General features: G+C 33.2%; 212 protein-coding genes, 33 tRNA genes, 9 rRNA genes, 5 pseudogenes and 2 other annotated features (2 of these 261 running past the window's edge). Of the genes and pseudogenes, 193 read left to right on the top strand and 66 right to left on the bottom strand.

Annotation, left to right across the window (positions count from 1 at the left end; translation table 11 throughout):
- From ACFWTK_RS05880 to dnaA, 22 genes are all read right to left on the bottom strand, one after another.
- A tRNA-Arg gene (locus tag ACFWTK_RS05880) sits at window positions 1–55 on the bottom strand; it reaches 22 nt to the left of the window's first position.
- Window positions 56–201: 146 nt separating this feature from the next.
- Window positions 202–292 (bottom strand) — tRNA-Ser (locus ACFWTK_RS05875).
- Window positions 293–329: 37 nt separating this feature from the next.
- Window positions 330–420 (bottom strand) — tRNA-Ser (locus ACFWTK_RS05870).
- Between the two features lie 68 nt (window positions 421–488).
- Window positions 489–579 (bottom strand) — tRNA-Ser (locus ACFWTK_RS05865).
- Window positions 580–652: 73 nt separating this feature from the next.
- Window positions 653–1,933 (bottom strand): serine--tRNA ligase, encoded by a 1,281-nt coding sequence (gene serS / locus ACFWTK_RS05860; protein WP_415875135.1) that lies wholly within the window; start codon window positions 1,931–1,933, stop codon window positions 653–655.
- 66 nt (window positions 1,934–1,999) lie between these two features.
- Window positions 2,000–2,193: a binding site (T-box leader), on the bottom strand.
- 60 nt (window positions 2,194–2,253) lie between these two features.
- Window positions 2,254–2,484 carry a DUF1667 domain-containing protein gene (locus ACFWTK_RS05855; protein WP_415875134.1) on the bottom strand — a complete coding sequence of 77 codons (231 nt, stop codon included), beginning with the start codon at window positions 2,482–2,484 and terminating at the stop codon, window positions 2,254–2,256.
- 49 nt (window positions 2,485–2,533) lie between these two features.
- A complete protein-coding gene (locus ACFWTK_RS05850; RefSeq protein WP_415875133.1) occupies window positions 2,534–3,922 on the bottom strand; it encodes an NAD(P)/FAD-dependent oxidoreductase in 1,389 nt (462 codons plus the stop codon).
- A gap of 160 nt (window positions 3,923–4,082) precedes the next feature.
- Window positions 4,083–4,595, bottom strand: a complete 513-nt coding sequence (locus ACFWTK_RS05845) for a transcription repressor NadR (RefSeq protein WP_415875132.1) — start codon at window positions 4,593–4,595, stop codon at window positions 4,083–4,085.
- Between the two features lie 13 nt (window positions 4,596–4,608).
- On the bottom strand, window positions 4,609–5,103 hold the full coding sequence (locus ACFWTK_RS05840) for an HDIG domain-containing metalloprotein (RefSeq protein WP_415875131.1): 495 nt from the start codon (window positions 5,101–5,103) through the stop codon (window positions 4,609–4,611).
- Between the two features lie 95 nt (window positions 5,104–5,198).
- Window positions 5,199–5,274 (bottom strand) — tRNA-Ala (locus tag ACFWTK_RS05835).
- 3 nt (window positions 5,275–5,277) lie between these two features.
- Window positions 5,278–5,354 (bottom strand) — tRNA-Ile (locus tag ACFWTK_RS05830).
- A 7-nt stretch (window positions 5,355–5,361) separates the two neighbouring features.
- Window positions 5,362–5,478: ribosomal RNA gene (gene rrf, locus ACFWTK_RS05825) — 5S ribosomal RNA — on the bottom strand.
- Window positions 5,479–5,594: 116 nt separating this feature from the next.
- Window positions 5,595–8,498, bottom strand: a 23S ribosomal RNA gene (locus tag ACFWTK_RS05820).
- 217 nt (window positions 8,499–8,715) lie between these two features.
- Window positions 8,716–10,227: ribosomal RNA gene (locus tag ACFWTK_RS05815) — 16S ribosomal RNA — on the bottom strand.
- A 510-nt stretch (window positions 10,228–10,737) separates the two neighbouring features.
- Window positions 10,738–12,158 (bottom strand): IS3 family transposase gene (locus tag ACFWTK_RS05810; protein WP_415875130.1). Its coding sequence is split into 2 segments (ribosomal slippage): window positions 10,738–11,672 and window positions 11,672–12,158, totalling 1,422 coding nucleotides; the frame shifts between segments, so codons are not numbered across the junction.
- Window positions 12,159–12,250: 92 nt separating this feature from the next.
- Window positions 12,251–14,812, bottom strand: a complete 2,562-nt coding sequence (gyrA, locus tag ACFWTK_RS05805; protein ID WP_415875129.1) for a DNA gyrase subunit A — start codon at window positions 14,810–14,812, stop codon at window positions 12,251–12,253.
- 20 nt (window positions 14,813–14,832) lie between these two features.
- Window positions 14,833–16,746 carry a DNA topoisomerase (ATP-hydrolyzing) subunit B gene (gene gyrB / locus ACFWTK_RS05800; RefSeq protein WP_415875128.1) on the bottom strand — a complete coding sequence of 638 codons (1,914 nt, stop codon included), beginning with the start codon at window positions 16,744–16,746 and terminating at the stop codon, window positions 14,833–14,835.
- Window positions 16,747–16,761: 15 nt separating this feature from the next.
- Window positions 16,762–17,031, bottom strand: coding sequence for an extracellular matrix regulator RemB (remB, locus tag ACFWTK_RS05795; RefSeq protein WP_415875127.1), 270 nt, complete (start codon window positions 17,029–17,031; stop codon window positions 16,762–16,764).
- Between the two features lie 22 nt (window positions 17,032–17,053).
- The gene (gene recF / locus ACFWTK_RS05790) at window positions 17,054–18,136 is read right to left on the bottom strand and encodes a DNA replication/repair protein RecF (protein WP_415875126.1); all 1,083 of its coding nucleotides are present in this window, start codon (window positions 18,134–18,136) and stop codon (window positions 17,054–17,056) included.
- Between the two features lie 46 nt (window positions 18,137–18,182).
- Complete coding sequence (yaaA, locus tag ACFWTK_RS05785; protein WP_415875125.1) at window positions 18,183–18,389, bottom strand: S4 domain-containing protein YaaA; 207 nt, start codon at window positions 18,387–18,389, stop codon at window positions 18,183–18,185.
- A 35-nt stretch (window positions 18,390–18,424) separates the two neighbouring features.
- Window positions 18,425–19,528, bottom strand: a complete 1,104-nt coding sequence (gene dnaN, locus ACFWTK_RS05780; protein ID WP_415875124.1) for a DNA polymerase III subunit beta — start codon at window positions 19,526–19,528, stop codon at window positions 18,425–18,427.
- Window positions 19,529–19,789: 261 nt separating this feature from the next.
- Window positions 19,790–21,157 (bottom strand): chromosomal replication initiator protein DnaA, encoded by a 1,368-nt coding sequence (gene dnaA / locus ACFWTK_RS05775; RefSeq protein ID WP_415875123.1) that lies wholly within the window; start codon window positions 21,155–21,157, stop codon window positions 19,790–19,792.
- Between the two features lie 556 nt (window positions 21,158–21,713).
- On the opposite strand from dnaA, the gene rpmH reads away from it, so the two are divergent.
- The 12 genes and pseudogenes from rpmH to ACFWTK_RS05715 all read left to right on the top strand — a co-directional run bounded on the left by rpmH (window position 21,714) and on the right by ACFWTK_RS05715 (window position 31,321).
- Window positions 21,714–21,848: a 50S ribosomal protein L34 gene (gene rpmH, locus ACFWTK_RS05770; RefSeq protein ID WP_415875122.1), complete on the top strand. Its 135-nt coding sequence runs from the start codon at window positions 21,714–21,716 to the stop codon at window positions 21,846–21,848.
- Window positions 21,849–21,906: 58 nt separating this feature from the next.
- Complete coding sequence (gene rnpA / locus ACFWTK_RS05765) at window positions 21,907–22,248, top strand: ribonuclease P protein component (protein WP_415875121.1); 342 nt, start codon at window positions 21,907–21,909, stop codon at window positions 22,246–22,248.
- Window positions 22,248–22,460 (top strand): membrane protein insertion efficiency factor YidD, encoded by a 213-nt coding sequence (gene yidD / locus ACFWTK_RS05760; RefSeq protein ID WP_415875120.1) that lies wholly within the window; start codon window positions 22,248–22,250, stop codon window positions 22,458–22,460. The genes rnpA and yidD overlap by 1 nt, the downstream gene beginning before the upstream one ends.
- 60 nt (window positions 22,461–22,520) lie before the next feature.
- Complete coding sequence (gene yidC, locus ACFWTK_RS05755) at window positions 22,521–23,219, top strand: membrane protein insertase YidC (RefSeq protein WP_415875169.1); 699 nt, start codon at window positions 22,521–22,523, stop codon at window positions 23,217–23,219.
- 55 nt (window positions 23,220–23,274) lie between these two features.
- Window positions 23,275–23,904: pseudogene (gene jag, locus ACFWTK_RS05750) on the top strand (RNA-binding cell elongation regulator Jag/EloR).
- 183 nt (window positions 23,905–24,087) lie between these two features.
- On the top strand, window positions 24,088–25,467 hold the full coding sequence (gene mnmE / locus ACFWTK_RS05745; protein ID WP_415875119.1) for a tRNA uridine-5-carboxymethylaminomethyl(34) synthesis GTPase MnmE: 1,380 nt from the start codon (window positions 24,088–24,090) through the stop codon (window positions 25,465–25,467).
- A gap of 9 nt (window positions 25,468–25,476) precedes the next feature.
- Window positions 25,477–27,372, top strand: coding sequence for a tRNA uridine-5-carboxymethylaminomethyl(34) synthesis enzyme MnmG (mnmG, locus tag ACFWTK_RS05740; protein ID WP_415875168.1), 1,896 nt, complete (start codon window positions 25,477–25,479; stop codon window positions 27,370–27,372).
- Between the two features lie 56 nt (window positions 27,373–27,428).
- Window positions 27,429–28,100, top strand: a complete 672-nt coding sequence (gene rsmG, locus ACFWTK_RS05735; protein ID WP_415875167.1) for a 16S rRNA (guanine(527)-N(7))-methyltransferase RsmG — start codon at window positions 27,429–27,431, stop codon at window positions 28,098–28,100.
- 83 nt (window positions 28,101–28,183) lie between these two features.
- The gene (noc, locus tag ACFWTK_RS05730) at window positions 28,184–28,963 is read left to right on the top strand and encodes a nucleoid occlusion protein (protein WP_415875118.1); all 780 of its coding nucleotides are present in this window, start codon (window positions 28,184–28,186) and stop codon (window positions 28,961–28,963) included.
- 190 nt (window positions 28,964–29,153) lie between these two features.
- Window positions 29,154–29,921 (top strand): ParA family protein, encoded by a 768-nt coding sequence (locus ACFWTK_RS05725; protein ID WP_415875117.1) that lies wholly within the window; start codon window positions 29,154–29,156, stop codon window positions 29,919–29,921.
- 6 nt (window positions 29,922–29,927) lie between these two features.
- Window positions 29,928–30,773, top strand: a complete 846-nt coding sequence (locus ACFWTK_RS05720) for a ParB/RepB/Spo0J family partition protein (RefSeq protein WP_415875116.1) — start codon at window positions 29,928–29,930, stop codon at window positions 30,771–30,773.
- A 44-nt stretch (window positions 30,774–30,817) separates the two neighbouring features.
- Window positions 30,818–31,321 carry a DUF4446 family protein gene (locus tag ACFWTK_RS05715; protein ID WP_415875115.1) on the top strand — a complete coding sequence of 168 codons (504 nt, stop codon included), beginning with the start codon at window positions 30,818–30,820 and terminating at the stop codon, window positions 31,319–31,321.
- Between the two features lie 36 nt (window positions 31,322–31,357).
- Here ACFWTK_RS05715 and yyaC read toward each other — a convergent pair whose 3' ends face one another.
- Window positions 31,358–31,975: a spore protease YyaC gene (yyaC, locus tag ACFWTK_RS05710; RefSeq protein WP_415875114.1), complete on the bottom strand. Its 618-nt coding sequence runs from the start codon at window positions 31,973–31,975 to the stop codon at window positions 31,358–31,360.
- A gap of 170 nt (window positions 31,976–32,145) precedes the next feature.
- Here yyaC and ACFWTK_RS05705 point away from each other — a divergent pair, with 170 nt between their 5' ends.
- The 13 genes from ACFWTK_RS05705 to ACFWTK_RS05645 all read left to right on the top strand — a co-directional run bounded on the left by ACFWTK_RS05705 (window position 32,146) and on the right by ACFWTK_RS05645 (window position 41,734).
- Window positions 32,146–32,361 carry a DUF951 domain-containing protein gene (locus ACFWTK_RS05705; protein WP_415875113.1) on the top strand — a complete coding sequence of 72 codons (216 nt, stop codon included), beginning with the start codon at window positions 32,146–32,148 and terminating at the stop codon, window positions 32,359–32,361.
- A gap of 124 nt (window positions 32,362–32,485) precedes the next feature.
- Window positions 32,486–32,773, top strand: coding sequence for a 30S ribosomal protein S6 (rpsF, locus tag ACFWTK_RS05700; RefSeq protein ID WP_415875112.1), 288 nt, complete (start codon window positions 32,486–32,488; stop codon window positions 32,771–32,773).
- Window positions 32,774–32,784: 11 nt separating this feature from the next.
- The gene (locus tag ACFWTK_RS05695) at window positions 32,785–33,243 is read left to right on the top strand and encodes a single-stranded DNA-binding protein (protein ID WP_415875111.1); all 459 of its coding nucleotides are present in this window, start codon (window positions 32,785–32,787) and stop codon (window positions 33,241–33,243) included.
- 41 nt (window positions 33,244–33,284) lie between these two features.
- Window positions 33,285–33,524, top strand: a complete 240-nt coding sequence (rpsR, locus tag ACFWTK_RS05690; protein ID WP_415875110.1) for a 30S ribosomal protein S18 — start codon at window positions 33,285–33,287, stop codon at window positions 33,522–33,524.
- A 128-nt stretch (window positions 33,525–33,652) separates the two neighbouring features.
- Window positions 33,653–33,970 (top strand): MazG-like family protein, encoded by a 318-nt coding sequence (locus ACFWTK_RS05685; RefSeq protein WP_415875109.1) that lies wholly within the window; start codon window positions 33,653–33,655, stop codon window positions 33,968–33,970.
- 11 nt (window positions 33,971–33,981) lie between these two features.
- Window positions 33,982–34,983, top strand: a complete 1,002-nt coding sequence (locus ACFWTK_RS05680; RefSeq protein ID WP_415875108.1) for a DUF2232 domain-containing protein — start codon at window positions 33,982–33,984, stop codon at window positions 34,981–34,983.
- A 3-nt stretch (window positions 34,984–34,986) separates the two neighbouring features.
- A complete protein-coding gene (locus tag ACFWTK_RS05675) occupies window positions 34,987–36,969 on the top strand; it encodes a DHH family phosphoesterase (RefSeq protein WP_415875107.1) in 1,983 nt (660 codons plus the stop codon).
- Window positions 36,969–37,412 (top strand): 50S ribosomal protein L9, encoded by a 444-nt coding sequence (gene rplI, locus ACFWTK_RS05670; RefSeq protein WP_415875106.1) that lies wholly within the window; start codon window positions 36,969–36,971, stop codon window positions 37,410–37,412. Before ACFWTK_RS05675 ends, rplI begins: the two co-directional genes overlap by 1 nt.
- Before the next feature lie 126 nt (window positions 37,413–37,538).
- A complete protein-coding gene (gene lonC, locus ACFWTK_RS05665; RefSeq protein WP_415875166.1) occupies window positions 37,539–39,389 on the top strand; it encodes a Lon family ATP-dependent protease in 1,851 nt (616 codons plus the stop codon).
- 28 nt (window positions 39,390–39,417) lie between these two features.
- Window positions 39,418–40,755 (top strand): replicative DNA helicase, encoded by a 1,338-nt coding sequence (locus ACFWTK_RS05660; protein WP_415875105.1) that lies wholly within the window; start codon window positions 39,418–39,420, stop codon window positions 40,753–40,755.
- Window positions 40,756–40,847: 92 nt separating this feature from the next.
- Window positions 40,848–40,923, top strand: a tRNA-Thr gene (locus ACFWTK_RS05655).
- A gap of 170 nt (window positions 40,924–41,093) precedes the next feature.
- Window positions 41,094–41,297, top strand: coding sequence for an alpha/beta-type small acid-soluble spore protein (locus ACFWTK_RS05650; RefSeq protein WP_415875104.1), 204 nt, complete (start codon window positions 41,094–41,096; stop codon window positions 41,295–41,297).
- 245 nt (window positions 41,298–41,542) lie between these two features.
- On the top strand, window positions 41,543–41,734 hold the full coding sequence (locus tag ACFWTK_RS05645) for an alpha/beta-type small acid-soluble spore protein (protein WP_415875103.1): 192 nt from the start codon (window positions 41,543–41,545) through the stop codon (window positions 41,732–41,734).
- A 71-nt stretch (window positions 41,735–41,805) separates the two neighbouring features.
- Here ACFWTK_RS05645 and ACFWTK_RS05640 read toward each other — a convergent pair whose 3' ends face one another.
- Complete coding sequence (locus ACFWTK_RS05640) at window positions 41,806–42,108, bottom strand: hypothetical protein (protein WP_415875102.1); 303 nt, start codon at window positions 42,106–42,108, stop codon at window positions 41,806–41,808.
- 107 nt (window positions 42,109–42,215) lie between these two features.
- Here ACFWTK_RS05640 and ACFWTK_RS05635 point away from each other — a divergent pair, with 107 nt between their 5' ends.
- The 4 genes from ACFWTK_RS05635 to ACFWTK_RS05620 all read left to right on the top strand — a co-directional run bounded on the left by ACFWTK_RS05635 (window position 42,216) and on the right by ACFWTK_RS05620 (window position 46,480).
- Window positions 42,216–43,913 carry an alpha/beta hydrolase fold domain-containing protein gene (locus tag ACFWTK_RS05635; RefSeq protein ID WP_415875101.1) on the top strand — a complete coding sequence of 566 codons (1,698 nt, stop codon included), beginning with the start codon at window positions 42,216–42,218 and terminating at the stop codon, window positions 43,911–43,913.
- Between the two features lie 132 nt (window positions 43,914–44,045).
- A complete protein-coding gene (locus ACFWTK_RS05630; protein ID WP_415875100.1) occupies window positions 44,046–44,609 on the top strand; it encodes a hypothetical protein in 564 nt (187 codons plus the stop codon).
- Between the two features lie 154 nt (window positions 44,610–44,763).
- Window positions 44,764–45,621: a DegV family protein gene (locus ACFWTK_RS05625; RefSeq protein ID WP_415875099.1), complete on the top strand. Its 858-nt coding sequence runs from the start codon at window positions 44,764–44,766 to the stop codon at window positions 45,619–45,621.
- Between the two features lie 22 nt (window positions 45,622–45,643).
- Complete coding sequence (locus ACFWTK_RS05620) at window positions 45,644–46,480, top strand: DegV family protein (RefSeq protein WP_415875098.1); 837 nt, start codon at window positions 45,644–45,646, stop codon at window positions 46,478–46,480.
- 107 nt (window positions 46,481–46,587) lie between these two features.
- Here the strand turns inward: ACFWTK_RS05620 and ACFWTK_RS05615 are convergent, their stop codons facing one another.
- Window positions 46,588–46,983 carry a CoA-binding protein gene (locus tag ACFWTK_RS05615; protein WP_415875097.1) on the bottom strand — a complete coding sequence of 132 codons (396 nt, stop codon included), beginning with the start codon at window positions 46,981–46,983 and terminating at the stop codon, window positions 46,588–46,590.
- A gap of 255 nt (window positions 46,984–47,238) precedes the next feature.
- Here ACFWTK_RS05615 and ACFWTK_RS05610 point away from each other — a divergent pair, with 255 nt between their 5' ends.
- A complete protein-coding gene (locus ACFWTK_RS05610; RefSeq protein ID WP_415875096.1) occupies window positions 47,239–48,225 on the top strand; it encodes a biotin--[acetyl-CoA-carboxylase] ligase in 987 nt (328 codons plus the stop codon).
- A 61-nt stretch (window positions 48,226–48,286) separates the two neighbouring features.
- Here ACFWTK_RS05610 and ACFWTK_RS05605 read toward each other — a convergent pair whose 3' ends face one another.
- Complete coding sequence (locus ACFWTK_RS05605) at window positions 48,287–48,832, bottom strand: biotin transporter BioY (protein WP_415875095.1); 546 nt, start codon at window positions 48,830–48,832, stop codon at window positions 48,287–48,289.
- Between the two features lie 232 nt (window positions 48,833–49,064).
- Here ACFWTK_RS05605 and ACFWTK_RS05600 point away from each other — a divergent pair, with 232 nt between their 5' ends.
- Window positions 49,065–49,511 carry a bactofilin family protein gene (locus ACFWTK_RS05600; RefSeq protein ID WP_415875094.1) on the top strand — a complete coding sequence of 149 codons (447 nt, stop codon included), beginning with the start codon at window positions 49,065–49,067 and terminating at the stop codon, window positions 49,509–49,511.
- A gap of 49 nt (window positions 49,512–49,560) precedes the next feature.
- Complete coding sequence (locus ACFWTK_RS05595) at window positions 49,561–49,773, top strand: DUF3006 domain-containing protein (protein ID WP_415875093.1); 213 nt, start codon at window positions 49,561–49,563, stop codon at window positions 49,771–49,773.
- Between the two features lie 89 nt (window positions 49,774–49,862).
- Here the strand turns inward: ACFWTK_RS05595 and ACFWTK_RS05590 are convergent, their stop codons facing one another.
- Window positions 49,863–51,119: a glutamate-5-semialdehyde dehydrogenase gene (locus ACFWTK_RS05590; protein WP_061859129.1), complete on the bottom strand. Its 1,257-nt coding sequence runs from the start codon at window positions 51,117–51,119 to the stop codon at window positions 49,863–49,865.
- Window positions 51,120–51,228: 109 nt separating this feature from the next.
- Complete coding sequence (gene proB / locus ACFWTK_RS05585) at window positions 51,229–52,359, bottom strand: glutamate 5-kinase (RefSeq protein WP_415875092.1); 1,131 nt, start codon at window positions 52,357–52,359, stop codon at window positions 51,229–51,231.
- Window positions 52,360–52,511: 152 nt separating this feature from the next.
- Between proB and proC the strand changes: the two genes are divergently transcribed.
- From proC to ACFWTK_RS05560, 5 genes are all read left to right on the top strand, one after another.
- Window positions 52,512–53,318, top strand: a complete 807-nt coding sequence (gene proC, locus ACFWTK_RS05580; RefSeq protein WP_415875091.1) for a pyrroline-5-carboxylate reductase — start codon at window positions 52,512–52,514, stop codon at window positions 53,316–53,318.
- A gap of 239 nt (window positions 53,319–53,557) precedes the next feature.
- Complete coding sequence (locus ACFWTK_RS05575; protein ID WP_415875090.1) at window positions 53,558–54,967, top strand: NAD(P)/FAD-dependent oxidoreductase; 1,410 nt, start codon at window positions 53,558–53,560, stop codon at window positions 54,965–54,967.
- A 137-nt stretch (window positions 54,968–55,104) separates the two neighbouring features.
- Complete coding sequence (locus ACFWTK_RS05570) at window positions 55,105–56,388, top strand: adenylosuccinate synthase (RefSeq protein WP_415875089.1); 1,284 nt, start codon at window positions 55,105–55,107, stop codon at window positions 56,386–56,388.
- Between the two features lie 64 nt (window positions 56,389–56,452).
- Window positions 56,453–56,644, top strand: coding sequence for a DUF1858 domain-containing protein (locus ACFWTK_RS05565; protein WP_415875088.1), 192 nt, complete (start codon window positions 56,453–56,455; stop codon window positions 56,642–56,644).
- A gap of 223 nt (window positions 56,645–56,867) precedes the next feature.
- On the top strand, window positions 56,868–57,611 hold the full coding sequence (locus ACFWTK_RS05560; protein ID WP_415875087.1) for an acyl-[acyl-carrier-protein] thioesterase: 744 nt from the start codon (window positions 56,868–56,870) through the stop codon (window positions 57,609–57,611).
- Window positions 57,612–57,748: 137 nt separating this feature from the next.
- On the opposite strand, the gene ACFWTK_RS05555 is transcribed toward ACFWTK_RS05560, so the two are convergent.
- On the bottom strand, window positions 57,749–58,987 hold the full coding sequence (locus tag ACFWTK_RS05555; RefSeq protein WP_415875086.1) for an NAD(P)/FAD-dependent oxidoreductase: 1,239 nt from the start codon (window positions 58,985–58,987) through the stop codon (window positions 57,749–57,751).
- A gap of 203 nt (window positions 58,988–59,190) precedes the next feature.
- On the opposite strand from ACFWTK_RS05555, the gene ACFWTK_RS05550 reads away from it, so the two are divergent.
- The 13 genes from ACFWTK_RS05550 to ACFWTK_RS05490 all read left to right on the top strand — a co-directional run bounded on the left by ACFWTK_RS05550 (window position 59,191) and on the right by ACFWTK_RS05490 (window position 61,146).
- The gene (locus tag ACFWTK_RS05550) at window positions 59,191–60,003 is read left to right on the top strand and encodes a pyruvate, water dikinase regulatory protein (RefSeq protein WP_415875085.1); all 813 of its coding nucleotides are present in this window, start codon (window positions 59,191–59,193) and stop codon (window positions 60,001–60,003) included.
- Window positions 60,004–60,144: 141 nt separating this feature from the next.
- Window positions 60,145–60,219 (top strand) — tRNA-Glu (locus tag ACFWTK_RS05545).
- Between the two features lie 7 nt (window positions 60,220–60,226).
- A tRNA-Val gene (locus ACFWTK_RS05540) sits at window positions 60,227–60,302 on the top strand.
- 8 nt (window positions 60,303–60,310) lie between these two features.
- A tRNA-Asp gene (locus ACFWTK_RS05535) sits at window positions 60,311–60,387 on the top strand.
- 6 nt (window positions 60,388–60,393) lie between these two features.
- Window positions 60,394–60,469: transfer RNA gene (locus tag ACFWTK_RS05530), tRNA-Thr, on the top strand.
- 14 nt (window positions 60,470–60,483) lie between these two features.
- Window positions 60,484–60,558, top strand: a tRNA-Glu gene (locus ACFWTK_RS05525).
- Window positions 60,559–60,565: 7 nt separating this feature from the next.
- Window positions 60,566–60,641, top strand: a tRNA-Val gene (locus ACFWTK_RS05520).
- Window positions 60,642–60,649: 8 nt separating this feature from the next.
- Window positions 60,650–60,726, top strand: a tRNA-Asp gene (locus tag ACFWTK_RS05515).
- A gap of 6 nt (window positions 60,727–60,732) precedes the next feature.
- Window positions 60,733–60,808: transfer RNA gene (locus ACFWTK_RS05510), tRNA-Thr, on the top strand.
- 14 nt (window positions 60,809–60,822) lie between these two features.
- A tRNA-Glu gene (locus tag ACFWTK_RS05505) sits at window positions 60,823–60,897 on the top strand.
- Window positions 60,898–60,903: 6 nt separating this feature from the next.
- A tRNA-Val gene (locus tag ACFWTK_RS05500) sits at window positions 60,904–60,979 on the top strand.
- Window positions 60,980–60,987: 8 nt separating this feature from the next.
- Window positions 60,988–61,064: transfer RNA gene (locus tag ACFWTK_RS05495), tRNA-Asp, on the top strand.
- Between the two features lie 6 nt (window positions 61,065–61,070).
- Window positions 61,071–61,146: transfer RNA gene (locus tag ACFWTK_RS05490), tRNA-Thr, on the top strand.
- 159 nt (window positions 61,147–61,305) lie between these two features.
- Here ACFWTK_RS05490 and ACFWTK_RS05485 read toward each other — a convergent pair.
- Complete coding sequence (locus ACFWTK_RS05485) at window positions 61,306–62,298, bottom strand: ATP-binding protein (RefSeq protein ID WP_415875084.1); 993 nt, start codon at window positions 62,296–62,298, stop codon at window positions 61,306–61,308.
- Entirely contained in the window at window positions 62,291–63,274 is a 984-nt protein-coding gene (locus ACFWTK_RS05480) for a DnaD domain protein (protein WP_415875083.1), read from the bottom strand. The genes ACFWTK_RS05485 and ACFWTK_RS05480 overlap by 8 nt, the downstream gene beginning before the upstream one ends.
- Before the next feature lie 222 nt (window positions 63,275–63,496).
- On the opposite strand from ACFWTK_RS05480, the gene ACFWTK_RS05475 reads away from it, so the two are divergent.
- The 14 genes from ACFWTK_RS05475 (at window position 63,497) to ACFWTK_RS05410 (ending at window position 74,971) form a co-directional block, all read left to right on the top strand.
- A complete protein-coding gene (locus ACFWTK_RS05475) occupies window positions 63,497–64,270 on the top strand; it encodes a M23 family metallopeptidase (RefSeq protein WP_415875082.1) in 774 nt (257 codons plus the stop codon).
- A gap of 76 nt (window positions 64,271–64,346) precedes the next feature.
- Window positions 64,347–64,772 carry a GNAT family N-acetyltransferase gene (locus ACFWTK_RS05470; protein WP_415875081.1) on the top strand — a complete coding sequence of 142 codons (426 nt, stop codon included), beginning with the start codon at window positions 64,347–64,349 and terminating at the stop codon, window positions 64,770–64,772.
- 173 nt (window positions 64,773–64,945) lie between these two features.
- Window positions 64,946–65,416 carry a MarR family winged helix-turn-helix transcriptional regulator gene (locus tag ACFWTK_RS05465; protein WP_415875080.1) on the top strand — a complete coding sequence of 157 codons (471 nt, stop codon included), beginning with the start codon at window positions 64,946–64,948 and terminating at the stop codon, window positions 65,414–65,416.
- A 4-nt stretch (window positions 65,417–65,420) separates the two neighbouring features.
- Window positions 65,421–66,392, top strand: a complete 972-nt coding sequence (locus tag ACFWTK_RS05460) for a beta-ketoacyl-ACP synthase III (protein ID WP_415875079.1) — start codon at window positions 65,421–65,423, stop codon at window positions 66,390–66,392.
- A 26-nt stretch (window positions 66,393–66,418) separates the two neighbouring features.
- Window positions 66,419–66,646: an acyl carrier protein gene (acpP, locus tag ACFWTK_RS05455; protein ID WP_415875078.1), complete on the top strand. Its 228-nt coding sequence runs from the start codon at window positions 66,419–66,421 to the stop codon at window positions 66,644–66,646.
- Between the two features lie 106 nt (window positions 66,647–66,752).
- Entirely contained in the window at window positions 66,753–67,703 is a 951-nt protein-coding gene (gene fabK / locus ACFWTK_RS05450; RefSeq protein ID WP_415875077.1) for an enoyl-[acyl-carrier-protein] reductase FabK, read from the top strand.
- Window positions 67,696–68,634, top strand: a complete 939-nt coding sequence (fabD, locus tag ACFWTK_RS05445; protein WP_415875076.1) for an ACP S-malonyltransferase — start codon at window positions 67,696–67,698, stop codon at window positions 68,632–68,634. Before fabK ends, fabD begins: the two co-directional genes overlap by 8 nt.
- An 8-nt stretch (window positions 68,635–68,642) precedes the next feature.
- Window positions 68,643–69,395: a 3-oxoacyl-[acyl-carrier-protein] reductase gene (gene fabG, locus ACFWTK_RS05440; protein ID WP_415875165.1), complete on the top strand. Its 753-nt coding sequence runs from the start codon at window positions 68,643–68,645 to the stop codon at window positions 69,393–69,395.
- A gap of 24 nt (window positions 69,396–69,419) precedes the next feature.
- On the top strand, window positions 69,420–70,661 hold the full coding sequence (gene fabF, locus ACFWTK_RS05435) for a beta-ketoacyl-ACP synthase II (RefSeq protein WP_415875075.1): 1,242 nt from the start codon (window positions 69,420–69,422) through the stop codon (window positions 70,659–70,661).
- 4 nt (window positions 70,662–70,665) lie between these two features.
- Window positions 70,666–71,181 (top strand): acetyl-CoA carboxylase biotin carboxyl carrier protein, encoded by a 516-nt coding sequence (accB, locus tag ACFWTK_RS05430; RefSeq protein WP_415875074.1) that lies wholly within the window; start codon window positions 70,666–70,668, stop codon window positions 71,179–71,181.
- Window positions 71,182–71,267: 86 nt separating this feature from the next.
- Entirely contained in the window at window positions 71,268–71,693 is a 426-nt protein-coding gene (gene fabZ, locus ACFWTK_RS05425; RefSeq protein ID WP_415875073.1) for a 3-hydroxyacyl-ACP dehydratase FabZ, read from the top strand.
- 9 nt (window positions 71,694–71,702) lie between these two features.
- Window positions 71,703–73,046 (top strand): acetyl-CoA carboxylase biotin carboxylase subunit, encoded by a 1,344-nt coding sequence (locus ACFWTK_RS05420; RefSeq protein ID WP_415875072.1) that lies wholly within the window; start codon window positions 71,703–71,705, stop codon window positions 73,044–73,046.
- A 97-nt stretch (window positions 73,047–73,143) separates the two neighbouring features.
- Window positions 73,144–74,010 carry an acetyl-CoA carboxylase, carboxyltransferase subunit beta gene (gene accD / locus ACFWTK_RS05415; RefSeq protein ID WP_415875071.1) on the top strand — a complete coding sequence of 289 codons (867 nt, stop codon included), beginning with the start codon at window positions 73,144–73,146 and terminating at the stop codon, window positions 74,008–74,010.
- 16 nt (window positions 74,011–74,026) lie between these two features.
- Window positions 74,027–74,971 carry an acetyl-CoA carboxylase carboxyltransferase subunit alpha gene (locus ACFWTK_RS05410; protein WP_415875070.1) on the top strand — a complete coding sequence of 315 codons (945 nt, stop codon included), beginning with the start codon at window positions 74,027–74,029 and terminating at the stop codon, window positions 74,969–74,971.
- Window positions 74,972–75,065: 94 nt separating this feature from the next.
- On the opposite strand, the gene ACFWTK_RS05405 is transcribed toward ACFWTK_RS05410, so the two are convergent.
- From ACFWTK_RS05405 to larA, 6 genes are all read right to left on the bottom strand, one after another.
- Window positions 75,066–76,265 (bottom strand): cation:proton antiporter, encoded by a 1,200-nt coding sequence (locus tag ACFWTK_RS05405; RefSeq protein WP_415875069.1) that lies wholly within the window; start codon window positions 76,263–76,265, stop codon window positions 75,066–75,068.
- A 187-nt stretch (window positions 76,266–76,452) separates the two neighbouring features.
- Complete coding sequence (locus ACFWTK_RS05400) at window positions 76,453–77,610, bottom strand: pyridoxal phosphate-dependent aminotransferase (RefSeq protein WP_415875068.1); 1,158 nt, start codon at window positions 77,608–77,610, stop codon at window positions 76,453–76,455.
- 30 nt (window positions 77,611–77,640) lie between these two features.
- Entirely contained in the window at window positions 77,641–78,366 is a 726-nt protein-coding gene (locus ACFWTK_RS05395) for an amino acid ABC transporter ATP-binding protein (RefSeq protein WP_415875067.1), read from the bottom strand.
- A complete protein-coding gene (locus tag ACFWTK_RS05390) occupies window positions 78,359–79,012 on the bottom strand; it encodes an amino acid ABC transporter permease (protein WP_415875066.1) in 654 nt (217 codons plus the stop codon). Before ACFWTK_RS05390 ends, ACFWTK_RS05395 begins: the two co-directional genes overlap by 8 nt.
- A gap of 121 nt (window positions 79,013–79,133) precedes the next feature.
- Complete coding sequence (locus ACFWTK_RS05385; RefSeq protein ID WP_061858572.1) at window positions 79,134–79,940, bottom strand: ABC transporter substrate-binding protein; 807 nt, start codon at window positions 79,938–79,940, stop codon at window positions 79,134–79,136.
- Window positions 79,941–80,038: 98 nt separating this feature from the next.
- The gene (gene larA / locus ACFWTK_RS05380; protein ID WP_415875065.1) at window positions 80,039–81,316 is read right to left on the bottom strand and encodes a nickel-dependent lactate racemase; all 1,278 of its coding nucleotides are present in this window, start codon (window positions 81,314–81,316) and stop codon (window positions 80,039–80,041) included.
- 180 nt (window positions 81,317–81,496) lie between these two features.
- Between larA and ACFWTK_RS05375 the strand changes: the two genes are divergently transcribed.
- From ACFWTK_RS05375 to ACFWTK_RS05365, 3 genes are all read left to right on the top strand, one after another.
- Window positions 81,497–82,117, top strand: coding sequence for an amidase domain-containing protein (locus tag ACFWTK_RS05375; protein ID WP_415875064.1), 621 nt, complete (start codon window positions 81,497–81,499; stop codon window positions 82,115–82,117).
- A 469-nt stretch (window positions 82,118–82,586) separates the two neighbouring features.
- Window positions 82,587–83,468 carry a DUF4351 domain-containing protein gene (locus ACFWTK_RS05370; RefSeq protein WP_415875063.1) on the top strand — a complete coding sequence of 294 codons (882 nt, stop codon included), beginning with the start codon at window positions 82,587–82,589 and terminating at the stop codon, window positions 83,466–83,468.
- A 279-nt stretch (window positions 83,469–83,747) separates the two neighbouring features.
- On the top strand, window positions 83,748–86,105 hold the full coding sequence (locus ACFWTK_RS05365) for a helicase C-terminal domain-containing protein (protein WP_415875062.1): 2,358 nt from the start codon (window positions 83,748–83,750) through the stop codon (window positions 86,103–86,105).
- Window positions 86,106–86,154: 49 nt separating this feature from the next.
- On the opposite strand, the gene ACFWTK_RS05360 is transcribed toward ACFWTK_RS05365, so the two are convergent.
- On the bottom strand, window positions 86,155–87,270 hold the full coding sequence (locus tag ACFWTK_RS05360; protein ID WP_415875061.1) for an HD-GYP domain-containing protein: 1,116 nt from the start codon (window positions 87,268–87,270) through the stop codon (window positions 86,155–86,157).
- 157 nt (window positions 87,271–87,427) lie between these two features.
- Here ACFWTK_RS05360 and ACFWTK_RS05355 point away from each other — a divergent pair, with 157 nt between their 5' ends.
- From ACFWTK_RS05355 to ACFWTK_RS05340, 4 genes are all read left to right on the top strand, one after another.
- Entirely contained in the window at window positions 87,428–87,709 is a 282-nt protein-coding gene (locus ACFWTK_RS05355) for a hypothetical protein (protein ID WP_415875060.1), read from the top strand.
- A gap of 115 nt (window positions 87,710–87,824) precedes the next feature.
- On the top strand, window positions 87,825–89,066 hold the full coding sequence (locus ACFWTK_RS05350; RefSeq protein WP_415875059.1) for a competence/damage-inducible protein A: 1,242 nt from the start codon (window positions 87,825–87,827) through the stop codon (window positions 89,064–89,066).
- 27 nt (window positions 89,067–89,093) lie between these two features.
- Window positions 89,094–89,966 (top strand): DegV family protein, encoded by an 873-nt coding sequence (locus tag ACFWTK_RS05345; RefSeq protein WP_415875058.1) that lies wholly within the window; start codon window positions 89,094–89,096, stop codon window positions 89,964–89,966.
- A 256-nt stretch (window positions 89,967–90,222) separates the two neighbouring features.
- Complete coding sequence (locus tag ACFWTK_RS05340) at window positions 90,223–91,431, top strand: dicarboxylate/amino acid:cation symporter (RefSeq protein ID WP_415875057.1); 1,209 nt, start codon at window positions 90,223–90,225, stop codon at window positions 91,429–91,431.
- Window positions 91,432–91,501: 70 nt separating this feature from the next.
- On the opposite strand, the gene ACFWTK_RS05335 is transcribed toward ACFWTK_RS05340, so the two are convergent.
- The 4 genes from ACFWTK_RS05335 to ACFWTK_RS05320 form a co-directional block, all read right to left on the bottom strand.
- A complete protein-coding gene (locus tag ACFWTK_RS05335) occupies window positions 91,502–92,695 on the bottom strand; it encodes a S8 family serine peptidase (RefSeq protein ID WP_415875056.1) in 1,194 nt (397 codons plus the stop codon).
- 90 nt (window positions 92,696–92,785) lie between these two features.
- Complete coding sequence (locus tag ACFWTK_RS05330; protein WP_415875054.1) at window positions 92,786–93,217, bottom strand: DMT family transporter; 432 nt, start codon at window positions 93,215–93,217, stop codon at window positions 92,786–92,788.
- Window positions 93,218–93,314: 97 nt separating this feature from the next.
- Window positions 93,315–93,812: a dUTP diphosphatase gene (locus tag ACFWTK_RS05325; protein WP_415875053.1), complete on the bottom strand. Its 498-nt coding sequence runs from the start codon at window positions 93,810–93,812 to the stop codon at window positions 93,315–93,317.
- Between the two features lie 149 nt (window positions 93,813–93,961).
- Complete coding sequence (locus ACFWTK_RS05320) at window positions 93,962–94,507, bottom strand: 2'-5' RNA ligase (protein ID WP_415875052.1); 546 nt, start codon at window positions 94,505–94,507, stop codon at window positions 93,962–93,964.
- A gap of 262 nt (window positions 94,508–94,769) precedes the next feature.
- Here ACFWTK_RS05320 and ACFWTK_RS05315 point away from each other — a divergent pair, with 262 nt between their 5' ends.
- From ACFWTK_RS05315 to rlmH, 6 genes are all read left to right on the top strand, one after another.
- Window positions 94,770–96,029, top strand: a complete 1,260-nt coding sequence (locus tag ACFWTK_RS05315; RefSeq protein WP_415875051.1) for a UDP-N-acetylglucosamine 1-carboxyvinyltransferase — start codon at window positions 94,770–94,772, stop codon at window positions 96,027–96,029.
- Between the two features lie 28 nt (window positions 96,030–96,057).
- Window positions 96,058–96,843, top strand: a complete 786-nt coding sequence (locus ACFWTK_RS05310) for an MBL fold metallo-hydrolase (RefSeq protein WP_415875050.1) — start codon at window positions 96,058–96,060, stop codon at window positions 96,841–96,843.
- 14 nt (window positions 96,844–96,857) lie between these two features.
- Window positions 96,858–97,424 (top strand): GerMN domain-containing protein, encoded by a 567-nt coding sequence (locus ACFWTK_RS05305; RefSeq protein WP_106023830.1) that lies wholly within the window; start codon window positions 96,858–96,860, stop codon window positions 97,422–97,424.
- An 81-nt stretch (window positions 97,425–97,505) separates the two neighbouring features.
- The gene (locus ACFWTK_RS05300; protein ID WP_415875049.1) at window positions 97,506–98,009 is read left to right on the top strand and encodes an SEC-C metal-binding domain-containing protein; all 504 of its coding nucleotides are present in this window, start codon (window positions 97,506–97,508) and stop codon (window positions 98,007–98,009) included.
- A 201-nt stretch (window positions 98,010–98,210) separates the two neighbouring features.
- Complete coding sequence (locus ACFWTK_RS05295) at window positions 98,211–99,083, top strand: response regulator transcription factor (protein ID WP_415875048.1); 873 nt, start codon at window positions 98,211–98,213, stop codon at window positions 99,081–99,083.
- Entirely contained in the window at window positions 99,080–99,559 is a 480-nt protein-coding gene (rlmH, locus tag ACFWTK_RS05290; protein WP_273093537.1) for a 23S rRNA (pseudouridine(1915)-N(3))-methyltransferase RlmH, read from the top strand. Before ACFWTK_RS05295 ends, rlmH begins: the two co-directional genes overlap by 4 nt.
- Before the next feature lie 6 nt (window positions 99,560–99,565).
- Here the strand turns inward: rlmH and ACFWTK_RS05285 are convergent.
- Window positions 99,566–100,174, bottom strand: a pseudogene (locus ACFWTK_RS05285) (linear amide C-N hydrolase); the annotation flags it as partial.
- 76 nt (window positions 100,175–100,250) lie between these two features.
- Between ACFWTK_RS05285 and ACFWTK_RS05280 the strand changes: the two are divergent.
- Window positions 100,251–100,580, top strand: coding sequence for a transposase (locus tag ACFWTK_RS05280; RefSeq protein WP_242976316.1), 330 nt, complete (start codon window positions 100,251–100,253; stop codon window positions 100,578–100,580).
- Between the two features lie 53 nt (window positions 100,581–100,633).
- Complete coding sequence (locus tag ACFWTK_RS05275) at window positions 100,634–101,506, top strand: IS3 family transposase (protein ID WP_415875047.1); 873 nt, start codon at window positions 100,634–100,636, stop codon at window positions 101,504–101,506.
- A 244-nt stretch (window positions 101,507–101,750) separates the two neighbouring features.
- Here the strand turns inward: ACFWTK_RS05275 and ACFWTK_RS05265 are convergent, their stop codons facing one another.
- The gene (locus tag ACFWTK_RS05265) at window positions 101,751–103,235 is read right to left on the bottom strand and encodes an Ig-like domain-containing protein (protein ID WP_415875046.1); all 1,485 of its coding nucleotides are present in this window, start codon (window positions 103,233–103,235) and stop codon (window positions 101,751–101,753) included.
- 290 nt (window positions 103,236–103,525) lie between these two features.
- On the opposite strand from ACFWTK_RS05265, the gene ACFWTK_RS05260 reads away from it, so the two are divergent.
- The 5 genes from ACFWTK_RS05260 to ACFWTK_RS05240 all read left to right on the top strand — a co-directional run bounded on the left by ACFWTK_RS05260 (window position 103,526) and on the right by ACFWTK_RS05240 (window position 110,304).
- Complete coding sequence (locus ACFWTK_RS05260) at window positions 103,526–103,912, top strand: MerR family transcriptional regulator (RefSeq protein WP_415875045.1); 387 nt, start codon at window positions 103,526–103,528, stop codon at window positions 103,910–103,912.
- A gap of 16 nt (window positions 103,913–103,928) precedes the next feature.
- Window positions 103,929–104,951 carry a DUF362 domain-containing protein gene (locus ACFWTK_RS05255; RefSeq protein ID WP_415875044.1) on the top strand — a complete coding sequence of 341 codons (1,023 nt, stop codon included), beginning with the start codon at window positions 103,929–103,931 and terminating at the stop codon, window positions 104,949–104,951.
- Window positions 104,952–105,146: 195 nt separating this feature from the next.
- Window positions 105,147–107,384 carry an RNA polymerase recycling motor HelD gene (gene helD / locus ACFWTK_RS05250; RefSeq protein ID WP_415875043.1) on the top strand — a complete coding sequence of 746 codons (2,238 nt, stop codon included), beginning with the start codon at window positions 105,147–105,149 and terminating at the stop codon, window positions 107,382–107,384.
- Window positions 107,385–107,668: 284 nt separating this feature from the next.
- Window positions 107,669–109,879, top strand: a complete 2,211-nt coding sequence (locus ACFWTK_RS05245) for an EAL domain-containing protein (RefSeq protein ID WP_415875042.1) — start codon at window positions 107,669–107,671, stop codon at window positions 109,877–109,879.
- 20 nt (window positions 109,880–109,899) lie between these two features.
- Window positions 109,900–110,304, top strand: coding sequence for a PBECR2 nuclease fold domain-containing protein (locus ACFWTK_RS05240; protein WP_415875041.1), 405 nt, complete (start codon window positions 109,900–109,902; stop codon window positions 110,302–110,304).
- Window positions 110,305–110,583: 279 nt separating this feature from the next.
- On the opposite strand, the gene ACFWTK_RS05235 is transcribed toward ACFWTK_RS05240, so the two are convergent.
- Window positions 110,584–111,258 carry a uracil-DNA glycosylase gene (locus ACFWTK_RS05235; protein WP_415875040.1) on the bottom strand — a complete coding sequence of 225 codons (675 nt, stop codon included), beginning with the start codon at window positions 111,256–111,258 and terminating at the stop codon, window positions 110,584–110,586.
- Window positions 111,259–111,379: 121 nt separating this feature from the next.
- Here ACFWTK_RS05235 and ACFWTK_RS05230 point away from each other — a divergent pair, with 121 nt between their 5' ends.
- From ACFWTK_RS05230 to ACFWTK_RS05140, 19 genes are all read left to right on the top strand, one after another.
- Window positions 111,380–111,685, top strand: a complete 306-nt coding sequence (locus ACFWTK_RS05230) for a hypothetical protein (RefSeq protein WP_415875039.1) — start codon at window positions 111,380–111,382, stop codon at window positions 111,683–111,685.
- 202 nt (window positions 111,686–111,887) lie between these two features.
- Entirely contained in the window at window positions 111,888–112,778 is an 891-nt protein-coding gene (locus ACFWTK_RS05225; protein ID WP_415875038.1) for a M15 family metallopeptidase, read from the top strand.
- 153 nt (window positions 112,779–112,931) lie between these two features.
- Entirely contained in the window at window positions 112,932–114,923 is a 1,992-nt protein-coding gene (locus ACFWTK_RS05220) for a sigma-54-dependent Fis family transcriptional regulator (protein WP_415875037.1), read from the top strand.
- Window positions 114,924–115,181: 258 nt separating this feature from the next.
- Window positions 115,182–115,658 carry a Na+/H+ antiporter subunit E gene (locus ACFWTK_RS05215; RefSeq protein WP_415875036.1) on the top strand — a complete coding sequence of 159 codons (477 nt, stop codon included), beginning with the start codon at window positions 115,182–115,184 and terminating at the stop codon, window positions 115,656–115,658.
- Entirely contained in the window at window positions 115,655–115,924 is a 270-nt protein-coding gene (locus ACFWTK_RS05210; protein WP_415875035.1) for a monovalent cation/H+ antiporter complex subunit F, read from the top strand. The genes ACFWTK_RS05215 and ACFWTK_RS05210 overlap by 4 nt, the downstream gene beginning before the upstream one ends.
- Window positions 115,921–116,217 carry a monovalent cation/H(+) antiporter subunit G gene (gene mnhG, locus ACFWTK_RS05205; protein WP_415875034.1) on the top strand — a complete coding sequence of 99 codons (297 nt, stop codon included), beginning with the start codon at window positions 115,921–115,923 and terminating at the stop codon, window positions 116,215–116,217. Before ACFWTK_RS05210 ends, mnhG begins: the two co-directional genes overlap by 4 nt.
- Complete coding sequence (locus ACFWTK_RS05200) at window positions 116,204–116,443, top strand: hydrogenase subunit MbhD domain-containing protein (RefSeq protein ID WP_415875033.1); 240 nt, start codon at window positions 116,204–116,206, stop codon at window positions 116,441–116,443. The genes mnhG and ACFWTK_RS05200 overlap by 14 nt, the downstream gene beginning before the upstream one ends.
- Complete coding sequence (gene mbhE, locus ACFWTK_RS05195) at window positions 116,440–116,709, top strand: hydrogen gas-evolving membrane-bound hydrogenase subunit E (RefSeq protein WP_415875032.1); 270 nt, start codon at window positions 116,440–116,442, stop codon at window positions 116,707–116,709. Before ACFWTK_RS05200 ends, mbhE begins: the two co-directional genes overlap by 4 nt.
- A gap of 10 nt (window positions 116,710–116,719) precedes the next feature.
- Window positions 116,720–117,139 carry an MnhB domain-containing protein gene (locus ACFWTK_RS05190; protein ID WP_415875031.1) on the top strand — a complete coding sequence of 140 codons (420 nt, stop codon included), beginning with the start codon at window positions 116,720–116,722 and terminating at the stop codon, window positions 117,137–117,139.
- Complete coding sequence (locus ACFWTK_RS05185; RefSeq protein ID WP_415875030.1) at window positions 117,140–117,502, top strand: sodium:proton antiporter; 363 nt, start codon at window positions 117,140–117,142, stop codon at window positions 117,500–117,502.
- Between the two features lie 3 nt (window positions 117,503–117,505).
- A complete protein-coding gene (locus ACFWTK_RS05180; RefSeq protein WP_415875029.1) occupies window positions 117,506–118,975 on the top strand; it encodes a complex I subunit 5 family protein in 1,470 nt (489 codons plus the stop codon).
- A gap of 13 nt (window positions 118,976–118,988) precedes the next feature.
- Window positions 118,989–120,431, top strand: coding sequence for a complex I subunit 5 family protein (locus ACFWTK_RS05175; protein WP_415875028.1), 1,443 nt, complete (start codon window positions 118,989–118,991; stop codon window positions 120,429–120,431).
- Between the two features lie 14 nt (window positions 120,432–120,445).
- Window positions 120,446–122,437 carry a complex I subunit 5 family protein gene (locus tag ACFWTK_RS05170; protein WP_415875027.1) on the top strand — a complete coding sequence of 664 codons (1,992 nt, stop codon included), beginning with the start codon at window positions 120,446–120,448 and terminating at the stop codon, window positions 122,435–122,437.
- Between the two features lie 54 nt (window positions 122,438–122,491).
- On the top strand, window positions 122,492–123,145 hold the full coding sequence (locus ACFWTK_RS05165) for an HDIG domain-containing metalloprotein (protein ID WP_415875026.1): 654 nt from the start codon (window positions 122,492–122,494) through the stop codon (window positions 123,143–123,145).
- Between the two features lie 96 nt (window positions 123,146–123,241).
- A complete protein-coding gene (locus ACFWTK_RS05160; RefSeq protein WP_415875025.1) occupies window positions 123,242–124,936 on the top strand; it encodes an EAL domain-containing protein in 1,695 nt (564 codons plus the stop codon).
- A gap of 68 nt (window positions 124,937–125,004) precedes the next feature.
- Complete coding sequence (locus ACFWTK_RS05155) at window positions 125,005–126,453, top strand: aminotransferase class I/II-fold pyridoxal phosphate-dependent enzyme (RefSeq protein WP_415875024.1); 1,449 nt, start codon at window positions 125,005–125,007, stop codon at window positions 126,451–126,453.
- A gap of 97 nt (window positions 126,454–126,550) precedes the next feature.
- Window positions 126,551–127,408 carry a polyamine aminopropyltransferase gene (gene speE, locus ACFWTK_RS05150; protein WP_415875023.1) on the top strand — a complete coding sequence of 286 codons (858 nt, stop codon included), beginning with the start codon at window positions 126,551–126,553 and terminating at the stop codon, window positions 127,406–127,408.
- Window positions 127,395–128,249 carry an agmatinase gene (gene speB / locus ACFWTK_RS05145; protein WP_415875022.1) on the top strand — a complete coding sequence of 285 codons (855 nt, stop codon included), beginning with the start codon at window positions 127,395–127,397 and terminating at the stop codon, window positions 128,247–128,249. Before speE ends, speB begins: the two co-directional genes overlap by 14 nt.
- 194 nt (window positions 128,250–128,443) lie before the next feature.
- Complete coding sequence (locus ACFWTK_RS05140) at window positions 128,444–128,677, top strand: hypothetical protein (protein WP_415875021.1); 234 nt, start codon at window positions 128,444–128,446, stop codon at window positions 128,675–128,677.
- Between the two features lie 32 nt (window positions 128,678–128,709).
- On the opposite strand, the gene ACFWTK_RS05135 is transcribed toward ACFWTK_RS05140, so the two are convergent.
- The 4 genes from ACFWTK_RS05135 to ACFWTK_RS05120 all read right to left on the bottom strand — a co-directional run bounded on the left by ACFWTK_RS05135 (window position 128,710) and on the right by ACFWTK_RS05120 (window position 130,565).
- Window positions 128,710–129,306, bottom strand: coding sequence for a cupin domain-containing protein (locus ACFWTK_RS05135; protein WP_415875020.1), 597 nt, complete (start codon window positions 129,304–129,306; stop codon window positions 128,710–128,712).
- A 167-nt stretch (window positions 129,307–129,473) separates the two neighbouring features.
- A complete protein-coding gene (locus ACFWTK_RS05130; RefSeq protein WP_415875019.1) occupies window positions 129,474–130,046 on the bottom strand; it encodes a manganese catalase family protein in 573 nt (190 codons plus the stop codon).
- A 21-nt stretch (window positions 130,047–130,067) separates the two neighbouring features.
- The gene (locus tag ACFWTK_RS05125; RefSeq protein ID WP_415875018.1) at window positions 130,068–130,346 is read right to left on the bottom strand and encodes a spore coat protein CotJB; all 279 of its coding nucleotides are present in this window, start codon (window positions 130,344–130,346) and stop codon (window positions 130,068–130,070) included.
- A gap of 18 nt (window positions 130,347–130,364) precedes the next feature.
- Window positions 130,365–130,565: a spore coat associated protein CotJA gene (locus ACFWTK_RS05120; RefSeq protein WP_415875017.1), complete on the bottom strand. Its 201-nt coding sequence runs from the start codon at window positions 130,563–130,565 to the stop codon at window positions 130,365–130,367.
- 193 nt (window positions 130,566–130,758) lie between these two features.
- Here ACFWTK_RS05120 and ACFWTK_RS05115 point away from each other — a divergent pair, with 193 nt between their 5' ends.
- The 8 genes from ACFWTK_RS05115 to ACFWTK_RS05080 all read left to right on the top strand — a co-directional run bounded on the left by ACFWTK_RS05115 (window position 130,759) and on the right by ACFWTK_RS05080 (window position 137,505).
- On the top strand, window positions 130,759–132,027 hold the full coding sequence (locus ACFWTK_RS05115; RefSeq protein WP_415875016.1) for a DUF1576 domain-containing protein: 1,269 nt from the start codon (window positions 130,759–130,761) through the stop codon (window positions 132,025–132,027).
- A gap of 4 nt (window positions 132,028–132,031) precedes the next feature.
- On the top strand, window positions 132,032–132,376 hold the full coding sequence (locus tag ACFWTK_RS05110) for a hypothetical protein (RefSeq protein WP_415875015.1): 345 nt from the start codon (window positions 132,032–132,034) through the stop codon (window positions 132,374–132,376).
- Window positions 132,377–132,700: 324 nt separating this feature from the next.
- The gene (locus tag ACFWTK_RS05105; protein ID WP_415875013.1) at window positions 132,701–133,021 is read left to right on the top strand and encodes a hypothetical protein; all 321 of its coding nucleotides are present in this window, start codon (window positions 132,701–132,703) and stop codon (window positions 133,019–133,021) included.
- 268 nt (window positions 133,022–133,289) lie between these two features.
- A complete protein-coding gene (locus ACFWTK_RS05100) occupies window positions 133,290–133,703 on the top strand; it encodes a hypothetical protein (RefSeq protein ID WP_415875012.1) in 414 nt (137 codons plus the stop codon).
- Window positions 133,704–133,981: 278 nt separating this feature from the next.
- Entirely contained in the window at window positions 133,982–134,314 is a 333-nt protein-coding gene (locus ACFWTK_RS05095; RefSeq protein WP_415875164.1) for a hypothetical protein, read from the top strand.
- Window positions 134,315–134,958: 644 nt separating this feature from the next.
- Window positions 134,959–135,492 carry a helix-turn-helix domain-containing protein gene (locus ACFWTK_RS05090; RefSeq protein ID WP_415875011.1) on the top strand — a complete coding sequence of 178 codons (534 nt, stop codon included), beginning with the start codon at window positions 134,959–134,961 and terminating at the stop codon, window positions 135,490–135,492.
- Window positions 135,493–135,621: 129 nt separating this feature from the next.
- Complete coding sequence (locus ACFWTK_RS05085) at window positions 135,622–137,205, top strand: DEAD/DEAH box helicase (RefSeq protein ID WP_415875010.1); 1,584 nt, start codon at window positions 135,622–135,624, stop codon at window positions 137,203–137,205.
- Window positions 137,206–137,223: 18 nt separating this feature from the next.
- Complete coding sequence (locus ACFWTK_RS05080; protein WP_415875163.1) at window positions 137,224–137,505, top strand: DUF503 domain-containing protein; 282 nt, start codon at window positions 137,224–137,226, stop codon at window positions 137,503–137,505.
- Between the two features lie 64 nt (window positions 137,506–137,569).
- On the opposite strand, the gene ACFWTK_RS05075 is transcribed toward ACFWTK_RS05080, so the two are convergent.
- Together ACFWTK_RS05075 and ACFWTK_RS05070 are read right to left on the bottom strand one after the other, a co-directional pair.
- Window positions 137,570–138,649, bottom strand: coding sequence for an HD-GYP domain-containing protein (locus ACFWTK_RS05075; RefSeq protein WP_415875009.1), 1,080 nt, complete (start codon window positions 138,647–138,649; stop codon window positions 137,570–137,572).
- Between the two features lie 145 nt (window positions 138,650–138,794).
- Window positions 138,795–139,376, bottom strand: coding sequence for a GDSL-type esterase/lipase family protein (locus tag ACFWTK_RS05070; RefSeq protein WP_415875008.1), 582 nt, complete (start codon window positions 139,374–139,376; stop codon window positions 138,795–138,797).
- Window positions 139,377–139,553: 177 nt separating this feature from the next.
- On the opposite strand from ACFWTK_RS05070, the gene ACFWTK_RS05065 reads away from it, so the two are divergent.
- Window positions 139,554–139,841, top strand: a complete 288-nt coding sequence (locus ACFWTK_RS05065; RefSeq protein ID WP_415875006.1) for a thiamine-binding protein — start codon at window positions 139,554–139,556, stop codon at window positions 139,839–139,841.
- Window positions 139,842–139,919: 78 nt separating this feature from the next.
- The gene (locus ACFWTK_RS05060; RefSeq protein WP_415875005.1) at window positions 139,920–141,719 is read left to right on the top strand and encodes a heme NO-binding domain-containing protein; all 1,800 of its coding nucleotides are present in this window, start codon (window positions 139,920–139,922) and stop codon (window positions 141,717–141,719) included.
- A 120-nt stretch (window positions 141,720–141,839) separates the two neighbouring features.
- On the opposite strand, the gene ACFWTK_RS05055 is transcribed toward ACFWTK_RS05060, so the two are convergent.
- Both ACFWTK_RS05055 and ACFWTK_RS05050 read right to left on the bottom strand, forming a co-directional pair.
- Entirely contained in the window at window positions 141,840–142,730 is an 891-nt protein-coding gene (locus tag ACFWTK_RS05055; RefSeq protein WP_415875004.1) for a radical SAM protein, read from the bottom strand.
- Window positions 142,731–142,742: 12 nt separating this feature from the next.
- Window positions 142,743–143,804, bottom strand: coding sequence for a YkvI family membrane protein (locus tag ACFWTK_RS05050; protein ID WP_415875162.1), 1,062 nt, complete (start codon window positions 143,802–143,804; stop codon window positions 142,743–142,745).
- Window positions 143,805–143,938: 134 nt separating this feature from the next.
- Between ACFWTK_RS05050 and ACFWTK_RS05045 the strand changes: the two genes are divergently transcribed.
- Both ACFWTK_RS05045 and ACFWTK_RS05040 read left to right on the top strand, forming a co-directional pair.
- Window positions 143,939–145,051 (top strand): hypothetical protein, encoded by a 1,113-nt coding sequence (locus ACFWTK_RS05045; RefSeq protein WP_415875003.1) that lies wholly within the window; start codon window positions 143,939–143,941, stop codon window positions 145,049–145,051.
- Between the two features lie 116 nt (window positions 145,052–145,167).
- Window positions 145,168–146,121, top strand: coding sequence for a TIGR01212 family radical SAM protein (locus ACFWTK_RS05040; protein WP_415875002.1), 954 nt, complete (start codon window positions 145,168–145,170; stop codon window positions 146,119–146,121).
- 30 nt (window positions 146,122–146,151) lie between these two features.
- Here the strand turns inward: ACFWTK_RS05040 and ACFWTK_RS05035 are convergent, their stop codons facing one another.
- From ACFWTK_RS05035 to ACFWTK_RS05025, 3 genes are read right to left on the bottom strand one after another with little or no spacing between them, the layout of a single operon-like run.
- Window positions 146,152–146,808 carry an HAD family hydrolase gene (locus ACFWTK_RS05035; RefSeq protein ID WP_415875001.1) on the bottom strand — a complete coding sequence of 219 codons (657 nt, stop codon included), beginning with the start codon at window positions 146,806–146,808 and terminating at the stop codon, window positions 146,152–146,154.
- Between the two features lie 46 nt (window positions 146,809–146,854).
- On the bottom strand, window positions 146,855–147,379 hold the full coding sequence (locus ACFWTK_RS05030) for a phosphatase PAP2 family protein (protein ID WP_415875000.1): 525 nt from the start codon (window positions 147,377–147,379) through the stop codon (window positions 146,855–146,857).
- A 49-nt stretch (window positions 147,380–147,428) separates the two neighbouring features.
- Entirely contained in the window at window positions 147,429–148,775 is a 1,347-nt protein-coding gene (locus ACFWTK_RS05025) for a [Fe-Fe] hydrogenase large subunit C-terminal domain-containing protein (protein WP_415874999.1), read from the bottom strand.
- Window positions 148,776–148,934: 159 nt separating this feature from the next.
- Here ACFWTK_RS05025 and ACFWTK_RS05020 point away from each other — a divergent pair, with 159 nt between their 5' ends.
- On the top strand, window positions 148,935–150,410 hold the full coding sequence (locus tag ACFWTK_RS05020) for a protein adenylyltransferase SelO (protein ID WP_415874998.1): 1,476 nt from the start codon (window positions 148,935–148,937) through the stop codon (window positions 150,408–150,410).
- A gap of 82 nt (window positions 150,411–150,492) precedes the next feature.
- On the opposite strand, the gene ACFWTK_RS05015 is transcribed toward ACFWTK_RS05020, so the two are convergent.
- The 4 genes from ACFWTK_RS05015 to murC all read right to left on the bottom strand — a co-directional run bounded on the left by ACFWTK_RS05015 (window position 150,493) and on the right by murC (window position 152,947).
- Window positions 150,493–150,568 (bottom strand) — tRNA-Pro (locus tag ACFWTK_RS05015).
- A 66-nt stretch (window positions 150,569–150,634) separates the two neighbouring features.
- Complete coding sequence (locus ACFWTK_RS05010) at window positions 150,635–150,877, bottom strand: hypothetical protein (RefSeq protein ID WP_415874997.1); 243 nt, start codon at window positions 150,875–150,877, stop codon at window positions 150,635–150,637.
- A 98-nt stretch (window positions 150,878–150,975) separates the two neighbouring features.
- Entirely contained in the window at window positions 150,976–151,293 is a 318-nt protein-coding gene (locus ACFWTK_RS05005; protein WP_415874996.1) for a hypothetical protein, read from the bottom strand.
- A 271-nt stretch (window positions 151,294–151,564) separates the two neighbouring features.
- Window positions 151,565–152,947, bottom strand: coding sequence for a UDP-N-acetylmuramate--L-alanine ligase (murC, locus tag ACFWTK_RS05000; RefSeq protein WP_415874995.1), 1,383 nt, complete (start codon window positions 152,945–152,947; stop codon window positions 151,565–151,567).
- A 227-nt stretch (window positions 152,948–153,174) separates the two neighbouring features.
- Here murC and purR point away from each other — a divergent pair, with 227 nt between their 5' ends.
- From purR to fusA, 51 genes are all read left to right on the top strand, one after another.
- Complete coding sequence (gene purR / locus ACFWTK_RS04995) at window positions 153,175–153,993, top strand: pur operon repressor (RefSeq protein ID WP_415874994.1); 819 nt, start codon at window positions 153,175–153,177, stop codon at window positions 153,991–153,993.
- A gap of 88 nt (window positions 153,994–154,081) precedes the next feature.
- Entirely contained in the window at window positions 154,082–154,378 is a 297-nt protein-coding gene (spoVG, locus tag ACFWTK_RS04990) for a septation regulator SpoVG (protein WP_415874993.1), read from the top strand.
- Between the two features lie 190 nt (window positions 154,379–154,568).
- Window positions 154,569–155,942 (top strand): bifunctional UDP-N-acetylglucosamine diphosphorylase/glucosamine-1-phosphate N-acetyltransferase GlmU, encoded by a 1,374-nt coding sequence (glmU, locus tag ACFWTK_RS04985; protein ID WP_415874992.1) that lies wholly within the window; start codon window positions 154,569–154,571, stop codon window positions 155,940–155,942.
- A gap of 12 nt (window positions 155,943–155,954) precedes the next feature.
- The gene (locus tag ACFWTK_RS04980) at window positions 155,955–156,911 is read left to right on the top strand and encodes a ribose-phosphate diphosphokinase (protein ID WP_415874991.1); all 957 of its coding nucleotides are present in this window, start codon (window positions 155,955–155,957) and stop codon (window positions 156,909–156,911) included.
- A 255-nt stretch (window positions 156,912–157,166) separates the two neighbouring features.
- Complete coding sequence (locus tag ACFWTK_RS04975; protein WP_415874990.1) at window positions 157,167–157,853, top strand: response regulator; 687 nt, start codon at window positions 157,167–157,169, stop codon at window positions 157,851–157,853.
- On the top strand, window positions 157,854–159,272 hold the full coding sequence (locus ACFWTK_RS04965; RefSeq protein WP_438825480.1) for an ATP-binding protein: 1,419 nt from the start codon (window positions 157,854–157,856) through the stop codon (window positions 159,270–159,272).
- A gap of 30 nt (window positions 159,273–159,302) precedes the next feature.
- The gene (locus tag ACFWTK_RS04960) at window positions 159,303–160,466 is read left to right on the top strand and encodes a S1C family serine protease (RefSeq protein ID WP_415874989.1); all 1,164 of its coding nucleotides are present in this window, start codon (window positions 159,303–159,305) and stop codon (window positions 160,464–160,466) included.
- Between the two features lie 138 nt (window positions 160,467–160,604).
- Entirely contained in the window at window positions 160,605–161,180 is a 576-nt protein-coding gene (gene pth / locus ACFWTK_RS04955) for an aminoacyl-tRNA hydrolase (RefSeq protein WP_415874988.1), read from the top strand.
- A gap of 15 nt (window positions 161,181–161,195) precedes the next feature.
- Window positions 161,196–164,708 (top strand): transcription-repair coupling factor, encoded by a 3,513-nt coding sequence (mfd, locus tag ACFWTK_RS04950; RefSeq protein ID WP_415874987.1) that lies wholly within the window; start codon window positions 161,196–161,198, stop codon window positions 164,706–164,708.
- 56 nt (window positions 164,709–164,764) lie between these two features.
- Window positions 164,765–165,784 (top strand): peptidylprolyl isomerase, encoded by a 1,020-nt coding sequence (locus ACFWTK_RS04945; RefSeq protein WP_415874986.1) that lies wholly within the window; start codon window positions 164,765–164,767, stop codon window positions 165,782–165,784.
- Window positions 165,785–165,942: 158 nt separating this feature from the next.
- Complete coding sequence (gene spoVT / locus ACFWTK_RS04940; protein WP_415874985.1) at window positions 165,943–166,494, top strand: stage V sporulation protein T; 552 nt, start codon at window positions 165,943–165,945, stop codon at window positions 166,492–166,494.
- 171 nt (window positions 166,495–166,665) lie between these two features.
- Complete coding sequence (locus ACFWTK_RS04935) at window positions 166,666–168,216, top strand: putative polysaccharide biosynthesis protein (protein WP_415874984.1); 1,551 nt, start codon at window positions 166,666–166,668, stop codon at window positions 168,214–168,216.
- 13 nt (window positions 168,217–168,229) lie between these two features.
- Window positions 168,230–169,675, top strand: a complete 1,446-nt coding sequence (gene mazG, locus ACFWTK_RS04930; protein WP_415874983.1) for a nucleoside triphosphate pyrophosphohydrolase — start codon at window positions 168,230–168,232, stop codon at window positions 169,673–169,675.
- Window positions 169,676–169,784: 109 nt separating this feature from the next.
- The gene (locus ACFWTK_RS04925; protein WP_415874982.1) at window positions 169,785–170,060 is read left to right on the top strand and encodes an HU family DNA-binding protein; all 276 of its coding nucleotides are present in this window, start codon (window positions 169,785–169,787) and stop codon (window positions 170,058–170,060) included.
- Between the two features lie 88 nt (window positions 170,061–170,148).
- Window positions 170,149–170,418 (top strand): RNA-binding S4 domain-containing protein, encoded by a 270-nt coding sequence (locus ACFWTK_RS04920; protein ID WP_415874981.1) that lies wholly within the window; start codon window positions 170,149–170,151, stop codon window positions 170,416–170,418.
- A gap of 100 nt (window positions 170,419–170,518) precedes the next feature.
- Complete coding sequence (gene yabP, locus ACFWTK_RS04915) at window positions 170,519–170,809, top strand: sporulation protein YabP (protein ID WP_415874980.1); 291 nt, start codon at window positions 170,519–170,521, stop codon at window positions 170,807–170,809.
- 6 nt (window positions 170,810–170,815) lie between these two features.
- Window positions 170,816–171,211: a spore cortex biosynthesis protein YabQ gene (gene yabQ, locus ACFWTK_RS04910; protein ID WP_415874979.1), complete on the top strand. Its 396-nt coding sequence runs from the start codon at window positions 170,816–170,818 to the stop codon at window positions 171,209–171,211.
- 76 nt (window positions 171,212–171,287) lie between these two features.
- On the top strand, window positions 171,288–171,560 hold the full coding sequence (locus tag ACFWTK_RS04905; protein WP_415874978.1) for an FtsB family cell division protein: 273 nt from the start codon (window positions 171,288–171,290) through the stop codon (window positions 171,558–171,560).
- A 57-nt stretch (window positions 171,561–171,617) separates the two neighbouring features.
- Complete coding sequence (locus ACFWTK_RS04900) at window positions 171,618–172,022, top strand: S1 domain-containing RNA-binding protein (protein WP_415874977.1); 405 nt, start codon at window positions 171,618–171,620, stop codon at window positions 172,020–172,022.
- A gap of 255 nt (window positions 172,023–172,277) precedes the next feature.
- Window positions 172,278–172,366 (top strand) — tRNA-Leu (locus ACFWTK_RS04895).
- A 4-nt stretch (window positions 172,367–172,370) separates the two neighbouring features.
- Window positions 172,371–172,446, top strand: a tRNA-Met gene (locus tag ACFWTK_RS04890).
- Window positions 172,447–172,454: 8 nt separating this feature from the next.
- A tRNA-Met gene (locus ACFWTK_RS04885) sits at window positions 172,455–172,531 on the top strand.
- 210 nt (window positions 172,532–172,741) lie between these two features.
- A tRNA-Leu gene (locus tag ACFWTK_RS04880) sits at window positions 172,742–172,830 on the top strand.
- 4 nt (window positions 172,831–172,834) lie between these two features.
- Window positions 172,835–172,910: transfer RNA gene (locus ACFWTK_RS04875), tRNA-Met, on the top strand.
- Between the two features lie 18 nt (window positions 172,911–172,928).
- A tRNA-Met gene (locus ACFWTK_RS04870) sits at window positions 172,929–173,005 on the top strand.
- Window positions 173,006–173,363: 358 nt separating this feature from the next.
- Window positions 173,364–175,760 (top strand): stage II sporulation protein E, encoded by a 2,397-nt coding sequence (gene spoIIE / locus ACFWTK_RS04865; protein WP_415874976.1) that lies wholly within the window; start codon window positions 173,364–173,366, stop codon window positions 175,758–175,760.
- A 107-nt stretch (window positions 175,761–175,867) separates the two neighbouring features.
- A complete protein-coding gene (gene tilS, locus ACFWTK_RS04860; protein WP_415874975.1) occupies window positions 175,868–177,274 on the top strand; it encodes a tRNA lysidine(34) synthetase TilS in 1,407 nt (468 codons plus the stop codon).
- Window positions 177,264–177,803: a hypoxanthine phosphoribosyltransferase gene (gene hpt / locus ACFWTK_RS04855; RefSeq protein WP_415874974.1), complete on the top strand. Its 540-nt coding sequence runs from the start codon at window positions 177,264–177,266 to the stop codon at window positions 177,801–177,803. Before tilS ends, hpt begins: the two co-directional genes overlap by 11 nt.
- Window positions 177,804–177,882: 79 nt before the next feature.
- A complete protein-coding gene (ftsH, locus tag ACFWTK_RS04850; protein ID WP_415874973.1) occupies window positions 177,883–179,769 on the top strand; it encodes an ATP-dependent zinc metalloprotease FtsH in 1,887 nt (628 codons plus the stop codon).
- A 121-nt stretch (window positions 179,770–179,890) separates the two neighbouring features.
- Window positions 179,891–180,277 (top strand): thioesterase family protein, encoded by a 387-nt coding sequence (locus ACFWTK_RS04845; protein ID WP_415874972.1) that lies wholly within the window; start codon window positions 179,891–179,893, stop codon window positions 180,275–180,277.
- Window positions 180,278–180,349: 72 nt separating this feature from the next.
- Window positions 180,350–182,020: a formate--tetrahydrofolate ligase gene (locus ACFWTK_RS04840; RefSeq protein WP_415874971.1), complete on the top strand. Its 1,671-nt coding sequence runs from the start codon at window positions 180,350–180,352 to the stop codon at window positions 182,018–182,020.
- Between the two features lie 122 nt (window positions 182,021–182,142).
- The gene (locus ACFWTK_RS04835; RefSeq protein ID WP_415874970.1) at window positions 182,143–182,922 is read left to right on the top strand and encodes a type III pantothenate kinase; all 780 of its coding nucleotides are present in this window, start codon (window positions 182,143–182,145) and stop codon (window positions 182,920–182,922) included.
- 8 nt (window positions 182,923–182,930) lie between these two features.
- Complete coding sequence (gene dusB / locus ACFWTK_RS04830) at window positions 182,931–183,899, top strand: tRNA dihydrouridine synthase DusB (protein WP_415874969.1); 969 nt, start codon at window positions 182,931–182,933, stop codon at window positions 183,897–183,899.
- A gap of 272 nt (window positions 183,900–184,171) precedes the next feature.
- Window positions 184,172–184,651, top strand: coding sequence for a transcription elongation factor GreA (gene greA / locus ACFWTK_RS04825; RefSeq protein ID WP_415874968.1), 480 nt, complete (start codon window positions 184,172–184,174; stop codon window positions 184,649–184,651).
- A gap of 48 nt (window positions 184,652–184,699) precedes the next feature.
- A complete protein-coding gene (gene lysS, locus ACFWTK_RS04820) occupies window positions 184,700–186,232 on the top strand; it encodes a lysine--tRNA ligase (protein WP_415874967.1) in 1,533 nt (510 codons plus the stop codon).
- Between the two features lie 155 nt (window positions 186,233–186,387).
- Window positions 186,388–186,462: transfer RNA gene (locus tag ACFWTK_RS04815), tRNA-Asn, on the top strand.
- Window positions 186,463–186,529: 67 nt separating this feature from the next.
- Window positions 186,530–186,720: a binding site (T-box leader), on the top strand.
- A 63-nt stretch (window positions 186,721–186,783) separates the two neighbouring features.
- A complete protein-coding gene (locus tag ACFWTK_RS04810; protein ID WP_415874966.1) occupies window positions 186,784–188,175 on the top strand; it encodes a glycine--tRNA ligase in 1,392 nt (463 codons plus the stop codon).
- A gap of 401 nt (window positions 188,176–188,576) precedes the next feature.
- Window positions 188,577–189,953 carry a UDP-N-acetylmuramoyl-L-alanine--D-glutamate ligase gene (gene murD, locus ACFWTK_RS04805; RefSeq protein WP_415874965.1) on the top strand — a complete coding sequence of 459 codons (1,377 nt, stop codon included), beginning with the start codon at window positions 188,577–188,579 and terminating at the stop codon, window positions 189,951–189,953.
- A gap of 879 nt (window positions 189,954–190,832) precedes the next feature.
- A 16S ribosomal RNA gene (locus tag ACFWTK_RS04800) occupies window positions 190,833–192,344 on the top strand.
- A gap of 404 nt (window positions 192,345–192,748) precedes the next feature.
- A 23S ribosomal RNA gene (locus ACFWTK_RS04795) occupies window positions 192,749–195,652 on the top strand.
- 50 nt (window positions 195,653–195,702) lie between these two features.
- A tRNA-Asn gene (locus tag ACFWTK_RS04790) sits at window positions 195,703–195,777 on the top strand.
- A gap of 2 nt (window positions 195,778–195,779) precedes the next feature.
- A 5S ribosomal RNA gene (rrf, locus tag ACFWTK_RS04785) occupies window positions 195,780–195,896 on the top strand.
- A 7-nt stretch (window positions 195,897–195,903) separates the two neighbouring features.
- A tRNA-Ile gene (locus tag ACFWTK_RS04780) sits at window positions 195,904–195,980 on the top strand.
- Between the two features lie 3 nt (window positions 195,981–195,983).
- Window positions 195,984–196,059: transfer RNA gene (locus tag ACFWTK_RS04775), tRNA-Ala, on the top strand.
- Between the two features lie 425 nt (window positions 196,060–196,484).
- Window positions 196,485–197,996: ribosomal RNA gene (locus ACFWTK_RS04770) — 16S ribosomal RNA — on the top strand.
- Between the two features lie 83 nt (window positions 197,997–198,079).
- Window positions 198,080–198,155 (top strand) — tRNA-Ala (locus tag ACFWTK_RS04765).
- Window positions 198,156–198,158: 3 nt separating this feature from the next.
- A tRNA-Ile gene (locus ACFWTK_RS04760) sits at window positions 198,159–198,235 on the top strand.
- Between the two features lie 324 nt (window positions 198,236–198,559).
- A 23S ribosomal RNA gene (locus tag ACFWTK_RS04755) occupies window positions 198,560–201,463 on the top strand.
- A gap of 75 nt (window positions 201,464–201,538) precedes the next feature.
- Window positions 201,539–201,655 (top strand): 5S ribosomal RNA (gene rrf, locus ACFWTK_RS04750).
- Window positions 201,656–201,661: 6 nt separating this feature from the next.
- Window positions 201,662–201,736 (top strand) — tRNA-Asn (locus ACFWTK_RS04745).
- Window positions 201,737–202,002: 266 nt separating this feature from the next.
- Window positions 202,003–204,078 carry an elongation factor G gene (gene fusA, locus ACFWTK_RS04740; RefSeq protein ID WP_415874964.1) on the top strand — a complete coding sequence of 692 codons (2,076 nt, stop codon included), beginning with the start codon at window positions 202,003–202,005 and terminating at the stop codon, window positions 204,076–204,078.
- Between the two features lie 65 nt (window positions 204,079–204,143).
- On the opposite strand, the gene rbr is transcribed toward fusA, so the two are convergent.
- Window positions 204,144–204,734, bottom strand: a complete 591-nt coding sequence (gene rbr / locus ACFWTK_RS04735; protein WP_061858339.1) for a rubrerythrin — start codon at window positions 204,732–204,734, stop codon at window positions 204,144–204,146.
- 198 nt (window positions 204,735–204,932) lie between these two features.
- Here rbr and ACFWTK_RS04730 point away from each other — a divergent pair, with 198 nt between their 5' ends.
- The 13 genes from ACFWTK_RS04730 (at window position 204,933) to hisE (ending at window position 213,583) form a co-directional block, all read left to right on the top strand.
- Window positions 204,933–205,172, top strand: coding sequence for a hypothetical protein (locus ACFWTK_RS04730; protein WP_415874963.1), 240 nt, complete (start codon window positions 204,933–204,935; stop codon window positions 205,170–205,172).
- Entirely contained in the window at window positions 205,132–205,338 is a 207-nt protein-coding gene (locus ACFWTK_RS04725; protein ID WP_415874962.1) for a hypothetical protein, read from the top strand. Before ACFWTK_RS04730 ends, ACFWTK_RS04725 begins: the two co-directional genes overlap by 41 nt.
- Window positions 205,339–205,487: 149 nt before the next feature.
- The gene (locus tag ACFWTK_RS04720) at window positions 205,488–206,753 is read left to right on the top strand and encodes an ATP phosphoribosyltransferase regulatory subunit (protein ID WP_415874961.1); all 1,266 of its coding nucleotides are present in this window, start codon (window positions 205,488–205,490) and stop codon (window positions 206,751–206,753) included.
- 19 nt (window positions 206,754–206,772) lie between these two features.
- Entirely contained in the window at window positions 206,773–207,408 is a 636-nt protein-coding gene (gene hisG / locus ACFWTK_RS04715; RefSeq protein ID WP_415874960.1) for an ATP phosphoribosyltransferase, read from the top strand.
- Between the two features lie 18 nt (window positions 207,409–207,426).
- Complete coding sequence (hisD, locus tag ACFWTK_RS04710) at window positions 207,427–208,719, top strand: histidinol dehydrogenase (protein ID WP_415874959.1); 1,293 nt, start codon at window positions 207,427–207,429, stop codon at window positions 208,717–208,719.
- Window positions 208,720–208,775: 56 nt separating this feature from the next.
- Entirely contained in the window at window positions 208,776–209,366 is a 591-nt protein-coding gene (gene hisB / locus ACFWTK_RS04705) for an imidazoleglycerol-phosphate dehydratase HisB (protein WP_415874958.1), read from the top strand.
- Window positions 209,366–209,488: a hypothetical protein gene (locus tag ACFWTK_RS04700; RefSeq protein WP_415874957.1), complete on the top strand. Its 123-nt coding sequence runs from the start codon at window positions 209,366–209,368 to the stop codon at window positions 209,486–209,488. The genes hisB and ACFWTK_RS04700 overlap by 1 nt, the downstream gene beginning before the upstream one ends.
- Window positions 209,489–209,508: 20 nt before the next feature.
- Window positions 209,509–210,114: an imidazole glycerol phosphate synthase subunit HisH gene (hisH, locus tag ACFWTK_RS04695; RefSeq protein ID WP_415874956.1), complete on the top strand. Its 606-nt coding sequence runs from the start codon at window positions 209,509–209,511 to the stop codon at window positions 210,112–210,114.
- Complete coding sequence (gene hisA, locus ACFWTK_RS04690) at window positions 210,111–210,824, top strand: 1-(5-phosphoribosyl)-5-[(5-phosphoribosylamino)methylideneamino]imidazole-4-carboxamide isomerase (RefSeq protein ID WP_415874955.1); 714 nt, start codon at window positions 210,111–210,113, stop codon at window positions 210,822–210,824. The genes hisH and hisA overlap by 4 nt, the downstream gene beginning before the upstream one ends.
- Window positions 210,825–210,851: 27 nt before the next feature.
- Window positions 210,852–211,925 carry a histidinol-phosphate transaminase gene (hisC, locus tag ACFWTK_RS04685; protein WP_415874954.1) on the top strand — a complete coding sequence of 358 codons (1,074 nt, stop codon included), beginning with the start codon at window positions 210,852–210,854 and terminating at the stop codon, window positions 211,923–211,925.
- Window positions 211,926–211,961: 36 nt separating this feature from the next.
- Window positions 211,962–212,723 (top strand): imidazole glycerol phosphate synthase subunit HisF, encoded by a 762-nt coding sequence (gene hisF, locus ACFWTK_RS04680; protein WP_415874953.1) that lies wholly within the window; start codon window positions 211,962–211,964, stop codon window positions 212,721–212,723.
- Between the two features lie 118 nt (window positions 212,724–212,841).
- Entirely contained in the window at window positions 212,842–213,177 is a 336-nt protein-coding gene (gene hisI / locus ACFWTK_RS04675) for a phosphoribosyl-AMP cyclohydrolase (RefSeq protein WP_415875160.1), read from the top strand.
- A gap of 73 nt (window positions 213,178–213,250) precedes the next feature.
- Window positions 213,251–213,583 (top strand): phosphoribosyl-ATP diphosphatase, encoded by a 333-nt coding sequence (gene hisE, locus ACFWTK_RS04670; RefSeq protein ID WP_415874952.1) that lies wholly within the window; start codon window positions 213,251–213,253, stop codon window positions 213,581–213,583.
- A 97-nt stretch (window positions 213,584–213,680) separates the two neighbouring features.
- Here hisE and cls read toward each other — a convergent pair.
- Window positions 213,681–215,124: pseudogene (gene cls, locus ACFWTK_RS04665) on the bottom strand (cardiolipin synthase).
- A 38-nt stretch (window positions 215,125–215,162) separates the two neighbouring features.
- Complete coding sequence (locus tag ACFWTK_RS04660; RefSeq protein WP_415874951.1) at window positions 215,163–215,540, bottom strand: hypothetical protein; 378 nt, start codon at window positions 215,538–215,540, stop codon at window positions 215,163–215,165.
- A 189-nt stretch (window positions 215,541–215,729) separates the two neighbouring features.
- On the opposite strand from ACFWTK_RS04660, the gene ACFWTK_RS04655 reads away from it, so the two are divergent.
- Complete coding sequence (locus ACFWTK_RS04655) at window positions 215,730–216,641, top strand: WG repeat-containing protein (RefSeq protein ID WP_415874950.1); 912 nt, start codon at window positions 215,730–215,732, stop codon at window positions 216,639–216,641.
- Window positions 216,642–216,756: 115 nt separating this feature from the next.
- On the opposite strand, the gene ACFWTK_RS04650 is transcribed toward ACFWTK_RS04655, so the two are convergent.
- Window positions 216,757–216,894 carry a hypothetical protein gene (locus ACFWTK_RS04650; protein WP_415874949.1) on the bottom strand — a complete coding sequence of 46 codons (138 nt, stop codon included), beginning with the start codon at window positions 216,892–216,894 and terminating at the stop codon, window positions 216,757–216,759.
- A 357-nt stretch (window positions 216,895–217,251) separates the two neighbouring features.
- Between ACFWTK_RS04650 and nrdD the strand changes: the two genes are divergently transcribed.
- Together nrdD and nrdG are read left to right on the top strand one after the other, a co-directional pair.
- Window positions 217,252–219,369 (top strand): anaerobic ribonucleoside-triphosphate reductase, encoded by a 2,118-nt coding sequence (nrdD, locus tag ACFWTK_RS04645; protein ID WP_415874948.1) that lies wholly within the window; start codon window positions 217,252–217,254, stop codon window positions 219,367–219,369.
- Between the two features lie 14 nt (window positions 219,370–219,383).
- Window positions 219,384–219,896 (top strand): anaerobic ribonucleoside-triphosphate reductase activating protein, encoded by a 513-nt coding sequence (gene nrdG / locus ACFWTK_RS04640; RefSeq protein WP_415874947.1) that lies wholly within the window; start codon window positions 219,384–219,386, stop codon window positions 219,894–219,896.
- Between the two features lie 55 nt (window positions 219,897–219,951).
- Here nrdG and ACFWTK_RS04635 read toward each other — a convergent pair whose 3' ends face one another.
- Complete coding sequence (locus ACFWTK_RS04635; protein WP_415874946.1) at window positions 219,952–220,212, bottom strand: tetratricopeptide repeat protein; 261 nt, start codon at window positions 220,210–220,212, stop codon at window positions 219,952–219,954.
- The gene (locus ACFWTK_RS04630; protein WP_415874945.1) at window positions 220,160–220,711 is read right to left on the bottom strand and encodes a tetratricopeptide repeat protein; all 552 of its coding nucleotides are present in this window, start codon (window positions 220,709–220,711) and stop codon (window positions 220,160–220,162) included. The genes ACFWTK_RS04635 and ACFWTK_RS04630 overlap by 53 nt, the downstream gene beginning before the upstream one ends.
- Before the next feature lie 229 nt (window positions 220,712–220,940).
- Here ACFWTK_RS04630 and pepV point away from each other — a divergent pair, with 229 nt between their 5' ends.
- From pepV to ACFWTK_RS04580, 10 genes and pseudogenes are all read left to right on the top strand, one after another.
- Window positions 220,941–222,332: a dipeptidase PepV gene (gene pepV, locus ACFWTK_RS04625; protein WP_415874944.1), complete on the top strand. Its 1,392-nt coding sequence runs from the start codon at window positions 220,941–220,943 to the stop codon at window positions 222,330–222,332.
- 65 nt (window positions 222,333–222,397) lie between these two features.
- Entirely contained in the window at window positions 222,398–223,666 is a 1,269-nt protein-coding gene (locus ACFWTK_RS04620; protein ID WP_415874943.1) for an MDR family MFS transporter, read from the top strand.
- A 210-nt stretch (window positions 223,667–223,876) separates the two neighbouring features.
- The gene (locus ACFWTK_RS04615) at window positions 223,877–224,461 is read left to right on the top strand and encodes an ECF transporter S component (protein WP_415874942.1); all 585 of its coding nucleotides are present in this window, start codon (window positions 223,877–223,879) and stop codon (window positions 224,459–224,461) included.
- 344 nt (window positions 224,462–224,805) lie between these two features.
- Window positions 224,806–225,771: a P1 family peptidase gene (locus ACFWTK_RS04610; protein ID WP_415874941.1), complete on the top strand. Its 966-nt coding sequence runs from the start codon at window positions 224,806–224,808 to the stop codon at window positions 225,769–225,771.
- 590 nt (window positions 225,772–226,361) lie between these two features.
- On the top strand, window positions 226,362–227,027 hold the full coding sequence (locus ACFWTK_RS04605; RefSeq protein ID WP_415874940.1) for a hypothetical protein: 666 nt from the start codon (window positions 226,362–226,364) through the stop codon (window positions 227,025–227,027).
- A 300-nt stretch (window positions 227,028–227,327) separates the two neighbouring features.
- Window positions 227,328–227,876: an NADH peroxidase gene (locus ACFWTK_RS04600; protein WP_415874939.1), complete on the top strand. Its 549-nt coding sequence runs from the start codon at window positions 227,328–227,330 to the stop codon at window positions 227,874–227,876.
- A gap of 303 nt (window positions 227,877–228,179) precedes the next feature.
- On the top strand, window positions 228,180–228,638 hold the full coding sequence (locus tag ACFWTK_RS04595) for a CtsR family transcriptional regulator (RefSeq protein ID WP_415874938.1): 459 nt from the start codon (window positions 228,180–228,182) through the stop codon (window positions 228,636–228,638).
- A gap of 66 nt (window positions 228,639–228,704) precedes the next feature.
- Window positions 228,705–229,223 (top strand): UvrB/UvrC motif-containing protein, encoded by a 519-nt coding sequence (locus ACFWTK_RS04590; protein ID WP_415874937.1) that lies wholly within the window; start codon window positions 228,705–228,707, stop codon window positions 229,221–229,223.
- A 16-nt stretch (window positions 229,224–229,239) separates the two neighbouring features.
- A pseudogene (locus ACFWTK_RS04585) lies at window positions 229,240–230,275 on the top strand (protein arginine kinase).
- A gap of 20 nt (window positions 230,276–230,295) precedes the next feature.
- Window positions 230,296–230,686, top strand: a pseudogene (locus ACFWTK_RS04580) (ATP-dependent Clp protease ATP-binding subunit) (it continues 2,061 nt past the right edge of the window).

The following is a 230,686-nucleotide window of genomic DNA, read 5'->3' as shown; positions in this document are numbered from 1 at the left end:
ACCCCCGGCCAACTGGTTCGTAGCCAGCTACTCTATCCAACTGAGCTACTCGCGCATATATTGAATTATATCTATTTTAACATAGGAACTATAGAAAGTCAAACATTAGCTTTACTGCAGATCAGCTAATGCCATTATAGCTCCTATGTTACATAGGGATTAGACTCACTAAAAAGCACTCAATTTACATTGAGTGCATTATGGCGGAGAAAGAGGGATTTGAACCCTCGCGCCGGTTTCCCGACCTACGCCCTTAGCAGGGGCGCCTCTTCGGCCTCTTGAGTATTTCTCCATAGTCCTACAATTTACCTTTAAAATTAATAAATTCATGGCGGAGAGATAGGGATTCGAACCCTAGGTACGCTTTCACGTACGCCGGTTTTCAAGACCGGTGCCTTAAACCAACTCGACCATCTCTCCATGTGACACTTAAATATTATAATAAATAAACTTAAGTTTGTCAACATAAATTTTATTTATTTCATTAATGGCGGAGAGATAGGGATTCGAACCCTAGGTGCGCTTTCACGCACGCCGGTTTTCAAGACCGGTGCCTTAAACCAACTCGACCATCTCTCCATATCTTAGCGACGATATTTATTATAACAAGATACCGCCGCCTTGTCAACTTTTTTAATTATTATTTTTAAATTTATTTTATAACTTCTTCATTTCTCATATATGGTCTTAATGCTTCTGGAATTGTTACTGTTCCATCTGCATTTTGATAGTTTTCTAATATTGCTGCAACAGTTCTTCCTACTGCAACTCCAGAACCATTTAGAGTATGAATAAATTCTGGCTTAGATTTTGCATTTTCTTTATATCTTATGTTAGCACGCCTTGCTTGGAAATCTTCAAAGTTACTACAGCTTGATATTTCAACATATCTATTATAACTTGGCATCCATACTTCTATATCATATTTAAGTGCTGCAGTAAATCCTAAGTCTCCCTTACATATTCTAACCACTCTATAAGGTAATCCTAATCCTTGTAGAACTTCTTCAGCATCATGAGTTAATTTTTCTAACTCTTCATAAGATTGTTCTGGCTTTGTAAACTTAACAAGCTCAACTTTATTGAATTGATGTTGACGTATAAGTCCTCTAGTATCTCTTCCTGCAGATCCTGCTTCTGCTCTAAAGCATGCACTATATGCTACATGTTTTATTGGAAGCTCATCTCCATTTAATATTTCGTCTCTGTATAGATTTGTTACAGGAACCTCTGCAGTTGGAATTAAGAAGTATCCATTATTCTCAACCTTAAATGCATCCTCTTCAAATTTAGGAAGCTGACCTGTTCCTATCATACTATCTCTATTTACCATGTATGGTGGTAATATTTCAGTATATCCATGGTCTATTGTATGCATATCTAAGAAATAACTTATAATAGCTCTTTCAAGTCTTGCACCTAATCCTTTATATACTGTAAATCTTGAACCAGCTATCTTACCTGCTCTTTCAAAATCTAATATTCCTAAATCTACACCTATATCCCAGTGAGCCTTTGATTCAAAATCGAACTTTCTTGGCTCTCCCCATTTTCTAATTTCAACATTATCTTCATCTGTTTTTCCATCTGGTACGCTTGGATTTGGAATATTAGGTATTCTCAATAAAATATACTTTATTTTTTCATCTACTTCACTAAGCTCAACGTCATGTTCTTTAATCTTATCAGAAAGCTCTTTCATTTCAGCCATTACACCACTTACATCTTTACCTTCTTTTTTTAGCTTTCCAATCTGTGTTGATTCACTATTTCTTTTACTCTTTAATTGCTCAACCTCTACTAAAATTTGTCTTCTTCTTTCATCTAGCTCTACTAATTCATCTATTGATTTAGAATCAAACTCTTCTCCTCTACCTTCCATCAATCTTTTTATTTCTTCTGGATTATTTCTTATTCTTTTTAAATCTAACATTCGTGTTTCCTCCTAGTATTTTCTACATTTTTATATAAATAAAAAAGCCTTTTCTCCTACACTAAATGTAGGGACGAAAAGACTCCGCGTTGCCACCCTAATTGACCTAATGGTCCACTTATAAATTTAACGGATTTACCGTATTGTTCATCACAATCCCTATTCAGAGGCGGATTCACAAAACACATGGTATGGATTTTCACCAGCCATCCACTCTCTTTAACCACATATTATGTTACTATTCTCTTCAAAGGTTTAAATATTATTTTTTTAATTAATTATTAATTATAGTCATAATCCTACAATTTGTCAATAAATATTTAATTACATATAGTCTTAGTGCATATTATATCCACACCTGTATTCAATATATTTCTGCAAACAATATCTCCACTTTTTATAGGCGCACCTACATGAATCATGCTTATTGCTTTTGAACACTCTATTAACAAATTTTTATCTATTGGTGCACTACTTTTTACTGGAACTACCGCCTTTTTTGATCCTTTTATTCTTACAAGAGAAGTAAAAACCCTCTTAGAATCATCCATTACACTTACACCTTCCTAAATCAAATATTATCTAAATTTAATATATCACCTATATTTCATCAAATTCCTTTATCCTATTTAGTAATATCTTAGAGTTCTTTGAGTCTTTTACTATATCTGTCATTCTTTTATTTGTTTCCCTAGCTAAAATTGAAATTATTTTATTAGTGCACTGAGCACCCTTGCAGCTTCCTGCACATGCTCCAGTTCTTCTTTTTATTCCCTCTACAGTTCTAGCCCCTAAAGGCCTTCTAATAGCATCTAAAATTTCTCCTTCTGTTACTTTATTGCATGTGCACACTATTTTACCGTACCTCTTATCTAAACTAATAATTTTACTTCTCTCTTCATTTGTCATATCCCTAAATCTATATATTTCCCTTGGCTTATCATAAAAATCGCTTTTTAATTTGCACTTTAAATTACTTTCTACAGTCTCACGAACTATCTTAGCAATAGATGGTGCCATAGTAACCTCTGCAAAATTCTTGCCTGTAACTTTTATATATCCTTTATCTACTAAACTATCATCAATAGCTATAAAATCATCGTAGAATTCAGATTCATAAAAACTATTTATATCATCAGGAGTTAGGCCATGAATCAAAGAGCTTACTTTCTTATAACATTCTTCATAACTTATATCCTTCTTAGTTTTTACAGCAGCTATATAATTACCTTGCACAGTAGAATGTACATATACAACTTCATTATCTTCATTATAAGTAAATATTATATGATTGAAATTTCCTTTAAATTCTTTTTCAATTAGAAAATACTTTAAATATCCATTTTTATTATGACTTTCTTTAAAGCCATCTATATTATAGTCCTCTGGAGTCGTATTTATAACCATTCTACAAGTAAACTTATTTTTATTTGTAACTACCTTAAATCCCCTATTAATTTTATTTATATCCTCAACAATCTCTTCTAACTTAAATGATACTCCATTATCAAAGGCAATTTCTCCATATGATATACCTAAGTCATAAGGGCAAATTACACCTGTATTTTGAGAATATATAGCATTCTTCACATCCAAATTTAAATTTGGCTCTAAGTTATAAACATGTCTTCCTTCTAAAAGAGCTATATTAGAAGCACCTCTTTTAACTGCTCTTTCATACAATTTTTCAAGATGATTCTTTTGCTCTTCACTTTGAGCAATTATTATAGAATCACATTTCTTATAAGGTAAATTAAACTTATTAACCAAATCTTGTATTATATCATTCCCCATAAACTGAAGCTTAGACATAATATTATCTTCGCATTGAATTCCATCATGCGTTATAGCTGAATTAACTAATGTTACATCATCTACTATATCATAATCCCTCTCAATAAGTGCAATATTTAAACTATATTTTGATAGTTCATAGGCCACAGCACAGCCTATTAATCCCCCACCTAATATAAGCACATCATAATCCATAAATAAATCCTCCTATGTAGGCTTATAAATATAAAACTTAATAACCTTCCCAATACATTATAATCCTTTTTAATATAATTGCATATTATTTACCTTAAAAATAGGAGCATTTAACTTAAAATTATCATATCTCTAAACCTCTATTAAGAAACTTTATATTTTATTCAACAAGATATCGTTTACTCTTTAAGTCATCTATAATCTTCTCCATATCTGTTTCATTTTCTGTTTCTATAGTATGCAAATGTATTCCCCTTGTTAAGGACGATAAAGGTTTTGCTTGATAAGCTTCTATCTTCTTAACAAAATTTTGAACATCATAAAGAGTTTTAATCATTAACATAGCTTTAATTTCTCCATATAATGAATGTTCAACAACTACATCTTTGACAATTCCTCCATATTTAACAATAGTCTCTAATTCATCTCTTATTTCCTCTCGTCTATGATTTACTGCTATTATTCTTTCAACAGTGTTTTTTTCTTTTTTTGGAACTATGTACCCTTCTGGTGTAGCCATTATGTCAATTCCACTGGCTCTCAAAATAGCAATATCTTTAACTATTACTTGCCTAGTAACACCTAACTCTTCAGCAAGCTTCTGCCCCTTTTTAGGCTGCGCTGCACTATTTAAGACCTTTTTTATATACTCTCGTCTAGTCTTTGAATCCATATCATTCCACCCCCTAGCTCATAGAATCACATTTTATTAATACTTCCAGTTCTTTATCTTTTATTGATTTATTATGATGATTTCTAATCAAGTATAAAAACCTATCATTATAATCAAAATTTTTTAATATATTATATCCCTTATCTGGATGATTGTAATATATATCTACTTTTTTTAAGTTTTTAAATTCTTTTATCTTTCCTTTAGTTATCCTATCTAATACTACCAATATAGATTTATCTATTAAATTTAATTTACCTTCAATCTTGCCTATATCATGTAATAATGCAGCCTTTACAAGAAGATCATTGCTCATTTTTTTTTCTGAATAAATACGCTTTACTTCCTTAGCTGTTCTTATACAGTGAGCTTGATCATATACGGCTAATTTAATGAATAGATTTAATTCATCATTATTTAAATACTCTTTCACAAACTTTATATCTTCTAAACTTACTTTTGCAGTAATACCCCAAAGAAATTGCTTTATTCTATATGATGAATTCAAATTACATCCCTCTTTCTCTAATAATATAATAGCATATTATATTATTAGTTAACAAAAAAAAATAAAAAAATCAGCCTCATTCAAGACTGATTTTTTGGTGGAGATAAAGAGATTCGAACTCTTGACCCCCTGCGTGCAAGGCAGGTGCTCTCCCAGCTGAGCTATACCCCCATATGGTGGACCTTCAGGGACTCGAACCCCGGACCTACCGGTTATGAGCCGGTTGCTCTAACCAACTGAGCTAAAGATCCATATTTTACCCGGCGGCGACCTACTCTTCCACACCGTCTCCAGTGCAGTACCATCGGCGCTTTGAAGCTTAACCTTCGTGTTCGGTATGGGAACGGGTGTTACCTTCAAGCCATAACCACCAGATTTTTGAGAGATTGTTAACTTCTCGTTACATTTAATAATTATATCAGATTTTTTTAATCTGTCAACACTTTTTTTAAAGTTTTTTTATTCTCTCAAAATTGCACAGTGTACTTTATTTGATCAAGTCCTCGATCTATTAGTATCAGTCAGCTTAATACATTACTGCACTTACACCTCTGACCTATCAACCTGGTAGTCTTCCAGGGATCTTACTAGTTAAACTATGGGAAATCTAATCTTGAGGTGGGCTTCACGCTTAGATGCTTTCAGCGTTTATCCCTTCCCGACATAGCTACCCAGCTGTGCTCCTGGCGGAACAACTGGTGCACCAGAGGTCAGTCCATCCCGGTCCTCTCGTACTAAGGACAGCTCCTCTCAAATTTCCTACGCCCACGGCGGATAGGGACCGAACTGTCTCACGACGTTCTGAACCCAGCTCGCGTGCCGCTTTAATGGGCGAACAGCCCAACCCTTGGGACCGACTACAGCCCCAGGATGCGACGAGCCGACATCGAGGTGCCAAACCTCCCCGTCGATGTGGACTCTTGGGGGAGATCAGCCTGTTATCCCCGAGGTAGCTTTTATCCGTTGAGCGATGGCCCTTCCATACAGAACCACCGGATCACTAAGCCCGACTTTCGTCCCTGCTCCACCTGTATGTGTCGCAGTCAGGCTCCCTTCTGCCTTTGCACTCTACGCGCGATTTCCGACCGCGCTGAGGGAACCTTTGGGCGCCTCCGTTACCTTTTAGGAGGCGACCGCCCCAGTCAAACTGCCCACCTAACAATGTCCTGTGACCAGATTCATGGCCTCCAGTTAGAATTCCAGTACTGTCAGGGTGGTATCCCAAGGGCGACTCCATAGAGACTGACGTCCCTACTTCTAAGTCTCCCACCTATCCTGTACAGACAATACCGAAATTCAATGCTAAGCTACAGTAAAGCTCTACGGGGTCTTTCCGTCCAACCGCGGGTAGCAAGCATCTTCACTTGCACTACAATTTCACCGGATTTGCTGCCGAGACAGTGCCCAAATCATTACGCCATTCGTGCGGGTCGGAACTTACCCGACAAGGAATTTCGCTACCTTAGGACCGTTATAGTTACGGCCGCCGTTTACTGGGGCTTAAGTTCATAGCTTCGCTTGTGCTAACTATTCCCCTTAACCTTCCAGCACCGGGCAGGCGTCAGCCCCTATACATCAGCTTACGCTTTAGCAGAGACCTGTGTTTTTGATAAACAGTTGCTTGGGCCTTGTCACTGCGGCCTGCTCTCGCAGGCACCCCTTCTCGCGAACTTACGGGGTCAATTTGCCGAGTTCCTTAGCAGCAATTCTTCCGACGGCCTTAGGATTCTCTCCTCATCTACCTGTGTCGGTTTGCGGTACGGGCACCACTTTGCTCCATAGAGACTTTTCTTGGCAGCATGGAATCAGATACTTCGCCAAAATAGGCTCCCCATAACACCTCAGACTTCGCGTTGAGCGGATTTGCCTGCTCAACATCCTAAGTGCTTAGACGCACATCCAATAGTGCGCACATCCTATCCTTCTGCGTCATCCCATTTGTCAAACGCATTATGGTGGTACTGGAATATCAACCAGTTGTCCATCACCTACGCTTTTCAGCCTCGGCTTAGGTCCCGACTAACCCTGGGAGGACGAGCCTTCCCCAGGAAACCTTAGATATTCGGCCAACAGGATTCTCACCTGTTTCTCGCTACTTATGCCAGCATTCTCACTTCTATACTGTCCACCGCTCCTTACGGTACAGCTTCAACCTGTATAGAAAGCTCCTCTACCACGTGTCTTACGACACATCCATAGCTTCGGTGGTAAGTTTTAGCCCCGGACATCTTCGGCGCAGGATCTCTCGACTAGTGAGCTATTACGCACTCTTTAAATGAGTGGCTGCTTCTAAGCCAACATCCTAGTTGTCTTAGAAATCCCACATCCTTTACCACTTAACTTACACTTTGGGACCTTAGCTGATGGTCTGGGCTCTTTCCCTTTTGACCACGGATCTTATCATTCGCAGTCTGACTGCCGGGGTACAAGTATATGGCATTCGGAGTTTGATAGGGTTCAGTAACTGTTGTCAGCCCCTAGCCCATTCAGTGCTCTACCTCCACTACTTAATTACCCGACGCTAGCCCTAAAGCTATTTCGAGGAGAACCAGCTATCTCCGAGTTCGATTGGAATTTCTCCGCTATCCACAGCTCATCCCATGGTTTTTCAACACCAACGTGGTTCGGACCTCCACGAAATTTTACTTTCGCTTCATCCTGGCCATGGATAGGTCACCCGGTTTCGGGTCTACGATATGCAACTAGTTGCCCTATTCAGACTCGGTTTCCCTTCGGCTCCGCACTAGAGGTGCTTAACCTTGCTGCATATCGTAACTCGCTGGCCCGTTCTACAAAAAGTACGCGGTCACACATAAAAGTGCTCCCACCGATTGTAGGCACACGGTTTCAGGTTCTATTTCACTCCCCTCCCGGGGTTCTTTTCACCTTTCCCTCACGGTACTGCTTCACTATCGGTCACTAGGTAGTATTTAGCCTTGGGAGATGGTCCTCCCTGCTTCCCACAAGGTTTCACGTGTCTCGTGGTACTCTGGAGTAGATCTGCTTCTCTTTTCTTTTTGCCTACAGGGTTATTACCTTCTGTGACTGAACTTTCCAGTTCTATTCGGCTAAGAAAATCGAAGATTTATGATCTATCCTCAACCCCAGAAACAAAGTTCCTGGTTTGGGCTCTTCCCCGTTCGCTCGCCGCTACTTAGGGAATCGATTTTTCTTTCTCTTCCTCTGGGTACTTAGATGTTTCAGTTCCCCAGGTGTACCTCTATATGCCTATGTATTCAGCATATAGTACTCAGCGTTAGCTAAGTGGGTTTCCCCATTCGGAAATCTGCGGATCACAGATTATTTGCATCTACCCGCAGCTTATCGCAGCTTATCACGTCCTTCATCGGCTCCTAGTGCCAGGGCATCCACCGTGCGCCCTTTTTAACTTGATCGTCATTCGTATATTTTCATTCTTGGCTACTTAATGTTGTTTTGCTTTTGCAAAACTTTAAGTTTAATCAGCTTTACTTCTCATTGAAGTATTCTAGGTTTAATCTTTATATACACTGTGCAATTTTCAAAGAACAAATTTTGAAAGACCTTAGTCTCTCAAAATTAAACAGAATTAAGTATCCAGTCTATGAAAGCTTTGCTTTCATTTCTCCCTAGAAAGGAGGTGATCCAGCCGCAGGTTCTCCTACGGCTACCTTGTTACGACTTCACCCCAATCACCAATCCCACCTTCGGCCGCTGGCTCCATAAAGGTTACCTCACGGACTTCGGGTGTTACCGGCTCTCATGGTGTGACGGGCGGTGTGTACAAGACCCGGGAACGTATTCACCGCGACATGCTGATTCGCGATTACTAGCAACTCCAACTTCATGTAGGCGAGTTTCAGCCTACAATCCGAACTGGGACCGGCTTTTGAGTTTAGCTCCCCCTCACGGGATTGCATCTTGTTGTACCGGCCATTGTAGCACGTGTGTAGCCCTAGACATAAGGGGCATGATGATTTGACGTCATCCCCACCTTCCTCCACGTTAACCGCGGCAGTCTCGTTAGAGTGCTCAACTTAATGGTAGCAACTAACAATAAGGGTTGCGCTCGTTGCGGGACTTAACCCAACATCTCACGACACGAGCTGACGACAACCATGCACCACCTGTCTTCCTGCCCCGAAGGGCTTCCTCCGTTACGAGTAATTCAGGAGATGTCAAGTCTAGGTAAGGTTCTTCGCGTTGCTTCGAATTAAACCACATGCTCCGCTGCTTGTGCGGGTCCCCGTCAATTCCTTTGAGTTTTAATCTTGCGACCGTACTCCCCAGGCGGAATACTTATTGCGTTTGCTGCGGCACCGAAGGTGGTACCCTCCGACACCTAGTATTCATCGTTTACGGCGTGGACTACCAGGGTATCTAATCCTGTTTGCTCCCCACGCTTTCGTATCTCAGCGTCAGTTATGGTCCAGAAAGCCGCCTTCGCCACTGGTGTTCTTCCTAATCTCTACGCATTTCACCGCTACACTAGGAATTCCACTTTCCTCTCCCACACTCTAGATATCCAGTATCAAATGCAGCGCCCAGGTTAAGCCCGGGAATTTCACATCTGACTTAAATATCCGCCTACATACTCTTTACGCCCAGTAAATCCGGACAACGCTTGCCACCTACGTATTACCGCGGCTGCTGGCACGTAGTTAGCCGTGGCTTCCTCCTTAGGTACCGTCATTATCGTCCCTAAAGACAGAGCTTTACAATCCGAAGACCTTCATCGCTCACGCGGCGTTGCTGCGTCAGGGTTTCCCCCATTGCGCAATATTCCCCACTGCTGCCTCCCGTAGGAGTCTGGACCGTGTCTCAGTTCCAATGTGGCCGATCACCCTCTCAGGTCGGCTACGCATCGTCGCCTTGGTGAGCCCTTACCTCACCAACTAGCTAATGCGCCGCGGGCCCATCTTAGTGCGGATTACTCCTTTGATTATCCTATCATGCGGTAGAATAATGTTATGCGGTATTAATCTCCCTTTCGGGAGGCTATCCCCCTCACTAAGGCAGGTTGCCCACGTGTTACTCACCCGTCCGCCGCTAGAATCCCTCCCGAAGGAGTTCTTCTCGCTCGACTTGCATGTGTTAGGCACGCCGCCAGCGTTCGTCCTGAGCCAGGATCAAACTCTCAATTTAAAAGATTACTAGAAATCTTCGATTTCGTGTAAGCTTTTACTCCTCAGCTCTGCTGAGTGAGTTTCCTTAGCTCTACTCATAAGTTATTGACTGGCATTTATTTACCTTAATTCTGTTTAATTTTCAAAGACCAATTTACTTTCGCTGTCATCTGACAGCTTACTCAGTATATCACTCTGAGACTTTCTTGTCAACACTCTTTTTTAAACTTTTTTTAACTAAGAATTAAAATTTAAGAATTAAGAATGTTTTACTTTTCGCCGTCTCTCGCGACGACAAGAAATATCTTATCAGACAAGCCTTTTATATGTAATTTTATTTTATGCTATATGTATATATTATATTTATTTATCTAGCTATTTCTTCTATTTTCTAACTTATTTATATATTGATACTCGTGGCATTGTGTATTTTACTTTTAAGTATAATAAAAAGACTAAACTTCTTGCTGATGTGACCCCAATAAGTTAGACTTTATTTAGCGAGACAACTTCGGCTGCCTCGCTAATTTTATGCAGCCAAGAGATTGAGTCGGTATTGTACAGGACTCATCCATCCTAGTTTTTCTTTGATTCTTTGTTCGTTATAATACTTTATGTAACATTCGATTTTATCTTTTAATTCTTCATAACTATAATATACCACACCATAGTATATCTCTTGTTTTAATAAGCCAAAGAAGTTCTCCATCACTGAATTATCAAGACAGTTACCTTTTCTTGACATACTCTGGAAGATCCGTTCTTCTTTTAGACGATGCGAGTAAGCTTTCATTTGATAAGCCCAACCTTGATCTGAGTGAAAAGTTCTTCGGTAAGGACAATCGGATGTTACTTCAATAGCTTTATCAAGAGCATTCATTACATTATTTGCAGAGGGATGCTTATCAATGCCATAACTTATGATTTCACCATTGCACATATCCATAAATGGATCCAAGTATAGCTTGTGCATTGTCATATGTCCTTTGGAATCAACCTCATAGTATTTAAACTCTGTAGTATCAGTTGTTATCTTCTGATGTGGGATATGAGTATTGAAACGTCTGCGAATTCTGTTAGGTGCAACTGTTCCAACTTTCCCCTTATATGAGCTATACTTACGACTTTTCCTAGTAAAAGACATAACTTGGAGACCAAGTTTTTGCATAATTCTTTGGACTTTCTTCTTGTTTACTATATATCCCTGATTTCTGAGTTCTCCATACATACGACGATATCCGTAATCCTTATTATTCTGATGAATATCCAATATTTTGTCCTCTAGCTCTTTATCTGGATTTTCTCTATCAAATCTTTTCTGCCAATACATATATGTTGCTTTTGGAAAACCTACAACTGCGAGAATGTCTTTTAGTTTGAACTCTCCTCGGAGGCTGTGGATGATTCTCGCTGTTTTTTCAGAAGAGCTTCCTCCTCTAAACGCAGCCTCCTCAGTTCTTTTAAATAAGCATTCTCTATACGTAGCTTTAACAATTCATCTTCAAGATGTTTCACATGCTCAGCACTAGTGTCTATAGGAGTTGTATTAATAGGCTGAGATTTATGTTTATTGCTTTGCTTATCAAACACGTTCTTCCGACCTCTTTTCCTGGGTCTCAAAGCATCTGGACCAGCAATCTGAAAATCATTCACCCATTTACAAATCTGTGCAGGATTATGAATTCCTTCTCGAATAGCTAATTCTTGATATGAAACCTCACTTGTTAGATATAATTCTACAACACTAAGCTTATATTCAAAAGAGTATTTTTCTTGTTTTCTAGATCGCATCAAACCTTCGTCACCTTGTGATTTGTAATTATCGACCCATTTTTTTATATTGCTTGGGGCGGAAACACCGTATTTCTGGGCTAAATAAAGTTTTCCACCTTCTCCATTTAGATAAGCCATCACAAGCTTTTTCTTAAATTCAAAAGTATATTTGGACATAAAACAACTGACCTCCAATCGTTAGATTTTTAGGTCTAACTTTTGGGGGTCAGTACATGCTTAATAGCAGTTTAGTCTTTTTATTAATTTACTTAATTATAATCATCATCTATAGTATCATCTTCTATATTTATATCATCATCGATATCATCTTCATCTATATCAATATTTTCATAATCCTCTTCTACATCAACTTCTTCTTTGCGGCTACAAGTATCACTTGTATCATCATCTTCAGTAATATTAATTTTAGCCATAGCTACGATTTTTTCCTCATCTGTAGTCTTCATTAAAGTTACACCCATAGCATTTCTGCTTGTAGTAGATATGTCAGACACATTAATTCTAATAGCTATTCCGCTATTATTTATTAGCATAATTTCTTCATCATCAGACACTAGTCTTGCTCCTACTACGTTTCCTGTCTTTTCAGATATCTTATAGGTTATAACTCCTTTTCCACCTCTTTTTTGAAGTGAATATTCTTCTATATGAGTTCTCTTACCATATCCATTTTCACTCACAACTAGAAGTTCTCCATCCTTTTGAGCTATCTCCATACCTACAACAGCATCGCCTTCTCTTAGAGTTATTGCTTTAACACCTGATGCCATCCTTCCCATAGGTCTTACATCTTTTTCATCAAATCTTATAGCATAACCATCTTTAGTAACATATATAATCTGGCAATCCCCGGTTGTAATTCTTACCCCTATAAGCTCATCATCTTCTCTTAGATTTATAGCATTTAATCCATTTTTTCTAATTGAAGCATATTTATCAAGAGAAGTTTTCTTTATAAGCCCATTCTTAGTAGCCATGATAAGATAGCTATCTTCATTAAATTCATTTAAGTACAAAACAGCTTGAATTTTTTCATTTGGGCTTAAAGGTATTAAATTTACTAGGTTCATTCCCTTAGCAGTTCTTCCTGCTTCTGGTATCTGATACGCCTTTAGTTGGTATGCTTTACCTAGGTTTGTAAAGAAAATAATATTGCTGTGAGTTGATGTAGTTATTATATGCTCTACAAAGTCATCTTCCTTTGTAGACATAGCCTGTATTCCTCTGCCTCCACGTTTTTGAGCGCTGTAAGTTTCTATTGGCAATCTCTTTATATAGCCGGCATGAGTTAAAGTTATTACTACATCCTTATCTTCTATCAAATCTTCATCATCTATATCATCACTATTGCTAGATACAATCTCACTTCTTCTCTCATCGCCATATTTAATCTTAATTTCATTTAACTCATCTTTAATTATCTTTAATACTAAGGACTCATCTTGTAATATTTGTTCTAAATACTTTATAAGTTCCATTAAGTTATTATATTCTTCTTCTATCTTTTCCCTTTCAAGACCAGTAAGTCTTTGAAGTTTCATATCCAATATAGCTTGAGCTTGCTTTTCTGAAAGATTAAATTGGACAATAAGACCTTCTCTTGCCTCATTAGGAGTCTTAGAACTACGAATAAGGTCTATAACCTCATCAATATGGTCTAAAGCTATTCTTAATCCTTCTAAAATGTGAGCTCTTGCTAATGCTTTATTTAAATCAAATTGAGTTCTTCTTCTTATAACCTCTTCTTGGAATTCTAAATAATGCTTTAATATTTGTTTTAGATTTAGAACCTGAGGTTCTCCATTTACTAAAGCCAGCATTATTATTCCAAAACTATCCTGCATCTTTGTATGTTTATATAGCTGATTTAAAACTATATTGGCATTTGTGTCTCTTTTTAATTCAATAACTATTCTCATACCTTCTCTATCTGATTCATCTCTAAGGTCTGAGATTCCGTTTATTTTTTTATCTTTAACTAGAGCAGCTATGCTCTCAATAAGCTTTGCTTTATTTACTTGGTATGGTATCTCAGTAACTATGATTCTTTGTCTTCCCTTATGCTCCTCAATAGTAGCTCTTGCTCTAACAGTTATCTTTCCACGACCTGTTTCGTATGCCTTTCTTATTCCTGATTTACCTACAATAAGTCCGTAAGTTGGAAAATCTGGTCCCTTAATTTGAGTCATTAGTTCATCTATTGTAACATCTGGATTATCAATCAGCATACCTATTCCATTTATAACCTCAGTTAAGTTATGTGGTGGAATATTAGTAGCCATACCTACAGCTATACCAGCTGAACCATTTACAAGCAGATTAGGAAATCTTGATGGAAGAACTGTTGGCTCCTGTTCTTCTCCATCAAAGTTAGGCATAAAATCCACGGTTTCCTTGTTTATATCTCTTAACATCTCAGCTGTTATCTTCTGCATTCTGGCTTCTGTATACCTCATAGCAGCAGCGCCATCTCCATCTACAGAACCAAAGTTACCATGACCATCTACTAATGTATACCTGATAGAAAAGTCTTGTGCTAATCTAACTAATGCATCATATACAGCTGAATCTCCATGAGGATGGTACTTACCAAGAACATCCCCGACAATTCTTGCACATTTTCTGTATGGTTTATCTGGTGTTAATCCTAATTCATGCATAGAATAAAGTATTCTTCTATGAACAGGTTTCAAACCATCTCTTACATCAGGAAGTGCACGACCAACAATAACACTCATAGCGTAATCTATATAACTTTTTTTCATCTCTTGACTTATGTCTACTGGTAAAACATTACCTTGGTTGTTCATTTCAACACCTCTTCATTACCTTATATATCTAAGTTAACAACTTTCTTAGCATTTTCCTGTATGAATTCACGTCTAGGCTCTACTTTATCTCCCATTAGGATAGTAAAGATTTCATCTGCTACCATTGCATCTTCTATTGTAACTTGAAGCAATGTTCTTTTTTCCGGATCCATGGTAGTTTCCCATAATTGTTCCGCATTCATTTCCCCAAGACCTTTATATCTTTGAATATCAGTATTTTTATCTTTTCCGCCCATTTCTGTTAATATATTCTGAAGCTCATCATCAGAATAAGCATATCTCAATTCTTTTCCCCTTTGTATTCTATATAAAGGTGGTTGAGCTATATATACATGGCCCTTTTCCACTAATTCTTTCATGTATCTATAGAAGAAGGTTAATAAAAGAGTTCTTATATGAGCTCCATCTACATCGGCATCGGTCATTATTATTATTCTATCGTACCTTATTTTTTCTATATCAAAATCTTCTCCTATTCCCGCACCAAATGCTGTTATCATAGCCTTTATTGTATCAGAAGCTAATATTCTATCTAATCTCTGCTTTTCTATATTTAATATTTTACCTCTAAGTGGTAAAATAGCCTGAAATCTTCTATCTCTTCCTTGCTTTGCAGATCCACCCGCAGAATCTCCCTCTACGATATATATTTCACATTCCTTTGGATCCTTAGATGAGCAATCAGCAAGTTTACCTGGTAAAGTTGTACTTTCTAGTACACTCTTTCTTCTAGTAAGCTCTCTAGCCCTTTTAGCAGCTTCTCTCGCTCTTGCTGCAGTTAGTGCCTTTTCCATAATAACTTTAGCAACAGCTGGATTTTCTTCTAAAAATGTATTTACAGTCTCTGTTACTATAGAATCAACTATACCTCTTACTTCAGTATTTCCAAGCTTAGTCTTTGTTTGCCCTTCAAATTGAGGTTCAGTAAGTTTTACTGATATTACTGCAGTAAGCCCTTCTCTTGTATCTTCTCCTGATAAGTTCTTATCACTTTCTTTTAAATACCCATATCTTCTAGCATAATCATTTAAAACTCTAGTTAAAGCAGCTTTAAATCCTGCTAAGTGAGTTCCCCCTTCAACTGTATCGATATTATTTGCAAAAGAAAATATATTTTCGTTATATGTGTCATTATACTGAAGAGCTACCTCAACAATATAATCATCCTTTTTTCCCTCTACATATATAGGTTCTGGATGAAGTTTTTCTTTATTTCTATTCAAGTAAGCTACAAAGGACTTAATTCCACCTTCATAATGGAACTCATCTTGCTTTACTTCTTCTCCTCTTTCATCAGTTAAGGTTATTCTTATACCTTTGTTTAAAAAGGCTAATTCTCTTAATCTTTGTGATAATGTATCATAATCAAATTCTATTTCCTCAAATATCTTATCATCTGGTTTGAAATGTACCGTTGTACCATGACCATTATCATCACCAATAATATCAAGGCCAGTTATAGCCTTACCTCTCTCGTATTTCTGCTGCCATATATGGCCTTCTCTTTTTACTTCTACTGTGCAATATTCAGATAGAGCGTTAACAACTGATGCTCCAACTCCGTGGAGACCTCCTGATACCTTATATCCTCCTCCACCGAATTTACCGCCAGCATGGAGAACAGTCATTATAACTTCTACAGTTGGTTTATGCATCTTTGGATGCATACCTACTGGCATACCTCTTCCGTCATCTTCAACAGTTATAGAATTGCCTTTATGTATATATATTTTTATATTTCTACAGAATCCCGCTAAAGCTTCATCTATGCTATTATCTACTATCTCATAAACTAAATGATGAAGCCCTCTAAGACCTGTACTTCCAATGTACATTCCTGGTCTTTTTCTAACAGCTTCTAGACCTTCAAGTACTTGTATTTGTGATTCATCATAAACTTGTTTGTTTTCCATGAATGCCCTCCTATCTTACTCTTTAGGTTCATAGAATATATTTTGAGTTCTTTTAGTTAAAGTGGAAGAAGAAATAGGTGACAAATAAATTTTGCTCTTTTTATCCACTTCCGCAAGAATGAAAGACTTTGGTGCATCTTTAGTTATTCTTTCTACAAACCCATCTTCTTCAGCCATTCTTAAAAATTGAATAGTATCTGTACTATACATGGTAGTCTCTATGTCGAATATCCCTATTATATCCTTTAATGGAACTACTACATTTTCTCCTAAATGCAAAAACATAAATATCCTCCTTAAGTGACTCTTACTTAATCGTTCCATTGTTAACCGTAAAAACTTTTACGTCACTTTCCAAATAATTTTTAATATCAATTATTCCCGTACCCGTTATTATAGTCTGAACTTTTTTTATTGAATTTAAAATATATCTTTGTCTTTTGAAATCTAGTTCCGAAAGAACATCATCCAGAAGAAGAATAGGATATTCTCCACTTTGCTCTTTCACTATCTCCAGTGACGCAAACTTAATAGATAATACGGCAGTTCTTTGTTGTCCTTGAGAGCCAAATTTTCTTGTATCTATATCATTTATAGTTATCGTGAAATCATCTCTATGTGGACCTAAAGTTGTTATACCTTTTTCAAAATCTTTTTCTGCATTTTCTCTTAATAGATTAAAAAGTTCTTTTTCAATGTTATCATAATTTTTTATTGATGTACTATATTTAAAATTAATATTTTCACTTTCTGAAGTTATTTTTTTATGAATTTCTTTTGCTTTTTCATTCAACTTTTGTATATATTTAATTCGCTCGTTTATTATAAAACCGCCATAACTGCTTAGCTGCCTATCATATATTTCAATTATATTTTTATCCTTATTCCACTTTCGTAAAACGGTATTTCTTTCATTTAAGACCTTATTATATTGTACTAGACTATAATAATATCTCTTATTAAGCTTGCTTAATTCGATATCTATAAATCTTCTTCTATATGAGGGAGCTTCTTTAACTATCTTTAAGTCTTCAGGAGAAAACATAACTACATTACATATCCCTATAAGATCTGAAATTGTATTTAGTTTTATTGAATTAACTCTTATGCCCTTTTTTCCCTCTTTAAAAATCTTTATATCTATTTTTTTATCTAGTCTTTTCTTTGAAACATATATACTAACATAAGCTTCTTTAGCTCCCCACTTTATTAACTCTTTATCTTTATTGGTTCTATGTGATTTACCAAGGCTGCAGTAATATATGCTTTCAAGTATATTTGTTTTTCCTTGAGCATTATCTCCTATGAAAACATTCACCCCGCTGCTTAAGTTTAAAAATAAGTTTTCATAGTTTCTAAAATTTATTAAATTTAAACTTTTAATGTACATAAAAACACCTATCGTATAATTATAACATAACATTATAACTTATTTTCTAAATAATTTTATATGTTTCTCCACTAAATTCCACTATATCACCTTTAAATAATTTTTTTCCTCTTCTTAATTCTTCTTCACCGTTTACTTTAACTTCTCCATTTTGAATATAGAATTTTGCTTCTGAACCTAGTGAAACTATCCCCGCCCACTTTAAAAAAGAGTCTAACTTAATAAAATCCGTTTCTATTTTAACTTCTTTCATATTTTGGTCCTCCAACTAACTTTTATTTGGCCTTGTTAACTTCTTAACAGTCTTACTGGTAACACTAGATATGTGTATCCATTATTTTCTTTACTTTTGATTACACATGGACTTACACTACTGTCGAATTCCATGACTAACTCTTCATCTTCTAGTATTTTCAAGACATCTATAAGATATTTTGAATTAAATGCAATTTCTAACTCTTCGCCTTGCAAAATTATGTTTAATTCTTCTCTTACCTTTCCCAATTGAGAATTAGATGTAATTATAAGTGTGTCATCCTTTATATCAAATTTTACCAAATTAGTATTACCCTCTTTGCCCATTAAAGAAGCTCTTTCTATACAATTTAACAATTCAACTCTCTTAGCAGTTACTTTTAGCTTATAATCTTCAGGAATTATAGAGTTATACTTTATGAACTCACCTTCTAATAATCTTGATATAATCTTAGTTTGACCTAAATTGAATAAAATGTGATTAGGTGTAAAAGTTATATTTACATTTTCATCATCTTCACCTAATATTTTTGACACTTCATTAAATGTTTTTCCAGGTATGACTGCGCTTATTGTATTTTCATTATCTATATTATTTCCTCTTAAAGCTAACCTATAGCCATCCAATGCAACTAAATTAAGTTTTTTATCTTTAACTTCAAAAAGTATACCAGTTAAGATAGGTCTAGTTTCATCTTGAGCTGTTGCAAATATGGTGCCTTTTATCATACTTTTCAATGTTTTTTGAGGAATACTGAATATTATATTTTCATTTATTTTTGGCAAACTTGGAAATTCCTCAGGATCCATGTGGACAAGGTCAAACTTAGATTTTTCACAGATTATCTCTATTGAATTATTTTCTATAGTACTTATATTAACAGAACTATTAGGAAGCTTTCTAATTATTTCACCAAATATTTTTGAGTCAACTGCAGTGGTACCTTCTTCTTCAACATCAGCTTCTATCTTAGTTTCTATACTTAAATCAATATCAGATCCTATCAAAGTTAAGGTATTTTCTTTTGCTGATATGTATAAAGATTGTAGTATTGGCATTGGTGATTTTCCAGTTACAGCTTTCTGAGATATGGATATAGCTTCTTGTAATTTATTTTTTGAGCAAGTGAACTTCATTGAGTATACCTCCTTTTTATTAACAGTAAGTTTTTTATATAAAAAGATTAGATAATATATTAATAAAATATAGTAGTAATAGTAATAGAACTTGTGAATATGTGGATAAGTATTTCAACCCAAGAAGAATAGGAAAAAAATAAGGCAAAAATTATTGTGGATAATTTAAAAGAAACCTTTTGGTTTTATCCACAATAAAATAGTAAAAAATATATTTCAATTTTATCCACAGTGATTTATACATAATATTATAAACAATTGTTAGTTGTTATTAATTTTTTTAGTTAAATCATTAATAACGCTTCTTAAAGATTCGTCCTTCTTTAAATTAGTAGATATTTTTTCATAAGCGTGTATTACTGTAGTATGGTCTCTTCCACCAAATTCTTCACCTATTTTAGGGAGAGACATATCAGTTAATTTTCTACTTAGGTACATAGCTATCTGTCTTGGAAAAGCTATGTTACGTGTTCTTCTTGAAGATTTTAAATCTTCGATTTTTAAATTAAAATAATTTGAAACTACATCTTGAATAAGATCTATAGTTACTTGTTTATTTTCTTCATTGGATATTATATCTTTTAAGGCTTCAGCTGCTAGTTCAACACTAATTTCTCTATTAGTTAAGGAAGAATAAGCGACTATTCTTATCAACGCTCCCTCAAGTTCTCTAATATTAGATTTTATCTTTGTAGCAATATACACCATAACCTCATTAGGTATGTTTAGATTTTCTACATCCGCTTTCTTCTTTAATATTGCTATTCTTGTTTCAAAGTCAGGAGCTTGAATATCAGCAATTAGTCCCCACTCAAATCTTGAACGCAATCTATCTTCTAATGTAGGAATTTCTTTTGGAGGCCTATCACTAGAGAGAATGATTTGCTTATCAGCTTCATAAAGAGTATTAAATGTATGGAAAAATTCTTCCTGAGTACGTTCTTTACCAGCTATAAATTGGCTGTCGTCTATTAATAAAACATCTACATTTCTATATTTATTTCTAAATTCCTCGTTTTTATCGTCTTTTATAGAGTTTATAAGTTCATTAGTAAATTTTTCAGATGAAACATAAACTACCTTTGCCTTTGGATTGTTCTGCAATATATAATGACCAATAGCATGCATTAGGTGAGTCTTGCCAAGACCAACTCCTCCATATATAAATAGTGGATTATAAGCCTTAGCTGGAGCTTCAGCAACTGCTAGGGAAGCAGCATGAGCAAATCTATTACTATTGCCTATTACAAAAGAATCAAAAGTATATTTTGGATTTAACATAGAAGACATTTCATCACTAACAACTATATTGCTTTTTTTTGCCTTATTACTCTTGGAAGTGTTGTTAGTACTGGCTTTGTCATCGCTAAGTTTATCTTCTGATGAGATTAAAAAATCAATATTATATTTTTTAGAAGTTATAAGTTTAATAGCATTAACAATTAGATCCTTGTACCTACTTTCAAGAATGCCCCGAGTAAAGTCGTTAGGAACTTGTAATTTTATTGTAGTTTGTTCTAAAGATATAGGAACTATACTTTTTATCCAAGTATTAAAACTTACTTCGGTAAGTTCACCTTTTATTATATTTAAGGTTTTATCCCAAAGTTGGTTTAATTGGGCATCCATTTTTTATCCTCCAGTCTATATAAAAATTATTTTTTTTATAATAAAATAATTATGTATAGTATACTAACAGCAAATAAACATATTATAAACAAGATATAAACTGTTATTATAGGTTGTTGACAAATATAAAAAAAAATATTCACATGTGTATAATAATGTTAGTAAAATTACATTCAAATTAGTTATTAACATATGATAGAAATATGTATTAACATCTTATAGTTTGAATAAAATTAAGAAAATAAGTCAAAAATAAAAAATAAGTTGCAGAGTTTAAGCGATATGACACAAGTTATGCACAAAATTGTCCACAGCCTGTGAATAACTTTATAAATATATAAATTATCAACAGCCTAACAATAATAATAGCAAAAGAATACATACTGTTCAAGAACTTATCCACAAAAAAGGATTAATAAATAAAAAAATATCAACAACCTACCATAATCTTGACAATAACAGGTGATATATATATAATTGAATGGTAAAACTACTTTATAGTTGAAATAATTTGTTTAATATAAAGTGCCACGGTACATAAAGGGGGTGTATATATATGAAGATGACATACCAACCAAAAAAGAGACAGAGAAAAAAGGAACATGGTTTCAGAAAGAGAATGAAGAGCTTATCTGGAAGAAACGTTCTTAGAAGAAGAAGACAAAAAGGAAGAAAAAGATTGACAGCATAAGATAAGGCCGCAGTGGTGGCCTTTTTCTGCAATTAGCAGAAAAAAAGGAGCACTTGCAATGAAAAAAAAGTACAAAATAAGAAAAAATGTAGAGTTTAGAAGAGTATATAGAAGAGGAAAATCATACTCTAATTCTTTATTAGTGTTGTATGTATTTAGGAATAACATGAATTTAGATACTACCAGAGTAGGCATATCTGTTAGCAAGAAGGTAGGAAATAGTGTAGTTAGAAGCAGAGTTAAGAGATTAATTAGTGAAAGCTATAGATTGAATCGAGAAAATTTGAAAAATGGATATGATTTAGTTTTTGTTGCGAGGAATGCTATAAAAGGAAAACGTTACGATGAAGTAGAAAGTTCAGTTATAAATCTGTTAAAAAGGGCAGGTCTATATAATTAATGTTGAAAATAATATTTATTAATGTAATAAAATTTTATAGAAGGTATGTATCCCCTTTAAAAAAGCCCAGCTGCAGGTTTTATCCAACTTGTTCTCAGTATGCCATAGAAGCTATTGAAAGATATGGAGCTTTTAAAGGTGGTATAATGGCTATAAAAAGAATATTAAAATGCCATCCATTTAATCCGGGTGGATATGATCCTGTTAAATAGTTTGGAGGAGGTTTTTGCTTGGATATCTTTTTTATGAATTATGGATTATTGGCTTTAAAAATCAATTGGTTAAATAATGCGTTAGTACAATTTTTCGGTATAATACATAATGGGGTTCACAGTATTGTAGGTAATCCTAATATTTCTTATGGTTTAACTATAATTATAGTTACACTTATAATAAGATTATTATTATTTCCATTAAACTATAAGCAAATTAGGTCTCAAGTTAAGATGAATGAAATACAACCTGAAATGAAGAAATTACAAGAAAAGTATAAAAACGATCCACAAAGACAACAACAAGAAATTATGAAGCTTTATAAGGAGAATAACGTTAATCCTTTAGGTGGGTGCCTTCCACTTTTATTGCAGTGGCCTATACTTATAGCTTTATATTATGTATTTAATAATTTAGGCTTAATTGAGCCAAATATAGCTAATGTAACTTTTATGGGTCTTAAACTAATGGGAACTGCAACATCAAATCCAGGAACATGGATATTGCCAATACTTTCAGGAGTATTAACATATCTTTCTACTGCAGTCATGACACCTGCTGGTACTGGAGATAATGCTCAAGCAAAACAGACAAGAAATATGAGCATAGGAATGTCAATTTTTATAACATATATGAGTTTTAGATTTACTTCAGCGTTAGTATTATATTGGGTAACAAATAGCTTATTCCAGATAGGTCAGACTTTAATTATGAGAGCTATGGAAAATAAAAAAACAGCAAAAGAAGGTTTGAAATAAATAAAAGTATATAATTATGCCTTATTTTGAGTTTAGGAAGGCTGGTGTATTGGGTATGAAATCTATACAGATGAATGGAAAGACTGTAGAAGAAGCTGTTCATAATGCTTTAAGGGAGCTCAATGTAACCGAAGGATAAAGTCGATATAAAAATTATAGATGAAGGTAGTAAAGGTTTATTTAAGTTATTTAAAGGAAAAGATGCCATAGTAGAAGTAACTCTTAAAAATGATTATATGGAAGATGCTAGGAAGTTTTTAAGAGAAATTTTAAATGCTATGGGAATATTAGCTGAAATAAAGATTAAAGAAATGATGATATAGTAAACATCAATCTGATAGGTCCTAACATGGGACTTATTATAGGGCATAGAGGAGAAACGCTGGATTCGCTTCAGTACTTAGTGAGTTTAGTTATTAATAAAAATAATGATGGTAAATATAAAAAGGTTATATTAGATACTGAAAACTATAGATTAAAGAGAGAAGAAACCCTAAAAAGGCTTGCAACAAAAATAGCCTATAAAGTTAGAAAAACCAATAGAGCTGTAAAATTGGAGCCAATGAATCCTTATGAAAGAAGAATTATTCATGCTGCTCTTCAAAATGATTCATATGTAGTTACCTATAGTGAAGGTGAAGAACCTTATAGAAAAGTAGTTGTTGATTTAAAGAAGAAAGCCTAGTACAAAAAGGCTTTCTTTTAATTTTTAATAAAAAAGTTTGGATATGTTCTATGTAAATGTTAATATTAAATTTGTAAGATAGGAATTTTAATTATTTTAGAAAAAAACAGCTGAAAGTACAGTATTGCTATTGAAATTATAGATGTATATATAGTAAACTTCAAATTTAGAGAGGGTGAAATTATGAAAGAATTTGATACTATAGCAGCTATTGCTACAAATTTAGGTGAGAGCGGAATATCAATAATAAGAGTTTCTGGAGATAAAGCTCTAAAAATAGTAAGCAGTATTTTTAAAGGTAAAAATGATAAAAAATTAGACGATATAAAGACATATACCATGAGATATGGATTTATTATAGATAAAGATACAGGTGAAACTTTAGATGAAGTTATAGTAAGCTATATGAAGGGACCTAGAAGTTTCACTGCTGAGGATACTGTAGAAATAAACTGTCATGGTGGAGTAGTAGTTACGAAAAGAATATTGGAAGAAGTTATAAAAGCAGGTGCAAGGATTGCAGAACCTGGAGAGTTTACTAAAAGAGCCTTTTTAAATGGAAGAATTGACTTAAGCCAAGCAGAAGCAGTCATTGATATAATAACAGCTAAGACAGAGCTAAGTGCAAAATCCGCTTTAGAGCAGTCTGGTGGTAAGATTTCCAGGGAAATAAATGAGCTTAGACATGGACTCCTTGAGATTATAGCGGCTATAGAGGCTACTGTTGATTATCCTGAGGATGATCTAGAAGAGGTTACTTCTGAAAAGGCTAAAGCACAAGTTGAGGATATATTAAAATCAGTGGAAACATTGTTAAGCAGTGCTGATGAAGGTAAGATATTAAGAGAAGGATTGAATACTGTAATTGTTGGTAAGCCAAATGTTGGAAAATCATCTCTTTTAAATGCTTTGCTTATGGAATCTAGAGCTATTGTAACAGAGGTTCCAGGAACTACAAGAGATATAATAGAAGAATATATAAGCATAGATGGAATACCTATTAAAATTGTTGATACAGCAGGAATTAGAGAAACTGAAGATGTTGTTGAGAAAATAGGTGTAGAAAAGTCAAGAGAAAAAATAGAAAGTGCTGATTTAGTGGTTTTAGTGTTGGATGCAAGTAGTAAGATAGATGAGGAAGATAGAGAAGTAATTGAATTTATTAAAGATAAAAAATATGTAGTTTTACTTAATAAAACCGATTTAAGACCGCAAATAGATAAAGATAAAATTAAGGATTTAAATTCAGATTATATTATAGAAATCTCAGCAAAGACTGGAGAAGGATTAGATAAATTTAAACAAGTGATTAAAGAATTATTCTTTAAAGGAGAAGTTACAGCCAAGGAAGTAATGATTACTAATGCAAGACATAAAGAAGCCTTGATAAGAGCTAGAGAAAGTTTAATTGCAGCTATAGGAGCTTTAGAGAATACTTTTGCAATAGATTTAGCATCTATTGACCTTAGAAATGCTTGGAAAATTTTAGGAGAAATAAATGGTGATACAGTAGAAGAAGATATAATTGACACTATATTTTCTAAATTCTGCTTAGGAAAATAGTAGGAGGATATTATGAGATATTTTGCAGGTGAATTTGATGTTGTTGTTATTGGGGCAGGTCATGCAGGTTGTGAAGCTGCTCTTGCTAGTGCTAGACTAGGAGCTAAGACAGGTGTATTTGTTACAGACTTAGCAAGTGTTGCTATGATGCCGTGTAATCCGAATATTGGTGGTACAGCTAAAGGTCATTTAGTAAAAGAAATTGACGCTTTAGGTGGGCAAATGGGAATTAATATAGATAATACATATATTCAGTCCAGAATGCTAAATACATCTAAAGGACCAGCTGTACACTCTCTTCGTGCTCAGGCAGATAAGCATAGATATTCACAAACAATGAAGCACACTTTAGAAAAGACTGAAAATTTATATCTAAGGCAGGGAGAAATTGTAGAAATAGATATAGAAGAAAATAAAGTTAAGGGTGTTTCAACTCGAAATGGAGCATATTATAAAACAAAAGCTGTAATTTTGGCTACAGGAGTTTATTTAAAATCAAAGATAATAATTGGTGAAGTTGAATATGAAAGTGGTCCAAGTGGACTTATGGGAGCAAATTATTTATCTCAAAGTTTAATAAAACATGGTGTAAGACTAAGAAGGTTTAAAACAGGAACTCCAGCTAGGATTAATAGAAGGTCCGTTGATTTTTCAAAGATGGTTGAGCAAAAGGGTGATGAAGAAGTAGTACCTTTCTCCTTTATGAGCGAAAACATAGAAAGAGAACAAGTTTCATGTTATTTAACTTATTCAACAGATAAAACTAAGAATGTTGTACTTGATAATATTCATAGATCTCCTTTATACAATGGCTCTATAAAAAGTGTTGGACCAAGATATTGTCCTTCCTTTGAAGATAAAATCATGAGATTTCCAGAGAAGCAGCAGCATCAGATATTTATTGAACCAGAAGGAGAAAATACAGAAGAAATGTATGTAGGAGGAATGTCAAGTTCTCTTCCAGAAGAAGTACAAGTTCAAATGATAAGAAGTGTAATAGGACTTGAAAATGCAGAAATTATGAGAACAGGATATGCTATAGAATATGACTGTATAGATCCTACTCAGTTAAAGCTAAGTTTAGAATTTAAAGAAATTAGTGGACTTTTCTCTGCAGGACAGATAAACGGAAGTTCTGGATATGAAGAAGCAGCTAGTCAGGGATTAATAGCAGGTATAAATGCAGCTTTAAAAATTCAAAATAAGGAGCCTTTGATTTTAAAGAGATCTGATGCTTATATAGGAGTTTTAATAGATGACTTGGTAACTAAAGGTACAGAGGAACCATATAGGATGATGACTTCCCGCTCAGAATATAGATTATTGTTAAGGCAGGATAATGCGGATCTTAGACTTACTGAAATTGGTCATAGAGTTGGACTTGTAACTGAAGAAAGGTATGAGAAATTTTTAAAGAGGAAAAATGCTATAGATAGTGAGATTGAAAGAATAAAAAATCTTCAAATTACTAATAAACAAGAAGTTAATGAGTTCTTAGAAAAGTTGAATTCAGTACCTTTGAGAAAACCTATAAGCTTATATGAATTAATAAAAAGACCTGAACTAAACTATTATATGGTAGCTCCATTAGATCCAGAAAGACCAAATCTTTCAAAAGATGTCCAGGATCAAGTTAATATTATGTCAAAATATGAAGGATACATTCAAAAGCAGTTAGAGCAAGTAGAGCAATTTAAAAAGATGGAGAATAAGTTGATTCCTGAGGAGTTTGATTATAATTCTGTTAAGGGACTTAGAATAGAAGCCGTTCAAAAGTTAAGTAAAATGAGGCCTGTAAATATGGGGCAGGCATCTAGAATTTCAGGAGTATCTCCAGCTGATATATCAGTTCTTCTAATAGCGCTTGAACAATATAATAAAAGAGTGAATGCCAAGGAGGAATAGGATAATTGGGTAAAGAGTATTATGATATATTAACAGCTGCAGCGAGTAGTGTGGATATGGAGCTTGATGATACAAAATATGAGAAGTTTATAAAATATAAAGATTTATTAAAGGAATGGAATCAAAAAGTTAATCTTACGGCTATAACAGAGGATGAAGAAATAATAAAAAAGCATTTTATAGATTGTATGAAAATATTTAAGTTTAAGCCATTAAAAGAAGCAGAAAAGATTATTGATATAGGAACTGGAGGAGGATTTCCAGGTATACCAATAAAAATCATGAGACCAGATATAGAAATTGTTTTATTAGATTCACTAAAAAAGAGAATAAATGTATTAAATGATATTTTAAAAAATATAGGAATTGATGATGTATCTACTGTACATGGCAGAGCTGAAGATTATGCTCAAACTTCTGAGTATAGGGAAAAGTTTGATGCAGTTGTTTCAAGAGCAGTAGCTAATTTGGCTGCACTAAGCGAATTTTGTTTACCTTATGTAAAAGTTGGAGGCTACTTTATAGCAATGAAAGGTCCTGCTGTAGAAGATGAGGTCATAAATGCCAAAAGAGCTATTGGAATTTTAGGTGGTAAATTGGAGGATATAATAGAGGTTGAAATAGAAGATAGTGATTTAAATCATAACTTGGTGGTTATTAAGAAGATAAAAAATACTCCTAAACAGTATCCAAGGAAAGCAGGAACGGCTGCTAAAAAACCTTTATAATGGTTGTTGTGTTTTAAAGTATTGAGAAATTTATATAATTTTACAACATAGCTTAGTGCACTAAATGAAGGGATGGGGAAGTTATGCAAAAAGATGTAAAATATATATCTGTCAATGCCATTGTTCCTAATGCTTATCAGCCAAGAAAGTACTTTAATGAAGAGGCAATTGAGGAATTGGCTCAATCTATAAAAACTTATGGAATAATTCAACCTATTTCCGTAAGAAAACTAGAGGAAGATAAATATGAAATTGTTGCAGGCGAAAGAAGATTTAGAGCAGCAAAAAAGATAGGACTTCAAGAAGTACCAGTTATAATTATAAATATTGATGATAAGGATTCTGCTGCAATTGCTCTATTAGAAAATATTCAAAGAGAAGACTTGAATTTTTTAGAAGAGGCACAAGCTTACTATAATTTGATAAAAAAGCATAATTATACTCAAGAACAACTTGCAGATATAATTGGAAAGAAGCAATCTACTATAGCAAATAAGCTGAGAATTTTGAAGTTAGATGAGAAAATAACAAAAATAATATTAGAAAATAATTTAACAGAAAGACATGCAAGAGCTCTGTTGAAATTGCCTACTGTTGAATTACAGGAAAAGGTCATAAAAGCTGTTATAAAAAGAGGGTTAAATGTAAAGGCTACTGAGGAATTAATAAATAAAGAGTTACTAAAAATTAGTGGTAAGGAACTTGCAGCTGATGGTAAGAAAAAAATTAAAGGAATTTTTAATGCTAGAATATATGTTAATACAGTAAAACAAGTTTTTGATAAGTATGGTGTACGAGCTACTTATAGAAGTAAGGATTTAGATGATAAAATTCAGATTATAATAGATGTACCTAAAAAGTAGAACTTATTTTAAATTTTTAATGTTTCACGTGAAACAAGCACTTGAATTTCTTATAATTGAGAAATTTAGGTGTTTTTTTTACTTTTTAATATTTATAAATATACTATAAGATATTATAATGGATATAATGGTTAATGTTTATAAAAACACAGAAAAATATTACTATATTTAATTATTAGGGGGGGATGAGATGAAGACTATATGTGTTTTTAATCAGAAAGGCGGAGTTGGAAAAACAACTACTAATATAAATTTATGTTCTAATTTAGCTATGAATGGACATAAAGTATTAGCTATAGATATAGATCCTCAGGGAAATACCACAAGTGGTCTTGGAATTGATAAAAAAAGTATACAATATTCTATTTACGATGTATTAGCCTCTAATGTTTCAATTAAAGATGCTATTATTAAAAGCGAACTTATCAATAATTTGTATATACTTCCGTCTAATATGGAATTAGTGGGAGCAGAAATTGAATTGATAGATAAAGAAGATAGAGAAACTATTTTAAAGCGAGAAATAGAAGCTTTAGAAGATGAATTTGAGTTTATATTCATAGATTGTCCGCCATCTCTAGGTTTTTTAACCATAAATGCTTTAAGTGCTGCTAATAGTGTTTTAATTCCTATACAGTGTGAATTTTATGCTTTAGAAGGAGTAAGCCAGCTAATTAGCACTATTCAACTTGTTAAAAAGTCTTTAAATAAGAACCTAGATATTGAAGGAGTTTTGCTGAGCATGTATGACAGCAGAACTAAATTATGCAATGAAGTTGCAGCGGAGGTTACTAAATACTTTAAGGATAAAGTTTATAAGACAACCATTCCTAGGAATATAAGATTAGCAGAAGCCCCAAGTTTTGGATTGCCTATTATGCTTTATGATGATAAGTGCAGGGGATCTGAAGCATATGAAAAATTAGCAAAGGAATTTTTAAAAAACCAAGGAGTGTGATAAACATTGAGTAAGAAGTATGGACTGGGGAAAGGATTGGGCGCATTAATACCCGATGAAATTTCACAAGAAGATTCAACAATGAAAATTGATATTAACTTGATAAAGGCTAATAATGACCAGCCAAGAAAAAATTTCGATGAAGAAAAGATTACACAATTATCAGAGTCTATTAAGGAACATGGAATAATTCAACCATTAGTTTTAAAGAAAGAAGGAAGATTTTATACTATAATTGCTGGAGAAAGAAGATGGAGAGCTGCAAAAAGCATAGGATTAAAAGAAGTTCCTGCAGTGATTTTAGATTTAAATGATAAGGAAATACTAGAAGTTTCTTTAATAGAAAATATTCAAAGAGAAGATTTAAACCCTATTGAAGAGGCGGTAGCTTATAAAAAGCTTATTAATGACTTTTCTTTAACTCAAGAAGAAGTTAGTAGAAGAATTGGCAAGTCTAGAACAGCAATTGCAAACTGTATGAGATTATTAAATTTAGATACTAGGGTTCAGGAATATCTCATAGATGGGGTAATTAGCGAAGGGCATGGAAGAGCATTGTTAGCTGTAGAAGATAAAGAAACTCAGTATAAATTAGCTCAAACTATAATTGATGAATCTTTAAGTGTTAGACAAATCGAAGCACTGATTAGAAGTATGAATAAAAAGAAATCAGAGAAAACTGTTAATAAAGAGAAGGCTATTAATCCTTATTATGCAGATATAGAAAGCAAATTACAAAACCTGTTTAATACTAAGGTAAGTATAAATTCTAAAGGTAATAAAGGTAAAATTCAAATAGAATATTATTCAGAAGAAGAACTGCAAAGAATTATGGATATATTAAAATTATAATTTAATGTTTCACGTGAAACACAATTTAGAGGAGGACATAATAAATGAAAGAGATGTTAGGCATTTTAGAACAATTTCAACCATACATAATAGTAAGTCTTTCTATTATTACAGTAATATTAATTATAGCTATAATAGTTATTCTAAACTCTATTAATAAATTAGAAAACAAATATAGAAAATTAACTAGAGGAGTTAATAATAAAAATTTAGAAGAGGTTGTATTAAGCTATTTTGATAGAATAGATGAAGTAGAAGAAAAGACAGAAGAAATAAAATCTCAACATGAAGAATTAATTAATAGACTAAAGAATTGCACTCAAAAAGTTTCAATGGTAAGATATAAAGCTTTCGAAGATATTGGAAGCGATTTGAGTTTTTCAATAGCTATGTTGAACGGAAATAATGATGGAATTGTACTTACGGGAATTTATGGAAGAGATGAAAGTATAGTTTATGCAAAGCCAATAGATAAAGGAATTTCAAGATATGAGCTTTCAGAAGAGGAAGAAGAAGTTTTATTAGATGCATGTAATAAGGTAAATTAAATATAAATAAGCTCCAAAGATAATTATCTCTGGAGCTTATTTATATTTAACCTTTAAACTTTCAACAGTGCTGGACAATGCCAGATTAAAGTTGGACTTTTTTTTGCTTCCTACTGTTTTTAGTATAGAATGATATATTCCTCGAGAAATAACATCAGCTAAATGCATAACTGTATATAATCTTGTATTTTGAAGGACCATAAATTCTAAAGTACCTGATATATTAACTATTCCTGTTATACTGAGGTTCCCAACTGAAGGCAGTTTTTTATTCATAGCTGCTCCTGGAGATAAAGGTTTATCTTCTATGACTATATTTCCGATATTTTGGAGACTGCCAAGACATGCATCTATAGCTATTATGTACGGATCATTATATTTAAGATTTATTTCTTCTATTACTGAACATAGATTTTTGGCATGAACAGGATGCTCTAAGGTTCCATATAAAATAAATTCATCACTAAGAATATTTTGTAATTTATGTCCTATTAGTGGTCCAAGACTATCTCCAGTTGATCTATCTGTACCGATGCAAAGAAAAATAATAGGACGTTTAGATTTTATTATTTTGATAAGTTTTTCAGAAAGGATATCTCTAAGTTTATATACTGAATCTATTTCCATGGAGTTTAAAGTTAATTTACTACTCATTATAAAAAACCTCCTTTTCCATAATTATTTACAAAAGTAAGATTTTTTATACTTTGAATACCTAAGGAGTTAATAGAATATTTATAAAAATATAGATAGACATGATATCATTTAATATATTATGTTATAATTAGAATACATTAAAAACTTAAATGTAAAGGGGTAAAGATATGGTAAAGGAATTTTATTTAGGGGACATAGTTGAAATGAAAAAAGAACACCCATGTGGGAGCAAAGAATGGGAAGTAATAAGATTAGGGGCAGATGTAAAGATTAAGTGTTTAGGATGCGGGAGAATAGTTATGCTTCCAAGAAGTCAATTTCAAAAAAGAGTGAAGAAAATAGTAAAACAAAATTTGCCCCAAAATCAGCAAGATAATGTTTAAAACGACTTTAGGTGGAAATAAAAAATAATATCTTGATTTTTATTGGGATAAATGATAAAATAAACAAATGTAGTCCCTGCTGTGATATTCACAGCCGTTAGTCCGAGGGGAGGAGGTGAAATCAATGAGAAATTACGAAGCACTATTTATATTACAACCATCTCTTGAAGAAGAAGCTATAAAAGCTAATATCGAGAAGTTTAAAGGTGTAATAGAAAATGCTGGAGGAGTAATTGATAACGTTGATGAGTGGGGTAAGAGAAAACTTGCTTATCCAATAGACAAAGTTAACGAAGGATATTACACTCTAATCAACTTCAAAGCTAATCCTGAATTACCTAGAGAATTAGAAAGAATATTCAGAATTACTGATGGAGTTATGAGATACATGGTAATCAATCCTGAAAAGTAGGCGGTGCAAAGATGAATAGAGTTGTGTTAGTTGGAAGATTAACTAAAGACCCAGAGCTAAGATTCACTCCAGGAACAGGAAGAGCTGTTGCATCTTTCACTTTAGCTGTTAACAGACGTTTTAAAAGCCAAGGTCAACCTGATGCAGATTTTATACCTATAGTAGTATGGGGAAAAACAGCTGAGAACACAGCTAATTATGTAAGCAAAGGTAGACTAGTTGGAGTAAGTGGCTCAATACAAACTAGAAGTTATGAAGCTAAAGATGGTACTAGAAGATATGTGACAGAAGTTGTTGCTGATGAGGTACAATTCTTAGAGTCTAGAAATGCAGTTGCTAACTATGATAGAAGTGAATCTATTCTTCAAGGAGATAATCATAGTATTCCATCAGATAGTAATGACATATTTAATCAAAACGGGTATGAAGATGAGATTACCCCAATTGATGATGGTGATATACCATTTTAACTAATTCGGTTTATAAATAAAAAGGTAAGGAGGGAAATAGCATGTCTTTCGTAAATAAAAAAGGTGCAAAGAGAAGAAGAAAGAAAGTTTGCGCTTTCTGTTCAGATAAATCTGCTTTCATAGATTACAAAGATGTAAACAAATTAAGAAAGTATGTTACAGAAAGAGGTAAAATTCTTCCAAGAAGAATTTCTGGAAACTGTGCTAAGCATCAAAGAGAATTAACAGTGGCAATAAAGAGAGCAAGAAATGTTGCTTTATTACCATTCACAACAGACTAGTATAACAATAAGGCAGTGTCAAAAGGACACTGCTTTTTTACATATAACAAATAAATTAAACTAAAGTTGCATACTAAGGGAAAAATAACTAAAATATATATATAGGATGACTTAGGGGATGGTGTTATATGAATAAGGAAGACTTTAATATCATGTCAAGTATAAGAATAATTGAAAACCTAAAGGCTGAACTCTTATGCATTATAGGAGATTTTTTTAAATTACTAGCTAGAGGAAGCAATATTGCTCAAGATGCTATTTTAGAATGTATTTCTGGGGCAATAATAATATTATATATATTAGGAGAAAGATTAGGATATTCATATGAAGAAGTAGATGAAGATATGAAGAAGAAGCTTAAAATAGGAATAGCTGAAGGTGATGTAATTGAAAAGGAAACTAAGAATTTAAGTAAGTTACATTCTTATTTGAATAGTAAGCGTTAGTGGAGGATAAGATGAAAAAAGAAAAGTACACAGCAAAGGTAATAACAGAAACAGCAATCATGTTTGCCTTGGTTTTTTTGATTTTATTAATTACTGCATATGTACCTATTTTATCAGACGTAGGAATGTTTATTTTGCCTATTCCAATAACATTATTATATGTAAGGCATGATACAGGAATAGCTTTAATTGCAGTAATTATGAGTATGGTCTTAGCAGCAATTTTTTATAACCCAATATCTGCATTAGTATCAGGGATAAGTTATGGGTTTACAGGGATTAGTCTAGGATATTGCATAAAGAATAAAAAAAGCAGTCAGGCGGCCATACTTATAGTAGGTGCAGCTAATATTATCAGCAATATTATAAAATTTATGATATATGCTTTTTTAGTCAATAAAAAAGGACTAGTTGAATATATAAATCTTACTGTAGAGGAGCTTAAAGGAGCCTTTGTAGAAAGTAGAAATATATATATAAGTATGAATGCTCCTCAGGAAGCTATAAATTCTATAAACCAGTTTATAGATTATTTAACCGTTGAAAATTTAATAATAATAATACCTATAGCGCTAATTATAAGCAGTTTAATCCAGGCGTACATAAACTATTTTTTAACACAAAAAACTTTGAAAAAGCTAAGATATGAAATTCCACCTTTGGTGTCTTTTACTAGAATATATATTCCTAATAGATTTTTGGCTGTGCTTATAATAATAGAATGTTTGGGAATAATATTAAATTCAAGAGATGTATCATGGGCTGTTTATGCAGTTGGAATAGGACATTTAATAATATCATTTGTATTGTCTCTTGATGGAATGGCGTATCTTGCCTATATCCTAAGGGAAAGAGCAAAACTACCTAAAGGTGTAATAATTATAATGTTCATTATAGGAATATTTACACCTATATTTTCTAGTGCATTTTCTATTCTAGGACTTATGGATATAATATTAAATCTAAGAAAACTTGACCCAAATCCAATAAGAGTAATTAAGCCGAGGGAATAATATATGAATAATAATTTTTTTCTTGAACACAACAAGCTTTCAGTTTATGCCATTGCTTTACTTATTTGCGTTTTTTTTATATTAGGTCACTTTATAGTAGGAGGTATATTCTTATTACTGTATATAATTTTTGTAGTATATAATATAAAAGAATCAAAGACGAAAAAGGATGAGTGGAAAAGGCTTCTAGAGGAGTTTTCTTCAAAATTAGATATTTCCTCAAGAAATGTATTAGTTAATTCACCTTTTGCATTAATTATTGTGGAAAATAAAGGCAATATATTATGGTATAACCAGTTCTTTCTAGACATTCTTGAAAAAGAAGATTTTTTAGGTAAAAAGGTTCAGGAAATTATAAAAGAAATAAATATGGATGAAATAATTAATGAGAAAAAAAGGTTTTTTGAACATGTCAACATAAAAAATAGGTACTATAATGTTTTTGTAAATATAAACAATAAGCCATCTACAAAGGACAATGCTATAATCTTGTACTTTTATGAAGTCACTCGTGAAGTTGAGCTAGGTAGAAAAATAGAAGAAAATAGATATTCTATAATGCATGTAGAAGTTGATAATTTAAGTGATGTTTTAAAAACTACAGAAGAAGATAAAGCTGTAATCTTATCTGCTGAAATAGAGAGAACTTTAATAAATTATGCACAAGCTTTAAAGGCAATGATTATAAAATATTCTTCAAGTAAGTATGCAATTGTAGCCCATTATAAAAATATAGAAGAAGAAATGAAAAAAAATTTTGATATATTAGATGAAATAAGAGAAATAAATTATGGCAACAAATTAACTGTTACTCTTAGTATAGGAGTAGGATGTGATGGAGATACTCCACTCCAAAATCATGAATTTGCTATGTCGGCTAAGGAACTAGCTTTAAGCCGAGGAGGAGATCAGGTAGTTGTAAAGACAAAGGATAAGCTAGAGTTTTTTGGAGGAAAGACTAAGGAGTTTGAAAAAAGAACTAAGGTAAGGGCAAGAGTTATTGCTCATGCTTTAGTTAATTTAATAAATGAAAGCAGTAAAATATTTATAATGGGACATATTAATCCAGATATAGATGCTTTAGGTTCTGCAATAGGGATTAGGAGCGTAGTGAAGGCTCTTGGAAAAGATGTATTCATTGTATTAGATAAAGTTAATAGTGGAATAGAAAATCCTATAGAAAGAATAAGGGAAAATAATCTATATGATGATATATTTATTTCCAAGGAAATTTGTTTAAGAATTTGTGATGCTAATAGCCTACTTATACTTGTAGATGTAAATAGCAGAGAGTATGTTCAAAATAAAGAATTGTTACAGGCTATAGAAAGAAAGGTAATCATAGATCATCATAGAAAATCTACAACTGCAGTGGAAAACACTTTACTGAGCTATATAGAGCCTTATGCTTCTTCTACTTGTGAACTTGTTACTGAGATGATACAGTATATGATTGAAAATCCTAAGCAGCATATAACATTTTTCGAGGCAGAAATGCTTCTTGCTGGTATATATGTAGATACAAAGAATTTTTATTTCAAGACAGGGGTTAGAACTTTTGAAGCTGCAGCCTACCTAAGACATTTAGGAGCTGATATAATAGAAGTTAAGAAAATGTTTGCTGATCATTTAGAAACTTATTTAAAAAAAGCTGAACTTATAAGCCTTGCAGAGGTTAAAAATGATATAGCCATTGTCCTTTGTCCACCAGATATAAAAGACAATGTATTAGCTGCACAAGTAGCGGATGAATTACTAAATATTACAGGTGTTCAAGCGTCATTTGTTCTTGTTAAAATAGGAGATGAAGTATTTATAAGTGGCAGATCATTTGGCGATATAAACGTTCAGGTAATATTAGAAACATTAGGTGGCGGAGGACATATTACCATAGCAGGCACAAAGATGAGTAATGTTTCTATGGATGAAGCAAAAGAAAAATTACAAAATGCTATTGATGAATACTTAAGGGAAGGTGAGGAGTAATGAAATTAATATTACTAAAGGATGTTAAAGGACAGGGAAAAAAAGGAGAAGTAATAAATGCATCAGATGGATATGCAAGAAACTTTTTAATACCAAGGGGACTTGCTAAAGAGGCAACAGATGCAAATATTCATATTCTGAATAAACAAAAAGAAGCAGAAAGAAAGAAGAAATTAGCTGAAACTGAGGCTGCTCAGAAGGTAGCAGAAGAATTAAGAAATAAGGAAATAAAAATAAGTGCTAAAGCGGGAGAAGGCGGAAGATTATTTGGTGCTATAACAAGTAAAGATATAGCAACTGAACTAAAAAAACAATACAACGTTGAAGTAGATAAGAAAAAGATAGTAGTAGGAACTATCAAAAACATAGGAACTTATGAGGCAGAGATTAAGTTATATCCTGAAATTTCTACAAAAATTAAAGTTATAATCGAAGAACAGTAGCTCTTAAAGAAGGGGGGATACCTGAGGGAGAGCATCTGAAATAAGCTTTCTTAAGGGTGAAATATATTGAAGTTTTCAGTAGTAGATGAGAATCTAAAAAACGCAATTGATTTTATAAAAGATACTATGCCTATAGAAACACAAGTTAATATACTAGACGAAGTAATGAGAAAGGTTATAGATGAAAGAACTATTAAAGCAAGAGTTGTAAAACATAAGCTTAGCAAATACCTTTATAGCGATGATATATATAAAAGGCTCTATGCTATAAACAAGATTGCAAGTGATGGTGAAGGTATAGATATAGTACCAGATGACAATAATTTAGTAGAAGCTATAGAAAGCACTAAAAAATATATAGCTGAAACCATTGCTAGAAGATATGTTGAAAATAGCATAGAAAAAGAAGTTGAGCAGGTTGTTTTAGAAAAGCAGGAAAAGTATATAGATGAAATAAGGCTTGGAATTATTAGAAAGAAAAAGGGTTCTGAAAATGCAAAGACTCTAAAGAAATATGCGAAATTAGAATTGTTGAACTCTAAAAAACTTTCTAAGAACATTCAGTCCATATTAAGGCCTCAAGCTTTTTCTGAGATTGTAGGTCAGGAAAGAGCTATAAAGTCACTTTTATCTAAAATAGCTTCTCCATATCCACAGCATATAATTCTTTATGGGCCTCCAGGAGTTGGAAAAACTACAGCGGCAAGGCTTGCATTAGAAGAAGCTAAAAAACTAAAATACACACCTTTTGATAATGATGCTAAATTTGTAGAAGTGGATGGAACAACTCTAAGATGGGATCCAAGAGAGATAACTAATCCATTATTAGGTTCAGTGCATGACCCTATATATCAGGGAAGTAAAAGAGATTTAGCAGAAATGGGTGTACCAGAACCAAAGCCAGGCTTGGTTACAGAAGCTCATGGTGGGGTATTATTTATAGATGAAATAGGAGAATTGGATACTACACTTCAAAATAAGCTGTTAAAGGTTTTAGAAGATAAGAAAGTTGAATTTTCATCATCTTATTATGATCCAGACGATGAAAATATTCCTAAGTATATAAAATATCTATTTGAAAATGGAGCACCAGCAGATTTTGTTTTGATTGGTGCAACAACAAGAGAGCCAAGTGAAATAAATCCAGCTTTAAGATCTAGGTGTACAGCAGTTTATTTTGAGCCATTATCTTCAAAGGATATAGAAAGTATAGTAAAAAATGCAGCTAAAAAGCTAAATGTAGAACTTGAAGATGGAGCAGCTGAACTCATAAGCAGATATACAATAGAAGGAAGAAAAGCTATAAATATATTAGCAGATGCATATGGATATACTTTATACAATGAATTAGGTTCTGTAGAAAATATGAAAATAACTATTAAATCTGTGGAAGAGATTATATCTATAAGCAGGCTTACTCCTTATGAACAAATTTCAGAAGAAGAAAAGTATGAGGTAGGCCATGTTTATGGACTTGGAGTTAGCGGCTATGTTGGATCTACTATAGAAATAGAAGCTGCAGTTTTTGAAGCAAAGGAAAAAGGCAGAGGAAGAGTAAGATTTAATGATACTGCAGGAAGTATGGCAAAGGATTCTGTTTTTAATGCTGCCTCTGTAATAAGAAAAATCACAGATAAAGATATTAGTGATTATGACATTCATGTCAATGTAATAGGGGGAGGACGCATAGATGGTCCTTCAGCTGGTGCTGCAATTACTATTTCTATTATAAGTGCCCTTTTAAATAAACCTATAAGACAAGATACAGCTATAACAGGAGAAATATCTTTAAGAGGAAAGATAAAGCCAGTTGGAGGTATATTTGAAAAGGTGTATGGTGCTAGAAGAAAGGGAATAAAGCTTGTATTAGTTCCTAAAGACAATATAAATGAAGTTCCAACAGGTTTAAATGATATTGAAGTTAAAGCAATTGATAATATAGATGAGCTAATTAAAATTGTTTTTAAGGATAAATAATTTTAACTAGATAGTAGGAGAGATTGCAATGGAAACAACACCTCTTAGAGTTTTACCACATAATCTTCAAGCCGAGCAAAGAGTGCTGGGCTGCATGCTTATAGACAAGACATCTATAGCTCAGGCTGCAGAGGTATTAAGGGGAGACGATTTTTATAGGGAAAGTCATAAAATTATTTTTAATGCTATAGTAGAATTATATTCAAAAGATATACCCGTGGATATGGTAACTCTAATAGAACACTTGCAGTCTACAGAGAAGCTGCAGGCAGTTGGAGGAATGACTTATATAGGTGAACTCAGTAGTTCTGTAGAATCTACAATTAATCTTAATTCTTATGTAAAAATAGTAGAGGAAAAGGCTATTTTGAGAAAACTTATAAAGGCATCAGCAGATATAATGGAAGAATGTTACTCAAAACAAGACGATGTTCCTAAAGTATTAGATGGTGCGGAAAAAAGAATTTTTGATATAGCTGAAAAAAGAATAACTAGTGATTTTGAGCCTATAAGTGTAGTTCTTGAAAGAGGCTTTGAGCAGATAGAAAAAATGTTTAACCAAAAGGGAGAGACTACTGGAGTTCCTACAGGATTTCCAGAGCTGGATGCACAAACCTCAGGTCTTCAGCCTGGAGATATGATACTAGTTGCAGCAAGACCTTCTATGGGAAAGACAACTTTTGCTGTAAATATTGCTCAATATGCAGCAATAAGAGAGGGCAAAAGCGTAGTTATATTTTCTTTAGAAATGTCAAAAGAACAGCTGGCAAACAAAATACTTTGTGCTGAGGCTAATATTGATATGTTGAAGCTTAGAACAGGAAATTTAGAGGATAGTGATTGGGAAAGAATAGCAAGAGCTTCAGGTCCAATTGCTGCTTCTAAAATATTTATAGATGATACACCAGGAGTATCAGTTATGGAAATGCGTTCTAAGTGCAGGAGATTAAAAATAGAACATGGAATAGATTTAATAGTAATAGACTATCTTCAGCTTATGACAGGAAGTAGCCATTCAGAGAGTAGACAGCAAGAGGTATCTGAGATTTCAAGATCTATAAAGGCTTTAGCTAAGGAAATGCATTGTCCTATCATAGCTCTTTCTCAGTTATCTCGTGCTCCTGAGCAGAGAGCTGATCATAGACCTATGCTATCTGACCTTAGAGAATCTGGTTCTATTGAGCAGGATGCTGACCTTGTTATGTTTTTATATAGAGATGAATACTATAATAAAGAATCAGAAGATAAGAATGTAGCAGAATGTATAATCGCAAAACAGAGAAACGGCCCAGTTGGCACAGTAAAACTTGCTTGGCTTGGACAATATAGTAAGTTTGGAAGATTAGATGTTATACATCGAGAATAAAAGTATGCAGTGTATATGCTGTATGCTTTTTTCTTTTTTATAATATTGAAAAAAATTTTTATAAGTATTAAAATAAAACATATGATAAAAATGCTCCTATAGCTCAGATGGTAGAGCAACTGATTCGTAATCAGTAGGTCGCAGGTTCGATTCCTGTTGGGAGCACCATAGTTTGTAAGGCTAGATTATTTTTTGAATAAATATAGATAATATACTTTATTGCTATGCTGTGGTACAAGTTCCTTTAATTTAATAGTTTAATAAGTTGCTATAAGAACAAAATATTAATACTTAACAAATGCTTAAGTACTTATTAAAAATATGAGGAGGAATTTAATATGGCAAGCAATAACAATAATAGAGTATTAGTACCAGAAGCTAGAGAAGGACTAAACAAATTCAAAATGGAATCTGCTCAAGAAGTAGGAGTAAATCTTAAAGAAGGATATAATGGAGACTTAACTTCAAGAGAAGCAGGCTCAATAGGCGGACAAATGGTTAAGAAAATGATAGAATCTTACGAAAGAAATAATCTAAAATAAAAATAAAAAAATAACTCAAAAGCATAGCTTTTGGGCTATTTTTATTTTTTGATATATAACTAAAAAAATAAATTTATATTTACATAATATGAGTGTGGAATCTTATGGTACAAGTTCCTTTAGTTTAATAGTTTAATTGATATTCATAAGCGCAAACTACTAATACTTAATTAATAGCTAATTATTAATTAAGTAATGGTTTGAGTTAATATTATAAAAATTGATTTAAAAAGGAGGAAAAAAATATGGCAAGAAATAATAGAGTGTTAGTACCAGAAGCTAGAGAGGGGTTAAACAGATTCAAAATGGAGGCTGCTAAAGAAGTAGGAGTAAATCTTAAAGAAGGATATAATGGAGATTTAACTTCAAGAGAAGCAGGTTCAATAGGCGGACAAATGGTTAAGAAAATGGTAGAAAGTTACGAAAGAAATCTATAAGTTTTATAATAAAAAGGAGCTAGAGATAAGCATTTCTCTAGCCCCTTTCTTTATATAAATTTAGTCATTATTTATTCCTGCAAAATTTCTATATTTGCCCCACATTTCTTTGCAAGGTCTGCAATATCGCCTATGGGATTTTTTTTGTCAAATAATTTTCTTAGTTTAACTAGTAGGCATATACCGCTAGGAGAGGTAACTTCAATAAAACCTAAACGAAGAGTTGCTCCTGCAGGTATAGATATTCTAATAATAGTTCCAGGTTCTTCTGGACAAAATTTTGGTTGAGGATTAGGTTTATAATTATTACCACAATTACCATAATTATTGAAGTTAGTATATATAGGCTTGTCCTTCCTCCTTTCAAGCTTCATAATACATACTATTCATACCTAATAAAATTTGTTACATATATGAATTGGATTTATGAAAAAATAAATTATGACCTTGATATTAAGAAAATTTTGCTGGGGGAATTCATGTGAATTTAAAGCTTGAAAGCGATTATGTGAGAAAGTATTTAGGTAAGTTATTATTAATACTAAACTGTTTATGCGTTATTTTGGGAATTTGCTATATAAATATAAAATATTACACTAGTACCTGGAATGTATTTGGAGTTATATTGATTGCAGCATTAGTAGGAAACTTTTTATTAGCGTATATAAATAATATAGTTTTAATTAAGAAAAATCATAAAGAAATAAAAGTAATTAGGATATTAGGGTATGTATATCTTATAAATAATATATTTGCTATGTTTGGTATGATGATAGGAAATATTACTTTATCCAATTCTTATTTTAATAATTTAAAAGATGATAAATATGTATATATTCTAATTTACTTAAGCTATTTTTCTATATTTATTTTTGGTATGGTCTTATCCTATTTAAGCACTGCAAATTTTAAAATTCAAAATAATTATAATAAAGAAGATAGGGGAAGGATTTTAAAAGGATTTTTTAAAATCCTGTGCTATATAGTTTTAATATTTGGAGTGTTTTTTTCTTGGATTATTCTAACTAGACATGATATAAGAAATCTTGAAGTTTATACAGTAGGATTTTCAGTTTTCTTTGGATTTATCTTTTGGAGCAACCTTATTATACTGCTAAGCTTAAAGGTCAAAGATAAAAACACAAAGATATACTATTTTGTTTCTATTATTGGTACAGCGGTTGTAGTAATATGTATTTTATCCTTTGTTTTAACACCTTATACAATAAAAAAATGTGAGAAAGAGTTTTCTGAAGCTTTTGGAAAGGAGTGGAGAGAAAAGATAGATAAAAATCATAAAAAATATCTTCTAAAAACTCCTTTTTGTATTCCTGCTTACTTTTTAGGTATAGATTCTCACGATTTTGTGGTTAAGAAGGACATAATGTTTTATAAGGGTACTGATAGTAATAAGAAAGAGGTTAAGCTGTATTTTGATGTGTATATGCCTAAAAAATTAGATAAAAGCCTTCCAGGAATAGGAACATGTATTATTCGTATTCATGGAGGAGCTTGGGTTGCTGGGGATAAAGGCGAAATGAACATGCTCCAGATGAATAAGTATTTTGCAGGGCAAGGTTATACGGTGTTTGATATTCAATATGGGCTTTCTAATAACAGCTCTTTGACCTTAGAACTAGGAGAAGGAGATAATGTAAAAGGAAATTTTAATATTGATGATATGATAAAGCATATAGGCATATTTACAAAGTATCTTGAAAGAAATGCTGAAGAATATGGAGCTAATTTAGATTCTGTGTTTATTTCGGGCGGGTCTGCTGGAGGGCATCTATCAACAGCAGCTGCTTTAGCCATAAAGAGCGGAAGATATGATGATATTTTTTCTAATAAAATAAATATAAAGGGAATAATACCTTTCTATCCAGCTAATGGCCTCTCAAATTTAGGAGAAATAGGTGGAAGAGAGGAATTTGTAAATCCTATTTCTTTGGTAGAAAAAAGTAGTCCACCATGTCTCATATATCAGGGAACAAGGGATAGTCTAGTGCCTATAGAACTTTCTGAGAATCTAAAAAATAAATATATATTAAAAGGAAATGAAAGATGTGCAATAATGAGAATGCCTCTAGGAGGACATGGAAGTGATTACTACTTTTCAGGACAATATAATCAGGTGTTTTTATATTATATGGAAAGATTTATTTATATTTATAAGTAGATAATAAAAGCTTACAGATTGCTGTTTCTGTAGGCTTTTTTATTTTAAGATATAAGTTTGGATAAAGTGATTAAAAAATAGTTTATTGGAAATTAATAGAAAGAAAAGGGGTATAAGAAAGGAAGAAAATAAATGAGTTATTTAAAAAAGAATATAAGTAATATTTGTTATGAAGATGAATCAACTAAGTTGGAGATTAGGGACTATTTAATTTCTTTTATGATTGCAATTATATTAAGTAGTATAGTTGTTTATAAAGTATTTAACTTATTTAGTCAGGAAAAAAGTACATTAAATACAAACATAAATAGCAGTATTATGATAAATAATAAAGATAAGACAGTAAAATGTAATTTTGAAAGTTTAGGAAACTGCAGAGAAGCAAGAGATATCGTAAGCGATACACATTCTTTTTTAAACACCATAGTAGGGTGGAATGGTTCACCAGATGAAGATGAATATATGGAATGCAGTAAAGTGGCTGATTTAATTTTAGAAAGGGATAAGATAATAGATTATATGCCATTAAAAAATGACCTTAATGAGCTAGCAAAGGATTTAAGAATTGGATCAGAGAAAAGGGATAAGACATACATTATAAAAGCTCATAGAATTGCACATGACTTGGACTATCACTTTTATAAAACCAATCCATATGGAATTATATTTGGGGTAACAGAAACTTTAGGATATTAATAAAAATCAAATTAGCCGGAAATTAGAAAAAATTTGTAGATAACCGAAAATGAAAATACAAAAAATAGTGCAAAAAGTGTCTATTTTGATATATACTAGGGTAAGTAACCTTTTTAGAATAAATTAATAGATAAGTTATAAAGGAGACGATGGGATGGCAATAAAAATAATCACTGATAGTGGGTGTGATTTGCCCCGCGACATTATAGAAGAATACAATATTGAGGTTCTTCCTTTATTTGTTTACGCAGAAGGCAATGAATACTTAGATGGTGAAAGTATACAGCCGGAAGAATTATATAATAATATGAGAGAAGGAACAATATATACAACCTCTCAAGTGCCTCCAAGCAAGTTTAAAGATGTATTTATTAAGCATGCTGAAAATAAAGATGAGGTTATATATATAGGATTTTCATCACAATTAACAGGAACATATCAATCAGCGATAATAGCTAAAGAAGAGGTTTTGGAAACATATCCTGATTTTAAGATATACACTATTGATACTAAATGCGCTTCCTTAGGGCTTGGTCTAGTGGTATATAAAGCTGCTAAGATGGCTAAGGAAGGAAAGAATAAAGACGAAATCATAAAATCAATAGAATTTAATTCTGAGCATATGGAACATATTTTCACTGTAGATGATTTAGAGTATCTGCTAAGAGGAGGAAGAGTAAGCAGAGCAGCAGCTATGATAGGCGGAATTTTGAATATAAAGCCTGTATTAGATGTGGAAGATGGAAAGCTTATGCCTAAGGAAAAGGTAAGAGGACGAAAAAAGGCTTTAAAAAGAATTGTAGAGATAGCTGGTGAAAGAGGAGTAGATTTAAAGGAACAGATTATTGGTATATCTCATGGTGATGATATGGAAGCTGTAGAAGTGATAAAGAGAATGCTTGAAGAGAACTTTGGATGTAATAAATTTATAATTAACATGGTAGGATGTGTTATTGGAGCACATTCAGGCCCAGGAACCTTAGCTTTGTTTTTTCTTAATGAAAAGGAATGAATATTAAGGAGGAAGTCATTAGATGAATATAAAGATAGTTGCAGATAGCAGCTGTGATTTAACAGAAGACATGAAAAAGGAACTAAATGTGGATATTGCACCTCTCATATTGGAATTGGGAGAAAAAAAGTATGTAGATGATGAAAATTTGGATGTAAAGCAATATGTTAAACATATGGGAGAGTGTCCAACTGCACCAAAAACAGCATGTCCATCTCCTGATGAGTATATGAAGAAATATGAAGGTGAAGAAAGTGTATTTGTAGTAACTTTATCTTCTAAGTTAAGTGGAAGTTATAATAGTGCAGTTTTAGCTAAAAATTTATTTATAGAAGAAGTAGCTAATAAGTTTATTCATGTATTTGATTCTTTTAGTGCCTCTGCAGGGGAAACTCTTATCGCCTTAAAAATCAACGAATTATATAAAATGAACTTTAAAGAGATGGAAATAGTGGAGAAGGTATCAAATTATATTAAGGAGATGAAAACCTTTTTTCTACTAGAGAGCTTAGAGCACCTAGCAAAGGCTGGCAGATTAAGTCCTATTATTGCAAAGTTAGCTAATATGCTTTCCATTAAGCCTATAATGGGTTCTACAGATGAAGGAACTATAAGGTTAGTTGAAAAGACCAGAGGGTATAAAAAGGCATTTAAGAGATTTGTAGAAATCATTGGAGAAGAAGGAAGTAACCTAGAGGACAAAATACTTGCAATTGCACACTGCAACTGTCTTGATAGAGCTCTTAAATTTAAAGAGGAAGTATTAAAAAAATATAAGTTTAAAGATATTGTGATTGTGGAAATGGCTGGGTTAAGTTCTACATATGCAGATGATGGTGGATTAGTAATAGCTTTTTAAATTATGCATATGAAAAGCCAATATCTGCGGTATAATATAAGATTTTATAATAATAAAAGCCTTGAATACGGTAAATTCAAAGCTTTTATTATTATAAACTTCTTATTTTAATCGTGATGAACCTTTACGTTTCTATAAACTGATAAAAGAACAAGAGCACAGCTTTCTATAGCAGTTATTCCATTTTCTTTGCAGTAATCTAATATTTCTTTACTTTCAGCACCTGGTTGAATAAGGACTTTATCTATTCCAAGTTCTTTAGCTTCCTTCATAAAATCAATTCCAAGGGCTGGGTTTATACATAAGTCTATAACATCGATTTTATATGGCACTTCTTTTAAGGATTTAAAGGCTGAACCAGTAGTGTCTTTAGGGTAAACTCCTTTTACATTAAATCCACCATGTTCTAAAGATTTTACAATTTTATAGGCATATTTTGATTGATCTAAAACGTTTCCGATTACTACCCAATTCTTATAATTAAGCAATTCTTGTGGTTCCATAATAAAACAACCTCCTTTTGTGAAAGTATTATCCCCTTGGGGGTATATATATTAATTATATTATATAGTATTAACTAAATAAAGTATAATAATAATTATGTTCTTATAGGTACAATGGAGGATAAAATTTAAGCATATGAAAAGGTGGAAAATATCTATATATGCTATAATAATCATGATAAAAGTTTTCATATGAAATAAATTACAAGATATTTGCAGTTGTTTTTGCCATTAGACTTTAGGAGGAAGTTTACAATGAAAGAAAAAATTATAAACTTGTTAAAGGAAAATGAAAATAATTTTATATCTGGTGAGAAAATAAGTGAAAGTCTAGGGGTTACACGAGCTGCTGTATGGAAATATATAAAAACTCTAAAGGAAGAGGGGTATGAGATAGAATCTGTATCTAGAAAAGGGTATAGGCTTATTTCATCTCCAGATTTACTGACTTATGAAGAACTATCTCCTATATTGAATAATAAGATAATAGGAAAAAGTATAATATATTTGGATTCAGTAGATTCTACTAATACCTATGCTAAAAGGCTAGCTGCTGAAGGGGCTGAAGAAGGAACTGTTGTAATCAGTGAAGAGCAGACAAGTGGACGAGGAAGACTAGGACGTGAGTGGATATCTCCAAAATATAAAGGAATATGGATGTCCATTATATTAAGACCAGATATGGAGCCTATGAGTGTGCCAGGAATTACTCAAGTAGCTGCTGCAGCTGTTTCTAAAGCTCTTAGAAGTTTAGGTGTAAAGGCATATATAAAATGGCCTAATGATATTATATTAAATTACAAAAAAATTTGCGGCATACTAACAGAGATGAGCGGTGAGATTAATAAGGTAAACTATGTCATTGTAGGAATAGGAATAAATGTAAATACAGAAGAATGGGAGTTTCCAGAAGAGGTTAAAGATACTGCCACTTCATTGAAAATAGAGCAGGGAGTGGGTATTGAGAGAAAAAGATTGGCAGCTAAAATATTAGATGATTTTGAAGAACTATATGAAGAGATTGTAATGAAAAACAGTATAAAAACTTCCATAGAAATATGCAGAAAATATTCAATACTCATAGATAAGGAAGTTAAAATAATAAATAGAGGAAATGAGGCTATTGCCAAGGCAATAGGATTAAGTGAAGATGGAAAGTTAATTGTTAAGTATAAAGACGGAAAAATTGATGAAATCATATCAGGTGAGGTATCCATAAGAGGGATAAATGGATATGTATAAGAGAAAGGCTGTCCTAACATTTGTATTTGGGACAGCCTTTTTGTGTTTTTTATATAATTATTTAACCTTCCTGTCTTATTCTAGGGATTATCTTTAATCCAATAAGGGCAGTTATAATACATTTTATCATGTCTCCAGGGAGAAATATGAAAAAGCCTGTCTTTAATGCGGTTGTAAAAGTAATAGAAGTTCCTGTAACATATTTTAATATAATATATAGGTAAGGTACACCTATAAGATAAGTGATAAGTATTCCTAAAGATGAAGCCAAAAATAATCTTATAAAGCTGGGTTTTTTATGCTCTGTAATTTTTCCTACAGCATAGGCTCCAAATATAAATCCCATTAAATAACCAAAAGAAGGTTCAAAAATATATGAAAGACCACCAGGTTTAGTGAACACAGGAAGACCTAAAAGTCCTAGAGTAACATAAGTAATCTGGGATAAGGCTCCTAACTTTGCTCCCAGCATTATGCCGCCAAGGGCAGTAAATAGAAATTGAAGTGTGATTGGAGCTGGTTTTAAAGGAATGGCCAAAAATGCACCTACTGCAGTTAGAGCAGCGAACAATGATACTAAAATCATATCTTTTGCAGTAATTTTCATAAAGACACCTCATTAATAAAAGTATTGTAAACTTAAATAATAAAGTTAGTTTACAATACTTTTAAAGCCTTGTCAATTATTACAACCTAATAACCTGATTCTATATTTATTGAAATAAAGAATAAAAAGCATATTTTAAGAATATAAAATAAATATAGTTTTTTTACATATAAATGTTAAATATGATGCTTAAATATAGTAATAAATGTTAATATTAAAGAGGAGTGGTAAAATGGCTTTTTATTCAAAAAAAGATAAGCAAAGTGATGTGATGCAGGATAAATCTGTAGGTACTGTAATAGATACGGATACAGAAATGAAAGGAAGCATAAACTCCAGTGGTATAATAAGAGTAGACGGAAAGTATGAAGGAGATATATGCACAAAAACAGATGTTATAATAGGGGAAAGCGGACAGGTTATAGGTAATATAAGTGCAAATGTAGTTAGTATATCAGGTAAGGTTGAAGGCAATATAAATGCCGATAGCCTACTAGAAATACATTCAACAGGTACTCTAATTGGAGACATATTGGTTAAGAATATATGTATACATGAAGGAGCTATGTTTAGAGGGAAAAGCACTATGATTACAGACATTCCTCATTGTGATTCAGAAAAAGAGATGGTTAACGAAGAGCAGCTTGAAGGGCAAGAAGTTAAGTGTTTACTAGAGTAACTGTTAGTGTAGACAAATAAAAATATTAAAGTAACAGGAGTTGATAAAAATGCAAGGAACTATAGACAGATTTGAAGAAGAATTTGCGGTAGTAGAATTAGAAAGTGGGAAAATGAAAAATATAAAAAGAAGTCTTATTCCAAAGGATGCAAAGGAAGGAGATGTGCTTAATATAGAGGAGGATTCCATTACAATAGATTATGAAGAAACAGAAAAAAGAAAAAAGGAAATTGAAGAAATGACAAAGGATCTTTTTGAATAGTAAAAAATAATCACTAGTCTCTAATCCTAGTGGCTAAGGTTGTATTTCTATTAATAGTGACCAGGAATTAGAAATTAGTGATTTTTGTATTATTCTCTTATTTGCCCTTCTCCATAAATAATATATTTTGAAGATGTAAGTTCTTTAAGTCCCATAGGACCTCTAGCGTGAAGTTTTTGAGTGCTTATTCCGATTTCAGCGCCAAAGCCAAATTCTCCTCCATCAGTAAAACGTGTAGAAGCATTTACATACACAGCTGCAGCATCCACTTCATTTAAAAATCTTTGAGAATTAGCATAATTATTTGTAAGTATTGCTTCAGAATGTTTTGTTCCATATTTATATATATGGTCTAAGGCTTCATCTAAGGAGTCTACTACTTTAATTGATAAAATTAAATCTAAGTATTCTGTTGCCCAATCTTCTTCTGTGGCAGGTTTTACATTATTTATTATAGATTGAACCTTTTCGCATCCTCTTAGCTCAACACCTAAGGAGGTTAATTTTTGTTCTAATTTAGGTAAAAATTCTTCAGCTACATTTTTATTAACAAGAAGAGTTTCCATAGCATTGCATACTGCTGGTCTTTGAGTTTTAGCATTTACAATTATATCTACTGCATTATCTAAATCAGCGGATTCATCAACATATATGTGGCAAATACCTACACCAGTTTGAATAACAGGGACAGTAGAGTTTTTTACTACTGCGTTTATAAGTCCAGCTCCTCCGCGAGGAATTAGAACGTCTATATATTCATTTAATTTCATCATTATATTTACAGCTTCTCTATCTGTGACTTCAATAAGGTTTATAGCACCCTTAGGAAGTCCAGCCTTTTCAGCAGCTTCCGATATTATTTTAGCTATGGTAATATTAGAGTTAATTGCCTCAGAGCCGCCTTTTAGAATTACTGTATTACCAGACTTTATACAAAGTGCTGCAGCATCAACAGTAACATTAGGTCTAGCTTCGTATATCATACCTATAACCCCTAAAGGAACACGAATTTGACCAATTTTTAGATTATTAGGTCTTTTCCACATCTTGATTACTTCTCCAATAGGATCATCAAGAGCTGCTACTTCTCTTAAACCTTTAGCCATAGCATCTATTCTCTTTTTATCAAGAGAAAGTCTATCGATAAGTGATTGGGATAACCCTTTTTCTTTTCCAAGCTGTACATCTTTAGAGTTAGCTTCTAGTATAATATCTGCATTTTCTATTAATGCATCAGCCATAGCTATCAATGCTTTATTTTTAGTGTTGGTATCCATGATGCTCATTTTTCTTGCAGCAGATTTTGCAAGAGAGGCAACCTCTATTACATAATCTTGTATATCCATTTTGATTCCTCCTATCTATATTTATTTATAAATTAATCCTTTAATATGTGCCAATTAATTATATAGTTGTAATTAAAAAACTAAAGCTGCTGAGATTTTTTATAATAATTTAAAATATTACTAAGTTATTAGCATGAATTACTTCATCATAGTTTTTATGACCCAGCTTCTCTTCTATAACGCAGGAATCTAATCCTTTTATTAAATCAATATCAAATGAATTATAATTAGAAATTCCATGACCTATATCTTTTTTCTCTGAATTTAAAATTGAAATAACATCTCCTTCAGAAAAGTTCCCTTCTACAGCAATTATTCCTTTAGGTAGTAAGCTTTTATGGTTATTAATAAGAGCTTTCTCAGCGCCGTCATCTACAATTACAGATCCACTAGGCTTAGTTCCAAAAGCCATCCAATGTTTTTTAGCTTGGAGAGGATGCTTTTGTCCTTGAAAGAATGTTCCTATATCTTTACCGTCCAATATATCACTTAGTACATTAGGAGCATCTCCATTTACAATAACCATAGAGCATCCAGAAGAAGTTGCGATCTTACCAGCATTAATTTTAGTTATCATTCCACCAGTTCCAAGAGAACTTCCAGCTCCATCAGCAGCTGATACTATCTCATCTGTAATTTCATCTACATAGCTTATAAATTTAGCGTTTGGATTTACCTTAGGATTTGAATCGTAAAGTCCATCTATGTCAGTTAAAAGAACTAATAAGTCAGCATTAACAAGGCTTGATACCGTAGCTGATAGAGTATCGTTGTCTCCAAATTTTATTTCATCTACTACTATAGCGTCATTTTCGTTTACTATTGGAATAACCCCTTGCTCTAAAAGAGCGTAGAAAGTATTACTTGCGTTTAAAAATCTCACTCTGTCTGATATATCTTCTCTTGTTAGTAGTATTTGAGCTGCAATCTTTCCGTATTCAGAAAATAGTTTTTCATACATATGAAGAAGTATTCCCTGACCTACAGCAGCTGCTGCCTGTTTTTCAGGAATTGTCTTAGGCTTAGATTTAAGTCCAAGCTTTCCTATGCCTGCTCCAATTGCCCCAGAGGAAACTAATATAACTTCTATTCCACGGTTGTGTATATCGGAAAGCTGTCTTACTAGATTTTCTATCCTATTAATATTAAGCAATCCAGTAGGGTAAGTTAAAGTGGAGGTTCCTACTTTTACTACAATTCTTTTTACATTTTTCAAATAATCTTTTCGGCAATTATTCATATTATATCGACTTATAAACAGTCTATCCCCCTTTTACAAAAATGTTATTATACTACTTTTTTATAAATAAAAGTGTATAATAAGATTATTATTGATTTAGCAAATTATATCATAAAAGTAAACTAAAATTCAATTTTACAGGAGGAATATTTATGGATAAAAGCATAGGATTTATAGGTTGTGGAAATATGGCTAGCGCCATAATAAAAGGAATAGTTAAATCAGAGTTAATAAGTCCTGAGAAAATTATTGCAAGTAACCCAAGCAGCGGAAAACTAAATAAAATAAAAGAAGAGACAGGAATTTTAATTACTAATGATAATTTAGAAGTTGCCAAGTTTTCTAAAATATTATTTTTATCAGTAAAGCCCAATAAATACAAGGATGTAATTTATGAAATAAAAGACAGTATATCTGATGATGTTGTTATTGTAACTATAGCTGCTGGTATATCCATAAGAAACATAGAGGAGTACTTTGGCAAGGATGTAAAAGTTGTTAGAACTATGCCTAATACGCCTGCTCTTGTAGGAGAAGGAATGAGTGTTTTATCTCCTAATGAATTGGTTACGAAAAATGAGATGGAAGAAGTAGAAAATATATTTAAATGTTTTGGCAAGATAGAAGTAATGGAGGAGTCATACATAGATATAGTAACATCTCTTACAGGTTCATCTCCTGCATATGTTTATATGTTTATAGAAGCTCTAGCAGATGGCGCTGTTTTAATGGGACTTCCAAGAGCAAAGGCTTATAAAATGGCAGCTCAAGCTGTATATGGTTCGGCAAAGATGGTACTAGAAACAGGAAAACATCCTGGTGAATTAAAAGATGAGGTTTGTTCTCCAGGAGGAACAACTATAGAAGCTGTATATTCCTTAGAGAAAGATGGTTTAAGAGGAGCAGTTATAGAAGCTATGAAAAAGTGCACAGAGAAAGCTAAAAAAATGAATAGTTAATCCAAAGATTTATTTTTATATGCTAGGCTATATTTTAAGAAGTTATAAGTCTATATGATTTCTTGAAATATAGCCTATTTTTGTAATAAATATAGATGCAATGAAGTAAACTTAATTTGTGGTTAAAATAATATGTGGTAATACGTCACGAATAATTATAATAAATTATATAACATAATTCGTATTTTGTATTGACTAACCACTTATGCTTTGATACTATGAATAAGGGGTGATTAGTAATGAAAAATAATTATGATGTTATAATAGTTGGAGCAGGACCAGCAGGCATATTTACTGCTTTAGAGCTAACAAAGCTAAATTCAAATTTGGAGATTTTGATAATTGATAAAGGTAGAAATATAGAAAAAAGAACTTGTCCAGCTAGGATTACTGGTAAATGCGTAAACTGTGATCCATGCGGCATAACGTTCGGATGGTCAGGAGCAGGTGCCTTTTCAGATGGTAAGCTTTCTTTAAGTCCAGAGGTTGGTGGAAGATTACTAGAGTATTTTTCAGAGGAAGAAGCACAGGAGTTAATAAATTATTGTGATAGTATATATTTAAAATTTGGGGCAAATGAAACTGTTCATGGCTTAAATAATGAAAGAGTTGAAGAAATTAAGTATGAGGCAAGTAAGCATAATATTCGTTTAATTGAATGTCCTGTAAGACATCTTGGAACAGAGCTTGCCTATAATGTTTTAAAAGGAATGTATGATCATCTTATAAATAATACAAATACAGATTTTAGTGATTTAAGCGAAGCTAAAGAACTTATTGTTGAGGATAGAAAAGTAACAGGTATTGTAGTAAAAACTAAAGATGGAGATAAGGAGATTAGAGGTAAGTATATTGTAGTGGCTCCAGGACGAGGAGGAGCAGAATGGCTTTCAAAAGAGGCTAAAAAGTTAAATATAAACACTAAGAATAATGCTGTAGATATTGGGGTTAGAGTTGAAGTTCCTAATTCTATAATGGATCATTTAACAAAGGATTTATACGAAGCAAAGCTTGTATACTATTCTGATACCTTTGATAATATGGTAAGAACCTTCTGCATGAATCCAGGTGGAGTTGTATCAGAGGAGCATTATGATGATGGAATTGCAGTAGTAAATGGACATAGCTATTCTCAAGAAAAGCTTAGAACAGAGAATACTAATTTCGCTATGCTTGTATCTACTTCATTTACAGAGCCTTTTAATCAACCTATCGACTATGGTAAGTATATTGCTAAGCTTGGAAACATGCTTACAGGAGGACCTATAATGGTTCAAAGACTTGGAGATCTTTTAAATGGAAGAAGGACAGATGAATCAAGGCTTAAAAAGTCTACTACAAGACCAACTCTAAAGGGAGCAGTACCAGGAGATTTGAGTTTTGTACTTCCTCAAAGACATTTAACATCTATAGTAGAAGCTTTAAGGGCATTTGACAAGATAGCACCAGGTCTTTACAGCAAAAATACACTTCTATATGGCGTAGAAGTTAAATTCTATTCAAGTAAATTTGATACCGATAATAATTTTGAAACAGAAATACAGAATTTATATACCATAGGGGATGGGGCAGGTATAACAAGAGGACTTATGCAGGCTTCAGCTACAGGTGTAATAGTTGCAAGAAGTATTGCAAGCAAAGAAAAATAAAGATTAATTTATAGAACTATGTAAATACATGCTAAAATATATTTGATTGATATGGTAAATACTATAAGATAGATAGTTTAGAAATAAGAAAGAAGCATACTCATATTTGAATTTATAAACGAAAGAGAGGAAAACTAATGTCAGCCTTTATAGTATTAGGAGCTCAATGGGGGGATGAAGGAAAGGGCAAGATGACCGACTATCTTGCTGAAAAGGCAGATATTGTAGTTAGATTCCAAGGAGGAAATAATGCTGGACATACCGTTGAAGTTGGAGATAAACAGTATAAACTTCATTTAATACCTTCAGGAATATTATATGATGATAAAATCAATGTTATAGGCAATGGTGTTGTTGTTGATCTAAAGGCTCTATTTGAAGAAATAGATTACCTGGAAAAAGAAGGAGTAGAGGTTACTCCAGATAAGCTTTTAGTAAGCGACAGAGCACAGCTTATTATGCCTTATCATAAAATCCTTGATGGACTAAAGGAAAAAGCAAGAAGAGAAAATGACATTGGAACTACAGGAAAAGGAATAGGACCTTGTTATACAGATAAGATGGAAAGATGCGGAATCAGAGTATGCGACCTTATGCATAGAGAAGTATTCAAGGAAAAGCTAAGACAAAATATAGAAGATAAGAATGCTATAATAAGACTTTATGGTGGAGAAGTTTTAGATTTTGAAGATGTATATGCTGAATATATAGTATATGCTGAAAGAATAAAGCCTTATGTTAAAGATATATCTGTAAGATTATATGAGGAAATAAAAAATAATAAAAATGTGCTATTTGAGGGAGCACAGGGATTTTTATTAGATATAGATTATGGAACATATCCTTATGTAACATCTTCTAATACTATAGCAGGTGGAGTATGCACAGGAGCTGGAGTTGGTCCAACTGTAATAACTGGAGCTGTAGGAATAGCAAAATCATACACAACAAGGGTAGGTAAAGGTCCTTTCCCAACAGAGCTTACAGATGAAATGGGAGATATGATAAGAGAAAAGGGACATGAATATGGTGTAACAACAGGAAGGGCTAGAAGGTGTGGATGGCTTGATCTTGTGATTCTAAAGAGTGCTGCAAGAGTTTCTGGACTTACAAGCTTTGCTGTAACAAAGATGGATACTCTTGCTGGTATTGATAAGATAAAAGTCTGCACTGGATATAAATTTGAAGGTAAAATTATAGACTACTTCCCAGCTTGCTTAGAAGATTTAGCAAAATGCGAACCTATATATGAGGAGTTTGATGGATGGGATGAGAGCATTGCAAATGCAAAAAGTTATGAGGATTTTCCCGAAAATGCAAAAAAATATTTAAAGAGAATAGAAGAGTTTACAGGAATAAAGATTTCAATAGTGTCAGTTGGTCCTGAAAGAAATCAAACTATAGAAATAAATGAAATTTAAGCTTTATTAATTCCGACAGGTTTGGTATAATATATTTTGAAATTAGTAAAGCGAGGTGTTAATAATGAAAATCACTAAGGATATGACAATAGGTGAAATAGTTAGAAGTTTCCCAAGCAGTGTTGAAATATTAATGAGCTTTGGAATGGGATGCGTAGGATGCCCTTCAGCTCAAGCTGAGACTTTAGAAGAAGCTGCTATGGTTCATGGCATGAACACAGAAAAATTATTAGAAGCATTGAATCAAAACGCTTAATATATAGATAGAGGCACTAAAGTCTTGAAACTTTAGTGCCTCTATTTAATTTTTTGTATAAAAAAGTTAAAATTATTAATTAAAATTTTACATATTATACTATTGAATATTATGGAAAATAATAAATGCAAAGTATATAATAGGAATATCTATACAATAATTAAACAAAAGAATTGAGGTACTAAAAGATATAGCTTCTAAATTTAAAAAAAGGAGATAGACTATGAGCAGAGTTATAACAGAAAAAGAATATGAAATACACTATTATGAGGCAGATTATAGAAAGCAAGCACTTATGACAAGTTTAATAGATTATTTCAATGATGTTGCAACCTTTCAAAGCGAAGGATTAGGTATTGGAATTGACTATATGAAAGAAAAAAATATGACTTGGATTTTATACAAGTGGGACATTAATGTAAAAGAATATCCTAAGTACGGAGAAAAAGTCATTGTAAGAACAGAACCTTGTGCAGTAAAGAAGTTTTATGCATACAGAAAGTTTTACATATTTAATATGAAAAAGGAAGTTATTGCAACTGCAAGTTCTGTATGGCTTTTAATTGATATAAGAGAGAAAAGGCCTTTAAGAGTAACTGCTGGTTTAATAAAAGCTTATGGGTTAGACGATGATAATCATGAAATTTTGAAAATAGATAAGATAATTAAGTTAGATAAAGAAGAAAGTTCTTTAGAATTCAAAGTGAGATACAGCGATATTGATACCAATGGTCATGTTAACAATGAAAAATATGCTGCTTGGCTAATAGAGAGTGTGCCAATTGACATTGTTTCAAACCGTACTCTTGCAAATATGAAGATAACTTATAAGAAAGAAACTAAATATGGAGAGAATATAAATGTGATAACTGCATCTAAACAAGTTGAAGATAAAATAGTATTTTCTCATAGAATACTAAATGAAAACGGTGATGAGATAACATTAGGAGAAACAACTTGGAAATAAGTTTATACATTTTATAAAGAAGCTTTGATATTTCTGGCTTTAAAAACCATAAACTTTCTAAACTCTATACATTTAGACAATAGAAAGTTCTTATAGTGTTCTAAAGCCAGAAATAAAGAGATTAGGCTTTTGTTAAACTAAAAATTTTCTGCTGCGCTTTTGCCTGCTGTGAATCCAGACGCCCAAGCCCATTGAAGATTAAAGCCTCCGCAGTCGCCATCTACATCCAATATTTCTCCAGAAAAATAAAGATTAGGGACAATTTTAGATTGAAGGGTATTTGGATTCACCTCAAGAGTATTTACCCCTCCAGCTGTCACTTGAGCGTTATTAAATCCATTTGTTCCTGTAACCTCAAACTCCCAGGATTTAAGAAGTTTATATATAGCTTCTTTCTCATTCCAATTTAACTCCCAGCAAGGTTTATGTATATTATCTACGCCGCTTTCTTTCAATAAAATTGGAATAATCTTTTTGTTTATTATGCCTATAAAAGAGTCATGTACGCTTCTGTAGCCAAATATACCCCAGTGAGTTTCTAAAAAGTCTTTTAATTCATCAATAGATAGATTAATAAGCATATCTACCTTAAGAACAACCTTTTCTTTATTAAAAACAGCTTTAGAGGCATTTCTGCTCAATTGAAGTATAGGAGGACCTGATATACCATAGTCAGTAAAAAGAATTTCTCCAAATTCTTTTTGAACTGGTTTGTTATCTATAAAGAGTTCTCCAGAACCTTCAAACTTAATTCCAGATAGAGCTTTAAGTTTATTATAGTTTAACTTTAATTGGACAAGGGCAGGAATAGGTTGTATAATGCTGTGACCTAACTTTTTAGCTAAAGAAAAGCCAGAACCATCAGAACCAGTATTAGGAGCTGATTTCCCTCCACAGCAAAGTATTAATTTACTGCATTCATAAGTTTCATCCTGAGAGGCGGTATATAGTTTAAAACCCTTTTTTGATGCTTTAATATCGGTAACCTTGGAGTCTAAGTAAACAGGAATATTTCTTTCATCCAGGGAAGATTTTAAAATATCTATAACAGAAGAAGCCTGTAAGGACATAGGATACATTTTCCCTTGATCTAAAGTAATTATAGGAAGTCCTATCTCTTTAAAAAGTTCTCTAGTGTTAGAGGCACCAAATGAATCTAATACAGGCCTAAAAAAATTTATATTATCGCTGTGAAAACGTGTAGGGCTTATATTTTCATTGGAAATATTGCATCTTCCGTTACCAGTAGTTAAAAGTTTCTTTCCTATTCTATTATTTCCTTCAATTATGGCAACATCCGCACCTAAATTTTTAGATGTAATAGCAGCTATAATTCCAGATGCACCGCCGCCTACTACAATAACATCATGTTTCAATGCCATCGCTCCTTTTTATGTAGTATCTATATAATTTTATCACATATAAATAATTTTAACCTGTCAACTTATATTGAAAAAATAAATAAATTAATTTGTTAAAGCATAAAATAATAAAAGTAAAAATTGTTGAAATATACTGAAAACAGGTTTATTATTTCAATATAAGGTGCTTAAGAGTAGAATAATAGGGGGTATCGTTAATGATAACTTTATATGCAGTATCAGATTCAATAGGAGAAACAGCAGAACTTGTAGCTAGAGCTTCTGCAAATCAGTTTAATGATGATATAAAAGTTGAGAGAGTTCCATATATAAAAACTCCAGAAGATGTTATAAAGTTTATAGATAGTGTAGATGATCCAAGAAATTCAGCCATTGTATCTACTATAGTATTAGTTGATGTAAGAGAATTTATGGTTGAAAGGTGCGTAGAAAAAGGAATAAATATAATAAATATACTAGGACCATGTATAAGTACTTTAGCCAGAATGTCAGGAAAACAGCCAGAATATAAACCAGGGGCTGTATGGAAAATGGATGATGAATATTTTAAAAAGATAGAAGCTATGGAATTTGCAATCCAATATGACGATAGTAAAAGTTACAGCGGTATAAAAAACGCAGATGTTGTACTAATAGGGCTTTCAAGAACATCAAAAACCCCTTTATGTATGTATTTAGCTAATAAAGGCATAAAGGCATTAAATATACCTCTAATGCCAGAAGTGCCATTGCCAGAAGAAATATATACTATAGATAGAAAAAAGATAATTGGATTGACTATAGATCCTTTAGCTCTTATGGAAATAAGAAAGCATAGACTAGATAAAGTTAAAGCAGGATATAAAAGTATTGAATATGCTAATGCGGAGAGAGTATTACAAGAATTAGAGTATGCAGATAAGGTTATGAGAAAATTACGCTGCAAGGTTATAGATATAACTAAAAGAGCTATAGAAGATACAGCACTAATAGTGCTTAATAGCATAGGATATGGGCAAGATAATAAATAAGAATATGCGATATAATGATGTGGAAATAAAAAACACAAAAAATTTGTACAAAAAATGTTGACACTTAGGAAATATTAAGGTATTATATACTTCGTCGGGTGTTACAAGTAGGCTCTTGGGACTCCTGATGATGTATAATATGGCTCCTTGGTCAAGCGGTCAAGACACCACCCTTTCACGGTGGTAACAGGGGTTCGATTCCCCTAGGAGTCACCATTTTTGTGGGCGCATAGCTCAGCTGGGAGAGCATCTGCCTTACAAGCAGAGGGTCACAGGTTCGAGCCCTGTTGTGCCCACCACAAAATATGGCCCAGTGGCTCAGTTGGTTAGAGTGCCGGCCTGTCACGCCGGAGGTCGAGGGTTCGAGCCCCTTCTGGGTCGCCACAATAAGCTGGCATGGCTCAATTGGTAGAGCAACTGACTTGTAATCAGTAGGTTCCGGGTTCAAGTCCTGGTGCCAGCACCATTAAAAAATAATATGGCTCCTTGGTCAAGCGGTTAAGACACCACCCTTTCACGGTGGTAACAGGGGTTCGATTCCCCTAGGAGTCACCATTTTTGTGGGCGCATAGCTCAGCTGGGAGAGCATCTGCCTTACAAGCAGAGGGTCACAGGTTCGAGCCCTGTTGTGCCCACCACAAAATATGGCCCAGTGGCTCAGTTGGTTAGAGTGCCGGCCTGTCACGCCGGAGGTCGAGGGTTCGAGCCCCTTCTGGGTCGCCACAATAAGCTGGCATGGCTCAATTGGTAGAGCAACTGACTTGTAATCAGTAGGTTCCGGGTTCAAGTCCTGGTGCCAGCACCATTAAAAAATAATATGGCTCCTTGGTCAAGCGGTCAAGACACCACCCTTTCACGGTGGTAACAGGGGTTCGATTCCCCTAGGAGTCACCATTTTGTGGGCGCATAGCTCAGCTGGGAGAGCATCTGCCTTACAAGCAGAGGGTCACAGGTTCGAGCCCTGTTGTGCCCACCACAAAATATGGCCCAGTGGCTCAGTTGGTTAGAGTGCCGGCCTGTCACGCCGGAGGTCGAGGGTTCGAGCCCCTTCTGGGTCGCCACAATAAGCTGGCATGGCTCAACTGGTAGAGCAACTGACTTGTAATCAGTAGGTTCCGGGTTCAAGTCCTGGTGCCAGCACCAAACAAAAAACCTTAAGCAAAACGCTTAAGGTTTTTTTATTGTCTATAAATAAAACCGCTATAGCATTTAAGAAAAACCACCAGCTAAGCTGGCGGTTATTTATTCTAAACTCCTAAACTCTTTAAACTTCTCCACTTGCGCTTTGCGCATCCACTGCTCTTATAGATTTTGTGACTTAATTTTATTTAAGTTTATTTTTACTCTAATGTCTTCACCATAAAATTTGCATAAAGTGAAGTTGCCGAAAAGCCTTGATGTTATTCTTTCAGAATAAGTCTTTGATAGTTCTTCTAAAGTATAGTTAGTAGAAACTATCATTTTCTTTTCCTTTAGAAGTCTTTTATTTATTAAATTAAATAATTCTGTTTTAGTAAAATTACTTATCTGCTCAGTTCCTAGGTCGTCGATAATTAATAAGTCACAGTTTACAAGCAAGTCTTCCATATCTGTATTGTTTTCTATACGGACTTCTCTAAGATTTTTAATCAGTTCTTCAGCAGTTTTATATATGACCAGTATACCTCTATCTAAAAGTTCCTTTGCTATGCAGTGGGTTAAAAATGTCTTTCCAGTGCCTGAGTTTCCATAGAATAGAAGGTTATCCTTAGAATTTGAGAAAGTCTCAATAAAGTACATACTTGTTTTCACTATTCCTTCTATGTTTTTTCGTGGGCTCTTTATATTATCACGGCTGCGCACTGATGAATAGTACTCATATCTAAAATTATTAAAATTATTAGTCTTTAGTATTTGATTTAACTCAGAACTTTTATAGTATAGTTTTACCAAATTTTGTTTATAGCACTGGCACCGATTAACTCCAATAAATCCTGTATCCTTACATTTTTTGCATCTGTATCGCATGTTTAAATAGTCTATATCATATCCGTGAGACACCAAAAGTTCCGATTTAGCTATTCTAAGGTCTGTTAGCTGTTCCTTAAGATTCTTTAAATACTCTTCACGATTTTCTATAGGTTTAAATGAACTTATAGAAATATGTACGCAAAGTTTGTTTATCTGCTTGTCGATGTCTTCAATCTTTGGAATAGCTTTATATATTTCTTCTTTTCTTTTTTTTAAGGCTGTTTCTTCTTCACGCCGTATATTTTCATACATATTCATTATTTCAGAATGATAACCCTTAATCATTAACATCCCATCCTAATAGTTTTTTCTCTAGATCCTCATAATCATAAGAGCGCTGCTCATAATTATTAAAGGAATCATTTTTATTATTGCCATTGTACTTATTTTTCTTAAAGTTAGGTTTTAACTTATCCTTCTTTTCTATATCTTCAAGAGTTTTTATATCATGGGTAAACCAGTTGTTTAGTATGCCATCAATATACCTAAATTCAGCTTTATTTAGCCTTTCAAAACAAATGTCACAAGCTTTATATATGATTTCTAAAGAAAACTTATAAACATTTAGCCATTTATCAATCATCTGCTCTTGAGGTTTCATAACATCACTGCTTTGAATACCTAAATATTTTAGTATCTTCTTAATGTTAAGCCATTTATCCTCATGCATTTTAATAAAGGATTGAGCATCATCCACAGTCTTTATTTTTGAATCATGCCAAGAAATAGCTATCTTTTCTATATATCTATAGTCTCTTTTTCCTTTAGATATACTGTATTGAATCAAAAGAAGAAGCAGCTCAGGAGTAAAATTATAATCCTTAAGCCAGCTTAAATACATAGTCATTTCTTTATTGGAAAGAGGTCTAGCAAGTAATTTTTCAATATCCTCCATCATATCCTTTATGGCTGTATTTTTTAGCTCTGATAAAAGATTTACTTTATCATCAGACTCTATATTTTGAGCATTTAAGTCTAAAAACTCTATGGAGAAATTGCCCATATTATCAATTTTACTAATCTTTATTACACCTTCATCATTCCAATAATTCCAAGCATTCATAACATCGCTTTCTAGAAGATGTAAGCTGCTTGCTATACTAGATGAATTAATTCCTATTTCGCCAGATAGGCAATAACGAAGTCCAAGAAGGTATACCTTTATATACTCTCCACGAGCTTTAGGCATAAATTTGTCTATGAACACATTACTTATGGGGGTATATTCTATATTTGTATTTTTGAACATGAATGTACTCATGCAATCGCAACCTTTCTTTTTTATAAGCACTATATATGGTATATATAATATTTAATTATAACAAAATATGGTTTCTTTCTCAATGAGCTAGAGCTTATGCTTATAAAATTATCTTAGAATTATATTATATACGAAACTTAGGATAAGTTAAATTACAAAAATATGATTAAAACTTGAGAATATAGGGAATATTAGAAAAATGTGAAAGGATGTGTTATAAACTTGAGTTATGACAATAAACAGAAAAAAATGCTAAGCTACATAGTTATAATAATCACTATAGTTATATGTATATCTTTTTATGGATATTACAGACCAAATGCCTACGAAATAAAAATGAATGATAAAATTAATTTTTATGTAAAAGATAAAGAAGAATTTAAAACCCAAGTTAGCAAAATTCAAAGGGATTTAAGAAAAGAATTTGATGATTTTAAACTTAAAGACAAGTTCACTTGGACTAAAGTTCATATTGATTATAAGGATTTAACTCCTGAAGAGGATATAAAAAATACTATATTAGAAAACAATAAACAAACTTTAAAAGCATTACAAGAAAAAAAGGAAATAGAAAAACTACAAAAGGAAAAAGCAAAAAAGGCTTCAAATAATAATCCTGTTTTAGCTAGCAAGATAAAGTTTCTTACACCTTGTGAGGGAACAGTTACATCGAAATTTGGAATGCGATGGGGAAAGATGCATAAAGGTATAGATATAGCAAATGTAGAAGGCTCTCCTATTCATGCTGCTTTAGATGGAAAGGTTAGCTATGCAGGATGGATGGAGGGTTATGGAAACGTAATAAAGATACAGCATAATAACGGTGTAGAAACTACATATGCTCATTGTAAACTTATAAGGGTAAAAAGCGGAGAGCAAGTTAAAAGAGGTCAATTAATAGGAGACATGGGTAGTACAGGAAGAAGCACAGGACCTCATATTCATTTTGAAATAAGGATTAACGGTGTACCTCAAAACCCATCTAATTATATATAGAATATTGAAGAAGAAATAATTTAGTGATATGTTTATATTATTATGCAAGTTTTAAATGAAATAAGGGGGGCATAGCATGACTAAAGTTGTATGGGTTAATGGAAATAGGGGAATTGAGGATGCACTAAGTATAAGACGTAAAGTATTTATAGAAGAGCAAAGTGTACCTGAAGAAATAGAAATAGATGATATAGACAGTTTTGCAGAACATATAATAATTTATGAAGATAATAAGCCTATAGCTACAGGGAGAATTTTTAAAAGAGATGATAATTTCTTTTTAGGAAGAATTGCAGTTCTAAAAGAATACAGAGGAAAACATTTTGGGGAAATGACTGTAAAAATGCTTGTTAAGAGAGGACTTGACAAAGGAGCTGAGAAAATTATAATACATGCTCAGACTGCTGTAGAGGAATTTTACAAGAAGTTAGGTTTTAAATCCTTTGGAGAAAAATATTATGAAGCTGGAATAGAGCATATAAATATGATTTTTAAAAAGTAATATTTATGATAATACAGGGCTATGTTTTGAAATTTGTCAAAACATAGCCTAAAAAATTGATTGACAGTTTTTTATTTTTTGTATATACTTTGATTATCAAAATATTTGATTATCGAAGTAAGTTTTAATAAAGTGTAAATATGGACGTTAGTTAGAAAGAGAAGTGATATGTGATGGATAGACCTATAAAGAAAATACTAAACGAACTACTAGTAGATACATTCAATGAAATATTGACAATTGAACAAACTGCTTTAAAGTCTGGCAAATTAAATGATTTATCCGTGACAGAAATTCACACAATAGAAGCTATTGGTATGTATACAGCAAGAACCATGTCTGAGGTGGCAGCTGACCTTGGAATAACTGTAGGAACCTTAACCACAGCAATAAATAACCTTGTAAAAAAGGGATACGTAGAAAGACAAAAGGATGAAAAAGATAGAAGAGTAGTTAAGATAGTTCTTACAAGAACAGGCAAGCTTGCTTATAGAGTTCATGAAAAGTTCCATTCTGATATGATTAAGGCTACAATAGAAGGCTTATCAGAGGATGAAGAACAAGTTTTAGCTAGAGCCTTAGGTAAGTTAAATGATTTCTTCAAAAATAATTATCTAACAAAAAATGAATGCGAAAAGGAATAAAAATATGTTTGAAGTTAAAGTGCTGGGTACTGGAAGGTATGTTCCAGAAAATATTGTTACAAATAATGACTTATCAAAGATTGTAGATACCAGTGATGAGTGGATTAGAAGTAGAACTGGTATAAGTGAGAGAAGAATTTCAAAAGGAGAAAATACCTCTAAGCTTGCTGCAAAAGCTGGAAGAAAGGCACTGGAAAGTTCCAAATTGAAGCCAGAGGATATAGAACTTATTATAGTATCAACGGCTACTCCAGATAACTTTACTCCATCTACAGCATGTATGGTTCAAGAAAAACTAGGTGCTGTTAATGCTACTTGCTTTGATATAAGTGCAGCATGCACAGGATTTATATATGCAGTAGGAATTGCATCTCAGTTTATAAAGACAGGACAAAGTAAGAATGCTTTAGTAATTGGAGCTGAGGTTTTATCTAAGATAATTGACTGGGAAGATAGAAGTACTTGTGTATTATTTGGAGATGGAGCAGGAGCAGTTGTTCTTGAGAGAAGTGAAGAAATAGGACTAATATCTCAATATACAGGTTCTGATGGAAGTGGAGGCAAGTTCCTAGAATGTGGTACAGTACCTTTAAAAAATCCTTATTCGAAAACTGATATGGATTTTAAAAGAAATTTGTCTATGGAGGGAAGAGAAGTATTCAAATTTGCTGTAAATGCAATGATTAATTGCATAGATGAGGTTCTTAAAGATACTCAATATACTTTAGATGATATAGATTATGTTATTCCCCATCAGGCAAATTTAAGAATTATTGATTTTGTAGCTAAGAAGCTGAAGTTAGATAAGGATAAGTTTTATATAAATTTAGATAGATATGGAAACACATCTGGGGCAAGCATTCCAATAGCCTTAGATGAAATGAACGAAAAAGGACTTTTAAAAAAAGGGGACAAAATCATTATAGTGGGCTTTGGTGGAGGACTTACCTTCGGAGCACATTTAATAAAATGGTAATTATATAAAATACGGGAGGCGTTATTATGTTATTTGAAAAGGTTAGAAAGATTATGGCAGAACAATTAGGAATAGGTGAAGAGGAAATAAAGTTAGAATCAAATTTCCAAGATGATTTAGGAATAGATTCCCTAGATATATTTGAAGTAATAATGGAACTTGAAGATGAATTTGATGTACAAATTCCTAACGAGGACCTTGAAAACTTAAAGACTGTTGAAGATTTAGTAAACTATATACAATCAAAGTGCTAATAGATAAGTGCTAATAGATAAACTTAAGTAGAGAATAGTAAGAGGAGTTTCATAATCAAAAACTAAAGACTGCAGCATAGCAGTCTCTTTTTAATAGGAGGTAAGTATGAGCAGCAATAGTTTATTTGAAAAGTTAGGTATAAGGTATCCAATAATCCAAGGAGCAATGGCTTGGATAGCTGATAGTTCATTAGCAGCAGCAGTTTCTAATGCAGGAGGTCTGGGAATTATAGCAGCAGGAAACGCTCCTGTAGAGTATGTTAGAGAAGAAATAAGAAAAGCTAAACAAATGACAGATAAGCCTTTTGGTGTAAATATAATGCTTTTAAGTGATAATGCAGAGGATATAGCTAAGCTTGTTTGCGAAGAGGAGGTAAAAGTTATCACAACAGGTGCAGGAAGTCCAGGAAAGTATATGGAGATGTGGAAGAGCCATGGAATTACTGTAATACCTGTAGTAGCGTCAGTGGCTCTAGCAAAGAGAATGGAGAGAAGTGGAGCAGATGCTGTAGTTGCTGAAGGTTGTGAAGCTGGCGGACATATAGGAGAGCTTACAACTATGGCTCTTGTGCCTCAAGTTGTTGATGCAGTGAATATTCCTGTAATAGCAGCAGGAGGAATTGGAGACGGAAGAGGAGTTGCTGCTGCATTTATGCTTGGTGCTTCAGGAGTTCAGGTTGGAACAAGATTTTTAGTTGCAAATGAGTGTACAGTTCATAAAAACTATAAAGAAAGAGTTATTAAGGCTAAGGATATTGATACTGTAGTTACAGGAAGAGCTACAGGACATCCAGTTAGAGTTTTAAGAAATAAATTAACAAGAGAGTTTAATTTGTTAGAAAAAGGAGAATTCTCATTAGAGAAGTTTGAGGAATTAGGAAAAGGTGCGCTTCCAAGGGCAGCACGTGATGGTGACATTGAAATGGGATCAGTTATGGCTGGACAGATAGCAGGGCTTATAAAGAAGGAACAAAGCTGTAGGGAAATAATAGAAGAAATTTTCGCTGAAGCAGAACAGGTAGTTAAGAATGTGACATTGGGAGGTTATTATGAATAAGGTTGCTTTTATATTCTCAGGTCAAGGAGCACAATATGTTGGCATGGGAAAAGAAGTTTATGACAACATAGAAGAAAGCAGAAAGGTTTTTGAGGCAGCAGATGAGGCATTAGGGTTTTCTATAAGCAAATTGTGTTTTGAAGGCAGTAAAGAGGAATTAGATAAGACTGAAAATACTCAGCCTGCTGTTGTAACAACAAGTATAGCTTTATTAAAGGCCTTAGAAGGAAATGGAATAAAAGCAGATGCAGCTGCAGGACTTAGCCTTGGAGAGTATTCTGCATTAGTGTACAGCGGCGTTTTTAACTTTGAAGATGCAGTAAAGCTTGTGAAAAAAAGAGGAAGGTTCATGCAGGAAGAAGTGCCACAGGGAGTTGGCATCATGGCAGCTATTATAGGTTTAGATAGGGAAAAGGTTAAGGAAGCATGTATTGCTTCAAAGTCAGAAGGAATTGTAGAAGTTGCTAACTTTAATTGCCCTTCTCAAATAGTTATTGCTGGGGAAATAAAAGCAGTAGAAGCAGCTTCATCTAAAGCAAAAGAACTTGGTGCAAAGAGAGTTATGCCTCTTTCAGTAAGTGGACCTTTTCATACATCTATGCTAAAGGGTGCTGGAGAAAAACTTTATAAGGAGCTTGAAAAGGTAGAGATTAATGATATAGGTATTCCTGTTATGACAAATGTAACAGGAGATTATATAAAGGATAAAAATGAGATAAGAGACTTGTTAAGGAAACAAGTATCTAGCTCTGTATTGTGGGAAGATATAGTAAACAATATGATAAAGGATGGAATAAATGTTTTTGTGGAAATAGGTCCAGGAAAAGCGTTAAGTGGATTTGTAAAGAAGATAGATAGAAGTGTTAAGGTTCTAAATGTAGAAGATTTAGCTTCACTAAATAAGACAGTGAAAGAACTAAAAGGAGTGTAAATTAAATGATATTAAAAGGAAAAAATGCCATAGTAACAGGAGCTAGCAGAGGAATCGGAAGAGCAATTGCAATAAAGCTTGCAGAACTTGGTGCTAATGTAGTTTTAAATTATAGAAGTAATTTAAACTCAGTACAAGAAGTGGTTAAGAAGGTTGAAGAAAAGGGAGTAAAGGCATTAGCAATCAAAGGAGATGTAAGCAGCTTTGATGATGCTAAGAGAATAGTAGACGAAGCTATAGAAAACTTTGGCTCAATAGATATTTTGGTAAATAATGCAGGTATAACAAAAGACACTCTTCTTATGAGAATGAAGGAAGAGGACTTCGATAAGGTTATAGAGGTAAATTTAAAAGGAGTATTCAACTGCACAAAGCATGTGGTACCTGTGATGTTGAAGCAAAGAAGCGGCAGAATAATTAATATTTCCTCTGTAGTAGGATTATCAGGAAACGCAGGTCAGGCAAACTATGCAGCTGCTAAAGCTGGAATCATTGGATTTACAAAGTCTATAGCTAAGGAAATAGGAAGTAGAGGAATAACTGTAAATGCTATAGCGCCAGGATATGTTCAAACAGATATGACCGAAGCTTTATCTGATAAAGTAAAAGAGCAAATAAAGGCTAATATTCCTTTAAGAAGGATTGGAACCCCTGAAGATATAGCAAATGTAGCTGCCTTTTTATCTTCAGAAGGAGCTAGTTATATAACAGGGCAAGTGCTCAGCGTAGATGGCGGAATGCATATCATATATAGATTTTAAAGGTTAAGTAGGGAGTGAGTTATGGTGAAAAACAGAGTAGTTATTACAGGTATAGGGGCTATTACTCCTACAGGTAATGATGTGAATACATTTTGGAATAACATTAAAGAAGGAAAATGTGGAATTGATAATATAACAGCTTTTGATACAACTGATTATAAGGTTAAATTAGCTGCTGAGGTTAAAAATTTTGATGCAGCTGATTATATGGATAAAAGAGAAGCTAGAAGAATGGATAGGTTTTGTCACTTTGCTATGGCAGCAGCAGATGAGGCTGTAAGGGATGCAGGTCTTGATCTAGAATCTCTTGATAGAGAAAGATTTGGAGTTATCGTAGGCTCAGGAATAGGCGGCATAAGCACTATAGAAGAACAACATAAAAAGTTAATAGAAAGAGGACCAAATAGAATATCACCATTTTTTATACCTATGATTATAAGCAATATGGCAGCTGGGAATATAGCTATAAAATATGGAGCTAAAGGAATTTGTACTACAATAGTTACAGCCTGTGCTACAGGAACTCATGCTGTAGGAGAAGCTTTTCATAATATAAGAAATGGATTGTCAGATGTAATAATTGCAGGAGGAGCAGAAGCTTCAATAACACCTCTATCAGTAGCTGGATTTATATCACTTACAGCATTAAGCACAAGCAAAGACAAAAATAGGGCATCTATTCCTTTTGATAAGGAAAGAGATGGTTTTGTTATGGGAGAAGGTTCAGGAATATTAATTCTAGAATCTCTTGAGCATGCGATAAAGAGAAATGCAAAGATATATGCAGAGGTAATTGGTTATGGAGCTACTTGTGATGCTTATCATATAACTTCACCAGCGCCAAATGGAGAAGGTGGAGCAAGAGCTATGAAACTAGCTATTAAAGATTCTGGCATAGGAGAAGAAGAAATTTCTTATATAAATGCTCATGGAACAAGCACACCATACAACGATAAGTTTGAAACTGCTGCAATAAAGACTGTATTTGGAGATTACGCATATAAGGTACCAATAAGTTCAACTAAGTCAATGACAGGACATCTTCTTGGAGCAGCAGGAGCTATAGAAGCTATTATCTGTGTGAAGGCTTTAGAAGAAGGCTTTATACCTCCAACTATAGGGTATAAGGTTAAAGATGAGGAATGCGACTTAGATTATGTTCCAAATAAGGGAAGAAAACAAGAACTAAAATATGCTATGTCCAATTCATTAGGTTTTGGAGGGCACAACTCAACAATAGTTTTAAAGAAATGGGATGAGAGGTAGAGTTATGGATTATAAAGCTATTCAAGAACTTATAAAGACTATGAGCGATTCTAAGCTTACATCCTTAGAAATAGAAGCAGAAGGCATTAAAATCAAATTGGGAAAAGAAAGCCAAGTTAATAGGTTAGAAGAAGATAAGTTAAATATTAAAAAACAAGAATGTACTAACAATTTAGAAGTTAGTGAATTAGAAGTTAGAAAAGACAGTGGATTAGACGAAGTAAGTTTAGAGAGCGTTGTTAGAAATAAAGAGGAAGTAAAAAGTAAAAAAGATGAAAATCTTATAGATATAAAATCTCCAATAGTGGGAACTTTTTATGCAGCGCCATCTCCAGAGGAGCCTCCTTTTGTATCAGTTGGAGACAAGGTAAAAAAGGGAGATGTTCTCTGCATAATAGAAGCTATGAAGCTTATGAATGAAATAGAAGCAGAAGATGACTATGAAGTAGTTGAAGTTTTAGTAGAAAATGAAGAAATGGTGGAGTATGGAGAGACAATTTTTAAAGTTAAAAAACTTTAAAATTAAAATTGACAATTAACGGTTAGTAATTGTCAATTTTCAATGTGAATTATAATCATTGATTATAAAGATTGGAGTGATAAAAGATGCTTGGTATAAAAGAGATCCAAGAAATAATTCCTCATAGATACCCTTTCCTTCTTGTTGATAGGGTAGAGGAATTAGAGGAAGGCAAGAGAGCTGTTGGATATAAGAATGTAACTATGAATGAATATTTCTTTCAAGGACATTTTCCAGATGAGCCAGTTATGCCTGGAGTGCTTATGGTAGAGGCGCTTGCTCAGGTTGGGGCAATAGCTCTTTTAAGCAAAGAAGAGTTTAAGGGTAAAATAGCATATTTTGGGGGAATTAATAAGGCTAAATTTAGACGTAAGGTTGTTCCAGGAGATGTGTTAAGATTAGAAGTTGAAATAATAAAGATGAAGGGACCTGCTGGTATAGGAAAAGGAGTAGCTACTGTTAATGGAGAAAAGGCAGTGGAAGCCGAGATTATGTTTGCAGTAGGAAAGTAGGTGGAATATATGTTTAACAAAATCTTAATTGCTAATCGTGGAGAAATTGCAGTTAGGATAATTAGAGCATGTAGAGAAATGGGAATTGAGACAGTAGCAGTATATTCCGAAGCAGATAAAGATGCCATCCATGTAAGTATGGCAGATGAGGCTGTATGTATTGGACCAGCAAAGGCAAGTGAAAGCTATCTTAACATGGAAAACATAATAAGTGCTACGGTTCTTACAGGGGCTCAGGCAATTCATCCTGGCTTTGGATTTCTATCTGAAAACAGTAAGTTTGCAGAGATGTGCAGAGAGTGCAACATCACATTTATAGGACCTGATGTGGAAACTATGGAAAACATGGGTAATAAATCAAGGGCTAGAGAAATAATGATAGGGGCAGGAGTTCCAGTCACTCCAGGAAGTATGGGAAATCTTGAAACCTTAGAAGATGCTCTAAAAGAAGCAGAGAGAATTGGATACCCAGTAATGATTAAGGCTTCAGCTGGGGGCGGCGGAAGAGGTATAAGAATAGCAAGAGATAGAGAAGAGGTTATAAAGGTATTTGATACAGCAAAGAGAGAGGCTAAAGGAGCTTTTGGAGATGACAGCATGTATATGGAAAAGTTTATTGAAAATCCAAGGCATATAGAGTTTCAAATACTAGGAGATAACTACGGAAATATAATACATCTAGGAGAGAGGGACTGTTCTATACAAAGAAGAAATCAAAAGGTTTTAGAAGAAACACCTTGTCCTGTAATGAATGAAGAATTAAGAAAGAAAATGGGAGAGGTTGCAGTAAAGGCTGCTAAAGCCGTTAATTATAAAGGGGCAGGAACTATAGAATTTTTAGTAGACAATAAAGGTAATTTTTACTTTATGGAAATGAATACTAGAATACAGGTAGAGCATCCAATAACAGAGATGGTAACAGGAATAGATTTAGTAAAAGAACAGATTAAGGTTGCTTCTGGTGAAAGGTTAGAAGTAACTCAAGAGGATGTAAGCCTTAAAGGACATTCAATAGAATGCAGAATAAATGCAGAAAATCCGGAAAAGGGCTTTATGCCATCACCAGGAATTGTTAATATTACGCATATACCAGGTGGGAGTGGAATAAGAATAGATAGTGCTTTTTATCAAGGGTATAGAATGCCTCCTCACTATGATTCTATGCTAGCAAAGCTCATAGTTCATGGAAGAGATAGAGATGAAGCCATAAATAAAATGAAAAGAGCCTTGGAGGAGTTTGTAATAGAAGGTATAGATACTAATGTAGATTTTCAACTAAAAATACTTCATAATAATACTTTTACCAAAGGCGCTTATAATACAGGATTTATAAAAAATGAATTTAATTATTAAATGCAATATAAGTTAGAACATAGCCTATTATAGTTTAATATATTAGGTTATTTTATAACAACAACTTTCATATTGTTGTTGAAGGCAGGTGAATTTTATGTTTAAGTTCAATCCTATGTTTAAAAAGACCAAGTATATAACTTTAAAAAATTCCATAAATGACAGAAATGAAGAGGAAAATACCCCTAATATACCTAGCGGTATGTGGATAAAATGCCGAAGCTGTGGAAAAATCTTATACAGAAAAGATTTAGAAGAAAATTTTAAAATTTGTCCACACTGTGGAAAACATTATAGAATGAGCGCTAAAGAGAGAATAGATTTAATTGTAGACACAGGGACCTTCAGGGAAATGGATAAGGATATGAAAACATTAAATCCATTAGGCTTTCCAGAGTATCCTGAGAAGATAAAATCTTCTCAAGAGGTATCAGAACTAAATGAAGCCGTGGTTACAGGTATAGGTAAGATTTATGGAAAAGATGCAGTGATAGGAATTATGGACAGCAAATTTATGATGGGAAGCATGGGCTCTGTTGTGGGAGAGAAGATAACTCGTGTAATTGAGAGAGCTACAAAAGAAAAACTCCCAATTATAATATTTACAGCCTCAGGTGGAGCTAGAATGCAAGAAGGAATGTTTTCTCTGATGCAGATGGCAAAGACCAGCGCGGCTATAGCAAGACATAATGAAGAAGGACTTTTATATATATCCGTACTTACAGATCCAACTACAGGAGGTGTTACTGCAAGTTTTGCCATGCTTGGGGATATTATTTTATCAGAGCCTCAGGCGCTTGTGGGATTTGCAGGCAGAAGAGTAATAGAGCAAACCATAAAGCAAAAACTTCCGGAGGATTTTCAAAGTGCAGAATTTTTATTAGAGCATGGATTTATAGATAAGATAGTAAAGAGAAATGAACTTAAGAAGACATTATATAGAATTTTAGACATACACTCCTAAGGGTGAGGTGATTTTTTTGCTAGAGTGCGAAAAGAAAATCAGTGAAATCAATAAAAAGATAGAAGAATTAAAAAAGTTTTCCAAAGAGAAAAATATAGATTTGTCTCTTGAAATAAGCGAGTTCGAAAAGAAGCTAAAAGAGCTTAAGGAAAATGAATATAAAAATCTATCTCCTATGGATAAGCTTATATTATCAAGAATGATAGAGCGTCCAACAGCCCTTGATTATATAGAAAGAATTTTTGATGGATTTATAGAATTTCATGGAGATAGGTATTTCGGTGATGATGCTTGTATTATAGGAGGTATTGGAAAGCTAAATGGAATGCCTTGTACTATAATAGGACAGCAAAAGGGAAGAAATACAAAAGAAAATATAAAAAGAAATTTTGGTATGCCAAATCCAGAAGGATATAGGAAAGCCTTAAGACTTATGAAACAGGCGGAAAAGTTTAAGAGACCAGTAATTTGCTTTATTGATACACCAGGAGCATTTCCAGGAAGAGGTGCAGAAGAAAGAGGTCAAGGAGAAGCTGTTGCTAAAAATCTTATGGAAATGGCAATGCTAAGAACTCCAATAATATCAATCGTTATAGGAGAAGGAGGCAGCGGAGGAGCTTTAGCACTATCCGTAGGAGATGAGATATGGATGCTTGAACATGCTGTATATTCAGTGCTTTCACCAGAAGGCTTTGCTAGCATTTTATGGAAGGATTCTTCAAGAGTAGTAGAAGCAGCTGATATAATGAAGATAACAGCTCAAGATTTAAAATCTTATAATATAATAGATAAAATTATAGAAGAACCTTTAGGAGGAGCTCATAAAGACGTAGATTTAATGGCTGATAGAATTAGGGAGGAGCTTTTAAAGGTTAATTTTCATGAATTAATGAAAGATATAAACTGCACTTTGGATAAAAGATATAGTAAGTATAGAACTATAGGAAAATATTTAGAATAGAATATGTTAAAGTATAATTATGATAAATATATAGAGATGTAGTTACACAGTGCACGGCGTATGCAATCACATCTCTATATAATTTTTGAGTTTTTTAAGCTGCTTTATGAGAAATAGAGATATTTTCTTTAAAAGCTAATTTCAATAAAATTGGCGTTATTAAAGTTGAGAATATAACTACAGCAATTATAGGACCTAGAAATTGTTTTTGAATTAGATTTATAGCAGCACCTTTATTAGCAACAATAAGGGCTACCTCTCCACGAGAAACCATGCCTATTCCTATTTGAAGACAAGATTTATTGTCATATCTGCATAGCTTAGCTCCTAGACCGCATCCAATTACCTTAGTTAGTATTGCTACAACTGTTAATATTATGGTAAATAGCAGTAAAGAACTGCCAGCAGATGATAAATAATTATTAATTCCTATACTAGCAAAGAATATAGGTGAAAGCAGAAGATAAGATAAAACTTCTGTTTTACTTTTAACATAGTCTGAATTAACAGTATTTGAAATTATTATCCCTGCAATGTACGATCCAGTGATATCAGCAATACCAAAGTATGCTTCTGCTATAAAGGATAAAATCAAGCAAAAAGAAAAAGCGAATAAAGGAAATCTCCTCTTAGGACCGTGGCGAAGGCTTAGAAAGACAAAAATCTTTCTGAAAATCAAGCCGCTAACAATGGATACTAAGAAGAAGGCAGCTATTTTAATTAAGGAATAAAGTATATTTACAGAAGGATCATTAAAGCTAGTTACTATAGTAAGAAGTATTATGCCTAAAATATCATCTATAATAGCAGCTCCCATTATAGCAGTTCCTGCACTGGTTTTTAATTTTCCAAGTTCCTGAAGCGTCTCTACAGTAATGCTAACAGATGTAGCTGTTAATACCACTCCCATAAATATATTTTCAATAAGCTTCTGATTGCTTAAATTAAAAAAGCTTCCATCATTGTTGAAGAAACTAGCAACTGCAAATCCCCCCATTAAAGGAACTATAACTCCGATTAGAGCAATAATAAAGGAGGCCTTTCCACACTTCTTCAGCTCATTAAAGTCAGTATCGAGACCAGCTTGAAACATAAGAACAATAACACCAAGCTCGGACATTTTAGAGATAAAGTCTGTCTCGTGAACCATTCCTAAAACAGAAGGGCCCAAGATTATACCAGCTAAAAGTGCTCCTACTACTTGAGGCATCTGAATTTTTCTGGTAAAAAGCCCTAATACTTTAGTTGTCAATAAAATAATAGATAAGTCTAGCAAAAAATGAATAGATAGCATAGATGCCCACCCCCACGATTAAAATTATTTTTACATAAATACATTATATTGTATTTACAAAAAAAATTATACTACACAGTACAAAGAAATTCAAAGTAAATTTTAAATTAATTAAATTTGAAATGGAAAATAGAAAAGAGCACTGGAAAAAAGTTCTAGTGCTCTTCTTTATTACAATATAATTTTATTAAACGTTAAACAAGTTTTTTATTCTATGGAAAGCTTCTTCTAATTTCTCCATGTCAACAGTACAAGCTATTCTAACAAAGCCTTCACCACTTTTGCCAAAAGCATTACCTGATACAACAACAACTTTAGCCTTTTCTAAAAGCACTTTAGAAAACTCTTCAGAAGTCATTCCCGTACCTTTTATATCAGCAAATAGATATATGCCGCCTTTTGGATCTAATACTTTCATAACTTTAATTTCATTTATTTTGTTTGCTGCATAAATCATACGCTCTTCAAAACCTTTTACAATAGTTGGTTGGACTTTATTTCTGTTTCTCAAGGCATAAATGGCTGCCCTTTGTGAAATAGATGGTGCTGAGAAAGTTATACTTTCATTAATTTGCACCATGCAATCAATAACATAGTCTGGGGCAATGGCAAAGCCAACTCTCCATCCAGTCATTGCATATCCCTTTGAAAAACTTCCTAAGAGAACACTTCTTTCTTTCATACCTTCAATGGAAAGGATAGATGTATGTTTTTTATTATTAAACATAATAGCATCATATACTTCATCAGAAATAACAACAAGATTTTTTTCTATTGCTACCTCACCTAAGGCTTCTAAAGTTTCTTTATCATAACATGCCCCTGTAGGATTATTAGGAGAATTGATGATGATTGCTTTAGTTTTTTCGTTAATTAAACTCTTCAATCTATCTATGTTTATATTAAATCCTTCATCTTCCTTTGTGATCAATGTAACTATTTTACCTCCAACATCTTCGATTTGATCTTTGTATGGAGTAAAATAAGGCTCTGGTACAATTACCTCGTCACCTTCATCTATAATGGATTTAAGGACTAAATACATTCCATGACAAGCACCAACAGTGACCATTACTTCATTTTCTTTCACATCAATATTATAATCATCTTTATAAAACTTAGTAATCTCCTTTATAAGCTCTGGGTCTCCAGATGGCTTTGTATATCTAGTATGTCCATTTAAGGCATCCTTAAAAGCTGCATCAGTTATAGTACTGTCTGTTATAAAGTCTGGGTCCCCAATGCTTAAATTAATGATATCTTTATCTCCTAGTAAGGAAGCAACTGAAGACAAAGGATTAGAGTTATCATTCAAATATTTTTTCCCCAAAAATCTGCTTTTCATAATTTATCCCCCTTTTTATAAGCTGCACCCTTAAGATAAGACCTTGCTTAAAAAGTCTTTAGTTCTAGGATTCTTTGGATTGTTAAATACTTCTTCTGGAGTCCCTTCTTCGATGATGTTTCCTCCGTCCATAAAGAAAATCCTATCTCCTACTTCTTTAGCAAATCCCATTTCGTGAGTAACAACCACCATTGTCATTCCCTCTGAGGCAAGTTCCTTCATTACATTCAATACTTCACCAACCATTTCAGGGTCTAATGCAGAAGTGGGTTCATCAAAAAGCATAACGTCTGGTTCCATGGCTAAAGCTCGGGCTATAGCTATTCTTTGCTTTTGACCACCGGAAAGTTGAGAAGGGTAGCTATTTGCTTTATCATCAAGACCTATTTTCTTTAAAAGTTTAAATGCAATAGCTTCTGCTTCTTCCTTTGATTTCTTTTTTACCTTTATTGGTGCTAAAGTTATATTCTCAAGAACGGTTTTATTAGGAAACAAATTAAACTGCTGAAAAACCATTCCCATTTTTTCACGTAAATGATTTATATTAACCTTTTTATCTGTAATATTAGTACCTTCGAAGATTACCTCGCCCTCAGTTGGAGTTTCTAATAAGTTTAGGCATCTTAAAAATGTACTTTTTCCAGAACCGCTAGGTCCAATAACAACTACAACCTCACCCTTATTAATGTGGGCGTTTACTCCTTTAAGAACATGGACGTGATTAAATTTTTTATGCAAATTATTTACCTTAATCACTAGTTTTCATCCTCCTTTCAAGTAATCCAATACATTTAGACAATGTAAATGTCATTATAAAATACAAAACTGCAACTACTATTAAAGGTTCAAATGAAAGATATGTTACTCCTCTTATGATATCAGAAGTTCTGGTGAGTTCTGTAAGCCCTATAACCGACACTATAGAAGATTCTTTTATAACTGTAACAAATTCGTTACCTAAAGCAGGTAAAACATTTTTAACAGCTTGAGGAATGATAACTTCCTTCATGGTCATACCATAAGTCATACCTAAGCTTCTAGCTGCTTCCATTTGGCCCTTATCAACAGCTTGTATTCCTGATCTTATTATTTCTGCTACATATGCTCCACTATTAATTGATAAAGCTAATATAGCAGATGGGAATTCAGGAAGTTCTATTCCTAAAGCAGCGGGTATACCGAAGTAGAATAAAAACAATTGAATCATTAAAGGAGTACCTCTTATAAACTCTACGTAAGCTGTAGAAATAAGTTTAAGTATCTTATTATTAGAAAGTCTCATTAAAGATAATAGGGTACCTAAAATTGTTCCAAATAAAACTGTCAAAAAGGCTAACAATAAAGTCATTTTTGCACCGGCTAAGAACATCGGATAGTATTTTCCTAAAAAACTAAAGTCCAATTATAAATCCCTCCTATAAATTGAAAAATTATAACTAAAAAACAAAAAATAAACAATTGATCTTAACTAACAAAAGATAATGGCTTAGCCATTATCTTTTCCTAAGTTACTCTATAGTATGTTATTCAATCATATTGCTTGCGTCTACAATAAATTGATTAATCTTATCTTCGGTCATAAGTCTATCTAAAGTTTTATTTATTGAATCTAAAAATTCTTGGTTATTCTTTGTTACTGCTATAGCAGATCCTTTTTCTGAAATAGATTTATCAAATTCTATATCAGACATGGATAAATCTTTATTTTTATCTGCATAAGATTGTCCAACAGGAAGTTCTACTACTAAAGCATCTACCTTTTTATTCTTAAGTTCAAGAATTAAATCTGTAATTTTGCTTAAAGATTTGATTTCAGCATCTTTAATTTGAGATTTTGCTATTTCTTCCTGAGTTGAACTCAATTGAACTCCAACTTTTTTACCCTTTAAGTCATCTAAAGATTTTATTTTATCTTTATCTTCAGCTCTTACTAAAACTGCTTGCTTAGCTACATAATATACCTTTGAGAAGTCAACTTCTTTTGCTCTCTCAGGAGTTGGATTCATACCAGCTATAACCATATCAACTTTGTTGCTTTTTAGTGCGCCTAATAAGCCCTCAAAGTTCATATCCCTTATTTCTAATTTTACACCTAAGTCTTTTGCAATTTCTTCAGCTATCATTATGTCGAAACCAACAACCTTATCTTCACCATTTACTTTTTTATGAAATTCATATGGTGGATAGTCACCGCTTGTTCCAACTATTAAAGTACCATTTTCTTTAACTCTTTCCATAGGTGATTTAGTTTTGCTACAAGCTGAGAAAGTAAATATCATGGCAGTCATTAACGTTAATGTAACTAATTTATTTAATATATTTTTTTTCATAGAATACAACTCCCTTTTAATTATCTTTTGTATTATTATACATCAATATTTATAAATATTCAATAAGATTTATTAAATTTTTATGAAAAAATTATACTTTAAGATTGAACAGGTAATGTACTTCCCGCTGTAGGCATTAAATATATTAAATCAGCATTGTCTACAGCATCTTTAGCACAATATATAGCATCTTCTAAATTGCTTGTAATTTTAATATTGCAGCATTCTAAGGACTTTGGATCCATGGAAGAAACTAATATTAGATTGTATTTAACCGCCATTTCGCATATAACAAAAGCAAAAAACTTTGCAATTGTATATTCTCTTCTAACTTCCTGCTCTCTTTCTGCATTGTTTTTAAAGTTATAGAATATATGCTCCATATCTTTATGACCTAATCCTTCTATACATTCAGCAACCAAGATGATAGTGCCGCCTTCACGTACAGCTTCCACTGAATTGCTTAAGGCTTTTGAAGCTTGATAAAGATCTATATCTTTAGGATACCCACCAGCTGAGGCTATAATAACATCAGCCTTTTCTTTAATATTGAAGCTGTCTATTGATTTTAGTATTTCACAGCCTTTTCTGTGGGCAGTAATATAATTACCTGCAACGGCAGCTGTAAAATTGCCATCTGAATCTAGTATTACATTAAATAAAAAGGATGGATTTACAAATTTAGCAGCTTCAAGCATGTCCTCACTAAAAGGGTTTCCATCCATAAGAGCAGTTCTAACCTTTGGATTGCTTCCTGGGCCATTTGGATTTAGTGAAAGAGAGTGATTTTGCATTACAGTTTCATAACCACTGATACCTGGCAATATGCCTTTTCTTCCTCCACCAAAACCAGCTATATCGTGAAAGACAATTCCTCCTGTAAGGATAATATGTTTACATTGAAGTGCAAATTTATTTACATAAACTTCAGTACCAAAAGATGTGGTACCAACATATTGAAGATTGTCCTTATTTCTGCAGTCATGATCTATAATTTTAAATCTATCAAAAAGCTCTTTACCCATAATCAATTTATGTTCTTCTTCAGTTTGTTTTCTATGTGTTCCTAATGCACATAGAAAGTGAATGTTATCATCTTTAACTCCTGCTTCTTCTAACTCTTTAATTACATAAGGCAAATATACAGATGGTTTTTGCCATAATCTTGTAACATCTGGTACTATAATGCACACATCTTCATCTGGCTTTACTATATCCTTCAATCTTGGACTATCGATTGGATTTTCAATAGCATATTTTAATATTTCTTCTTCTTTTTTTAATTGAGCAGAAGATAGACTGCTTACGATTTTTACATTTTTATGTTCAAAATTTAAATCAAAATGCTTTTCTCCGTATTTCATTGATACTTTCATTTTTTACACCTCCTCTTTTTATTATATATAATACACTAATATGATAAAGCATAATCTATATTATAAGGCATAATATACATTTCGGATATGAATTTTTTATATGGCAAAGGATGTCCTTTAGCATAAAACATACTTATATTTTATATTTATATAATGATAACAATTATTTTAGAGGATATTATGAGTGAATATAATAGAGGAAATGACATTATCTCAAAAGGGAATTTACACTATGACAGAATGTTAGCTAAAGAATATGCAGAAAAATATGCCTTAACTCCTAACACCAGTCATTATCCATATTTTGAAAATGATGATTGTGCAAACTTTGTATCTCAAGTCTTAAAGGCTGGAGGAATGGAGGAATTAGGAAGAAAGTGGGATAAAATTGATTCCTGGTTTTGTAAAACAAAGGATGAGAAAAATTTAACTAATATATCTATAACCTGGAGGGCTGCTCGATATTTTAGAAGGCATTGGGGCAATGAAAACGGTTTAGGAGCCAATAGAGCCGCAGCATATACTGCTATAACAGTTCAACAAGCATTGGATAATTTTGATAGATTATTCTCCTTATTAAATATAGGAGACGTAATACAATATGGTGATCCTGAGAATAAATATCCATATCATACTCAAGTTATACATGATAAAGGGTATAACTGGAAAATAGGCAGATATGACTTATTCTTGGCGCAACATACGAAAAATAGGCTTTATGTATCATTCTACCATTATTTAAACAATTTTGCGGATAAAGATATAAGACCGGTGTATATTTATAGAATTAAGGACGATTAGGAAATAAATTGTGACAATCTTTAATATTGAACCTCCGTATGAGATTTGCATTTAGGAAAGCTTCACTACGCAAAGAAGCTCTAATATTTCTGGCTTTAAAACCCCTAAACCTTCTAAACTCACTGCCGTTCAGACAATAGAAGGTTCTTACGGTGTTTTAAATCCAGAAATAAAGAGCTTCTAACGCTTGTTCAACGCTTTCTACAATGCAAATCTCATACTCCGGTTCAATATTAAAAAGATTATTCACATTTATTAAAGAAAAGCATTTTTCTAAAAGTAAATACACATACAGACAAATCTAATATTAGACTTACAATTATTAGCATTTATTTAAATTTCATATTTAGGTGCACTTAATAAAATTGAATCGCAATTTTATTATATGGTGCATTACTAGTTTTAAATAGAAAATAACTTTTAATAGGTATATAATAAAGTTATAACAAATGTATGAGCAGGTGAACTTATGAAGCAAACTAACTATGAAGATATAATTATGAAGAGAGCTATGGACTTATTTGCGGAAGAAGGTTTGAAGTTCTTTGGTATAAATAAAAAAGTAAAAGAAGTTGCTCCAACTGAGTTAATAGTCTTAGAAACTAAAAAAATGTATATGGATTATACATTTCTTATGGAAGATGACTCTTATATACATTTTGAATTTCAGACGACAGATAAAGGAAAAAAGGACTTGAGAAGATTCAGAGCGTATGAAGCACTTCTAAGTCACCAAACTGAAAAAGACGTGATAACCTATGTTGTATATTCAGGTGATATTGTAAATCCATTAGATAGCTATAAAAGTGGCATAAATACATACAGAATACAAGTTATTTCAATGGTAGAAAAAGATGGAGACAAAATTTTCGATGAAATAGCAGAAAAAATCAAGGGTGGAGAAGAGATAACAAAACAAGATATAATAACATTAACTTTTACTCCAATTATGGGAGGAAAGTTAACAAAAGCCGAAAAAATTGTAAAAGCTATTAGAATAACCAAAGATATAAATAAATATAGGTACGATGTTCAATCAATACTATACGCCTTTGCAAGTAAATTTTTAAAAGAAAGAGATTTAGAAAAGGTAAAGGAGGAATTAAGAGTGACTGAACTAGGAAAGAGTTTAATAGAAGAAGGCAGAGAACAAGGACTAAAAGAAGGACTAAAAGAAGGTAAAGAACTTGGAAAAGCAGAAATGCTTATTAAGTTATTAATGAAAAAATTCAAAAAGGTTCCTGAGGAATATAAAGAAAAGATTATGAAATTATCCAATGATACTTTGGATTTAATTGCAATGGAAATATTTGATATAAATTCAGTGGAGGAATTAGAGAGGTATTTCTAGTTTAGGAGTTTATGCGCTAACGTGCAAGGCTTAACCGCTTCCCTTAGTTTATAAAAGACTAAACTTCCTCGTATAATATATTTTTTAGCCCAGTAGCTACTATAGACGTTTCATCAGAAGCATCTATAGTAGCTATTTCAGCTTTTACCTAAACTTCTCCACTCTCCACTTGCGCATTGACGCCTCCACTTAAGAAAATTGCATGGTAATTTTCTATAATACTCAAAAATAAGTTATAATTTTAAGTATAAACTATACATAATCGAGAGGATAAAAAGTATGGAAGAGAAAACCACTATAAAGCTTTCTGTTAGAAACCTTGTGGAGTTTGTTTTAAGGTCTGGGGATTTGGTTTCAACTTTTACGGGAAGCTCTAGAAATGTGGATGCTATAAAGGTGCATCAGAAAATACAAAAATCAGCTCCTAAGGAATATAAGAGTGAGGTAGCACTTTCTTATACTATAGAGGATGAAGGTATAATTTTAGAAGTAGGGGGACGTGCTGACGGAATTATAGAGGAAGAGGATAGGATTATAATTGATGAGATAAAGACAACTACAGCTCCTTTAGAATTTGTAGAAGAGGATTATAATGAGCTTCATTGGGCTCAGGCTAAGTGCTATGGATTTATATATGCTAAGGAAAATAATTTAGAAAATATATATATTCAGCTTACATATTATCAAATGGATACAAAAGAAATTAAAAGGTTTATGAAGAGTTTTGACTTTCAAGAATTGGAAAAGTTTTTCTATAGCTTGATAGATCAATATATGGATTGGGCAAAGATGCAGCAAAGCTGGGTGGAAGAGAGAAATAGATCCATAATGGAGATGCCTTTTCCATTTAAAAGTTATAGAGAGGGACAAAGAAGGCTTGCGGTAGCTGTATACAAAACAATAGTTGAGGAAAAGAAAATATTTGCTCAAGCTCCTACAGGCATAGGAAAGACTTTGGCTTCGCTTTTTCCAAGCATTAAAGCTATGGGAGAGGGACACACCTCAAAGATATTTTATCTTACAGCAAAAACTATAACTAGAACTGCTGCGGAAAAGGCTGTAGAAAAAATGAGGGGGGAAGGTCTTAGAATTAAAAGTCTTACAATTACAGCTAAGGATAAAATATGTTTTAAAGAAGAGAAAAATTGTGATCCTGAAAAGTGCGAATACGCTAAGGGACACTTTGATAGAGTAAATGAAGCTGTGAAGGATATTTTTAAGGAAGATAAGCTCTCTCGAGAGGTTGTTGAAGAATATTCTAGAAAACACAGAGTATGTCCCTTTGAGTTTTCTTTAGAATTGGCTAATTTTTCGGACTGCATAATATGCGATTATAATTATGTATTTGATCCTAGAGTATATCTAAAAAGATTTTTTTTAGAGGGAACTACAGATTTTACATTTTTAATTGATGAAGCTCATAACCTGGTTGATAGAGCAAGGGAAATGTTTTCTGCGGAACTTAACAAAAAAGAAATATTGAAGTTAAAAAAAGATACATCAGAGAAGGCCAAGGAAGTTTCAAGAATTCTTAATAAAATCAATTCAGAGATGATTAAGTTTAGAAAGCTGTGTCAGGAGAACGGCAGCAATGCTTATATAGATAAGGAACCTCCTAAGGATATAATACCTCTTTTAAGGGAATTCTCATTTCATGCAGAAAAGTGGTTTTTGGAAAATAAAGAGAGTAATGAAACTTTTAAAGATGAACTTATGGAGTTTTATTTTAATGTCCTAAACTTTATAAGGACTTTTGATGTATATAATGATACATATGTAACTTATGCAGAGAAGCTTGGAGATGATGTTAAGTTAAAATTATTCTGTCTAGATCCCTCACTTTTGCTTCAGGAGGGAATGAAGAGAGGAAGAGCCGCTATTTTATTTTCAGCTACTCTAATGCCTATGGATTATTTTGTTGATATTCTTGGAGGAGATGAAAATTCATACAAAATAAGATTAGACTCACCTTTTAAAAGGGAGAATCTTTGCTTAATAATGGACAGCAGCATAGCTACAACATACAGAATGAGAAAGTTTACCTATGATAAAATAGTAGAAGATATTGAAAGAATTTTTGAAACTAAGAGAGGAAATTATCTAGTATTTTTTCCATCATACGAGTACATGAATGAAGTTCATACAAGGTATTCTCTAAAAAATCCCCATGTAAAAACTCTGTGTCAAAGCTCCTTTATGAGGGAAGAAGAAAGAGAAGAATTTTTAAACAGTTTTTCTAAGGACAATAAGGAGGGCCTAGTTGGCTTTGCTGTCATGGGAGGAATTTTTTCGGAAGGCATTGATTTAACTGGAGATAGGTTGATAGGAACTATAATAGTGGGAGTTGGTCTTCCTCAGATTTCCTTAGAGAGAAATATAATAAGGGATTATTTTAAGGATAAAAACAATAAGGGCTTTGAATATGCATATATGTATCCAGGTATGAATAAGGTCATGCAGGCTGCAGGAAGAGTAATAAGAACAGAAGAAGATAAGGGAGTAGTTCTCTTAATCGATGAGAGATTTTCTTACCGAAGTTACTATAGGTTATTTCCAAGGGAATGGAGAAACTTAACAGCTCTTAAAAGTTCAAAAGAAATAGAAAAGATTACTAAAGACTTCTGGAATATAAATTAGGGCTAGTTTTGCAACGATGGCTTGTTTGCATATAACTAGCCCTTATCTTTTAAATTTCATATACTACTCTTTGAATTACTAGGTTCAACTCTTCTACAAGATCTATGAAAGTTCCTTTTCTATATTTATCTCCTTCATCCTTAGTTTTTATTAACTTTAACTTTGGACGTAAAGGATAGTATGGACAAATTTCTTCTACTACTCCAATATCACCATTATTAAGTTCCACTATAGTTCCTTCTGGATAAGGAATTATGACAGAGGAAAAAGCTCTTACTGTCTCATAATCAAAATGAGTTCCTCCATTAGCAAATATATACTCAAGAGCTTCATTTGGGGACATAGCTCTTCTATAAGGCCTGTCCGAAGTTAGAGCATCATATACATCAGCTACGGCTGTTATCTTAGATAACTTAGTTATCTCATCTCCATGCCTTCCATCAGGATAGCCAGTACCATTTATCTTTTCGTGATGCTGCAGCACTACAACTCTAGCTGGAGGGGAAATTTCAAGATTCCCTTTTAAATATTCATAACCTTTATTTGAATGAGTTTTTATAATTTGAAATTCTTTAGAAGTTAATAGTCCTTTTTTATTTAAGATTTCCTTGGGAATAAAAACTTTACCGATGTCATGAAGAAGTGAACCTACGCATAAATCTAAAAGTTCTGACTTCCTTAATTTGAGTTGGGTTCCAATGATTAGGGCTATTATACTAACATTTACGCAGTGTTGATAGGTATAGTTGTCCATACTCTTTATATCAACTAAATTTATCATTATGTTTTTTCGGCCGAGTACTTCATCTAACAAATCTTCAGCTACTTCTTTAATGGAGGAAGAATACGATACACTTTTTTTAATATCATTACTGGATACTTTAGGGGAAATGCTATTAGAAACATAGTTATGTATATTTGAAAAAGTATCTTTAATTACCTTTATACATTTTTGTCTTATCTCTGGCTTAATTATATCTTCTATCTCTTTTTCACTATATTCATCGGTTATATAAATTGAATATATACCTAGGTTTTGAACTCTTTTTAAAAGTTTTGAATTGAGCCTAACTCCTTCTCTCAATAGTACTCTTCCGTCGTTGTCGAATATAGTTTTTCCAAGACAACATCCATCTTTCACGCATTCAATAGGTACAATTCTCATTTTAATGACCTCTTTTATTCACTTGAATCAAATTTCTGATATAGTAGATTATATACTATTTTGAAATAAATGAAAAGGTATATTGACAATCGAACAAATGTTCTATATAATCGAATCATGTAGTTATTTGCACGATTTTATAGATGGGGGTACATTTATGCAAGAACATGGCAGTTTTTTTGTTAGGGTGAATTATTCCATTCAAGGTAAGGACAAGAGTGAAAAGTGTACAGGAGCACATATAACAAAGATAAAAGTTGATGGAGAGAATAAGTATTTAATAGGTGGAGGATACATCAATAGGAATGGAGGTTCATTCTTATTTAAGGTAAAGAACCTGAAAGAAGCAAATGAGGTTGCTAAGAATAGTGCATTTATAAAGGATAAGATATATAGTTACGAACTTATTATATTAGATGAAAAAATCAGAATAGCATAATGAAGAGAGTTTACTGTCGTATTTTGAACAATAGATTATATATATATCTATTGTTTTTTTGATATAATAATTATTGACTAAAGCACTATGTTTAAAAAGGAAAGAAGGGCAAATAGTGAGAGCAGAAATATTAGCAGTAGGCACAGAGATATTGTTAGGTAATATAGTAAATACCAATGCTCAGTATATAGCAAACAGATTAGCTGAACTAGGTATAGAGGTATACCATCAATCAGTGGTTGGAGATAATCCAGAGAGGCTAATGCAGGCTTATGATTTAGCCTTTAAAAGAGCAGACCTTATAATAACTACAGGAGGACTTGGGCCAACTAAAGATGATTTAACTAAGGAAGTAGCATTTGAATACTTTGGAAAGAAGGCAGTTCTTCATGAAGAATCACTAAAAGAAATAGAGGATTATTTTAAAAGAATAAACATGCCTATGGCGGAGAGCAATAAAAAGCAAGCATTCTTTCCAAAAGATGCAATTATAATGAAGAACAAAAATGGTACAGCACCAGGATGTATAATAGAAGAAGATAATAAGATATTAGCCGTACTTCCTGGACCTCCAAGAGAAATGAAACCTATGTTTGAGGAGAGTCTAGTTCCATATCTAAAAAAATTTCAAGATAGTATTTTAGTGTCAAAAACTCTTAGAGTTATAGGATTAGGAGAAAGCAATGTAGCTGAAATTATAGACGATATTTTAGAAAATTCAAAGAATCCTACAGTTGCACCTTACGCTAAAGAAGGTGAGGTTACTTTAAGAATTACAGCTAAGGCAGAGAATGAAGAAAAATGCGAAAAACTAATCATTCCAGTTGAAAAAGAAATTAGAGAAAGACTTGGAATTTCAGTATATGGAGAAGGAGATATTACATTAGAAGAGGTTGTAGGAAAAATTCTAGTTGAAAATAATTTAACTATAGCCACAGCAGAATCCTGTACTGGAGGACTTTTAGGCGGTGCTATAATAAATTATCCAGGAATATCTAAAGTATTTAAAGAAGGGTTTATAACTTATACTAATGAAGCTAAGGTTAAGAGAGTAAATGTATCGGAAAAAACCCTTAGAGACTTTGGGGCAGTAAGCAGTGAGACAGCAGCAGAAATGGCTAAGGGAGCAGCTCTTTCTTCAGGAAGCGATATAGGAATATCTACAACAGGAATTGCAGGCCCAGGAGGTGGAACTGAAGAAAAGCCTGTTGGACTTGTGTACGTAGGTCTTTATATAAAGGGAGAAGTTAAGACTAAAGAACTGCATTTAGTGGGAAATAGGCAGAAAATAAGAAACATGACAGTTATGAGGGCATTAGATTGGTTAAGAAGAGAACTATTAAGTAGGTATATATAGGAGTTATTAAGGAGGATTATAATAAATATGAATACTATTGTAACTACAGATTCAAGTAGTGATTTACCGCTAGAATATGTTGAAAAAAATAATATACCAGCTTTAGGATTGATATGTCATTTAGAAGGGCAGGAATATGTAGACGATTTTGGTAAAACTCTTACATACGAAGAGTTCTACGGTAAATTAAGAAATGGAGCTATGCCTACTACTTCTCAAATAAATGTATATAGATTTGAAGATTTATTTAGAAAGTATGCAAAAGAGGGAAAATCTATAATTCATCTATCTATGTCCTCTAAGATAAGCGGATGTTATAGCAGTGCCAGTATTGCAAAAAAAACAATTGAAGAAGAGATAGAAGGAGCAGATATAACGGTAATAGATACTAAAAGCGCTTCTATTGGAGAGGGAATTCTAGTATATACTGCTGTAGAAATGTTAAACCATGGAGCATCAAAAGAAGAGATAGTAAATTGGGTGGAGGAGAATAAATTAAAACTTCATCATTGGTTTATAGTAGAAGACCTTATTCATTTAAAAAGAGGTGGAAGACTTTCTAGTGCAAAGGCTAATATAGGAACTCTTCTTCAGATAAAACCTTTAATATATATAGATAAGGAGGGAAACCTTGAAAATTTAAGCAATATAAGGGGAAGAAAAAAAGCTATAAAATCTCTTATAGATAAATTTGAAGAAAATATTATAGATACAGAAAATTTGGTTGTAGGTATAAGCCATGGGGATTGTCTTTCTGATGCTCTTTATCTTAAAGAGATGATTCTTGAAAAATATAATGTAAAAAAGGTTTTAATAAATCATGTAGGGCCTGTGATAGCATCTCATACAGGAGCAGGAATGTTATCATTATGTTTTATAGGCAAAGATAGAGTTATATAAAAACTCAATGTTACAAGTTAGAAGCACAAACTAAAAGTTAGAAGTTGAATGTTAAGGGTTAAAAATATTTAGAAAAGAACTAGGCAATGCAGTTTTAGATTGCTTAGTTCTTTTAATTTTTGTAAATAATATGAGAAATAAATATAATTAAATTTTTATTGACAAATGAAGAAGAAGGTGTTAATATCTTACTGTATTTATATTGAATACAAATGTTTTCTGTGTGAGTACAACAACATAAAAGGGGGGAATTTATATGAAAAAGATGGGGCTTTTACCCAAATTGGTTATTGGAATAATATTAGGTATTATAATTGGAATTGTATCAAAGAACACAGAAGTTTATTTCTTTTCAAGAATACTTGTTACTTTTTCAAGCTTATTCGGCAGCTTTTTAACGTTTATCATTCCTTGTATAATAATAGGATTTGTTGCGCCAGGTATTGCAGATTTAGGAAATGGATCTGGAAAGCTGTTAGCTATAACAACAGCAATAGCATATGTTTCTACTATAATAGCAGGAATAGCAGCATATTTGCTTGGAGCATCTATACTTCCTAAGGTAATAAAGGCAGGGGAAGTAGCTAAAAGTTCAGCTGTAGATCTAAAGCCGTATTTTTCAGTAACTATAGATCCAGTAATGGGAGTTATGACAGCACTTGTTATGGCGTTTATGCTAGGAATAGGCATGTCATATATAAAGGGGAATACACTTCTTAATGCAGTAAAGGATTTTCAAGATGTAGTAACACTTGCAGTAAAGAATATAATCATACCTTTTGTACCTGTATATATAACAGGAATATTTGTAAAACTTACAGTTGCAGGAGAAATATTTAGAACTTTAAAGACATTTTCATCTGTTTATATAATATTATTATTACTTCAAGTGGCTTACATCATAGTTCAATATGGGGTAGCTGGAGCTATAAGTGGAAAAAATCCATTTAAATCTTTAAAAAATGAGATTCCAGCATACTTTACAGCACTAGGAACTCAATCATCAGCAGCTACTATTCCGGTAAACCTAGAATGTGTAAGGAAAAACGGAGTTTCAGAGGAAATTGTAGACTTTGTTGTTCCACTATGTGCAACAATTCATTTAGCAGGAGATACTATAACATTAGTGTTAGCTTCTATGGGAGTTATGTTAATGAATGGACAAAATCCAACATTTGCAGTAATATTTCCATTTATATTAATGCTGGGAGTAACAATGGTAGCGGCACCAGGAATACCAGGTGGAGGAGTTATGGCATCCTTAGGACTTTTACAAGATATGCTTTTATTCACTCAACCTCAGCAAGGCTTGATGATAGCATTGCATGCAGCACAAGATAGCTTTGGGACAGCCACAAATGTAACAGGAGATGGGGCTATAGCTATTATTGTAGATTATATTTTCAAAAGAAATAAATCTAAAGGTGAGAAAAAAGTAATAGAAATGAAGACTGCAGAAAGCTAAATAAAAAAGATGTAAGAATTGGCGTAGATAATTCTTACATCTTTTTTATGCTTAAAATAATTTTATAGTATTATGAAAGTAATTTTTTAATATTTATAATACCTGATCCTTGTACGCTTTTAGGTATGTTTAGAAAAGTAGAGGATACTTTAAGGAGAGAAACCACATCTTTATATGTTAAATTAGGATTCTTTTCATATAATAAGGCGCAAACACCGCTTATATAAGCAGCTGCACAGGATGTACCTGTATAGGTGGTGTAAGGATTATCCATAACACGAGGATATAGCTTTTGTCCATCTCTTTCAGATATATAGGATGTATCAGAGTTTAAAGAGCATATGTTTACACAAGCAGCAGATAAATCTGGCTTTTCAAGCTTGCTGCCAGACCCAGCAGAAGAATTCAAATAAGGCTTTTTTACCCCTGATGTATCTATACCAGCTACGGTTATACAATTTTTTAAAAGAGCTATTCCTCTCATAGAATTTTCCACATTGGTATTATGACCGCTTGGCACCACAATAACCAAGTTTTTTTCTATGGCTTTTTCAAAAAGCTTTGAAAATAGAGAAAGATAGAACTTATTATAATCTAATAGTTCAAAAGGAAGGCATATTATTTTTAGATTGCAGGTACTGCTTTCTTCTATTAAAGCATCTATAGCAAATAATATGTCGGATATAAAACCTCTTCCTGCACTGTTAAAAGCTTTTATCATATAAATTTTACTATCTTCAGCTATTCCTTTATACATTCCGTTAGAACTATAGCCGCTGGAAGCAATAAGACCGCTTATAAAGGTTCCGTGGCCGTTATCATCATAAGGATATTTAAGATTATTTATAAGGTCTAAAAAGTTTAAAATCTTATTAGAAGGGCTTTTTAAATCTGGATGAGGATATACTCCGCTGTCTACAATTCCTATACATACATTCTTACCTGTTAATTTGCTTTTATTTTGGAATTTAACTCCGTTTGCCGAAAGTACACTGCTGCCGCATAAGATAGCATAATTATCAAAACAAATATATTTTATCTCAGGATACTCAATAAGCCTTTCTATGACATTAGGAGAAACATTAGCACATATGCATCCTACAGATGGAATTGAACGTATGACATCGCATCTATATACCTTAAGCTTTTTTTCGATTTTGTCTTGGAGAGATTTACAATGTATTAAAACCCTATAATTTTTATAGAGCTTATTTTCTAAGGCATCTTTTAAATTTATATCTAACTTGTTTTTTAAAGAAAACATAGATATCCTCCTGAAATATTACTCTATTATATAATATAGTAATATTAGAGAGGAAATGTTAACAATAAAAAATAGAGAATCAAGGAATCTCTATTTTTTCCATTCAAATATTATTATACCTAAGAGCATAAAAGCCACCCCAATTATTTTAAACATACCAAAGTTGGATTTGTCGGAATCAAAAAGACCAAAGGCTTCAATTAGTGCAGCAGAAATAAGTTGGGCAATTAATATGGCGCTTACTGCATAGGTAGGACCTAATTTAGCCATTCCACACATAACTGTAAGAGTAATAGCAGCGCCAAGGGGACCACCAAGAAGATAAAGCTTATTAGCTTCTCCTATATTTTTTATATTACCTTTTCCTGCAAATAACATTATTACTAGTGTTAAAACAAAAGCTATTCCCTGCACTATTGTATTTGTCTCCCAAAGTCCAATTTTTTCGCTGAGGCGAGTATTAAAAACACCTTGAAGACTCATAAAAAGACCTGCAAGGAGAGAACATATTAGTCCAAACATAAAAAATCACCCTCCAAGGATAGTGTGCCCTAAAATAATAGGTTATATTATTCTCAGAAGGTTAACATTAAAAATTAACTTATTATAAATTTATATATTAGTATCCATTATCTTGTCTTACATGATTTATAGCATTTTTATGGTAATAGGCGTCTTCAATTTCTTTAAAAGTAAAACCTAAGTCATGTCCAACACATAAGAAATCTTCAAACAAAGTTTTGTAGTTATCTCTAGATGAGCAAACTACAAAATCGTTGATATCTATGTACAGGTTAAGAAATTTTTTAGTTAATTCAGTATCTTCACCCTTACAAACAACATCTATGTCACAATAATCCTTATCAAGACCTATACTAAGTATAAAATGCAGGCAGTCTACATATTCCTCAAGTATTTTTTCTTTAGGAGAAGGTCCTTTATTACTCCAAAACTTAAAGCAACGAGTTTCATTAGCAAGCTCACTTATCTCTACCTGAAGAGCTAAAATCTTCTTTGAAAACAGAGATTCATTTTGTAAATGGTGTTCTTCTAAAATTCTTTTATCAAGATTATGCTGTAACTGGAATAACTTATGTAAATCATTATGTAAATTCATTAAGGTTTCCGCCTTTCTCTAAATTTCATACTAGAATTATTTTATAATATTTTCAGAAATATTAAAAGATTAACAAAACGTTTACATTTAAAAATATCAAAAAATAAATTCATATCAAAACTTGTAGATTTGATACGAAATTATTTTGTCTAGTAATCTCTTAAAACATAATCTTTTATTAGAATTTGTTTTTTATTGTTGATAGGTTTCCAAAGTTCAATGCGGTTAACCTTAGCAAAATCATAACATATATCTTCACTTTTAGAAGTAAACGCTGTAGGCAAATCCTCATTTAGTGCTTTTCTAATAGAATAATTAGAATTTGCAATAGGCATATATAATTCTTTATTAGGATCGTTTTGTATATTAAATCCATTTAAAATAAGAATATCTGTAATATTACGAATAATTCTGTTTATATATCCACTATGTTCTACCCTTAAATTGATAGTTTTTAGAGATTTATCAAACCAAAATTTAGGATTAATTTGCACCTTAAATTTCTTATAAGGAGCCAAAGTGTCTGTAACAATCTTATCAAGTTTATCCATATCAGGGTTAATTATTGTTTGAATATGTATATAAAATTGTTGATTTGTTTTGTAAAGTCTATATTTTCGACATAAATCCCTTTGAGTTGTTTCAATAAGCTTATTAGATTCTTTATCAAATAAGGCAACTAAATGATATTTCATTTTAATCCCCCAATAAAACAATTTTTACTGTTATTATATCACATTTAGCATATTCATGTATACTTAAAGTATACATAGGCTATTTACAGGTTAATCCTAATAGCGAATATATTAGTTTACAATCAAAGTTATACTATAACAATATAAAAAAAATAGGTATTAAAAATCAGCAGTATTATGCTATAATAGACTTTGTGAAATATTTGATGCCATATTTTATAAAAATAAAATACTAAAAAAGATAGTAAGGATGGATAATCATATGGAAAAGTTGATTATTTATGGAGGAAGACCTCTTAATGGAGAGATAGAAATAAGTGGAGCAAAAAACGCAGCAGTGGCTATTTTACCTGCGGCTATAATGGCAAGTAGAGGTGTTTGTACTATTGACAATATACCTCAGATTAGTGATACATATTGTATAGAGAAAATTATAGAAAGCTTAGGAGCTAAAATAACTAAGAATAAAAATACAGTTATAATAGATAGTACCTGTATAAATAACAGTAATGCAGATACAGATGATGTAAGAAAAATGAGAGCTTCTTACTATCTGATAGGAGCACTGCTTGGAAGATTTAGAAGAGCAAAGGTAGAAATGCCTGGTGGATGTGCTATAGGGGTTAGACCTATTGACCAGCACATAAAGGGATTTGAAGCGCTAGGTGCAAAGGTAAAAATTGAACATGGTGCAGTAATTGTAGAAGCAGATAGATTAGTAGGAGCTAATATATATTTTGATGTGGTTAGTGTTGGAGCTACTATTAACGTTATGCTAGCAGCTGCACTTGCTGAGGGAAAAACTGTACTTGAGAACGCAGCTAAAGAACCTCATATAGTTGACGTAGCTAATTTTTTGAATAGTATGGGTGCGGATATAAAAGGCGCTGGAACAGATGTTATTAAAATAAATGGTGTTAAAGAACTAACTGGCTGTAATTATAGTGTTATACCAGATCAAATAGAGGCTGGTACATACATGATTGCTGCTGCAGCTTGTGGAGGAAAAGTTACAGTAAATAGTGTTATACCAAAACACCTAGAATCTATATCAGCAAAGCTTATAGAAATGGGTGTTGAAGTAACAGAAAATGGAGATAGTGTAACTGTAGAGAGCCGCGGAAATTTAAGAGGAGTAAATATAAAGACTCTTCCATACCCAGGATTCCCTACAGATGTACAGCAGCCAATGACTGCACTTTTGAGCATAGCAAAAGGAAGAAGCATAGTTAATGAAAGCATATGGGAAAGCAGATTTAAGCATATTGATGAATTAAAGAAAATGGGAGCTCAAGTAAGTGTAGAAGGTAATTTAGCTATTATTGAAGGAGTTCCACATCTTACAGGAGCAAAAGTAAAGGCTACAGACTTAAGAGCAGGAGCTGCTATGGTTATAGCAGGACTTATTGCTAAAGGAGTTACAGAAGTTACTAGCATACAGCACATAGATAGAGGATATCCATATATAGAAAAGAAGTTTAATGAGTTAGGCGCAAAAATAATAAGAGTTAAAGATGAATAGACTTTAGGATTAGAATGGAGAAAGCACGATGATATTTTGTCCTTTGTATAGTGGAAGCAGTGGAAATAGTATATATATATCTTCAGATTATGGAAGTATATTAATAGATGCAGGATTAGCAGGAAAAAGCATAGAAAGTGCATTATCATCAATTAAAAAGGATCCTAGTAAAATAGATGGTATATTTATAACCCATGAACACAGTGATCATGTAAAAGGTGTAGGAGTTTTATCAAGAAGATACAATATACCTATCTATGCTAATAAGCTTACATGGAAGGGTATGGAGAAAAGTATAGGAAAAATTAAAGAAGAAAATAAAAGAATAATAGACAAATCTAGTGTTAATATAAAAGATATGCAAATATGTAGTTATTCAATACCTCATGATGCTGCTGACCCAGTAGGTTATACTATTAGCTGTGGGAAAAATAAGGTAAGCATAGCCACAGATCTTGGATATTTTTCGAAGGAAGTAGAAGAAAACGTAAAAAATTCAGATGTTATTCTGCTTGAAAGTAATCATGATGTTGAGATGGTAAAATTCGGACCATATCCATATCCTTTAAAGAGAAGAATTCTAAGTGATGTTGGCCATTTATCTAATTATGATTGTGGAAAGGCCATAGTAAGTATGACAAAAAATAGTTGCAGAAGAATAGTTCTGGGACACTTAAGCAAGATTAACAATTATCCAGAGCTAGCATATGAAACAGTAGTGAGTGTGCTTAGAGAAGAAGGCATAAAAGTGAATGAGGATGTTTTTATTGGTATGGCTAAAAGAGACATGCCAAGTAATTATATAGAATTTTAAGGAGGAGGTATGGTATGAAAAAAATATACAGGCTGTTTTTAATCATACTAGCAACTGTTTTTTTAAGTTTTATTCTTTTAGGGTGCGGCAATAAAAATAAAGACTTAGTAAAGGATAATAAGAAACTAAAGACATTAAAATTACCTAACTCCGATGAAACTTGCATAAATTTAGATGTTTATTTTGATGGATCTAAAAGTGAAAATGAAGTAAAAGTATTGAAAGAAGAAAGAATACTAGAGAAAGAAGAACTCATAGGGGAAATTATAATGCAGGAGCTTATAAAAGGGCCTTCTGTTGAAAGCCAGTTAAAGCCTGTATTTCATAAGGATACCAAGCTTATAAGTTTTTCAATTAAAGATGGCATTGCATATGTAAATTTAAGCAAAGAAGCGAAATATAAGATGAGTACAGCTAAGGAAGAAGCTTGCTTAAGAAGTATTGTATTATCATTAACTCAACTAAGTTCTATTAACAAGGTAAAAATATTAATTAATAATAAAAGTGTAGATTCTTTAGGTGGAAATTATGATATATCTAAGGCTTTTGCCGAGGAAGATATATCTAAAATAAAGAAATAATTGGAATTGAAAAGAAAATAAAATTTTATTATAATAATAAATAATTACGGGTAAATATAATTTACAGAAGGAGAATGTAAGATGAGTTTGTACAAGGATTGGACAAATATGGTTATAGATTATGTAAAACATAAAGGCGAGGCTGCTTTTTGGAAAGAGTATGGAGATATGGAAAAAAACATATATGCTAAGATTTTAGCTAATCATAAAGAATCTCCTAAGGGAACAGTAGAGGAATTAGCAGCTAAATTTGATACTCCTATAGATTTTTTTGTAGGGTTCTTAGATGGAATTAACGACAGCCTTGTGGCACCTTTAGATATAGAGAATATTGAAAAGGATACAGAAGTAGAATTAAATATAGATTTAGAAAAGCTATATTTTAATATGCTAGATGCTAAGGCAGACTATCTATACAACCTTCCTCAATGGGATGGAATATTCTCTGAAGAAAAGAGAAAAGAAATCACAAAAGCATGGAGAGCTTCTAAGATTGTAGTTAGAGAAGAGAAAATAGGAAGAAATGATCCTTGTCCATGCGGAAGTGGTAAGAAATATAAAAAGTGCTGTGGAGCTACGGTTTAGAGTTTTAAATCATAGTCCAAAGTTATGAATCACACAGGAGGACGATTGAAATCTTATCGTCATTCTGTGTGATTTTTTAATATAAGCATAATAAAGCTCGACTTTTGTTTAATAAAATAATTGAAGAAGCAGGAAATTGTTACGAAAATTACTATGTAGTAGTAAGCAGAAGTACCGTCACAGTATATAGGAGTGATTTTTATGAGAAATATAGTAATATTAGATAGCAAGGCTTACATGAGAAGTAGAATAAAGGAATTGGTTTCTGATTATGAGGTACATGTATATGAAGCTGTGAATTCTTTCCAACTATTTAGAATACTGGCTGAAGTCAATTATGATGTTTCACTAATAATAATGGAGATAAATTTGGATAGAGAGAGCGGAATAGATATACTAAATAAGTTAAAAAGCAGAGGGATAGATATACCAGTGTTGATAGTAACCTCAGAAAATAGGAAAAAAAAGTTTGTAAAGAGTATAAAGGCAGGAGCGGTAGATTACATATTGAAGCCCTTTGATGAGAAAATGTTGTTAAAAAGAATAGTGAAAGGTATGGACAAAAAATATAAAAAGACAAATAAAAATGGGGGCAACATAATTAAGGAGAAAAATAATAAGTTAAATTTAGATTTTCAAGACTATCTATCTAATCAGCTAAAGGATGCTGAGAAGAAGCAGAATAATTTCTCCATAATGATGATAACTCTTTTTAAATTTGTAGACAGCTTTACAGAAGATGTTGAAAAAGAGTACATTATACTAGGAAATGATATATATATTAAGTTAAATGATATACTAAAGAATGCAGACATATTTATAAGATATGAAGTTCAAAGTTTCATAGCAACTTTTAAGAATAAAGATGAGGATAATCAAAACTATCTTATTGACAAGATAAGGGAAATTTTTAAATATATAAAAGAAAATGATGAAAGATTTAAGGAATATCATTTAGAGTGCGCTTTTGTTAATTATTTAGAGGATGGAAAAAGCAAAGAGGAGCTTTTATCAAAGGTTAAACAAAAAATAGTGAAAAAAATAGATGAAGTAAAAAGAATGGAGATAAAATGAATATAACAGTTATTTGCGTAGGGAAATTGAAAGAAAAGTATTTAAAAAGTGCAATAGATGAATACAGCAAAAGATTGAGCAGATATTGCAAACTGGATATTATTGAATTGAGTGATGAAAAAACTCCAGACAATGCCTCGGAAAAGGAAGAAATAATGATAAAAGAAAAAGAGGGAAATAACATATTAAAACATATTAAGGATAATATGTTTGTTGTAGCTTTAGCTATAGAAGGGAAGATGCTAACTTCTGAAGAATTGGCAGACTTCATAAGCCAGCAGGGAGTTAGAGGAAACAGCAATGTTGCTTTTATAATTGGAGGTTCTCTTGGATTATCTAAAGAGGTACTTAGTAGAGCAGATTATAAGCTTTCTTTTTCTAAAATGACCTTCCCACACCAGCTTATGAGGGTCATACTGTTAGAACAGATTTATAGAGGATTTAGGATAATTAATGGGGAACCGTATCATAAGTAAATGAGGTTATTCAGAGAATACAATGTTTCCAAGAAAGATTGGTTGCGTACTATGCATATAATAATCACAAAGGCTTGCCCTCATGATTTGATTATTCTCATAAGTTTTAAAATAGTATTCGCATGTATTAGTGTTTATAAAGGCAATGTATTTCGTATAATCATAGGTACCTTTATCAGTTAAGACAATACCCTTAGGAATAAAAACGCTGTTCATAATATGAAAGCATGTCATAAGTGCTTCGGATTGGTTTTTAGGAACTGTTACATGTGTTTTTAAAAAAGCTGCGCGAACAAAACGCTCAGGAGATGTGAAGCCGCCTGGGAGATGTATGGTTCCTGCACCTTGACCAAAAGGAGTTAGTGATACATTTCCCCAATAAACTTCCTTTTGTTGATTAATTGATACATCCATATAATTTCTTAGATTGGTCATATGCCATTTAAAATCAGGACTATTGGCCATGACACCTATGGGATTATCAATTATCTCAAGGCCTGTCATAGTTTGTTCAATAACAACACATTTGCCACTTTTATCAGTAGCAATCCAATGTAAAGGAGCTGTTGTTTTGGTAACGGGATCTTGTACACCTACGATACGGATGTTTTTTAATCTCATAAGCCCCTAAATTGATTTGGACAATTGCCTATACATTTATTATAATGTAGAAAGTGATTGGAGGTAAGCCATGAGAGGAAGAACTTATACAAAAGAATTGAAGGAAGAAATATTAAGAGAAGTTAAAGAAGTAGGAAATGTTTCATTAGTCTCAAGAAGACATGGAATATCAAAATCAACAATATTTACTTGGATTAAGGAATCTAAGAATAAAGATGAGATTAAGATTAAGCCAGGAAGAAAGGCTTTAGTTGAGGGAGATAAAGAGCTAGAGAGTGAATTGACAGAAGTAACAAAGGAGAATGATCAGCTAAAGAAGCTTCTAGGTGAGAAAGACCTTGAGATAGCAATACTTAAAGACTTAATAAAAAAATCGAACCCTCAATTAAAGATAAAGTAGAAATAGCTAAAAAATATATAGAACAAGGATATAACGCAGTTTTTGTACTAAAGGTGGTCAAACTTAGCAAATCAACATATTACTATAATTTGAATGTAGAAGGTAAGGAAAAGGCAAAGCCTAAAGGCGGTAAGCCTAGGGGATACAGCATAGACCAGGAAGAAAAGAAGGTATGCGATGAGCAGATCAAAGAGTTTATTATGGAATCAATTGATGGAGATGCAGCTGACTACGGCTATAGAAAAATAACCTACCATCTAAGAAAACACTATAAACTCACAATTAACCATAAGAAGGTTTATAGGCTGTGCAAGGAGCTTGGAATACTAAAAGACCAAAGAGTTATTAAGCCTAAAGTAAAGAGAACTATCGCTGTAAACAGGACTATAACAGGCTCAAATCAACTTTGGGAGATGGATATTAAGTATGGCTATATCCATGGCGAGGATAAATTTTTCTATCTTCTAAACCTTATTGATGTCTTTGATAGAAGCATCATTGATTACCACATGGGATTCCACTGCGAAACTAAAGATGCGGCAGCATTACTGAGAAAATGTCTAATGCAAAGAAATCTATTTGCAGAAGGAGCCTTAAAGCCTGTAATAAGAACAGATAATGGGCCACAGTTTGTAAGCTATAAATTCAGCGAATGCTGCGAAGAAATTGCAATAGAACACGAGAGAATACCTGTTAAAACACCAAATAAGAATGCACATGTAGAATCATTTCATAGAATACTTGAGGATGATTGCTTGAAAAAATATGAGTTTCAAAGTTATGCAGAAGCATACGAAGTAGTAAACGAATTCATGGAATTTTATAACAAAAGGAGAATTCACTCAAGTTTAAAGTTTATGTCACCGAATGAATTTTATAACCTTCATTTTGGAGAAAGTCTAACTAATATTGAAATAAGGGTGTAATTCTGACAAAACTAAAGAATTTATTAGGTTTTGTCCAAAACGAAGGGGTTAATCCGAGCATGGCTTGTATCGTGGAAAAGCACGGCGGTGTATTTCGATTTGTGGTTAAGGATGGCTGGTTTATATTCCAAGCAACAGCGTAATTTTTTAATTAACTATGAAAAAGGAAAGGTATGGTTCAAGGAGATTCACCATCTTCATCATGTGAATATGTGAATCTCCTTCTCTTAGGTTAACTCTTATCTTAACTTACTATTATATAGATTACAAAGGCTCCATTAAACAACCCATTACCCGCTTTTTCGTATATAACTCCAACTCCTATATTTTCTATTTTATCATTATATATTTCATCATTAAATACTCTATTTGTACCATAATTTGCCCATCTATAAGGACTGCTATTATCTCTACCTATTCTATTTCTTTCTGACAGCCTTTTTACTATTTTCTCTCCGTTATAATCAAATGGAGTTGCATAGTTTATTAGTCTTATAGGCTTATCATAATCGAAATACTTTGTTAAATCCTTTTCTAACTGAGTATTATAGTATAATTCAAAGGCTCCTTCATCACCACCAGTAGAGAAATTTTCTGCATATTTTGGTACCATAGGCGTTGTTCCAGAAATTATTTCAAACTTCGCCCATGAAGCACCATCACTTGTTGGTGGAGGAGTTATTCTTTTTGATCTATCCACGTAGTCATAATATGCTTGGTTATTATATACTATAGAGAAAAAATTGAAGCCTTCGTCTTCTCCTAATCTGTATGGTTGTAGTGTATCATCACATACTTGATTTATATAAGAGCGTTTAGCTCCCCACATACTGATTGCCGTTAAGTCTGGGTCTAATTTAAGTTCTTTTAAGCCTCTTTGTACTCTGTTCTTATTTATTTCGTCTAATATTTCTTTAGCAGTATCTGGTCTCCATATAGCTATAATATAAGGATTTATATAGTTGAATTCATATATGTCATTTCTATTTGGATATTGCCACATACTCTTTGGTAAATTGTGTAGCTGTAAGTGTCTATTTGAGTTATTAACCTTATCAAAATTTATTGTTAAGCCTTTTATTTTCTGATAATAATTTAAATCTGTTACATGTGCATATTCAGGTTTATTAAGATATTTTTCCATGAATTTTAGGTTATAGTCACCATATTGTTCATAACATTGGTAATTACACCATGTTTTGTTTTCATAAAACTTGTCCTTATCATGCTGAGTATCTTTTACATAATCTAGGTAAACTTCATGAGCTAGATTAATATCACCATAGATTTCTTTTGCAAGTTCATCATTTGTTTTTTCTTTTTCTTTAGTTTTAAATTTTAATGTATAGGGTGTCTCTAAGTTGAGTTTTCCATACTTTCCTTTTGCAACTGTCAATGTATATTCTGTATTATAATCGTATCCATCAGATGGTGATTTTACTACCATCTGAGTATCATACTCTCCAGGTACCAGCGTTACATTCAAGTTATTGCCATTTTCATCTTTAACTGTTATTAAGGATTTATCTATGTTATTTATATTAATTGCCTTGTTAAAGGTTATAGTCAAATCCTTATTTACATCTACATTTGTTTTGACACTAAGTGATTTTGATATTGATGTTGTAGCAGTAGTCTTATTATTGCTGCTTGCTGCTCTAGCATTGTTTGGTACTACAGTTATTACCGCCGCTATACTTAGTATTAATGCTAATTTCTTTCCTTTCATTTTGAGTCCTCCATTACTTATCTTGTATTTTGTATACGTTTTTAGAAATAAATAGATTATATTGCATATTATTGGGTTTATGATAATATTTTGACGTATTAGGTACTTATATTCAACAAGGTTATATGATGTATTGTATATTTATATAGAGATAACCTTGCACGAGAGATATAATTAAATAAGATATGATTTTATACATAAGTAATTAAATTAAGTATTGACATAAAGTCAACTTTACCCCTTATCATAGGGTATGTAGAATAATAATTTGGCAAAGAAAGGAGGCACATATGACTTATACCATTAGACAGGCTGCGGAGAAAATGGGAGTTACTGTTTCAACTCTGCGATATTACGATAAAGAAGGTCTCCTGCCTTTTCTGGATAAGAAACCAGATGGAACTAGGGTTTTCAAAGATGAAGATTTTCACAGTCTGGGAATGATAACATGTATGAAAAGGTCTGGAATGCCTATAAAACAAATAAAAAAGTACATGGATTTATGCCAAGAGGGTGATAGGACGCTTCAAGAACGGCTGGAAATTTTCCTTGAAAGGAAAAAAGTCGTTTTAAAGCAGATGGAGGAATTGAATAAGGTTATGGAAACTATCAATCATAAGATATGGTATTATGAAACAGCAATTAAAGCTGGTACAGAGAGAGTTCATAAAAAGTAAAAGAAAGGGTGTTATCATGAGTAAAGTATATTTCATTAAAAATTCAGAATCAGATTATGATAAGCTTGGAAAAGATGCATTAGAACTTTTGAAAAAAATAGTATCAGAAACTGGACATAAGTTTGAAAAAGAAGTGCCTATAAAGGTTCACTTTGGCGAAAAGGGAAACAAAACCTTTATACCTGCAAAATGCTATGATGAAATTATAAATTATCTTAAAGAAAATGGGGTATCTCCATCCTTTATCGAAAGCAATGTACTATATAGAGGATCAAGAACTACCACAGAGCTTCATATTGAAACAGCAAAAGCTCATGGCTTCACACAGATTCCAATTATAATAGCTGATGGAGATATAGGAACAGAGTACAATGAAGTAGAGATAAATAAAGAATACGTTAAAAAATGCAAAATAGGTAAGAGATATGGTGAATTTAAACAATTTATTGTTATGGGACATTTTAAAGGACATGTGGCAGCTGGATTTGGCGGTGCTCTAAAGCAGCTTGCTATGGGTTTTGCTTCTAGAGGTGGAAAGATGGAGCAGCATTCAGGCATATCACCTGTAGTAGATCAAGAGAAATGTGTTTCTTGTGGTATTTGTGTAAATAAGTGTAATTTTGGTGCTATTCAAATTTCAGATGCTGCAGCAATCGATGAAAATAAATGTATTGGCTGTGCTGGATGTATCGCTGTCTGTCCTCAAGGTGCCATTGAAAATTCTTGGGGAGGAGCTAATTTCCTTGAGAAACTTGCAGAATATGCATATGGAGCATCAAAGGATAAGGATATAATATACATTACCTTTGTACACAATATTACTAAGGAGTGCGACTGCGTTGGCGAGCATATGAAACCAGTTGCAGGTAATATTGGTGTTCTTGCAGGAAAAGACCCTGTTGCCTTAGATACAGCATGCCTAGATTTGGTTCAGAAAAACAGTGGAAAAAAACTCTTTGAAAAAGGAAGGACATCGCTTAGACATGCAGAAAAAATAGGATTGGGAACAATGGAATATGAACTTATTGAAATAAAATAATAACTTACATCACAAAAAGACATTTGCCTTTAGGCGAATGTCTTTTATATTGACATAAGAAAATGATAGTGATATTATAAGTTCGACACTATTATTTATACAATAATCTTTATAATATCCTAATTTTATTATACACTTTTACAAAAACAATGTCAATAGGGTTTAAAAAATATTATTTAAAGGAGTGTGTATATTATGAATATAAGCAATAGCGAATGGATAACTGAAAATAAATGGCTTCAAGAGATACTTAAAGAGATTCGAAAACAGCTTGATAAAAGTCGTGACTTTAAAGATCATTTTAAAAGGGATTACATTGAAACACAAAGAGATATGTGGCATGACGTAGGTTCCCTTTCTATAAACAATGGACTAGAGCAGATTGTAGAATTTATTGAGTTTATAAATATAATGAAAGCAAAGAAAAGGAGCCATGAGTTCACTAGAAAGCTTGAGGGAAAATATGAGAGAATGCTTTTGTCACCCTATTTTGGAAGAATAGATTTCCACGAAAATGGTGAGGAAAAAGCTGAAAAGTATTACATTGGAATCTCAAACCTTATAAATGATAACTATGATTTCCTCATATACGATTGGAGAGCACCCATTTCAAGTATGTTTTATGATTACGAAATTGGAGAAGCAAGTTATGAATGCCCTGAAGGAATCATTAGTGGAAAACTAACGTTAAAAAGACAGTACAAAATTAATAATGGTAAAATTGAGTATATGTTTGATAGCAATCTTAAGATAGATGATGAAATATTACAGGATATCTTGGGTAAAAGCACAGATAATAAGATGAAGACCATAGTAACAACTATTCAAAGAGAGCAGAATAAAGTAATTCGTAATGAGGAGTACAAAAATCTGATTGTCCAAGGACCTGCTGGAAGCGGGAAAACTTCTATTGCTCTTCATAGAATTGCCTATCTATTATATAAGCACAGGGATAAGATAAGTCCTCAAAATATAGTAATATTCTCTCCAAATGATACTTTTAATGATTATATTTCTAATGTACTGCCACAGCTTGGAGAAGATAATATGTATCAGACTACATTTAAGGAATATATGCATAAGTCCTTAGAAAATGAGTTTAAAAAGGAAAGCTATTGTGAAATGATGGAGTATATTCTTACTTGCAAAAAGGAATATGACTATAAAAAAAGAATTAGCAGTATTAAATTTAAGTCTTCTGTGGAATTTATAGATATCTTAAAACAATATGTTTCCTACCTAGAAAGTAAAGATAGAAACTTTACAGATATTATTTTTAATGGCAGGTTAATTATATCTTCTAAAGATATAAAAGAATTGTTTTTTAATGATTATGCACAACTTCCATTGAAGAGGAGGCTACAGAAGATAAAAGATAGGATTTTGTTCCTTGTAGAGCCTTATGAAAAGGAACGAATAAAAGAAGTTTCAAGTGAGCTTAATGATTCAGGCTCTTATATAGATAAAGTAGAGATTATACAGCGTAGTACAGCTATGGTAAAAAATGAAATAAAGGATGTATACAATAAAATCAATAGAATGACAGAGTTTGATTTGGTTGATATTTACAGAAGGCTTTTTGGAAAACTAGAGCTTTTTTCTGCAAATCTAAATATTAAATGCTGTGAGGATGAAATTGATGAAATCAAAAGATATACTCTTGAAAGCCTAAAATCTGGAGTACTTAATTATGAGGACCAGCCGCCTCTTCTATATCTAAAAGGTGCCATGGGAGATATTCCTAGAACCTCTGAAATAAAATATGTTATTATCGATGAAGCTCAGGATTATACACCGCTGCAGTATGAGATTTTTTATCAGCTTTTCAAATCTGCAAATATGACTATACTAGGAGATTTACATCAATCTATCAATCCCTTCATGAATGTAGGAAATTATGAAAATATATCTCATATACTGCCTAAAGATGATACATGTATGATAAACTTAACCAAAAGCTACAGGTCCACAATGGAAATCACTAGATTTTCAAGAAGGCTGCTTAATAAGGAGATTAATGATGAATGCGTAGGGAGAAGTGGTGATAAACCTTTAATCCTTGGCTTTCCAGATGAAGTGTCTATAAAGCAAAGACTTATTGATGATATAAAAATATATAAGGAGAAAGGATACAAATCAATTGGCATTATAACTAGGACTTTAAAGGAAGCAAAGGACGTATATTGTTTCCTAGATGGCAAGGTTAATGTTAAAGCAATACTTAATGATGATGATGAATATGTGAGTGGCACCTTGGTAATACCAGCTTACCTAGCTAAAGGATTAGAATTTGATGTAGTTCTTATATATAATGTAGGGGATGAAAATTATAATTGTGAGGAAGAACGACTGCTGCTTTATACAGCTTGCACAAGAGCACTGCATGTTTTATGTATATATTATTCTGGAAAGATTACGCCCTTATTGGAATAGGGGTATTTTTGGAATATGTTTTGAACTTAGAGTATAATTTTTCGTAGATATCTTATGCTCCATAGTAAACTCTCTCAGATTATTATAAATATTGAATATAATTGTTAAAATATAAATCTAATAGCAATGTAGTGTGGCAAAATGTGAATTTTAGTGTATTTTTTGCGTGATATAAGACAATATATTTATTCCATAAAGAGGAATTTGAAATATTACGTCGAATATACAAGATTAGGAATAAAAAATGTAATCAGGCTTTTATAGCCTATCTGGGAGGGTGAACAATGGAAAGGAGTGCTGATGAAAGGATAAAACTTTATTGCTGCGAGAATTGTAAAGCACTAAGAATTATATGTATTTTTGCAGTAGTAATTTCGATAATAACTGGTTTTATGATGAAGTATAAACTTCCTAAGGTTAATACAATTTTAATAGGATTAATTATTGCTAGTATATATTTTCTCATATTTATTCTAACTTATATTAGTGACTATATAAAAGATAACTCAGATGCAGTTTTAGTTGGTGTTTATTATATGACCAGCTTTATAACTATATATACTACCTATAAATCCAGCTTTAGTGTAGAGCAAACAATGCTTCTTCTTGTTAGCACACTTTTTGTACTGTTTAGGATTAAAGATATATCTCATTTAAAAATATATATTATCATTATGTTTTCATCTATAATATGTTTATCCCTTAAAGTAAAAAATCCAGCTGTCAGCGAAAGTAGTGTTTTACTAATTTATTTTGCATTTCTTATGGTAGCCTATGTGGATTTGAAAACTAAGATAAATGCTGGGATGATTATGGAAGAACGTGAAAAGCGCTATAAAGATCTTGTAGAAGCAAGTCCTATGGGAATAATTATTCACAAAAACGGTAGAATTATTTATGCAAACCCTATGGCTGTAAAGCTAACAGGTGCAAAAGGTATTGAGGACCTACTTGGAACTCTTGAAATAGATCTTATTCATGAAGAAGATAGGGAGGCAGAAATTGGCAGGATATCAAGAGCTCTGAATGGAGAAAAGTTTAATTTTGTGGAGAAAAGACTTATTACACTGGATGGTAGAATTTTAATAGTAGAATCAAACACCATATGTATTGCTCATAAAAACTCTCAAGCAATAATGTGTATGTTTAAAGATATAACGGAGAGAAAAAAAACTGAAAATAGGCTTATGAAGGCTCAGTCCCAAATAAAGAGAATGGCATATTATGATGCCTTAACAGGTTTGCCGAATCGATACAGCTTAAACCAATTCTTAAATAATTTACTTATTTCAAAAGATAGCAATAAGAAGCAATTTGCTGTAATGTTTATAGATTTAGATAATTTTAAAAACATAAACGATTCTCTTGGACATAATTTTGGCGATCTTATGCTTATTCAGGCAACTAAAAGGCTTAAAAAATCTGTGCGCAAAGAAGATGTGGTTTTTAGATATGGAGGTGACGAATTTATTATTATACTGGATAATGTTGGCCAGGATGAAAGTTCAGCAATAGCTAAAAGAATTATTGATAAATTTAATACAAGCTTTGCTTTAAATGGATATGAGATTTTTATTTCTCCAAGCATTGGTATAAGCTTATATCCTATAGATGGTGAAAGTGTAGAGAATCTTGTAAAAAGTGCTGATGTAGCAATGTATCATGCTAAGGAAAGAGGGAAGAACAACTATCAATTCTTCTCAGATGATTTAAACAAAACTCTGCTTAGAAGAATTGAGATAGAAAGTGGACTCAGAAGAGCAATACAAAATAATGAATTTATTTTGTATTATCAGCCTGAAATGGATCTTAATACAGGAGATATATGGGGGATGGAAGCATTAATACGTTGGAAACATCCTACTTTAGGAATGATTCCACCTTCTGAATTTATACCCATAGCAGAGGAGACTGGGCTTATTGTACCGATTGGGGAATGGGTGCTTAAGACTGCTTGCAGTCAGAATAAGCTTTGGCAGGAAACTGGACTAGCTAATATTCCTATTTCAATAAATGTATCAGCCATTCAGCTTAAACATGCAGACTTTATAGATACAGTAAAACAATGTATTGAAAGTTTGAATTTAAACCCTGAATACCTTATTATTGAACTTACTGAGAGCGTAATGCAGGATATGGTTAAAGCATTTCAGATTGTTAATGAGTTAAAGGATCTGGGGATTAAAATAGCAATTGATGACTTTGGAACTGGTTACTCATCTTTGAGCTTATTAAAAAGCCTAAGTATAGATATTTTAAAAATAGACGCATCTTTTATTAGAGATTTTGAAACCGATGTCAACAATACTATATCAATTATCAAACTCATAATTGATATGGGGCATGCCCTTGGCTTTGACACTATTGTTGAGGGTATAGAAAATGAAAAGCAAGCTCGTATAATTGAGAAAATCGGCTGTGACATAGGTCAAGGTTATCTGATAAGTCCTCCTATTCCTAAAGAGCAAGCTGAATGGTATTTATCCAAATATTAATGATTTAAGAGGTTTTTATAGTGGAAAAATCAGATATACACAAATATAGTAAAGTTGGTAAGATAACAGAAGATGTAGCGAGTATAGTAAATTTTAAATATACTGGAGATGTATATGCTGCTCCTGGTGTTATTAAGCATATAAAAAAGAGACATGCTAGAGGACATGACTCTTTAAGCAAAAAGGTTATTGATAATATTTTGCCAACAATTGAGAATGTAATATCAGAACCAGATTATATAGGTAATCATCCAAGAAAAGAAGGAACAAGCATAGAATTTGTAAAGAAAGTAGATGAAAATCTTTTGGTAGCTGTAGAAGCGGATTTAAATAATAATTATATCTATGTAGCATCACTTTATCCAATATCTGAATCTAAATTAAATAATAGAATCAATAGTGGTAGATTAATAGAATACAAGTAAGATTTGCAGTTAGATATACTGATATTTATAGAATAAGATGTTGAATTATTAATTTTATGATGGTATAATATAGACGTATCAAGCATATAATGAAAATAAGTTCAATTAGATTTTGAGGATCGGAAATGGCACCCGACACGCTGCATTTAGCAGTAACCAGGTATGCAGGATACGCCGCCCTGCCGAAGTTTAATTGAACAGGATGTATAAAAGCACGGCTTATGCCGTGCTTAACTTATTTTTTGAAAAAAGTTATATTAATATTTTAGCAGAACATTTTTATATATTTTCAATTTGCCAATCTATAGGCTCTTTACCTATGGAAACAAGGAAGTTATTTGCCCTAGAGAAAGGCTTGCTTCCAAAGAAACCTCTGCTTGCAGATAGAGGACTTGGATGGACAGATTTTATTATAAAGTGTTTTGGATTGTTTATTATGCTCAGTTTTGATTGAGCATTTTTACCCCACAATATAAAAACTATAGGGTCCTCCCTTTCATTTAAAAGGCTAATTACTTTGTCGGTAAAGTGCTCCCAGCCCATATCTTTATGAGAGTTTGCTTCACCTGCTCTAACGGTCAGCACAGTGTTTAGAAGCATAACCCCTTGATCAGTCCATTTTTTTAAATATCCATTATTAGGTATATAGCAGCCTAAATCATCATGAAGCTCCTTATAAATGTTCATAAGAGAAGGAGGTGCAGGAACTCCAGGCTTTACAGAAAAGCTTAAACCGTGAGCTTGATTAGGACCATGGTATGGGTCCTGACCTAGTATAACGACTTTTACATCCTTATAGGCTGTATAGTGAAGAGCGTTAAATATGTCATACATATTTGGATATATGGTTTTTGTTCTATACTCATTTATCAAAAATTTTCTAAGTCTTAAATAGTAATCTTTTTTAAACTCCTCTTCTAATAAGTTTTCCCAATCATTTTTTAATATTTGCATTTAAATCACCCTAATAGATTATATCATAAAACTGTAAGTTATATAGGATAATAAACATATGATTATAGTTTATAATAAAATAAGTGGGAAATGTTAAAAACATATATAAAGAGGTGTTGGCATGGCAAAGAAAACAACGAAAAACAATGAACTTTTAAGATCATCTAAATCAAAAACTTCCCCTAAGATATATTCTTTATTAGTTGATTTGGTAAATGATAATAGAGAAGATTTAGCAGAAGTAGTGTTAAAAGTTGATTATTTGCTGCAATATACAAGCAGCTGTATAAAACAGAGAGATTTTAATGAAGGGAAGGACGCTTTAGAAAAGGCAAAGGAAAGAATAGAGTTGCTAAAAAAAGAAGGGGTAGATACAGAATATTTGGATTATCTATATGAAGGTATAAGTAATAAATTAAAAATATAGGCAGATAAATCTCTATGTAGTTCATATGTAGAGATTATTTTTTTCTAAATAGTTTTACTAAAAGATTAAAGATTTGTACATACTATTTTTAAAAATTGCTGATAGCATGTGATTTAAAGATAATTATAAATAACATAATAAGTTAGGTGATGAAATGAAAACTAAATTTATTAAAAAATTAATTATATTTTTATCTTTTTTAATGTTAAACGCTAATTGTGCTGGGGCATGTAATCTAAAAGAAAATGAAGGTATAGATGAGTATAAATATAACATCACTATGAAAAGAGATTTATTATGTCTTATGATGGCTTATCCTGATTTTATTTCAAATATAGAAAAAGGAAATGATAACAATGTTTATATAGTAACAAAGTCAGGAAAACGCATTATTTATGACGACAAGAAGGAAAAAAGCTTTAATGAAAAATTAGATAATCCGGATTTACAAGATATGCTTGAACAAGTTTATCCTCTTTCTAATGATGGAAAACTTATGGAAGAAAATTTTGATCCTGGGCGTATAAGGGTATATCCATTGTTTAAGGAGGTATATGGAAATTCAAAGCAGCAAGTGGAAAAGAACCTTGCGAGGACGAGAGCTGGATATGGATACTCTACATTTAATGGGAATAACAAGGCATCACAATCCTTAGAAAGCGCTATGAGGGAAATTGTAAGTCTTACACAAAGGAATAAGGGTGCGTACAGCTATGTTTTTCCTACCATGGGAACTTTCAATTATAGGCTTATTAGCGGTACAAATCAGTTAAGCGTCCATTCCTTTGGAATAGCTATAGACTTTGCAACCAGCAAATGGGACTATTGGAAATGGGCAAACAGGGAACAAGGGCAGAAAAGGCTTGATAGCTACCCTAAAGAAATTGTTGAGATTATGGAGAGGAATAACTTTATCTGGGGAGGAAAGTGGGGACACTTTGATATTATGCATTATGAATACAGACCAGAGCTTATACTAAAAGCTAGATACTTTTCTTGTGAACCATCTGAGGATAAGCCATGGTATGAAGGAATAAACTATGATGAAAATATAAAAGAATATATCCAATTAATTGATAAAGCAGTAGAGTAAAATAAATTCAATTTTTTTATATGAAAACATATTCCAGCCTAAAGTGTTTAACTTGTGATATAATACCTATTAAGATAAGGAGCTTTAAGAGCTATATATAAACGATAAAATAAGAGATATGTATGGAGAGATACGTCAGTTGGAGGGGTGCTCTTGACGATTAATAGACTGCTGGATAACAATGAAGAAGTGATAGATAAGTGGGAAAAGTTTGTTACAAGTGGAGTATTAGAAAAAGAAGGAATTCGTGACGTTATTGCCGAGTCATGGATAAGGAGCAGAGAATATAATATTGATCCATTTATGAAGGATTTTTCAATAAGATTAGATGATGAAAAATTAAAAAAAAGATATAGACAATTTGACACTTTACTAGACACAGCCAAACCATTTATGGAGAGTATTTATAAAATCGTTAAGGATACAGATTTTATAATTAGGCTTACAGATAGAGATGGATATGTTCTAGAGCATATAGGGGATGAAAGACTAATCAATATCTATTATTCTCTAGGACTATGCAATGGCTATAACATAAGGGAGGAAGTTATAGGGACTAATGCCATAGGATTAGCTCTTCTTACTGGAGAACCTATACAGGTTGTAGGAGGAGAACATTATATAAGACAGTATCATAGACTAACTTCTTCGGCATGTCCTATAAAAAATAAAAATGGAACTATATTAGGAGTATTAAGCATAACAGGAAATTGTGAATTAGTACATCCTCATACCTTAGGAATGGTAGTAGCCGCGGCAGAAGCTATAGAGAAAGAATTAGAACTAGCTGAATATACTAATGAACTTAAAGCTATAAATGAAAGATTTTATCAGATAACTGAATCTATTTCTGAAGGTATAATCAGAGTGGACAATAAGGGTACCATTATGAGTATAAATAGATTTGCTCGTAAGCTTTTATCCTATAATGAAAAAGATATAATAGGGAAAAATTTTAGAGTTATATTGGATAGAAGTAATAGAAGGGATATTGCAAAAGGAATTATAAACGGCAAAAAATATGAAGAAGAAGAGGTTTATTTTAAAACTCGTACAGGAAGAAAAAGAGCTTGTATTGCTAATATAACACCTATTAAGTCAAGGAGTGATACTTCTGGAGGAATGGTTATTACCTTTAGGGAAATAAAGGTAGTACATAGTCTGATTAATAAAATAGTTGGAGCAAATGCTAAGTTTACCTTTGGAGATATACTTGGTAAAAGTGAAGCTATGATAAGCACCATAGAACTTGCTTCTATTTCAGCTAAAACTAACAGCACAATACTTCTTCAAGGAGAAAGCGGTACAGGAAAAGAGATGTTTGCTCAGGCTATTCACAATGAAAGTGATAGAAGAGATTATCCTTTTGTATTTTTAAATTGTGGAGCAATTCCAAGAGAATTGGTTTCAAGCGAACTCTTTGGATATATAGAAGGAGCTTTTACAGGAGCTAAAAGAGGAGGGCATCCTGGAAAGTTTGAACTTGCCGATGGAGGAACTATATTCTTAGATGAGATAGGAGATATGCCCCTAGATGCTCAGGTAAGTCTTTTAAGAGTTCTTGAAGATAAAAAGATAGTTAGAGTGGGAGGACATGATGTCATACCTATAGATGTTAGGGTGATTGCTGCCACCAATAAGGATCTGAAAAAAGAAGTAGAGCTTGGCAATTTCAGAAGGGACTTGTTCTACAGAATAAATGTTATGCCTATATATATTCCTCCTTTAAGAGAAAGAAAAGAAGATATAAAAATATTTATAGATTATTTCAAAGATAAGTTTTCTAATTTGACAGGAAAAAACATCACAGGCATAGGAGAAAGCTTTTACAAAGCTATGATTGCTTACAATTGGCCTGGTAATGTTAGAGAACTTCAAAATGTCATGCAGAGGGTTATAAATATGGCAGATGATAATTCTACATTGACCAGTAAGGATTTGCCTTCATATATTAAGTCCATAGAAATATCGGAAGGTACGGGAGAAAAAGGAGAATTGCTTACTTTGGATGAGATAGAAAAAATTTATATAACTAAGACCATAAAGAATTGTAGAGGCAATATTGCAGCAGCAGCCAAAGTTTTAGGCATAGGAAGGACTACTATGTATAGAAAGATGAAAAAATATGGCATAGAAGAGATATAAATTAGCAACATGTTTCGTTATGAAACATATGTATCAAAACGAAACACGAAATTCGTGAAAATTTTATATTATGTTTCAAAATGAAACAAATTAAGGGGAGTTACAAAAATATGTAACTTCTCTTAATTTTTTGTATTGAAAACGATAACCATAAAGCTAGTAAAATCAAGGATTATAGAAAAAAATAATTTTAACTCATAAGGTTGGCATGAAAATTGCTTCATAAGTTTAATGTAACCGGTAAAGGAGGTATTAAAAATGACTTATAAGGTTATTTTGCTTTATGTTTTATATTGGATAATACTATCAGAAAGTAAAGATTTACAAACTATTATCATAGGAATTTTCATTTGTGGAAGCATAGCATGGATGAACGCTAGATTTTCTGGAGAATATAGAAGCAAACACAAAGTTTTTATTCACAAGATTAAGTATGCAATTATATATGTGCTTGTTTTATTGAAAGAAATAGTGATTGCCAATCTTCAGGTTGCTAAGAAGGTTCTAAGTCCAAGCATGGATATATCCCCTACAGTTGTATCTATTAAAACAAAATTAAAATCAGATTTTTATAAAACCATACTTGCAAATTCTATTACCCTAACTCCAGGAACAATCACAGTTTCTATGGAAAAGGATATTTTAACTATACATTGTTTAGAGAAAGATTATATAGAAGGATTAGTAAACTCAAAGTTTGAACAAATTTTATTGAAAGCAGAGGGGTGCAAATGAACAAGATATTGATATTCTCTAGTTTGTTTCTATCAATAACTATATTTATGTGTATATTTAGAGCTGTTAAAGGACCTACTGCTGCAGACAGATTGGTGGCTATAAATGTTATTGGAACTAAGACTATTATACTAATTCTAATAGCATCATTTGTATTAAAAGAAACTTACTTTGTAGATGCGGCACTGGTATATGCTCTAATCAGCTTTGTTGCCTCTATAGTTATATCTAAATTTATAGGAAGATGGGGAGGTAAGAAAGCATGAGAATAGTTTTATCAAGTATTTTCTTATCTGGAGGGCTTTTCTTTTTCATGGTAGGAACCATTGGACTTTTAAGATTCCCAGATATGCTTACAAGAGCACATGGAGCAGCTAAATGCGATACCTTAGGAGCTATGCTGTCTTTACTTGGTTTAATAATATTTAACGGATTTAATGTAGTGAGCTTAAAGTTAATACTTATTTTACTATTTATATGGATTACTAACCCTACAGCCACACATTTGATTGCCAAGGCTAGATATGATGAAGAGGTGAATAATTATGAAGATATTTAGCGTGATTATGATTGGATTTTTAATAATTTCTGCTGTATCCGTATCTGTGGTTAAAAATTTGTTAGGTGCCATAATTGTTTTTACGGTTTACAGCCTAATCATGGCTATTTTATGGCAGCAGCTTAATGCACCAGATGTAGCCATTACAGAAGCTGCTGTAGGGGCAGGAATTACAACACTCTTGTTTATACTTACACTAAAAAGAATTAAAGGAGCAAAGAGATGAAAAAGATATTTGCTTTTATAATTACGGTAACATTAAGTTTTATTTTGCTTCTAGGAGTCATAGACTTACCTACCTTTGGAGAAGCAAAAAATCCCGCAAACAATGAGGTATATGAATATTATGTAGAAAACTCTGTTAAAGACACTGGAGCTACTAACATCGTTTCAGGAATTATATTAGATTATCGTGCTTTTGATACTTTTGTAGAGTCCAGCGTTTTATTTACTTCAGCTGTAATTGTAATAATTCTTTTAAAAGAAAAGTAGGAGGATAACCATGAAAGATACGATTTTAAGAGAAGTAAGCAAGATAGTTATCCCTTTTATACAGATTTTTGGGTGTTATGTTATATTTCATGGACATCTAAGTCCTGGAGGAGGATTTGCTGGAGGTACAATTATTGGAGTTAGCTTTATTCTCCTTAGAATTGTCTACGGCAGAGAAAATATTAAAGAAAAACTAAGCTATAAAGTTTTAATAAAAATTCTCTGTTTATCTGTAATTTTATATGGTGTTTTGAAGGGATACAGCTTTATATCTGGAGGAAGCGAACTAAATTTTTCACAGCCCCCTTTAGGAACTCCAGGAAAGATATTAAGTGGAGGATTTATATTACCTCTTAATATATTAGTAGGAGCTATCGTTTCTATAACAATATACTTTTTTTACAGTTTATTTGATGAGGGAGAAATATAGATGGAAGTATTAATAAAAAATTATTATGAATCAGGTGCTATTATTCTATTTTGCATAGGTTTTGCTACACTTTTACTTCATAATAACTTAATTAAAAAAATTATAGGAATGAATATTATGGACACGGCAGTCTTCTTATTCTTTATAGCAAAGGGCTACATAGATGGAAGGGAAGCTCCTATAATAATTGGGGAGTTTAAAGGAGTACAGGGATATATTAATCCTATTCCAACATCTCTAATGCTTACAGGAATTGTTGTAGCTGTCAGCACAACGGCATTTGCATTAGCTCTTACTATAAAACTAAATGAAAAGTATGGGACTATAGAGTTAGATGAAATTATGAAAATGAGGGAGGAGTAAATATTGATTGTTAAGAGTTTTCCGCTTTTAGTTGTTCTGGTTTTATTTGTTACTTCTTTTATAATGCCGATTATAAAGAAAAATAAAGTTGTGAAAACTATAAGTATTATGTCTATGGGACTATGTTTCCTTCTGTCATTAGCAGTATTTATATATGTTATTGAAAAAGGCAAGTTTTTCTATAAGATAGGACATTTCGATGCACCTATAGGAATTGAATTTTATATAGGAAATGTAGAAGTAATCATGGGAGTTTTGTTCACTTTTGTATCTCTAATGATTATATGGTATTCAGTTTACAGCATAGATAAGGAAATAAAAGAAAACAGAATACCTCTATACTATATGCTTATTAATATTTTGATCGGTTCGCTGCTTGGAGTTGTATACACCAACGATTTATTTAACAGCTTTGTATTTGTAGAAGTAGCAACTTTAGCTTCCTGTGGAATCATTGTGGTAAAGGATAAAAAGGAAAACATAAAAGCTACTTTAAAATATTTGATTACAAGCTGTCTTGGTTCAGGACTTGTACTCATGGGTATTGCTTTTCTATATTCCATAACAGGGCACTTAAATATTTCTTATATTCATAAAGTGCTAATAAGCAATTATAAAGATTATCCAAACCTAATACTAATAAGCCTTGGACTTTTCACTGTAGGTCTTGGTGTAAAAAGTGCTATATTCCCTCTTCATACATGGCTTCCAGATGCACATTCAAGTGCTCCAACTTCATCTAGTGCTATATTATCATCCTTAGTTTTGAAAGCTTTTGTGCTTCTTCTAATCAAGGTACTATATAGAGCTTTTGGAATAGAGATAATAAGCAATTTTCCAATATTGAGTATAATACTGGTTCTTGGAAGTATGGGAATGATAATGGGTTCTGTGTTTGCTATATTTCAGAAGAATATAAAAAGAATAATCGCTTACTCTAGTGTAGCTCAAATGGGATATATATTTTTAGGAATAGGACTTGGTACGGAATTTGGAGTTGCAATAGCAATCTTTCACATAATAGCCCATGCAGTAACAAAATCAGCTTTGTTTTTAACTGTTGGAGCTATGATTGAAAAAACTGGTCATAAGGAATTAGAACATTTTAAAGGAATAGGAAAAGAAATGCCTGTGACTTTATCACTATTTCTAATTGGAGCCTTATCAATGATAGGAATTCCTATTCTTCCTGGGTTTATTAGCAAATGGTATTTAGCTTTAGCAAGTATAAGAGTGGATAAATTACTATTAGTAGGAGTTATATTAACAAGCAGCCTTTTAAACGCTGTATACTATCTTCCTATTGTGATAAATGGATTTTTCGGGGAAGAAAATTTAAAAGATAAAGTCTATAAGTCTAAGAGAAAACCTCTAAAGGAGATGCTTCCAGTTATAGCCTTAGTGATGGTAATGGTATATACGGGAATTGTTTCAGGAAAACTTATAGATTTAATTCAACTTGGTATAGTATAGGAGTGATACTTTTATGAATAGCTTAATCTTACTTCCAGTTTTCTTTCCTACGCTACTTGCTATTATACTTCCAACAGCTAAGTTTAAGGAAAGAGGAAGAAATGTTTATGTAGGCTTTGGAGTTATTCTTAATTTTATATTGACTTTGTGTGCGTTTCATTTTGTGGGATATGGGAATGTACACATACTGAAATTAAATGAATTTGTAAATATATATTTTAAAATTGACAAGCTAGGTGTATTGTTTTCTATTCTAGTATCAATATTATGGATATTTACCACATTTTACTCTATGGAATATATGAAGCACGAAGGAAAAGAAACTAGGTTTTTCTCATTCTTCATTTTAACCCTTGGAATTACCCTTGGAATAGGATTCTCAGGCAATCTGTTTACACTTTATATATTTTATGAGCTCCTTACCTTAGCTACTTTTCCATTAGTTATTCATAATGGAAGCAAGGAAGCTATTAATAGCGGTAAAAAATATCTCATATATTCTTTTGGAGGAGCAACTTTAGTTCTTCTAGGGATGATGATACTGTTCAGTATAACTAAAACTTTAGACTTTAATCCAGGAGGGATTGTAACTGGAATTTATGATACAAAAGTAATGTTAGGAATTTATATTAGTATGTTTATCGGATTTGGAGTTAAGGCTGCCTTAGTTCCATTTCACTCATGGCTTCCTTCAGCTATGGTAGCACCAACACCAGTAAGTTCTCTCTTACATGCAGTAGCTGTAGTAAAGTCAGGTGCCTTTTCCCTTATTAGAATGAGCTATTTCATATTTGGAGCGGAAGTGATAAGAGAGACTAGAGCAAATGTATATATGAGCATACCAATTGTTATAACAATACTTTTAGGCTCATTCTTAGCTCTATATCAAGAAAACTTGAAAAAAAGACTAGCTTATTCAACCATAAGCCAGCTGGGATATATTCTTCTTGGAATTATACTTTTAAATAAGGATGCCTTTGTAGGAGGAATTCTTCATCTTATAAATCATGCAGTTATAAAGATTGTTTTATTCTTTTCAGTGGGAGCAATCATGTATACCACAGGAAAGACTAAGATTAGTGAAATAAAGGGCATAGGCAAAAGGATGCCAGTTACCATGTGGTGCTTTGCAATATCAGCAATATCCCTTATTGGAATTCCACCAAGCAACGGCTTTGTAAGCAAGTGGTTCTTAGCCCAAGGAGGACTTATGGCGGGGAAAATACTATTTCCAGCTATACTCCTTATAAGTGCAGTATTAACAGCATTATACCTTCTTCCTGTGGTTACGGCGGCTTTCTTTAAAAAGGAAGATGATAAAGAGATTATAGTAAAAGAATCTCCTAAAAAAATGCTAATTCCTATTGTTTGTATAACTACAATAGTAGTAATTCTAGGTTTATTTCCGAACCCAGTGATTTCTTTTATACAGGAAATTGCTGAGGAAGTAATGTAAAGGAGTGTGAGATAATGAACGCAAAATACCTTTTATGGTTTATTATAATATTTCCTCTTATAGGTTCTTTTGTTGGATATATTTTAGGAAGAAAGAATGAAAGATATAGAGATACTTTTAACATTATAATGACAGGAATAACATTTATAGCAGTTATGCTTTTATATAGACATGTGAAAATAGGTGCAGTAGAAGTATCAGTTCCTAATGTTATGGGAATTGGGCTTCACTTAAAAATGGATGTTTTTCGATATATTTTTGTATGGCTTACATCTATAATATGGTTCTTAACTACAATTTATTCTACACAATATCTTATAAGCTATAAAAACAGAAATAGATATTATATGTTTTTCATGCTTACCTTATGGAGCACTATTGGAATATTTATATCAGAGAATATTCTAAATCTGTTTACTTTCTTTGAAATTATGTCCCTTACATCTTACGCGCTAGTTATTCATGATGAAGATGATTACTCACATGAGGCTGGGGACACTTATATAGTAATGGCAGTTAGCGGAGGCTTAATCCTTCTTATGGGACTTTTCCTATTGTATAATTACACAAAAACTTTGGATATAAAAGAACTACAAGTCGCATCCCAAAGTTTAGGAAATATAAAATACCTTATATCTGCGCTTATTATTATAGGTTTTGGAGTTAAGGCTGGTATGGTACCACTTCATATCTGGCTTCCAAAGGCTCACCCTGCAGCACCAGCTCCAGCCAGTGCCATATTATCAGGTATACTGCTAAAAACAGGTATATTTGGAATAATAATTACCACGGAAATAATGGGTGGAGATTTTATTATAGCTGTGGTAATACTGATTTTAGGCTTTGTAAATATGTTCTTAGGCGGACTTTTAGCTATGTTCCAAAGAAATATAAAGAGAATTCTTGCATACAGCAGTATGAGCCAAATAGGATATATTCTCGTAGGAATAGGACTTATGGGAATATTAAAGGAGCATAGGGCAATAGCGGTATATGGAACTTTATATCATATTATAAATCATGCTATATTTAAGGTCTTATTGTTCATGTTAGCAGGAACTATTTACATGGTTCTTCATGAACTTAGTATAAATGAAATAGGCGGCTTTGGAAGGAATAAAAAGGTTTTAAAAGTACTATTTTTTATAGGCTTATGTGCAATTATAGGCATGCCTGGATTTAATGGATTTGCAAGCAAAAATCTTATTCATGAGGCTTTATCTGAAGCACATCATATTTATGGAGGAAATATATTTATTTTAGCAGAGGTAATATTCACTTTAAGCAGTTCTTTTACTACTGCATATCTTTTAAAGATTTTTATAGCTGTATTTGTTGAAGAAAGCATAGATGATTTTAGACCTGTTAAGGGAAAGATAACCACTAAGGCAATGATACCTATGATAATTCTTGCAGGTATGATTTTATATATAGGACTTAATCCTGATAAGATTATTAATGTACTTGCTGGAGCCATGGGAACCTTTAATGTTGAAGAAATTCCTAAAGTGGATTTTTATTCTTTCCATAATGTAAAGACATCAATTCTAACAATATTCTATGGAGTGCTAGTATATATAGGCTTTGTAAGAAAATATTTAAGAAAAGGCATGGGAAAAGAGTGGTTTTATGAAAATATATCTCTTGATTGGTTTAACCTTGAAAGAGATTTATATAGACCAGTAATGAGGCAAGTATTTAATGCGGCTTCAGTGATTTTAAGGATAATAGATGAAAGCATTATAAAATCTGCAGCATTTATAGCAAATGGATTTAAGGCTTTAGGAAAAGTTCAAGTTGCATATGATAATGCTGTTTTAAAAGTGAAAAATATAAGGAAAGAAAAGTTTAAGTTAGATAAAAAAGAAACAATTCCAATGGATGAGTCCTTGTACAATGTAAAAGATATGGTTAACACTATGGGAAATATATTCAACAGCATAACCTACTCCATCTTTATTTTTGGAACTGTGCTGGTTGTATCTTTAGTTATTTTAATAAAATAAATATTACTTTAGTGCAAAAGGAATACTACTATTAAAAGCAAAGGAGGACTTGATATGATAGATAAAACTGAGATATATGAAGAATTTGAAGAACATTTAATGAAAGATAAAAGGCCTTCTGAATATTTTAATAGTATGGTAGAAAAAGAAGTATTTAATGAATATCCTTTTAAAATGCTAAAGGATTTGGTAAAAATAGATCAATCACCAAAGTATCATCCAGAAGGAAGCGTATGGAATCATACTATGCTTGTAGTGGATAATGCATCTGAGAGAAAGAACTTAAGTGAAAGCCCAAGAGCATTTATGTGGGCAGCTCTTCTGCATGATATAGGGAAAGGACCTACAACTAAGGTTAGAAAAGGAAGAATAACATCTTATGATCACGATAGAGTTGGTGCAAAAATGGCAAGTGAATTTTTGCACCAATTCACTAATGATGAAAACTTCATAAAAAAAGTTACTACCCTTGTAAGATGGCATATGCAGGCACTATTTGTTGTTAAGGATTTACCCTTTGCGGATATAGGAAAGATGATATCAGAGATATCCATAGATGAAATAGCTTTACTATGTTTATGTGATAGGCTTGGAAGAGGAGATATGACAGAGGAGAGGGTAAAAGAGGAAAAAAATAATATAGGTATATTTACAGAAAAATGTAGAAAATATAAAAAAAAGAAAGAAATTAATAGAAATATGATATAGGTATGTAATATATAAGAAAAATGTAACAAAAAGTATAAAGAAAAGTTATTTATTATGGTATAATTAGGATAGGTCGTAGGAAAAATGAGGTGTACCATGAATAAAAAACATAATATTTTAAAATTAAGTATAAGGAAAAAGCTAGTATCATTAGCTGTAATCCTACTGCTTATTCCTACATTGTTTTTTAGAGTTACAGGTTCTATATATATCTTATTTATATTTAATCTATTAGGATTATTGATTATGATTATATTTTCTAATAAAATACAAAGATCTATTATAATTTTGTTAAATTATGTGAAAGAGATAGAAGAAGGTAACTATGGAACAAGCATTTCTGAAGAAGCGCTAAATAGAGAAGATGAGATTGGATTATTAGCAAGAGCTATAGAGAATATGAAAAATCAATTAAATGAAAATTTTAAAAAAATATATTTACAAAACAAAGCTTTAGAAGAGGAAGTCAGAGAAAGAAAAAAGGATCAGGAAAATATAAACTATTTAAAAAGATATGATGCTCTTACTGGACTTCTTCAGAAGTCAGCATTTATAGAAATTTTAGAAGATGATATAACTAGGGCTAAGCAGAAGAACATATTTATAGGGATAATGACTTTAGGATTAGATGATTTTAGGTTTATAAATGAAGCAATGGGACATATGTCTGGAGATGAAGTTCTTGTTGAAGTATCTAAAAGGTTAAGAGAGCAAATAAAAAACGTAAATGCCATATCTAGAATAACAGGGGACGAATTTGCTATTATAGTAGACAATATATTAAATATAGATCAAGTTGTAGATACAGCTGATAAGCTCTTAAAAGTTTTTTCTGAGCCTTTTATGGTACAAGGAAAAGAAATTTTTATAACTGCCAGCATAGGTATAACAGTATATCCTTTAGATGGAACTAATCCAGAAATATTGATTAAGAATGCTACATCAGCTCAAAATCATGTTAAGAAAAATGGAAAAAATAATTATCAGATTTACTCAAAAAAGATGAATGAAAATGCATATGAAATGTTGGAGATGATAACATACCTTAAACATGCTGTAGAAAATAATGAGTTTGTACTACATTATCAGCCTCAGGTTAGCATGAAAACAGGTAATATTACAGGAGTAGAAGCTCTAATAAGATGGGAGCATCCTAAATTAGGATTGGTATATCCAGATAAATTTATTCCTTTAGCAGAAAAGACAGGGATTATTCTACCTATGAGTGAATGGGTTATTAAAGAAGCCTGTGAGCAAAATAAAAAGTGGCATGAGGAAGGAAATAAAGACTTGCTAGTATCTGTAAACCTTTCTGCTGTTCAATTTAACAAAAAGGATTTATCAAACACAATAAAGAGAATATTAAAATGTACAGGGCTTTCACCAAACTATCTAGAGATTGAGATAACAGAAGGAATGCTTATGGAAAATATAGAACAAGCTGTTCAGATACTAACGGAGTTAAAGGAAATAGGAGTGCAGGTAGCTATAGATGATTTTGGTACAGGCTATTCATCTTTAAGCTATTTAAGAGAGTTTCCTATAGATAGATTAAAAATTGATAGAAGCTTTATCATGGGTATACCATCTGAGGATAATGGTTCTATTGCAAATATAATTATAGAACTGGCTAAGAGTTTAAATTTAAAAGTAATTGCAGAAGGTGTAGAAACTGAAACCCATATGAATTTTCTAAAATCAAAAAATTGTGATGAAATGCAGGGGTATTATTTTAGTAAGCCAGTACCTCCAGAAAAGATTAGCCAATTATTAGCTGAGGAAAGAGAATAGATTAAAAAATAAATAACTGGAGAAATTAAAAGTATTGATTAATTTTCCGTAAAAAGGTGGTTAGACTGATGAATAATCAATACAAAACTCCGTTATTTGATGCAGTAAAAGATTATCACAGAAAACAAGTAATACCTTTTGATGTGCCAGGTCATAAACATGGAAAAGGAATACCAGAGCTTGCAGAGTTTGTTGGAACTAAAGTTTTGGAAGTGGACGTAAATTCCATGGAGATGCTGGACAACATCGGAAGTCCCAGCGGTGTAATTAAAGAAGCAGAGGAACTCATGGCAGATGCATATCGCTCAAATCATGCTTTCCTTTTGGTCAATGGAACATCATCTGGTGTTCAGGCTATGGTTATGAGTGTGTGCAATCCAGGAGAAAAAATAATTATGCCAAGAAATGCTCACAAATCTGCAATAAATTCACTTATATTAAGTGGTGCAGTGCCTGTTTATGTGCAGCCGGAGACTGACGAAAAATTAGGAATAGCCATGGGAGTATCAGTAGAAAGCGTAGAGAAGGCAATAGCTAAAAATCCAGATGCAAAGGCAGTTTTTTTGATTAATCCAACATATTATGGAGTTACATTAAATCTTAAAGATATAATAAAAGTAGCTCATAAAAATGGAATGGCTGTTGTGGTAGATGAAGCACATGGAGCACATCTAGGTTTTCATAAAGAACTTCCCTGTGGAGCTATGGAACTTGGAGCGGATATGGCAGCAGTAAGCCTTCATAAGACAGGAGGATCCCTAACTCAAAGCTCTGTTCTACTTTTAAATGAAGGCTTTGTAGATAAAAACCATGTGAGAGCCATGCTAAATTTAACTCAGACCACAAGTGCCTCGTATTTATTAATGACTAGTCTTGATATAGCAAGAAAGATATTAGCTACTAGAGGAGAAGAAATATTTACTAGAATACTAAAGCTTACAAGAATGGCAAGAGAAGAGATAAATAAGATTGAAGGATTGTATGCCTTTGGTAAAGAGCTTATAGGAAACGAAGGGGTCTTTGATTTTGATGAAACTAAACTTGGAATCAACGTATCTGGTCTTGGAATAACAGGGTTTAAGGCTTATGATATATTAAGAGATGAATATAACATTCAAGTAGAACTGGGAGATGTATTTAACGTACTGGCTATAGTAAGCGTGGGAGATGACGAGGCTTCTATCAAAGCTCTTATAGAAGCATTGAAGAGCATGAGCAAAAAGTATAGAGGCGGGAAGATGAAATTTGCAAGTGTAAACTTAGAAAATCCTGAGGTGATAGTATCACCAAGGGATGCCTTTTATGCAAGCAAAAAGCTTATAAAACTTGAGGAGGCAGAAGGGGAGATAAGTGGAGAGTCTATAATGGCATATCCTCCAGGAATACCTATAGTTACTCCAGGAGAAAGAATAAGCAAAGATATGATAGAATATATAAGATATATAAAATCTCAACACAGTATGCTCACAGATACAGAAGACCCCCAAGTAGAGTATATCAAGGTTTTAGGAATATAATAACTTTAATATTAACTTAAACACATAAAATACATGGATTATATTAATAGTCCATAGACATAAAATTAATTATTGTGAATCAGGAGGTTTTTTAGCTATGGAATTATGGTATACAGAAGAACTTGTAAAGAACGTTAGATTTTCAACTAAGGTAAAAAAACATCTATATTCAGGAAAAAGCCCTTTTCAGAAAATAGATGTTCTTGATACAGAAGAGTTTGGTAAAATGCTCATAATAGATGGTGTTGTAATGATAACTCAAAAGGATGAATTTATATATCATGAGATGATAACTCATGTTCCTATGGCAACTAATCCTGAGATTAAAAAGGTTCTTGTTATTGGAGCTGGAGATGGAGGAACTGTAAGAGAGTTAACTAGATACAATACTATAGAAAAGATAGACATGGTTGAAATAGATGAAATGGTTGTTAAGGTTTCAAAAGAGTATTTACCATTTACAGCAGGTAAACTAGATGACCCAAGAGTAAATCTATATTTCGAAGATGGAATTAAGTTTGTAGAAGGAAAAGAAAATGAATATGATTTAATAATAGTAGATTCAACAGACCCAATTGGACCAGGAGAAGGATTGTTTACAAGAGCCTTTTATACAAACTGTTATAAGGCACTTACTGAAAATGGAATATTAATAAATCAAAATGAGAGCCCATACTATCCAAGTATTGCTAGGGAAATGAAGAGAGCTCAAAGCAAGATTAGAGATATCTTCCCTATAGCTAAGGCTTATCAATATATTATTCCTACATATCCTGGATCTCTTTATATATTTGGATTTGCTTCAAAGAATTTAGATCCTATAAAGGACTTTAATGCTGAAAAGTGGAATAGTTTAGGACTTAAAACTAAATACTATAATACGGAACTGCATGTAGGAGCTTTTGCACTTCCAAATTACGTTAAGGAGATGTTAGAGGAGAATGCAGAGAAATAAGCACGTATCCACTTTTTTAGGCTTTGATAATGAATATGACGAGTCAAAGATAGTTGTTTTTGGAGCACCCTTTGATGGTACAACATCCTTTAGGCCTGGGACAAGATTTGCCCCTGATGTTATGAGAAGTGAATCCTATGGACTTGAAACATATAGTCCGTACCTTGATAGAGACTTAACAGAAATCAAGGTGTTTGACGCTGGAGATTTGCAATTTGGCTTTGGAAACACAGAAAAGGTGTTAAAATCTATAAAGGAATTTACTGAGGGCATAGTTGCTGATGGCAAAATTCCTTTTATGATAGGTGGAGAACACCTAGTTTCATATCCAGCAGTAGAAGCAGTATTTGAAAAGTACAAGGATTTGCGCATAATTCATTTTGATGCTCATACAGATCTTAGAGATGAATTTAAAGGTGAGAGATTATCTCATGCTACTGTGCTAAAGAGGATATGGGATTTTGTAGGCGATGGAAAGATGTATCATTTTGGAATAAGGTCTGGTGACGGAGATGAATTTAGATGGGCTAAAGAACATGTAAAGTTGACTAAATTCAATACAGATGGATTGGATGATGCTATTAGAGAAATAGGAAGCAACCCAGTTTATATAACAATAGATTTAGATGTTTTAGACCCTTCTGTATTTCCAGGGACAGGAACTCCAGAAGCTGGCGGTATAAGCTTCCATGAAATGATGGATGCTATACTTAAAATGAAAGACTTAAATGTTGTAGGACTTGATGTAGTAGAGCTTTCACCTCACTACGATCCTTCAGGTGTTTCAAACGCTGTGGCGTGCAAAATAGTAAGAGAGTTAGCTTTAGCAGTTTATAAATAGCTGCTAGCAAGCAATAAGATTATAAAATATTAGATGAAAAATAAGAAATAGACTTTTAAGGATGGAACTATTTTCTATCCTTAGAAGTCTATTTTTATAACATAAAAGTTTATATGACTAACATATTATATAATATAGTTTCATCAGTTAAATAATTGATGCAATTAGAAATTCATCGTGGTGGTGGTTTAATAATGTCAGAGTTTAGTTCCATGAGTTCCGATGAACTTGCCATACTTTCTTCTCTTATTGCTATATCATTAGCTGAAGATATGTCAGTTAATGATATTAATTTGCTTGGAAACTTTATTGTTGGAGTTGGTGGTATTCTTTTGACTATAGGAGCTCAAAAGCAATTGCTGCAACCATCAAGTAATACAGGAGAAAAGTCAAGTTCAAATAAGAACTCTAAAAAAGGAAATGACTAAAAATCATCTCCTTTTTATATAATATCTTAATACTATTCAGCAGCTTCTGCATCAGCTTTAGTCAAATGAACTGTGCCATGTGGATGATGTGGTGGTGCATAGATAGAATATAATTTAAGAGGTTTATTACCTGTATTGATTACATTGTGCCACATACCAGCAGGTACTAAGATTGCAGAATCGTCAGAAACTCTTCTTTCAAAGTTTAGGTTATTTCGGTCTTTACCCATTTTAACTATGCCTTCACCTTCTTCAACTCGTAAGAATTGATCGGTGTCAGGATGTATTTCTAAACCTATATCTTCTCCCACATTTATGCTCATTAATGTAACCTGTAGGTATTTTCCTGTCCATAAAGCAGTACGAAAAGTAGGGTTTTGTTTTGTAACTTCATTGATATTAATTACAAATGGCTCTGGGCCATAATCTCTTAGTGAAACATTGTTAGGGTTGGGGTTAAGGTTAGGGTTAGGGTTTGGATTAGGATTAGGGTTAGACCTGTAATAGTTATACATTGGTACATTGCCATAGTATGGGTAAAACCCATAAGGATTGTACATTGTGTCTAGACTATAATCTCCTCTATTCATAAAATAAGGACATGAATACATTTCATAAGGGTTATACATTTAGATGCTCATTCCTTTCATAGTATTATAATATAATCTATATTTATAAAATACAACAATTAGCATATACTTATTGTTTTTGAAGGAAAAGCCCCGCACCAATAATGGCATTATGCCATGAGCTTTAAAAATGAATTGTATTACTATAGCAGGGCTTAATTTAGATTTTAATAATATCTTTTCTTTCCGGATATTTCATAAACGTCCTGTAGGGCTTCTCCAAAACGTTGATAATGAACAATTTCTCTTGCCCATAGGAACTTAAGTGCCTCTTTAAGACCAGGGTCATCAGTTAAGGCTATAAGATGTTCATAAGTCGCTTTAGCCTTTTGTTCTGCTGCCATGTCTTCATGCAAATCTGTTATAGGATCTCCAAGTGCTTGGAAGTAAGCAGAAGTGAAAGGCACTCCGTTAGCATCTACAGGGAACAATGCGTGATCGTGTTGAGCATAGTGTCCGCCTAAGCCTGCTTCCTTCAATTCTTCAGGTGTTGCATTTTTTATCAATTGATAAATCATCGTAGCTATCATTTCTACATGAGCTAATTCCTCGGTTCCTATATCATTAAGTAATGCCTTAGTTTTTCCTGTTGGCATAGTATAACGCTGATTCAAGTATCTTAATGCAGCTGACAATTCTGAATCAGGGCCTCCATACTGAGCCATTAGGATTTTAGCCATCCTAAGGTCTTTACCTGTTACTTTTACAGGGTGTTGTAACTTCTTTTCATAAACCCACATGCATATGCTCTCCTTTCTAAGTTATTCTCCTCTTTCCCAAGGCCAAGGTTCATCTACCCAAGACCAGGAAGGATCTGCTTTAGAATTTCCGAAGTTTGCAAACATTCTGAACCTAGTTTCATATTCCTTCTTTAATTTCATATATTCCTCTTGAAATTCATTGAAATCCTCTATAGCTTTTTTATTTGTTGGGTGATTATCTAAATATAAGTTTAGATCTACAAGAGCAAATTCAACCTGCTGAATTTGTCTTAACAGCTCTGTACGAGAAGAAAGATTATCTTTAAATTTTCCATCCATACTAAGTCCTCCTATTAATTATCTTTCATGTGGGAAAGGTACCACAAGGTTAGGGAAGATAGTTCCCTTAGCCAATGCTTCATTTAATGGCAATAATCCTATATAAGGTTGATCAGGCACATATGCACGAGCCAACATTAAATTTCCCATTTCTGGCATTGGCATTCTAGAAAAAGGCATATACATTGGATCTGGACATGGCATAAAATTTTGGTACACGTTATTCACCTCTTTAAGACTAGTTACATTATCATTATATTGTTGAGGAGAAAATGTGTGTAAGTTAGAAAGCATAAATTTGTATCAGTTCGTAGAAAATATTGGAATAAATCAAGTTATGGATTAACTAGAATAACTGTATATAAGATGATATAATATAGTATATAAAAACTTATGTTATGGAGGAGTTTATTTGGATAAGATTTTGAATGAAAAGGATGCGATACACTTAGGGAGAAAGGGGCATTTAAAAGTACTCAGTTTTTTACCTATATGCATGAGTATATTGGCCCTTATACTAGATACACCTAGAGATATTATTCATGGACTGTATAATATAATTATAGCTCCTGATATACTTTTAACAGATTATATAGCTGTCGGAGGGGTTGGAGCTGCATTTGTGAATTCTGCTATTCTGGCTTTTGTAAACATATACATTTTATACAAATTAAAACTAAAGGTTAATGGAACTCTAATAGCTACAACGTTGACTATTATGGGGTTTTCATTTATAGGTAAAAATATATTTAATGTAATACCTATATACTTGGGTGGATACTTATATTGTAAATATCAAGGAATAGAGTTTAAGAATGTAGTCTTGGTGGTGATGTTTGGTAGTACTTTAGCACCTCTGGTTAGTGAGGTTGCATTTGGATTACATGTACCAGTTGAAATAGGAATTCCGCTAGGAATAATATTTGGTATAATTGCAGGATTTGTTATAACACCGCTATCTTCACATATGGTTAAGGTACATGACGGATATAATCTATACAATACAGGATTTACAGCAGGACTTTTAGGCTCTGTTATAACATCAATATTAAGGGGAGTTGGATTAATCATAGAACCTCAGCAAGTGCTCTCCAGCGAGTTTGATATGCTTTTAAAAATAATTTTTATTACTACATTTATTCTACTAATAATATTAGGCTATATTATAAATGGAAGGAGCTTCAACGGATATAAAAAAGTATTAACATATCCAGGAAGATTGGTTACGGATTTTACACAGCTAACGAATTATGGTATAACATATATTAATATGGGAATAATGGGATTAATAGCAGTCACATACGTAGTAATATCTGGAGGAATTATGAATGGCCCAGTGGCGGCAGCGACATTAACTGTAGTTGGATTTTCTGCTTTTGGGAAACATCCTAAGAATTCTATACCAATCTTAATTGGAGTTTTTATATCAGGTTTAACAAACATATGGCATATAGATTCTACTATGGTAATAATAGCAGGACTTTTTGGAACAACTTTAGCACCTATAGCAGGAGCATATGGATGGGCAGCTGGAATTATTACAGGATTTATTCACCTATCAGTGGTAATGAATGTAGGAGTGCTGCACGGAGGAATTAATTTATATAATAATGGTTTTTCGGGAGGAATAGTAGCCGCTTTAATTGTGCCTCTAATTGACGCTTTTAAGAAAGGGGACTAAGGAAATGAAACATGAAATAAAAAAAGTTTCTAAGATAGTAGATGAACTGATTGAGTTTTGCTTTTTACATGCTACAGATAAAGTGAATATAACTGTGGAAGATAAAGATGACAGATTTGAAATAATAGCTCATTCAGATAATATAAATTGCTCTGAAGAAAAGGTAGAAAGACTTAAGGAACTGCTAAGTGTTCAAAGACAAAATGAAATAGAAGAGTATTATTGGCAGTTAGCTGGAGAAGATGAACGGAACGGGGAATTTAGTTTAGTTGGCATGATGGTGGATGATGCAGAAGTCAAGTTTAACTGCCCTTCCTTAACAATAAAGTTAATCAGATATAAAAAGTAATAGAATTTTACTATAAAGTAATAGAACTTTGTATAGTCTAGGTAATAAAGCCCCATGTTTTTCATGGGGTTTTTAGCGTTGCTAAAAAATATATAGTTATTGAATATAAACTCCTCGTAATGTATACATTGGAATAGGTAAGAAAAATTTTATAGTACAAAAGGACAAACTGTAACAAAAATGGGGACAAGGCATATTATGATACTAGGACAGCTAGTCCAGAAAAAATAAAATAACTTATGAAAATTAGATGCTGAGTTATTAAAAGCACTATCGTATAAATATACACGAAAAAATTTTCAATATCGGGAGGAGGGACAAGGTATGGATGGAACAAACTTTGTAGCTCATTTATCAGATCATATAGGGGAAACCGTTACTATATTTACAACTAGCGGAGGAGAATCAGGACAAGGCTTTACAGGTGTTCTTTTATCTGTAAACAGCTGTTTTGTAAGACTTTTAACTCAAATTGGTCCAGCACCAGGATGTCCATTAGGTAGCTGCTGCAGCAGACCAAGAAGATACTATGACGGAGATCAAGCTGATCAAACTGGTAGATTTAGTTGTGGATTTAGGAATGTTGGATCAGTAACAGATATTCCTATTAGCAGAATCGCATCCTTTGTTCATAATGCTGTATAAGAGTTAGATTAAAAATTTATAAACTTAAAGGTTTAGAAGTTGGAAAACTTAGTTAAGAAATAATATAAAAGTAAGTAAGAAAAAATATACAAGTGAAAAGCAACTGACAATGGATAATTGGCAACTTAGTAAATGGTTGTTAATTATCCATTTGAAATAAAGGTTATTACTAGCTATTGAAAGGTAGTATCAATCATATATGAGAGAATACTATATGGTAAGATAGCTAGTCCATAAAATATTATATATTTAGGGGGATAGCAATATTATGGATGGAACAAATTTTGTATCTCATTTATCAGATTATATAGGGGAAACCGTTACTATATTTACAACTAGTGGAGGAGAATCTGGAGAAGGCTTTACAGGTGTTCTTTTAGGTGTAAATAATAGTTTTGTACGACTTATAACTCAAATTGGAATTGCACCAGGATGCCCACTAGGAAGCTGCTGCAATGATAGAAAAAGATGTAGAAACAGTAATGGTCCAGTAGCAGGAGCTGGATTTGACGGATATAATAATGCAGTACAAGATAATTTTGATAATGACTTTAATAGCCAATGTCTTGGACAAGAGGATTTAGAAGACACTGGAAGATTTACCTGCAGAGGAACTACAGTTGGATCAGTAACAGATATTCCTATAGATAGAATAGCAGCATTTGTTCATAATGCAGTATAAGAAAAATGTGAAGCATTTTTCTTAAGTGGAGAAGTGTAGGCGCTTGCAGCGCCTACACTCTCCACTTTTTCATTTGCTATGGCTTTTTTTACGCAGCAGCTCATGGGTGGAATATTAGGCTAGTTTAAAACATATATAAATATAGTATTGTATATTAAATTATGATATAAGAGGAGATGAAGTTTGTGCTCCAAAACAATGAGAACATATTAGAAGATAGAACTAGTAGGAGAGCACTACCAGAAGATGAATTAAGTGCTGCACAAAATGGTCCAGTGATTATAAATTCAAATTTTGTAATACACTTATCTAGATATATAGGAGAAACTGTAACTATTTTTGTAACAGCTGGAGGAAAGGCTGGATTAGGTTTTACAGGAGTGATCCTTAGTGTAGACAATTCATATGTACGTTTGATTACGAGGATTGGTCCTCCACCTGCTTGCCCTTTAGGAAATTCATGCACATATGTAAGCGATAAGAAGGATATACAAGAGAGGGAATACGGCGATGATGAAGATGATAATTGGAAGATAGTTGATAATACACTAGGCTCTATAACAGATATTCCAATTGATAAAATAGTAGCCTTTACGCATAATACGGTATAACATCACCCATGGGATTTGCATTTAGGAAAGCTTCACTACGCAAAGAAGCTCTAATATTTCTGGATTTAAAACCCATGAACCTTCTAAACTCACTGACGTTCAGACAATAGAAGGTTCTTATGGTGTTTTAAACCCAGAAATAAAAACCATGCACATAGTGGAATTTCCATTTATGCATGGCTTTTGATTTTATACGGAACTTTTATGAATTTTGCAACAGCCTATTTGTCGTGCTTCGCCGTTAAAAAGGATATAATCATCATTAATCTAAACTTCACGTTCAAATGCGCTAAAAATACATCAAATCTAGCAGCCTAACGGCTAAACTCAGCGCAGCGCAGCGCCTACACTTCTTAAACTTCCTACACTGCCCTTTTCTCTACTTGCGCCTTGGCGGCTCAACTCTCCACTATCCACTTCCTCTACTCCTAAACTTTTGTTTGTCGCATTAGATATGACATACAAGTCGCATCTAATATGACAATGATGGCTTTTCTAATATGACACATATGATATACAAAGAATACTAATGTAATAATAAATAAATTAATAATACTAATAAAAATAAATACTAATAAAATTTTAAAACATTTTTTGTACAAATTGTATTAGAAGTGCATATCTACACTTTGGAGGGGATAGATATGAGAGATTTTACAATGGTACAAAATGAAATATTAAACTTAGAATTAAGTGGACAAGCTTTTAAACTATATTGTATTCTAAAAAGTTACTGTTTTGATAATAAAACTAGCTGCTTTCCATCCCAAAAGACCTTAGCATATAGGCTTAATAAAAGCGTTAGGACTGTGCAGAGAGCATTAAAGGAATTGGTTAAGTTTGGATTAGTAATAGTTAAAAGAAGAGGTTCTATTAGCAATATATATGAATTAAACATAAAACATCATAAAGCTAAGGATAATTCAAAGAGGAAAGTTAATATCCATGAAAAATTAAATTCTTTAATTGAAAAACACTATAATAAATCCAATTATAGAAATAGTATTAATAGTAATAAAAATAATTTTAAAAATACATATAATAATTGGGAGAGCAAAAAGGACAGCTTTAATGATTATGAACAGAGAAACTATGACTTTAATAAGCTGGAGGCTATGCTTTTAGGCTATCCATCTGCTCCAGAAAACCTTAGTGAAGCTCTGGCTGATGAATATTAGTATACTGATGGTTAGAAAATACTGCGGATTTTTCTTAAAGCATGATATATTTGATTGCAAGTTGTAAATAATAAATATATAATGGTTAAGTTAAGATAATGCAAAACTAAGATTTGGAAGGAAGTTAATATGGGAAAAATTAAGTTTGAAGATTTACAGATATCGGAGCAAATAAAAAGAGCAATTGCAGAAATGGGTTTTGAAGAACCATCACCTATACAAGAAAAAGCAATACCTTTTGTATTAAATGGAAGAGATATAATAGGGCAAGCTCAAACAGGAACAGGTAAGACAGCAGCTTTTGGTATACCAGCTATAGAGATGGTAAATCCAAAGGACAAGAGCTTGCAGGTTATGGTGTTGTGTCCTACAAGAGAATTAGCTATTCAAGCAGCACAAGAGTTAAATAATCTCGCTAAATATAAAGAAGGCATAAGTGTACTTGCTATATATGGTGGGCAGCCTATAGACCGCCAAATTAAGGCTTTAAAAAGAGGAGTTCAGATAATCATAGGTACTCCAGGACGTGTAATGGACCACATGAGAAGAAAGACATTAAAGACAGAAAATGTTAAGATGATAGTTTTAGATGAAGCAGACGAAATGTTAGATATGGGCTTTAGAGATGACATAGAAACCATAATACAAGAAATACCTCAAGAAAAGCAAACTGTATTATTTTCAGCTACAATGCCTAAGCCTATACTAGAATTAAGCAAGAGATATCAAAAAAATGCTGAATTTATAAAAGTAGTTCATAAGCAATTAACAGTTCCAAGTATAGAACAAAGGTACTTAGAGGTAAAAGAATCAGCAAAACTTGAAGTGTTATCAAGACTTATTGATATAACAAATCCTAAATTGTCTGTAGTATTCTGTAATACGAAAAAAAGAGTAGATGAGGTAGTAGGCCAACTTCAAGCAAGAGGATACTTTGCTGAAGGACTTCACGGAGATATGAAACAGCAGCAAAGGGATAGGGTTATGAACAAGTTTAGAAACGGAACTATAGAAATTTTGGTTGCAACAGATGTGGCAGCAAGAGGAATTGATGTTGATGATGTGGAAGTTGTATTTAACTATGATTTACCTCAAGATGAAGAATACTATGTTCATAGAATAGGAAGAACAGGAAGAGCTGGAAAGTCTGGAATTGCTTATACTTTCGTCGCAGGAAAAGCTATACGAAAGTTAAAGGATATAGAAAGATATACTAAGACAAGAATTAAAAGAGCAGAAGTTCCATCAGCTGACGATGTAGAAGAGTTTAAGATGGGAATATTTATGGAGAAGGTAAAAGAAACCATAGAAGCTGGACACTTAGGAAAGTATATAGACTATATTGAAAAGCTGTTAGATGAAGATTATGCATCAATAGATGTAGCTGCTGCATTGTTAAAAATGTCTACAGGAGAAGAAAGAAAAGAAGAATTAAATCTTGATGATGACTTAGGAGATACTGGTGCAGAAGAAGGCATGGTACGATTATTTATAAACATCGGAAGAAATCACAAGATTCAAGCTAAGGATGTTATAGGAGCTATAGCAGGAGAAACTGGTATAGCAGGAAAATTGATTGGTAAAATTGATATATATGAAAAGTTTACTTTTGTAGAGGTACCAAAAGAATACGCAAGAGAAGTATTGAATATAATGAAGAATAATACAATTAAAGGCAAGAAGATTAATATAGAACCAGCAAATGCAAAATAATAAGTGGGGTTGAATAAAGTGATTGTGGGGACAGCAAAGATATACTTATATGCAAATTGGGTTCACTCTTTAAAGGAAAAGAGAATGGTGGTAAAGAGCATCATTGGAAAGGCTAAGCACAGATTTAATATTTCTATTGCAGAGATAGAAAATCAAGATTATCATCAGTCAATTGTGATAGGAATAGCTTGCGTTAGTAACAGCACTAGAATGGCAAATACCATAATACAAAATGTGATAGAATTTGTTGAAGAAAATACAGAAGCTGTTGTTGAAAAAGTAGAAACGGAAATACTTTGAGAATAGACTATGTAAAAAGCAAGTTAGAGCTTAGATAAGCTTCCTAACTTGCTAACTTGTTTTTTTAGATATTTTCCGCTGTGTCTACAATAAATAGGGTAGTTTCTTGCGATAAATTCATTTCTTTAGGAACTTTAAGCTTGTTTCCATTTTCGTCATAAATTAAATTTATTACAGGTCTAAGAGGAAAAGCTCTATTTTGTTTTAAAACTATTCCGTAGGCCCCAGTATTAAGTTTTACTATACTTCCAGAAGGATAAGCAGCAACATTTTTTATAAATAAATCAACCATTGACTTATCAAATAGGGTATTACTCATAGCTACGAGGTACTCTAATGCTTGATACACTTCCATCTTTTTGCAGCCACTAAAATCAGAAGTAAGATTATCAAATGTATTACAAATAGATACAAGCTTTACTGTTTCATGAAGCTTGTCATCAGTAAGACCTAAAGGAAAACCAGTACCATTACAGTGTTCATGATGCATTAAAATAATTGCTTTTGATATATAGCTTATATCATTATATTTCTCATTGAAAATTTCATATCCATCTATAGGATGTTTTTTTAACACATCTGTTTCTTCAGAATTTAATAATGCTCCATCTTTCACTTTATCTATAATATCTTTTGGAGTTAAAAGCTTACCAACATCGTGCAGAAGAGAACCAACAGCAAGCTCTTTCAAATGTTCATTGCTGTATTCAAGATGAATTCCCATTATTACAGATAAGGCACATACATTTATGGAATGTTCAAATAAGCACTCATCTTTAGACTTAATATCAGAAATATTTATCATGACTCTTTCGTGAGAAAGTATGTCATCTATAATGGAATTAGCTAATTCTAAAAATTTATGTGTATTAGGATCTCTCTTATTTAAAATCTTCTTAACTTCGTTTTTTAAAGCCTCTTTAGTGCTAATTCTAATTTCTTCCGATATATAGTCTTCTATTTCAATTCCTTTAGAAAGTTCATCGTTTACATATATGGACATAATCCCCAAAGTGTTTAATCTCATCTTGTATCCTGGCTTCAGAAGAGTATCTTTAGCTAAAAGCAATCTACCAGAAGGATCATAAATAGGTTTTGCTAATAGTTCATTACCTTTAATTTGTGTAATTGATATTTTTCGCATATTGTAATTCTCCTCATCAATAGTAAGATAATCTACGACTAAGTAACCACATAATTGTCCAATAACTATATAATACCATACAAAGTATGTAATAAAAACATATTTATAATCAATTTAGAAAATTAATACTAGATGCATATAAATTTTAAATTATAGAATTTAAAACCTCAAACACAGCTTCTGCCATAAGTTTATGCCCTCTAATATTTACGTGTATGCCATCTATGTATAATTCATGTAGAGTTTCCATATTAATCTGAGACTTTATTTTATTATAAAAATCTATGTATGGTATATTCATTTCCTTTGAAAAACTGATGCACCAATCTCTGTAGTATGAAAGTTTTTCGTTTACAATTTTATAATCTACTTCAGGAGCCCAGAGAGTCTCAGCCATAGAAGGAATCACTGGAGGCTGTATGCCTAGAGCCATATTTATATTATTATTCATTCCTTCCTCTATCATAGTCATTATGTTATCTTCTACCTTATTCAAATTAGAGCTCATTAAAAAGTCGTTTGTTCCACCCATTATAATTCCTATACCAGGTTTCTCCAAAACTACATCTTCATAGAATCTATACATCATACCAGCAGTGGTATCTCCTAACTTTCCTTTGTTTAGAAAGGTTATATTATATTTATTTTCACATAGTTGAGTCCACCTATTTGGGTTGTTAACCATATATCCATAAGTCAAACTATCTCCAATGCAAACTATTTTCATTACAAAACCTCCAAAATAAGTGTATAATAGAAATAAATAGAGCAACAAAATTTATGTCTAGTGGAGGAGAGGCACTTATATGATTTCACTTTCTACACTTCTCCACTTAAGAGAATTGTTGTACAATTTTCTTAAAGTTAGTATATCATATATAAGCATTTTTTGGAGGGACTTAAAATGAAAAATGTAAATGTAAGTATTCAGGTTTTGCCAGTAGTTGAGGAGGATAGAATATATCCTGTGGTTGATAAAGTAATAGAATACATAGATTCCTGTGGTGTTAAGTATGAAGTAGGACCTATGGAAACGACTATGGAGGGAGACCTTGACAAGCTTTTAGAAATTGTGAAGAAGGCTCAGGACATATGTGTTGAGGAGGGTGCTGCAAGAGTTATCTCAATAATAAAGATAGATTATAAGAAAGAAGGAGTTACAATGGAGGAGAAAACTTACAAGTACAGATAAAAAGGTTTATTTTTTAATATGATATCGTAAATTTAAGCATTGGTTTAATTTTATGTATTGATTTAGGAGGTAAAGATTATGAAAGGAACAGTGGTTGCTACATGGCTTAAAACTTGTAGAAAAATTTATGATGATGAAGTAGTAAATATGGCTATGGAGTCAGTTGGATGGAAACCAAGTAAAATATTTTTACCTGGAGAGAATGTTGAAGATGAGGAAATAAGAAGGGTAATTAGTTTTATATCAGATAAGAAAAATGTTTCAGTTAATGAGCTTTGGAGAACTATAGGAAAGGATAATATTTTATCTTTCTTTACTGATTTCCCTGCATTCTTTGAACATGAAAATTTGTATTCTTTCTTTAGATCCATGTTTGATATTCATGTGGAGATGGTTAAAAAGCTTCCAGGAGCTAAGCCGCCTATTTTAAATATAAAACCAATATCTAGTAGAAAAGCTGTATTTTCATATAATTCTAAAAGGGAGATGTATGATTACTTTTTAGGATTAATTGACGGAAGTGCAGAGTTTTTTAAGGAAAATATAGAAATAAAAGAAATTGAAAGATCTACGGGAAGCTTAAAAGTGGAAATCACTTTTGAAAATGATATATTTTTCAAAAGGACCTATAAGTTTAATAAGGCTTTATCGCTAGGATTTATTAAGGAGATGCCAGCCAAGGTTGGAATATATACTTTTTTAGTTTCTGCATTAGTTAATATACCTTTATTAGGGGTAAATAATATACTGAAATTTGTACTAGCGTCTATAGTTCCAGCAGTTGTTTCTAGCTTCATTGTATATATGTTAGTAAGACCTAAAAAGCTTATTGAAGAAGAAATAAGGAAAATCAATACAAATGATTATACAGAAGAAGGAGAAATTGAAACAGGAGACTTTTTTGAGGATTTGTATAATCTATTAAAGGAGCACAGAAAGATTATTAGAGCAAATTTTGTTGGTTTTAAGGGTGTAACCGATGAAATGAATACTTTTGTTAGAAATATAAATGTCATATCCAATTCTATGGAAAGAACTTCAGAAGATATATCATGTGTTGTGGAACAGGTGGCTAATGGTGCTGTAAGTCAGGCTGAAAATACACAAAATGCTGCATCCATACTAAATGGCAACATAGAAATATTAAAGGAAATCGTAGCCAGCGAAAACAAAAATAAAGAAGAACTTGAATATGCTATAGATAAAATTAATAATAGCTATAAGAATGTGGAAGATACTAGCAGAAACATAGTTGAATGTCTTAAAAAGTTCCAAGAAGTAAAGGATAAGGGAATAGAATTAGAGGAGAAGGCAAATAACATTAATAATATAGTTTCTATAGTATCTCAAATTTCAGAGCAGACTAACCTTTTATCACTAAATGCCTCTATTGAAGCAGCTCGTGCAGGAGAAGCAGGAAGAGGATTTTCTGTAGTTGCAGAAGAAGTAAGAAAGCTTGCAGAAGAAACTAAAGGGGCAGTAGAGGAAATTAACTCTAATTTAGCTCAATTTGTTAGTGAAATCAACATATTAGTGGACAAGATAGGAAGTCAATATGAGGTGCTAGAAGGAGAAACTACTAATCTTCAAAACGTTAGAGATATAAGTCTAGATGCTACTAAATCAATTCAAACTGTAGCAGCATCTATGATTAAAACCATAAACGAACTTGATAAGGAAGCTGATTCAATCACAGAAATCTATGATAACATAGAATCATTGTCAGCTATTGCTGAGGAAAATTCAGCGTCTTCAGAAGAAGTAAGTGCCAATGTTTCTAACTACACCAATGAAATTAAGAACCTTATTGAAGGTATATCAGAATTTAAAAAGCTTACTAAGGAATTTAAAGAGGATTTAAGCAAATATAAGATATAACATCTCCCGTGGGATTTGCACTTAGGAAAGCTCTACTGGGCAAAGAGATTAAAAGTCAGTGAAGAAGTGGAGGCGTCTATAGGCGCCTCCACTTTAAACTATTTTATGGTGTAAAATAGTTTAAATTCCTCTCAAGTCAAACTCAGGGATGAAGCTTTCTGAAGCTGTACCTTCTTCTTGAATAAAGGCATTTTTAATTCCTATGGATAGGCAGTATTCTATTAGTGCTTCGTAGTGTTTTTGATTTACGGGTTTGTTTATTTCAGGATAATTTAATACATTATGAGTTGGGGTGTATTGATTCATAATGCTTATATATACGGAATCTTTAAAGGTTTTGTATATATAATCTATTATTTTTTTTGAATCAAAAAGAAGTCCGGGAAGCATTAGATGTCGGATTATTACTCCTCTTTTCATTAAACCATTATGGTCGAATTTGGGTTCTCCTACTTGAGAGACCATAGCTTCTATAGCCTTAGAAGCTATTTTAAAGTAGTTAAGAGCGTTAGAGTATTTTATTGCATATTTATCTTTATAATATTTAAGGTCAGGAAGATATATGTCAACATAACCATTTAAAGCTTTTATAGTTTTCAAGGTTTCATAGCTGTTAGTATTATACACAATGGGAATGTTAAGTCCCTTTGATTTTGAAATTTTTAATGCTTCTATTATTTGAGGCACATAATGAGTAGGAGTTACTAAGTTTATGTTATGAGCACCTCTATTTTGCTGTTCTAAAAAAATTTCGCTGAGGCGTTCAACTGAAATTTCTTTTCCTACTCCATCACTGCTTATAGCATGATTCTGACAAAATACACACTTTAGATTACAGTTAGAAAAGAATACAGTTCCAGAGCCTTTGGTTCCTGAGATACAAGGCTCCTCCCAATAGTGAAGAGATACTCTTGCAATTCTTACCTTATCAGAAGAGTTGCAAAATCCAGTATTACCATTTAATCTATCTACATTGCAATTTCTATAGCATAAGTTACACCTTTCAAGCATACTTTCACACCCTTATTTTTTCTTATGTGGTTCATTAAATTTAAACATAATATATTGTATCATAAAAATTAAACTTATAGCGCCAAAGAAAGGATATACATGACGTATTAAATTAACAAAGCCAAAACGAGATACTAAAATATCAATAAGTAATATAATCACTACAGCTTTTTTATAGGATATATTAAAGACTTGCTGTAGTGTCTTACTTAAGCTGTATATATCAGACACCTCAGTTGAAAACATTTCAAGCCATATAATTACTAGAAGCATTACTTGAAGTACCACTCCAAATCTATGAGCTATGTAAAGTAAAGGAATATCATATTTATATATATTTGGAACATTTGAAAGCAGCATGAAGTTAATCATCATTCCCAAAGCAGTAAGCCCAATAGAACCTAAAATAAGTCCGCGTTTTAAAGCAGATTCATTTCTAACTTCAGAGCTTAAAGGTACAAGAACTCCGCTGCAAGCTAAGATATTAAAGCCTCCATATAAAAGACAGGATATAAACCAGTTGTTTTTAAATTTAGGAATTGTTTTTATGTAAGATATAGTGGCTATATCTCTAGATAATGTAATAAACAATATGAAAATGGTGGTAATTACAATCAATAAGCAGGGCACTATAAATGAATTTACTTCAATAAGGCCATCTGTATTTCTAAGTAAGGTAAACAAGCCTATACATGCCATTATAATAGTTCCTATAAATCTTGGCATATTAAAGTATTGGTGAAGCAGAGCACCGCTTCCAGCCAAAATTATGGAAGAGCTGCTTATTAAAAATACTCCTGTAATTATTCCGGTAACTTTTCCTAGAATGCCGGGACTTACTAATTTTATTAAATCGTTGTAAGATTTTAGATTATATTTTATGCTAGTATGTATAATATTAAATCCCATAAATATGTAGATTATCATACATATTAAAAGTCCCTTAAAACTCTTATGTCCATATCTTGTAAAAAACAAGGTTATTTCTTGTCCAGAAGCTAAACCTGCACCTACAATGGTGCCAATAAATACTGCACATAGTTGAAAGGTTAAACTCAAATTCTTTTTCAAGATAATACCTCCATCATATTAATAAAACTTTCTTTATAAATATATAAAGATTAATAAAAATAATGATTATATAAATTAAATTTTTATTTAGTGGAAAAATAAATATGAACTTTAATATGAAGATAGGTGATAAAAGCATGAAGAAGTATACAAGTTATATACTGGTTTTTGCTCTAATCCTTGGACTTGTAGGATGTACGGAGAAAAAAGCTGAAAATGTTAGAGAGAAGGATAGGTTTGATATTAAGGCTGCCAATAATATAGTAGAATCATATATAAAGAATATTGCATCAGAAAACTATGATAAGGCTAACGAACTATTGAGTGAAAAAATAAAAATTGATGTAAAGGATATAAAGCCAAATGATTTAAAAATAAGAGGATTTAGAACGGAAGAGATGACTGAAAGTGGAGGAGAAGGAACCTTTAGGTTAAACGTAGTTAAGGCAAATATGAATAAGCCAGAGACTCAAATAGTGGAATATAGATTTAAGGTTATAAAGGATGGAATAGACTATAAAATAGAGGAAATTAAAACTACTTTGCTCATGGAAGCTTTTCATAGCTTTGATGAAATAAGATTTAGGAAAAAAAGTGAATTAGGTACATTTTTGCTTACAGATATGGAAGGACTTCCTAAGTATGCTTATTCCAAAGATGATAGTGCTCAAATGAAAAGTCAGATAGTTCCAAAAAGTAGTTTTGGACCTATAGTCCTTGATTATACAGGAGATATAGTAGCTATATCAACTATTGGAAACGGCAGATATATAGGACTTTTAACTTTTGATGACTCCATGGAAACTCAAGGCCAAGGCGGCGGTGGAGGAGGTAGTGGTGTAGGAAACCCAAATAGCAGCGGTGCAGGTGGAGAGCAGAGGGATACTCAAAGTAGAAAAATGCCTAAGGAAAAGCCTATAGGAAAGCAAATAGTGTCCTGTGACATTATGGAGAATGCTGTCATTGAAAATATGATATTCTCTAAAGATGAAAAACTTTTAGCAGTTCAATACTCAAAGGATGGAAACAGATCTATTAGGGTGTATAACGTAGGAGATGGAGAACTCATAAAATTTAATTTTGAAGAAGAATATCCATTAAACAAAGTAAACATAGTTTTAAGAGGATTTGAGGAAGAAACTATGAAATATACTATAGTTCCTAAAGACAAGCAAAATGGTATTGAGAAATATGTTGGAAATTGGGAATTAGATCTTAAGGAATTTAAGGCAAAGAAGTCAGAATCATAAACTTGAAGGAAAAAGCCTATGGTGTATAATAGACTATAGGCTTTTTATAAGTGACTATGTTTCAAGAAATAATAGATTTTATGTAGTTATTTATTTTACTAGAAAAGGAGATTACAATGAGAAAAATATGGGGAGATAAAAGATATTATAGTTTAAATTATTTCCTGAGAGAAAAATTTGGAGAAAAAGTTTTTAAGATATCCCTTGATGCAGGTTTTTCATGTCCTAATAGGGATGGAACTATAAGTAAGGGTGGATGTATATATTGCAGTGCAAGAGGATCAGGAGATTTTGCAGGAGATAGAAACTTCTCTATAGATAGACAGTTTGATGATATAAAAGAAATGATGCAAAACAAATGGAAGAATGGAAAATATATAGCATATTTTCAAGCATATACAAACACCTATGCTCCTATAAAGGTTTTGAGGGAAAAGTATGAAGAAGCAGTAAATAAAGAAGGCGTTGTTGCTCTTGCCATAGCCACAAGGCCAGATTGTCTTAGCGATGAAGTTATAGATTTAATAAAGGAATTTAATGACAGGGTATATACTTGGGTAGAATTGGGTCTTCAAACTGCTAATGAGGATACAGCTAAAATCATAAATAGGGGATATAAGCTTTCTGTTTTTGAAGATGCAGTGAAAAGGCTTAGAAGCATAAATGTTGATGTTGTTGTTCATACTATTTTTGGACTTCCAGGAGAAGATAAAGAAGACATGCTAAATACCATAAAATATTTAAGTCATATGGATATACAAGGGGTAAAAATTCATTTACTTCACCTCCTTGAGGGTACACCTTTAGTTAAACTTTATGAAGAAGGAAAATTAAAGTTTTTAGAAAAAGATGAATATATAGACTTGGTGACGAAGGCAATTACTTTGCTTCCTCAGAATATAGTAATTCACAGATTAACAGGAGATGCTCCGAGAAATTTACTAATCGGTCCTATGTGGAGTTTAAAGAAATGGGAAGTTTTAAATGCTATAGATGATAAATTGAAAAATGAGGACTTATATCAGGGAATGAATTATGATAAAAATGAGGCTTGCACTTTAAAGGTGTAAGCCTCTCTTTTTCATGATATAAATTATGCTCTAAATAGCATCTTTCATTAGTTCATAATATTCATAGATATATTTATCTGCGGCAGTAAGTATTTCATTCTTTTGATAGTGTGAATATTCATCGTAGATACCCACAACTTTCATTCCTGCTGCTTTAGCGCCCATAACTGCAGGAAGTATGTCTTCAAAAACTATACATTCACTAGGAGATACATTAAGTTTTTTTGCAGTGAGCAGATATACATCTGGGAATTGTTTGCCCCTAGAAACTTCATCAGTTGTGGTTATTGCATCAAAGTATTCATATATACCATTAGTTTTTAGAGCAGTTTCTAAAAGGAGATGACAATTGCTAGTAGCTAGTCCGATTTTTATATTCATAGATTTTAGCATATCAAGAAATTTTTTTACTCCAGGTTTAAGTGGTACGTTATTTTTATATTCTTCAAACGCCATATTGTTCCACTCATCGCAAATCTCGTCTATGCTCTCTTTTAAGTTGAATGTTCTTTTGAAGTATGCTGCTGTTTCCTCAAAACTAAGGTGAGCAATTTCATCTTTTAGGTTTTTAGGACATTCTATATTGCGCATTTTTAAAAAATCTATATCTATTTTTGTCCATACCCACATTGAATCCACCAATGTTCCATCCATATCAAATATAGCAGCTTTTATATTATTCAGCATATCTAACTCCTTTTCCAATATTATAATTTAATATATATTATTATAATTATATAATATGAAAGATTATATAGGAAGTAGCACTTCCTATGAAAGTTCCAGCTAGCACGTCCGTAGGATAATGGACTCCTATATATATTCTTGAAATTCCAACACAAGAGGCTAAGAAAATTACTGCTGCAGCTACATTAGGATAGAATAAGGAAGTTGTAACAGCCATAGAAAAAGCAGCTGTAGTATGACCAGATGGAAAAGAATATTCATCTATTCCGATCTTTTTTATATTTAAATTACTAATTTTTATAAATGGTCTGATTCTATTTACAGATTCTTTTATTATTTTAGAAATAAAAGAACTTACTGATAGGGTAAATAAAACTTTTATACCTAATGAATGTATGGTCTTATTAGGACTGACTATAGCTATCAATGTAAATAGTACTGAGAAAATTGTAGAGCCTAGGTAAGTTATGGGAGTCATAATAAAGTCTAATACCTTACAGCTCATTGAATTATTTATAATTCTCAAAATAGCAACATCGTGTTTGTGAATTTTTTTTATCAGTTTATACAAAAGCAATTTCCCCCCTGTTTTTTCATATGCTTTTATTGTAGCATAAAGTTTAAAAATCCCTAAGAAAAATTTTAATTTTATCTTTATTTTTAAAGTCCTCTACAGAGTCCATGCCCATTCTTTTTAGAATATCCTTCATACGGTCGCTGTCTATGGATACAGATATATCTGAGTTATTAGCAAACTCATCTAATAATTTTCTGCCTTCCTGATGGGGAATGATTGCTTTAGGGCCACCAACACATCCTCCAACACAGCCCATTCCTTCGATAAAGTTAGCATTAATATTGCCATCTTTAAGCTTAGTTAAAATCTCACGACATTCTTTTACACCGTTGCCTTGAATTGCATTTAAATATTTTGATTTATCAGGGAATAGGTTTTTAATAGCTTCTGTTACAGCAATAGAAACTCCTCCAGTACGTCCGTAAAGTCTACCTTCTCTTGAAGCATATTCTGTGGAAAAGTCTTCTTCAAGTTCTTCTGGATGTATTTCTAAGGTGTCGAATATATCCTTTAGTTCTTGATAAGTTAATACATAGTCTATAATTCCTATAAGGTCTTTTTCTTTTGCTTCAGACTTTTTAGCTATACAAGGCCCTATAAATACGACTTTGCAGTTAGGATTTAATTCTTTTAAAACTTTTCCAGCTGCAATCATAGGAGAAACTGAAGGTGATACATGAGGCAAAAGCTCATGAAATAGTTTTTTTAGCATTCCTATCCACATAGGACAGCAACAGGAAGTTATCATAAAGTCATCAACTTTATTTACTAAATGATCAAACTCTATAGCCTCTTTTATGGTTAACATATCTGCAAAGAAGGCTACTTCTACCATGTCAGCAAATCCAAGCATTTTAAAAGCTGTTCTTAGCTGATTTATAGTTACATTTTCTCCAAACTGACCAATTATGGAAGGAGCTACTGCGGCTATTACCATGTTTTCCTTATTTAATAAATCCAATAATGGAATAAACTCAACTTTATCTAAGATGCTTCCTGTAGGACAAGCATCTACACAAAATCCACAGTCTGTACATCTGTCAAGGGATATATAAGTTTTGTTTGTATTTTTGTCAATTAATATAGCATCAAAAGGACAGGATTTTTGACACATAGTTTTCCCATTTTCGTCTGCACAATCCATGGAGCATTCTCTAACTTTATGAACTATTTTATGTCGTATTTCATAATTTGCAATAGCTTTTTTTAAGTTTTGAATAAAGTTATCGTCATAGTCTAAATCCACTCCGCATAGGAAAGAAATGGTCTTGCTTAAATATTCTTTATTAGCATCCTCTTTAGATAGCAGAGATGTTACCATATCTTCAAAAGTATCATCATAGTAAGCCTTAACTAAACTTTTAAACAACGTACCGTGTTGATTATTCATATAAAATTCCCCTTTTCTAAATCAAATTTTATTACACATGGTTATATTTATTTTTGACAACAAAAAAAGGATATATACTTATAATACAATTATACATGATTGAATTTAGGAAAGCACATACTAAAAAGGGTTTTAATATTTAAAAGAGAAGGGAATGCTATGATAGATACAAAAGTAACTAAAAAAACAGGGTGGAACTTTGATAACAGCTATGCTCGTCTGCCAAAATCTTTTTTTAGCGTTCTCGATCCAACACATGTAGCTTCGCCAAAGCTTATAATCCTCAATAAGCCTCTTGCTGCATCTCTTGGCTTGGACGTGCAGTCTTTAGAAAGTTATGAAGGTGTGGAAGTGTTTAGTGGAAACAAGATTCCAGAAGGTGCTTTGCCTATTGCTCAAGCATATGCAGGACATCAATTTGGATATTTTACCATGCTAGGAGATGGCAGGGCTTTATTGCTTGGAGAACAGATCACTTCAAAAGGAGAACGTTTTGATATTCAGCTCAAAGGTTCAGGCAAAACTCCATATTCTCGTGGAGGAGATGGGCGAGCAGTACTTGGACCTATGCTTCGTGAATATATTATTAGTGAGGCAATGCATGCTCTAGGCATTCCAACTACCCGCAGCTTAGCAGTGGTGACAACTGGAGAATGGGTAATGCGGGAAGAATTGCTGCCAGGGGCAATTTTAACTCGTGTAGCTACAAGTCATATCAGAGTAGGTACTTTCCAATATGTTTCCAATTGGGGAAGCGTTGAGGAGCTTAGAACTCTAGCTGATTACACAATAGAACGCCATTTTCCAGAAGCTAAAAATGCAGAGAATCCGTATTTGGCACTGCTTTATGAAGTAGTAAAACGTCAAGCATCACTGATTGCAAAGTGGCAGTTAGTTGGATTTATCCATGGAGTAATGAATACCGACAACATGTCTATTAGTGGAGAAACCATTGATTATGGCCCTTGTGCTTTTATGGACACTTATGATCCATCCACAGTATTCAGCTCTATTGACCGTTATGGGCGTTATGCCTATGGTAATCAACCACCAATTGCTGCATGGAATTTGACTCGGCTAGCTGAGGCTCTTTTGCCATTACTTCATGAGGATAAGGAGAAGGCTGTAGAATTGGCTGAAGAAGCTATCTCAGAATTTAATGATTTATATAATTGCAATTGGCTCTGGGGAATGAGAGCTAAACTAGGAATATTTAATGAAGAGAAAGAGGATGAATTACTCATTAATGAGCTTTTAAATATGATGCATAGGTATAATGCAGATTATACCAATACTTTTAAAGCATTGAGTTTTGATAAGAAAGAAAATACAGATTTATTTAACAGCGAGGAGTTTCATAAGTGGCATAAGAAGTGGGAAGAAAGATTGAAAAGGCAAAAGGGATGTAAAAATGATTTTTGCCACTTGATGAGAAAATCAAATCCAGCTGTAATTCCTCGTAATCACCGAGTAGAAGAGGCATTAGATGCTGCTGTAAAAAAGGAAGACTATGGTGTAATGGACAGACTTCTTAAGGTTCTTTCAAATCCTTATGCCTATTCACAAGAACAGGAGGAATATTCAAAACTGCCTCCATCATCAGATATACCTTATAGAACCTTTTGTGGAACGTAGAGTAGAATTATATGTAGGCTTCATCAGTTTAAAAAATAAATATAAATATAAAAAAGACCATGTTAAATTTAACATGGTCTTTTGGTCGGGGTAGCAGGGCTCGAACCCGCGGCCTCATGGTCCCAAACCACGCGCGCTACCATCTGCGCTATACCCCGTCGGCAAAATATATTATATAGTCTTGTCTTAAAAAAGTCAACCACAATTTTAAAATAATTTATTGCTTACAATAAAAGAGCCATTGATGTGGTTGAAGGGGATGTATAAGTTGCAGCCACATAGATATTACAAACAATGAATATAATCCATGTTATTATGAATAATACACAAAACTTAGATAACATGCTTGCTATAAAATCTAGTTTACGCACTTTCATAATTATAAACAACACTATGCAGGATCCTGTACCAACTAAACTAATTCCTAAGAAGATATTTAATATAATATGTATAATGTTATCAAACATAGAGATTCACCCTAACTTAATATAATAAAATATAATCTAATATAAATAAATTATATACTATAATATCATATTATGGTATATAATTTATTTACAAAAAATCATATCTTTTTTTCTTTATTATCCCCAGCGCCTCTAGTAGGAACCAGAGATATAATAAATCCAACTAAAATAGATACTAGAGCAGGAGCTATTACGTTTAAATATACTACATATCGTGTTTTATACAAAATCAGTGCGCTGATGCCGGTTATTAGGGCGCTAGCAATAAAAATATATATGACAAATTTAGCAAAGGAACTTAAGTACTTTTCATATATTCTATGACGAGTAGGTCCGCTTATTACGGCTCTGAATAAATAATATGAAACAATTATCAATATAATATCTGCTACAGCGGTAATTAAAAAATTTCTCATAAGATTTACTACCTCCTAATTAATATATCATTAATATTTTTGCCTAATTTTCATATTTTTACACTTATGATAGTGAATAAATACATAAAAAAGATATGCACCTTAAATATAGAGAAGATATGCACCTTAAATATAGAGAAGATATGCACCTTAAATATAGAGAAGATATCCACCTTGAATATAGAGAAGACATTCACACTATAAATAAAAAAAGACATGTTCTAAGACAAAATCTTAAAACATATCTTTAACTTGTATAATGTATTATAAACTATACTGCGTTACTTAAGAACATTTCTCCAACCTTATAAACATCTCCAGCTCCAATTGTAATCAACAAGTCCCCAGACTTTAATTCTTTCTTTAAAAACTTATTCATATCACTGAAACTGTGGAAGTTTTTGCAGTCAACACCTGTTTCTCTGATCTTGCTGCCTAAAATGTCTGAACTTACGATGCCTGTGTCTTTCTCCCTAGCTGCGTATATATCTGCAAGTAAAATAGTATCTGCGTTAGAGAAAGAAGTTGCAAACTCATTTAATAAACTTATTGTTCTAGAATAGGTATGAGGCTGGAATACACAGAAAATTCTCTTGTGAGGAAAATTCTTTGCTGCATTTAAGGTAGCCTTTATTTCTGTTGGATGGTGAGCGTAATCATCTATTACTGTAATTCCATTGGTTGAACCTTTTATTTCGAAACGTCTGTGAGTTCCATGGAAAGTAGAAAGTCCCTCTACAATAGATTCCTTATCTATATTTAAGCTTAGAGCAGCAGCAATGCTTGCTAAGGCATTAAGCACGTTATGCTCTCCAGGAACGTTTAGTTGAAGTTCAAATAGTTTTTCCTCACCCTTGTAAACATCAAATTTTGGACAGCCAGTTTCGCTGAATACTATATTTTTAGCTCTTATATCACCCTTAGAAAGTCCGAAGCTAAGAACTTTGCAATTAACTTCTTTTGATATAGATACAGCCTTTTCATCTTCTGCATTAACAACCAAAACTCCATCTTCAGGTATAAGCTTAGCAAACTTTTTAAAAGTATTTTGTATTTCTTCTATATCCTTATAAAAATCCAAGTGATCTGCTTCAATATTTAAAATCACACCTATATAAGGATAGAATTTTAAGAAAGATGCTTTATACTCACAAGCTTCAGTAATAAAGTATTCGCTGTTTCCAACTCTAACATTTCCATTAATAGCATCTAAATTTCCTCCAACTAAAATAGTAGGATCTAAATCAGCATTTAAAGTAATATGAGAAAGCATGGAAGTAGTAGTTGTTTTACCGTGAGTTCCTGATATAGCTACATTATATTTATGACCCTTCATTACGTGACCAAGAAATTCCGCTCTATCCATGATAGGGATGTTTAATTCCTTAGCTTTTAAAAGTTCAGGATTATCTTCTGGAATTGCAGCAGTATAAACTATTAAATCTACATCTTTAATATTATCTCTGTTATGCCCTATGTAGATTTCGGCACCCTTTGATTTTAGATGATCTGTTAAATCTGATTGACTTCTATCAGAACCTGATACTCTATAACCGCTATTTAAAAGTATTTCAGCAAGACCACTCATGCTAATTCCACCAATACCTATAAAATGTATCTTCTTGTTTGTATCCTTTAAAAAATCAAATGACAAATTAATCAACTCCTTAAATAGAAAAAGTAGTCCTACTTAATCATTATATACAACTTTTAAGAAAAACAATACAATATTATAGATATTAAAATAAAATTTTGTGTAAAATATAAAATAATATTTTAATATAGTGCTATTTCCTATTGATAACATCATGAGATTAGAATAAAATATGAATAATAACATGTTTTTATAAAGATATAATTCGTATAAAGTAGGAGAGAAATATGAATAAATTTAGTAGAAATCAAAGAATTACAGCTATTACAAAGACATTAATAGAAAATCCCAACAAGATTATAAATCTAAATACATTTACTAATATGTTTAATGCTGCAAAATCCACTATAAGTGAAGATATTGTAATAGTCAGGGAGACCCTAGATAAACTATCTATGGGAAGTGTTGAAACTATTTCCGGAGCAGCAGGCGGCATAAAATATAAATATGGAATTTCAGATGAAAAAATAGAGGAATTTGCAAAGAACTTATGTATAATTTTACAGGATAAACAAAGAATAGTACCAGGAGAATTCCTGTATATAAGCGATATAATGTTTAATCCTGGAATAATATCAACTGCTGCAGTTATTTTAGCATCTAAATTTAAAGATTTAGAAGTGGATTATGTAGTAACAGTAGAAACAAAAGGTATACCTTTGGCTTATGAAGTTGCAAAAAAGCTAGGAGTTAAGCTTGTTATAGTTAGAAGAGATAATAAAGTTACAGAAGGGCCAACAGTTTCTATAAACTATGTTTCAGGGTCAACTAAAAGAATACAAACAATGTCTCTCTCTAAAAGATCTATACATAAAGAAAGTAAGTGTATTTTTATAGACGATTTTATGAAGGCAGGTGGAACAGCTTTAGGGATAATAAACTTGTTAAAGGAGTTTGAAAGTAAGCTTATAGGAATCGGGGTTCTCATAGATGATATAAACACTGATAAAAAATTAGTAGATAATTATGTTTCTATAATAAAGTTTGGAGGAATTGATGAAAACGATAATCCTATAGTTTATCCAGAAAAAATTCATAAAAAGTAAAATTTTCTAAAAATTTATCGTCTAATAGAAGGAAAAATATAAATCATGGAGAATACTATATACAAAGCATCTTTGGAGGTGGAGTTCAATGCAAATTACAGATGTAAGAATTAGAAAAATTTCTGCTGAAGGAAAAATGAAGGCTATTGTGTCAGTAACTTTTGATAATGAATTTGTAGTTCATGATATAAAAGTTATTGAAGGACAAAATGGGCTTTTCATAGCTATGCCTAGTAGAAAAACTCCTACAGGAGAATTTAAGGATATAGCGCATCCAATTAACACCGATACAAGACAAAGAATACAGCAAGCAATTTTGGATGAATATGAAAAAGTAAAAAACAACAACGAACAAGGTGAAGAAATAGTAATGGAAGTGGAATAAAAAGGAGTAAATGCTCCTTTTTATTGTTTTTTGGAGAGAGTGGTAAGAATGATTATATTATCACATAATATAAGATATTATATGGTTGAAAAATATTAATATATAAAATATAATGTAATAGGCATAAACATTAAAATGTAGCATATATAAGTTAATGCGTTGCTATATACCATGTGAAGAGGTGTTAAAATTGTATAAAAGTGCTATAATACTTGCTGCTGGAAAAGGTAAAAGGATGAAATCTAAATTACCAAAGGTTTTACATAAGGTTTGCGGTAAGGAAATGGTAAATCAAGTAATAGATACTTTAAAAAAATGCGACATAAATGATATAAACTTAGTAATAGGAAATGGAGCTGAACAAGTAAGGAAGGCTACAGAAGATAGAAATATTACTTATTCTATACAGGAAGAGCAGCTTGGGACAGGGCATGCTCTTATGTGTGCTAAGGACTTTTTAAAGGACAAGGATGGAGTTGTAGCCGTATTCACAGGAGATGCTCCTTTGATTACAGAGGAAACAGTAAAAAGTTTTTTTGAGTTCCATGAAGAAGGAAAATATAAAGCTACTATACTAACAGCCCTAGTTGATGATGCATATGGCTATGGAAGAATAATAAGAAATGAAAAAGGCGAAGTTTTAAAGATAGTAGAGCATAAGGATTGCACTGAAGAAGAACTAAAAGTTAATGAAATAAATTCTGGAATGTACTGCTTTGATATCAAAGAGCTTATGGAAAGTTTAGATAAACTAGATAATAACAATTCCCAAGGAGAATATTATCTAACTGATGTTATAGAAATGTTAAGAAACAAAAACTTAAAGGTAGGAGCTTTAAGCGTAGATGCTGACGAAATTAAAGGTGTAAACTCAAGAGTTCAGCTTGCAGAAGCAGAAGAAATACTAAGGAATAGAGTAAATAAGATACATATGGAAAACGGGGTTACAATAATCGATCCTAAGTCAACATATATAGGTTTAGATGTAGAAATAGGAATAGATACTATTATATATCCTGGAAATGTACTTGAAGGAAAGACTGTCATAAAGGAAGGATGTATTCTTTATCCTAATTCAAGAATAAAAGATAGTATTATTGAGGAAGAAGTTAATATTCAAAGTTCTGTAATACTTGAAAGTCATATTGGAAGAGGTACAACCGTTGGACCTTTTGCATATATACGTCCAGAGAGCAGTATTGGACAAAATGTTAGAATTGGTGATTTTGTTGAAATAAAGAAGTCTACTATTGGGGATAATACTAAGGTATCTCATTTAACATACATAGGAGATGCAGAGGTAGGCAGTGGATGTAATTTTGGGTGTGGAACTGTTGTAGTAAATTATGATGGAAAGGTTAAAAACAAAACAATAATAGGGAATAATTCCTTTATTGGATGCAATACTAATTTAGTAGCGCCTGTTGAAGTGGAAAGTGATACATACATAGGAGCAGGGTCTACTATAACCAAGAAGGTGCCAAATGGAGCTCTTGCAATAGCAAGGACAAAGCAAGTTAATATAGATGGCTGGGTAGATAAAAAAGGATTAAGAAAAAAATAAGGAGGTCTACATATGATAACCCATGGTAAAAATATTAAAATATTTACAGGTAATGCACACCCAAGTTTAGCTACTGAAATTGCTGATATATTAGGTGTTTATGTTGGTGATTCAAATGTTGCAAAATTTAGTGATGGAGAAATATCTGTAAATACAAATGAAACAGTAAGAGGAACAGATGTGTTCGTTATTCAACCTACACATGCTCCAGTAAATGACAATTTGATGGAGCTTTTAATTATGATAGATGCTTTCAAAAGAGCATCAGCTGGAAGGATAACAGCAGTTATACCTTATTATGGATATGCAAGACAAGACAGAAAAGCAAAGGCTAGAGATCCAATCACTGCTAAGTTAGTAGCAGACTTAATAACAACAGCAGGAGCAGACAGAGTTCTTACTATGGATCTTCATGCAGCACAAATTCAAGGATATTTTAATATCCCTGTTGATAACTTACTTGGAGCACCAATACTTGCTAAATACTTTATAGATGCAGGTTTCAAGGATAGAGAGGATGTAGTTGTTGTATCTCCTGACCTTGGAAGTGTTACAAGAGCTAGAAACTTTGCAGACAGATTAAACTGCCCAATAGCTATAATTGATAAGAGAAGACCAAAAGCAAATGTTTCAGAAGTAATGAATGTAATCGGAGACATTAAAGATAAGACTGTTATCTTAATCGATGATATGATTGATACTGCTGGAACTATAACAAATGGTGCAAATGCCCTAGTTGAAAGAGGAGCAAAAGAAGTTTATGCATGCTGCTCACATGGAGTATTATCAGGACCTGCTTTTGAAAGAATAGAAAATAGCGCAATTAAAAAGTTAGTTACTTTAAATACTATAAATATTCCAAAGGAAAAATTAAGCGATAAATTTGAAGTTTTATCTGTAGCTCCAATATTTGCTGAAGCTATAAAGAGAATATATGAAGATGTATCTATAAGCAAATTATTCACTTAAATTATAGTATAGGTTAAAAAATTATATACGAGTATAATGACTTTTGTTATAGGCATATGAGGAATTTCCTTATATGCCTTTTTTAAAATTTCAATTTTATCATAAAATTGTATTTAAATTGTAACTTTTATTTAAATTTATAATTTTAATCATTTAAAATATATGTAAATATGATAGAGTATAATTAATGTAAATTTAGAGGAAATTAAAATAAAACAAAAGATACTCACTTTAATTAAGAACGGGGGTAAATTTATGGAAGGTCTTTTAGGAAAGATACTTATAGTAGATGACGATGAAAATATATGTGAAGTAATAAGAATGTACTTAGAAAGTTCAGGATATGGCACTGAGGTTTGTTATGATGGAAAGGAAGTACAAGAAGTGTTCCTTGAGTATAGACCAGATTTAGTTCTCCTTGATATTATGCTTCCTCATGTTGATGGAATAGATGTATTAAAGTCCATAAGAAGGGATTATGAAACTCCTGTGATTATGCTTACTGCAAAAGGAGAAATCTTTGACAAGGTATTAGCATTAGAATTAGGAGCAGACGATTATATAGTAAAGCCTTTTGAGCCAAAAGAATTAATAGCAAGGATTAAGGCTGTTTTAAGAAGGTATAATGTAGAAGGAGAAAGCAAGGAGATTTTAAATTTTCCTAGCTTAACTATTGATATAAATTCATACAAAGTTGTATATGAAGGCAGAGAAATAAAAATGCCACCTAAGGAATTTGAGCTTCTTTATTATCTTGCAAGCAATAAAAACAAGGTTTTTACAAGAGAACAATTACTTTGTGAGGTATGGGGATACGATTATCCAGGAGATTCAAGAACTGTGGATGTTCATATTAAAAGATTAAGAGAAAAGCTTCAGGGAGGACCAAATTGGGAAATAGAAACTGTTTGGGGTGTTGGATATAAGTTTGAGGTGAAGTAGATGCGAAAAAAAGGATTATTTTCAAAGATGGTAGCTACTTATATCCTTATAATATCTATGAGTTTCATAATAATAGCTGCCTTTTTATCCTTTTGGTTTGAAGGATACTTTTTTGAGCAAAGAAAAAGTCAGCTTTTAACTGAAGCACAAATAGTATCTAATGCTGCTGTACAATATTTGCATGGAAATACTTCTTTGGATAAGACTAATGATATTTTGGAGTATGTGTCAAACTATGCGAACATAGATATAATTCTATTCGATAGATATGGATATGCTTATGCTGTATCTAATAAAGAATATAAAGAATTAATAGGACAGCAGCTTTTAAGCGAAGATTTAGGAGATTTAAGGGAAGGAAAACTTATTGAGAGAAATAACATATTAACAAATGTTTTTAAAGAGCCAGTTCATACTTATGAAGTTCCTGTGTTTTATAGAGGACTCTTTCAGGGAGCAGTAGTGATGAATACATCCATAAATGAAATAAGAGATCCTATAAAAAGGGTTTATGAAATTATATGGATTTCAGCCATTATTGCGATAATAAGTTCCAGCTTTATTATATACATTTTCTCTCAGAAGATATTGATTAAGCCTTTAGCAAAAATAAATGATGCGGCGGACAAGATAGCTAAAGGTGAAGTAAGCAGAAGAGTAAACATAGAATCAAATGATGAAATAGGAGAACTTGCCAGATCTTTCAATTCTATGGCAGATAGTTTAGAAGAAGTAGAAAAAAACAGAAGGGACTTTATATCTAATGTATCTCACGAATTAAGATCCCCTATTACTTCTATAAAAGGATTTATAGGTGGGGTATTAGATGGAATAATACCTAAGGAAAAGGAAAAATATTATTTGTCTATTGCCTATAATGAAATTCAAAGGCTTACTAGACTTATAAATGATTTGTTGGATTTATCAGCAATAGAGGCAGGAAAGTTCAGTTTAAATATTAAGCCCCAGGATATAAATGAAATTATAAGACTTTCTATTACAAAGTTTGAAACGGCTATAAAGTCTAAGAAAATAAATGTAGATGTATGGATAGAAGATAAGGAAGTTTACGTATTAGTGGACAAAGATAAGATAATACAAGTTATGACTAATCTTATTGATAATGCTATAAAGTACGTAGAACCAGGCGGCAACATAGAAATAGGGGCTAGAATTAAGGGACAAAAGGTATTTGTATGGGTGTTTGATGATGGACCCAATATCTCAAAAGAAGATGAAAAGCATATTTGGGATAGGTTCTATAAGGGAGATAAATCAAGGACTTCTAAAGTGAGTACAGGACTTGGATTATCTATAGTGAGAAGAATAATTAATCAACACAATGAAGATATATGGCTTGAAAATAAAGACAATAAAGGGGTTAAATTTATATTTACATTGAAGAAGGCCCATAGATAAAAAGTCCAATAATTTTTAGAGGTGATATGTTTGCAAGGTAATAATCATGAAGTTAAGGAAGTCAATTGGGAGAGCATAAGCGATGAAAGATATGGCGCAATAAAGTTTAGAAAACGGAAAGATAGTAATATTAAAGGCTTTTTTAAAGGTATTGTATTCATATTAATTGCTGCAATATCAGGAGCAGTATCTTCAAGTTATGTGGTAGAAAAAAAATATTCTCAAAGAGCTGCAGCTGAGGAGAAAAATATAGATGAAGAACTTCAACAAACCCCTTACAGCAGCATAGCTAAAGTAGCTGACACTGTTGGCCCTACCGTTGTTGGAATAATTAAAACTTCTCCAAGTGCCATGGAAAATGGGAATAAGAGCAGCGGTTCAGGTATAATATTTCGTTCTAATGGATATATAGTAACCAATTATCATGTTATTGATGGAGCAGAAGAGATTAACGTAAAGTTTGCTAGCGGACAAAATTATTTAAAAGCAAAATTTATAGGTTCAGATCCTGATTCTGGTCTAGCAATAATAAAAGTAGAGGCACAGAATCTGCCCGTAGCTAAGTTTGGAGACTCTTCTAAAATGAGGGTTGGAGATGCTGCAATCGCCATAGGGAACCCTTTAGGAGAGGAGTTTGCTGGCACTGTAACGGCGGGCATAATAAGTGCTCTTAATAGAAGAATTCAATATGGAGAATCAACATATAGAGTACTTCAAACAGATGCTGTTATGAATGATGGCAACAGTGGAGGAGCTTTATGCAATTCAAAAGGAGAAATTATAGGAATAAACAGTTTAAAGTTAAAGGATGATGCTCAATTTAAGAATGAAGATGGAATAGGATTTGCCATAGCTTCAAATGAAGCTAAGGATATAATAGATGAGATTATGAAGTATGGAAAGGCTGCAAGACCTGATTTGGGTATATATGGAAGAGATGCAGTTTCAAATAATGATGATGGAGTAAAGGGGGTATATGTAACCTCAGTTACAAAAGGAAGCGGAGCAGAACGGGCAGGAATTAAGCCTACAGATATTATAGTTGAGATAGAGAAGAAAAAGATAACAAAGTTTGAGGATATGGCTGGAATTTTAGGAAAATACAAAATAGGGGACACTGTAAAGTGTAAAATATGGAGAAATGGTAATAATATAGATATGACTATAGAACTTGCAGATATGGAGAATAAATAAGCTGATAAAATATCTTAAACCCGTGAGATATAATCTCATGGGTTTAAGGCGTTTGTAAAATAACTATTTATAAAAACCTTTTTTTGATGTATCATATTTTAAGTATGATTAAGATGAAGCGAGATGGAGGTATTTTATATGTTTTTAATAGTCGGACTAGGTAATCCAGGAAAAGAGTACGAACATACGAGGCATAATGTAGGATTTGATATTATAGATTTAATATCCGAAAGGTATAATATTGAAATAAATAGGAAAAAATTTAAAGGTGTGTATGGTGATGGTAAGATAAATGGAGAAAGAGTTTTTCTACTAAAGCCAGAAACTTATATGAATTTAAGCGGGGAAAGTGTAAGGGAGATATCTGATTTTTATAAAATCCCTAATGAAAACATTATAATTATTTATGATGATATAAGCCTAGAAGTTGGCAGACTTAGAATTAGAGAAAAGGGCAGTGCAGGAGGGCATAATGGAATCAAGAGTATTATTGCAAATTTAGGCGGCGATGTTTTCCCAAGAATAAAGGTAGGAGTAGGACAGCCTAAGAGAGAAGACTTGGTTTCTTTTGTGCTAGGCAGGTTTTCAGATGATGACAGAAAAGTTTTAGAAAAGGTCTTTGAAGTAGCATCAGCTGCAGTAGAAGTTATAATAAAAGAAGGGACAATGGAGGCTATGAACAAATATAACGGTTTTAAAGCAGAGCAGGATTAGGAGAGGTGTATACATATGAGATTAAAAGGGCTTATGGAGCCTTTATTTCAAAGTGAACAATTTAAAGATGTAGTAATGGCCCTGCAGAATAGAAGATTTCCTGTAGAGATAGTGGGGCTTTCTGACTCAGGCAGAGGACTTTTTATAAACGGAATATATGAAAATCAAGATAAATCAATTCTCATATTTACTCATAGTGATGTTGAGGCTAAAAACTTATACGAAGATTTATCCTTTTATTTGCCTAATGTATATTACTTTCCTAACAGAGAGGTAGTGTTCTATAATATATATGCAATTTCAGGAGATTTAAGATGGGAAAGGCTGAAAGTAATAAGGGAGATGCTTAGAGAAGATAAAAAAATTATAGTTGCATCTATTGAGACCTTGGCCACAACCTATATTTCTCCTGAGCTCTATAGAAAATATACCATAAATATTTCTGTAGGAGATACTGCTGACATGGAAAGTTTAAGCGAAAAGCTGATACAAAGTGGATACGAAAGAGTCAGTATAGTAGAAGGAAAAGGAGAATTTTCAATAAGAGGGGGAATACTTGATGTTTATCCTCCTATATCCTCTATTCCATATAGAATAGAGTTTTTTGGAGATGAAGTGGACTCTATAAGAAGCTTTAACATAGAATCTCAAAGGAGCATAGAGAAGTTTAATAATATAGAAATATTTCCTGCTAAAGAGATGATTCTAACAAAGGAAAACATTGATAAGGGATATGAGGAAATAAGAAAAGATTTAGAACTTGCCAAAAAGACCTTAGGAAAGGATAAAGAAGCAAGAGAAAGAATAGAGTCAAGTATTTCTGCTAATCTAGAGCTTTTAAAAGAAAATTGGAGCTTTGAGAATATAGACAGCTTCCTGCCCTATTTTTATGATAAAACATTTACTTTAACAGATTATATGAAGGATTCCTTGATATTTATAAATGATACTCAAAGATGTGTAGGTAAATTAGACAGCTTATACTTTGAGTTTGAGGAAGACTATAAGGAGTTTTTACAAAGGGGAAATGTGCTGTTAGGTCAGTCTAAGTTATTAGTGAGCAAAGATGAAATTATGGAGGAATTAAATGAATCTAAACTCATAACCTTGGATATGCTCCACAAGGAAAATAAGTATTTTGTGCCGCTGCATAAAGAAGCATTTTCTCAGGTAAGCCTTAGTGGATATGGTGGAAAGATAGATTTGCTTATAGAGGATATAAAGGACAAAAAGCTTAAAGGGTATAAAACAGTTATCCTAAGCGGAACAAGACCAAGAGGAGAAAGGCTTGCAGAAACCCTGAGGGATAGAGATATTGAGAGTACCTATAAAGATGTTATAGAGAATATTGAATATGGAGAAGTGGTAATAACCTTTGGAAATCAAGAAAAGGGATTTGAATATCCAGATTTAAAGCTGTGCGTAATATCTGATAAAGAAATCTTTGGTGCTTCAAAGAGAAAGGCTGCTAGAGTAAATAAAAAAGGCGTAGGAAAGATAAAAAGCTTTACAGAACTAAAACCAGGAGACTATGTAGTTCATACAAACCATGGAATAGGTATCTATAAAGGAATAAAACAATTAGAGGTTCAAGGGCATAAAAAGGATTACTTAGAGCTTAGCTACAATGGAGAAGACAAATTATATGTGCCTGTAGACCAGTTAGATTTAGTACAAAAGTATATAGGAAGTGAAGGAAAACCTCCTAAGATAAATAAGCTTGGAGGAAGTGAGTGGACTAAAGCTAAGAGCAAGGTTAAAAAGGCAATAAATGAAATAGCAGAAGATTTAGTAAAGTTATATGCCATAAGGTCTACATTAAAAGGACATAAATTTTCTAAAGATACTGTATGGCAAAAACAATTTGAAGATGAGTTCCCATATGAAGAAACTCCAGACCAGCTTACAGCTATAGAAGACATCAAAAGAGATATGGAATCTGAAAAGGCAATGGATAGGCTGTTATGTGGGGATGTAGGATATGGAAAAACAGAAGTAGCAATGAGAGCGGCCTTTAAGGCTGTAATGGATGGCAAGCAGGTAGCTATTCTTGTTCCTACAACTATTTTAGCAGAGCAACACTATAACAACTTAGTTCAAAGATTTTCGGATTTTCCAGTAAAAATAGATATGGTAAGCAGGTTTAGAACTTCAGCTCAAGTAAAACAAACATTAAAGGAGCTTAAAGCTGGCAATGTGGACATTCTTGTGGGTACTCATAGAATACTTCAAAAGGATGTTCAGTTTAAGGATTTAGGTCTCCTTATTGTAGATGAGGAACAAAGATTTGGAGTTAGCCATAAAGAAAAGATTAAAGATATGAAGAAAAATGTAGATGTGTTAACTTTAACAGCAACACCTATACCAAGAACACTTCATATGTCTCTTACAGGTATAAGAGAGATAAGTGTTATAGAAACTCCTCCAGAGCAAAGATATCCTGTACAAACCTATGTGGTAGAATTTAATGAGCAGCTCATAGCAGATGCTATTGAAAGAGAAATAGATAGGGGAGGTCAGGTATATTTTGTATATAATAGAGTAGGATCTATAAAAGAGATGGCTTCATATTTAGGAAGGTTAGTGCCAGATGCAAGGATAGGCGTAGCCCATGGACAGATGCCAGAGAAAGAACTTGAGAAGGTTATGGTTGATTTCATGAAGAATAAGTATGATATACTTTTGTGTACAACTATAATTGAAACAGGTTTGGATATTCAAAATGCAAACACTATGATAATATATGATGCGGACAAGTTTGGATTGTCGCAGCTTTATCAGCTCCGTGGAAGAGTTGGAAGAAGCAACAGAATTGCATATGCATATTTAACCTATAGAAAAGATAAAGTGCTTGCAGAGGTGGCAGAAAAAAGATTAAAAGCAATAAAAGACTTCACTGAACTTGGATCAGGTTTTAAAATCGCTATGAAGGATTTAGAGATAAGAGGGGCTGGAAATATTATAGGTTCATCCCAACATGGACACATGGCATCTGTAGGATATGATTTATACTGTAGAATGCTTGAAGACACCATAAAGCTTATAAAAGGTGAGATAGACAGAGAGCCTTTTGAAACTACTGTAGATCTTAAAGTGGATGCATATATACCAAATAACTATATAGACGATGAGATGCAGAAAATAGAGGTATATAAAAAGATTGCCAGCATAGATTCTAAGGAAGCCATGCTAGATATTCAAGAAGAGCTTGAAGATAGATTTTCTAATATACCTGATTCCGTAGATAATCTTATGAACATTGCTTATATCAAGGCTCTTGCCAATAAGCTTGGAATAGAGGAGATTAAGGAAAGACCTACTGAGGTTGTTATAAAGTTTGCTAATAGAGATTTAATGAGTCAGGATTTAGTAAGATGTATAATGAATAAGTACAATAGGAAAATTATATTTAAGATGGGTGAAGAGCCTGCAATAGGATATCAGCTAAGAGATATAAAGAAGGAAGAACTAATACCTGCTCTAAGAGAATTATTAGAATATCTTCAAGGAGCAGTTGAAACAAAGTAATTTTATGGTACAATAAATTTATTACGAAAAAATATGATAAGAGTGGGGGAATAAAGTTGAAGAACATAAAGAAAGTTATTGCAGCTGCAGCAGTATCAATTTTCGCAGTATCAGCTGTAGGATGCAATATGATAGAAAAGACACCAGAAGCCATAGCTAAGACAACAGTAGCTAAGGTTGGAAACAAGAAAATAACAAGAGGAGAATTAGATTCTCATCCATATCTAGCAAGCACTCTAGAGCAGTATAAACAGCAGTATGGTGAAAATTATGCTCAAAATGAAGAAGTTAAAGAAAATTTAAAGCAGGCAAAACTTCAAGTTCTTAATGAAATGACTGCAATTGAAGCTATTATTCAAGAGGCAGAAAAGCTAAAATTAGTTCCAAGTGAAGAGGAATTAAAGAAAGAAGTAGATAAATCTATAGCAGATCTTAAAGAAGCTCAAAACCTTAAGGATGATGCCTCTTATAAGGAATTCTTAAAATCTCAAGGAGTTACAGAAGAGGGGCTTAGAGAAATATTAAGACAAAATGTTATAATTAAGAAACTTCAAGATGAGGTTGGTAAAAATGTAAAAGTTACTGATAAGGAAATGCAAGAAGAATATAACAAGCATAAAGATAAATATCCAAAGGATTCTGCAAACTCTACAAAACTTACTTTATCTCATATTTTAGTTGCAGATGAAGCACAAGCTAAATCAATTAAGGAACAGCTTGATAAAGGTGCAGATTTTGCAGAGCTTGCTAAAAAATATAGTACAGATGGAACTAAAGACAAAGGTGGAGACTTAGGTACAGTTCCAGTAGTAGATTCTGGATTTGATGAAGACTTTATGAATGCAGCTATGCAGCTTAAAGAAGGTGAAGTATCTGGAGTAGTTAAAACTCAATTTGGATATCATATAATAAAGGTTACTAAGAGAGAAGATAAGCCTGTTAAGACTTTTGAAGAAGCTAAATCAGAAATCAAGACTGAATTGGAAAAAGAAAAGAAAGATAAGGTTTGGTCTGATAAATTAAATGAAATACAAAAAAATGCAGATATAAAAACTTATGAAGATAAATTAGTCTAATGTTAAGAAGATGATGTATTAATAATCTCATATTAATACATCATCTTTTTTTAGTATTAAAATTAAACCTATACATTTGTGTATAAAATTTCATATTTGGACAGATAATATTATTGTGAAAATCATTATTAATAAATAAACAAGGAGGTAAAAACTAGATGAAAGCAACTGGTATCGTTAGGCGTATAGACGATTTAGGAAGAGTAGTAATACCTAAAGAGATAAGAAGAACCCTAAGGATTAGAGAAGGAGATCCATTAGAAATCTTTACAGATAGAGACGGCGGAGTAATATTAAAGAAATATTCACCTATCGAAGAGTTGAGCAACTTTGCCAAGGAATATGCAGAAGCATTACAGGCAACAACAGGTAATATCATACTTATATGTGATAAAGACAATATAATATCTGTAAGTGGAACATCTAAAAAAGAATATATGGATAAAAAGATAAGCGCAGAACTTGAAAAGGTAATGGAAGATAGAAAAAGCCTTCTTCTAGGAGAAGGAAGCAATAAGACAATACCTCTAATGGATGATGAGGATGCAGACGGGAAATATGCTGCTCAAGCAATTTCACCTATAATTGCAGAAGGAGATGCAATTGGTGTTGTAATAATAGCATCTAAAGAAGATGGTGCTAAGTTTGGAGAAGTAGAATTAAAATTAACTGAAACAGCAGCTTCATTCCTAGGAAAACAGATGGAATAAGGCCTCTTGGCTTTAGGGTGATGTATTCTCTAAAGCCTAGAAATCCTTATACATAGTTAAGAATATAAAAAAACAATGGCAGCATTATTGCCATTGTTTTTTTGCAGTAATAATATCTTTAAAAATTAAATATAAATACTTGTACTAGTAAGTATTTTTGGGGGTATTGATTTGAAAAAACAATCATTAGTAAAAGGAACTTTTATTTTGGGTTTTGCAGGTATATTTGCCAGAGCTATAGGAATGCTGTTTAGAATTCCTCTTACTATACTTGTAGGCGATGAAGGCTTAGGATATTATCAAATGGCATATCCACTTTATATGCTCTTTATTGCAATTGCATCAGGAGTACCACTTGCTATGTCAAAAATGATATCTGAAAAAAGCGCTAAAGGGAATGAAATAGGAATATTTCAGGTATTAAAGGAAGCGTTGATATTGATGGGAATACTAGGACTGGGTACAAGTATAATTATGATTGTATTCTCCAGTAAGCTTTTAATGATTTTCAGATGGGATCCTAAGGCTTACTATTCTCTTGTAGCTTTAGGAACAGCACCTTTCTTTATAGGAATTATGAGTGTATTTAGAGGCTTTTTTCAGGGACTTCAGACTATGACTCCTACAGCCATATCTCAAATTTTAGAACAGATTGGAAGAGTTGGAGTTGGAATTGGGCTAGCTATATTGCTTCTTCCAAAGGGTATAGAATATGCAGCAGGCGGAGCTACCTTAGGAGCAGCAGCTGGAGGAATATTGGGAGGAAGTTATTTAATAAGTAAGTACATAAGGGCAAAAAAAAGATTTCCTAGAATAAAAGTTAGATCTAATCCAAAGGTTATGGAAGAGTTATTAGTAACTGCAATACCAATATCTTTAGGGGCAGCAGTAGGTACTGTGATGAATGTAATAGATTCCTTTTTAGTGCCTCAAAAACTTTTAGAAGCAGGCTTTACATCAAGAGAAGCAGCAGTACTATATGGACAGCTTACAGGAAAAGCTGCAGTTTTAGTAAATGTGCCTCTTACTTTATCAGCAGCTTTGTGCGCTTCTGTTGTTCCAATAATATCAGAGGCCTTTGTACTAAACAACAGAGCTAAATTAAATCATAATGTAACATCAGCAATTAAAATATCTACAGTCATAGCCTTACCTTCTCTGGCAGGATTATATTTTTTAGCTTCTCCAGTTTTGCATCTGATTTTTAGGGGACAGGCAGAAGGAGAGCTTATTTTAAAATATTCATCTCTATCAATTCCACTTATAATATTAGCCCAAACTACTACAGTGATACTTCAGGCAACTACTTCTAAAAGATTACCTGTAATCAATTTGCTCATAGGCTGCATAGTGAAGATGATATTAACAAGTATGTTAGTTTCTATTCCTAGCATAAATGTTTATGGAGCTATTATAGGTACATTTTCAGCCTATGCAACAGCGGTTATATTAAATATAAGGCTTTTAAAGAAAAAACTAGGAGTATATATAGACTTATATAAGGTACTGATAAAACCAGCCTATGCGTCTATTGCTATGATATTTTGTGTTGTCTTTGTTTATGTTAAGGCATATAATTATACAATGAGCAATTCAATCTCTTGTTTAATAGCAATATTTATAGGTATAATAATCTATGGAATGTTAATAATGGCATTTAAGGTTATTGATTATGAGGAAATGAGAAATAAGAGAATTAATAAGGCAATAAAGAAAGGATAAAGTGAGAGAAACTATGATAAAGGTTGTAGGATTAGGTCCTGGCAGCAAGGATGCTGTTACCATGGGAACCTTTGAAATACTGAAGAATAGCGCTAATGTTTATTTCAGAACAGAAATTCATCCTAATGTAGAATATTTAAAAAGCTTAGGAGTTAAATTTGAGAGCTATGACTATAAGTACGAGAGTTTTGAAAGCTTTGATGAGGTATATGAGGACATAGCAAAGGATTTAATAGAAAAACACAAGAAACTTGGAGATATAGTATATGCTGTGCCAGGACATCCCTTAGTGGCAGAAAGATCTGTAAGCAATCTAATTGAACTTTGCAAAAAAGAAAATATTGAAATGGAGATACTTCCAGCTATAAGCTTTATAGATGCTTTAATGGAAAGCTTAAAGATAGATCCTATAAGTGGAATAAAGGTAATAGATGCTTTTGATATGGAAAATCAAGTTTTAGACAAGAGACTTGGAACTATAATAACTCAAGTATATAATAAATTCATAGCTTCAGAGGTAAAATTGAAATTACTTGAATATTATAGCGATGATATGGAAATATATTTTGTAAGGGCAGCTGGAGTTAAAGAGCTTGAGAGCATTAGAAAGATACATATATATGAGCTCGATAGGCAGGATGATATTGACCATCTTACATCTATATATATTCCTAAAAACTTGGAGTGTACTAAGGACTTTCATGATCTACTTAATGTGATGGAGACTTTAAGGGGAGAAGATGGATGTCCATGGGATAGAGAGCAAGATCATAAGTCTTTAAAGAGATATTTGATTGAAGAATGTTATGAAGTTTTAGAAGCTATAGATGAAGAGGACGAAGATAAATTAATTGAGGAATTAGGAGACGTTTTACTTCAGGTAGTGTTCCATGCCCAAATAGGAAAAGAAGACGGATTTTTTAATATGAATGATGTAATAAAGGGAATATGTAATAAGCTTATATATAGGCATCCTCATGTTTTTGGAGAGGTTGAGGTAAGCAATTCAAAAGAAGTTTTAGCAAACTGGGATGATTTAAAAAAGAAAGAACAGGGACTTGAGACTTACACAGATGAGCTTAAGCATGTACCTAAAAATCTTCCTGCTCTTTTGAGAGCTGAAAAAGTTCAAAGGAAGGCTGGTAAGGTAGGATTCGATTGGAAGGACGCAAAACCAGCTCTTGATAAAATTATTGAGGAATTAAAAGAGGTTGAAGAGGTATATAAATCCCAAAACAAGGAAAAAATAATAGAAGAAGTAGGAGATTTAATATTTAGTTGCGTAAATGTAGCAAGACTTCTTGACATTGACCCTGAAGATGCATTAAATTATACTATAGATAAGTTCATAAGCCGATTTGAGTACATAGAGCAAAAAGCAAAAGAAATTGGAAGTAAACTTACAGATATGTCTTTAGAAGACATGGATAAATTCTGGGAAATGTCAAAGAAAATATGAGGTTGCTTTAATTAAAAGTTCATATAAAAAAGTAAAAAAGGATTTTTAATTTAAATGAAGAATTAAAATTCTAATACTATTTATTAGTTAATTTAAGGAGGTAACAAAAGTGAATAAATCAGAATTAATTACCAGTATGGCAGAAAAAGGACAATTGACAAAAAAGGATGCAGAAGCTGCATTAAAGGCTTTTATAGAAAGTGTTGAAGAAACATTAAGCAAAGGTGAAAAGGTTCAATTAGTTGGATTCGGAACTTTTGAAACTCGTGAAAGAGCAGAAAGAAAGGGAAGAAATCCAAGAACTAAAGAAGAAATAACTATACCAGCATCAACAGTTCCAGTATTCAAAGCTGGTAAAGAATTTAAGGATATGGTTAATAAATAAGAAATAGAATAAAAAAACTAAAATAAAAACCTAGGTGCAAATCTGGGTTTTTTGTTTTATTGACCTTTTATTCTAAATGGAGGTAATTATGAGATTAGATAAATATCTTAAAGTTTCAAGAATAATAAAAAGAAGAACTGTAGCTAAGGAAGCCTGCGAAAGTGGAAGGGTGTTTATAAACGGAAAGGTTGCAAAGCCAAGCACAGATGTAAATGAAAATGACATAATAGAAGTTAAATTTGCTAAAGGTACCTTAAAGGCAAAGGTAGTAAATATAACACATCATGCTTTAAAGTCTGATGCTAAACTTATGTATGAGATAATATATGATGATTCGGAGGAAGCACAGGCAGAATAGTATATAATCCAAATAGAATTTTATTATAAGCCTCTCCCTTGCCGATTGCATATTTACTGCGATGCGGGCATATACATATTTATAAAAGGGAGGGGTGTTTATGGAAGTAAAAAGAGAAAATATAGAAAACCAAAAGAGCAGCCTAGTGCTTGAAAATAGAAATAGATTAACGCTTACTGGAGTAGTGGAAGTTATAAATTTTGACGATAAGACCATAACTCTTGACACAAGCCTTGGAACTTTAACTATAAGAGGACAAGAACTTAAAATGCAAAAATTGGATGTGCAAAATGGAGATGTAGCAATAATAGGACGTGTAAATTCCTGCGTATACACAACCACAGAAAGCAAAAAAGATAATGAAAGCATTATAGCAAGGTTGTTTAGGTAGATTATTATGTTAATACCAATACACACTCAAATTAATATGATATTATACAGCATATTGGCAGGAATACTTACAGGACTGTTATTTGATATATATAGGCTTATTAGAGGGTTTGAAAATCCAAATAGGATATTAACCTTTATAGAGGATATATTATTTTGGATTTTTGCAGCGCTGTTAGTCTTTATTTTTTTGCTTTACACTGGATATATGTATGTTGGAGTACATTTATATATATATATAGCTCTTGGCTTATACATATATGTGAAGTTGATGAGTAAATATTTCTTAAAAATACAGTATAGATTTATGATGTTTTTGGCAAGAATCTTAAGAGTAATGATAAATTTCCTTTTATATCCATTGCAGCTTATGCTTTGCAAGATTGCTAAGAAAAATAAATAAAAAACTCCTTGAATAAAATCTAAAACAAAACTAAAATATAAATATGAATAAAATACAATTTTAGAGGGAACTACATATGGAAAGGAAATCTAAAATTAAAAAAATAGGTACAGTTTTGCTTTTAGGGTATGTATGCTATATATTGGTAAATCAACAGATAACTATAAGAAATAAGAGAATTCAGCTACAAACTTACAAAGTTGAGTTAGATAAAACAATTAAAGAACATGAAAGATTAGTAGATGAGACCAAGATATCTAAGACTTACAGATATGTGGAGAGACTAGCCAGAGAAAAACTAGGATTTATTAAGCAAGGAGAGAATGCGGTAATACAGAAAAATGATTAAACCATAGCTTATTTATAATTTAATTATATAAACATATCAAGGAGGAGTTTTATTAACATGACCTTAAAGTTAGGGAGTATCCTAGAGGGTACAGTAGTCAACATAACAAAGTTTGGAGCATTCATAGAAGTGGAGGGGAAAACGGGGCTGGTTCATATATCTGAAGTATCGGACACATATGTCAAAGATATAAGAGAGCATCTTAAAGAACAGGATAAAGTTAAAGTTAAAGTTATAGCTGTTGACGATAATGGAAGATTGAGCTTATCTATAAAACAAGCTATGGTTAACAAAAAATCATCAAGACCTGCAGAAGTGGACTGGGAGAAAGAGAGAAATAAAGCAAGCAACACAAATTTTGAAGATGCTATATCCAAGTTCTTGAAAGACAGTGAAGAAAGATTTCAAGACATAAAAAAGCATCAAAATGTAAAGGGAAACAGATATTCTAGAAAAGGTTGATCATAAATAAAAAAGGACTAGGACTAATTATAGTCCTTTTTTTAATTCTTTTAGCTTGTTCAATGCTTTTTACAATACAAATCCCGTGAATGATGTTCAATTTAAAAAAATGATGCCCGTTTTTCTTATAATACGACAAAAAATATAAATAAATTTAAAAAAAGTAGTTGACACTTATATATGATTAATATATAATAATCTATGTCGCTAAGAGATAGCGAGATAACAAAAGAAAAATATATGATTATAACAAATGCTGGAGTGGCGAAATCGGCAGACGCACAGGACTTAAAATCCTGCGGAGCTAACCCTCCGTACCGGTTCAAGTCCGGTCTCCAGCACCAATATCGCGGGGTGGAGCAGTTGGTAGCTCGTCGGGCTCATAACCCGAAGGTCGTAGGTTCAAGTCCTATCCCCGCAACCAATAAACATGGCGGAATAGCTCAGCTGGCTAGAGCATTCGGTTCATACCCGAAGTGTCGTAGGTTCAAGTCCTATTTCCGCTACCAAACGAAATCCGTAGATTTTTCTACGGATTTTTTATATGATAAATTGATAAGTATGAAAATAGCAACTTTTAAAAAACAAACCTAAAAAAGAAATTTAAAAAATAAATTCAAAAAAGTAGTTGACACTTATACATGATTAATATATAATAATCTATGTCGCTAAGAGATAGCGGCAAAACAAAAGAAAAATAAAATATATGATTTTCACATGCTGGAGTGGCGAAATCGGCAGACGCACAGGACTTAAAATCCTGCGGAGCTAACCCTCCGTACCGGTTCAAGTCCGGTCTCCAGCACCAGTATCGCGGGGTGGAGCAGTTGGTAGCTCGTCGGGCTCATAACCCGAAGGTCGTAGGTTCAAGTCCTACCCCCGCAACCATTTGTTTTTTGGCAATATGGCGGAATAGCTCAGCTGGCTAGAGCATTCGGTTCATACCCGAAGTGTCGTAGGTTCAAGTCCTATTTCCGCTACCAAACAAAATCCGCATTTTCCTGCGGATTTTTTTATTTTTAACTCATGCACCTACATTCCCTAAATTTCAAACTCTTTACACCAAGCCCAGTCCTACACTCTCTAAACTCTTTTCTCCACTTCTCCACTGGCGCTTTAGTGCCTCCACTCTCCACTTTTCATCGTCTTCACTTTACAATTCCTCTCTTTGTTATCAAATATCAAAGAAATGTAGAATAAAAAAATTATTGGTAATATTTTACATAAGCGTTAGATTTCCTGTCTTACGAAAAAAATATATCTATCTTATTAATTGACAATTATTTCCATTGAGTTCTGATATAATTGATTTTATCAATTATGGAATTCGGGGGTGTTTTTATGCAATATGGACAAGAGGTGTTACCATATAAAAGAGTTAGTAAAGAAAGCAAAGAAAAAAAACATAAAAAGCAGATAGAATTCTTATTGGCGATCAAGAATCTTACTTATATTATGATGTCTATATTAGTGAGTAGAGTAGTACTGTTAAATAGTGATAATACTATTGCTCCTTTTGGAATAGCTTTTCTTGTGGTCATATTTATGTATAAAGATGAATTTATGATTCCAATGTCAGCTGGGTGCTTTTTAGGATATGTGTCTATATATAATAAAATCAGCAATTTGCCAGGATATTTAATAGCAGTAAGTAGTATAGCTGCTTTAAGCTATCTTCTTAATAGAAAGTCAAAAAAGACTACATTATCTATAATATTTAGTATTGTATTTATTGAACTATTGCTAACTGAATTTATTATAAGAAATCTAACTTTTAATGTGGCATTTTTGACAGCATTTCTTCAGATGATCTGTATAGTTCCAATATATTTTATTCTGGAGCGTTCAGTAATATGCATGTCAGGATTAAAAACAAAGCATTTATTTAGCAGCGAAGAAGTAATAAGCATGGCTATACTAATCTCTATTATGTTATCGGGAACATGGGGGATAAGTATAGCTGGAACTTCTATCAGAAATATTTTAGCTTTAACATTTATATTAATGCTGAGCTATATAAATGGAAGCACTGTTGGAGCAGCAAGTGGAATAGCTATTGGAACTATAATAGGAATATCCTCAAATAATATGCTTATATTTATAGGTGTATATGGTTTATGTGGACTTATGGCTGGGATTTTCAAAGAAAGTGGAAAGGTTTTAACAGCTTTTTCGTACATAATAACTTTTATAATATTAAAACTTTATACTAATATAGGTTTAGAATTTAAGTTAATAGAAATAATTATAGCTGTAGGTGTTTTTTTGGTTATACCAAACAAAGTATATGGAAGAATCAATTTAGAATTAGATTGGGAGAAAAAACAGCAATATCTAAATAAAGACTATGTAGATAAGATAAAAAATATGCTTTTAGAAAGGCTAAATGGCTTTTCTCATGTGCTATACAGCATATCTGGCACTTTGAACAGCCTTGCTAACAATGATAAGTTGGTTATGAAAAACAAGAGCAGTGCTCTTATTGAAAATCTTGCTGATAGAGTATGCGGCTCCTGTAATATGAACACAATGTGCTGGAAAAAGGAAGCGTACTATACTTATATAGCTTTTGGAGAATTGATTCAAAGCTATCAAGAGGGGAAAAGGAAGACAATGCCCCAGGAGATTGAGAGAAAATGCATTAAAAGAACTATATTACAGAAAAATACTCAGGAAATAGTAAATAATTATATAATCAATGAAATGTGGAGAAAAAGGTTAAGTGAAGGCAGAGAAATACTATCTACTCAGATCGGTAATATGGCAAATTCTCTAAAAGAGGTAATGGAAGAGTTCAATTCTGATATTAAGCTGAACAATGAAGCAGAAAAGAAGATAAGAAAAGTTTTTGAGAAGAAAAACATTAAGTATAATGATATATTTTGTTTTCAAGATAAAAATGATAGGTTAGTAGTCAGATTAACTTTAGATTCTTGTGGTGGAGCCCAGTTATGCGTAAAGAAAATGCTTCCTTTAATAAATGAGGTTGTAGAAAAGTCTATGTGCATAAGTGATGAGGGATGCAATATTGACCCTGTAACATCTATGTGTACTATTAGTTTTGAAGAAACTCCTAAATTTTATGTTGCTACATACGTTGCAAGACAATGTAAAGATGGAGAGAAGTATAATGGGGATAGCTACAGCTTTGGAAAAATGACTGATGGAAGTTATATGTGTATAATAAGCGACGGCATGGGTTCAGGGCCTGAAGCCAGCGAAGAAAGTAAGGCGGCAGTAGAATTGATTGAAAAGTTTGCCAAAGCCGGCATAAGCAAGACTACAGCTATAAATACGGTTAATTCCATAATGTCATTAAAATTCTCAGAAGATGAGAAGTTTTCTACTTTAGACTTGAGCAGTCTGGATTTATATACTGGGGATATTGAGTTCATGAAGGTGGGTGCAGTATCAAGCTTTATAAAATCAGGCAATAATATAGATGTTATAAGCTCTAAAACTCTGCCAATAGGGGTATTAGACAAGGTGGATATAGATATAATTAATAAAAAGGTTAAAAATGGAGATATTATAGTGATGATGAGTGATGGAGTATTAGATTATGATAATGACAGCGTAGGAAGAGTAGAATGGGTTGTTGACTATCTTAAGGAAAGCAGCATAAATAATCCTAAAGAACTAGTGGAAGGAATAATTTCAAGAGCAAAAGACTTAGGAGGTGGAAAGGCTAAAGACGATATGACCGCTATAGTATGTAAGGTGTATAGTCTTTACTAAGATTTTATTTGTTAAACATATAAGCTATGTTTCAAAATACTTTTGCAAACATAGCCTATATTTATGTTATAATAAATAAATGTAGAAATATGTGGGAGTTGTTTTGCTTGATAGATAAAGTTAGAAGTACTATAAGAGAAAATAATATGTTTAACCATGGAGATAAGGTTGTTGTAGCTGTATCAGGAGGACCAGACTCTATTTGTCTTCTTCATTTGCTCTATACTCTTAGGAAAGAATTAGGCATAAGCCTTGCAGCAGCTCATGTTAATCACTGTCTTAGAGGAGAAGAGGCAGATAAAGATGAAGCTTATGTAAGAGAGTTTTGTAAAAATATTAACATAGAATGTTATGTTAAAAGGGCAGATGTTAATAAGATAGCCAAAGATAAGGGAATGTCTTCTGAAACTGCAGGAAGAGAAGTAAGATATAATTTTTTTGAGGAAGTATTGCATAATATAAAAGGAAACAAAATTGCTTTAGCTCATAATGCTAATGACCAAGCAGAAACAGTACTTATGAGAATGTTTCGAGGTACAGGATTAGATGGGCTAATAGGCATAAGAGCTGTTAGAGATGATGTATATGTAAGGCCTATAATAGATATACAAAGAAAAGAGATAGAGGATTATTGTGAAAAGCATGATTTAAGACCAAGAATTGATAAAACCAACTTAGAAAATATATATACAAGAAATAAAATAAGATTGGAAATGATTCCTTATATACAAAAAAACTTTAATCCAGATATAGTTGAATCTTTAAATAGATTATCTCATACTATAAAGATTGATAATGACTATATAAATGAGGTAGCCCTTGAAAAGTATAAAAAGTATTGTAAAAAAGAAAAAGATGCAATTGTGATAGAAGAAGAAGTTTTTAGAGAACATGATGCAGTGATGACTAGAATTATAAGGATGGCTTTAAAGGAGATTGTTGGGAATTTATATAATTTTGAAAAAGGCCATATTTATGATATTATTGATATTCAGAGAGGAACCACAGGTAAGTCTATAATGCTGCCTAGTGGAGTGAGGGCTTTAAATGATTATGGAAAAGTTTATTTGTACATAGGTAGAGATAAAAAGGAAGAAGAAAATAAGGAAATAGAGCATAAGCTTGCATTAAATTCTCAAAATAATCTGAAGGATATAGGGCTAATAGTAAGCTTAAACATAATAAATAATAAAAATGAAGTCAATCTCAAAGAAGATAATTTAGTTAAGTATTTTGACTACGATAAAATAGTTGGAGATATAAGTTTAAGGTTCAGGAGAAATGGAGATAGATTTACCCCTCTTGGAATGAAAGGAAGCAAAAAGCTTAAAGATTTATTTATAGATTTAAAAATTTCAAAGGAGAAGAGAGATAATATTCCTTTGATTATATTTGGAGATGAAATAGGCTGGGTTATAGGATATAGAATAAGTGATAAGTTTAAGGTTGAAAGCCATAGTAAAACTATATTACAAATTAAAATTGAAAGAGAGGAAAAAGTGAATGATAAATGACATTGAAAAAGTGCTGTTTACTGAAGAGGAGATAGCAGAAAAAGTTAAGGAAATGGGTAAAAAGATAAGTGAAGATTATAAGGGAAAAGATCTTATACTTGTAGGAGTATTAAAAGGATCAGTTCCTTTTATGGCAGAGTTAATGAAAAGGATAGAAATACCTTGCAGCATGGATTTTATGGCTGTTTCCAGTTATGGAGATTCCACTGAAACCTCAGGAGTGGTTAGAATAATAAAGGATTTAGATTTTGAAATTGAAAATAAGCATGTGCTTATAGTTGAAGACATAGTAGATTCAGGTATTACTCTAAAATATTTGAAAAAGTATCTAGTAGCAAAAAATCCTAGCAGTGTTGAAATCGCATGTCTATTAAATAAGCCTGATAGAAGGAAAGTGGAGATAAGCGCAAAATATTTAGGATTTGATGTGCCAAATTACTTTTTAGTAGGCTATGGACTTGATTATGCTGAGAAATATAGAAACCTGCCTTTTGTAGGAATATTAAAGGAAAATGTTTATAAAAAATAAATAATAATTATTATTGTAAAGGAAAAATTGATATGATAAAATCAGATATAAAACTACCAGAAAGATGGGGGGCTTTAATGTGAAAAAAATTTCAAGTGCTACAGCCTGGATAATAGTATTGGTTCTTGTGATATTAGCCTCACTGGCGTTGTTAGAAACTAGTAAAAGTGCAGGAGTCATATCATACAACCAATTTAAACAATATTGGAATGAAAATAAAATTTCTAGAATTCAGGTAAATGAGGATAAAATGACAGTCATTGGGGAACTTAGAGATCAAAATAAAACTCAATTTGAAGCTACAGTTCCACAAGAGTTATTAATACAAGATTTAATGATAAAAAATCCTAATCCTGATGTTGAAGTTAGATTTGAACCTCCAACATCAATGCCTGTATGGATAAATTGGCTGCCAACTATAATCTTAATACTTATGCTTGTAGGATTTTGGTTTATGATAATGCAGCAGTCCCAAGGCGGCGGTGGAAACAGAGGCGTTATGAACTTTGGAAAAAGCCGTGCAAAGCTAGCTAACCCAGACAAACAAAAGGTAACATTTAATGATGTTGCAGGTGCCGATGAAGAGAAAGATGAATTAGAAGAAATAGTTGACTTCCTAAAAAATCCAAGAAGGTACTTAGAGATGGGTGCTAGAATTCCAAAAGGAGTACTTCTTGTAGGTCCCCCAGGAACAGGAAAAACCTTGCTTGCTAAAGCTGTTGCTGGAGAAGCTGGAGTTCCTTTCTTCAGTATATCAGGTTCAGATTTTGTTGAAATGTTTGTAGGTGTAGGTGCATCAAGAGTAAGAGACTTATTCGAGCAGGCTAAGAAAAATTCACCATGTATCATATTTATAGACGAAATAGACGCAGTTGGTAGACAAAGAGGTGCTGGACTTGGTGGAGGACATGATGAAAGAGAGCAAACTCTAAATCAATTGCTAGTTGAAATGGATGGTTTTGGAGTTAATGAAGGAATAATATTAATAGCAGCTACTAATAGACCTGATATATTAGATAGAGCATTATTAAGACCAGGTAGATTTGACAGACAAATTTTAGTTGGCGCTCCAGATGTAAAAGGTAGAGAAGAGATCTTAAAGGTTCATGTAAAAAATAAGCCTTTATCAGATGAGGTTGATCTTAAAGTTCTTGCAAAGAGAACACCGGGATTTGTAGGTGCTGACCTTGAGAACTTGATGAATGAAGCTGCACTTCTTGCAGTTAGAAGTAATAAGAAGAGAATAGGTATGGAGGAACTTGAAGAGGCTGTAACTAGAGTAATTGCAGGACCTGAGAAAAAGAGCAGAGTTATAGATGAAGAAGATAGAAAACTTACTGCATATCACGAAGCAGGCCACGCTATAGTTATGAAGTTCTCTCCTCATTCTGATCCTGTTCATGAAATAAGTATAATTCCAAGAGGCATGGCAGGAGGATATACAATGCATCTTCCAGAAAAGGATACAGCATATACATCTAAATCAAAACTTAAGGATGAAATGGTAGGCCTTTTAGGTGGAAGAGTAGCAGAACAATTAATTATAGGAGACATAAGCACAGGAGCTTCAAACGATATACAAAGAGTATCTACTATCGCAAGAAAGATGGTTATGGAATACGGTATGAGCGAAAGTCTTGGAACAATTACATTCGGCAGCGGACATGATGAAGTATTCCTTGGAAGAGACATTGCAAAGGCAAAAGATTATAGTGAAGAAGTTGCTTTTGAAATAGATAAAGAAGTAAAAGCTTTAGTAGATGAAGCCTATAACAAAGCTGAACAAATACTAAAGAATAACATTGATAAGCTCCATGCTGTAGCTCAGGCTCTTCTTGCAAAAGAAAAGATAAGTGGAGAAGAGTTCAATGCTATAGTAGAAGGAAAACCTATAACTGGTGAAGAAGCTGTAGATTCATCAGAGTCTGTAGATTTAAATAAAGACAAGAATAGTGAAGAAATATAGTATATTATAGTATTAAAAAGTATAGAGTCTTAATATAGGCTCTATACTTTTTGCTTATTTTTAATTATAATTAGGATTATTGGGGGAAACTTGTAATAATTCTATTTAAAGAGGTGATTATATGGAATTCAATGTAAAAGAAGGAACTAAAGGAACTATGGAAATGGTGGTTACCGATGAACATTCTGCAATAAAGGTTGGATCAGGTCTAGTTAATGTTTTTGCAACACCATCTATGGTTGCTTTGATGGAAAATACTGCTCAGGCTAGTGTTAAGGATGCTTTACCAGAAGGATATGCAACAGTTGGTATAGAAATCAATGTAAAGCATATGAAAGCTACTCCTATTGGCATGAAGGTTAAATGTGAAACTATTCTAAAGAAGGTAGAAGGAAAAAGATTAATATTTGAAGTAGAAGCTTATGATGAAGTAGCTAAAATTGGTGAGGGAACACATATCAGATACATAGTTGATAAAGAGCAGTTTGTAAAAAGAATTCAAAAATAATAGTTCTAAGACTTGAATGGATTAAAATCTCCATTCAAGTTTTAGAACTTTGTTTATAAGGGGTGCTATGGAATGAAAAGTGATATTGAAATTGCACAAAGTGCTAAAATGGAAAAAATAGTAGATATAGCTAAAAAGATAGGCCTAAATGAAGATGATATAGAGTTATATGGAAATTATAAATGTAAGATATCTTTAGACGTTTTAAAAAGAAAAGAAAAAGATAAAGACGGAAAGCTAATTTTAGTAACAGCTATAAATCCTACACCAGCTGGAGAAGGAAAGTCTACGGTTACAGTAGGGTTGGGGCAGGCACTTTGCAAATTAAATAAGAATGCTGTTATTGCACTAAGGGAACCATCTCTTGGACCGGTATTTGGAATAAAAGGTGGAGCTGCAGGGGGAGGATATTCTCAAGTAGTTCCTATGGAAGATATTAATCTACATTTTACAGGAGATATGCATGCAATAACATCAGCAAATAACCTTTTAGCTGCAGCTATAGATAACCATATACATCAAGGAAATGCTCTTAAAATAGATTCTAGAAGAATAGTATTTAAAAGAGTAATGGATATGAACGATAGAGCTTTGCGCCAAATAGTAGTAGGAATGGGCGGAAAGGTCAACGGTTTTTTAAGGGAAGACGGATTTATGATTACTGTAGCTTCTGAAATTATGGCTATTCTTTGTTTATCAAATAGCTTAATGGAGCTTAAAGAGAAGTTTGGAAATATACTTGTAGCTTATAATTTAGATGGAGAACCTGTATACTGCAGGGATTTAGGAGTTCAAGGAGCTATGGCTCTTTTAATGAAAGATGCCATAAAACCAAATTTAGTTCAGACCTTAGAAAATACTCCAGCAATAATTCATGGAGGACCTTTTGCTAACATTGCTCACGGTTGTAACAGCATACTTGCAACGAAGATGGCTTTAAAGCTTGGAGATTATGCAATAACTGAGGCTGGTTTCGGAGCAGACTTAGGTGCAGAAAAATTCTTAGACATAAAATGCAGATATGGAAACTTAAATCCAGACTGTGTTGTAATAGTTGCTACCATAAGAGCTTTAAAACACCACGGTGGAGCAGCTAAGGATGAATTATCTAAACCAGATGTGGAGAAACTATCAAAGGGTATAGAAAACCTTGAGAAGCAAATAGAAAATATAAAGAAGTATGGAGTCCCAGTAGTGGTAGCTATAAATAAGTTTTTGACAGACAGCGTTGATGAGGTAAAATATATAGAAGACTTTTGCAGAAAACTAGGAGTGCCTGTTGCTCTTACAGAGGTATGGGAAAAAGGCGGAGAAGGCGGAATTGAGCTTGCTAAAGAAGTTCTAAATATTCTTTCTGAGAAAGAAAGTCACTTTAAGTGTCTGTATGAAAAAGAGTTGCCTATAAAAGAAAAAATAGAGATTATAGCTAAAGAGATATATGGAGCTGATGGAGCGGCGTATACTAAAGCTGCTGAAAAGCAAATTGGAGATATAGAGAAATTAAACTTAGATAAATTGCCTATATGTATTGCTAAGACCCAATATTCATTATCAGATAATCCATCACTTCTAGGAAAGCCAAAGAATTTTAAAATAACTGTCAGAGAAGTTAAGGTTTCAAGTGGAGCTGGGTTTATAGTAGTATTAACAGGAGATATAATGACTATGCCAGGATTGCCAAAGGTGCCAGCTGCTAATAAGATGGATATATTAGAAGATGGCACAATAGTGGGATTATTCTAGGATAATCCACTTGACAAATTGTAGCTACTTGTTAAAATTAAAGTGTTATATAGGCTACTATGAAGTTTAGATGAAGAGCAGTACTATACTGCTCTTATAATTTTATTAAGGAGTGTATTATAGTGATACTTGTTTTAGATGCTGGAAATACAAATATAGTTCTAGGAATTTATAAGGATAAAGAGCTTATTGTGGAATGTAGAGTAGGAACAGATGCGAAAAGAACTGCCGATGAATATGGGATACAAGTGTTAAAACTATTCTCTTATAATAATATAGACCCAAAAGATATAAAAGGAGTTATAATATCATCCGTAGTACCAAATATTATGTATTCTATTGAGCATATGATAAGAAAGTATTTTAAAATTGACCCTGTAGTTGTTGGACCGGGAGTGAAGACTGGAATAAACATAAAATATGATAACCCTAAATCTGTTGGAGCTGATAGAATAGTTAATGCTGTAGCAGCACATGAAATATATGAAAAACCTTTGGTTATAATAGACTTTGGCACTGCTACAACTTATTGTGCTGTAACTAAAAAAGGAGATTACCTAGGGGGAGCAATATGTCCAGGAATAAAAATTTCAGCAGATGCTTTATTTGAAAAAGCAGCTAAGCTTCCAAGAATAGAACTTGTAAGACCTTCTCGTGTAATATGTAAAAATACTATTTCAAGTATGCAAGCTGGTATAATTTATGGATATATTGGTCAAGTTGATTATATAGTTACAAAGATGAAAAAAGAGATGATGGATTTAGGAGAGGAAGAACCTTATGTAGTAGCTACAGGAGGACTTGCCACTCTTATTGCCGAGGAATCTAAAACTATAGATGAAGTTAGTCCATTTTTAACTTTGGAGGGACTTAGAATTATCTATGAAAAAAATAAAGAGTAGGGATTTAAATGAAAATAGGTAATTTAGAATTTAAAAATAATGTGTTTTTAGCTCCTATGGCTGGAGTTACTGATATAGCTTTTAGAGGGTTATGCAAAGAGATGGGCTGCGGCCTTGTATACACTGAAATGGTAAGTGCAAAGGGCTTGTACTATAACAGCAAGAATACAAAAGATTTGTTAAGGCTTAGTGAAGAAGAAAAGCCAGTGGCTGCTCAAATATTCGGAAATGATCCTATGATTATGGCAAAGGCCTGCGAAATGTTAAATGAAGATAAAGATATTTGCATAGTAGATGTGAATATGGGGTGCCCTGCGCCTAAAATAGTTAAAAATGGAGAAGGCTCTGCTCTTATGAAGAATCCTAAATTAGCAGCAGAAATAATTAGAGAAATGAAGAAGGTTTCAAATAAACCTGTAACCGTTAAATTTAGAAAAGGTTTTGATGAAGATAATATAAATGCTGTGGATTTTGCAAAGGAGATGGAGCAGGCTGGAGCAGATGCTGTAGCTGTTCATGGGAGAACCAGGGCTCAGATGTATGAAGGAAAAGCTGACTGGGATATAATAAGAAAAGTAAAAGAAGCTGTAACTATACCTGTAATAGGCAATGGTGATGTGTTTTCTGCTGAAAATGCCATGGAGCTTGCACGTTTGACTAAGTGTGATGGCATAATGGTAGCTAGAGGTGCCATGGGTAATCCATGGATTTTTAATCAGATTGATTCAGTGCTAAAAGGGAAAGAAGTGGTATACCCAACTGATTCTGAAAAAATAGATATGTGTATAAGACACTTAAGCCTTGCTATAGAATATCATGGAGAAGCAAAGGCTGTAAGAGAAATGAGAAAGCATATTGGTTGGTATATAAAAGGAATAAAAAACTGTACTGACATTAAAAATAAAATCAACGTGGAAAAGAGCAGCAGTAAGGTATTTGAAATACTATATAGCTATAAGGAAACAATAGAATCGTGAAATCTATAATGCGTCATACTTTAATACAGTATAATATATAAATTTATTGTATAAATAATAAATTAATGTAGATAATTAATAGAGTTATATTAAATGAATAACAAAAGGAGTATTTTCATAAGAATAATAAGAAAATACTGTATGTTGCTGTATGGAAAAAAATAGAATATCTGTGTTGACATTAGAAAGGTGCTGTTTTATAATAACTTAAATAGTTGCATGTCAATAGGATTATAAATTCTACAAATATACTTAAAAGGGGAGTAAAGAAAATGAGCGATTCAAAGAAATATATAATGACTGCTGAAGGCGTGAAAAAATTAGAAGATGAATTAGAATATTTAAAAACAGTTAAAAGAAGAGAAATAACTGAAAAAATAAAGGTAGCATTATCTTATGGAGATTTAAGTGAAAACTCTGAATATGATGAAGCTAAAAATGAACAAGCTTTTGTTGAAGGAAGAATAGTGCAGCTTGAGAATATGTTAAGAAATGCCAACGTAGTTGATGAAAGTGAAATATCTTTAGAAACTGTAAGCGTTGGTTCTCGTGTAAAGGTTAAAGATTACGAATTTGATGAAGAAATAGAATTCCACATAGTAGGTTCTGCAGAAGCGGATCCTATGGAGAACAAAATATCAAATGAATCTCCAGTTGGTAAAGCTCTTATAGGAAAAAGAGTTGGGGATATAGTAGATGTACCAGTTCCAGATGGAGTTAGCAAATTTGAAATATTAGAGATTACAGTTTAATGGTATGGTATAATTAAGTAACAACTGAATAAACGGAGGGATGTTCTAATGGCGGAAAAGCAATTGACAAAGGAAGAAATAAAGCAGCAAAAGCTGCAGGCAAAGCAAGAAGCAGAGTTTAATAATTTAATAAAAGAAAGAAGACAGAAGCTAGCAGATCTTCAAGCAGCAGGAAAAGATCCTTTTGATGTATATAAAGTTGAAAGAACACATACATCTAAACAAATCAAGGATAATTACGATGAACTTGAAGGAAAAACTGTAACTATTGCAGGAAGACTTATGTCTAAGAGAGTTCACGGAAAAGCAGGATTCTCTGATCTACATGACAGATATGGAAAGATGCAGTTATATATAAAGATAGATGATGTGGGAGAAGAAAGACTTAAGGAATATAAAACCTTCGATATAGGTGATTTTATTTCTGTAACAGGTATGGTATTTAAGACTAAGACTGGAGAAGTTACTTTACATATTACTGATTTTGAACTTTTAACTAAGTCTTTAAGACCTTTGCCAGAAAAATTCCATGGATTAAAGGACCCAGATTTAAGATATAGACAAAGATATGTAGACTTAATAATGAATGAAGAAGTAAAAGAAACTTTCATAAAGAGAACTAATATAATAAAGGCAATTAGAGAGTTCTTAGACAATAGAGATTTCTTAGAAGTTGAAACACCTATACTTTCTCCTATAGCTGGTGGAGCTGCTGCAAGACCATTTATAACTCACCATAATGCTTTAGATATAGATATGTATCTTAGAATTGCTACAGAGCTTTACTTAAAGAGACTTATTGTAGGTGGATTTGAAAGAGTATATGAAATAGGAAAGAACTTCAGAAATGAAGGAATAGATATAAGACATAATCCTGAATTTACAGCTATAGAGTTATACCAAGCATATGCAGATTATACAGATATGATGGAAATAACTGAAAACATGGTAGCTTATGTATGTGAGAAGGTTAATGGAACTACAAAAGTAATGTATGAAGACACAGAAATAGACTTTAAACCACCATGGAGAAGAATAACTATGGTAGATGCTGTTAAAGAATATGCTGGTGTAGACTTTAATGAAGTTAAGTCAGATGACGAAGCTAGAGCAATAGCAAAAGAAAAGAACCTAGAGCTTAAAAAGGAACTTAAGGACTGCACAAAGGGAGATATATTAGTAGCTTTATTTGAAGAATACTGCGAAGAAAAGCTAATACAACCTACTTTTGTATGCGATTACCCAGTTGAAAATTCACCTCTTACTAAGAAAAAGAGAGGTAATGCTGAGCTTACAGAAAGATTTGAAGGATTCGTATATGGAAGAGAAATCTGTAATGCATACTCAGAATTAAATGATCCTATAGTTCAAAAGGAAAGATTTATACAACAACTTAGAGAAAGAGAACTAGGTGACGATGAAGCATATATGATGGATGAAGACTTCATAAATGCATTAGAAATCGGTATGCCGCCAACAGGAGGATTAGGAATAGGTATAGACAGACTTATAATGTTCTTAACAGATTCTCGCTCAATAAGAGACGTTATCCTATTCCCAACTATGAAGCCAACTAAATAGTAGTTTAGCTGTTTCGCTAAGTTTAGAAGTGTAGGAGTTTAGGAAAGAGATTTCCCAAACTCCTTTTAAACTCTCTAATGATTAAAAATAAAATTTTTTTATTTTCCGCTTGTATTTTTTAAAAAACGAGGTATAATAATTAACGTAATGAACGTTCCGCGATAGCTCAACGGTGGAGCACTCGGCTGTTAACCGATAGGTTGAAGGTTCGAATCCTTTTCGCGGAGCCATTTTTATTTTTTGAAATATATTGACATTTGTATAATCTTTGATAAAATTACATTTAACAATATAATATTAAGCACGATGAAAAAGAAGAGTAATAATAAGTGTTTTTTAGAGAGGTTGTGGTAGGTGCAAACAACTAAAGACTTATTATGAATGGAGCTTTAGAGTGCTGTCACTTATGCTGGTTGCTAATTACTAGTTAGAGGAGGGCTAATTGCCAAAAAGGGTGGAACCGCGGAAACATAAATTTCGTCCCTTTAGGTAAGTTAGGTCTTTTTTTTATACGTTAATTTATACGTTAAATTAAATAGGAGGTATGGAAAATGGCTGTTGAAAAAACAATGGATAAAATTGTTGCGCTATGTAAAGGAAGGGGATTTATATTTCAAGGCTCAGAAATATATGGTGGTCTAGCTAACTCATGGGATTACGGTCCTCTTGGAGTAGAATTTAAAAATAATGTAAAAAGAGCTTGGTGGAAAAGATTTATTCAACAAAACCAATATAACATAGGACTAGATTCAAGCATATTGATGAATAAAGAAGTATGGGTAGCATCAGGCCACGTTGGAGGATTTTCAGATCCATTAATGGATTGTAAGGAATGTAAGTCTAGATTTAGAGCAGATAAATTAGTAGAAGAGCATATGGCTCAAAATGGTGTAGATGATGTTAGCGCAGATGGATGGACTAGTGAAGAATTAATGAAATATATAGATGATAATAATATAGTTTGTCCTAAGTGCGGTAAGAAAAACTATACAGATATAAGAAGATTCAACTTAATGTTTAAGACATTCCAAGGAGTTACAGAAGATTCTACATCAGAAATATACTTAAGACCAGAAACAGCTCAAGGTATATTTATTAACTTTAAAAATGCTCAAAGAACTTCAAGAAAGAAGGTACCATTTGGTATAGGACAAATAGGAAAATCCTTCAGAAATGAAATAACTCCAGGAAACTTTACATTTAGAACTAGAGAATTTGAACAAATGGAATTAGAATTTTTCTGCGAACCTGGTACAGATTTAGAATGGTTTAAATACTGGAAAGACTACTGCTGGAAGTTCTTGTTAGACTTAGGCATGACTGAATCAAACTTAAGATTTAGAGATCACTCTCAAGAAGAGTTATCTTTCTACAGTAATGCAACATCTGATATAGAATTTTTATTCCCATTTGGATGGGGAGAACTTTGGGGTATTGCAGATAGAACAGATTATGATTTAAAACAGCATATGGAACATTCAGGACAGGATTTAACTTACCTAGATCCAACTACAAATCAAAAGTATGTTCCTTACGTTATAGAGCCTTCTCTAGGTGCTGACAGAGTTGCTCTTGCATTCTTAGTTGATGCATATGATGAAGAAGAACTTGAAAATGGAGAAGTTAGAACTGTAATGCACTTACATCCAGCATTAGCTCCTTTTAAAGCTGCTGTATTGCCTTTGTCAAAGAAATTGTCAGATAAAGCACTAGAGGTATATGAAAAGTTAAGTAAAAAGTTTAACGTGGATTATGATGAAGCTGGAAGTATAGGAAAGAGATATAGAAGAGAAGATGAAATAGGAACTCCATACTGCATAACTGTAGATTTTAATACTCTAGAAGACAATACTGTAACAATAAGAGATAGAGATACTATGAGCCAAGTAAGATTAAGTATAGATGAACTAGAAAAATTCCTAGAAGAAAAAGTACAGTTTTAGTAAAAAAGCGGATTTTTAATAATCCGCTTTTTTATACATGAAAATAAATATTTTATTTTGTAGAGAAATAAAATATTGTTTCTGCATAATTTTTCAAAAAACTAAAAAGCACCGGAAAATATCCGGTGAAAATAAGGTTTAATTATGGGGATATGTTATGTGTCTAATTAAAAATTTGGGGAATCACATCATCAAATGCTTACGACACGTGCATAGTATAACACAAGGTGTCCAATTTTGGCAAGAGTTAAAGTTGAAGTTTATATTTTTGTTAAATTCAGATAATTTCGAAGAGAAAAAGACTTTAAAAATTTACTAAGCATATACAATAAAATATATAAAGTGTTATAATTGAAGTTAATGTAACAAGACGTAATAAATAAGTATTTGGGGGTTCCTTTATGAAAAAAGATTTTAAAGAGTTTAAAGAATTTATAGCTAATAAAAAAGTTGCAGTTGTTGGAATAGGTATAAGCAATATTCCTCTAATTCACTTTTTGGTTCAACTAGGAGCAAAAGTAACTGCCTTTGATAAAAAGGATGAAGATAGTCTAGGTAATATAGGTGTAGAGTTTAAGAAAAAAGGAATCAAATTAGAACTTGGAGAAAATTATTTAGATAATCTAATAGGTTTTGATGTGGTTTTTAAGACACCATCTATGAGAATAGATAATCCTGCTCTTGTAAAAGCTAAAGAGTCTGGAGCTTATATAACTTCAGAAATGGAGGAATTTGTAAGATATTGTCCTGCCAAAGTTTTTGGCGTAACAGGAAGTGATGGAAAAACAACTACTACAACTCTTGTGTACAATATGCTAAAAGAAGAAGGATATAAAACGTGGGTAGGAGGTAATATTGGAAATCCTCTTTTTGCAAATATAGAGCAGATTAAAAAAGAAGATAAGGTGGTACTTGAACTTTCAAGCTTTCAACTTATGACTATGGATGTTCATATAGATTCTGCACTAATAACAAACATAAGTCCAAATCATTTGGATATTCATAAGGATATGAATGAGTATATAGAGGCTAAGAAAAACATTTTTAAGTTTCAGGAGGCAGAAGACTTATTAGTATTAAACAGAGATAATAATATAACTAATTCTTTAGTAAAAGAAGCCAGAGGTAAAGTAATGCAGTTTAGCATTAAAGAAAAAATAGATAACGGAGCATACTTTGAAGATAATAATCTTATTATATTAGGAAAAAAAGTATGTAAATTAGAAGAAATAAAATTAAAGGGCATGCATAATGTGGAAAATCTTTTAGCTGCATTCTGTCTTGTATCAGGAGATGTGAGTGTAGAAAGCATGAGAAAAGTTGCAACTAGTTTTACTGGAGTAGAACATAGATGTGAGTTTGTTAGGGAACTTAATAAGGTTAAATACTATAATGATTCTATAGCATCAAGTCCAACTAGAACCTTAGCAGGATTAAAGGCCTTTGAAAAACCAGTAATTTTAATAGCTGGTGGTTATGATAAACATATACCTTTTGAGCCTTTAGCAGAAGAAGGGTACGATAAAATCAAAGCTTTAATTTTAGTAGGGGCTACCAAGGAGAAAATAAGAGCTGCTTTTGACAAAGTCATAAAAGAAAAGAACATAAATCTTCCTATCTTCATGACAGAGGATTTTGAAGAGGCAGTATATAAGGCTAAAGAGGTAGCAGTAGAAGGAGATATAGTAACCCTATCTCCAGCTTGTGCTAGTTTTGATATGTTCCCTAATTTTGAAGAAAGAGGAAATAGATTTAAAGATATAGTGCGCAAATTATAAGAGTAAAAAATAAAATAATAAATTCAAAGATGCACGACATAGAATGGATATTGCACATTATATGTTGTGCATTTTAATATATTAGTAAATTCTAATTGTCTAGTCTTTATTTTGAAGGGTTTTGTTTGACTTCTTAATATATTCAACATTTTAGAGTGATTTTACCTTTATAAATCATATATGGGGTATATAGTTATATGTTAAAAAGCCATTTAAAAATTTAAGTTTAATTGAAAAATTGGAATTGTTATTTGCGGCAATTGCCCTATTAGCAGGTATTCCTTTAGTTTTATTTGAATCTACTGAAATTGCCACTTACCTGCGAATTATAGTTTACTCCTGTATTATCATAATGAGCTTATGTTCTATAGTTAAACCATCCGCTAAACTTGGCGATAAAAGTTTTGGCATAATGTTTATTGCTCTAATCATTCTAAATATAAGGAACTTTCTTACACACTACCAAGCGTATCACAATGTAAAAAAATAAGTAAATAAAAGATATAATTATTAAGATAAATATAATTTAATCTAACAATAAATATTAATATTACAAAGCTTAGTAAAGTTTGATATTATAATCCCTGTCGTCACGAGAGACGACCAAAAATAAACTGACAATTGATAATGAGCAATTGTCAATTATGTATCTTTAAGAGATTAAAGATTAAGTTAAAAAAAGTGTTGACAAACAAAAATGAGTTTGTTATACTAAATAAGCTGTCAGATGACAGCGAAAAAGAAATTGGTCTTTGAAAATTAAACAGAATTAAGGTAAATAAATGCCAGTCAATAACTTATGAGTAGAGCTAAGGAAACTCACTCAGCAGAGCTGAGGAGTAAAAGCTTACACGAAATCGAAGATTTCTAGTAATCTTTTAAATTGAGAGTTTGATCCTGGCTCAGGACGAACGCTGGCGGCGTGCCTAACACATGCAAGTCGAGCGAGAAGAACTCCTTCGGGAGGGATTCTAGCGGCGGACGGGTGAGTAACACGTGGGCAACCTGCCTTAGTGAGGGGGATAGCCTCCCGAAAGGGAGATTAATACCGCATAACATTATTCTACCGCATGATAGGATAATCAAAGGAGTAATCCGCACTAAGATGGGCCCGCGGCGCATTAGCTAGTTGGTGAGGTAAGGGCTCACCAAGGCGACGATGCGTAGCCGACCTGAGAGGGTGATCGGCCACATTGGAACTGAGACACGGTCCAGACTCCTACGGGAGGCAGCAGTGGGGAATATTGCGCAATGGGGGAAACCCTGACGCAGCAACGCCGCGTGAGCGATGAAGGTCTTCGGATTGTAAAGCTCTGTCTTTAGGGACGATAATGACGGTACCTAAGGAGGAAGCCACGGCTAACTACGTGCCAGCAGCCGCGGTAATACGTAGGTGGCAAGCGTTGTCCGGATTTACTGGGCGTAAAGAGTATGTAGGCGGATATTTAAGTCAGATGTGAAATTCCCGGGCTTAACCTGGGCGCTGCATTTGATACTGGATATCTAGAGTGTGGGAGAGGAAAGTGGAATTCCTAGTGTAGCGGTGAAATGCGTAGAGATTAGGAAGAACACCAGTGGCGAAGGCGGCTTTCTGGACCATAACTGACGCTGAGATACGAAAGCGTGGGGAGCAAACAGGATTAGATACCCTGGTAGTCCACGCCGTAAACGATGAATACTAGGTGTCGGAGGGTACCACCTTCGGTGCCGCAGCAAACGCAATAAGTATTCCGCCTGGGGAGTACGGTCGCAAGATTAAAACTCAAAGGAATTGACGGGGACCCGCACAAGCAGCGGAGCATGTGGTTTAATTCGAAGCAACGCGAAGAACCTTACCTAGACTTGACATCTCCTGAATTACTCGTAACGGAGGAAGCCCTTCGGGGCAGGAAGACAGGTGGTGCATGGTTGTCGTCAGCTCGTGTCGTGAGATGTTGGGTTAAGTCCCGCAACGAGCGCAACCCTTATTGTTAGTTGCTACCATTAAGTTGAGCACTCTAACGAGACTGCCGCGGTTAACGTGGAGGAAGGTGGGGATGACGTCAAATCATCATGCCCCTTATGTCTAGGGCTACACACGTGCTACAATGGCCGGTACAACAAGATGCAATCCCGTGAGGGGGAGCTAAACTCAAAAGCCGGTCCCAGTTCGGATTGTAGGCTGAAACTCGCCTACATGAAGTTGGAGTTGCTAGTAATCGCGAATCAGCATGTCGCGGTGAATACGTTCCCGGGTCTTGTACACACCGCCCGTCACACCATGAGAGCCGGTAACACCCGAAGTCCGTGAGGTAACCTTTATGGAGCCAGCGGCCGAAGGTGGGATTGGTGATTGGGGTGAAGTCGTAACAAGGTAGCCGTAGGAGAACCTGCGGCTGGATCACCTCCTTTCTAGGGAGAAATGAAAGCAAAGCTTTCATAGACTGGATACTTAATTCTGTTTAATTTTGAGAGACTAAGGTCTTTCAAAATTTGTTCTTTGAAAATTGCACAGTGTATATAAAGATTAAACCTAGAATACTTCAATGAGAAGTAAAGCTGATTAAACTTAAAGTTTTGCGAAAGCAAAACAACATTAAGTAGCCAAGAATGAGTATATTTTCCATGACTAAACCTTGAGTGAGTTTTAGAAGCTCTTAGTGAGCGTAATTGAAGATTTCGTAATCTTGTTACAGGACGTAACAAGGCTCTGAGCGCGTTAGGATGACGCATGCGAAGAGGTAGAAATTTTCAATGGAGCGAGCTTAGAGATTCTTGACGAAACGAAGGAGCAGGAATGAAAATATACGAATGACGATCAAGTTAAAAAGGGCGCACGGTGGATGCCCTGGCACTAGGAGCCGATGAAGGACGTGATAAGCTGCGATAAGCTGCGGGTAGATGCAAATAATCTGTGATCCGCAGATTTCCGAATGGGGAAACCCACTTAGCTAACGCTGAGTACTATATGCTGAATACATAGGCATATAGAGGTACACCTGGGGAACTGAAACATCTAAGTACCCAGAGGAAGAGAAAGAAAAATCGATTCCCTAAGTAGCGGCGAGCGAACGGGGAAGAGCCCAAACCAGGAACTTTGTTTCTGGGGTTGAGGATAGATCATAAATCTTCGATTTTCTTAGCCGAATAGAACTGGAAAGTTCAGTCACAGAAGGTAATAACCCTGTAGGCAAAAAGAAAAGAGAAGCAGATCTACTCCAGAGTACCACGAGACACGTGAAACCTTGTGGGAAGCAGGGAGGACCATCTCCCAAGGCTAAATACTACCTAGTGACCGATAGTGAAGCAGTACCGTGAGGGAAAGGTGAAAAGAACCCCGGGAGGGGAGTGAAATAGAACCTGAAACCGTGTGCCTACAATCGGTGGGAGCACTTTTATGTGTGACCGCGTACTTTTTGTAGAACGGGCCAGCGAGTTACGATATGCAGCAAGGTTAAGCACCTCTAGTGCGGAGCCGAAGGGAAACCGAGTCTGAATAGGGCAACTAGTTGCATATCGTAGACCCGAAACCGGGTGACCTATCCATGGCCAGGATGAAGCGAAAGTAAAATTTCGTGGAGGTCCGAACCACGTTGGTGTTGAAAAACCATGGGATGAGCTGTGGATAGCGGAGAAATTCCAATCGAACTCGGAGATAGCTGGTTCTCCTCGAAATAGCTTTAGGGCTAGCGTCGGGTAATTAAGTAGTGGAGGTAGAGCACTGAATGGGCTAGGGGCTGACAACAGTTACTGAACCCTATCAAACTCCGAATGCCATATACTTGTACCCCGGCAGTCAGACTGCGAATGATAAGATCCGTGGTCAAAAGGGAAAGAGCCCAGACCATCAGCTAAGGTCCCAAAGTGTAAGTTAAGTGGTAAAGGATGTGGGATTTCTAAGACAACTAGGATGTTGGCTTAGAAGCAGCCACTCATTTAAAGAGTGCGTAATAGCTCACTAGTCGAGAGATCCTGCGCCGAAGATGTCCGGGGCTAAAACTTACCACCGAAGCTATGGATGTGTCGTAAGACACGTGGTAGAGGAGCTTTCTATACAGGTTGAAGCTGTACCGTAAGGAGCGGTGGACAGTATAGAAGTGAGAATGCTGGCATAAGTAGCGAGAAACAGGTGAGAATCCTGTTGGCCGAATATCTAAGGTTTCCTGGGGAAGGCTCGTCCTCCCAGGGTTAGTCGGGACCTAAGCCGAGGCTGAAAAGCGTAGGTGATGGACAACTGGTTGATATTCCAGTACCACCATAATGCGTTTGACAAATGGGATGACGCAGAAGGATAGGATGTGCGCACTATTGGATGTGCGTCTAAGCACTTAGGATGTTGAGCAGGCAAATCCGCTCAACGCGAAGTCTGAGGTGTTATGGGGAGCCTATTTTGGCGAAGTATCTGATTCCATGCTGCCAAGAAAAGTCTCTATGGAGCAAAGTGGTGCCCGTACCGCAAACCGACACAGGTAGATGAGGAGAGAATCCTAAGGCCGTCGGAAGAATTGCTGCTAAGGAACTCGGCAAATTGACCCCGTAAGTTCGCGAGAAGGGGTGCCTGCGAGAGCAGGCCGCAGTGACAAGGCCCAAGCAACTGTTTATCAAAAACACAGGTCTCTGCTAAAGCGTAAGCTGATGTATAGGGGCTGACGCCTGCCCGGTGCTGGAAGGTTAAGGGGAATAGTTAGCACAAGCGAAGCTATGAACTTAAGCCCCAGTAAACGGCGGCCGTAACTATAACGGTCCTAAGGTAGCGAAATTCCTTGTCGGGTAAGTTCCGACCCGCACGAATGGCGTAATGATTTGGGCACTGTCTCGGCAGCAAATCCGGTGAAATTGTAGTGCAAGTGAAGATGCTTGCTACCCGCGGTTGGACGGAAAGACCCCGTAGAGCTTTACTGTAGCTTAGCATTGAATTTCGGTATTGTCTGTACAGGATAGGTGGGAGACTTAGAAGTAGGGACGTCAGTCTCTATGGAGTCGCCCTTGGGATACCACCCTGACAGTACTGGAATTCTAACTGGAGGCCATGAATCTGGTCACAGGACATTGTTAGGTGGGCAGTTTGACTGGGGCGGTCGCCTCCTAAAAGGTAACGGAGGCGCCCAAAGGTTCCCTCAGCGCGGTCGGAAATCGCGCGTAGAGTGCAAAGGCAGAAGGGAGCCTGACTGCGACACATACAGGTGGAGCAGGGACGAAAGTCGGGCTTAGTGATCCGGTGGTTCTGTATGGAAGGGCCATCGCTCAACGGATAAAAGCTACCTCGGGGATAACAGGCTGATCTCCCCCAAGAGTCCACATCGACGGGGAGGTTTGGCACCTCGATGTCGGCTCGTCGCATCCTGGGGCTGTAGTCGGTCCCAAGGGTTGGGCTGTTCGCCCATTAAAGCGGCACGCGAGCTGGGTTCAGAACGTCGTGAGACAGTTCGGTCCCTATCCGCCGTGGGCGTAGGAAATTTGAGAGGAGCTGTCCTTAGTACGAGAGGACCGGGATGGACTGACCTCTGGTGCACCAGTTGTTCCGCCAGGAGCACAGCTGGGTAGCTATGTCGGGAAGGGATAAACGCTGAAAGCATCTAAGCGTGAAGCCCACCTCAAGATTAGATTTCCCATAGTTTAACTAGTAAGATCCCTGGAAGACTACCAGGTTGATAGGTCAGAGGTGTAAGTGCAGTAATGTATTGAGCTGACTGATACTAATAGATCGAGGACTTGATCAAATAAAGTACACTGTGCAATTTTGAGAGAATAAATTCTTTCAAAATAACGTTCCGCGATAGCTCAACGGTGGAGCACTCGGCTGTTAACCGATAGGTTGAAGGTTCGAATCCTTTTCGCGGAGCCATATCTGGTGGTTATGGCTTGAAGGTAACACCCGTTCCCATACCGAACACGAAGGTTAAGCTTCAAAGCGCCGATGGTACTGCACTGGAGACGGTGTGGAAGAGTAGGTCGCCGCCGGGTAAAACATGGATCTTTAGCTCAGTTGGTTAGAGCAACCGGCTCATAACCGGTAGGTCCGGGGTTCGAGTCCCTGAAGGTCCACCATATGGGGGTATAGCTCAGCTGGGAGAGCACCTGCCTTGCACGCAGGGGGTCAAGAGTTCGAATCTCTTTATCTCCACCAAGTAGCCTAAATAGGCTGCTTTTTTTAATGCATTATATTTTAAATAATATCAATATAATTTATAAAAAAAGAGTAAAAAAATGTTGACAAAAACAAAAAATCATTATAAAATAGTCTTTGTCGTTAAGACACCAAAGATTAATTATTGATCACTTTTATAAAGCTTAGTTACTAATGATTAAATCTTAGCAACTAAATATTAGAGAGATTAGAAATTAGTTAAAAAAAGTGTTGACAAACAATAACGAGTTTGTTATACTAAATAAGCTGTCAGATGACAGCGAAAGTAAATTGGTCTTTGAAAATTAAACAGAATTAAGGTAAATAAATGCCAGTCAATAACTTATGAGTAGAGCTAAGGAAACTCACTCAGCAGAGCTGAGGAGTAAAAGCTTACACGAAATCGAAGATTTCTAGTAATCTTTTAAATTGAGAGTTTGATCCTGGCTCAGGACGAACGCTGGCGGCGTGCCTAACACATGCAAGTCGAGCGAGAAGAACTCCTTCGGGAGGGATTCTAGCGGCGGACGGGTGAGTAACACGTGGGCAACCTGCCTTAGTGAGGGGGATAGCCTCCCGAAAGGGAGATTAATACCGCATAACATTATTCTACCGCATGATAGGATAATCAAAGGAGTAATCCGCACTAAGATGGGCCCGCGGCGCATTAGCTAGTTGGTGAGGTAAGGGCTCACCAAGGCGACGATGCGTAGCCGACCTGAGAGGGTGATCGGCCACATTGGAACTGAGACACGGTCCAGACTCCTACGGGAGGCAGCAGTGGGGAATATTGCGCAATGGGGGAAACCCTGACGCAGCAACGCCGCGTGAGCGATGAAGGTCTTCGGATTGTAAAGCTCTGTCTTTAGGGACGATAATGACGGTACCTAAGGAGGAAGCCACGGCTAACTACGTGCCAGCAGCCGCGGTAATACGTAGGTGGCAAGCGTTGTCCGGATTTACTGGGCGTAAAGAGTATGTAGGCGGATATTTAAGTCAGATGTGAAATTCCCGGGCTTAACCTGGGCGCTGCATTTGATACTGGATATCTAGAGTGTGGGAGAGGAAAGTGGAATTCCTAGTGTAGCGGTGAAATGCGTAGAGATTAGGAAGAACACCAGTGGCGAAGGCGGCTTTCTGGACCATAACTGACGCTGAGATACGAAAGCGTGGGGAGCAAACAGGATTAGATACCCTGGTAGTCCACGCCGTAAACGATGAATACTAGGTGTCGGAGGGTACCACCTTCGGTGCCGCAGCAAACGCAATAAGTATTCCGCCTGGGGAGTACGGTCGCAAGATTAAAACTCAAAGGAATTGACGGGGACCCGCACAAGCAGCGGAGCATGTGGTTTAATTCGAAGCAACGCGAAGAACCTTACCTAGACTTGACATCTCCTGAATTACTCGTAACGGAGGAAGCCCTTCGGGGCAGGAAGACAGGTGGTGCATGGTTGTCGTCAGCTCGTGTCGTGAGATGTTGGGTTAAGTCCCGCAACGAGCGCAACCCTTATTGTTAGTTGCTACCATTAAGTTGAGCACTCTAACGAGACTGCCGCGGTTAACGTGGAGGAAGGTGGGGATGACGTCAAATCATCATGCCCCTTATGTCTAGGGCTACACACGTGCTACAATGGCCGGTACAACAAGATGCAATCCCGTGAGGGGGAGCAAAACTCAAAAGCCGGTCCCAGTTCGGATTGTAGGCTGAAACTCGCCTACATGAAGTTGGAGTTGCTAGTAATCGCGAATCAGCATGTCGCGGTGAATACGTTCCCGGGTCTTGTACACACCGCCCGTCACACCATGAGAGCCGGTAACACCCGAAGTCCGTGAGGTAACCTTTATGGAGCCAGCGGCCGAAGGTGGGATTGGTGATTGGGGTGAAGTCGTAACAAGGTAGCCGTAGGAGAACCTGCGGCTGGATCACCTCCTTTCTAGGGAGAAATGAAAGCAAAGCTTTCATAGGCTGGATTCTTAATTCTGTTTAATTTTGAGAGACTAAGGTCTTTCAAAATATGGGGGTATAGCTCAGTTGGGAGAGCACCTGCCTTGCACGCAGGGGGTCAAGAGTTCGAATCTCTTTATCTCCACCATTAGGGTCTATAGCTCAGCTGGTTAGAGCGCACGCCTGATAAGCGTGAGGTCGATGGTTCGAGTCCATTTAGACCCACCAATTGTTCTTTGAAAATTGCACAGTGTATATAAAGATTAAACCTAGAATACTTCAATGAGAAGTAAAGCTGATTAAACTTAAAGTTTTGCGAAAGCAAAACAACATTAAGTAGCCAAGAATGAGTATATTTTCCATGACTAAACCTTGAGTGAGTTTTAGAAGCTCTTAGTGAGCGTAATTGAAGATTTCGTAATCTTGTTACAGGACGTAACAAGGCTCTGAGCGCGTTAGGATGACGCATGCGAAGAGGTAGAAATTTTCAATGGAGCGAGCTTAGAGATTCTTGACGAAACGAAGGAGCAGGAATGAAAATATACGAATGACGATCAAGTTAAAAAGGGCGCACGGTGGATGCCCTGGCACTAGGAGCCGATGAAGGACGTGATAAGCTGCGATAAGCTGCGGGTAGATGCAAATAATCTGTGATCCGCAGATTTCCGAATGGGGAAACCCACTTAGCTAACGCTGAGTACTATATGCTGAATACATAGGCATATAGAGGTACACCTGGGGAACTGAAACATCTAAGTACCCAGAGGAAGAGAAAGAAAAATCGATTCCCTAAGTAGCGGCGAGCGAACGGGGAAGAGCCCAAACCAGGAACTTTGTTTCTGGGGTTGAGGATAGATCATAAATCTTCGATTTTCTTAGCCGAATAGAACTGGAAAGTTCAGTCACAGAAGGTAATAACCCTGTAGGCAAAAAGAAAAGAGAAGCAGATCTACTCCAGAGTACCACGAGACACGTGAAACCTTGTGGGAAGCAGGGAGGACCATCTCCCAAGGCTAAATACTACCTAGTGACCGATAGTGAAGCAGTACCGTGAGGGAAAGGTGAAAAGAACCCCGGGAGGGGAGTGAAATAGAACCTGAAACCGTGTGCCTACAATCGGTGGGAGCACTTTTATGTGTGACCGCGTACTTTTTGTAGAACGGGCCAGCGAGTTACGATATGCAGCAAGGTTAAGCACCTCTAGTGCGGAGCCGAAGGGAAACCGAGTCTGAATAGGGCAACTAGTTGCATATCGTAGACCCGAAACCGGGTGACCTATCCATGGCCAGGATGAAGCGAAAGTAAAATTTCGTGGAGGTCCGAACCACGTTGGTGTTGAAAAACCATGGGATGAGCTGTGGATAGCGGAGAAATTCCAATCGAACTCGGAGATAGCTGGTTCTCCTCGAAATAGCTTTAGGGCTAGCGTCGGGTAATTAAGTAGTGGAGGTAGAGCACTGAATGGGCTAGGGGCTGACAACAGTTACTGAACCCTATCAAACTCCGAATGCCATATACTTGTACCCCGGCAGTCAGACTGCGAATGATAAGATCCGTGGTCAAAAGGGAAAGAGCCCAGACCATCAGCTAAGGTCCCAAAGTGTAAGTTAAGTGGTAAAGGATGTGGGATTTCTAAGACAACTAGGATGTTGGCTTAGAAGCAGCCACTCATTTAAAGAGTGCGTAATAGCTCACTAGTCGAGAGATCCTGCGCCGAAGATGTCCGGGGCTAAAACTTACCACCGAAGCTATGGATGTGTCGTAAGACACGTGGTAGAGGAGCTTTCTATACAGGTTGAAGCTGTACCGTAAGGAGCGGTGGACAGTATAGAAGTGAGAATGCTGGCATAAGTAGCGAGAAACAGGTGAGAATCCTGTTGGCCGAATATCTAAGGTTTCCTGGGGAAGGCTCGTCCTCCCAGGGTTAGTCGGGACCTAAGCCGAGGCTGAAAAGCGTAGGTGATGGACAACTGGTTGATATTCCAGTACCACCATAATGCGTTTGACAAATGGGATGACGCAGAAGGATAGGATGTGCGCACTATTGGATGTGCGTCTAAGCACTTAGGATGTTGAGCAGGCAAATCCGCTCAACGCGAAGTCTGAGGTGTTATGGGGAGCCTATTTTGGCGAAGTATCTGATTCCATGCTGCCAAGAAAAGTCTCTATGGAGCAAAATGGTGCCCGTACCGCAAACCGACACAGGTAGATGAGGAGAGAATCCTAAGGCCGTCGGAAGAATTGCTGCTAAGGAACTCGGCAAATTGACCCCGTAAGTTCGCGAGAAGGGGTGCCTGCGAGAGCAGGCCGCAGTGACAAGGCCCAAGCAACTGTTTATCAAAAACACAGGTCTCTGCTAAAGCGTAAGCTGATGTATAGGGGCTGACGCCTGCCCGGTGCTGGAAGGTTAAGGGGAATAGTTAGCACAAGCGAAGCTATGAACTTAAGCCCCAGTAAACGGCGGCCGTAACTATAACGGTCCTAAGGTAGCGAAATTCCTTGTCGGGTAAGTTCCGACCCGCACGAATGGCGTAATGATTTGGGCACTGTCTCGGCAGCAAATCCGGTGAAATTGTAGTGCAAGTGAAGATGCTTGCTACCCGCGGTTGGACGGAAAGACCCCGTAGAGCTTTACTGTAGCTTAGCATTGAATTTCGGTATTGTCTGTACAGGATAGGTGGGAGACTTAGAAGTAGGGACGTCAGTCTCTATGGAGTCGCCCTTGGGATACCACCCTGACAGTACTGGAATTCTAACTGGAGGCCATGAATCTGGTCACAGGACATTGTTAGGTGGGCAGTTTGACTGGGGCGGTCGCCTCCTAAAAGGTAACGGAGGCGCCCAAAGGTTCCCTCAGCGCGGTCGGAAATCGCGCGTAGAGTGCAAAGGCAGAAGGGAGCCTGACTGCGACACATACAGGTGGAGCAGGGACGAAAGTCGGGCTTAGTGATCCGGTGGTTCTGTATGGAAGGGCCATCGCTCAACGGATAAAAGCTACCTCGGGGATAACAGGCTGATCTCCCCCAAGAGTCCACATCGACGGGGAGGTTTGGCACCTCGATGTCGGCTCGTCGCATCCTGGGGCTGTAGTCGGTCCCAAGGGTTGGGCTGTTCGCCCATTAAAGCGGCACGCGAGCTGGGTTCAGAACGTCGTGAGACAGTTCGGTCCCTATCCGCCGTGGGCGTAGGAAATTTGAGAGGAGCTGTCCTTAGTACGAGAGGACCGGGATGGACTGACCTCTGGTGCACCAGTTGTTCCGCCAGGAGCACAGCTGGGTAGCTATGTCGGGAAGGGATAAACGCTGAAAGCATCTAAGCGTGAAGCCCACCTCAAGATTAGATTTCCCATAGTTTAACTAGTAAGATCCCTGGAAGACTACCAGGTTGATAGGTCAGAGGTGTAAGTGCAGTAATGTATTGAGCTGACTGATACTAATAGATCGAGGACTTGATCAAAATAAAGTACACTGTGCAATTTTGAAAGAATAATTCAATCTTTCAAAGGTTTTGTCAACGAAAATCTTAAGTATATCTGGTGATTATGGCTTGAAGGTAACACCCGTTCCCATACCGAACACGAAGGTTAAGCTTCAAAGCGCCGATGGTACTGCACTGGAGACGGTGTGGAAGAGTAGGTCGTCGCCAGGTAAATATTCCGCGATAGCTCAACGGTGGAGCACTCGGCTGTTAACCGATAGGTTGGAGGTTCGAATCCTCTTCGCGGAGCCATTTTTATTTTTTGATAAATTACATAGTTATATTTTATAGATAATACCCTATGCTTTAAAAAAGCATAGGGTATTTTTGATTGTTTTAAAATATAGCCAATATAAGAGTAATATAGTTACTCATTTTATAATAATAATGTTATTAAGCAGCAATAATAAAAAATTTAACTAATAATTCTGAATATTTTGGAATATTTAGAGGAATTTTAGTTAAAATATAGAATATAATTACTAAACCAATAAGTTATCAATAAAGGGGGAATCATTATGAAAGATTATAATGTCCAAAACTTAAGGAACATAGCTTTTATAGGGCATAGTGGATCAGGAAAAACCACTCTTGCCGAAGCAATGCTGTACTACACTAAAACTATTGATAGATTTGGAAAAGTTGAAGATGGAAATACAATAAGTGATTATGATCCTGAAGAAAAAAGAAGAAAGATTTCTATATCTACATCAGTTTTACCCTGTGAATGGGAAAATGTAAAAATAAATATAGTAGATACGCCAGGGTATTTTGATTTTGTAGGCGAAATGATAGAAGGTTTAAGAGCAACTGATACAGCAGTAATAGTTGTATCTGCTAGATCAGGTATAAAAGTTGGAGCTGAAAAAGCTTGGAATTATGTGAATGAAAATAATATGCCTAGAGCATTTTTTATAAATAAATTGGATACAGAAAATAGTGATTTTGAAAAAGTATTATCTCAATTGAAAGACAGATTTGGAATATCAGTAGTACCTATTCAGTATCCTATAGGGAAAGAAAATGATTTTAAAGGTGTAATAAACGTTATATCCAGAAGATCAAGGATTTTTAATCCTAAGACTAAGCAAATGGAGGTTGCAGATATTCCAGAAGAATTAATAAATAAAACTGATGAGTGCAAGAAAATGATAATGGAAGCAATAGCTGAAACTGATGAAGTACTACTAGAAAAGTATTTATCTGAAGGTACTTTAAGTGATGAAGAGATATATACTGGTCTTATAAAGGGAATTGAAAGTGGTGAAATTGCACCTGTACTTTGTGGTTCTGCTTATAAAGGAATAGGAATAAATACATTATTAGAAGATATAGTAGAATGTTTCCCTTCACCAAAAGACTTAAGACCTGTGAAAGCTAATAAAGATGACAAAGATATTGAAGTTCCTATAGATGAAAATGCTCCTTTTTCTGCCTTAGTGTTTAAAACTATAGCAGACCCCTTTGTTGGAAAGTTATCTATTTTTAAGGTTATGAGCGGTAAGGCTAAATCTGATAGTGTAGTATACAATGTAAATAAGAAAAAGCAAGAGAAGATTACTTCTATGTACTTCATAAGAGGAAAAGAACAAATACCAACATCTGAAATAATTGCAGGTGATATAGGCGCGGTTACAAAACTACAATTCACAACTACTGGTGATACCCTATGTGAAAAAGAAGATTGCAAGGTTTTTGAAGAGATTAAATTCCCTAAGCCTGTAATGTCTATGGCTATAGTTCCAAAAGCTAAAGGGGATGAAGAAAAAATATCTTCTGGATTAAATAAACTTTTAGATGAAGATCCTACTTTTAAGATAACTAGAGATATAGAAAATGCTGATACAATTATATCAGGAGTTGGAGAAACTCATTTAGAAATAATAGCGAATAAATTAAAAACTAAGTTTGGTATAGATGTAGCACTTCAGCCTCCTAAGATTCCTTATAGAGAAACTATAAGAAAGCAGTCTGATGTACAAGGTAAGCATAAAAAACAAAGTGGTGGTCATGGTCAATATGGAGATGTTAAGATAAAATTTGAGCCTAGAGATGATGGAGAAGAGGATTTATTGTTTGTAGATAAGATAGTTGGAGGAGTTGTACCAAAACAATATATTCCTGCAGTTGAAAAGGGTTTAAGAGAATGTATGAAGCATGGAGTTTTAGCAGGTTATCCAGTTATAGGCCTAAAGGCTACATTATATGATGGTTCCTACCATCCAGTTGACTCCTCAGAAATGGCATTTAAAGTTGCTGCTTCTCTAGCTTACAAAAAAGGAATTCAGCAAGCTAATCCTGTTTTGCTTGAACCTATTATGCATGTTGAGGTAGAAGTACCTGATGAATATATGGGAGATATAATAGGTGATATAAATAAAAAAAGAGGAAGAGTATTAGGAATGGAGGCATCTAAAGGATTGCAAAAAATCATAGCTGAAGTTCCTATGGCAGAGATGTTTAAGTATGCTACAGACTTAAGATCTATTACTGGAGCTAGAGGAAGTTTTGAAATGAGATTTGAAAGATATGAAGAAGTACCTGCAAACGAGGCTGAAAAAATTATACAAGCTGCAAATAATAAAGAATCTTAGAAAAGCATAAAAAATGAAGAGTAACTGCAATTGAGGCGATTACTCTTCATTTTTTTAATTTATCATTAATAGTTCTTAGCTAACACTTCAAAATATCCTTGAGGATGTAGACAAGCAGGACATTTATTTGGTGCCTCAGTTCCTTCAAAGATAAATCCACAGTTGTTGCATTTCCAAAGTACAGGTTCATCTTTTTTAAATAGTTTTCCTTGTTCTAAATTAGCGAGTAGAGCTTTATATCTTTCTTCATGAGCTTTTTCAACTTTAGCGATATTTCTGAAAGCTGCAGCTATATCATTAAATCCTTCTTCCTCTGCAACGTCAGCAAAAGCAGGATATAATTCTGTCCATTCTTCATTTTCACCACTAGCAGCATAAGCTAAATTAGCTTTTGTATCGCTTAATCCAACAGGATATGATGCATTAACGTCTAGCGGTGCGCCATTAAGACTTTCATCTTCTAATATAAATTTTAAAAATCTTTTAGCATGTTCTTTTTCATTGTCAGCTGTTTCAGTAAATATATTTGATATTTGAACATATCCTTCTTTTTTTGCTTGAGATGCATAATAAGTATATTTCATTCTAGCTTGAGATTCCCCAGCAAAAGCTTTCATCAGGTTTTCTACGGTTTTAGTTCCTTTTAGATTTTTCACAAACAATCCCCCTTTAATTAAATTAGGTCTTTAATAAATTGTACCATTGATGAATACAAATATCAATTAATAAAATAGATGCTATGCACCTTAATACTTATTAGGCATTTATATTTTATATACAAGCTTTTGATGTGAATATTTAATGTTGAAATGCAAAAAATAAGGTGAAAGAAATTAACTAAGAAGGAGAAAATTATGTCAGAATATCATTTAGATATTGTGGGGAAAATTAACTTAAGCGATTATAGTAAAATAAATGATTATATGGGAATGGTAGATACGAATGATAAGTTTACAATAACCTTTGATAATAGCAGTATAGAAAGATCAGATATTATATACAGCATGCTGGAAAACAATAATTTCAACATTTATTCTAAGGGAGGAAATAAAGATGGCAAACTATATATCACCGCTTCCAGAAACAAAAGGTAATACTATAAATGTTCCTCATTTTTATGAAAATAATAATATAACTGCTGTTAGAAGCTATCAAACTATGGGAGATATGGATTTAGGAATTCCTAGTGTACATTCTGTAGCTCAAACATATGAACAAAACGAAAAGCTAAAAGAAATTATGAGCAAAAACTTATTCTAATTCCTTATAGTTAATGAAAGTCTTTATGCCGAAAGGTATAAAGACTTTTCTTTAATATATTGACAATTACAACTAGTAAATGGTATTATTTATTTAAAATTAATTTAGTGTATTAAAGCATTAAATTAATAAAGCAAAGGGGCGGCAATATGGGGACATGGAAAAGATATATACCAGAAGGAATGAAGGATACTCTATTTGAAGAGTGTGAGATGAAATTAGAAATAGAGAATACATTGAGAAAAATTTATAAGTACAGCGGATTTTCTGAGATAACTTCTCCTACATTAGAATTTTATGATGTGTTTAATTCAAGCAATCAGCCTATTTCACAAGAAAAGATGTATAAATTGTTTGATAGTTCAGGAAGAATATTAGTTCTAAAACCTGATATGACTACTCCTATAGCAAGAATTACTTCCACTAAATTAAAGGAAAGTATTTATCCAATAAAGATGTGTTATACATCAAATATATTTAGGATAACTGAGGACTTAAATGGTAAAATGAGCGAAATTACTCAATCAGGAATAGAAGTAATAGGAAGTAAGAATTTGAAGTCAGATGCAGAAGTGATAATAACAGCTATAAGAGCACTACTAAGTTTAGGAATCAGGAATTTTAAGATAGAGCTAGGGCAGGCAGATTTTTTTAAGGGATTGATTGAGAATATAGAATTTGATGATGAAGAGATGGAAAAATTGAAAAGGCTGATTGAAAACAAGAACTATGTTACTTTAGGCAACTTTTTAGAGGATAAGAGATGTGAAATTGGGGAGGAAAATATTAATATTTTAAAGAAACTTCCTCAGCTATTTGGTGATGTTGAAATAATTGATAAGGCAAGACAGCTTACAAAGAATGATAAATCACTTAAAGCATTGGACAATGTTTATAAAATTTATAGGATTATAGATGAAATAGGACTAAGTTCATATATATCTATCGATCTTGGGATGATACAAAATATTGATTATTATACTGGGATAATATTTAAGGCCTATGTTGATGAGGTTGGAGAGTACATCTTAAGCGGAGGAAGATATGACAATCTGATAAAAGAATTTGGACTAGATCTTCCTGCAACAGGTTTTGCTGTAAATGTAGACAATATTATGATGACTTTAAAAAGGCAGAAGATTTTTAAGCCTAAAAAAGAAAAAAGAGTACTTGTATATTGTAAGGAAAATTATTTAAAAAAAGCATATGAGCTTGTGAATAAGATTCAAGATATGAAAGTAGTGTGTGAAATAAGCTTATTTGATGATGAAGAGAAGTCTTTACAATATGGAGTTAAAAGCAATATGGATGAGATGATTACTTTTATTTCAGAGGAAGAAATTAGGCTGTATAAACTAAAAGATAGAGAAGTTAAAAATATAAATTTAAAGGATTTTAAAATAGAATTCAATTGAAAAAGGGGGCAAGGGGGAATTGAAGAAGATTAAAATAGCATTAACAAAGGGAAGGTTAGAAAAACATGCTGTTAATATATTTAAGTCCATTGGGGTAAATGTAAAAGAATTAGAGGATAAGGGGCGAAAACTTGTATTTCATTGTGAGGATGAAGATTATAATATAGACTTTTTTCTCGTAAAGGCACCGGATGTTACAACTTATGTTGAATATGGGGCAGCAGATATAGGTATTGTAGGTAAAGATACCTTAATGGAAAAAAATAAAGAATTTTATGAGGTATTAGACTTGAAAGTAGGGAAGTGTAAGTTTTCTCTAGCAGCTCTACCAGGGTTTGATATAAATGAAGGATATAACAGAAAGAAAATAGCTACTAAATATCCAGAAGTGGCAAGGGAGTATTTTAGAAAAAAAGGAATAGATGTTGAACTTATTAAAATAGAGGGCTCAGTAGAGCTGGCACCTATAGTTGGACTTGCTGATGCTATTGTGGATATAGTGGAAACAGGCTCTACACTAAAGGAAAATGGACTACTTATATTTGAAGATATATGTGATATAAGTGCAAGAATGATAGTGAATAAAGCAAGTATGAAAACAAAGAGAAAGGAAATTGGGGATTTAATAGATAAGGTTAGCAAGGCAATTGCTTAAATAAGAGGGGGCATAGATATGATGAATATAGTAAAAATAGATGAAAATAATAAAAAGTACTACATTAATAATTTAAAAAACAGAGGAGAAAGTGTGCAGAGGGATATAATCTTAGCTGTGGATAAGATTTTAGATGATGTAAAGGAAAATGGGGACAGTGCCGTAATAAAATACACAAATAAGTTCGACAGTGAAGTGATTAATGCACAAAATATGAAAGTAACTGTGGATGAAATCAAAAAAGCTTATGAAACTGTGGACAAAAATTTTATATCAGCTATAAAGAAAGCTAAGGAAAATATTGAGTTTTACCACGAGAAGCAAAAACAAAGGTCATGGATGGTTACAAAAGAAGATGGCATAATGCTTGGTCAGCAAGTAAGGCCACTTGATGTAGTCGGTATATATGTGCCAGGTGGGACGGCTGCATATCCTTCTTCAGTAATTATGAATACAATTCCTGCTAAGGTAGCTGGAGTGAAAAAAGTGGTTATGGTAACACCTCCATCAAAGGACGGCAGTATAAATCCAAATATTTTAGTAGCTGCTGATATTGCAGGAGTTGATGAAATATATAAGGTTGGAGGAGCTCAAGGAGTAGGAGCACTTGCCTATGGAACTAAGACAATACCTAAAGTAGACAAGATAGTAGGTCCTGGGAATATATACGTTGCTATGGCCAAAAGAAGTGTTTATGGTTTTGTGGATATTGATATGATTGCAGGTCCTAGTGAAATACTCATTATTGCAGACGAAACTGGGGATGCAAAGCTTATAGCAGCGGATTTAATGTCTCAAGCTGAACATGATGTGCTTGCTTCTTCAACTTTAGTTACTACATCTGAGGAACTAGCTCTTAAAGTAAAGGAAGAACTAAAAGTACAAGTGGAAGGTTTATGGAGAAAGGATATAATAAAAACTTCACTTAAAAATTATGGAATGATTTTTATTGTAAAAGATATAAAGGATGCTGTAGATGTAGCTAATACTATTGCTCCAGAACATTTAGAGGTTATGGTAGAGGAACCATTTTTAATTTTAGGAGAAATTAAAAATGCAGGTTCTATATTCTTAGGAAAGTTTGCACCAGAACCATTAGGAGATTATATGGCTGGCCCAAATCATGTACTGCCAACCAACGGGAGTGCAAGGTTTTTCTCCCCTCTATCAGTGGATGATTATATTAAAAAATCAAGTTTTATCTATTACTCAGAGGCAGGATTATCTAAAGTTAAGGACGATATAATAACAATAGCAGAGACAGAAGGATTAACAGCTCATGCAAACTCTATAAAGGTAAGGTTTCAATAAGATTAATTAGCTAATCCACAATGGTCCTAGCTATTAAAAAAGGGGGAAAGGTAGTTTTGGTAAATAGAGAGTCACAGGTATATAGAAAGACAGGGGAAACGGAAATAGATATAGCTCTTAACTTAGATGGAGAAGGTAAGTATGATATAAACACGGGAATAGGCTTTTTTGATCATATGTTAAATCTAATGACAAAGCATGGACTGTTAGATTTGAAAATTGATGCTAAGGGTGATTTGGAAGTAGATGCACACCATACCGTAGAGGATGTGGGAATAGTTTTGGGGCAGTGTTTTAAAAAAGCCTTAGGAGATAAGGCAGGTATTAAAAGATATGGAACTTCTTTTGTTCCAATGGATGAAACCTTAGCTTCTGTATCAATAGATATAAGCGGAAGACCTTTCCTTGTGTTTAACTGTGATTTTACTGTGGATAAGGTTGGACAGATGGACACGGAACTGGTTGAAGAATTTTTAAGAGCCTTTGCTTTTAATGCAGAAATAACTCTTCACGGAAGAATTTTGTATGGAAAGAATAATCATCATATGATAGAAGCTATATTCAAGGCTTTAGGCAGAGCTATTAGGGAAGCTGTGGATATAGATGGAAGGATAAAAGGAGTAATGTCCACTAAAGGAATCTTGTAATGGAAATTGAGAGTGGAGACGTTGAAGCGCGAATGGAGAATGGAGAAGGAAGTTTAGGGAGTTTAGAGAGCGGAAAGTGGAGGCGTCTGCGATGCAAGTGGAGAGTTGAGAAAAGAGTTTAGAGAGTTTAGGGGGGGTAAAGATGATTGCTATAGTGGATTATGGAATGGGGAATTTAAGAAGTGTGGAAAATGCTTTGGATTTATTAAATATAGATTCCATTATCACAAATGATAAAGAAAAAATATTAAACAGTGATGGAATAATACTTCCTGGGGTGGGAGCTTTTCCTGATGCTATAGATAGTATAAGAAAACATGGAATAGATAGGATTTTAGAAAAAGCAGTTGCAGAAGATAAGCCTCTTCTTGGAATATGTCTTGGAATGCAGCTTTTGTTTGAGGAAAGCGAAGAGGGAAAGTTAAGTAAAGGGCTTGGATTTTTAAAAGGAAAGATAAAGCCTTTACAAAATAACTTGAAAGTTCCTCATATGGGATGGAATAGTTTAAAGTTCTATAAAGATAGCAAAATCCTAAGAGAAATAGATGAGGGAAGCTATGTATACTTTGTTCATTCCTATTATGCAGAAGTTCAGGAGGAAGGAATATTGAATGCCTATGCTGAGTATGGAGTCAGAGTACCTGGGGTAGTAAGTAAAGGAAACATATTCGGTATGCAATTTCATCCTGAAAAAAGTGGAGATGTAGGACTTAAAATGCTAAAGAACTTTGGGGAGATGATTAGATGATTATTTTGCCAGCCATAGATTTGAAAGATGGAAAATGCGTAAGGCTTTATAAAGGTGACTTTAATAAGAGTGAAGTAGTATCAGAAAGCGCACTAGAGACGGCGTTTAGGTTTAAAGAAGATGGTGCGGAGTTTATTCATATGGTGGATTTAGACGGTGCTCTAAAGGGAAGAGGTGTAAATTATGATATTGTTTCTAAAATTATAAAAGAAGTTAAGGTTCCGGTCGAACTTGGCGGTGGTATAAGAGATATGGAAACAATTGAATTTCTAATAAATATTGGAGTAAGCAGGGTAATACTTGGCACAGCAGCTCTTAACAATTCTGAACTTGTAAAATCAGCAGTTGATAAATATGGAGAAAAGATTGCAGTAGGAATAGATGCAAAGAATGGATATGTAGCTGTTGATGGATGGACTAACGTAAGTAAAGTTAATTATATAGATTTTGCAGTGGAAATGGAGAGAATAGGAGTTAAAAATATTATATTTACGGATATAAGCAAAGATGGCACACTTCAAGGGCCTAATCTAGAACAGCTTAAAGAACTTGGACAAAGTGTAAGCTGCAATATAATAGCTTCTGGAGGAATAAAAAGTATAGAGGATTTAAAAAATCTTAAGAAAATGGGGTCGTATGGAGCTATTACTGGTAAAGGCATATATTCAGGGAATATAAATTTAAAAGAAGCTATAAATTTGTGTAGATAGTCTGTGAAAGACTGAAGGGGGTTAATCATGAGTAAGTATTGGAGTAAAATTACTGCAGCCATAGAACCTTATGTTTATGGTGAGCAGCCCAAGGGCAGAAAGTATATAAAATTAAACACAAATGAAAATCCATATTCTCCATCTCCAAAGGTATTAGAGGCAATAAAAAAAGCTGCAAACTCTGATTTGAGATTATATCCAGATCCTGATTGTGAGGAGTTAAGGGAGGCTGTTGCTAATTATTATAATATAAACAAAAGTGAAGTTTTTATTGGAAACGGCTCTGATGAAGTTTTAGCCTTATCTTTTTTAACCTTTTTTAATCCCGGAGATACTATTATTTTCCCAGAGATTAGTTATAGTTTTTATCCTGTTTATGCTGAGCTGTATGGCATAAACTATATAAATGCAAAATTAGAAGATGATTTTTCAATACGGGTTACCGATTTCTTTAGGGAAAATGGAGGAATTGTAATTCCCAATCCTAATGCACCAACAGGAAGGTATATGGATGTAGAAGAAATTAAAAGAATTTTAGAATTTAATTCTCATAGGGTAGTTATAATTGATGAGGCGTATATAGATTTTGGAGGGACTTCAGTAGTTAGTCTCATAAAAGATTATCCAAACCTTCTTGTAATACAGACCTTATCTAAATCTCGTTCCCTAGCAGGAATTCGATTAGGATTTGCTATTGGGCAGGAAGAACTTATAAATGGATTAAATAGAATAAAAAATTCCTTTAATTCTTATACCATAGATAGAGTTGCAGCGGCTGCTGGAGTAGAGGCTATAAAGGATGAAAAGTATTTTAAGGAATGTGTGTCAAGGATAATTGATACGAGGGAAAAGGTTACTGCAGAACTAAGAGAGCTTGGATTTAATGTTGTACCTTCTAAGGCAAACTTTATTTTTGTATCTCATGCTTTGTATAATGCAGGTGAACTATTTGCTAGATTAAAGGAAAAAGGTGTATTAGTAAGGCATTTTAATAAAGAAAAAATAGATAATTATTTGAGAATAAGCATAGGTTCGGAAGAAGAAATGGAGACTTTTATAGAAATAGTTAAAGAGATTATGAATGAGTTTAAAAATAATTAAATCTTAAAGATGATTCCTAAAAAAGAGGTGAAGTTATTGCTTACGAAGAGAATAATACCATGTCTTGATGTGGATATGGGAAGGGTTGTTAAAGGGGTTAACTTTGTAAATTTAAAAGATGTGGGAGATCCGGTTTCTACTGCTGAATTTTATAATAAAGAAGGTGCAGATGAACTGGTATTCCTTGATATTACAGCAACCCATGAGGGAAGAGCTACTATGGTTGATGTGGTCAGAAGAACTGCGGAAAAGGTATTTATACCTCTTACAGTAGGAGGAGGAATTAGAACCATAGAGGATTTTAAGGAAATTTTAAGAGCTGGAGCGGATAAGGTATCTATAAATTCTTCAGCTATAAGAAATCCTAATTTAATAGAGGAAGCGTCAAAGAAGTTTGGAAGTCAGTGTGTAGTGGTAGCTATAGACGCTAAAAAAAGAGAACATGGCTCTGGGTGGAATGTATTTATAAATGGAGGAAGAGTAGATACAGGCTTAGATGCATTAGAGTGGGCAAAAAAAGTGGAGAAATTAGGTGCAGGAGAAATTCTTTTAACCAGTATGGATGCAGATGGAACAAAGCAAGGATACGATATAGAACTTACAGATGCAGTATGTAAAGCTGTAAATATTCCCGTTATAGCCTCTGGAGGCTGCGGAAAGCTTGAAGATTTTTCGGAAGTATTCAAAAAGAGCAGGGCAGATGCGGCCTTAGCGGCATCACTATTTCATTTTAGGGAGCTTACCATAAGACAAGTTAAGGAGCATTTAAAGGAAGAAAATATAGAAGTAAGGATTTAAGAGCAGTTGAGAGAGTTTAGGTGTTGCGCTGAGTTTAGAAAGTTTAGGGAGTGTAGAAGTGGAGAAAGAGAGTTTAGAGAGTTTAGAAAGTTTAGGAAGTTTTGAGGAGGAATTTAGGATGAGTAGAGAAGAATTGTTAGAAGCGGTGGATTTTGAAAAAGGGGATGGATTGGTGCCTGTTGTTGTTCAAGATTTTGAGAACGGAGAGGTTTTAATGCTGGGTTATATGAATAGAGAGTCTTTGAATAAGACAATAGATACAGGGACCACTTGGTTTTGGAGCAGGTCAAGACAAGAGCTTTGGAATAAGGGGGCAACCTCAGGACATTATCAGTATGTAAAGTCAATTAGTTTAGATTGTGACGGGGATACTATTTTGATCAAAGTTGAGCAAATTGGAGCAGCCTGTCATACAGGAAACAGAAGCTGTTTTTATAGAGAATTAGAAAAATAGTTGTTTAGCGTACTTGGTATTTGGTATATCTAGTATATTAAAAACTTGTTGGGGAAAAGGGGGAAGCATATAGATGAAAGAGATAGATGTTTTACAAGAGTTATTTAAAGTTGTAAAAGATAGAAAAGAGAATTTAATAGAAGGATCTTACACTAATTATCTATTTGAAAAGGGATTGGATAAAATATTAAAGAAGGTTGGAGAAGAGAGTACGGAGGTTGTTATTGCTGCAAAGAACAGTAATAAAGAAGAACTTGTAAATGAAATATGCGATTTAACATATCATATTCTAGTGCTTATGGTACAGAAGGGTGTAGAACTCGATGAGATTAGGAATGAGTTAGAAAAGAGGAGAGAAAAAATAGGAAATAAAAAGAAGGAAAGAAGAGAAATTGATAATATATAAACAAGAGATTGAGAATATATAGTTAAAAATATCTAAAGTATTGCATAATATAAAAAAGTAACACATACGCTGGGTATGTGTTACTAAAGATGATATCTTATAATACAGGAGAAAGAAGCCTTGAGATAGATTCTTTAAATTTAATATATAAAGACCTTTTTGCGTATAAGTTTTTGGTTATCTCTGTGCAGTCATGGATATCTTCTTCAAATATATCTTCTAAGGATTTAGATACATTGTTGTCATATATAAAAGCATTAACTTCAAAGTTCAGTTTAAAGCTTCGCACATCCATATTGGCAGTGCCTACGGAAGATACATTGCCATCAACTGTCATAACCTTGCTGTGAATAAAGCCTTTATCATAGGTGTAACTGCGGACTCCAGTTTTTAATAGTTCTCCTATATATGAAAGAGATGCCCAGTAAACAAAGGGATGGTCTGGTTTGCTAGGAACCATAATTCTTACATCAACTCCAGATAAAGAAGCTATCTTTAGAGCCTCTAAAATGCTTTCATCTGGTATGAAGTAAGGTGTTTGAATATATATATTTTTCTTAGCAGATTGGATCATCTTAAGGTATCCATTCTTTATTTGCTCCCACTCAGAATCGGGACCACTAGAAACAATTTGAATTCCTATTTTTCCATCAGAATTAACTTGAGGAAAGTAGTCCTTATCAAATGTTATCTTTTCTTGAGAAGCATAACGCCAATCCAGCAAAAATCTTTGCTGAAGAGAACCTACAGCACTTCCGATTATCTTTATATGAGTATCTCTCCAATATCCAAATCTTTTATTCTTTCCTAAGTACTCATCCCCAATATTAAATCCTCCAACAAAGGCTTCTCTGCCGTCAACAACTACTATTTTTCTATGATTTCGATAATTTACGCGTATATTTATTAGAGGAAGAAGAGAAGGGAAAAAGCAGGCTACTTTTCCACCAGAATTCTTCAATTTGTTAAAAAAGTGTCTTGGAAGACTTCTGCAGCCCATGGCATCATATAAAAGCCTAACCTCTACTCCTTCAGAAGCCTTTTTTGCTAATGCATTGATTACTTTGTTCCCAATTTTATCATTCTTAATAACATAATATATTATATGAATATGATGCTGAGCTTTTTCAATAGAATTCAATAAAGCAGTTAAATTTATCATGACCATTAGTATATATCTCCACTTTATTGTCTTGAGTAAAGATAGATTGACTATTAGTCAGGTGCATATATACCATATCTTTATATTTAACCATCTCTTTATCATGAAATTCCATGGTATCTTCTGAAAGTTGTCTTCCCTGAATAAGAAGTTTTTTGTGAAACCTATCTTCCTCGGTTTTCAAATTAAACATTTTCCTTCTGCTTAAATCTTGACCAAGGAGAAGATAAAGTATAAATCCTATACCAGGTATTAAAATTAAAACCATTAACCAAGCCCAAGTAGCAGAAGGATTTCTACGTTCAAAAAAAATAATTAAAAGTGCAAAAATGAGATTTAAAAATGTTAATACTCTTAATATAGCAAATACATAATGCATATCTTATCCATCCTCCATTATTTTAGGCAAACCTTATATTAATGTTTGCATCCACTACAAGAACCACAGTTTCCCTTAGAACCGCATCCAGAACTGCAGGTAGAACAATCCCTTGAGACAGGATTCAAAGGAGTAGCTTTTATCATAAAAGAAGAATTTTCATATTTAAGTTCAATGGATTTTATACTGCGTATGAGTTCTTCATCATATATAAATATTATATCATCTATGTTTTGTGATATATATTCTTCTTTATCTTTAAAATCATCCAAATATATTTCAACATTAGAGCTTTTGCAGCAGCCTTTATAGTAAGATAGCCTTATACAGGAATAATCCTTGCTATTAGCATCTAGCAAACTTTTTAGCTCTCTATGGGCTTCTTTAGATAATACTATTTCTAATATTTTATTCAATTAATCATCTCCTTGCTACATGAGAGGTTTATTTTTAGTATTTGTAAATATAATAAGTTTAGATATTATTCTATCATATTTCATAAAAAAAAATCTTTAAATATTTGCGAAATAAGGGTATATTTTAGGAGAATAAAATATAAAAAATGATAAAATAAGTATAAGCATTTAAATATAGGAGGAATTAGTATGAATTCAAGCAAAACACTTTATCCAGTTATGGTAAAAGGAAAGTACGGATATATAGACCATAATGGAAATTTAGTTATCGATACAAAGTTTGATTATGCAGAGGAGTTTGATGAAGAATTAGCCATAGTGGGAATAAATGGAAAGCTGGGCTTTATAAATAAAAATGGAGAATTTGTAATAGAACCTAGATTTAAGGCAGCTAATGATTTTAGGGAAGGGTTATCAGCAGTTCAAGTCGGATATCAGTGGGGATATATAGATAGGGAAGGAAAAGAAGCAATTCCATTTAAATTTATTGATGCATACAGCTTTAGTGATGGTGCAGCTTTAGTTCAAATTGGAGGAAAACAAGGATATATAGATAAGAGTGGAAACATAATAATAGAGCCTAAATATAATTATGCTCACAGCTTTAGCGAAGGATTAGCTGCTGTTGATATGAATGGAAGATATGGATATATAGACAAGACTGGAAAAACCATAATAGCTGCTAAATATATGGTTGCTAATGATTTTAGTGAAGGATTAGCAGCTGTGGAAACCCGTAATGGATGTGGATTTATAAATAAATCTGGGGAGATGGTTATAGAACCTCAATATGAAGAAACAGATGACTTTTATGATGGTTATGCAGCAGTATGCAAGGATGGAAAGTATGGTTATATTGATAAAAATGGCAGTGTAGTTATTCCTATTAAATACGATAATGTAGATATAATAAGTGAAGGATTAATAGGAGTACAGATAGGAGAAAAGTGGGGTTATATAGATATGTCCTCTAACATGATAATAGAGCCTAAATTTGATGAAGCTTACGAGTTTATAGATGGCATAGCTATGGTTGAGATAAATAACAAGATAGGCTATATAAATAGAGATGGAAATTATATATGGGAGCCTCAAAAGTAAAGACTAGAAAATAAGTTTAAATCGTCCTAATATAAAATTTAAGGCAATTCTAAGTTGAAGCAGAAACTAAGTGACAGCATACTTTCTGCTTCAATTTAATGTAAAATTAATTATACTAATCTAAGCATGTCGATAAGCATTCTTCTATAACATCAGGTGTAATTTGAAAATCCTTTTTCACATCATTTTCTTTAGTTTTTTCAACTGATTGCTTTGAAGTATCAATGTTAGTGACCTTGTTAAATTCATTCATAATGTCTTTCCCTCCTGTTTATAAATATAAGTCCTAGAAGTCTAATATATATGAATCATAAAATTAAATATATAACTCATAATTAATTAGAAATATATTCCATATTATATGCTTTATGGAAGATATATGCAACTAAATATTTTAATTAATTGGAAAAAAATATTTATTATGGAATTTGAGTTGAAAGAATATATATGAATGTCAATATGGCAAGCTATATAAAAAACTTAATAAAAGGAAGAAAAATAGATTAAATATAGAGTATTAAATTTATATAGTACATAAGAAAATTGCTATAAAAAACTTTGTAGAGTATAATATGCAAAGTACAATATGTTGTGGTTGGAGGAATTTGGTATGCTATATGTGGTTAAGAGAGACGGAAGACGAGTACAATTTGATTCTACAAAGATAACCAATGCTATAAAGGGCTCTGCAGAAGAAATAGCTTTTAACTTAAAGGAAAGTGAAGCTATAGAACTTACGCAAAAGGTTATAGAACAAATTGAAAAAAGGAAACTGACTGAAATAACGGTAGAAGAAATTCAAAATATTGTAGAGAATGTTCTACAAGAGAACGGCTGTGAAGTGATTTGGAGGACTTATTGTAATTACAGAAGAGAAAGAACAAAAATTAGAGAAAAAAAGTCAGATTTAATGAAGGTTATAGAAAGTATAGGAGTTGAGACAGATAGGGATAATGCAAATGTTGGAAATAACTTTAGTTCTAAGCTTCTAAGAATAGCTAGTGAATCTAATAAGTGGCATAATCTAGGAATGATGCCTAAGCACTTAGCTAAACTTCATGAAAACGGGGATTTATATTATCATGATTTGGACTCTTACAATTTGACCGTAAATTGCTTAAATATAGAAACGGGGAAAATCTTAAATAGAGGATTTAATACAGGCTATGGCACAATTCTTCCTGCAAAGAGAATAGAATCTGCTGCGGAATTATCTTGTATACTGCTTCAGAGCACACAAAATGATATGTTCGGTGGACAATCTCATGCTAATTTTGATAATGATATGGCTCCTTTTATAGGCATGAGCAGAAATGAAATAAAAAAGGAATATAAAGAGTATTTTGGAGACATAGAAAATCTAGATGAAATAGTGGAGAAAAAGCTAGAAAAAGTAGTGCATCAATCTATGCAGGGTATTGTATATAACCTAAATACTATGCATTCAAGAGCAGGAAGTCAGGTTCCTTTCAGTTCTATTAATCTTGGACTTCCAGAAAGCGAAGATGCAGCTATGGTAGATAGAATATTTTTAGAGGAATATGAAAAGGGTCTAGGGAAAGGAGAACAGCCTATATTCCCTAATATAATATTTAGAGTAAAAAAAGGGGTTAATAGAGAGCCGGATGATCCTTATTATTACTTATATAAACTAGCTTGTAGGGTTGCGAGCAAAAGAATGAATCCTATGTTTATGAATTTAGACGCCGATTTCAATAAGGAATATTACGATAAAGGTGTAATTGCTGCTACAATGGGATGCAGAACATATATAATGTCTAATGTAAATGGGGAGCCAGGACCTGCAGGGCGCGGGAATATAGCTCCTACTACAATAAACTTGCCTAGAATAGGTATATTGGCAAAGGGAGATATAAATAGATTCTTCTCCTTATTAGATAACAGATTAGAGCTTGCTAGAGAATCCTTACTTCATAGATATAGTGTACTTAAGAGATTAAAAGTAAAAGATTTGCCTTTTGTAGCTGGAGAACATTTAATGCGTGGTTCAGAAAATTTAAGTTCAGAGGACTCTATAGAGCCAATATTAAGACAAGGTACTTGGGGAATAGGATTTATAGGTCTTGCAGAAACGCTAGTTGCTTTAGTCGGTAAACATCACGGAGAGGATAAAGAAGCTCATAAATTAGGTATTAAGATTGTTTCTCATATAAGAGAATTCTGTGATAAATATAGAGAAGTAGATAAGCTTAACTGGTCATGTTATGCAACGCCTGCAGAAGGACTTTCAGGAAAGTTTATCTTACAGGATCAAGGAGTTTTCGGAAAAATAAAAGGAGTTACAGATAAAAATTATTATACAAATAGCTATCATATTCCTGTAGGATATAAGATTTCAATTAAGAATAAGATAGATTTAGAAGCACCTTTCCATAAAATATGTAATGGAGGACATATCACATATATTGAAATGGACGGATATCCAGAACCAGAAGATGTAAAGGCTATAATAGACTATGCTTATAAAAACACTAATATAAGCTACATGGGAATCAATTTTCATATGAGATATTGTAAAGACTGCGGTGAGAGAATAGAGAATACTGAAACTAGTTGTCCTAAATGCGGAAGTTATAATATTCAAGGAGTATCAAGAGTTACAGGATACCTATCACTAGATGAGAGATTTGGAGCTGGAAAGGTTGCTGAACGTGCAGACAGACTTTCTCATAATGATGAAAAACATATAAATACCTATAAAAATTAGTTGGAGTGGGTTGAATGAAATTACGTGTAGCTGGATTTTTGGATAATACTACGGTAAATGGTGAAGGATTGAGAAGTACGGTTTTTTTATCAGGGTGTAAGCATAATTGTGAGGACTGTCATAACAAGCCTATGCAGGATTTTGATTATGGAGAAGATATAGATATAAAAGATATTGTTGATAGAATACAGTCTAATATGCCTTTAATAAGAGGGGTAACATTTTCAGGAGGAGAGCCTTTTGAGCAAGCAGATAAGCTGAGCATCTTAGCAAAAGAGATAAAAGACATGGGACTCAGCTTATGGTCCTATACAGGCTATACCTTCGAGGAAATTATAAACAGCGGTGATAAAGACAGACTAAAACTATTGGAGATGTTAGATGTTCTCATAGATGGAAGGTTTGAAAAGGACTTGACACAAGGAGCTCATAAGTACACAGGATCAAAAAACCAGAGAATTATAAATGTTAAAGAAAGCTTAGCATCTAAAAAGGTAATTATGTGGGAGAAGATAAATAAAGTCTGATACAGCTCACTTTTTATTATTGCAGCAACTTCTCCACACTTATATAACTAAAGTGTTAAGGATTATATTTAAATGGTATTACTATTCCTTTATTATTTTCCTTGCATTTTTTATGTTTAATTAGGTTTTTTATTATTGTATAGTGACATTTGCACCACTCATCATTAGGGTCTATTTCATAGGCCCTTTTTATTGTAATAAAAGCATTATCATAATCTTCAAGGTCTACATATGTTAGAGCTTTTCCTATATAGGCGTCAACCTTATTTTTTTCTAAGCTTATAGCTTTTGAATAAACTTCTAAGGCTTCTCTCATGACGGCAGTAAGCAGTTAAAAGTTCAGCTTTCTCGCAGTAGGCTTCATAAAAATAAGGATTTAATTCTATACATTTATCATAGCATTCAAGAGCTTCCTGTATACGTGTGAGCTGGGTTAAAATATAAGCTTTTTTATAGTAAACTAAAAAATCATTTTTCCTCTGCTCTAGTACTTTGTTACAAAAGCTAAGTGCTTTTTTAAAGTTACCTCTCATAGTATATATTTCTATCATGTTCATATAGCCTCTATATGAATTAGCATTCATTTTAAGATATTTCCTTATACACTTTTCAGCTTCTTCAATTTCAAACATTTGCATATATGCTTCACCTTTAGTAAGATAGGTATCAGCATAGTTTATATTAAGCTCTAAAGCTTTATCAAATTTTTCAAAAGCTTCATCGATTCTATTGGCATTAAATAATTTTTTTCCTTCTGACAGATATTTTAGAATTTCTTCTTCTAATAACTCATCTGTTTTTAAATTTTCACTCATATATATCCCTCCTATAATAAGGTATTATTAACATTATTGACCTAGAACAGATTTTTAAAACCATAAAGTTTATAAAATTATATTTATTTTTATATTGTCAAGAATAGTAAGACGGGGTGTATAATAGGGGATATAAAAATATATGGCTGAACTTTGATAGAAAATTACTATCACATCTATTTTATTAAAACAATAATTTAGGGGTTCACTACAGGAAAGGAGATATACAATGGATATAAATAAGAAAATTGATGAACTCAAGGGAGATATAATAACATCTACCCAAGAACTAGTTAGAATTAAAAGCGTAAGAGGGGAGAGAGGAGAGAAAACACCTTTTGGCAAAGGTTCATATGAGGCTTTAAAGTATTGCTTGGATTTATGCGACAAATTAGGTTTTAAGACTGTAAATTTAGATAATTATATAGGTTATGCTGAGTACGGCGAAGGAGAAGATTATGTTGCTGTTTTAGGCCATGTTGATGTAGTTCCTGAGGGAGATGGATGGATTTACCCACCATATGGGGCAGAAATTCATGATGAAAAGATATTTGGAAGAGGTACTATGGATGATAAAGGGCCAGTAATAGCAAGTATTTATGGACTTAAAGCTATAAAGGACTTAGGACTTAAAACCTCTAAGAAAATAAGAATTATTTTTGGTACAGATGAGGAAACAGGAAGTGGAGAAGAAATAGAATATTATTTTAAGAAAGAAAAAGCGCCTGTATCAGGGTTTACTCCTGATGGAGAATATCCAATTATAAATGGAGAGAAGGGATTAACTACTTTTGATTTAGTTAAAAAAATTAGTGATAAAGGACAGGAAAATTCTATAAAGTATATAAGAGGCGGGCAAAAGGCTAATATGGTTCCAGACTATTGTGAAGCTGGAATACTAATAAATGATGTAAATATAGTTATGAATGCTGCTAAGGAGTTTGTAGATAAAACAGGTTATGACATAAGCGTTGAAGGAAAAGATGATGTTGTAGTTGTAAAATCAAAGGGAGTATCAGCCCACGGCAGCCTTCCGGAGCTTGGAAAGAACGCTATAATGCAGCTTTTTGCTTTTCTTTCAGAATTGCCATTAGAGAATAGCGACTTAGTTAAATTTGTAAGGTTTATGAATGAGCATGTAGGCATGGAGGTTCACGGAGAATCTTTTGGTGTAGGACTTGAAGATGAGGTTTCAGGAAAGCTATCCTTCAATGTAGGAGTAGTAAGGGCAAATGAGGATGAAGTAAGATTAACATTAAATCTTAGATATCCTGTAACTTGCAAATATGAAGATATGATTTATGGACTAAACAAGACTTTAAAGGATACTGGGATTACTATAGAAAATATGTCACACCAAAAGCCGCTGTATTTCCCTAAGGATCATGAAGTAATAAAAACTTTGGCTAAGGTTTATGAGGAACAAACAGGAGAAAAAGCAGAGCTTCTATCAATAGGTGGAGGAACTTATGCAAAAGAAATGCCTAATATAGTGGCTTTTGGACCTATATTCCCAGGAGAAGAAGACCTTGACCATCAAGCTAATGAGTATATAAAAATAGAACATTTAATTAAGAATTCTAAAATATACGCTCATGCCATATATGAACTTGCTAAATAGACTTAACATTACAACATAATAAAATATATTATAGTTTACTTAAAGAATTTAAGAGGGGGGAATTTATGGGGCTATTATATACAATAAAAGGATATAGAGATTTACCAAGAGACATAATTGTATTATTCTTTGCGAGGATAATAAACTGCATAGGAAACTTTGTATTTCCATTTTTAGCTATGTTTTTAACAGAGAAAATGGGGATGTCATCAAATAGGGTAGGGAAATTTATGATGATAGCAGCTATTAGTGGAGCTTTGGGTTCTATAGTAGGAGGAAAGTTATCAGACCATATAGGCAGAAAGAAAATAATATTAATATTTCAAAGTATGGCTGCTATTATGTTAATACCATGTGGAGCTTTGAAAAAATCTATTTTGATACCATGGTTTTTAATTTTATATAATTTTTTTGGTGGGGCAGTACAGCCGGCAAATTCTGCTATGGTTGCAGATTTGACAGATAAGAAAAATAGACAGCAAGCCTTTTCTTTATTATATTTAGGAGTAAATATAGGTGTAGCTATAGGGCCATTTATAGCAGGAGTTCTTTATAAAAAGTATATTAGATGGATATTCTGGGGAGATGCCATAACGACAGGGATATCTCTAATACTAGTTACAATACTGGTTAAGGAAACTATACCTAGTGCATCGGAGGATAAAGAGCATATTCATGAGTATATAGATGATGAAGAGAAAAGTGAGTCCGGAAGCATATTAAGTGTTATGTTGAAAAGACCTGCTCTTTTAGTATTTTCCTTAGTATCCATAATATATTCATTTGTATATGCCCAGAGCAATTTTGCAATTCCTCTTCAGGTAAAAGCATTATTTCCAGAAGAGGGTGCGCTTATGTTCGGAACCTTGATGTCTGTTAATGCCATTGTAGTTGTGTTTTTTACGGTGATAATTATACATTTAACAAGAAAAAACAAATCTATATTCAATATAGCATTGTCGGGAATATTCTATGCGGTTGGTTTTGGAATGCTCTATTATACGGAAAAATACAGCTTCTTTATTATATCAACAATAATATGGACTACAGGAGAAATCCTTTCTGCCACAAATCAAGGAGTTTATATAGCAAATCATACACCTAGGTCACATAGAGGAAGGGTTAATTCCATAATGCCCATAATATCAGGAATAGGAAATGCTATAGGTCCTCGCGTTATGGGAGTTTATATAGAAAACAGGGAAGTAAAAGCAGCATGGCCAATTGTATTTATTTTATCAATAATAGGAGCACTTTTAATGTATGTATTATCCTTAAAGGAAGCAAAGACGAAGTCTGGGAAAAGTGAGAAAAAATCAGTTAAAGTAACATGATTTGCCTTAGTATATAGGAAAAAAACTTAAATGTAAATATAGTGAAAATGTCTAAAAAACCTTTGACTTTATAAAAAAAAATGTTAAAATATTTACAAAGTCGGTATTCTGATAAGAAACTGAACTAAATTTTAATCTTAAAAGTTAATAGTTAAGTTTCCATCACTCGACTTATATCCGTAAGGGAATAAGAATGGAGGTATGAGATTTATGGAAAGAAATTTAGTATCAACAAGGACAAAAACGAGAAAGCTTACTACATTTGCTATGCTGGCAGCAATATCAATCATTCTAGGGTTTACACCACTAGGAATTATACCAATTCCGCCAGTAGGTGCAACAATAATGCACATACCAGTTATAATTACTGCTGTACTAGAAGGACCAGTCTTAGGAGCATTAATGGGACTTGTATTTGGAATAATAAGTTTTGTAAATGCGATTATAAAACCAACAGTACTGTCTTTCGCAGCAATGAATCCACTAGTATCCATAGTGCCAAGAATGTTGGTAGGTGTTGTTGCTTATTATGCATACAAATTGATTCCGTTAAAGAATGAAACTATAAAAGTAGGAGTTTCAGCAGCATTAGCTACATTAATGAATACTGTTGGATTCTTAGGCATGATATACTTATTATATGCAGAACCTGCTGCAAAAGCTCTTGGTCAAAGCGTTGATACCGTAGGCAAATTCCTTTTAATATTAGGTACAACTCATGGTTTGCCAGAAATGGGGGTTGCTGTGTTAATAACAATTCCAATAGTTTTTGCCATAAAGAAAGTAAAAAGATAATATAAATATGTGATATAAATGGAAAGTAGTAAAACCTTTAGGGATTTACTACTTTCGTTTTATAATAAAAATGGTAAGAAATTGATTATATCGAACATCACGCAAAGGATTTGCATTTAGGAAAGCTTTTAATGCTTGTTCAATGCTTTCTACAATGCAAATCCCATGCGTGATGTTCAAATATCTCATCAATTAAGAGAAAAAATGTCTATAAGCAATAATGAGCTTTACATTTTGTATTATAAAAAAATACCTATGAATTAAAGTATGTATATAAAAGGAAAGGAAGTGAGTTTTAGTGAGAGAATTGTACTTATAATGAATTCTCTCATTAAAGATAACATATGGAAAATGTAAAGATTACTGATATAGAAGGTATAAAGATAGGGCATGCACAGGATTTAAAAGGGGTTACAGGGTGTACTGTAATCCTATGTGAAGAAGGAGCAGTTGCCGGAGTTGATGTAAGAGGAGGCGCTCCTGGGACTAGAGAAACAGATTTATTGAATCCTTTAAACATGATGGAGAAAATACATGCCGTTCTTCTAACTGGAGGAAGTGCTTTTGGATTAGATGCTGCTGGTGGAGTCATGAAGTATTTAGAGGAGAGAGGAAAAGGCTTTGATGTAGGAGTAGCCAAGGTACCTATAGTATGTGGAGCGGCTTTATTTGACTTGGTTATAGGCGACTCTAAGGTTAGACCTGATAAAGAGATGGGATATAAAGCATGTATGAATGCAAGTAGTAATGAATGTAAAGAGGGTTCTGTGGGAGCAGGAACAGGAGCTACTGTAGGTAAGATACTAGGACCAGAATTTGCTATGAAAGGCGGGCTTGGAACCTATACTCTTAAAGTTGGTGAGTTAATGGTAGGTGCTGTAGTAGCGGTTAATTGCTTAGGAGATGTAATAGATCCTGAAAATGGAGAAGCAGTGGCAGGAGTGCTAAGTGAAGATAAGACTAAATTAAGAAATACGGAAGGTATAATGTTATCTCAATATGATAATAAGAAAAACTTATTTAACGGGAATACTACCATAGGTGCTGTAGTAACAAATGCCAATTTAACTAAGTCAGAAATAAACAAAGTAGCATCTATGGCTCATAATGGGTATGGAAGGACTATTTATCCAGTACATACTATGCATGATGGAGATACAATATTTTCTCTTGCCACAGGAAAAGTAGAGGCGGATGTGAATGTTGTAGGGCTTTTAGCTGCTAGGGTTATGGAAAGGGCTATAGTTAGAGCGGTTAAAAATGCGGAAAGTATGTGCGGATATAAAGCTTATAGGGATTTTATGAAATAAAAAAAGTATTCACTCCTCTATGTTGAAATGTTTTGTTACTTAATATATTTCAACATTTTGGGGTGAATTTTCTTTTTGAATATATATTGTAATATATGAAACTTACTTATTTGTCTGAAAACTTAAACAAAATACTAAAAATAAAAAATATAATACCGATAATTTATAATAAAGAAAAATAGTACTTAATAAAATTACCCGTAAAGTAATAGGTGTATTTTAAAAGATAAGGTGATTTGAACTATGAATAAATTTAGGATGAGTTTAAGTAAGTTTTTTATTGATTTATATGGCCCTGATCTAATTGAGTTTATAGAAAAAAATATTCGTTTACTAAATAAGTTTTTTATTGATATTTTATGTGGTTTTGCTCTAATTGAATTGATAGAGAGAAAAATTCGTTTACGTGGATTTAAGCTTACAAGCCTTACAAAATATATTATATCCACCGCATCAGTTATAGTGTCGGGAATAATATTTGGCCTAATTTTTGCAATTATTTATTAATAATATTAGAAATTGATGAAAAATGAACCATAATATATTAAAATATAACATATGGAAAATAAATATGATGAGGTGGGTTCATAGTGGAAGAGAAGAAATCAATATTTGAAAAATTAAGATTAGTAGATAGAATTGAAAAGGTAGATAAAACTGAAAAGGATAACAATAAACAAGAGAAAAACAACAAAGGTACATATATAAATGAGGAAGAGCAAAACAATAAAGCTTCATATATAAATAAAGAAGAGAATAAGGAAGAAAATTCAGTTGAAAAAGAAGTGGAGTCTATAGACAGAGAAAATAGCAAAAGTTCTATAGAAAATAAAGCTATATCTAAAAATAAACCATTGACAGTAGAACAAATATATGAAAGGTTTAAAGTTGGGAATATAAACGGAAATAATGTATTTTTAATAGATAGTTATCTTAAGGCACTTCCTGAGAACTTGCCGACGGATGTAAAGAGACAATCTGTTTTAAATATTATAAAGGTTTCAAAGATGAATATTGAGGATTTAATACGGGATGGAGAAAATAGGTTAGATATATTAAATTCTTATACTAAAGAAGTTGCAAAGGAAACAGAATACATAATAAAAGAATATGAAGCTAAAATTCAGGAACTTTACAAAAAGATTGATGAATATAAAAAGATAATATCCGAAAGAGGTATCTTTCAAGAGGAACAAAAGGCTTATATAGATTATGAAACTCAGAAGATTGAAAACATAATAAAATTTGTGAAATAGATATTTATTTAAGATGTTAAATTAAAATAATATTTAACATCCTTTATTTTTTTGAATGATAATACGTATATTTTCTATATAATCACATTTAATGAAAGTTAATATGATATTAAAATAGTAAGGAATATGAAGAAAAAGGAAGATAATTAAATATAATTTGATTAAATAGGCTATTATAGTGAAGTGTTATGTTGCCAAAAAATAAAAATGAGTATATAGTATAAATATAGCAATTAACAATAACTATTAACTAATAAAAACTATTAAATATAAATAAATTTGATTAGGAGGGTTTTTAATATGAAAAAATTTGTTTGTTCAGTATGTGGTTATGTTTATGAAGGAGAAGAGGCACCAGAATTTTGCCCACAATGTAAAGCATCAAAAGATAAGTTTGTAGAAAAGAAAGAAGACGGAAGCAGACAATGGGCAGATGAACATAGAATAGGAATAGCTAAGGGTGTAGATCCAGAAGTAGTAGAAGGATTAAGAGCTAACTTTACAGGAGAATGCACAGAAGTTGGAATGTATCTTGCAATGTCAAGACAAGCTTTTAGAGAAGGATATCCTGAAATAGGCTTATACTATGAAAAGGCAGCTTATGAAGAAGCAGAACATGCTGCAAAATTTGCAGAACTTTTAGGCGAAGTTGTAACTGAGAGCACTAAGAAGAACCTTGAAATGAGAGTTGAAGCAGAGTTCGGAGCTACTCAAGGTAAGAAAGACTTAGCTACATTAGCTAAAAAATTAAACTTAGATGCAATACATGACACAGTTCATGAAATGTGCAAAGATGAAGCTAGACACGGAAAAGCTTTCGAAGGATTGCTTAAGAGATATTTTGAGTAATATATTATAATGGAGTGAAATGAAATATTATATGTTATAAGTCTAAAATAAATATAGTCTTTTATAAAAAATATGTGTAGCTAGAGTATACGAAAGATATACTCTAGCTGCCTTTTTATATAAAAGGTTTAGAGGATATAAAAGGAATTTTGAGTAATACCAAATTAATCTAATACATATTGAAGAAAACAGGTATTAAATCAATAAAATAAGAAGAAATTATAGTTGAACTAAATTTATAAAGATAATATTATAAAAAATAAACAAAGGTCAAAGAAAGTCAAAGTCAGTAGAGGTGATGAAATGCCTAGATTATCGGATATAATTGAGGAGTTTATAAAAGAACTCTTGGAAGAAAGTAACTCTAGCGAACTTGAAATAGGAAGAAATGAACTTGCAAACCAGTTTAAATGCGCTCCTTCTCAGATAAGCTACGTTCTTACTACTAGATTTTCTACAGAAAGCGGCTATTATGTAGAAAGTAGAAGAGGGGGAGGAGGATATATAAGAATAAAAAAAATTCAATATAATGAATATGAAACTTTAGCAAATTTGATCAGGGATAAGATAGGTAATAGTATTACCTATAATGGAGCCTATAATATAATTGAGGGACTTAAAGAGAGAAATATAATTACTCAAAGAGAGGCGAATATAATGAAGGCGGCTGTTAACGATAGGAGTTTAATAGTATCCGCTGATAGGAAAAATAATATTAGAGCAGAAATATTAAAGGCTATGATAAAAATTATATTGTTATAAAACTTCAAATTTATGGTAAAATATAAAATAATATTTAAGAATTTTAAAATGTAAAGGGGTGGTTCGATGCTTTGCGAATCTTGTAAACAAAGAGAAGCTACGGTTCACATAACAAAAATAATAAATGGAGTCAAAAGAGAAGCAAATTTGTGTCCAGAGTGTGCAGCTAAGGCCGGAGAATTTAATTTAGTTTCGGATATGGATATAATGGCACCATTCTCATTTCCAAATGTGTTGAGTGGGCTTATGGAATATATGAATAAAAACTCTATAAACAATAAAGCTACAGAGTTAAAGTGTGAAAAGTGTGGAACTACTTATAGAGAATTTAAGGAAAAGGGTCTTCTTGGATGCAGCGAGTGCTATAAGGCTTTTTATCCATCTATATTATCTGTAATCAAGGGCGTTCAAAGCAATGTAGAACATACAGGTAAGGTACCTAAGAAAGCTGGCAAAAACTTGGTACAAAAAAATAGAATATTAAAATTAAAAGAAGAATTACAAAAGGCTATTACGCTGGAAGAATATGAAAAGGCAGCGAAGATAAGAGACGAAATTAGGGAAATAGAAAAGCAATCTGAATAGGTGGAGGTAATAATATATGAAAAGCTGGATAGAAACTCAAACAGAAAATCAAGATGTGGTTCTAAGCAGCAGAATAAGACTTGCAAGAAATCTAAAAAATGCTCCTTTCCCTAACAAGCTAGATGAAGAGGAAGGAAAGGATATAGTAAAGAATGTAGAAGATGCATTTTATTCATCTCCATATACTGAGGAAAAATTTAAAACAATATATTTATGGCAAAATGAGGATATAATTAATGAATCTTATTTTGAAAAACATTTAATAAGCAAAAGGCTCATTAGTAATAAAAAAAGAAGCGGCGTTTATAGTAGATGAAGATGAAACTGTAAGCATTATGATAAATGAGGAAGACCACTTAAGACTTCAAGCAATAACTGGAGGGCTTAATTTAAAAGAAGCCTTTAACTATATAAATAAGCTAGATGACTTATTAGAAGAAAGGCTAGATTATGCTTTTGACGAAAAGCTTGGATATTTAACTTCATGTCCAACTAATCTTGGAACAGGCCTTAGAGCCTCTGTTATGCTTCATTTGCCAGCTCTTACTGCAAACAATGAAATTGTTGGCCTTTTAAATGCATTAACTCAAGTAGGTATGACTATAAGAGGGTTGTATGGAGAAGGCTCTAGAGGTGAAGGTAACTTATATCAAATATCAAATCAGACAACTTTAGGGCTTAGTGAAGAGGAGATATTGACTAATTTAGCAGGGGTAATTAATCAAGTTATAAATAGAGAAAACATGGCTAGGGAAATGATATTAAGCAAAAACAGATATGAAATAGAAGATAAAATATTTAGATCCATAGGAATTTTAAAATCTGCAGTTATGTTAAGTTCAAAAGAGTGTTTAAATTTGCTTTCAAATGTAAGATTAGGTGTTGAAGTGGGAATAATTAAAGATGTAGACAAGAACACATTGAACAAACTTCTTGTAGATATTCAGCCAGCAAGCCTTCAAAAAGCAACTAGAGAGAAACTTTTCGATAAACAAAGAGACTTAAATAGAGCAGCTCTTGTTAAAGATAGACTAAAAAACGTAAAGTTATAATCTAAGGAGGTGTATAATCTATGATGTTCGGAAGATTTACAGAAAGAGCACAAAAGGTTTTATATTATGCACAACAAGAAGCTCAAGCCTTTAGACATGGATATGTAGGAACAGAACATATTTTGCTTGGACTTTTAAAAGAAACCGATGGAGTTGCAAATAAACTCCTTAATAGCATGGACATAACAGAAGATAAAGTAAAAAAATTGATTGAGGAATATGAAGGCAAGGGTGAATTTGTTATAAATAAAAATGAAATTCCTTTAACACCAAGAACCAAAAGGTTACTAGAGCTAAGCTTACTAGAAGCTAGAAAGTTAAATCATAACTATATTACGCCAGAACATATATTGCTTGCTTTAATAAGGGAATCAGAAGGAGTAGCTTATACTATTTTAACTAATTTAGGTT

This window comes from Clostridium sp. (assembly GCF_047777555.1).
Lineage (GTDB): Bacteria > Bacillota > Clostridia > Clostridiales > Clostridiaceae > Clostridium_H.
Note: the sequence above shows the minus strand (reverse complement) of the source record. Positions and strands in the feature narration are given on the sequence as shown.

Excerpts from the sequence above, each read along its gene's own strand:
- lysS (WP_415874967.1), top strand. The coding sequence starts at position 184,700 with ATGGCGGAAAAGCAATTGACAAAGGAAGAAATAAAGCAGCAAAAGCTG.
- ACFWTK_RS05280 (WP_242976316.1), top strand. The coding sequence starts at position 100,251 with ATGAGAGGAAGAACTTATACAAAAGAATTGAAGGAAGAAATATTAAGA.
- ACFWTK_RS05340 (WP_415875057.1), top strand. The coding sequence starts at position 90,223 with ATGAAAAAGATGGGGCTTTTACCCAAATTGGTTATTGGAATAATATTA.
- dusB (WP_415874969.1), top strand. The coding sequence starts at position 182,931 with ATGAAAATAGGTAATTTAGAATTTAAAAATAATGTGTTTTTAGCTCCT.
- proC (WP_415875091.1), top strand. The coding sequence starts at position 52,512 with ATGGATAAAAGCATAGGATTTATAGGTTGTGGAAATATGGCTAGCGCC.
- recF (WP_415875126.1), bottom strand. The coding sequence starts at position 18,136 with ATGTACATTAAAAGTTTAAATTTAATAAATTTTAGAAACTATGAAAAC.
- ACFWTK_RS05705 (WP_415875113.1), top strand. The coding sequence starts at position 32,146 with ATGGTAAAGGAATTTTATTTAGGGGACATAGTTGAAATGAAAAAAGAA.
- accD (WP_415875071.1), top strand. The coding sequence starts at position 73,144 with ATGTTTAAGTTCAATCCTATGTTTAAAAAGACCAAGTATATAACTTTA.
- ACFWTK_RS05110 (WP_415875015.1), top strand. The coding sequence starts at position 132,032 with ATGAAACATGAAATAAAAAAAGTTTCTAAGATAGTAGATGAACTGATT.
- ACFWTK_RS05210 (WP_415875035.1), top strand. The coding sequence starts at position 115,655 with ATGAACAAGATATTGATATTCTCTAGTTTGTTTCTATCAATAACTATA.
- ACFWTK_RS05085 (WP_415875010.1), top strand. The coding sequence starts at position 135,622 with ATGGGAAAAATTAAGTTTGAAGATTTACAGATATCGGAGCAAATAAAA.
- spoIIE (WP_415874976.1), top strand. The coding sequence starts at position 173,364 with ATGCAATATGGACAAGAGGTGTTACCATATAAAAGAGTTAGTAAAGAA.
- ACFWTK_RS04630 (WP_415874945.1), bottom strand. The coding sequence starts at position 220,711 with ATGAGTGAAAATTTAAAAACAGATGAGTTATTAGAAGAAGAAATTCTA.
- ACFWTK_RS05625 (WP_415875099.1), top strand. The coding sequence starts at position 44,764 with ATGGCAATAAAAATAATCACTGATAGTGGGTGTGATTTGCCCCGCGAC.
- ACFWTK_RS04615 (WP_415874942.1), top strand. The coding sequence starts at position 223,877 with ATGGAAAGAAATTTAGTATCAACAAGGACAAAAACGAGAAAGCTTACT.
- ACFWTK_RS05650 (WP_415875104.1), top strand. The coding sequence starts at position 41,094 with ATGGCAAGCAATAACAATAATAGAGTATTAGTACCAGAAGCTAGAGAA.
- ACFWTK_RS05060 (WP_415875005.1), top strand. The coding sequence starts at position 139,920 with ATGAAAGGAACAGTGGTTGCTACATGGCTTAAAACTTGTAGAAAAATT.
- ACFWTK_RS05295 (WP_415875048.1), top strand. The coding sequence starts at position 98,211 with ATGAGAAATATAGTAATATTAGATAGCAAGGCTTACATGAGAAGTAGA.
- ACFWTK_RS04610 (WP_415874941.1), top strand. The coding sequence starts at position 224,806 with ATGGAAAATGTAAAGATTACTGATATAGAAGGTATAAAGATAGGGCAT.
- dnaN (WP_415875124.1), bottom strand. The coding sequence starts at position 19,528 with ATGAAGTTCACTTGCTCAAAAAATAAATTACAAGAAGCTATATCCATA.
- ACFWTK_RS04635 (WP_415874946.1), bottom strand. The coding sequence starts at position 220,212 with ATGAGAGAAGCCTTAGAAGTTTATTCAAAAGCTATAAGCTTAGAAAAA.
- greA (WP_415874968.1), top strand. The coding sequence starts at position 184,172 with ATGAGCGATTCAAAGAAATATATAATGACTGCTGAAGGCGTGAAAAAA.
- ACFWTK_RS04810 (WP_415874966.1), top strand. The coding sequence starts at position 186,784 with ATGGCTGTTGAAAAAACAATGGATAAAATTGTTGCGCTATGTAAAGGA.
- ACFWTK_RS04700 (WP_415874957.1), top strand. The coding sequence starts at position 209,366 with ATGGAAATTGAGAGTGGAGACGTTGAAGCGCGAATGGAGAATGGAGAA.
- rpsR (WP_415875110.1), top strand. The coding sequence starts at position 33,285 with ATGTCTTTCGTAAATAAAAAAGGTGCAAAGAGAAGAAGAAAGAAAGTT.
- gyrB (WP_415875128.1), bottom strand. The coding sequence starts at position 16,746 with ATGGAAAACAAACAAGTTTATGATGAATCACAAATACAAGTACTTGAA.
- ACFWTK_RS04595 (WP_415874938.1), top strand. The coding sequence starts at position 228,180 with ATGCCTAGATTATCGGATATAATTGAGGAGTTTATAAAAGAACTCTTG.
- ACFWTK_RS05020 (WP_415874998.1), top strand. The coding sequence starts at position 148,935 with ATGATAGATACAAAAGTAACTAAAAAAACAGGGTGGAACTTTGATAAC.
- nrdD (WP_415874948.1), top strand. The coding sequence starts at position 217,252 with ATGCTATATGTGGTTAAGAGAGACGGAAGACGAGTACAATTTGATTCT.
- speB (WP_415875022.1), top strand. The coding sequence starts at position 127,395 with ATGCAGAGAAATAAGCACGTATCCACTTTTTTAGGCTTTGATAATGAA.
- pth (WP_415874988.1), top strand. The coding sequence starts at position 160,605 with ATGTTTTTAATAGTCGGACTAGGTAATCCAGGAAAAGAGTACGAACAT.
- hisH (WP_415874956.1), top strand. The coding sequence starts at position 209,509 with ATGATTGCTATAGTGGATTATGGAATGGGGAATTTAAGAAGTGTGGAA.
- ACFWTK_RS05565 (WP_415875088.1), top strand. The coding sequence starts at position 56,453 with ATGAAAATCACTAAGGATATGACAATAGGTGAAATAGTTAGAAGTTTC.
- ACFWTK_RS05165 (WP_415875026.1), top strand. The coding sequence starts at position 122,492 with ATGATAGATAAAACTGAGATATATGAAGAATTTGAAGAACATTTAATG.
- noc (WP_415875118.1), top strand. The coding sequence starts at position 28,184 with ATGCAAAAAGATGTAAAATATATATCTGTCAATGCCATTGTTCCTAAT.
- ACFWTK_RS04965 (WP_438825480.1), top strand. The coding sequence starts at position 157,854 with ATGCGAAAAAAAGGATTATTTTCAAAGATGGTAGCTACTTATATCCTT.
- ACFWTK_RS04720 (WP_415874961.1), top strand. The coding sequence starts at position 205,488 with ATGGGGACATGGAAAAGATATATACCAGAAGGAATGAAGGATACTCTA.
- gyrA (WP_415875129.1), bottom strand. The coding sequence starts at position 14,812 with ATGAACAACCAAGGTAATGTTTTACCAGTAGACATAAGTCAAGAGATG.
- ACFWTK_RS05040 (WP_415875002.1), top strand. The coding sequence starts at position 145,168 with ATGAGAAAAATATGGGGAGATAAAAGATATTATAGTTTAAATTATTTC.
- ACFWTK_RS05420 (WP_415875072.1), top strand. The coding sequence starts at position 71,703 with ATGTTTAACAAAATCTTAATTGCTAATCGTGGAGAAATTGCAGTTAGG.
- hisD (WP_415874959.1), top strand. The coding sequence starts at position 207,427 with ATGATGAATATAGTAAAAATAGATGAAAATAATAAAAAGTACTACATT.
- speE (WP_415875023.1), top strand. The coding sequence starts at position 126,551 with ATGGAATTATGGTATACAGAAGAACTTGTAAAGAACGTTAGATTTTCA.
- serS (WP_415875135.1), bottom strand. The coding sequence starts at position 1,933 with ATGTTAGATTTAAAAAGAATAAGAAATAATCCAGAAGAAATAAAAAGA.
- ACFWTK_RS05460 (WP_415875079.1), top strand. The coding sequence starts at position 65,421 with ATGTTTGAAGTTAAAGTGCTGGGTACTGGAAGGTATGTTCCAGAAAAT.
- ACFWTK_RS05130 (WP_415875019.1), bottom strand. The coding sequence starts at position 130,046 with ATGTGGGTTTATGAAAAGAAGTTACAACACCCTGTAAAAGTAACAGGT.
- ACFWTK_RS05320 (WP_415875052.1), bottom strand. The coding sequence starts at position 94,507 with ATGAAATATCATTTAGTTGCCTTATTTGATAAAGAATCTAATAAGCTT.
- ACFWTK_RS05600 (WP_415875094.1), top strand. The coding sequence starts at position 49,065 with ATGGCTTTTTATTCAAAAAAAGATAAGCAAAGTGATGTGATGCAGGAT.
- ACFWTK_RS05175 (WP_415875028.1), top strand. The coding sequence starts at position 118,989 with ATGAATAGCTTAATCTTACTTCCAGTTTTCTTTCCTACGCTACTTGCT.
- larA (WP_415875065.1), bottom strand. The coding sequence starts at position 81,316 with ATGAAAGTATCAATGAAATACGGAGAAAAGCATTTTGATTTAAATTTT.
- fabK (WP_415875077.1), top strand. The coding sequence starts at position 66,753 with ATGAGCAGCAATAGTTTATTTGAAAAGTTAGGTATAAGGTATCCAATA.
- ACFWTK_RS05365 (WP_415875062.1), top strand. The coding sequence starts at position 83,748 with ATGGAAGAGAAAACCACTATAAAGCTTTCTGTTAGAAACCTTGTGGAG.
- ACFWTK_RS05370 (WP_415875063.1), top strand. The coding sequence starts at position 82,587 with ATGAAGCAAACTAACTATGAAGATATAATTATGAAGAGAGCTATGGAC.
- ACFWTK_RS05135 (WP_415875020.1), bottom strand. The coding sequence starts at position 129,306 with ATGTATAACCCTTATGAAATGTATTCATGTCCTTATTTTATGAATAGA.
- ACFWTK_RS04725 (WP_415874962.1), top strand. The coding sequence starts at position 205,132 with ATGGCAAACTATATATCACCGCTTCCAGAAACAAAAGGTAATACTATA.
- ACFWTK_RS04840 (WP_415874971.1), top strand. The coding sequence starts at position 180,350 with ATGAAAAGTGATATTGAAATTGCACAAAGTGCTAAAATGGAAAAAATA.
- rpsF (WP_415875112.1), top strand. The coding sequence starts at position 32,486 with ATGAGAAATTACGAAGCACTATTTATATTACAACCATCTCTTGAAGAA.
- ACFWTK_RS05200 (WP_415875033.1), top strand. The coding sequence starts at position 116,204 with ATGAAGATATTTAGCGTGATTATGATTGGATTTTTAATAATTTCTGCT.
- ACFWTK_RS05065 (WP_415875006.1), top strand. The coding sequence starts at position 139,554 with ATGAAAAATGTAAATGTAAGTATTCAGGTTTTGCCAGTAGTTGAGGAG.
- ACFWTK_RS05225 (WP_415875038.1), top strand. The coding sequence starts at position 111,888 with ATGTTAAACGCTAATTGTGCTGGGGCATGTAATCTAAAAGAAAATGAA.
- ACFWTK_RS05125 (WP_415875018.1), bottom strand. The coding sequence starts at position 130,346 with ATGGATGGAAAATTTAAAGATAATCTTTCTTCTCGTACAGAGCTGTTA.
- fabD (WP_415875076.1), top strand. The coding sequence starts at position 67,696 with ATGAATAAGGTTGCTTTTATATTCTCAGGTCAAGGAGCACAATATGTT.
- mnhG (WP_415875034.1), top strand. The coding sequence starts at position 115,921 with ATGAGAATAGTTTTATCAAGTATTTTCTTATCTGGAGGGCTTTTCTTT.
- ACFWTK_RS05675 (WP_415875107.1), top strand. The coding sequence starts at position 34,987 with ATGAATAATAATTTTTTTCTTGAACACAACAAGCTTTCAGTTTATGCC.
- ACFWTK_RS05680 (WP_415875108.1), top strand. The coding sequence starts at position 33,982 with ATGAAAAAAGAAAAGTACACAGCAAAGGTAATAACAGAAACAGCAATC.
- yaaA (WP_415875125.1), bottom strand. The coding sequence starts at position 18,389 with ATGAAAGAAGTTAAAATAGAAACGGATTTTATTAAGTTAGACTCTTTT.
- ACFWTK_RS05355 (WP_415875060.1), top strand. The coding sequence starts at position 87,428 with ATGCAAGAACATGGCAGTTTTTTTGTTAGGGTGAATTATTCCATTCAA.
- ACFWTK_RS05605 (WP_415875095.1), bottom strand. The coding sequence starts at position 48,832 with ATGAAAATTACTGCAAAAGATATGATTTTAGTATCATTGTTCGCTGCT.
- ACFWTK_RS05685 (WP_415875109.1), top strand. The coding sequence starts at position 33,653 with ATGAATAAGGAAGACTTTAATATCATGTCAAGTATAAGAATAATTGAA.
- ACFWTK_RS05550 (WP_415875085.1), top strand. The coding sequence starts at position 59,191 with ATGATAACTTTATATGCAGTATCAGATTCAATAGGAGAAACAGCAGAA.
- ACFWTK_RS04650 (WP_415874949.1), bottom strand. The coding sequence starts at position 216,894 with ATGAATGAATTTAACAAGGTCACTAACATTGATACTTCAAAGCAATCA.
- ACFWTK_RS05070 (WP_415875008.1), bottom strand. The coding sequence starts at position 139,376 with ATGAAAATAGTTTGCATTGGAGATAGTTTGACTTATGGATATATGGTT.
- rnpA (WP_415875121.1), top strand. The coding sequence starts at position 21,907 with ATGAAAAAAAAGTACAAAATAAGAAAAAATGTAGAGTTTAGAAGAGTA.
- spoVG (WP_415874993.1), top strand. The coding sequence starts at position 154,082 with ATGCAAATTACAGATGTAAGAATTAGAAAAATTTCTGCTGAAGGAAAA.
- yabQ (WP_415874979.1), top strand. The coding sequence starts at position 170,816 with ATGTTAATACCAATACACACTCAAATTAATATGATATTATACAGCATA.
- ACFWTK_RS05140 (WP_415875021.1), top strand. The coding sequence starts at position 128,444 with ATGTCAGAGTTTAGTTCCATGAGTTCCGATGAACTTGCCATACTTTCT.
- ACFWTK_RS05400 (WP_415875068.1), bottom strand. The coding sequence starts at position 77,610 with ATGAAAAGCAGATTTTTGGGGAAAAAATATTTGAATGATAACTCTAAT.
- ACFWTK_RS04845 (WP_415874972.1), top strand. The coding sequence starts at position 179,891 with ATGGAATTCAATGTAAAAGAAGGAACTAAAGGAACTATGGAAATGGTG.
- ACFWTK_RS05715 (WP_415875115.1), top strand. The coding sequence starts at position 30,818 with ATGAAAGAGATGTTAGGCATTTTAGAACAATTTCAACCATACATAATA.
- dnaA (WP_415875123.1), bottom strand. The coding sequence starts at position 21,157 with ATGGATGCCCAATTAAACCAACTTTGGGATAAAACCTTAAATATAATA.
- ACFWTK_RS05620 (WP_415875098.1), top strand. The coding sequence starts at position 45,644 with ATGAATATAAAGATAGTTGCAGATAGCAGCTGTGATTTAACAGAAGAC.
- ACFWTK_RS05570 (WP_415875089.1), top strand. The coding sequence starts at position 55,105 with ATGTCAGCCTTTATAGTATTAGGAGCTCAATGGGGGGATGAAGGAAAG.
- ACFWTK_RS05660 (WP_415875105.1), top strand. The coding sequence starts at position 39,418 with ATGGAAACAACACCTCTTAGAGTTTTACCACATAATCTTCAAGCCGAG.
- ACFWTK_RS05170 (WP_415875027.1), top strand. The coding sequence starts at position 120,446 with ATGAACGCAAAATACCTTTTATGGTTTATTATAATATTTCCTCTTATA.
- ACFWTK_RS05310 (WP_415875050.1), top strand. The coding sequence starts at position 96,058 with ATGATATTTTGTCCTTTGTATAGTGGAAGCAGTGGAAATAGTATATAT.
- ACFWTK_RS04600 (WP_415874939.1), top strand. The coding sequence starts at position 227,328 with ATGAAAAAATTTGTTTGTTCAGTATGTGGTTATGTTTATGAAGGAGAA.
- ACFWTK_RS05215 (WP_415875036.1), top strand. The coding sequence starts at position 115,182 with ATGACTTATAAGGTTATTTTGCTTTATGTTTTATATTGGATAATACTA.
- ACFWTK_RS05385 (WP_061858572.1), bottom strand. The coding sequence starts at position 79,940 with ATGAAAAAAAATATATTAAATAAATTAGTTACATTAACGTTAATGACT.
- ACFWTK_RS05255 (WP_415875044.1), top strand. The coding sequence starts at position 103,929 with ATGAGTAAAGTATATTTCATTAAAAATTCAGAATCAGATTATGATAAG.
- ACFWTK_RS05850 (WP_415875133.1), bottom strand. The coding sequence starts at position 3,922 with ATGGATTATGATGTGCTTATATTAGGTGGGGGATTAATAGGCTGTGCT.
- remB (WP_415875127.1), bottom strand. The coding sequence starts at position 17,031 with ATGTTTTTGCATTTAGGAGAAAATGTAGTAGTTCCATTAAAGGATATA.
- ACFWTK_RS05560 (WP_415875087.1), top strand. The coding sequence starts at position 56,868 with ATGAGCAGAGTTATAACAGAAAAAGAATATGAAATACACTATTATGAG.
- ACFWTK_RS05105 (WP_415875013.1), top strand. The coding sequence starts at position 132,701 with ATGGATGGAACAAACTTTGTAGCTCATTTATCAGATCATATAGGGGAA.
- ACFWTK_RS05155 (WP_415875024.1), top strand. The coding sequence starts at position 125,005 with ATGAATAATCAATACAAAACTCCGTTATTTGATGCAGTAAAAGATTAT.
- ACFWTK_RS05375 (WP_415875064.1), top strand. The coding sequence starts at position 81,497 with ATGAGTGAATATAATAGAGGAAATGACATTATCTCAAAAGGGAATTTA.
- yyaC (WP_415875114.1), bottom strand. The coding sequence starts at position 31,975 with ATGAGTAGTAAATTAACTTTAAACTCCATGGAAATAGATTCAGTATAT.
- ACFWTK_RS05230 (WP_415875039.1), top strand. The coding sequence starts at position 111,380 with ATGGCAAAGAAAACAACGAAAAACAATGAACTTTTAAGATCATCTAAA.
- ACFWTK_RS04920 (WP_415874981.1), top strand. The coding sequence starts at position 170,149 with ATGAGATTAGATAAATATCTTAAAGTTTCAAGAATAATAAAAAGAAGA.
- fabZ (WP_415875073.1), top strand. The coding sequence starts at position 71,268 with ATGCTTGGTATAAAAGAGATCCAAGAAATAATTCCTCATAGATACCCT.
- ACFWTK_RS05330 (WP_415875054.1), bottom strand. The coding sequence starts at position 93,217 with ATGTTTGGACTAATATGTTCTCTCCTTGCAGGTCTTTTTATGAGTCTT.
- hisI (WP_415875160.1), top strand. The coding sequence starts at position 212,842 with ATGAGTAGAGAAGAATTGTTAGAAGCGGTGGATTTTGAAAAAGGGGAT.
- ACFWTK_RS05640 (WP_415875102.1), bottom strand. The coding sequence starts at position 42,108 with ATGAAGCTTGAAAGGAGGAAGGACAAGCCTATATATACTAACTTCAAT.
- ACFWTK_RS05405 (WP_415875069.1), bottom strand. The coding sequence starts at position 76,265 with ATGCTATCTATTCATTTTTTGCTAGACTTATCTATTATTTTATTGACA.
- ACFWTK_RS04730 (WP_415874963.1), top strand. The coding sequence starts at position 204,933 with ATGTCAGAATATCATTTAGATATTGTGGGGAAAATTAACTTAAGCGAT.
- ACFWTK_RS05465 (WP_415875080.1), top strand. The coding sequence starts at position 64,946 with ATGGATAGACCTATAAAGAAAATACTAAACGAACTACTAGTAGATACA.
- ACFWTK_RS04900 (WP_415874977.1), top strand. The coding sequence starts at position 171,618 with ATGACCTTAAAGTTAGGGAGTATCCTAGAGGGTACAGTAGTCAACATA.
- ACFWTK_RS05610 (WP_415875096.1), top strand. The coding sequence starts at position 47,239 with ATGAAAGAAAAAATTATAAACTTGTTAAAGGAAAATGAAAATAATTTT.
- ACFWTK_RS05190 (WP_415875031.1), top strand. The coding sequence starts at position 116,720 with ATGAAAGATACGATTTTAAGAGAAGTAAGCAAGATAGTTATCCCTTTT.
- spoVT (WP_415874985.1), top strand. The coding sequence starts at position 165,943 with ATGAAAGCAACTGGTATCGTTAGGCGTATAGACGATTTAGGAAGAGTA.
- ACFWTK_RS05045 (WP_415875003.1), top strand. The coding sequence starts at position 143,939 with ATGAAGAAGTATACAAGTTATATACTGGTTTTTGCTCTAATCCTTGGA.
- ACFWTK_RS04980 (WP_415874991.1), top strand. The coding sequence starts at position 155,955 with ATGATAACCCATGGTAAAAATATTAAAATATTTACAGGTAATGCACAC.
- hpt (WP_415874974.1), top strand. The coding sequence starts at position 177,264 with ATGATAAATGACATTGAAAAAGTGCTGTTTACTGAAGAGGAGATAGCA.
- ACFWTK_RS05590 (WP_061859129.1), bottom strand. The coding sequence starts at position 51,119 with ATGGATATACAAGATTATGTAATAGAGGTTGCCTCTCTTGCAAAATCT.
- ACFWTK_RS05855 (WP_415875134.1), bottom strand. The coding sequence starts at position 2,484 with ATGGATGATTCTAAGAGGGTTTTTACTTCTCTTGTAAGAATAAAAGGA.
- ACFWTK_RS05185 (WP_415875030.1), top strand. The coding sequence starts at position 117,140 with ATGGAAGTATTAATAAAAAATTATTATGAATCAGGTGCTATTATTCTA.
- proB (WP_415875092.1), bottom strand. The coding sequence starts at position 52,359 with ATGAATAATTGCCGAAAAGATTATTTGAAAAATGTAAAAAGAATTGTA.
- rlmH (WP_273093537.1), top strand. The coding sequence starts at position 99,080 with ATGAATATAACAGTTATTTGCGTAGGGAAATTGAAAGAAAAGTATTTA.
- yabP (WP_415874980.1), top strand. The coding sequence starts at position 170,519 with ATGGAAGTAAAAAGAGAAAATATAGAAAACCAAAAGAGCAGCCTAGTG.
- ACFWTK_RS05325 (WP_415875053.1), bottom strand. The coding sequence starts at position 93,812 with ATGAATTTACATAATGATTTACATAAGTTATTCCAGTTACAGCATAAT.
- ACFWTK_RS04975 (WP_415874990.1), top strand. The coding sequence starts at position 157,167 with ATGGAAGGTCTTTTAGGAAAGATACTTATAGTAGATGACGATGAAAAT.
- ACFWTK_RS05695 (WP_415875111.1), top strand. The coding sequence starts at position 32,785 with ATGAATAGAGTTGTGTTAGTTGGAAGATTAACTAAAGACCCAGAGCTA.
- ACFWTK_RS05725 (WP_415875117.1), top strand. The coding sequence starts at position 29,154 with ATGAAGACTATATGTGTTTTTAATCAGAAAGGCGGAGTTGGAAAAACA.
- acpP (WP_415875078.1), top strand. The coding sequence starts at position 66,419 with ATGTTATTTGAAAAGGTTAGAAAGATTATGGCAGAACAATTAGGAATA.
- yidD (WP_415875120.1), top strand. The coding sequence starts at position 22,248 with ATGTTGAAAATAATATTTATTAATGTAATAAAATTTTATAGAAGGTAT.
- mbhE (WP_415875032.1), top strand. The coding sequence starts at position 116,440 with ATGAAAAAGATATTTGCTTTTATAATTACGGTAACATTAAGTTTTATT.
- ACFWTK_RS05265 (WP_415875046.1), bottom strand. The coding sequence starts at position 103,235 with ATGAAAGGAAAGAAATTAGCATTAATACTAAGTATAGCGGCGGTAATA.
- ACFWTK_RS05260 (WP_415875045.1), top strand. The coding sequence starts at position 103,526 with ATGACTTATACCATTAGACAGGCTGCGGAGAAAATGGGAGTTACTGTT.
- mfd (WP_415874987.1), top strand. The coding sequence starts at position 161,196 with ATGAGATTAAAAGGGCTTATGGAGCCTTTATTTCAAAGTGAACAATTT.
- purR (WP_415874994.1), top strand. The coding sequence starts at position 153,175 with ATGAATAAATTTAGTAGAAATCAAAGAATTACAGCTATTACAAAGACA.
- rsmG (WP_415875167.1), top strand. The coding sequence starts at position 27,429 with ATGGAGCTTGATGATACAAAATATGAGAAGTTTATAAAATATAAAGAT.
- ACFWTK_RS05645 (WP_415875103.1), top strand. The coding sequence starts at position 41,543 with ATGGCAAGAAATAATAGAGTGTTAGTACCAGAAGCTAGAGAGGGGTTA.
- ACFWTK_RS05615 (WP_415875097.1), bottom strand. The coding sequence starts at position 46,983 with ATGGAACCACAAGAATTGCTTAATTATAAGAATTGGGTAGTAATCGGA.
- ACFWTK_RS05315 (WP_415875051.1), top strand. The coding sequence starts at position 94,770 with ATGGAAAAGTTGATTATTTATGGAGGAAGACCTCTTAATGGAGAGATA.
- ACFWTK_RS05305 (WP_106023830.1), top strand. The coding sequence starts at position 96,858 with ATGAAAAAAATATACAGGCTGTTTTTAATCATACTAGCAACTGTTTTT.
- rpmH (WP_415875122.1), top strand. The coding sequence starts at position 21,714 with ATGAAGATGACATACCAACCAAAAAAGAGACAGAGAAAAAAGGAACAT.
- ACFWTK_RS05480 (WP_415875083.1), bottom strand. The coding sequence starts at position 63,274 with ATGAGTACATTCATGTTCAAAAATACAAATATAGAATATACCCCCATA.
- ACFWTK_RS05100 (WP_415875012.1), top strand. The coding sequence starts at position 133,290 with ATGGATGGAACAAATTTTGTATCTCATTTATCAGATTATATAGGGGAA.
- ACFWTK_RS05360 (WP_415875061.1), bottom strand. The coding sequence starts at position 87,270 with ATGAGAATTGTACCTATTGAATGCGTGAAAGATGGATGTTGTCTTGGA.
- ACFWTK_RS05485 (WP_415875084.1), bottom strand. The coding sequence starts at position 62,298 with ATGATTAAGGGTTATCATTCTGAAATAATGAATATGTATGAAAATATA.
- hisA (WP_415874955.1), top strand. The coding sequence starts at position 210,111 with ATGATTATTTTGCCAGCCATAGATTTGAAAGATGGAAAATGCGTAAGG.
- ACFWTK_RS05345 (WP_415875058.1), top strand. The coding sequence starts at position 89,094 with ATGAATACTATTGTAACTACAGATTCAAGTAGTGATTTACCGCTAGAA.
- ACFWTK_RS05025 (WP_415874999.1), bottom strand. The coding sequence starts at position 148,775 with ATGAATAATCAACACGGTACGTTGTTTAAAAGTTTAGTTAAGGCTTAC.
- ACFWTK_RS05845 (WP_415875132.1), bottom strand. The coding sequence starts at position 4,595 with ATGGATTCAAAGACTAGACGAGAGTATATAAAAAAGGTCTTAAATAGT.
- murD (WP_415874965.1), top strand. The coding sequence starts at position 188,577 with ATGAAAAAAGATTTTAAAGAGTTTAAAGAATTTATAGCTAATAAAAAA.
- ACFWTK_RS05075 (WP_415875009.1), bottom strand. The coding sequence starts at position 138,649 with ATGCGAAAAATATCAATTACACAAATTAAAGGTAATGAACTATTAGCA.
- ACFWTK_RS05005 (WP_415874996.1), bottom strand. The coding sequence starts at position 151,293 with ATGAGAAATTTTTTAATTACCGCTGTAGCAGATATTATATTGATAATT.
- ACFWTK_RS05575 (WP_415875090.1), top strand. The coding sequence starts at position 53,558 with ATGAAAAATAATTATGATGTTATAATAGTTGGAGCAGGACCAGCAGGC.
- rplI (WP_415875106.1), top strand. The coding sequence starts at position 36,969 with ATGAAATTAATATTACTAAAGGATGTTAAAGGACAGGGAAAAAAAGGA.
- lonC (WP_415875166.1), top strand. The coding sequence starts at position 37,539 with ATGCCTATAGAAACACAAGTTAATATACTAGACGAAGTAATGAGAAAG.
- ACFWTK_RS05630 (WP_415875100.1), top strand. The coding sequence starts at position 44,046 with ATGAGTTATTTAAAAAAGAATATAAGTAATATTTGTTATGAAGATGAA.
- mnmE (WP_415875119.1), top strand. The coding sequence starts at position 24,088 with ATGAAAGAATTTGATACTATAGCAGCTATTGCTACAAATTTAGGTGAG.
- ACFWTK_RS05035 (WP_415875001.1), bottom strand. The coding sequence starts at position 146,808 with ATGCTGAATAATATAAAAGCTGCTATATTTGATATGGATGGAACATTG.
- ACFWTK_RS04655 (WP_415874950.1), top strand. The coding sequence starts at position 215,730 with ATGAATTCAAGCAAAACACTTTATCCAGTTATGGTAAAAGGAAAGTAC.
- ACFWTK_RS05235 (WP_415875040.1), bottom strand. The coding sequence starts at position 111,258 with ATGCAAATATTAAAAAATGATTGGGAAAACTTATTAGAAGAGGAGTTT.
- ACFWTK_RS05470 (WP_415875081.1), top strand. The coding sequence starts at position 64,347 with ATGACTAAAGTTGTATGGGTTAATGGAAATAGGGGAATTGAGGATGCA.
- fusA (WP_415874964.1), top strand. The coding sequence starts at position 202,003 with ATGAAAGATTATAATGTCCAAAACTTAAGGAACATAGCTTTTATAGGG.
- hisC (WP_415874954.1), top strand. The coding sequence starts at position 210,852 with ATGAGTAAGTATTGGAGTAAAATTACTGCAGCCATAGAACCTTATGTT.
- nrdG (WP_415874947.1), top strand. The coding sequence starts at position 219,384 with ATGAAATTACGTGTAGCTGGATTTTTGGATAATACTACGGTAAATGGT.
- ACFWTK_RS04905 (WP_415874978.1), top strand. The coding sequence starts at position 171,288 with ATGGAAAGGAAATCTAAAATTAAAAAAATAGGTACAGTTTTGCTTTTA.
- ACFWTK_RS05055 (WP_415875004.1), bottom strand. The coding sequence starts at position 142,730 with ATGCTTGAAAGGTGTAACTTATGCTATAGAAATTGCAATGTAGATAGA.
- pepV (WP_415874944.1), top strand. The coding sequence starts at position 220,941 with ATGGATATAAATAAGAAAATTGATGAACTCAAGGGAGATATAATAACA.
- ACFWTK_RS05245 (WP_415875042.1), top strand. The coding sequence starts at position 107,669 with ATGGAAAGGAGTGCTGATGAAAGGATAAAACTTTATTGCTGCGAGAAT.
- accB (WP_415875074.1), top strand. The coding sequence starts at position 70,666 with ATGGATTATAAAGCTATTCAAGAACTTATAAAGACTATGAGCGATTCT.
- ACFWTK_RS05300 (WP_415875049.1), top strand. The coding sequence starts at position 97,506 with ATGAGTTTGTACAAGGATTGGACAAATATGGTTATAGATTATGTAAAA.
- ACFWTK_RS05595 (WP_415875093.1), top strand. The coding sequence starts at position 49,561 with ATGCAAGGAACTATAGACAGATTTGAAGAAGAATTTGCGGTAGTAGAA.
- ACFWTK_RS05160 (WP_415875025.1), top strand. The coding sequence starts at position 123,242 with ATGAATAAAAAACATAATATTTTAAAATTAAGTATAAGGAAAAAGCTA.
- mazG (WP_415874983.1), top strand. The coding sequence starts at position 168,230 with ATGATAAAGGTTGTAGGATTAGGTCCTGGCAGCAAGGATGCTGTTACC.
- ACFWTK_RS05090 (WP_415875011.1), top strand. The coding sequence starts at position 134,959 with ATGAGAGATTTTACAATGGTACAAAATGAAATATTAAACTTAGAATTA.
- ACFWTK_RS05010 (WP_415874997.1), bottom strand. The coding sequence starts at position 150,877 with ATGTTTGATAACATTATACATATTATATTAAATATCTTCTTAGGAATT.
- ACFWTK_RS04590 (WP_415874937.1), top strand. The coding sequence starts at position 228,705 with ATGCTTTGCGAATCTTGTAAACAAAGAGAAGCTACGGTTCACATAACA.
- helD (WP_415875043.1), top strand. The coding sequence starts at position 105,147 with ATGAATATAAGCAATAGCGAATGGATAACTGAAAATAAATGGCTTCAA.
- ACFWTK_RS05335 (WP_415875056.1), bottom strand. The coding sequence starts at position 92,695 with ATGTTTTCTTTAAAAAACAAGTTAGATATAAATTTAAAAGATGCCTTA.
- hisE (WP_415874952.1), top strand. The coding sequence starts at position 213,251 with ATGAAAGAGATAGATGTTTTACAAGAGTTATTTAAAGTTGTAAAAGAT.
- ACFWTK_RS04620 (WP_415874943.1), top strand. The coding sequence starts at position 222,398 with ATGGGGCTATTATATACAATAAAAGGATATAGAGATTTACCAAGAGAC.